This window comes from Hydrogenimonas cancrithermarum, from assembly GCF_030296055.1.
GTDB lineage: Bacteria > Campylobacterota > Campylobacteria > Campylobacterales > Hydrogenimonadaceae > Hydrogenimonas > Hydrogenimonas cancrithermarum.
In genome coordinates, this window is record NZ_AP027370.1 from 1,691,304 (window position 1) to 1,921,989 (window position 230,686).

The 230,686-nt window shown below is 50.4% G+C and carries 217 protein-coding genes, 1 tRNA gene, 1 pseudogene and 1 riboswitch (2 of these 220 only partly in view); of the genes and pseudogenes, 96 read left to right on the plus strand and 123 right to left on the minus strand.

Translation table 11 applies throughout. The features are described from left to right. A protein-coding gene (locus tag QUD54_RS08825; RefSeq protein ID WP_286336365.1) for a GDP-mannose mannosyl hydrolase crosses the window boundary here: on the minus strand, positions 1–308 show its 5' portion. The gene continues 157 nt to the left of window position 1, outside the view; only the first 308 of its 465 coding nucleotides appear in the window; its start codon is at positions 306–308; the stop codon falls past the left edge of the window. Positions 309–468: 160 nt separating this feature from the next. Here QUD54_RS08825 and QUD54_RS08830 point away from each other — a divergent pair, with 160 nt between their 5' ends. Next, on the plus strand, positions 469–1,395 hold the full coding sequence (locus tag QUD54_RS08830) for a sugar transferase (protein ID WP_286336366.1): 927 nt from the start codon (positions 469–471) through the stop codon (positions 1,393–1,395). Between the two features lie 8 nt (positions 1,396–1,403). Here QUD54_RS08830 and QUD54_RS08835 read toward each other — a convergent pair whose 3' ends face one another. From QUD54_RS08835 to QUD54_RS08890, 12 genes are all read right to left on the minus strand, one after another. Next, positions 1,404–2,222, minus strand: coding sequence for a glycosyltransferase (locus QUD54_RS08835; protein WP_286336367.1), 819 nt, complete (start codon positions 2,220–2,222; stop codon positions 1,404–1,406). A gap of 19 nt (positions 2,223–2,241) precedes the next feature. Then, on the minus strand, positions 2,242–3,252 hold the full coding sequence (locus tag QUD54_RS08840; protein WP_286336368.1) for a hypothetical protein: 1,011 nt from the start codon (positions 3,250–3,252) through the stop codon (positions 2,242–2,244). Next, positions 3,249–4,076 (minus strand): glycosyltransferase family 2 protein, encoded by an 828-nt coding sequence (locus QUD54_RS08845; RefSeq protein ID WP_286336369.1) that lies wholly within the window; start codon positions 4,074–4,076, stop codon positions 3,249–3,251. Before QUD54_RS08845 ends, QUD54_RS08840 begins: the two co-directional genes overlap by 4 nt. After that, positions 4,067–5,164, minus strand: a complete 1,098-nt coding sequence (locus QUD54_RS08850; RefSeq protein WP_286336370.1) for a hypothetical protein — start codon at positions 5,162–5,164, stop codon at positions 4,067–4,069. The genes QUD54_RS08845 and QUD54_RS08850 overlap by 10 nt, the downstream gene beginning before the upstream one ends. Then, positions 5,164–6,090 carry a polysaccharide pyruvyl transferase family protein gene (locus QUD54_RS08855; protein ID WP_286336371.1) on the minus strand — a complete coding sequence of 309 codons (927 nt, stop codon included), beginning with the start codon at positions 6,088–6,090 and terminating at the stop codon, positions 5,164–5,166. Before QUD54_RS08855 ends, QUD54_RS08850 begins: the two co-directional genes overlap by 1 nt. Before the next feature lie 428 nt (positions 6,091–6,518). Next, the gene (locus tag QUD54_RS08860) at positions 6,519–7,730 is read right to left on the minus strand and encodes a GDP-L-fucose synthase family protein (RefSeq protein ID WP_286338034.1); all 1,212 of its coding nucleotides are present in this window, start codon (positions 7,728–7,730) and stop codon (positions 6,519–6,521) included. 19 nt (positions 7,731–7,749) lie between these two features. After that, positions 7,750–8,118 carry a four helix bundle protein gene (locus QUD54_RS08865; protein ID WP_286336372.1) on the minus strand — a complete coding sequence of 123 codons (369 nt, stop codon included), beginning with the start codon at positions 8,116–8,118 and terminating at the stop codon, positions 7,750–7,752. Between the two features lie 241 nt (positions 8,119–8,359). Continuing rightward, positions 8,360–8,644 carry a type II toxin-antitoxin system CcdA family antitoxin gene (locus QUD54_RS08870; RefSeq protein ID WP_286336373.1) on the minus strand — a complete coding sequence of 95 codons (285 nt, stop codon included), beginning with the start codon at positions 8,642–8,644 and terminating at the stop codon, positions 8,360–8,362. Between the two features lie 15 nt (positions 8,645–8,659). Further along, on the minus strand, positions 8,660–8,920 hold the full coding sequence (locus QUD54_RS08875) for a type II toxin-antitoxin system RelE family toxin (RefSeq protein WP_286336374.1): 261 nt from the start codon (positions 8,918–8,920) through the stop codon (positions 8,660–8,662). Further along, a complete protein-coding gene (gene relB / locus QUD54_RS08880) occupies positions 8,921–9,160 on the minus strand; it encodes a type II toxin-antitoxin system RelB family antitoxin (RefSeq protein ID WP_286336375.1) in 240 nt (79 codons plus the stop codon). 100 nt (positions 9,161–9,260) lie between these two features. Next, positions 9,261–10,412, minus strand: coding sequence for a GDP-mannose 4,6-dehydratase (gene gmd, locus QUD54_RS08885; protein ID WP_286336376.1), 1,152 nt, complete (start codon positions 10,410–10,412; stop codon positions 9,261–9,263). Between the two features lie 225 nt (positions 10,413–10,637). Beyond that, on the minus strand, positions 10,638–10,853 hold the full coding sequence (locus QUD54_RS08890; protein WP_286338035.1) for a nucleotidyltransferase family protein: 216 nt from the start codon (positions 10,851–10,853) through the stop codon (positions 10,638–10,640). A 296-nt stretch (positions 10,854–11,149) separates the two neighbouring features. On the opposite strand from QUD54_RS08890, the gene QUD54_RS08895 reads away from it, so the two are divergent. The 15 genes and pseudogenes from QUD54_RS08895 to gmhA all read left to right on the plus strand — a co-directional run bounded on the left by QUD54_RS08895 (position 11,150) and on the right by gmhA (position 21,242). Continuing rightward, positions 11,150–13,564: a heavy metal translocating P-type ATPase gene (locus QUD54_RS08895; protein WP_286336377.1), complete on the plus strand. Its 2,415-nt coding sequence runs from the start codon at positions 11,150–11,152 to the stop codon at positions 13,562–13,564. 32 nt (positions 13,565–13,596) lie between these two features. After that, the gene (locus QUD54_RS08900) at positions 13,597–14,145 is read left to right on the plus strand and encodes a Uma2 family endonuclease (RefSeq protein ID WP_286336378.1); all 549 of its coding nucleotides are present in this window, start codon (positions 13,597–13,599) and stop codon (positions 14,143–14,145) included. 70 nt (positions 14,146–14,215) lie between these two features. Continuing rightward, positions 14,216–14,539 (plus strand): annotated as a pseudogene (locus tag QUD54_RS08905) (ferredoxin-thioredoxin reductase catalytic domain-containing protein); the annotation flags it as partial. Between the two features lie 122 nt (positions 14,540–14,661). Continuing rightward, positions 14,662–14,952 carry a Dabb family protein gene (locus QUD54_RS08910; protein WP_286336379.1) on the plus strand — a complete coding sequence of 97 codons (291 nt, stop codon included), beginning with the start codon at positions 14,662–14,664 and terminating at the stop codon, positions 14,950–14,952. A gap of 57 nt (positions 14,953–15,009) precedes the next feature. Beyond that, the gene (gene ccoS, locus QUD54_RS08915) at positions 15,010–15,264 is read left to right on the plus strand and encodes a cbb3-type cytochrome oxidase assembly protein CcoS (protein WP_286336380.1); all 255 of its coding nucleotides are present in this window, start codon (positions 15,010–15,012) and stop codon (positions 15,262–15,264) included. Positions 15,265–15,278: 14 nt separating this feature from the next. After that, positions 15,279–15,647: a type VII toxin-antitoxin system MntA family adenylyltransferase antitoxin gene (gene mntA / locus QUD54_RS08920; RefSeq protein WP_286336381.1), complete on the plus strand. Its 369-nt coding sequence runs from the start codon at positions 15,279–15,281 to the stop codon at positions 15,645–15,647. Beyond that, complete coding sequence (gene hepT / locus QUD54_RS08925) at positions 15,637–16,047, plus strand: type VII toxin-antitoxin system HepT family RNase toxin (protein ID WP_286336382.1); 411 nt, start codon at positions 15,637–15,639, stop codon at positions 16,045–16,047. Before mntA ends, hepT begins: the two co-directional genes overlap by 11 nt. A gap of 12 nt (positions 16,048–16,059) precedes the next feature. Further along, on the plus strand, positions 16,060–16,182 hold the full coding sequence (locus QUD54_RS08930) for a hypothetical protein (RefSeq protein ID WP_286336383.1): 123 nt from the start codon (positions 16,060–16,062) through the stop codon (positions 16,180–16,182). Beyond that, positions 16,179–16,976: a D-glycero-beta-D-manno-heptose 1,7-bisphosphate 7-phosphatase gene (gene gmhB, locus QUD54_RS08935; RefSeq protein WP_286336384.1), complete on the plus strand. Its 798-nt coding sequence runs from the start codon at positions 16,179–16,181 to the stop codon at positions 16,974–16,976. Before QUD54_RS08930 ends, gmhB begins: the two co-directional genes overlap by 4 nt. Beyond that, positions 16,973–17,221, plus strand: a complete 249-nt coding sequence (locus QUD54_RS08940; RefSeq protein WP_286336385.1) for a type II toxin-antitoxin system MqsA family antitoxin — start codon at positions 16,973–16,975, stop codon at positions 17,219–17,221. The genes gmhB and QUD54_RS08940 overlap by 4 nt, the downstream gene beginning before the upstream one ends. A 3-nt stretch (positions 17,222–17,224) precedes the next feature. Next, positions 17,225–18,220 carry an ADP-glyceromanno-heptose 6-epimerase gene (rfaD, locus tag QUD54_RS08945; RefSeq protein WP_286336386.1) on the plus strand — a complete coding sequence of 332 codons (996 nt, stop codon included), beginning with the start codon at positions 17,225–17,227 and terminating at the stop codon, positions 18,218–18,220. Between the two features lie 19 nt (positions 18,221–18,239). After that, positions 18,240–18,584, plus strand: coding sequence for a four helix bundle protein (locus QUD54_RS08950; RefSeq protein WP_286336387.1), 345 nt, complete (start codon positions 18,240–18,242; stop codon positions 18,582–18,584). 77 nt (positions 18,585–18,661) lie between these two features. After that, on the plus strand, positions 18,662–20,095 hold the full coding sequence (rfaE1, locus tag QUD54_RS08955; protein WP_286336388.1) for a D-glycero-beta-D-manno-heptose-7-phosphate kinase: 1,434 nt from the start codon (positions 18,662–18,664) through the stop codon (positions 20,093–20,095). A gap of 1 nt (position 20,096) precedes the next feature. Then, positions 20,097–20,666 (plus strand): YfaZ family outer membrane protein, encoded by a 570-nt coding sequence (locus QUD54_RS08960; RefSeq protein ID WP_286336389.1) that lies wholly within the window; start codon positions 20,097–20,099, stop codon positions 20,664–20,666. 9 nt (positions 20,667–20,675) lie between these two features. After that, positions 20,676–21,242: a D-sedoheptulose 7-phosphate isomerase gene (gmhA, locus tag QUD54_RS08965; protein WP_286336390.1), complete on the plus strand. Its 567-nt coding sequence runs from the start codon at positions 20,676–20,678 to the stop codon at positions 21,240–21,242. Positions 21,243–21,266: 24 nt separating this feature from the next. Here the strand turns inward: gmhA and QUD54_RS08970 are convergent, their stop codons facing one another. Genes QUD54_RS08970 through QUD54_RS08990 form a run of 5 tightly spaced genes read right to left on the minus strand, consistent with a single transcriptional unit; the run spans position 21,267 to position 26,146 of the window. Continuing rightward, positions 21,267–21,806 (minus strand): Uma2 family endonuclease, encoded by a 540-nt coding sequence (locus QUD54_RS08970; RefSeq protein ID WP_286336391.1) that lies wholly within the window; start codon positions 21,804–21,806, stop codon positions 21,267–21,269. Between the two features lies 1 nt (position 21,807). Continuing rightward, positions 21,808–22,785, minus strand: coding sequence for a lipopolysaccharide heptosyltransferase II (waaF, locus tag QUD54_RS08975; RefSeq protein ID WP_286336392.1), 978 nt, complete (start codon positions 22,783–22,785; stop codon positions 21,808–21,810). Continuing rightward, complete coding sequence (locus QUD54_RS08980; RefSeq protein ID WP_286336393.1) at positions 22,782–24,614, minus strand: sulfatase-like hydrolase/transferase; 1,833 nt, start codon at positions 24,612–24,614, stop codon at positions 22,782–22,784. Before QUD54_RS08980 ends, waaF begins: the two co-directional genes overlap by 4 nt. 3 nt (positions 24,615–24,617) lie before the next feature. Next, the gene (locus QUD54_RS08985) at positions 24,618–25,379 is read right to left on the minus strand and encodes a glycosyltransferase family 2 protein (RefSeq protein ID WP_286336394.1); all 762 of its coding nucleotides are present in this window, start codon (positions 25,377–25,379) and stop codon (positions 24,618–24,620) included. Then, positions 25,376–26,146, minus strand: coding sequence for a glycosyltransferase family 25 protein (locus tag QUD54_RS08990; RefSeq protein WP_286336395.1), 771 nt, complete (start codon positions 26,144–26,146; stop codon positions 25,376–25,378). The genes QUD54_RS08985 and QUD54_RS08990 overlap by 4 nt, the downstream gene beginning before the upstream one ends. Before the next feature lie 149 nt (positions 26,147–26,295). On the opposite strand from QUD54_RS08990, the gene tagD reads away from it, so the two are divergent. Both tagD and QUD54_RS09000 read left to right on the plus strand, forming a co-directional pair. Next, the gene (gene tagD / locus QUD54_RS08995) at positions 26,296–26,754 is read left to right on the plus strand and encodes a glycerol-3-phosphate cytidylyltransferase (RefSeq protein ID WP_320051521.1); all 459 of its coding nucleotides are present in this window, start codon (positions 26,296–26,298) and stop codon (positions 26,752–26,754) included. A gap of 18 nt (positions 26,755–26,772) precedes the next feature. Next, positions 26,773–27,624: a LicD family protein gene (locus QUD54_RS09000; protein ID WP_286336396.1), complete on the plus strand. Its 852-nt coding sequence runs from the start codon at positions 26,773–26,775 to the stop codon at positions 27,622–27,624. Here QUD54_RS09000 and QUD54_RS09005 read toward each other — a convergent pair. Genes QUD54_RS09005 through QUD54_RS09085 form a run of 17 tightly spaced genes read right to left on the minus strand, consistent with a single transcriptional unit; the run spans position 27,615 to position 42,526 of the window. Then, the gene (locus QUD54_RS09005) at positions 27,615–29,612 is read right to left on the minus strand and encodes an LTA synthase family protein (protein WP_286336397.1); all 1,998 of its coding nucleotides are present in this window, start codon (positions 29,610–29,612) and stop codon (positions 27,615–27,617) included. The two genes, QUD54_RS09000 and QUD54_RS09005, sit on opposite strands and share 10 nt — an antisense overlap. Before the next feature lie 17 nt (positions 29,613–29,629). Continuing rightward, complete coding sequence (locus QUD54_RS09010) at positions 29,630–30,610, minus strand: lipid A biosynthesis lauroyl acyltransferase (RefSeq protein WP_286336398.1); 981 nt, start codon at positions 30,608–30,610, stop codon at positions 29,630–29,632. Continuing rightward, the gene (waaC, locus tag QUD54_RS09015; protein ID WP_286336399.1) at positions 30,526–31,527 is read right to left on the minus strand and encodes a lipopolysaccharide heptosyltransferase I; all 1,002 of its coding nucleotides are present in this window, start codon (positions 31,525–31,527) and stop codon (positions 30,526–30,528) included. Before waaC ends, QUD54_RS09010 begins: the two co-directional genes overlap by 85 nt. Before the next feature lie 33 nt (positions 31,528–31,560). Beyond that, complete coding sequence (locus tag QUD54_RS09020; protein WP_286336400.1) at positions 31,561–32,463, minus strand: hypothetical protein; 903 nt, start codon at positions 32,461–32,463, stop codon at positions 31,561–31,563. After that, the gene (locus QUD54_RS09025) at positions 32,460–32,975 is read right to left on the minus strand and encodes a PulJ/GspJ family protein (protein ID WP_286336401.1); all 516 of its coding nucleotides are present in this window, start codon (positions 32,973–32,975) and stop codon (positions 32,460–32,462) included. Before QUD54_RS09025 ends, QUD54_RS09020 begins: the two co-directional genes overlap by 4 nt. Next, the gene (locus tag QUD54_RS09030) at positions 32,972–33,376 is read right to left on the minus strand and encodes a hypothetical protein (RefSeq protein ID WP_286336402.1); all 405 of its coding nucleotides are present in this window, start codon (positions 33,374–33,376) and stop codon (positions 32,972–32,974) included. Before QUD54_RS09030 ends, QUD54_RS09025 begins: the two co-directional genes overlap by 4 nt. Then, the gene (locus QUD54_RS09035; RefSeq protein WP_286336403.1) at positions 33,366–33,959 is read right to left on the minus strand and encodes a prepilin-type N-terminal cleavage/methylation domain-containing protein; all 594 of its coding nucleotides are present in this window, start codon (positions 33,957–33,959) and stop codon (positions 33,366–33,368) included. The genes QUD54_RS09030 and QUD54_RS09035 overlap by 11 nt, the downstream gene beginning before the upstream one ends. Positions 33,960–33,989: 30 nt before the next feature. Continuing rightward, positions 33,990–34,463 (minus strand): type II secretion system major pseudopilin GspG, encoded by a 474-nt coding sequence (gspG, locus tag QUD54_RS09040; RefSeq protein WP_286336404.1) that lies wholly within the window; start codon positions 34,461–34,463, stop codon positions 33,990–33,992. Then, positions 34,460–34,810, minus strand: coding sequence for a four helix bundle protein (locus QUD54_RS09045; protein WP_286336405.1), 351 nt, complete (start codon positions 34,808–34,810; stop codon positions 34,460–34,462). Before QUD54_RS09045 ends, gspG begins: the two co-directional genes overlap by 4 nt. A 25-nt stretch (positions 34,811–34,835) precedes the next feature. Further along, positions 34,836–36,035, minus strand: a complete 1,200-nt coding sequence (locus QUD54_RS09050) for a type II secretion system F family protein (RefSeq protein WP_286336406.1) — start codon at positions 36,033–36,035, stop codon at positions 34,836–34,838. Then, on the minus strand, positions 36,032–37,522 hold the full coding sequence (locus QUD54_RS09055; RefSeq protein WP_286336407.1) for a GspE/PulE family protein: 1,491 nt from the start codon (positions 37,520–37,522) through the stop codon (positions 36,032–36,034). The genes QUD54_RS09050 and QUD54_RS09055 overlap by 4 nt, the downstream gene beginning before the upstream one ends. Beyond that, on the minus strand, positions 37,522–39,309 hold the full coding sequence (gspD, locus tag QUD54_RS09060) for a type II secretion system secretin GspD (protein WP_286336408.1): 1,788 nt from the start codon (positions 39,307–39,309) through the stop codon (positions 37,522–37,524). Before gspD ends, QUD54_RS09055 begins: the two co-directional genes overlap by 1 nt. Beyond that, on the minus strand, positions 39,296–40,120 hold the full coding sequence (locus tag QUD54_RS09065; protein ID WP_286336409.1) for a PDZ domain-containing protein: 825 nt from the start codon (positions 40,118–40,120) through the stop codon (positions 39,296–39,298). Before QUD54_RS09065 ends, gspD begins: the two co-directional genes overlap by 14 nt. Further along, entirely contained in the window at positions 40,104–40,613 is a 510-nt protein-coding gene (locus QUD54_RS09070) for a hypothetical protein (protein ID WP_286336410.1), read from the minus strand. Before QUD54_RS09070 ends, QUD54_RS09065 begins: the two co-directional genes overlap by 17 nt. Then, positions 40,610–40,996, minus strand: coding sequence for a hypothetical protein (locus QUD54_RS09075; RefSeq protein WP_286336411.1), 387 nt, complete (start codon positions 40,994–40,996; stop codon positions 40,610–40,612). The genes QUD54_RS09070 and QUD54_RS09075 overlap by 4 nt, the downstream gene beginning before the upstream one ends. Continuing rightward, on the minus strand, positions 40,993–41,802 hold the full coding sequence (locus QUD54_RS09080; protein ID WP_286336412.1) for an autotransporter outer membrane beta-barrel domain-containing protein: 810 nt from the start codon (positions 41,800–41,802) through the stop codon (positions 40,993–40,995). Before QUD54_RS09080 ends, QUD54_RS09075 begins: the two co-directional genes overlap by 4 nt. Further along, the gene (locus QUD54_RS09085) at positions 41,795–42,526 is read right to left on the minus strand and encodes a hypothetical protein (protein WP_286336413.1); all 732 of its coding nucleotides are present in this window, start codon (positions 42,524–42,526) and stop codon (positions 41,795–41,797) included. Before QUD54_RS09085 ends, QUD54_RS09080 begins: the two co-directional genes overlap by 8 nt. Before the next feature lie 215 nt (positions 42,527–42,741). On the opposite strand from QUD54_RS09085, the gene traF reads away from it, so the two are divergent. Beyond that, positions 42,742–44,055 (plus strand): conjugal transfer protein TraF, encoded by a 1,314-nt coding sequence (gene traF, locus QUD54_RS09090; protein ID WP_286336414.1) that lies wholly within the window; start codon positions 42,742–42,744, stop codon positions 44,053–44,055. A 219-nt stretch (positions 44,056–44,274) separates the two neighbouring features. Beyond that, a complete protein-coding gene (locus tag QUD54_RS09095) occupies positions 44,275–45,687 on the plus strand; it encodes a hypothetical protein (protein WP_286336415.1) in 1,413 nt (470 codons plus the stop codon). 22 nt (positions 45,688–45,709) lie between these two features. Here QUD54_RS09095 and QUD54_RS09100 read toward each other — a convergent pair whose 3' ends face one another. Next, entirely contained in the window at positions 45,710–48,349 is a 2,640-nt protein-coding gene (locus QUD54_RS09100) for a S8 family serine peptidase (RefSeq protein WP_286336416.1), read from the minus strand. Then, a complete protein-coding gene (locus QUD54_RS09105; protein ID WP_286336417.1) occupies positions 48,346–48,843 on the minus strand; it encodes an exosortase/archaeosortase family protein in 498 nt (165 codons plus the stop codon). The genes QUD54_RS09100 and QUD54_RS09105 overlap by 4 nt, the downstream gene beginning before the upstream one ends. A 256-nt stretch (positions 48,844–49,099) precedes the next feature. Between QUD54_RS09105 and QUD54_RS09110 the strand changes: the two genes are divergently transcribed. The 10 genes from QUD54_RS09110 to QUD54_RS09155 all read left to right on the plus strand — a co-directional run bounded on the left by QUD54_RS09110 (position 49,100) and on the right by QUD54_RS09155 (position 62,531). Continuing rightward, positions 49,100–53,683: an Ig-like domain-containing protein gene (locus QUD54_RS09110; protein ID WP_286336418.1), complete on the plus strand. Its 4,584-nt coding sequence runs from the start codon at positions 49,100–49,102 to the stop codon at positions 53,681–53,683. Positions 53,684–53,845: 162 nt separating this feature from the next. Beyond that, the gene (locus tag QUD54_RS09115) at positions 53,846–54,748 is read left to right on the plus strand and encodes a PDC sensor domain-containing protein (protein WP_286336419.1); all 903 of its coding nucleotides are present in this window, start codon (positions 53,846–53,848) and stop codon (positions 54,746–54,748) included. Then, positions 54,748–55,359: an imidazole glycerol phosphate synthase subunit HisH gene (gene hisH, locus QUD54_RS09120; RefSeq protein ID WP_286336420.1), complete on the plus strand. Its 612-nt coding sequence runs from the start codon at positions 54,748–54,750 to the stop codon at positions 55,357–55,359. Before QUD54_RS09115 ends, hisH begins: the two co-directional genes overlap by 1 nt. Then, a complete protein-coding gene (gene hisA, locus QUD54_RS09125) occupies positions 55,359–56,084 on the plus strand; it encodes a 1-(5-phosphoribosyl)-5-[(5-phosphoribosylamino)methylideneamino]imidazole-4-carboxamide isomerase (RefSeq protein WP_286338036.1) in 726 nt (241 codons plus the stop codon). The genes hisH and hisA overlap by 1 nt, the downstream gene beginning before the upstream one ends. A gap of 88 nt (positions 56,085–56,172) precedes the next feature. Further along, a complete protein-coding gene (locus QUD54_RS09130; RefSeq protein ID WP_286336421.1) occupies positions 56,173–56,550 on the plus strand; it encodes a chemotaxis response regulator CheY in 378 nt (125 codons plus the stop codon). Further along, positions 56,550–57,380: a 50S ribosomal protein L11 methyltransferase gene (locus QUD54_RS09135; protein ID WP_286336422.1), complete on the plus strand. Its 831-nt coding sequence runs from the start codon at positions 56,550–56,552 to the stop codon at positions 57,378–57,380. Before QUD54_RS09130 ends, QUD54_RS09135 begins: the two co-directional genes overlap by 1 nt. A 2-nt stretch (positions 57,381–57,382) precedes the next feature. Then, on the plus strand, positions 57,383–59,383 hold the full coding sequence (gene ftsH / locus QUD54_RS09140) for an ATP-dependent zinc metalloprotease FtsH (protein ID WP_286336423.1): 2,001 nt from the start codon (positions 57,383–57,385) through the stop codon (positions 59,381–59,383). A gap of 2 nt (positions 59,384–59,385) precedes the next feature. Next, the gene (locus QUD54_RS09145; RefSeq protein WP_286336424.1) at positions 59,386–60,006 is read left to right on the plus strand and encodes a phosphatidylserine decarboxylase; all 621 of its coding nucleotides are present in this window, start codon (positions 59,386–59,388) and stop codon (positions 60,004–60,006) included. Continuing rightward, entirely contained in the window at positions 60,006–60,734 is a 729-nt protein-coding gene (gene pssA / locus QUD54_RS09150; protein WP_286336425.1) for a CDP-diacylglycerol--serine O-phosphatidyltransferase, read from the plus strand. The genes QUD54_RS09145 and pssA overlap by 1 nt, the downstream gene beginning before the upstream one ends. Before the next feature lie 243 nt (positions 60,735–60,977). Then, the gene (locus tag QUD54_RS09155) at positions 60,978–62,531 is read left to right on the plus strand and encodes a 2-isopropylmalate synthase (RefSeq protein WP_286336426.1); all 1,554 of its coding nucleotides are present in this window, start codon (positions 60,978–60,980) and stop codon (positions 62,529–62,531) included. Positions 62,532–62,696: 165 nt separating this feature from the next. Here QUD54_RS09155 and QUD54_RS09160 read toward each other — a convergent pair whose 3' ends face one another. From QUD54_RS09160 to trpS, 7 genes are all read right to left on the minus strand, one after another. After that, entirely contained in the window at positions 62,697–65,018 is a 2,322-nt protein-coding gene (locus QUD54_RS09160; RefSeq protein WP_286336427.1) for a tetratricopeptide repeat protein, read from the minus strand. Positions 65,019–65,027: 9 nt separating this feature from the next. After that, entirely contained in the window at positions 65,028–66,272 is a 1,245-nt protein-coding gene (serS, locus tag QUD54_RS09165) for a serine--tRNA ligase (protein ID WP_286336428.1), read from the minus strand. A 62-nt stretch (positions 66,273–66,334) separates the two neighbouring features. Continuing rightward, positions 66,335–67,156: a hypothetical protein gene (locus QUD54_RS09170; protein ID WP_286336429.1), complete on the minus strand. Its 822-nt coding sequence runs from the start codon at positions 67,154–67,156 to the stop codon at positions 66,335–66,337. Between the two features lie 90 nt (positions 67,157–67,246). Next, a complete protein-coding gene (locus QUD54_RS09175; RefSeq protein WP_286336430.1) occupies positions 67,247–67,468 on the minus strand; it encodes a hypothetical protein in 222 nt (73 codons plus the stop codon). 38 nt (positions 67,469–67,506) lie between these two features. Further along, positions 67,507–67,887 carry a fluoride efflux transporter CrcB gene (crcB, locus tag QUD54_RS09180; protein WP_286336431.1) on the minus strand — a complete coding sequence of 127 codons (381 nt, stop codon included), beginning with the start codon at positions 67,885–67,887 and terminating at the stop codon, positions 67,507–67,509. After that, entirely contained in the window at positions 67,887–68,237 is a 351-nt protein-coding gene (locus QUD54_RS09185) for a DUF190 domain-containing protein (RefSeq protein ID WP_286336432.1), read from the minus strand. Before QUD54_RS09185 ends, crcB begins: the two co-directional genes overlap by 1 nt. Positions 68,238–68,311: 74 nt before the next feature. Continuing rightward, the gene (trpS, locus tag QUD54_RS09190) at positions 68,312–69,298 is read right to left on the minus strand and encodes a tryptophan--tRNA ligase (protein ID WP_286336433.1); all 987 of its coding nucleotides are present in this window, start codon (positions 69,296–69,298) and stop codon (positions 68,312–68,314) included. A gap of 121 nt (positions 69,299–69,419) precedes the next feature. Between trpS and QUD54_RS09195 the strand changes: the two genes are divergently transcribed. Both QUD54_RS09195 and QUD54_RS09200 read left to right on the plus strand, forming a co-directional pair. Continuing rightward, positions 69,420–69,797 (plus strand): DUF6394 family protein, encoded by a 378-nt coding sequence (locus QUD54_RS09195; protein WP_286336434.1) that lies wholly within the window; start codon positions 69,420–69,422, stop codon positions 69,795–69,797. 6 nt (positions 69,798–69,803) lie between these two features. Further along, positions 69,804–71,504, plus strand: coding sequence for a potassium channel family protein (locus tag QUD54_RS09200; RefSeq protein WP_286336435.1), 1,701 nt, complete (start codon positions 69,804–69,806; stop codon positions 71,502–71,504). Between the two features lie 200 nt (positions 71,505–71,704). Here QUD54_RS09200 and der read toward each other — a convergent pair whose 3' ends face one another. Beyond that, positions 71,705–73,096, minus strand: a complete 1,392-nt coding sequence (der, locus tag QUD54_RS09205) for a ribosome biogenesis GTPase Der (RefSeq protein ID WP_286336436.1) — start codon at positions 73,094–73,096, stop codon at positions 71,705–71,707. Between the two features lie 350 nt (positions 73,097–73,446). Here der and QUD54_RS09210 point away from each other — a divergent pair, with 350 nt between their 5' ends. The 13 genes from QUD54_RS09210 (at position 73,447) to recG (ending at position 84,076) form a co-directional block, all read left to right on the plus strand. Then, positions 73,447–74,193 carry a DUF3108 domain-containing protein gene (locus QUD54_RS09210; protein WP_286336437.1) on the plus strand — a complete coding sequence of 249 codons (747 nt, stop codon included), beginning with the start codon at positions 73,447–73,449 and terminating at the stop codon, positions 74,191–74,193. Between the two features lie 44 nt (positions 74,194–74,237). Further along, on the plus strand, positions 74,238–75,125 hold the full coding sequence (locus tag QUD54_RS09215) for a DMT family transporter (RefSeq protein ID WP_406600562.1): 888 nt from the start codon (positions 74,238–74,240) through the stop codon (positions 75,123–75,125). Positions 75,126–75,161: 36 nt separating this feature from the next. After that, entirely contained in the window at positions 75,162–75,881 is a 720-nt protein-coding gene (locus QUD54_RS09220; protein WP_286336438.1) for a GGDEF domain-containing protein, read from the plus strand. 54 nt (positions 75,882–75,935) lie between these two features. Next, on the plus strand, positions 75,936–76,652 hold the full coding sequence (locus QUD54_RS09225; protein ID WP_286336439.1) for a GGDEF domain-containing protein: 717 nt from the start codon (positions 75,936–75,938) through the stop codon (positions 76,650–76,652). Positions 76,653–76,662: 10 nt separating this feature from the next. Then, a complete protein-coding gene (locus QUD54_RS09230; protein ID WP_286336440.1) occupies positions 76,663–77,310 on the plus strand; it encodes a GGDEF domain-containing protein in 648 nt (215 codons plus the stop codon). Then, positions 77,307–78,104, plus strand: coding sequence for a 3-deoxy-8-phosphooctulonate synthase (kdsA, locus tag QUD54_RS09235; protein WP_286336441.1), 798 nt, complete (start codon positions 77,307–77,309; stop codon positions 78,102–78,104). The genes QUD54_RS09230 and kdsA overlap by 4 nt, the downstream gene beginning before the upstream one ends. A gap of 201 nt (positions 78,105–78,305) precedes the next feature. After that, on the plus strand, positions 78,306–78,776 hold the full coding sequence (gene ribH / locus QUD54_RS09240; RefSeq protein ID WP_286336442.1) for a 6,7-dimethyl-8-ribityllumazine synthase: 471 nt from the start codon (positions 78,306–78,308) through the stop codon (positions 78,774–78,776). Next, positions 78,776–79,195 (plus strand): transcription antitermination factor NusB, encoded by a 420-nt coding sequence (gene nusB, locus QUD54_RS09245; protein ID WP_286336443.1) that lies wholly within the window; start codon positions 78,776–78,778, stop codon positions 79,193–79,195. The genes ribH and nusB overlap by 1 nt, the downstream gene beginning before the upstream one ends. Further along, positions 79,192–80,238, plus strand: a complete 1,047-nt coding sequence (locus QUD54_RS09250) for a dehypoxanthine futalosine cyclase (RefSeq protein ID WP_286336444.1) — start codon at positions 79,192–79,194, stop codon at positions 80,236–80,238. Before nusB ends, QUD54_RS09250 begins: the two co-directional genes overlap by 4 nt. A 55-nt stretch (positions 80,239–80,293) precedes the next feature. Then, the gene (locus QUD54_RS09255) at positions 80,294–81,604 is read left to right on the plus strand and encodes a M16 family metallopeptidase (RefSeq protein ID WP_286336445.1); all 1,311 of its coding nucleotides are present in this window, start codon (positions 80,294–80,296) and stop codon (positions 81,602–81,604) included. Between the two features lie 69 nt (positions 81,605–81,673). Next, entirely contained in the window at positions 81,674–81,907 is a 234-nt protein-coding gene (locus QUD54_RS09260; RefSeq protein ID WP_286336447.1) for a DUF433 domain-containing protein, read from the plus strand. 10 nt (positions 81,908–81,917) lie between these two features. Beyond that, positions 81,918–82,253, plus strand: a complete 336-nt coding sequence (locus QUD54_RS09265; RefSeq protein ID WP_286336448.1) for a DUF5615 family PIN-like protein — start codon at positions 81,918–81,920, stop codon at positions 82,251–82,253. Beyond that, the gene (gene recG / locus QUD54_RS09270) at positions 82,253–84,076 is read left to right on the plus strand and encodes an ATP-dependent DNA helicase RecG (protein WP_286336449.1); all 1,824 of its coding nucleotides are present in this window, start codon (positions 82,253–82,255) and stop codon (positions 84,074–84,076) included. The genes QUD54_RS09265 and recG overlap by 1 nt, the downstream gene beginning before the upstream one ends. Positions 84,077–84,376: 300 nt before the next feature. Here the strand turns inward: recG and hpf are convergent, their stop codons facing one another. The 7 genes from hpf to fliW all read right to left on the minus strand — a co-directional run bounded on the left by hpf (position 84,377) and on the right by fliW (position 100,585). Then, positions 84,377–84,916 (minus strand): ribosome hibernation-promoting factor, HPF/YfiA family, encoded by a 540-nt coding sequence (gene hpf / locus QUD54_RS09275; RefSeq protein WP_286336450.1) that lies wholly within the window; start codon positions 84,914–84,916, stop codon positions 84,377–84,379. A 55-nt stretch (positions 84,917–84,971) separates the two neighbouring features. Beyond that, on the minus strand, positions 84,972–85,406 hold the full coding sequence (locus tag QUD54_RS09280) for a type IV pilus modification PilV family protein (RefSeq protein ID WP_286336451.1): 435 nt from the start codon (positions 85,404–85,406) through the stop codon (positions 84,972–84,974). After that, positions 85,406–86,332 (minus strand): pilus assembly FimT family protein, encoded by a 927-nt coding sequence (locus QUD54_RS09285; protein WP_286336452.1) that lies wholly within the window; start codon positions 86,330–86,332, stop codon positions 85,406–85,408. Before QUD54_RS09285 ends, QUD54_RS09280 begins: the two co-directional genes overlap by 1 nt. Continuing rightward, on the minus strand, positions 86,329–87,039 hold the full coding sequence (locus QUD54_RS09290; protein ID WP_286336453.1) for a prepilin-type N-terminal cleavage/methylation domain-containing protein: 711 nt from the start codon (positions 87,037–87,039) through the stop codon (positions 86,329–86,331). The genes QUD54_RS09285 and QUD54_RS09290 overlap by 4 nt, the downstream gene beginning before the upstream one ends. Next, complete coding sequence (locus QUD54_RS09295) at positions 87,033–99,143, minus strand: LamG-like jellyroll fold domain-containing protein (protein WP_286336454.1); 12,111 nt, start codon at positions 99,141–99,143, stop codon at positions 87,033–87,035. The genes QUD54_RS09290 and QUD54_RS09295 overlap by 7 nt, the downstream gene beginning before the upstream one ends. A 282-nt stretch (positions 99,144–99,425) precedes the next feature. Then, the gene (locus QUD54_RS09300) at positions 99,426–100,184 is read right to left on the minus strand and encodes a pyrroline-5-carboxylate reductase (protein WP_286336455.1); all 759 of its coding nucleotides are present in this window, start codon (positions 100,182–100,184) and stop codon (positions 99,426–99,428) included. Further along, the gene (fliW, locus tag QUD54_RS09305; RefSeq protein WP_286336456.1) at positions 100,181–100,585 is read right to left on the minus strand and encodes a flagellar assembly protein FliW; all 405 of its coding nucleotides are present in this window, start codon (positions 100,583–100,585) and stop codon (positions 100,181–100,183) included. The genes QUD54_RS09300 and fliW overlap by 4 nt, the downstream gene beginning before the upstream one ends. A gap of 75 nt (positions 100,586–100,660) precedes the next feature. On the opposite strand from fliW, the gene QUD54_RS09310 reads away from it, so the two are divergent. Further along, complete coding sequence (locus QUD54_RS09310; protein WP_286336457.1) at positions 100,661–101,308, plus strand: outer membrane protein assembly factor BamD; 648 nt, start codon at positions 100,661–100,663, stop codon at positions 101,306–101,308. A 94-nt stretch (positions 101,309–101,402) separates the two neighbouring features. After that, positions 101,403–103,826 (plus strand): endopeptidase La, encoded by a 2,424-nt coding sequence (gene lon / locus QUD54_RS09315; RefSeq protein WP_286336458.1) that lies wholly within the window; start codon positions 101,403–101,405, stop codon positions 103,824–103,826. A gap of 44 nt (positions 103,827–103,870) precedes the next feature. On the opposite strand, the gene QUD54_RS09320 is transcribed toward lon, so the two are convergent. From QUD54_RS09320 to QUD54_RS09350, 7 genes are all read right to left on the minus strand, one after another. Continuing rightward, entirely contained in the window at positions 103,871–104,245 is a 375-nt protein-coding gene (locus tag QUD54_RS09320; protein ID WP_286336459.1) for a response regulator, read from the minus strand. 4 nt (positions 104,246–104,249) lie between these two features. Further along, positions 104,250–107,474 carry a nitrate- and nitrite sensing domain-containing protein gene (locus tag QUD54_RS09325; protein WP_286336460.1) on the minus strand — a complete coding sequence of 1,075 codons (3,225 nt, stop codon included), beginning with the start codon at positions 107,472–107,474 and terminating at the stop codon, positions 104,250–104,252. A gap of 13 nt (positions 107,475–107,487) precedes the next feature. After that, positions 107,488–107,889 (minus strand): SEL1-like repeat protein, encoded by a 402-nt coding sequence (locus tag QUD54_RS09330; RefSeq protein ID WP_286336461.1) that lies wholly within the window; start codon positions 107,887–107,889, stop codon positions 107,488–107,490. Further along, on the minus strand, positions 107,886–109,571 hold the full coding sequence (locus tag QUD54_RS09335) for an Hpt domain-containing protein (RefSeq protein WP_286336462.1): 1,686 nt from the start codon (positions 109,569–109,571) through the stop codon (positions 107,886–107,888). Before QUD54_RS09335 ends, QUD54_RS09330 begins: the two co-directional genes overlap by 4 nt. An 11-nt stretch (positions 109,572–109,582) precedes the next feature. Continuing rightward, entirely contained in the window at positions 109,583–109,996 is a 414-nt protein-coding gene (locus QUD54_RS09340) for a PAS domain-containing protein (protein ID WP_286336463.1), read from the minus strand. 85 nt (positions 109,997–110,081) lie between these two features. Then, a complete protein-coding gene (uvrC, locus tag QUD54_RS09345; protein ID WP_286336464.1) occupies positions 110,082–111,896 on the minus strand; it encodes an excinuclease ABC subunit UvrC in 1,815 nt (604 codons plus the stop codon). After that, positions 111,893–112,339 carry a hypothetical protein gene (locus tag QUD54_RS09350; RefSeq protein WP_286336465.1) on the minus strand — a complete coding sequence of 149 codons (447 nt, stop codon included), beginning with the start codon at positions 112,337–112,339 and terminating at the stop codon, positions 111,893–111,895. The genes uvrC and QUD54_RS09350 overlap by 4 nt, the downstream gene beginning before the upstream one ends. Before the next feature lie 95 nt (positions 112,340–112,434). Between QUD54_RS09350 and nadB the strand changes: the two genes are divergently transcribed. The 14 genes from nadB (at position 112,435) to QUD54_RS09420 (ending at position 130,036) form a co-directional block, all read left to right on the plus strand. Then, the gene (nadB, locus tag QUD54_RS09355; RefSeq protein WP_286336466.1) at positions 112,435–113,892 is read left to right on the plus strand and encodes an L-aspartate oxidase; all 1,458 of its coding nucleotides are present in this window, start codon (positions 112,435–112,437) and stop codon (positions 113,890–113,892) included. Between the two features lie 93 nt (positions 113,893–113,985). Then, positions 113,986–115,293 carry a sodium:proton antiporter NhaD gene (gene nhaD / locus QUD54_RS09360; protein ID WP_286336467.1) on the plus strand — a complete coding sequence of 436 codons (1,308 nt, stop codon included), beginning with the start codon at positions 113,986–113,988 and terminating at the stop codon, positions 115,291–115,293. A gap of 137 nt (positions 115,294–115,430) precedes the next feature. Beyond that, positions 115,431–116,981, plus strand: a complete 1,551-nt coding sequence (guaA, locus tag QUD54_RS09365; protein WP_286336468.1) for a glutamine-hydrolyzing GMP synthase — start codon at positions 115,431–115,433, stop codon at positions 116,979–116,981. Positions 116,982–117,016: 35 nt separating this feature from the next. Continuing rightward, positions 117,017–117,751: a uroporphyrinogen-III synthase gene (locus QUD54_RS09370; RefSeq protein ID WP_286336469.1), complete on the plus strand. Its 735-nt coding sequence runs from the start codon at positions 117,017–117,019 to the stop codon at positions 117,749–117,751. A 432-nt stretch (positions 117,752–118,183) separates the two neighbouring features. Beyond that, positions 118,184–119,464: a phosphoribosylamine--glycine ligase gene (gene purD / locus QUD54_RS09375; protein WP_286336470.1), complete on the plus strand. Its 1,281-nt coding sequence runs from the start codon at positions 118,184–118,186 to the stop codon at positions 119,462–119,464. Positions 119,465–119,474: 10 nt separating this feature from the next. Continuing rightward, the gene (locus QUD54_RS09380) at positions 119,475–119,924 is read left to right on the plus strand and encodes an RDD family protein (RefSeq protein ID WP_286336471.1); all 450 of its coding nucleotides are present in this window, start codon (positions 119,475–119,477) and stop codon (positions 119,922–119,924) included. A gap of 70 nt (positions 119,925–119,994) precedes the next feature. Then, the gene (locus tag QUD54_RS09385; protein WP_286336472.1) at positions 119,995–122,049 is read left to right on the plus strand and encodes an LPS-assembly protein LptD; all 2,055 of its coding nucleotides are present in this window, start codon (positions 119,995–119,997) and stop codon (positions 122,047–122,049) included. Positions 122,050–122,130: 81 nt separating this feature from the next. Continuing rightward, a complete protein-coding gene (locus QUD54_RS09390; protein WP_286336473.1) occupies positions 122,131–123,576 on the plus strand; it encodes an MlaD family protein in 1,446 nt (481 codons plus the stop codon). After that, complete coding sequence (locus QUD54_RS09395; RefSeq protein WP_286336474.1) at positions 123,573–123,842, plus strand: J domain-containing protein; 270 nt, start codon at positions 123,573–123,575, stop codon at positions 123,840–123,842. Before QUD54_RS09390 ends, QUD54_RS09395 begins: the two co-directional genes overlap by 4 nt. A gap of 49 nt (positions 123,843–123,891) precedes the next feature. Beyond that, on the plus strand, positions 123,892–126,093 hold the full coding sequence (locus tag QUD54_RS09400) for a polyribonucleotide nucleotidyltransferase (protein ID WP_286336475.1): 2,202 nt from the start codon (positions 123,892–123,894) through the stop codon (positions 126,091–126,093). A gap of 127 nt (positions 126,094–126,220) precedes the next feature. Continuing rightward, complete coding sequence (locus QUD54_RS09405) at positions 126,221–126,526, plus strand: F0F1 ATP synthase subunit C (protein WP_286336476.1); 306 nt, start codon at positions 126,221–126,223, stop codon at positions 126,524–126,526. 94 nt (positions 126,527–126,620) lie between these two features. Beyond that, positions 126,621–126,706, plus strand: a tRNA-Leu gene (locus tag QUD54_RS09410). Between the two features lie 146 nt (positions 126,707–126,852). Continuing rightward, a complete protein-coding gene (locus QUD54_RS09415; RefSeq protein ID WP_286336477.1) occupies positions 126,853–127,686 on the plus strand; it encodes a polysaccharide biosynthesis/export family protein in 834 nt (277 codons plus the stop codon). 1 nt (position 127,687) lies between these two features. Next, a complete protein-coding gene (locus QUD54_RS09420) occupies positions 127,688–130,036 on the plus strand; it encodes a GumC family protein (RefSeq protein ID WP_286336478.1) in 2,349 nt (782 codons plus the stop codon). 25 nt (positions 130,037–130,061) lie between these two features. Here QUD54_RS09420 and QUD54_RS09425 read toward each other — a convergent pair whose 3' ends face one another. From QUD54_RS09425 to QUD54_RS09595, 35 genes are all read right to left on the minus strand, one after another. Continuing rightward, positions 130,062–130,802, minus strand: coding sequence for a tyrosine-protein phosphatase (locus QUD54_RS09425; RefSeq protein WP_286336479.1), 741 nt, complete (start codon positions 130,800–130,802; stop codon positions 130,062–130,064). A 96-nt stretch (positions 130,803–130,898) separates the two neighbouring features. Further along, positions 130,899–132,116 carry a glycosyltransferase family 4 protein gene (locus QUD54_RS09430; RefSeq protein ID WP_286336480.1) on the minus strand — a complete coding sequence of 406 codons (1,218 nt, stop codon included), beginning with the start codon at positions 132,114–132,116 and terminating at the stop codon, positions 130,899–130,901. A 1-nt stretch (position 132,117) separates the two neighbouring features. After that, entirely contained in the window at positions 132,118–133,248 is a 1,131-nt protein-coding gene (gene wecB, locus QUD54_RS09435; protein ID WP_286336481.1) for a non-hydrolyzing UDP-N-acetylglucosamine 2-epimerase, read from the minus strand. 1 nt (position 133,249) lies between these two features. Next, positions 133,250–134,359, minus strand: coding sequence for a polysaccharide biosynthesis C-terminal domain-containing protein (locus QUD54_RS09440; protein ID WP_286336482.1), 1,110 nt, complete (start codon positions 134,357–134,359; stop codon positions 133,250–133,252). Next, positions 134,359–135,384 (minus strand): polysaccharide biosynthesis protein, encoded by a 1,026-nt coding sequence (locus tag QUD54_RS09445; protein WP_286336483.1) that lies wholly within the window; start codon positions 135,382–135,384, stop codon positions 134,359–134,361. Before QUD54_RS09445 ends, QUD54_RS09440 begins: the two co-directional genes overlap by 1 nt. After that, positions 135,377–136,231 (minus strand): glycosyltransferase family 2 protein, encoded by an 855-nt coding sequence (locus tag QUD54_RS09450; protein WP_286336484.1) that lies wholly within the window; start codon positions 136,229–136,231, stop codon positions 135,377–135,379. The genes QUD54_RS09445 and QUD54_RS09450 overlap by 8 nt, the downstream gene beginning before the upstream one ends. An 89-nt stretch (positions 136,232–136,320) precedes the next feature. Continuing rightward, positions 136,321–137,451, minus strand: coding sequence for a glycosyltransferase (locus QUD54_RS09455; protein ID WP_286336485.1), 1,131 nt, complete (start codon positions 137,449–137,451; stop codon positions 136,321–136,323). Beyond that, positions 137,448–138,191, minus strand: coding sequence for a polysaccharide deacetylase family protein (locus tag QUD54_RS09460; protein ID WP_286336486.1), 744 nt, complete (start codon positions 138,189–138,191; stop codon positions 137,448–137,450). The genes QUD54_RS09455 and QUD54_RS09460 overlap by 4 nt, the downstream gene beginning before the upstream one ends. A gap of 9 nt (positions 138,192–138,200) precedes the next feature. Next, entirely contained in the window at positions 138,201–138,980 is a 780-nt protein-coding gene (locus QUD54_RS09465; protein ID WP_286336487.1) for a carbohydrate deacetylase, read from the minus strand. After that, positions 138,977–140,065: a glycosyltransferase family 4 protein gene (locus QUD54_RS09470; RefSeq protein WP_286336488.1), complete on the minus strand. Its 1,089-nt coding sequence runs from the start codon at positions 140,063–140,065 to the stop codon at positions 138,977–138,979. Before QUD54_RS09470 ends, QUD54_RS09465 begins: the two co-directional genes overlap by 4 nt. Beyond that, a complete protein-coding gene (locus QUD54_RS09475; RefSeq protein WP_286336489.1) occupies positions 140,062–140,949 on the minus strand; it encodes a GNAT family N-acetyltransferase in 888 nt (295 codons plus the stop codon). The genes QUD54_RS09470 and QUD54_RS09475 overlap by 4 nt, the downstream gene beginning before the upstream one ends. A 206-nt stretch (positions 140,950–141,155) precedes the next feature. After that, positions 141,156–142,316, minus strand: a complete 1,161-nt coding sequence (locus tag QUD54_RS09480; protein ID WP_286336490.1) for an O-antigen ligase family protein — start codon at positions 142,314–142,316, stop codon at positions 141,156–141,158. After that, complete coding sequence (locus QUD54_RS09485) at positions 142,309–143,481, minus strand: glycosyltransferase (protein ID WP_286336491.1); 1,173 nt, start codon at positions 143,479–143,481, stop codon at positions 142,309–142,311. Before QUD54_RS09485 ends, QUD54_RS09480 begins: the two co-directional genes overlap by 8 nt. Before the next feature lie 15 nt (positions 143,482–143,496). Next, on the minus strand, positions 143,497–144,417 hold the full coding sequence (locus QUD54_RS09490; protein ID WP_286336492.1) for an alpha-1,2-fucosyltransferase: 921 nt from the start codon (positions 144,415–144,417) through the stop codon (positions 143,497–143,499). A 26-nt stretch (positions 144,418–144,443) separates the two neighbouring features. Then, the gene (locus QUD54_RS09495) at positions 144,444–144,989 is read right to left on the minus strand and encodes a glycosyltransferase (RefSeq protein ID WP_406600563.1); all 546 of its coding nucleotides are present in this window, start codon (positions 144,987–144,989) and stop codon (positions 144,444–144,446) included. Continuing rightward, positions 144,889–145,374: a glycosyltransferase family 4 protein gene (locus QUD54_RS09500; protein WP_286336494.1), complete on the minus strand. Its 486-nt coding sequence runs from the start codon at positions 145,372–145,374 to the stop codon at positions 144,889–144,891. Before QUD54_RS09500 ends, QUD54_RS09495 begins: the two co-directional genes overlap by 101 nt. A 205-nt stretch (positions 145,375–145,579) precedes the next feature. Beyond that, complete coding sequence (locus tag QUD54_RS09505; protein ID WP_286336495.1) at positions 145,580–146,284, minus strand: SGNH/GDSL hydrolase family protein; 705 nt, start codon at positions 146,282–146,284, stop codon at positions 145,580–145,582. Between the two features lie 10 nt (positions 146,285–146,294). Then, positions 146,295–147,749, minus strand: coding sequence for an oligosaccharide flippase family protein (locus QUD54_RS09510; RefSeq protein ID WP_286336496.1), 1,455 nt, complete (start codon positions 147,747–147,749; stop codon positions 146,295–146,297). A gap of 33 nt (positions 147,750–147,782) precedes the next feature. Continuing rightward, positions 147,783–148,493 carry a sulfotransferase family 2 domain-containing protein gene (locus QUD54_RS09515; protein WP_286336497.1) on the minus strand — a complete coding sequence of 237 codons (711 nt, stop codon included), beginning with the start codon at positions 148,491–148,493 and terminating at the stop codon, positions 147,783–147,785. Positions 148,494–148,505: 12 nt separating this feature from the next. Then, a complete protein-coding gene (gene cysQ, locus QUD54_RS09520; protein WP_286338038.1) occupies positions 148,506–149,432 on the minus strand; it encodes a 3'(2'),5'-bisphosphate nucleotidase CysQ in 927 nt (308 codons plus the stop codon). After that, positions 149,429–150,034: an adenylyl-sulfate kinase gene (cysC, locus tag QUD54_RS09525; RefSeq protein WP_286336498.1), complete on the minus strand. Its 606-nt coding sequence runs from the start codon at positions 150,032–150,034 to the stop codon at positions 149,429–149,431. Before cysC (QUD54_RS09525) ends, cysQ begins: the two co-directional genes overlap by 4 nt. Beyond that, entirely contained in the window at positions 150,024–150,749 is a 726-nt protein-coding gene (gene cysC / locus QUD54_RS09530; RefSeq protein WP_286336499.1) for an adenylyl-sulfate kinase, read from the minus strand. The genes cysC (QUD54_RS09525) and cysC (QUD54_RS09530) overlap by 11 nt, the downstream gene beginning before the upstream one ends. Before the next feature lie 81 nt (positions 150,750–150,830). Then, positions 150,831–152,276 (minus strand): sulfate adenylyltransferase subunit CysN, encoded by a 1,446-nt coding sequence (cysN, locus tag QUD54_RS09535; protein WP_286336500.1) that lies wholly within the window; start codon positions 152,274–152,276, stop codon positions 150,831–150,833. Further along, positions 152,276–153,187, minus strand: a complete 912-nt coding sequence (gene cysD / locus QUD54_RS09540) for a sulfate adenylyltransferase subunit CysD (RefSeq protein ID WP_286336501.1) — start codon at positions 153,185–153,187, stop codon at positions 152,276–152,278. The genes cysN and cysD overlap by 1 nt, the downstream gene beginning before the upstream one ends. Positions 153,188–153,227: 40 nt before the next feature. Then, positions 153,228–154,301, minus strand: a complete 1,074-nt coding sequence (locus tag QUD54_RS09545) for a glycosyltransferase family 4 protein (protein ID WP_286336502.1) — start codon at positions 154,299–154,301, stop codon at positions 153,228–153,230. Positions 154,302–154,303: 2 nt separating this feature from the next. Beyond that, complete coding sequence (locus tag QUD54_RS09550; protein ID WP_286336503.1) at positions 154,304–155,194, minus strand: hypothetical protein; 891 nt, start codon at positions 155,192–155,194, stop codon at positions 154,304–154,306. Between the two features lie 272 nt (positions 155,195–155,466). Continuing rightward, positions 155,467–156,237 carry an oxidoreductase gene (locus QUD54_RS09555; protein ID WP_286336504.1) on the minus strand — a complete coding sequence of 257 codons (771 nt, stop codon included), beginning with the start codon at positions 156,235–156,237 and terminating at the stop codon, positions 155,467–155,469. Beyond that, entirely contained in the window at positions 156,224–156,934 is a 711-nt protein-coding gene (locus QUD54_RS09560; RefSeq protein ID WP_286336505.1) for an acylneuraminate cytidylyltransferase family protein, read from the minus strand. Before QUD54_RS09560 ends, QUD54_RS09555 begins: the two co-directional genes overlap by 14 nt. After that, on the minus strand, positions 156,924–157,847 hold the full coding sequence (locus QUD54_RS09565) for a Gfo/Idh/MocA family protein (protein ID WP_286338039.1): 924 nt from the start codon (positions 157,845–157,847) through the stop codon (positions 156,924–156,926). Before QUD54_RS09565 ends, QUD54_RS09560 begins: the two co-directional genes overlap by 11 nt. 2 nt (positions 157,848–157,849) lie before the next feature. Then, entirely contained in the window at positions 157,850–158,899 is a 1,050-nt protein-coding gene (locus QUD54_RS09570) for a nucleotidyltransferase family protein (protein ID WP_286336506.1), read from the minus strand. Further along, the gene (neuC, locus tag QUD54_RS09575; protein WP_286336507.1) at positions 158,896–160,053 is read right to left on the minus strand and encodes a UDP-N-acetylglucosamine 2-epimerase; all 1,158 of its coding nucleotides are present in this window, start codon (positions 160,051–160,053) and stop codon (positions 158,896–158,898) included. The genes QUD54_RS09570 and neuC overlap by 4 nt, the downstream gene beginning before the upstream one ends. After that, positions 160,050–161,048, minus strand: a complete 999-nt coding sequence (gene neuB / locus QUD54_RS09580; RefSeq protein WP_286336508.1) for an N-acetylneuraminate synthase — start codon at positions 161,046–161,048, stop codon at positions 160,050–160,052. Before neuB ends, neuC begins: the two co-directional genes overlap by 4 nt. Beyond that, positions 161,041–161,637, minus strand: a complete 597-nt coding sequence (locus QUD54_RS09585; RefSeq protein ID WP_286336509.1) for a NeuD/PglB/VioB family sugar acetyltransferase — start codon at positions 161,635–161,637, stop codon at positions 161,041–161,043. Before QUD54_RS09585 ends, neuB begins: the two co-directional genes overlap by 8 nt. After that, positions 161,634–162,779, minus strand: a complete 1,146-nt coding sequence (locus tag QUD54_RS09590; RefSeq protein ID WP_286336510.1) for a LegC family aminotransferase — start codon at positions 162,777–162,779, stop codon at positions 161,634–161,636. The genes QUD54_RS09585 and QUD54_RS09590 overlap by 4 nt, the downstream gene beginning before the upstream one ends. A 3-nt stretch (positions 162,780–162,782) precedes the next feature. Next, positions 162,783–163,973 (minus strand): UDP-N-acetylglucosamine 4,6-dehydratase, encoded by a 1,191-nt coding sequence (locus tag QUD54_RS09595; protein ID WP_286336511.1) that lies wholly within the window; start codon positions 163,971–163,973, stop codon positions 162,783–162,785. 217 nt (positions 163,974–164,190) lie between these two features. Here QUD54_RS09595 and QUD54_RS09600 point away from each other — a divergent pair, with 217 nt between their 5' ends. From QUD54_RS09600 to QUD54_RS09620, 5 genes are read left to right on the plus strand one after another with little or no spacing between them, the layout of a single operon-like run. Next, a complete protein-coding gene (locus tag QUD54_RS09600) occupies positions 164,191–164,484 on the plus strand; it encodes an acyl carrier protein (RefSeq protein WP_286336512.1) in 294 nt (97 codons plus the stop codon). A 2-nt stretch (positions 164,485–164,486) separates the two neighbouring features. Then, entirely contained in the window at positions 164,487–165,188 is a 702-nt protein-coding gene (locus QUD54_RS09605; RefSeq protein WP_286336513.1) for an SDR family NAD(P)-dependent oxidoreductase, read from the plus strand. Positions 165,189–165,190: 2 nt separating this feature from the next. Next, positions 165,191–166,546 carry a class I adenylate-forming enzyme family protein gene (locus QUD54_RS09610; RefSeq protein WP_286336514.1) on the plus strand — a complete coding sequence of 452 codons (1,356 nt, stop codon included), beginning with the start codon at positions 165,191–165,193 and terminating at the stop codon, positions 166,544–166,546. Then, complete coding sequence (locus QUD54_RS09615; protein ID WP_286336515.1) at positions 166,546–167,307, plus strand: GNAT family protein; 762 nt, start codon at positions 166,546–166,548, stop codon at positions 167,305–167,307. The genes QUD54_RS09610 and QUD54_RS09615 overlap by 1 nt, the downstream gene beginning before the upstream one ends. A 17-nt stretch (positions 167,308–167,324) precedes the next feature. Beyond that, positions 167,325–168,947, plus strand: coding sequence for a hypothetical protein (locus QUD54_RS09620; RefSeq protein WP_286336516.1), 1,623 nt, complete (start codon positions 167,325–167,327; stop codon positions 168,945–168,947). On the opposite strand, the gene QUD54_RS09625 is transcribed toward QUD54_RS09620, so the two are convergent. Beyond that, positions 168,944–170,032, minus strand: a complete 1,089-nt coding sequence (locus QUD54_RS09625; protein ID WP_286336517.1) for an FG-GAP repeat domain-containing protein — start codon at positions 170,030–170,032, stop codon at positions 168,944–168,946. The genes QUD54_RS09620 and QUD54_RS09625 overlap by 4 nt on opposite strands. Before the next feature lie 238 nt (positions 170,033–170,270). On the opposite strand from QUD54_RS09625, the gene QUD54_RS09630 reads away from it, so the two are divergent. The 4 genes from QUD54_RS09630 (at position 170,271) to QUD54_RS09645 (ending at position 175,491) form a co-directional block, all read left to right on the plus strand. Continuing rightward, on the plus strand, positions 170,271–170,978 hold the full coding sequence (locus QUD54_RS09630) for a WbqC family protein (protein ID WP_286336518.1): 708 nt from the start codon (positions 170,271–170,273) through the stop codon (positions 170,976–170,978). Continuing rightward, a complete protein-coding gene (locus tag QUD54_RS09635; protein ID WP_286336519.1) occupies positions 170,975–172,828 on the plus strand; it encodes a carbamoyltransferase C-terminal domain-containing protein in 1,854 nt (617 codons plus the stop codon). The genes QUD54_RS09630 and QUD54_RS09635 overlap by 4 nt, the downstream gene beginning before the upstream one ends. 97 nt (positions 172,829–172,925) lie before the next feature. Then, positions 172,926–173,861, plus strand: coding sequence for a glycosyltransferase family 2 protein (locus QUD54_RS09640; protein WP_286336520.1), 936 nt, complete (start codon positions 172,926–172,928; stop codon positions 173,859–173,861). Positions 173,862–173,907: 46 nt separating this feature from the next. Further along, positions 173,908–175,491: a hypothetical protein gene (locus QUD54_RS09645; protein ID WP_286336521.1), complete on the plus strand. Its 1,584-nt coding sequence runs from the start codon at positions 173,908–173,910 to the stop codon at positions 175,489–175,491. Between the two features lie 167 nt (positions 175,492–175,658). Here QUD54_RS09645 and QUD54_RS09650 read toward each other — a convergent pair whose 3' ends face one another. The 10 genes from QUD54_RS09650 to QUD54_RS09695 form a co-directional block, all read right to left on the minus strand. Then, on the minus strand, positions 175,659–177,383 hold the full coding sequence (locus tag QUD54_RS09650) for a DUF6044 family protein (RefSeq protein WP_286336522.1): 1,725 nt from the start codon (positions 177,381–177,383) through the stop codon (positions 175,659–175,661). Positions 177,384–177,395: 12 nt separating this feature from the next. Beyond that, the gene (rffA, locus tag QUD54_RS09655) at positions 177,396–178,532 is read right to left on the minus strand and encodes a dTDP-4-amino-4,6-dideoxygalactose transaminase (RefSeq protein WP_286336523.1); all 1,137 of its coding nucleotides are present in this window, start codon (positions 178,530–178,532) and stop codon (positions 177,396–177,398) included. Beyond that, positions 178,529–179,242, minus strand: coding sequence for a GNAT family N-acetyltransferase (locus tag QUD54_RS09660; protein WP_286336524.1), 714 nt, complete (start codon positions 179,240–179,242; stop codon positions 178,529–178,531). Before QUD54_RS09660 ends, rffA begins: the two co-directional genes overlap by 4 nt. Further along, positions 179,229–180,188 carry a lysylphosphatidylglycerol synthase transmembrane domain-containing protein gene (locus QUD54_RS09665; protein ID WP_286336525.1) on the minus strand — a complete coding sequence of 320 codons (960 nt, stop codon included), beginning with the start codon at positions 180,186–180,188 and terminating at the stop codon, positions 179,229–179,231. The genes QUD54_RS09660 and QUD54_RS09665 overlap by 14 nt, the downstream gene beginning before the upstream one ends. Continuing rightward, complete coding sequence (locus QUD54_RS09670) at positions 180,175–181,122, minus strand: glycosyltransferase family 2 protein (RefSeq protein WP_286336526.1); 948 nt, start codon at positions 181,120–181,122, stop codon at positions 180,175–180,177. The genes QUD54_RS09665 and QUD54_RS09670 overlap by 14 nt, the downstream gene beginning before the upstream one ends. Next, on the minus strand, positions 181,112–182,212 hold the full coding sequence (rfbB, locus tag QUD54_RS09675; protein WP_286336527.1) for a dTDP-glucose 4,6-dehydratase: 1,101 nt from the start codon (positions 182,210–182,212) through the stop codon (positions 181,112–181,114). Before rfbB ends, QUD54_RS09670 begins: the two co-directional genes overlap by 11 nt. Then, positions 182,209–183,078, minus strand: a complete 870-nt coding sequence (rfbA, locus tag QUD54_RS09680) for a glucose-1-phosphate thymidylyltransferase RfbA (RefSeq protein WP_286336528.1) — start codon at positions 183,076–183,078, stop codon at positions 182,209–182,211. The genes rfbB and rfbA overlap by 4 nt, the downstream gene beginning before the upstream one ends. A 114-nt stretch (positions 183,079–183,192) precedes the next feature. Further along, positions 183,193–184,644: a hypothetical protein gene (locus QUD54_RS09685; protein WP_286336529.1), complete on the minus strand. Its 1,452-nt coding sequence runs from the start codon at positions 184,642–184,644 to the stop codon at positions 183,193–183,195. A gap of 273 nt (positions 184,645–184,917) precedes the next feature. Continuing rightward, positions 184,918–185,970 (minus strand): hypothetical protein, encoded by a 1,053-nt coding sequence (locus QUD54_RS09690; RefSeq protein ID WP_286336530.1) that lies wholly within the window; start codon positions 185,968–185,970, stop codon positions 184,918–184,920. 9 nt (positions 185,971–185,979) lie between these two features. Next, positions 185,980–187,437 carry an MBOAT family O-acyltransferase gene (locus tag QUD54_RS09695; RefSeq protein ID WP_286336531.1) on the minus strand — a complete coding sequence of 486 codons (1,458 nt, stop codon included), beginning with the start codon at positions 187,435–187,437 and terminating at the stop codon, positions 185,980–185,982. A gap of 228 nt (positions 187,438–187,665) precedes the next feature. On the opposite strand from QUD54_RS09695, the gene QUD54_RS09700 reads away from it, so the two are divergent. From QUD54_RS09700 to QUD54_RS09715, 4 genes are all read left to right on the plus strand, one after another. After that, positions 187,666–189,276 carry a hypothetical protein gene (locus QUD54_RS09700; RefSeq protein WP_286336532.1) on the plus strand — a complete coding sequence of 537 codons (1,611 nt, stop codon included), beginning with the start codon at positions 187,666–187,668 and terminating at the stop codon, positions 189,274–189,276. Continuing rightward, complete coding sequence (locus tag QUD54_RS09705; protein ID WP_286336533.1) at positions 189,273–190,655, plus strand: DUF1501 domain-containing protein; 1,383 nt, start codon at positions 189,273–189,275, stop codon at positions 190,653–190,655. Before QUD54_RS09700 ends, QUD54_RS09705 begins: the two co-directional genes overlap by 4 nt. 80 nt (positions 190,656–190,735) lie before the next feature. After that, positions 190,736–190,811, plus strand: a riboswitch (cyclic di-GMP riboswitch). Positions 190,812–191,033: 222 nt separating this feature from the next. Then, positions 191,034–192,638: a hypothetical protein gene (locus tag QUD54_RS09710; protein ID WP_286336534.1), complete on the plus strand. Its 1,605-nt coding sequence runs from the start codon at positions 191,034–191,036 to the stop codon at positions 192,636–192,638. Further along, positions 192,635–193,963 (plus strand): DUF1501 domain-containing protein, encoded by a 1,329-nt coding sequence (locus tag QUD54_RS09715; protein WP_286336535.1) that lies wholly within the window; start codon positions 192,635–192,637, stop codon positions 193,961–193,963. Before QUD54_RS09710 ends, QUD54_RS09715 begins: the two co-directional genes overlap by 4 nt. A 117-nt stretch (positions 193,964–194,080) precedes the next feature. On the opposite strand, the gene QUD54_RS09720 is transcribed toward QUD54_RS09715, so the two are convergent. Continuing rightward, complete coding sequence (locus tag QUD54_RS09720; RefSeq protein ID WP_286336536.1) at positions 194,081–195,097, minus strand: glycosyltransferase family 4 protein; 1,017 nt, start codon at positions 195,095–195,097, stop codon at positions 194,081–194,083. An 86-nt stretch (positions 195,098–195,183) separates the two neighbouring features. On the opposite strand from QUD54_RS09720, the gene QUD54_RS09725 reads away from it, so the two are divergent. Then, positions 195,184–195,516, plus strand: coding sequence for a hypothetical protein (locus tag QUD54_RS09725; protein WP_286336537.1), 333 nt, complete (start codon positions 195,184–195,186; stop codon positions 195,514–195,516). Here QUD54_RS09725 and QUD54_RS09730 read toward each other — a convergent pair. Together QUD54_RS09730 and surE are read right to left on the minus strand one after the other, a co-directional pair. Continuing rightward, positions 195,505–196,140: a tRNA threonylcarbamoyladenosine dehydratase gene (locus QUD54_RS09730; protein WP_286336538.1), complete on the minus strand. Its 636-nt coding sequence runs from the start codon at positions 196,138–196,140 to the stop codon at positions 195,505–195,507. The genes QUD54_RS09725 and QUD54_RS09730 overlap by 12 nt on opposite strands. Beyond that, positions 196,137–196,916 (minus strand): 5'/3'-nucleotidase SurE, encoded by a 780-nt coding sequence (surE, locus tag QUD54_RS09735; protein WP_286338040.1) that lies wholly within the window; start codon positions 196,914–196,916, stop codon positions 196,137–196,139. The genes QUD54_RS09730 and surE overlap by 4 nt, the downstream gene beginning before the upstream one ends. Before the next feature lie 58 nt (positions 196,917–196,974). Between surE and QUD54_RS09740 the strand changes: the two genes are divergently transcribed. The 8 genes from QUD54_RS09740 (at position 196,975) to QUD54_RS09775 (ending at position 205,654) form a co-directional block, all read left to right on the plus strand. Further along, positions 196,975–198,294 carry a hypothetical protein gene (locus tag QUD54_RS09740; protein WP_286336539.1) on the plus strand — a complete coding sequence of 440 codons (1,320 nt, stop codon included), beginning with the start codon at positions 196,975–196,977 and terminating at the stop codon, positions 198,292–198,294. Then, positions 198,291–199,322: a lipid-A-disaccharide synthase gene (gene lpxB, locus QUD54_RS09745; protein WP_286336540.1), complete on the plus strand. Its 1,032-nt coding sequence runs from the start codon at positions 198,291–198,293 to the stop codon at positions 199,320–199,322. The genes QUD54_RS09740 and lpxB overlap by 4 nt, the downstream gene beginning before the upstream one ends. A 118-nt stretch (positions 199,323–199,440) precedes the next feature. Further along, the gene (gene greA / locus QUD54_RS09750) at positions 199,441–199,932 is read left to right on the plus strand and encodes a transcription elongation factor GreA (RefSeq protein ID WP_286336541.1); all 492 of its coding nucleotides are present in this window, start codon (positions 199,441–199,443) and stop codon (positions 199,930–199,932) included. A gap of 3 nt (positions 199,933–199,935) precedes the next feature. Next, entirely contained in the window at positions 199,936–200,943 is a 1,008-nt protein-coding gene (gene argC, locus QUD54_RS09755; protein ID WP_286336542.1) for an N-acetyl-gamma-glutamyl-phosphate reductase, read from the plus strand. 20 nt (positions 200,944–200,963) lie between these two features. Continuing rightward, entirely contained in the window at positions 200,964–201,731 is a 768-nt protein-coding gene (locus QUD54_RS09760; protein WP_286336543.1) for a UDP-2,3-diacylglucosamine diphosphatase, read from the plus strand. After that, positions 201,721–202,671, plus strand: a complete 951-nt coding sequence (locus QUD54_RS09765) for a chemotaxis protein CheV (protein ID WP_286336544.1) — start codon at positions 201,721–201,723, stop codon at positions 202,669–202,671. The genes QUD54_RS09760 and QUD54_RS09765 overlap by 11 nt, the downstream gene beginning before the upstream one ends. A gap of 11 nt (positions 202,672–202,682) precedes the next feature. Then, positions 202,683–205,160 (plus strand): hybrid sensor histidine kinase/response regulator, encoded by a 2,478-nt coding sequence (locus tag QUD54_RS09770; RefSeq protein WP_286336545.1) that lies wholly within the window; start codon positions 202,683–202,685, stop codon positions 205,158–205,160. Further along, entirely contained in the window at positions 205,157–205,654 is a 498-nt protein-coding gene (locus QUD54_RS09775; RefSeq protein WP_286336546.1) for a chemotaxis protein CheW, read from the plus strand. The genes QUD54_RS09770 and QUD54_RS09775 overlap by 4 nt, the downstream gene beginning before the upstream one ends. 36 nt (positions 205,655–205,690) lie before the next feature. Here the strand turns inward: QUD54_RS09775 and QUD54_RS09780 are convergent, their stop codons facing one another. Then, positions 205,691–206,605 carry a methylenetetrahydrofolate reductase gene (locus QUD54_RS09780; protein WP_286336547.1) on the minus strand — a complete coding sequence of 305 codons (915 nt, stop codon included), beginning with the start codon at positions 206,603–206,605 and terminating at the stop codon, positions 205,691–205,693. Between the two features lie 127 nt (positions 206,606–206,732). Between QUD54_RS09780 and serB the strand changes: the two genes are divergently transcribed. Genes serB through QUD54_RS09800 form a run of 4 tightly spaced genes read left to right on the plus strand, consistent with a single transcriptional unit; the run spans position 206,733 to position 210,567 of the window. Continuing rightward, positions 206,733–207,356: a phosphoserine phosphatase SerB gene (gene serB, locus QUD54_RS09785; RefSeq protein WP_286336548.1), complete on the plus strand. Its 624-nt coding sequence runs from the start codon at positions 206,733–206,735 to the stop codon at positions 207,354–207,356. Further along, positions 207,346–209,127, plus strand: coding sequence for an ABC transporter ATP-binding protein (locus QUD54_RS09790; RefSeq protein ID WP_286336549.1), 1,782 nt, complete (start codon positions 207,346–207,348; stop codon positions 209,125–209,127). Before serB ends, QUD54_RS09790 begins: the two co-directional genes overlap by 11 nt. Next, entirely contained in the window at positions 209,114–209,878 is a 765-nt protein-coding gene (locus QUD54_RS09795) for an undecaprenyl-diphosphate phosphatase (protein WP_286336550.1), read from the plus strand. Before QUD54_RS09790 ends, QUD54_RS09795 begins: the two co-directional genes overlap by 14 nt. Further along, positions 209,875–210,567, plus strand: coding sequence for a tetratricopeptide repeat protein (locus QUD54_RS09800; RefSeq protein ID WP_286336551.1), 693 nt, complete (start codon positions 209,875–209,877; stop codon positions 210,565–210,567). The genes QUD54_RS09795 and QUD54_RS09800 overlap by 4 nt, the downstream gene beginning before the upstream one ends. Before the next feature lie 15 nt (positions 210,568–210,582). On the opposite strand, the gene QUD54_RS09805 is transcribed toward QUD54_RS09800, so the two are convergent. The 5 genes from QUD54_RS09805 to QUD54_RS09825 form a co-directional block, all read right to left on the minus strand. Beyond that, positions 210,583–210,903 (minus strand): hypothetical protein, encoded by a 321-nt coding sequence (locus QUD54_RS09805; RefSeq protein WP_286336552.1) that lies wholly within the window; start codon positions 210,901–210,903, stop codon positions 210,583–210,585. Between the two features lie 92 nt (positions 210,904–210,995). Further along, a complete protein-coding gene (locus QUD54_RS09810) occupies positions 210,996–212,993 on the minus strand; it encodes an EAL domain-containing protein (protein WP_286336553.1) in 1,998 nt (665 codons plus the stop codon). 143 nt (positions 212,994–213,136) lie between these two features. Next, complete coding sequence (locus QUD54_RS09815; protein ID WP_286336554.1) at positions 213,137–213,820, minus strand: response regulator transcription factor; 684 nt, start codon at positions 213,818–213,820, stop codon at positions 213,137–213,139. After that, positions 213,817–215,703, minus strand: coding sequence for a PAS domain-containing sensor histidine kinase (locus tag QUD54_RS09820; RefSeq protein ID WP_286336555.1), 1,887 nt, complete (start codon positions 215,701–215,703; stop codon positions 213,817–213,819). Before QUD54_RS09820 ends, QUD54_RS09815 begins: the two co-directional genes overlap by 4 nt. A 75-nt stretch (positions 215,704–215,778) precedes the next feature. Next, positions 215,779–216,684, minus strand: a complete 906-nt coding sequence (locus QUD54_RS09825; RefSeq protein WP_286336556.1) for an AEC family transporter — start codon at positions 216,682–216,684, stop codon at positions 215,779–215,781. Between the two features lie 43 nt (positions 216,685–216,727). Between QUD54_RS09825 and QUD54_RS09830 the strand changes: the two genes are divergently transcribed. From QUD54_RS09830 to QUD54_RS09840, 3 genes are read left to right on the plus strand one after another with little or no spacing between them, the layout of a single operon-like run. Continuing rightward, a complete protein-coding gene (locus QUD54_RS09830) occupies positions 216,728–216,964 on the plus strand; it encodes a hypothetical protein (RefSeq protein WP_286336557.1) in 237 nt (78 codons plus the stop codon). Then, a complete protein-coding gene (locus QUD54_RS09835; protein ID WP_286336558.1) occupies positions 216,961–217,329 on the plus strand; it encodes a hypothetical protein in 369 nt (122 codons plus the stop codon). The genes QUD54_RS09830 and QUD54_RS09835 overlap by 4 nt, the downstream gene beginning before the upstream one ends. Then, complete coding sequence (locus QUD54_RS09840) at positions 217,319–217,714, plus strand: YchJ family protein (RefSeq protein WP_286336559.1); 396 nt, start codon at positions 217,319–217,321, stop codon at positions 217,712–217,714. Before QUD54_RS09835 ends, QUD54_RS09840 begins: the two co-directional genes overlap by 11 nt. Here the strand turns inward: QUD54_RS09840 and QUD54_RS09845 are convergent. After that, positions 217,704–218,189: a globin domain-containing protein gene (locus QUD54_RS09845; RefSeq protein ID WP_286336560.1), complete on the minus strand. Its 486-nt coding sequence runs from the start codon at positions 218,187–218,189 to the stop codon at positions 217,704–217,706. The genes QUD54_RS09840 and QUD54_RS09845 overlap by 11 nt on opposite strands. Before the next feature lie 100 nt (positions 218,190–218,289). Between QUD54_RS09845 and QUD54_RS09850 the strand changes: the two genes are divergently transcribed. Then, entirely contained in the window at positions 218,290–219,189 is a 900-nt protein-coding gene (locus QUD54_RS09850) for an exodeoxyribonuclease X C-terminal domain-containing protein (protein WP_286336561.1), read from the plus strand. Between the two features lie 74 nt (positions 219,190–219,263). On the opposite strand, the gene QUD54_RS09855 is transcribed toward QUD54_RS09850, so the two are convergent. The 7 genes from QUD54_RS09855 to trxC form a co-directional block, all read right to left on the minus strand. Beyond that, a complete protein-coding gene (locus QUD54_RS09855) occupies positions 219,264–219,563 on the minus strand; it encodes a c-type cytochrome (RefSeq protein WP_286336562.1) in 300 nt (99 codons plus the stop codon). A gap of 106 nt (positions 219,564–219,669) precedes the next feature. Further along, a complete protein-coding gene (locus QUD54_RS09860) occupies positions 219,670–220,002 on the minus strand; it encodes a cytochrome C (protein ID WP_286336563.1) in 333 nt (110 codons plus the stop codon). Between the two features lie 75 nt (positions 220,003–220,077). Then, positions 220,078–220,416 (minus strand): hypothetical protein, encoded by a 339-nt coding sequence (locus QUD54_RS09865; protein ID WP_286336564.1) that lies wholly within the window; start codon positions 220,414–220,416, stop codon positions 220,078–220,080. After that, the gene (locus tag QUD54_RS09870) at positions 220,404–221,600 is read right to left on the minus strand and encodes a sensor histidine kinase (protein ID WP_286336565.1); all 1,197 of its coding nucleotides are present in this window, start codon (positions 221,598–221,600) and stop codon (positions 220,404–220,406) included. The genes QUD54_RS09865 and QUD54_RS09870 overlap by 13 nt, the downstream gene beginning before the upstream one ends. After that, positions 221,560–222,234 (minus strand): response regulator transcription factor, encoded by a 675-nt coding sequence (locus tag QUD54_RS09875; RefSeq protein ID WP_286336566.1) that lies wholly within the window; start codon positions 222,232–222,234, stop codon positions 221,560–221,562. The genes QUD54_RS09870 and QUD54_RS09875 overlap by 41 nt, the downstream gene beginning before the upstream one ends. After that, positions 222,218–222,442, minus strand: a complete 225-nt coding sequence (locus tag QUD54_RS09880) for a hypothetical protein (RefSeq protein ID WP_286336567.1) — start codon at positions 222,440–222,442, stop codon at positions 222,218–222,220. Before QUD54_RS09880 ends, QUD54_RS09875 begins: the two co-directional genes overlap by 17 nt. A 3-nt stretch (positions 222,443–222,445) precedes the next feature. Next, positions 222,446–222,880, minus strand: a complete 435-nt coding sequence (gene trxC / locus QUD54_RS09885) for a thioredoxin TrxC (RefSeq protein WP_286336568.1) — start codon at positions 222,878–222,880, stop codon at positions 222,446–222,448. Positions 222,881–222,982: 102 nt separating this feature from the next. Here trxC and QUD54_RS09890 point away from each other — a divergent pair, with 102 nt between their 5' ends. From QUD54_RS09890 to QUD54_RS09905, 4 genes are read left to right on the plus strand one after another with little or no spacing between them, the layout of a single operon-like run. Beyond that, positions 222,983–224,110, plus strand: coding sequence for a succinyldiaminopimelate transaminase (locus QUD54_RS09890; protein WP_286336569.1), 1,128 nt, complete (start codon positions 222,983–222,985; stop codon positions 224,108–224,110). 42 nt (positions 224,111–224,152) lie between these two features. Then, positions 224,153–224,740, plus strand: coding sequence for a hypothetical protein (locus QUD54_RS09895; RefSeq protein ID WP_286336570.1), 588 nt, complete (start codon positions 224,153–224,155; stop codon positions 224,738–224,740). 59 nt (positions 224,741–224,799) lie between these two features. Further along, the gene (gene murC, locus QUD54_RS09900) at positions 224,800–226,116 is read left to right on the plus strand and encodes a UDP-N-acetylmuramate--L-alanine ligase (protein ID WP_286336571.1); all 1,317 of its coding nucleotides are present in this window, start codon (positions 224,800–224,802) and stop codon (positions 226,114–226,116) included. After that, positions 226,116–228,329, plus strand: a complete 2,214-nt coding sequence (locus QUD54_RS09905) for an endonuclease MutS2 (protein ID WP_286336572.1) — start codon at positions 226,116–226,118, stop codon at positions 228,327–228,329. Before murC ends, QUD54_RS09905 begins: the two co-directional genes overlap by 1 nt. A gap of 29 nt (positions 228,330–228,358) precedes the next feature. Here QUD54_RS09905 and QUD54_RS09910 read toward each other — a convergent pair whose 3' ends face one another. Continuing rightward, positions 228,359–230,140 (minus strand): oxygen-binding di-iron domain-containing protein, encoded by a 1,782-nt coding sequence (locus QUD54_RS09910; protein WP_286336573.1) that lies wholly within the window; start codon positions 230,138–230,140, stop codon positions 228,359–228,361. 156 nt (positions 230,141–230,296) lie between these two features. On the opposite strand from QUD54_RS09910, the gene QUD54_RS09915 reads away from it, so the two are divergent. Next, on the plus strand, positions 230,297–230,686 hold the start of the coding sequence (locus QUD54_RS09915; RefSeq protein WP_286336574.1) for an NAD(P)-binding domain-containing protein. Its footprint extends 597 nt past the window's final position; only the first 390 of its 987 coding nucleotides appear in the window; it begins with the start codon at positions 230,297–230,299; its stop codon lies off the right edge, out of view.

Consider the following 230,686-nt stretch of genomic DNA (forward strand, 5'->3'; position numbering starts at 1 on the left):
ATGTAGTGAGTCGAAAAGTCGTCGTTGAAGGCATTGTTGTCGTAAAAATGTTCATAGAGACCGAGAAATTTTGATTGACTGATATTATATTCTATGCCAAGTTCGTTTTCGCTTATGCGTTTAAATGCGTTGTCGATGGTTTCATCTTTGAAGATGCGGCCGCCGGGGACGAACCAGAGACCTTTGGCGGGTTCGTTTTTCCGCAGGCCCAGCAAAATCTCCCCTTTCCTATTTTTCACGACAAGGTCGATGGAAACGAGCGGAGCGAACCTGATGACGCATTCAAAATTGGATTTTTCTAAAAACATCGTATTCCTCTTTCATTCCTTTAAAAGATAATTAAATACCGTTCGTATTTTTAGTTTAACGATCATTTACAAATCTGTCTATTTGCCAAATAATAAATTAAATGAAGCTTTATTATAAAAAGATTATAATCACGCAATGCATTGAAAAAGGGAAAAATTAGTGATCATTCTTGGTGAAAAGTATATTCTTACCGAACTGGAAAGAAAGAGACTGGCGAAAAAATTTTCCAAAATCGAGTATATCAAATATCGTAACGGTGATGTAGAAGAGATTATCGGAAAGATTGAAAAAGCGTTAGATGGCAACGGGCCAAAGCTGATCGTTCTAAACACGAAAGCTCCGACCCCAAACAGGCTCATAGCTTACCTGACAAACCTGGAACTGAAAGGGGTTTCATTCGTTTCCATCGAACACTTTTTGGAAAGCTACCTTCATAAGTGTTTCATCTCCGAAGATCGTACCGATCTGACCTATCTCGAAAACATCAAACCCTACACTCCGTGGCAGTACTTCCAAAAAAGAGCCGTCGACTTTTTCGGGATCTTCTGGCTTTTTTTCTTCTCCTGGCCTTTCATGCTCTACTCGGCTTACCGCATAAAAAAAGAGTCGCCCGACGGCCCCATCTTTTTTAAACAGAAGCGCGTTGGGTTCGGTGGTAAAGAGTTCGAATGTATCAAATTTCGCAGCATGGTTCCCGATGCGGAAAAAGGGACGCCAAAGTTCGCCAGCAAAGACGACCCGAGGATTTTCGAGTGGGGAGCCGTCATGCGAAAGACCAGGCTCGATGAACTCCCGCAAATGTGGAATATTTTAAAAGGTGAAATGCACCTTATCGGCCCCAGGCCCGAACGAAAGTACTGGACCGATCAGTTTGAAAAGATCATCCCTTACTACAACGAACGGCACTTGGTAAAACCGGGAGTCACCGGTTGGGCACAGGTCATGTACCCTTATGGCTCCCATCACGAAGATGCCAAGCAGAAACTGATGTACGACCTTTACTACATCAAATATTGGAATATCATACTTGAATTAAAGATAGTTTGGATGACGGCGATGACGGTTATCGGTAAAAAGGGTATTTAAACACTTGTTTATGTTCGAAGTTTTGTATAGATGATTTTGACAAGTCGTTTTGGCAAAATTCTCGAAATAAAACGCAACGATACATTGCGGATAAATTCTCCTTTATCGATAAACCCCATGTTCAAGAGTTTTTTTTGAAACTCTATTTCACTTAAAGCATATTTCATACCACTTCGTCTTTCCAGCTGTCCGTATCCGGCTCTCATGTGAACGAGAGGTTCTTGAATATTGTAAAATTTTGCGCCATGAAGAATCATTTTACTCCAAAGGTAGTAATCTTCGAACCACATCATTTTTTGATATCCGCCGGCCTCGACAACCTTGCTCTTTCTGTACATTACAGCCGGATGGTTTAATGGATTTCTCTTTTTTGCAAAATGTCTTATTTCCTCGTCGCTTTCAGGCACTTTTCTGAAGGAAACGGTAGTACTTTCATCTTTGTCAAATTCAGCTACCCAGCTGCTGCAAATATCGATATCTTTCTTTTCAAAAACCGCCAGTTGTTCTTTGAAACGGTCGGAGGTTGAAATATCATCCGTATCCATTCTGGCGACGAGATCGTATTTGCATTGTTGAAGCCCGATATTCAACGCATCCCCTAGCCCGACATTCTCCTCCAGGGTGATTATGTCCAGCACACCCTTTAGCTTCTCTTTCCAGTAAGAGATCGCATCTTCCAGCTCCTGTGTCAATGGGCCGTCTTTGACCAAAACGATCTGGTTTGGTTTAATGCTTTGTTCATCCCATATGGACTGCATCGCACGATCGAAATATTCTGGTTTTTCTTTATGGTAAATTGATAATAATACGGATAAATTTAAATTCATCGTCAACCTTTTATTTCATTTAATTTGTAATAATATTTGCCCATGTAGTCGATTTTTCCAATCCATATAATGAAATCATAGAATTGATCATTGAAAAGCCAATAATAAAAAATTTTATTTTTTTCGAACCAATTGCATAAAGTTCAGCTAATAAAAAAGGGAAAAAAATAAAGAAAAAATGCATATATCGAGATGAAGCAGCGGGAGCAAAGAACAATAAAAGAGTTGAAATAAATAGTATAGAAACATTAACTATAAATAAGTTACTATAAATAATATTTTTTACAGGTGTGCTTTCAAACTTGAAGAAAGTAAAAACAATAATTATTGAACTCCCTAATGCTATAAATCCATACAAAACTCTTATTGCAGCCATTTTCTGTGTTGTTCGTGCATAAATTTCTAAAATTTCTAAAGTATTGTTTAAAAAATCTTTGAAAAAGAAAAAAAGAAAAAAAGAAAAAAAGAAAAAAAGAAAAAAAAGAATAAAAAATTTACCATTGATAATATTTTTTATTGTTTGATAGCTAACTAACATTAGAGCAGATGAAATTATATGAAATAAGCTGCTTAAATAAATGAATATTCGTGCGTCATAAACCAAGAAAAGTAAAAAAATAAATGTAAAATATCCTTGCCTCCATATATTAAAAAATAATCCCCAAAAAGATGCTGAAGTTACTTCAAGTATTAAAAGAAAAATAAAAAAACTGCTTTTCCGATATTTTAATATTGAAATAACAAAAATAAAATATAAGAATATAACAAATAGAAATGATAAAATATAAAAATCTGAAGAAATTTTATTTAGAAAAAATGATAAAAATATAAAAAATATATCACTAGACCATCTTTCAGATGCGACGAAAGCATCATGTAATGTTTTTGAATTAATAGTCGCTTCAACGTAGTAAATAGGATCAATTAAATGTTGATAATTTACTTCTAAAGTAAATAAAATAAAAAATATACTGAATAATAGACATACTGTAATATTAAATATTATAATAAAATTTTTATTTGCAATCATAATTTTAAATTATTTTTTTTTCTTTCATACTCTATTGTTGCAACAGCAGATAAAAATTCAAATATTGACATATAGCACGCAACAATAAAACCAGCACGACCTTCTAAAATACCACCTCTGAAGACATATAAATAAATAAATCTTAAAAAAGGCCTTAACAGCCCTAATTTTGCAACGATACGTTTTGTTTTTCCCATTGCGCCAACTTTTTCAAAATACTCACTTTGCTCACCATCTAAAAATTTTGCAGTAACTTCTCCAATAAAATCTGCATATCTAGCTTGTTTTTCAACAAATCTTTTCATGCCATTGGAATTAAAATAATGATCTAGAACCGCTCCTTTGCATTTTTTACGATTTTTAGAATTTACATATTCTCCAACTGCAGCAGAAAATCTAACGTTTTTTTTGACAACCCTATCATGCCAATTTGGATACCCCATAGATTTTATTTTTTTGCCGTGGAGGTTATACAATAAGGGTATCATTATGACATCCGCATCAATATTTGAGTGCAAACATTTTAATAATTCTTCTTTAAATCCAGAAATAGGTTCTTCGTCAGCATCAATAAATAGTAACCAATTAGCTTTTGTAACTATATTTTCAATGGTCCAATTTCTTTGAAGTGCTGCGGAGTATTTATTCTCCTGTATAAATGTGTATGTTTGAGCTCCTAGTTTTGTTGCCAGTTCTAACGTTTTATCAGTGCTACCAGAATCTATTACGTGTATTTCCTCAAATCCTTCTTCTTTACAGGCCTTTATACATGAACTTATATTGTTTTCTTCATTTAATGTTAAGATACAGACAGCTATTTCCATTTTTTATTTTCCTCCTTGATAATCATTAAATAATTAATAATCCCTCCTGTCAGAATGGGTACGGTTATAGCCAAAAGCAATTGCTCTGGCCGAAAATTAAGTAAAAATGCTATTAGAATGACTAAAATTAAAAATAAAATTCTAGTTATTTCCTGAACTAGCATATCAATTTTTACATCAAATTTTATTCTAGTAAATACAAATGATGATGTATAAAAGCCTTTTGCTAAAATATATATGAATATATAACCAAATCCTACGTTAAAACCTTTTTTTATGAAAAATTCGGCATATTTCGAATGCAAAAATAACTCAAGAACAATGGATTCAAAAAAACATATAATTGTAACTATAAGCAATATTGCCTTAATATCAGAAATATAATCTTTTGAATAAAAAATTCTGTTAATAGCTAATTGATTTACGGAAGAAGGAAGGCTGACGATATATAACAACAAGGCAAACTCGGCTACATAAGAGGTTGAGAAAAGCATATATAAAATTGGTAACAAGAGCAGTGTATTTGCTTGTGAGAGAAAAAAAGATAATTTAGTTCTTGTTAGATTTTTTATTTTATTTTTATTTAATTGTATTTTAGGAAAAGGAATCAAAAAAAATACTATTGTTGTCATTATTCCATAAGTGAAAAATATTGATAATTTTATATCAAAGTCATATAATGATAGGATCATTAATATTACAAGAACGAAAAGATGTGAGGATTCAGATAATATTAAATTTTTCAATGTTTTATGAATTAAAGATGAATAGGATAAATATTCGTATGTTGTTAAAAAACAAGTAACGATAATTAGTTCAATGAAATAATTTTGATAATATAAAATATATAGAAGAAAACCTAAACTTATTGTGATACTGAATTTATCTAATAAAATAATATTATTATTTTTATAATATTTTGGATAAAGCCTAGGAAATCCACCAAGAAGTTGTGATGCTATCAACATAGCCATACTCCAAACTACTACGATAAAGGCATAATCCGAGTCATCTAAAATCGTAGATAGTTTGAGCCTAATAAAACTGAATGATATAGAAAATAAAAAACTTATAGCAAAAAACTTCATTAGTTTGATTTTAAGAAAATTGAAGGAGATACTCTGTCAAGTTTTTCTGTAAAAGGTAGTTTGTACCAGCTTTTTTCATATATCTCAGCAAGTAAGGCTCCATGGTACCTTTCTGTAACAACAAATTTGGAACATGGGAGAATCGATAATAAATTTTCAATGTCTTCATTACAAGAGTAATTTATTATATCACATTTAATATTGGGTTCGAGTATTTGTCTTATTTGATTTGCCCTCAATATATCTTCGTTACCTTGACAAAATAAAATTCCTTTTTGTGTTTTTTTAAAAATATTATTATTTATAATAAAATCTTTTGTGATTTGTAAAGAATACTTATTTTTTTTTGCGGCTGGTTGGGAAATGAACCAAATAAAAAATTCTTTTTCTGAACATTTTAAATAAGTATTGTATTGTTTTAACAAAGCAGTTTTAGATCTTATAACCCTATCTGGTTGCATAGTAATATTTTTTTCAATTTTCAAATAAAAAAAACAATATCTTAAATATCTGTAAGAAAAATTGTCTCTTAGGCTAATGTGATCTGCTAAAAGAAACGTTTTTATAATAATTTTTCGCAATCTTTTATCTATTTCTAAATCCAATCCAATTGAATCAATAATGTTTGTTTTACCAATCTTTTTTCTAAAAAGAAATAACATGTATATAAAAATTATTTTAAAAATAGATTTTTTTCGTTCATATGAAAAAATATTTCCCCCAGTTGTAACTAAATCATCAGCTAGAAACATATATATTAGTTTTCTTAATCCATTTAAAGATTTTACTCCTTGAAAAGGATACAAAAGTTTACCTGTATATATTTTGTTATAAAAAGACTTCTTCTCAATAAGAAAACTTTTTGCCATTAAGTCATCACCTATGTTTCCTAGTCCATGATAACCTAATAAAAAGCAATCTTTCATATAAATTCCTTAATAGATGTAATGCGTATTTTTTTATTTTTGGATATATTTATGTATTTACTAATATTTTTGATATTTGAGTATTTTCTATACGAATTTCTTTTATAGCTTATAACATGGTTATTAGTATGCAGTACTTTTCGACCGTATGTTTATTAATGTACTTAATGGTACTTTTATGAGATTCTGGCTTTTGTTTTATTAAGAAACAAATTTAGTAGTATTCCGTTGGAAAGGCCGACGTAACCGGTTCTTGCAATAGCGATTTTCATTATTTTCTTTTCCTTGGATTTTTGAAGCGTAACTTTAGATGGAATATTTTTCTTTTAAAGATTAAACGAATTTTATCCAATATGTCATAAAGAGGAGTTAAAAAAAGATAATATGAATATGCTTGAATATCAAAATCTCCTCTTGATTTCAAGTTCTTAAATTTCTTTTCCCTTATACCAATTATATATTTTTTTAATACCTTTATCAAGTTCGATTTTATGCTTCCATCCAAGACTATGCAGCTTCGACGGGTCAGTCAGCTTTTTCATCGTACCGTCAGGTTTTTCTGTGTTGAAAACGAACTCTCCTTGGAAGCCTACAATCTCTTTGATGAGATGAGCGAGATCTTTGATGGAGATATCTTTGCCTGTACCGATGTTTATATGAGTGTTTCGAACTTCGTTCGAAAACTCATTAATTTTGAATTTTGAATGTTGAATGTTGAATTGCTCTTTTACTATATCTTCGAAATCGATCTTTTCCATGAGAAAGACGCAGGCGTCGGCCATGTCTTCGCTCCAGAGGAATTCTCGCATCGGTTTGCCGGAGCCCCAAATTTCGATCCTGACGGAGTCAGGATCAATTTTGAACGTTGAATTTTGAATGTTGAATGAAATGCCGTATTTATTGAGAATCGATTTTATTTCATCTTCGCTTGCTTCGCCGGTGACGCCTTCGATGGGGAGGTTGTTCAGGTCTTTTCGTATGGTTTCCCAGTCGTTTTCTTCGAGGGCTTTGCCGAGGTGGATCTTTCGGATGAGTGCCGGCAAGACGTGGCTCTTTTCCAGGTCGAAGTTGTCGTTGGGGCCGTAGAGGTTGGTGGGCATGACGGAGATGTAGTTGGTGCCGTACTGGAGGTTGTAACTTTCGCACATCTTGATGCCGGCGATCTTGGCGATGGCGTAGGGTTCGTTCGTATACTCTAGCTCACCGGTGAGCAGGTACTCCTCTTTCATCGGCTGCGGGCAGTTTTTGGGGTAGATGCAGGTGGAGCCGAGAAACATCAACTTTTTGACGCCGTTCAGGTAGCTTTGATGGATGACGTTGTTCTGAATTTGGAGATTTTGGTAGATGAAGTCGGCGCGGTAGGTGTTGTTCGCCACGATGCCGCCCACTTTGGCTGCCGCCAGAAATACGAACTCCGGTCGCTCTTTTTCGAAAAACTCTTTGACGGCGATGGGGTCCATGAGGTCGAGCTTTGTCCAGTTTATGATGGGTTTATTGGCATATTGGTTATTGGTTATTGGGGGGCGGTTGTGGTAGTTGGCGACGATGTTGGTGTAGCCTTTTTCCAGTAGGTTTTTGACGATGGCGCTGCCAACCAGCCCTGTGCCGCCGGCGACGAAGATTTTGCTCTCTTTGGTCATTGGTGTATTGATGTATTGGTTATTGGCCATTTTGTACCTTTTTTTTAATGCTTTCAATGAAGTTATTGAGTTTTTTACCCAATAGGTTGATATCATCCATCATTTTTTCATATCGGGCTTTTTCCATCAGGTTTCTGTTTGCAAGCAGATAAAGCCAATGTTTCGATTCCCAAAGAGAACCTCTGGCATAGTAGTAAAACTTCATGCTGTCTTTGTAATGAAACCTTCCGTAGCCTTCGGCGATGTTCGCACCGATCGAATCGATAGAGCGCACCGACTGATCTCCAATGCCAAACTGTAACTGTTTTGGAAGTTTTTCGTAAACGAGCCAAATCTCACCGCTGAGTTTCAAAGCCAGTCGATACACTTCAAGTTTTCCAAGTTCCATCGTTCATCTCCCAATACACCAATAACCGATAACCATCAATCACTCAAAGTAGTTCATAATCGTATGGCCGCCGGCGGTGAAAAATTTTCACCAGTTCAGCTTTCTGCTTGCTGTTGAATGTTAAGTGCTGAATTTTTTTCCATTTTACTTTTCCTGGCGATGGGCATTTTGGCTATGAAATCGTTATCCATTCAAAATTCAAAATTTATCATTATGTCGAAACGATGCAAGTACTTTTCGACTAAAAGGTCCTGTACTCTTCGCCGAAGAGACCGTTCGTTTCGATATGTCGGTTGTACGCTTCTATGGCAGATTGGTCGCTTTTGAGCCACTCCTTTCGGCGCTTCTCTTTTTGGGTATCCGATAGATGGGAGATGGATGCAGTTTCACAATGCGTGTTTGTCGACGACGCTTCGAGCGTAATCGTCGTGATGCGCATCATACCGCTCTCCTTGTTCGGTGTAATACCATATTTTATCATATTTTCATTCGAACGAAACGCTTTTTCGTTTGGCCATGCCATCATAAATGTTTCTCGGATTCAGTAGATCTCTTTTCTATGTCCGATGCGGACGATGAGGATAAGTACTTTCGCTTCTATGATTTGGAAGACGATCCGGTACTCCCGCACGCGAAGTCTGAATTTTCCGGCAAATTTTCCTTTCAGCGGTTTGATATTGTTTTTTAACCGTTCAGGGTTTTCCGCCAGTAAAATCATTTTCGCTTTCAACTGTTTTTGGACGGTGAAATCCAACTGTTTCAGCTCTTTTTGGGCTGCGGGGAGAAACTCGATGGTGTACATCTACAGACCGAGTTCTTTCCAAACCTCTTCGGCAGGCGTGGTGCGTACTTTTCCCTCCTCCAGCTCTTTGAGACGTTTGTCGGCCACTTTTTCGTCGAGAAGATCGAAATAGTGGGTCAACGCTTTTTCGATGAGATGACTTTTTTTCTCTCCAAGCTCCAGAGCCAGGGTGTTCAACTCTTCCGCAACGTTTGTATCGAGGGTAATGCTCATTTTTTTTACGTTAATGTATCGGTTCATTTGTCCATCCTTTTATATGGACAATTGTACCATATAATTGTCACTCATCGAGCTGTTCCATTCAAAATTCAAAATTTAACATTTAACATTCGATCATGAATCACTCGAAGTAATTCATGATCGTATAGCCGCCGTTTTTGAGGTACTCGTCCTTTTTCATCAGCTTCAGGTCGCTTTCCATCATCTCGTCGACCAGATCGTTAAGGGTGTGTTCTGGTACCCAGCCCAGTTTCTCTTTCGCTTTGGTCGGGTCGCCGATGAGCAGGTCGACTTCGGTCGGGCGGAAGTAGCGCGGGTCGACGGCGACGATTTCTCGCCCGAGTAAATTTTGAATGTTGAATGTTGAATTTTGAATCACTTCGTTGGCGCGTTTCATGTCGATGTTTTCGACGAAACCGACTTCTTCGACACCGGTGCCTTTGAATGCGAGTTCAATGCCAAGATAGCCGAATGCCATTTTGACGAAGTCGCGGACGGAGGTGGTCGTTCCGGTAGCGATGACCCAGTCTTCCGGTTCGTTGGCCTGTAAAATCATCCACATCATGCGGACATAGTCTTTGGCGTGGCCCCAGTCGCGTTTGGCGTCGAGGTTTCCGAGGTAGAGTTTCTCTTGAAGGCCCAGTGCGATCTTGGCGGCGGCGCGGGTGATCTTGCGTGTGACGAAGGTTTCGCCGCGTACCGGGGATTCGTGATTGAAGAGGATGCCGTTGCAGGCGAACATATTGTAGGCTTCGCGGTAGTTGACGGTGATCCAGTAGGCGTACATCTTGGCGACGGCATAGGGTGAACGCGGGTAGAATGGCGTCTTTTCGGTTTGGGGAATCTCCTGTACTTTGCCGTAGAGCTCGGAAGTGGAAGCCTGGTAGACACGTGTCTTTTCGGTCAGTCCCAGAAGGCGGACCGCTTCGAGGATGCGGAGTGTTCCTGTGCCGTCGGCGTTGGCCACATACTCTGGCATTTCGAAACTGACGGCGACATGGCTCATGGCAGCGAGGTTGTAGATCTCGTCGGGTTGCACTTCCTGGATGATGCGCGTGAGGTTCATGCTGTCGGTCATGTCTCCGTAATGAAGAATGAAGTTTCTGTTTTCGACATGCGGGTCCTGGTAGAGATGGTCGATGCGGTCGGTATTGAAGAGTGAGGCGCGGCGTTTGATGCCGTGGACCACATACCCTTTTTTAAGCAGAAATTCTGCGAGATAGGAGCCGTCCTGTCCTGTGATACCGGTGATCAGTGCTACTTTCTGTTCCATGTGTCATAAAGCCTTTGTGTAACGTCAGTGAAGAATAAAGCGAATTTTATCCAAAAGATAATAAGGAAGAGTTAAAAAAGTAATATAGGTTAAAAAATGACTTATGCCGTTGTTTTTTCATGACAGCTTTTAAACTGCACGATGGGGAGTGGGTCGTCTGATAACAATAACTTGATCGCTTTAAAAGCGGGTTGCTGGCTGATAGTAGGTGACCGACTGCTCTTTTTATCCATAGATCACTTCTTTTTCAATATTTTCTTTTAAAGAAGGCCTCATGTTTTTATGCAGATAAAAAAGATCGACTTTTTTTCCGAAAGCCTCTTCCAAATAGTTCCATGCACCGGCAATATTTCTAAATTTTTTATTTTCAAATTCTGCATAAAGATCGATATCGCTTTCCTCGGTAGCGCACCCTTTTGCGTAAGAACCAAAAAGACCGATTTTGACAAGGCTGTATTTTTCTTTGAGTTCATCCTGATGTGTTTTTAAGAAGTTTGAAAATCTGCCTTTGTCATCTCATTCCTTTGGCAATGTTTGTCTATTTTTTATATCTAAAAACCTTGATATCCCCACTGAAGGAAGATAAAGAGAGGTTGGCCTCTATTTTACAAATCCATGAAAATTATCTTTTTCGCTTCGGTAGCCGGATGCGTACGGCTTGAATGCTCGTGAGAGATAAACTGGCATGAAAATTTTCGGTTTGGCTATAATTGTGTCAAAAATTTGGAAGGTTCGTTTTGGCCAAAGTACCGTGCACACACTGCCATCTGGAGTTTGACGAATCGGTGATGATTACCGAGGAAGAGGAGAATGGCGAGATTCGCTATTTCTGCTGCAAAGGGTGTCAGGGCGTTTACCACCTTTTACGCTCCGAAGGCCTCGACACCTTTTACGACAAGCTCGGAAAAAACCGGCTCGAGCCGCCCAAAGAGCTCTCCGACGATCTGCATAAGTTCGATCTCGAAGGGTTCAGGAAGAAGTACATCGTCGAACGGAGCGACGGGCTTTACGAGATCTTCCTGATTATCGAGGGGATCCACTGTGCGGCGTGTGTCTGGCTGAACGAGAAGGTGTTGCACCAGACGCCGGGAGTCGTCGAAGCGACCATCAATTACACGACGAACAAGGCGCATGTGGTGTGGGACCCGGAAGCCATCAAGCTTTCGCAGATCATCGAGAAGATCCGCGCCATCGGCTACAACGCCTACCCGTACGATCCGAAGTTGCAGGAGGAGCGGGCCAACAAGGCGCGGCGAGACTACTACAGCCGGCTTTTGGTGGCGATTTTCGCCACGATGAACATCATGTGGATCGCGGTGGCGCAGTACACGGGGATGTTTACCGGGATGCGTTCGGATGTGAAGGCGGTGCTCAACGTGGCCGAGTGGGTGTTGGCGACGCCGACGCTCTTTTACAGCGGATGGGTCTTTTTCCGCGGGGCGTGGTTCGGCCTGAAGAACCGCTTTGTCAACATGGATCTGCTGGTGGCCTCGGGCGCGTCGCTGGCATACATCTATTCGCTCTGGGCGATGATCACGGGCAAGGGTGAAGTCTACTTCGACTCGGTGACGATGATCATCACCTTCGTGCTGGCGGGCAAGTACCTGGAAGTTTTGAGCAAGAAGCGGGCAGCCGACACGATGGATGCGCTCTCCAACGCATTGCCGACCGAGATTATGGTCATCGAGAACGATGAGAAGGTGATGGTGCCGGTCGAGGAGGTGAAACCGGGCGACATCATCGAGGTGCGTCCGGGCGAGAAAGTGGCGATCGACGGCGTGGTCGTGGCCGGTGAGGGGAGTTTCGACGAGAGTTCACTGACGGGCGAGAGCGAACCCATCTACAAGCGTCCGGGCGACGAGATCGTCAGCGGAAGCGTGGCGATCGACGGGGTGGTGCGCTATGAAGCGACCAAAGATTACGGCTCCTCGATGCTGACGACGCTGGTGGGGCTGCTGGAGGAGTCGCTGACCAAAAAGCCGAAAATCGAGCGGCTGGCGAACGAGATTTCGGGCTACTTTTCGCTGACGATTCTCTCTATCGCTTTGTTGACCTTCGTAGGTTGGTTCTGGATGACGGGTGAGTTCGAGCGTGCGCTTGTCGTGGCCATTTCGGTCATCGTTATCGCCTGTCCGTGTGCACTAGGGCTGGCGACGCCGGTGGCGACACTCATCGGCATCAACCTCGCGGCGCGGCGCGGCGTCCTTTTCAAAGAAGCGGCCTACATCGAAACGATGGCGAAAGCGGATGTGCTGGTACTCGACAAAACGGGGACGATCACCGAAGGAAAGCCGCATGTGGTGAGTTACGAAGCATACGGCGAGTACGATCCGAACTGGCTCTATGCGCTGGCCAAAAGCTCCATCCACCCGGTGAGCCAGGGGATCGTACGCTATCTGAACGAACACCACGAGAGGCTCGAAGAGGTGCCGCTGCAAAAGGTGAAACAGGTGCAGGCACGCGGTATAACGGCGGAGTTCGAAGGGCATACGTTGCTGGGCGGCAACGCGAAAATGATGCAGGAGTTCGGCATCGACGTCGACGAGGAGAGCGAGTACACGCTCTTCTACTTCGCTGTGGATGGAAAAGCCGTGGCGCGGTTCGAACTGCGTGACCTGCCCAAACAGGGGGCGAAAGAGGCGATCGAGCAGATCCGGAAACTCGGTATCGACATCGTTATGCTGACCGGTGACAACGAAAAGGCGGCGGCGAGGGTCGCTGAAGAGGTGGGGGTACCGCACTTCAAAGCGGGGCTTTTCCCGGAGGAGAAAGCCAAAGAGATCGATATTCTGCACGCCGAGGGGCATGTCGTCGTCATGGCGGGGGATGGCATCAACGATGCGCTGGCACTCTCCAAGAGCGATATCGCCATCGCGATGGGAAGCGGCTCGGATGTGGCGCTCGAGGTGAGCGACGTGGTGCTTTTGGACGACCGCATCACTTCGCTGCGCGACGCCTTTCTGATTAGCCGTCGAACCTACAAGTTCGTCAAGCAGAACCTCGCCCTTTCGGTCATCTACAACTCCATTACGATCCCCCTGGCGGTGGCAGGGTATGTCATTCCGCTCGTGGCGGCGCTTTCGATGAGTCTGAGCTCTTTGATGGTCGTGGGTAACTCGATGCGCATCAAGTCGGCTTTCAAAACGAAGTAGCGTGGTATAATAAAGAGAAAAAAGGATGGCAAATGGCAGCGTTGAAGTGGGAAGATTTGCCGCACTATACCTACGAGGACTACAAACAGTGGGAAGGCGACTGGGAGCTGATCGGTGGTGTGGCGTATGCGATGGCGCCGGCACCGGTGAAGATCCATCAGAAGCTGATGGGAGATATCTACAGTCAAATCCGTGAAAAACTGCTGGCTTGCGAAAATTGTGAAGTTCTCTTCGAAGAGGATTGGAAAGTTTCGGAAGATACGGTTTTCAGGCCTGATGTCGCCGTCGTCTGTAACGACGACAACGAAAATTTCATCACCAAAACGCCGGAAGTGATTTTCGAGATTCTTTCTCCTTCGACGGCACGGCGCGACGAAGGGTTGAAGTTCGAAATGTATGCCGCCGAGGGCGTCAAATACTATGTGCTCGTCTATCCGAACGAGTTGGTCGCCAAGGTCTATCGCAACGGCGGCGAGGGTTTTAGAAAAGTGGGAGATTTCCGCAGGGAAACGGTTTCGTTCGAGCGTTTGGTGTGTGATTTCGCGTTCGATTTCGACGCGCTCTTTTCACGTTTTAGATAATCTCGCGCTTTAAGCCCCGCTGCAGAGGCGGCATGATAGCATTAACGAAACAAAAGTAGAAGGATGGTCAATGCAGTATGTCGATATGAGTTCGGACGAGTTTCTGGCGGAGTTGGAGAAAACGAAAAAATTTACGGACAAAGTATGCAAACAGTTCGGATGGGTCTACAACCCCAATGAAGATGTTAACGAAGGTGTGACGATGGGGCTGGCCCGTAACAAACTTCTGTATGGGAAGCGATGGTGCCCCTGTTTTATGGTCATCGAAGATGAAAACGGCAAACACAAAAGTGCGGATGGCCGCATCTGCCCCTGCAAACCGGCGATCGAAAAAGAGATCCCAGAAGAGGGAAAATGCCACTGTGGGATCTTCTGTACACCGGAGTATGCGGCGACGCATGATCATTGATTTTTTTGAGTGAGAAGGTTGGACGGTTAGAGGGTGAGATCGTCATCTTCGATGACTGGTGGGGTCGCTTCGCTGGTGGGAAGGTGATAGGGTGAGAAAGGATTGAAATGGTTGTGCATATCGTAATGTTTCGGTTCGAGGATGAGAACAAATCTGAAAATATCGAAAAAGTGAAAGAGATGCTCGAGGCGCTGCCGGAGAAGATTCCTTCGCTTCGGTCGATGGAGGCCGGGGTCGATTTTCTCCATTCCGAGCGGTCGATGGATCTGGTGCTGACTTCGACGTTCGACGACCGAGATGGGCTGGAAGCGTACCGCGTGCACCCGGCACATCAGGAGGTGGTCGCTTTCATTAAAGAGGTTACCGTCGAAAGCCGTGTGGTCGACTATGAAAGATAGATGTCGTTTGTCGTTCGGACGGGGCTTCGCCCCTCTTTGTCGTAAGAGAAGAGTGTTATGAGTTCCGGAATTCTCGCGATGATGCTGGGCGTCTCCACGCTGCTCGGGGCGCTCGGCCTTTTTGCGCTGCTTTGGGGACACAAGACCGGACAGTTCGAAGACAAGCACAAGTTTCTGGACGGGGCGCTTTACGATGGCGAAGAGGAGCTCAAAGACGCGGTGATGATGGAAGAGAAACGCAAAGAGGTCGCGAGCCGCAAAGCGCAAGCTTTGGAGGAGAAGAGGAAAGACAAACGGGTGATGCCGGATTGAGTGAGGAGTGAGAAGTGAGCAGTGAGAAGGCAGTAGAAAAGATTCGTGAGATTCTCGCGAAAGATGAAAATGTACGATTCGGTTATCTTTTCGGCTCCTATGCGGATGGAACGTTCGATGAACGCAGTGATGTGGATATCGCGGTCTTTTGTGAGCGGGACGATCTGGATATGCGGCTCGGACTCCATCATCGGCTGCAAAAGTTCTTGAAAAAAGAGGTGGATTTGGTCTGTCTGAACCGTGTCAAAAACCTTTTTCTGCTCGAATCTATCCTGGATGGTATTCTCCTCAAAGATCATGAGGAGCGGCCTTATTACGAAGTGATGAAACGGCATGAGATTATCGATTACAAACTCTTCAAAAGTATGATCGATGCGGCATAAAATCGAAAAGAAGATCGAGAGGATCGATTATTGTGTCGATTTGCTGGAAAATTACAAACCTGAGTGCAGAGATAAATTCAAAACGGACCCTATGTTCGAAGGTGCGTTGCTACACTATCTCTATTTGGCGAGCGACGGGTGTGTGTCGTTGGCCGAAATGGTCTTGAAGTACAAGAAAAAGGGCAATGCCCAAAGTTATTACGAAGCGATCGATGCTTTGGGCGAGTATGGCATCATTCCCAGAGCGTTTGCCTACGATTTCGCCAAAATCGCCTCTTTCAGAAATTTTTTGGCCCACGATTATGAAAAGATTGATCCATTGTTGATTTGTGAGCAGGCTCTGGAAAAGTTGGAAGAGATTCGAGAGTATCTGCGTTTTATAGAAAAAGCTATCGATTGAAGGATTGAAGAGATGATACCAGCGGGTATGCCGACGGGAGGGTATGTGATCAATACGGCGGCGCTGCCGGGATTTTTGGTGTGGGCCGGGGTGATCGTTCTGACGATGGCGTTGGCATGGTTGCTCGAGCGATGAAAAGAGCGCTGTTTCTCGACCGCGACGGGGTGATCAACATCGATCACGGGTATGTGAGCCGTATCGAAGATTTCGAATTTGTCGATGGGATTTTGGATTTTATAAAAGATGCCCAGGAAAAGGGGTATCTGCCCATCATCGTGACCAACCAGTCGGGGATTGGGCGCGGGTATTACTCGTCGGAGGATTTCGAGAGACTGACGGACTACATGCTCGAAAAGATGCGGGAGGCGGGCATAGCGATCGACCGTTCGCAGATTTTCCACTGCCCGCACGATCCGGAAGAGGGGTGCGACTGCCGCAAGCCGATGCCGGGGATGCTCCTGGCGGCCAAAGAGCGTTTCGCGATCGATATGGAACACTCCTGGATGCTCGGTGACAAACCCGGCGATATCGAAGCGGCCAAGAGAGCCGGGGTGGGGCATACGCGCTTTGTCGAAAGAAACAGCTCCATCGATTGGCGGTTGGACGAGTGGGAAAGTGATACAATTGTAGAAAAGATTCGTGAAGCTCTCGTGTCGGATCGCATCATGTGGCAAAAGCACGCCTTGCAGCGTATGTTGGAGCGGGGCATCTCCCGAAAAAGGGTGCGAAAGGCTCTCCTGTGTGGAATGGTCATCGAGCGGTACGATAACGACCGGCCGTTTCCCAGTCTACTTCTGCTCGATAAGAGCGAGGAGCCTCTGCACGTCGTCGCGGCATATGACGAGGTTGGAGAGATGTGTTACATCGTGACGGCCTACCGCCCCGATACGAGATATTTCGAACCGGATTTGAGAACGAGGAGAAGATGATGCGAAAAAGCCGATGTGCTCTATGTGGGGGCGAGATGAAGCCCGGCAAGACGACTTTTACGGTGGATCTGGGATTTGGCGTCGTCGTGGTGCGCGGCGTGCCCGCCATGGTTTGCGAACAGTGTGGGGAAGAGTGGATGAAGGAGGAGACGGCGGAGACACTCGAACGGATCGTCGACGAGGCCCGCGGCAGGCATGCGATGATCGAAGTGGCCCAGTATGAAGATATCAAAAAAGCGAGTTGAACTATGATCGATTTTAACAAAAAGACCATTCTCATCACCGGTGGAGCCGGCTTCATAGGCTCCAATCTGGCGTTTTGGTTTCAGGAGAACCATCCTGATGCAAAGGTCGTGGTATTTGACCTTTTTCGCACGGGTGAGACCTTTTCCAACGGCAATCTGAAAAGCTTCGGGCACTACAAAAACCTCAAAGGTTTCACCGGAGAGATCATCGCCGGAGATATCACGAAAAAAGAGGATCTGGAGCGGCTACGGGATTTCAAGTTCGACTACATCTTCCACGAAGCGGCGATCAGCGATACGACGGTGTATGATCAGAAGATCATGATCGACACCAATCTCAATGCTTTCAAAGATCTGCTGAAGATGGCCAAAGAGATGGGTTCGGCGATGATCTACGCCAGTTCGGGCGCGACTTACGGCAACGCACCGGCCCCGCAGACGGTCGGACGCGAAGACCCGGCCAACATCTACGGCTTCAGCAAATTGGCGATGGACCATCTGGCCTATGACTGGATGAAGAGAACCGGCCTGCCCATCGTCGGCCTGCGCTACTTCAACGTCTACGGCCCGCGCGAGTTTTTCAAGAACAAAACGGCATCGATGGTATTGCAGTTCGGCCATCAGATCCTGGTGGGCAAAAATCCGCGCCTTTTTGAAGGGTCCGACAAGATTCTGCGCGACTTTATCTATATCGACGATGTCATTCAAGCCAATATCAAAGCATGCAACCCGAAAAAGAGCGGTGTCTACAATGTCGGAACCGGCAAAGCGAGAAGCTTTCAGGATATCGTCGACATTCTGCAAAAAGAGCTTGGAACGCACCTGCCGTGCGAGTATATTCCCAACCCCTATATCGGACAGTATCAATTCTTCACGCAAGCGGATATCGAACCCACAAGAGAGTTTCTGGGATACGAGCCGGAAGTGACACTGGAGGAGGGGATCAGGCGGTATATTCCGGAGATTCGGAGACTCTTTGAAGAAGAGGTGAGAGGGTGAGAGGGTTAGAAGGTAAGGTATGAAGTGTGAAACGTTGGATGTCTGGAAAATTTCGTGTGCATTGAGCAGCGAAATTTATATGGGCTTGAGGGAGTGTCGAGATTATGGGTTCAAAGATCAGATCACTCGATCGGCTCTTTCGATCCCCAGCAATATAGCTGAAGGTGTAGAAAGGGAATCCGACAAGGAGAGCTGGCGATTTTTGGATATCGCACAAGCTTCCGCAGCCGAATTGAAAACGCAGGTTTATATCGGCATGAAGATCGAATATATCGAAAAGATACAGGGTAAAAAGTGGCTGCAGGAGACCGATAGGGTGCATAGAATGATCAAAAGCCTTAAAAGGAGCTTTCGTGTACAGTGAGAGACAAAAGTTGAATGGAAAAAACCTTCTCACCCTCCCACCTTCTCACCTTCCCACCTCCTCATCGAGGAGTGCGTATGCGTAAATACGCCGCCGTTCGTCCTTCGATTCTCGTCGTTGGCGATTTGATGCTCGACCATTATCTTTGGGGAAAGACCGACCGTATCTCTCCCGAAGCGCCGGTACCGGTCATCGATGTGCAGGAAGAGAGCGAAGTGTTGGGCGGTGCGGGGAATGTGGTGAACAATCTGATCGCCCTGGGTGCGGACGTAAGTGTCGCTTCGGCGATCGGGAAGGATGAAAACGGCAAGCGGCTGGCGAAGATGCTGAAGTCTCTCGGTGTGCGAACCGACGCGCTGGTTGCCGAGCCGGAGCGAAAAACGACACGCAAGAGCCGGGTGATCGCTTCGCATCAGCAGGTGATCCGCTTCGACAGCGAGACGCGACAGGATATAACGAAAGAGACGGAGGAGAAGATTCTGGCTTCCGTCCAGCGGCAGCTTTTTGTCACGGATATCATATTGCTCTCCGATTACGGCAAAGGGGTGTTGAGCGAACGTTTGACGCAGCAGATTATCCAAATGGCGCGAGCGACCGGTGTGAAGGTGCTTGTCGATCCCAAGGGAAAAGATTACGCCAAGTACAGTGGTGCGACGCTGGTGACACCGAACAAAAAGGAAGCCAGCGAAGCGACGGGGATCGATATCGTCGATACCGAGTCGCTTGGCAAAGCGGGGTTTTGGCTCAAAAACGAGTTGAACCTCGATATGGCGATGATCACGCTTTCGGAAGAGGGAATGGCGATCTTCGACGAGACGATGCGGACGATCCCGACGGTGGCCAGAGAGGTCTACGACGTCACGGGTGCGGGCGATACGGTGCTCGGGACGCTCGGGTTCGTTCTGGCGGCGGGCGGCGATATCGACGAGGCGGCGCGTATCGCCAACGCGGCGGCTGCGGTGGTCGTCGGCAAACTCGGGAGTGCCACGGCGTCGTGGGACGAGATCATCGAGTATGAGACGACGTTGCACGAATCGACGACGGAGCATCGCATCAAGAGCCGCGAAGCGCTGGCTCAGAGTGTCGAACGATTGAAAAACGAAGGCAAACGGATCGTCTTTACCAACGGCTGTTTCGATATACTTCACCTGGGGCATGTGAAGTATCTGGAAAAGGCGAAAAGCTTCGGGGATGCACTGATCGTGGGGGTCAATTCCGATGCATCGGTCCGGCGTCTAAAAGGCGAGAGCCGGCCGGTCAATCCGGAGTATGACCGTGCCTATCTGCTGGCGGCGCTCGATGCTGTCGATTTCGTGACGATCTTCGACGAAGATACGCCTTACGATCTCATCAAAATTGTGGAACCGGATGTGCTTGTCAAAGGGGGAGACTACGAAGGCAAAGAGGTGGTCGGCAGCGATATCGCCAAAGAGGTGAGGCTTGTCGACTTCGTCGATGGAAAGAGTACGACGAAAATTATCGAAAAAATCAATGACGACAAAAGGGAGTGAGATGCTGAAGAAAACGATTGGAGCGGCTTTGTTGGCGGCACTGCCGCTGATGGCGCAAAACAGTGCGGAGATCGACCTCAATTCGGACGATATCGAAATCGCCGGAAAGTATGAGCTGGGGCAGAGTTTCGATTATGACGGCCGAAGCAGCAGGAACTATCTGCATGCGGCCTATCTCTACAGCGGCGAGAGCCATACCCGCGGAAAGAACCTTGTGGAGTTCGGTTACCTTGCGACGGGTACGCTGGGCGATTTTACGCGCCTGCGTTTCGGCATCGGTATCAAAGCCGCTTTGGCGGAGGATTATGTGGCGGTCCCTCTGGGATTGACGGTGCATTACCGGGTCCCTGTGGAGTGGCCGGTGAGCCTGAGCGGGGAGGTGTATGCGGCACCCGATCCGCTGGTCTTCTCCGACGGAAAGGGTTATGGCGGCTACAGATTCGGAGTCGAAAGCAAGCTGATTCCCAATGCGACGATCTATGCGGGGTATAGAAATATCGACCTCAAATATAAAGACGACAGCAAGAATTTCAATGACGGATGGTATGCGGGTGTCCGTTTCTACTTTTAAGGAACCGAGATGTTGACAGTGATCGAAAAAGAGCTCGAAGCGCATCGAAAGACACTTGAATCGGTGGTTGAAGGGCTTCAGCACTTCATCTACACCGCCGGTGTGATCGCGACCGAAACACTCGAAGCGGGGCACAAAATCCTGCTGTGTGGTAACGGCGGCAGTGCGGCCGATGCCCAGCATATCGCGGCCGAACTGACGGGGCGCTACAAGGTGGAGAGAAGAGGCCTTCCCGCGATCGCACTGACGACCGACACTTCCGCGCTGACCGCGATCGGAAACGATTACGGGTACGAGCACGTTTTTTCGCGTCAGGCCGAAGCACTGGCACAGCCGGGTGATCTGATGATCGGGATTTCGACCAGCGGCAACAGTGTGAATGTCGTTTATGCGCTGGAAAAGGCCAAAGAGATCGGATGCCGTACCGTGGGGCTGAGCGGTAAAGGGGGCGGAAAGATGAACGATGTCTGCGATCTCAACATCATCGTCCCTTCAGACGATACGGCACGCATCCAGGAGATGCACATCCTCATCGGCCATATCCTATGTCAGCTGATCGACAACGAGTACCGGTAGCCGATAGGTAAAACGGGATGGGGGCTACTCCTCCCAGATTCTCGAGAAATCGAAATCGATCGTGCACTTCTTCAGATCGAAGGTGAAGGTTTCGTCCGTCGCGTCGAGCGCTTTGACGTAGCGGCCTTCGTGGAGCTTGAAGACTTTGGCCATCTTTTCGTTCGGGTAGACGATGACGTAGTAGAGTACGCCTTCGCGCTCGTAGAGGTCGAATTTGAGGTGCTCGTCTTTGGCGGCCGTTGAAGAGGAGACGACTTCGAAGATGAGCGAAGGCGCTTTGGTGATATAGCTTCCGGCCGGTTTGTAGCAGAGCACCAGGTTGTCCGGTTGGACGATCGTGTCTTCGGTAATGTGCCAGTCGATGGGTAGATAGGCATGGCACGCTTCACACTTTTCAAGGGATACAACGAGTTGAGCCGAAATTTTGGCACTAATTGACTGATGTGAAGGCATGGGCGCCGGGCTCATGGCGAATGCTTCACCGTCGATAATCTCCCATCGCCCCTCCCAATGTTTGTAGTCTTTGTAGGTGTAGTGCGGTTTGTAATCTCGTGCGGCTCGCATTTTACGCTCCGTTTTTTTCCCCTATTATACCATGGGCGGCGTCGATGACCTCCTGTGCCGAAATCCCTTTCATGCATTCATGCGTTTTGATGGGACACGTCCGTTTCATGCAGGGTGCGCATTCGAGATCGTGACGGACGATGACGCTTTCGGGATTCATCCACTGGCAGGTCTCTTTGTGCTTTGTTGGGCCGAAGATCGCGACGGTAGGGATTTGGTAGGCGGCGGCGACGTGCATCGGCCCGCTGTCGCCGGTGATGAAGAGGTCGAGTCCGGCGATCGTGCTGCAGAGTTCAGGGATCGTCGTTTTTCCGGCGAGGTTGGTGACGTTTTTTATGCCTTTTTCACGAACCATCTTCTCGATATCACCCGCGATGTCTGTTTCCGCCGGGCCTCCGAAGATGACGATGTCGAACCGGCCGGCGAGCGCTGCGGCCACCTCGGCGAACTTTTCGGGGTACCACCGTTTGGCACTGCCGTAGGTGGCACCGGGGTTGATGCCCATGGCCGGCCGTTCGAACCGTTTGATGGGCCAGTCGAGCCGTAAAGGGCCGGGGGTGTCGTTTCGGCCGGTGACGATGTCGATGAATGCCTGGTATTTTTCGACCTGGTGAGTGGTGGTGAGAGGGTGAGAAGGTGAGAGGGTGAGAAGGTTTTTGTCGTAAACGTATCTTTTTGGGGTGCCGGTGAGATAGAGCAGGGCTTTGGAATAGAGGTGGCTGCGGAAGCTTACGGCGATATCGTGCGGGCCGATGGTTTTGGCAAGTCTGTAGACGTTCAGGGGGCGGAAACCGTCCGCTTTGGTCTTGTCGACGATAACGCTGTCCACACGTGGATGCGCTTTCAACGCTTCGGTGCTGACGTAGGAGCCCAGAAGCGTCACCTCGGCATCCGGGTAGGCGGCGAAAAGGTTTTCGAGCGCGGGTGTCGTCATGACGGCGTCGCCGAGCCATGTGGGAAGTTCGATGAGCAGTTTCATTTGACGAACCTTCGGTTCTGGTTGAGCACTTCGAGGATGTAGCGGTTGGCGTTGGGGTCTTTAGGATAGGGGATCGGTTTGTAGGTAATGGTGTCGTAGACCCGGGTTTTGAGAATCTCGTTCGGAAGATTCGAGAAGACGAGGGTGTATTTCGGTGTGATGATGGCGTTTTTGTACCAGTTGCCGCAGGTGGTGAAATCTCTGCGGTAGTCGTCCGCGAGAAGGTCTTTGCCGTTGGAGAAGTCGGCGAAGTCGTTCGTGACGCCGATCTTTCGCATCAGGGTCGGCATCAGGTCGATGCTCGAAGCGAGTGTGTCGATCTTTCGGGATGCGAGGCCGGGGACTTTCATGATGAGCGGGGAGTTCGTCTGCTCGATGTCGAAGGCGCTGTTGTGGCCGAGCAGGCCGAACTCGTAATACTCCTGTCCGTGGTCCGAGGTGAAGATGACGATGGCGTTTTCGTAGAGTCCTTTGGCTTTCAGTTTTTCGATCATCATTCCGATGAGGTGGTCGGAATAGTGGACGGCGTTTTTGTACTGGTTGAAGAGTTCGGTGCGGTCCTCTTCGCTCGCCGTCGCGTAGTTGACCTCACCGGCACCGTCGGGCTGGAATTTCGCGAAATCTTCGGGATAGGAGTTGCCGTGCGGGCCGTCGAGGAAGACGAAGGAGAAGATCGGCTGCGAGCCGTTTTTGTCGTCGATCCACTTCAGCCAGCTTTGGGTGAGAGCTCTGTCTTTTTCCCAGGGAAGGCCGGGGAACTGGTCGTGAATACGCTCTTTCACATCGTAGTAGACGGTCTGTTTGAACTCCGGCCAGCTGGTGTCGGTACTCGAGAAGATGCCGATGTCGTAGTCCAGTCGTTCGAGCGCTTTGAAAAAGACCGGGCCCGTTTTGGCGTTGAGAAAGGTGAACCAGTAGGCGGAGTTGAGTCCGTAGAAGAGCGAGAAGATGCCAAAGCGTGTCGTATTGCCGCCGCTTCGGTTGTTGGTGAACCAGAGTGCGTCCTGGCTGAAGCGAAGGATGTTGGGGGTGACGGCGGCATCGAGGATGTCGTTGCGTACGGCGTCGGAGGCGAAGATGAAGATATGCACGGGTTTGGGGTGCGGAATCTCGATGGGTTTGAGCGGGTAGACGACTTTGGCATCGCTTTTGACACCGACGTCGGCACTTTTGCGTTCGGCCGCATGGAGTCCAAAGCGCTTCTCCATGAACCGTGTGAAGGTGAGCGGCTGGTAGAGTGGGATCGGCTTGGTGCTCTCCAGGATCTTGTCGTTGGCGTACATGTTGGCGAAACCGTAGTAGACCTTCTCCGTCAGTGCGACGAGCAGGACGATGGGTGCGACGACACGGTTGAATGTTCGGTTCCAGCCTTCAAGAAGGGGTGCCTCTTTTCTCTTCAGAAAACGCAGAAGCCAGAGTTCGAAGGTGACAAAGGCGACAAAGTAGCCAATGGTGATGAGAACGGGGCCCGAGCCGGTCTGGATGCTGTCGAACGCGGCCGGCGACATCAGGATGTTGAGCACCATTCCGTTGATGTGAAACTTCCAGATACGAAAGATGAAAAAGTCGAGTAGCAAGGCGAAGTTCGTCAGTGTAAAGAGAGCGACAAGCAGCGGCAGCATCACCTTCTCGAAACGGAACAATGGACGCAGCAGGAGAAAATAGGCCAGATAGAGCATCGCCGAGGTGGAGAGGGCGGCCGGAACCGTGAAAAGCAGCGTATCGTTGTCGTGGTTGAAGATCAGGAAAAGGAGAAAAAAGAGTGTCGTGACAAAAAAGTTGGCTTTGAAAAAGAGTGTCAGGGTCGTAATGTTTTTTTTGTTTTGCATGGTCTACTTTGTTTTAATCGCTTTTCGATGAAGTTCGATGAGTTTTGCGTATTTGAGATAGGAAGCCGTCGATTTCGCTATGCAGATGGTCATGCCATCCAGGCCTTCGAGGAATCCAAGTTTGAAAACGTAGAATTTGACAAACGAGAAAAGGCCGTGGAAAAAGGGTGAAAAGGGAGAGGCGCTTTTACCGTGTTTGTAGAGTTCCTGTGCCGACCAGCTGGAGTAGCTGTTGAGTTTTGACATCATCTCCTCGATCGAGTCGTAGGTATAGTGAACGATGTGTGCGTCGAGTCGATCGTAGTTTTCCGATTCGATTTTCGAGTGGACTTTGACCGGTTTGAAGTCTGTTTTGGTTTTGTCGAAAAGGCGGCGGACATAGTCCGGGTACCATCCGGCATAGCGGATCCATCTGCCGTTGAGAAAGTTTTTCCGCTTGAATTCGAATGCTTCGTAGGGGGTGTTTTCGAAGTCGATCTGCCGGATGGCGTTCACCATATCTTTATCGAGGCGCTCGTCGGCATCGAGATTCAGCACCCATTTGTGTTTGCAGTGGGGAAGGCCGATACTGCGTTGAGGCCCGTCCCCCAAAAAAGCCTGCCGGATGACGAGAGCCCCCATTTTTTCGGCGAGTTCGATGGTTCCGTCTTCGCTGTAGGAGTCGACGACGACGATATCGTCGCATACCTGGAACATCGAGGCGAGGCACGCTTCGATGTTTTTTTCCTCGTTGTACGTGATAACCAGTCCGCTGATTTTTTTCACGATCGATCCATTATGAAGTTTTCGATGCGTTTTTTGCTCAGATTCGTGGTGACGTACTCATGGTATCTCTGTTTGAAAAACCAGGCGATCTGTCCGGCGACTCCGGTGCGTCTGTTTCCACTCAGGAAAGAGTCGAACATTCCGTTCTTGCTGCCTTGGAGGGCGAGGGGAGGTTGAAGCCAGTAGATATCGATGAAACCATGCTGTGACATTTTGGTGTGCATATGGTCGATAGGGTAGTCATATTTGTTGAGCTCGAGAAATTCGAGCATCTTTTTCGCCGCCTCCAGATTGACGATATAGGCTCCCGTTCTTTTGGTTTTCTTCGCTTTATAGAGATATTTGTCTCTTTTTCTGAAATAGAGGGGGACATATTCGAAAGCCTCTTCGATATTGATGAGAAAAGGGGCCGTCTCCGTGAAATCTTTCAGGTAGCGGGTCAATTTTTTCCTGAAATTCTTTTTCAGAATGACATCGTCTTCGAATACGAGCGCGTAGGGGATCTCTTTTTGAACCATTTCTCTGTAGACAAGAATGTGTTTGTAGGTGCATGACATCGCCGCCTTGCCCTCTTTGAAGATATCTCCTTTTGCAAAATGCTTTTCGATGATATCGTCGGTCAAATCGGAAATATCGCCGTCCAATATGTAGTTGAAATGCGGTATATCCCTTTGGGGAAGATGTTTGTCGATATGTTTTTTTCTCTCTTCATACCCTTTTCTGACATGAATGACATAGACATGTTCGAAAATTTCATCGATCTGCATAGCGCTCCGTTTAATTGTCTGGTGTGAGATAGTTTCTAAATAAAGCGATATTTTAGCATATTTGCAGATAGGTGGTTCAGAGGGTATAATAATGAAATTTTTCATAAAATTTATTTGAAACATACGACAAAGGCAGGGCGGATTAGTAAATGGGCAAAACGATTATCACATATGGAACGTTCGATCTGTTTCATATAGGGCATCTGAAACTGTTGAAACGACTGAAGGAGATGGGTGACCGGCTGATCGTAGGTGTTTCGACAGATGAATTCAATGCATTGAAGGGGAAGAGAACCTTGATTCCGTATGAACAGCGAGCGGAAATAGTCGGTGCCATCAAATATGTCGATGAGGTGATTCCGGAAAAAAGCTGGGATCAGAAGATCGACGATATCAGGCGTTTGAATGTCGATGTTTTCGCGATTGGAAACGATTGGGCGGGTAAGTTCGATTTTCTGAAAGAGTATTGCGAGGTTGTCTATCTGGAACGGACCAAAGGCATCTCTTCGTCGCAATTGAAAAACGTTCTGACCTCCGTATCGGTCTCCAAAGAAGAGCTTTTGAAGGCGTTTGAAGTGCTCGAACAGCTGAAAAACGATTTGGCATAGAATCGATAGGAAAATCACGTGAATGAAACTGTACAACAAAATGAAAACGATTTCGTCATTTCGGACGAACTGTTGAAGGATGCGCAAGCTGTCATGTTCGATCTTCTCAAAGAGATCGACAGAATATGCAAAAAACACGATATAAAGTATTGGCTCGACGGTGGCACGCTGCTCGGAGCCGTACGTCACCAGGGATTCATCCCGTGGGATGATGATATCGATATCGCGATGATGCGGGAGGATTATACCCGTTTTATGGAAGTGGCTCCGAAAGAGCTGCCGGAGAATATGTTTCTGCAGACGAAAGAGACGGACCCGGGCTATTTCAACCTGGTCGCACGTATGAAAGTGAGAGACAAAAACAGTCTGATCCTGGAGGATTTCGAAAGCGGAGACGAACCCTACCATTTGGGGCTTTTTGTCGATATTTTTCCCTACGATCACCTCCCTTCGGAAAAATCGAAAAGAAAATTCTACAAGTATTTGAGTAAAAAGATCATCAAGTTTCAAAAATTCAAACTGGAAAAAAAGGGGTTGTTCAAGGATGGAAATGTGATCTATTTTCTGCTCGGCCCATTTTTTTCTTACACCTTTTTGGAAAATACGCTGCAGAGGATGATCGAAAAAACAAACAGGGAAAATAGTGAAGTGATCGGCTTTGGGCTCGATTGTGTCTTGACGAGAGTTTACGACAAAAAAGAGTTTTTCCCTCTCGACGATCTTCCTTTTGTCGAAGGCGATTTCCCCGTTCCGAAAAACTGGGACTATTATCTTCGTACGACATATGGTGACTATATGCAGTTGCCGCCGGAAGAGGAGCAGCGTCCGCGGCATATCAAGAAGTGTATCCCCCGATTGAATCAATCCTGACGTTTTTTCAATAGAGATTTGGCGATATAGTCAGTCACGGCGATGGCCGCTCTTCTGTAACGATCGCACGCACTTTGTGCGTCGTTTTGTGGTTTTCCCGCGAAGAAGGCGCCTGCTTTGGAGATGACGATGCCCGATTCGTTGAGCCCGCAGTGGAGCCGGGTGTCGTCGAGCAGGCTGCTTCCGACCGAGAGGTAGTCGGTGTCGGAGAGGGTCAGGCCGTAGAGTGTGGCCATCAGGTCCTTGTGGGAGCCGGGGACGCTCGTGTCGATCTTTTCGGGGCGGATGGCGGGTGGCAGATAGAGATAGAAGGGGATCTTTTTCGACTCTTCGGCGAAGTTGTCGTAGCTCATGACCCCTTCGATCGTGTTGTTGTCGGCGGTGATGACGACGACGGTGTTTTGGGCCAGTTCGCCGTTTTTTATGGCATCGAGGAATTTTCCCGCCATGTCGAGCGCGTACTGGTAGTCGTAGAGGCGTTTTCGTATCAGCTCGATATCTCCGCGCAGATGTTTTTTCAGTTCGGGGCTTATTTTCAGCGGTTTGGGTTTGTACCCTTTGTAGAGTTCGTATGGCGGGTGGTTGTTGGTGGTCATGGCGTAGATGAACTGCGGCTGTGTCGCCCGTTTCAGTTTCAGGAGGATGTACTCGTAGAGGAACTGGTCGTAGACGCCCCAGTCGTGGAAATCCTCTCTTTTGAGATGAAGGGTGCTCGCGATTTTGGCTTTGCCTTCGATGCTGTCGAAGCCCTGTTTGGAGAAGAAGCTGCCGACGTTGCGCCACGAGAGGTCGCCGCCGTACATGAAGGTCGTTTCATACCCGCTTTTTCGGTAGACCTTCGCCGCGGCGGTCGGGAACGAGCTGTTTTGGTAGATACTCTGGCCGTAGGGGATCGTTCCGGGGCGGGCGGTAAGGTTGAGAAGCATCGGTTCCATCGAGACGATCGTGCCGTTGGCGGCGGAGATGAAATGGGTGAAGAGAGTGTCTTCGTCGAAATGTTTTTTGAGACTGCGCAGGATGTCGAAGCTCTCGCTCTGGTACTTCGTGATCGGCAGGCCGAAACTCTCGACCATGATGACGACGACATGGGGTTTGAGCTTCTCCAAAAGCGGGTTTTTGGGCGTCGTCTCTTTCAGCGAGGCGAGAAGGTCGGAGGGGTCGACCTCCTTTTTGCCCGTGACGATTTTGAAAGCATCTTCGATATGGCCGGCGAATCCCATCGCTTCGATGAAATCCTGGTCGGCGTTTTGGCTCTTTTTATACTGCTCGATCGCTTTGGCCATGGCGAAGACGCCGTTTCTGGAGATCAGGTTGACGAAATGGTTGCCGGAGATATCTTTGGTCCAGTGGAAGATGGGAAAAATCCCCAGGGAACCGCGGATGGCCAGGAAGGTCGCCACCAAAAGTATGAAGAGCAGGGTGCTCTGTCCGACGATGCCGTGGGATTTTTTCGCCGGCAGCAGGGGGCGGCAGATGATTTGGCGTACCGTGAGGTAGAGCGAAGCGGTGTATCCCAGTGCCATCGCGAAGATAAGCGGGAGATTGTAGTTCTTTTGGGCGATTTTGAGCAGGGCGGCGGTGTCGTCGTCGAAAATGCCGAAGATCCAGAGGGTGATGTGTTCTCCGAAGTAGGAGAAGTAGGCGTAGTCGGCCGCGAGAATGAGCGAAACAAGAAGATAGACAACGAAAAAATAACCGAACAGGGCACGTTGCAGCCAGATCGGGGCGATGCGGTTTTTAAGGAAGGCGGCGGCGATGAAGAGCAGGACCGGCAATACATAGGCGAACCCGAGAATGGAGAGGTCCAGACGCATTCCGAACCAAAAAGCTGCGACGATCTCGTTCATCGGAACATCCGACAGGGATGTGGGGGTGAACGAGATGAAAAGGGCCGCCCTGAATATGGTCATGACCAAAAGAAAAAGAAGCTGCAGCAGCAGGGTACGTTTGACGAGGGTGACGATCTGCTCGAAGGTCAGATGTTTCAAAGTCGAAGATGGGTGTTTCACGTGTTGTAGAGTTCTCCGTATTGGTCTTTCCAGCGGCGATGGAGCCAGAACCACTCCTCCGGTTTGTTGCGGATCGCGCGTTCGATCGCATCCGACTGTGCTTGGATGTTACGGCGCATATCTTCGTCTTTGTCCTCCGTCTTTTCGACTTCCAGCGGCGGATAGAAGGTGATGGTGAAGGTTTTGTGGTCTTCGCTGGTGATGAAGGTGGGGATGATGATGGCGTCGAGGCGCCGTGCCAGCAGTGCGACCGCCATGGTGTGGCGCGCTTTTTTGCCGAAAAAGTCGACGAGGATCCCTTCGTTTCTCGTCGTGTTCTGGTCGACGAGGAGCCCCACGGCACGCCCCTCTTTCAACGCTTTGATGAGCGGTTTCATCGCACCCTGTTTTGGGATGAGCTCCACATCGAACTGTTGGCGGTTTCTTTCCAGGATCGTGTTCATCGTTTTCGAGTCGAGGGGGCGCCCTACGACGGAGATGGGAAGGTCGAACTTCACGGCGGTGGCGAGGGGAAGAATCTCCCAGTTTCCGTAGTGGGCCGTCATGAAGATGATGGGTCTGCCGCTCTTTTTGGCTTTTTCGAGGATCTTACCGTTTTCGAACCGGACTTTCGAGAGCAGCGCCTCTTTCGAGATCCCCTGGTTCTGCACGAAGTCGGCCAGGTTGAAGAGCATGTTTTCATAGCACTTTTCGACGATGCGCTCTTTCTCTTCGTCGCTCATCGTTTCGCCGAATGCCAGGTCGAGGTTGACCCTCGCAATGCGGCGATGTTTCGCATCGAGCCAATAGGCGAGTTTCGCCAACCCTTTGAGGACCGGGAACTTGACGGCGTCGGGGGTGCGGCGGACGATCCACTGAAAGAGGTTGAAGGCGGCGAGGTAGAGGGCATCCATCACGACAGTACCTCGCGCACCGCCTCGGCGATCCTCTTCGGTAGAATCGTTGCGATCGAGCGGTCGTTTTTGTCGAAACGGCATGGGTGGACCTTCGCCCCCGAGGTGATGGCGATGTTGACGGGGGTTTCCATCATCATCGATTTCGGGGTCGAGCCGAAAAGGAGGATGGAGGGCCTGTTCATCGCCCACGCCATGTGGCTGGGGCCGGTGTCGCCGCCGATGAGCAGGTCGCTTTTGGCGACGGCGTATTTGAGGGTGTTCAGGCTCATCGGCGGCAGAAGCGTGGCCGGGGAGTTTTCGGCGATGGCCCGGGCGGATTCGCGTTCGGCTTCGCTGCCGGCGACGAGCAGGAGGTTGTACTCCTTCAGCAGCTCGGCGAGTTCGGTGAACTTTTCGGGCGGGTAGGTTTTGCTCGCATTGCTCGCTCCCGTGACCACGAGGACGTTTTTTTTGTCGTGAGTGAAAAAGGGGTCGAGGGTGCGGCACGCTTCGTCGGTTTCGAAATAGAGGTAGGGGGCCTTGTTCGACAGCATCTCTTTCGTGATCTCGATGCCGAGCGACTGGGCCAGAAGCGACGCGAAACGCATAGGTGCGATCTCGGCACAGTCGACCGGGTAGGTGTAGCGGTAAAGAAGCGTCGCGATCCCCTCTTTGGCCGATGCCGCATCGAGGCCGGCCACGTCGCTTCCTGCGATACGCGCGAGTACGGCCGATTTGATGAGGCCCTGGACATCGATGACACGATCGAACGGCCCGGCCGCTTTGACAGTGTGAACGATCGCTCTAAGTGCAGAAAGAGAGGGCGCTTTTTTGAGTCCGTGCATATCTACCGGCACGATGGTGTCGATGTGGGGGTTGTGCCGAAGAATCTCGGCGAATTTCTCTTCCACGAACCATGTGATGTGTATACCGGGGATCCGGGCTTTGATGAACTGCATCGAAGCGAGGGTGTGGATGACATCACCCATCGCCGTCAGACGGACGATCGCGACTCTCATTGTGGCCTTAGTTTTTACGCGTATTATACCATTTCACTCGCAGGTTACGGGGGAGAGCGAAAGGTGTGTGATCTTTTTCTTTTTCACGCCCATCCAGAACCCCATGGAACCGCTGCACTCCTGGGTGGAAGAGAAAGTGATCCGTACATCGAGTGTGTCGGTTTCGAGTGTGGGTGTGATGCCGAAGTGGACGGTAAGAAGAGAGGCTTTGTACTCTTCATCGATCGGGAGATCTTCCGCTTTGGCGTAACGCTCGTCGTGTGCGGCGAGTCTGGCGATGACAGCCGGAGGAAAATCGGGGTAGAGAAGCCTCAGTTGTTCGCTGGTGGCGTAGTTGAGGTCGAGGGCCGCTCCTTCGTATCCGAAGGTCTCTTCCCAGCTTTCGAGGGTCAGGTTCGCGTCGCCGCTGAGGGTCGTGTAGGTCTGTAAAATCGTCTCCATCGCGCGGCTGTTCGCGATCTGTCCGTTTTGAAACCACGGTCGGTTGTTGCGTATTTCGCTGCCGCGTTCGCGTTCGTAGCTGTCGGTATCGTAGCTGTCTAGAAGAATTGCCAGCAGCAGCGAGGGCGCTTTGACATGCCGGTTCTCCATCCAAAGCAGCAGGCCATCGAGTGCCTGTTGCTCCTTTTGTACCGAGCCGAGCAGTGCGTTGATATCTATTTTGTCGCGCGCCGAGGAGAGCGTGATGGTACCGGAAACCGGCCCCAGGTCGAGCGAGACGGGGATTCCGCTTCCATAGAAAATATCGTCCTGGGTGAAGTTTTGAGACTTCAAAAAATCGCTCATGTCGCTGAGAAGCAGATTGGTCTGAATGATATCGATGTTTTTTCTGACACTCTTCTTGAGTGCACCGCTTTGCTGAAGAAAGAGAAATACGATGGAACTCAGAAGCAGCAGAATACCGAGGGTGATGAAGAGTACGATGCCGCGTCTCATCGGTCGCCTTTGTAGAGTGTCATGACGATGGGCGCGATCTTCTGGCACTTGAGCAGAAGATCGGCATGGGATTTGTTGTCGCTGATGCGCAAAGAGGTGCACTCCACCGCGAGTTTGTCGGCGAAGAAATAGGTACCGTTCAAGTCGCCGATGTAGTTGCTTCCGAAAAAGTCGATGGGCTTCGTCGCTTCGATGCGGATCAGTGCGTTTTCCCTGCGGCTGACGTAGTAGTGGACCCAGGGCCTCGCGATACCGTAGGTGGAGTGGTCCGTCGTGAACGAGAAGCGGTCGTAACCCGCTTCGTGTACGATCGTCATGGGGCTTCGCATCTGCGTGATGTCTTCTGTCAGCAGCGAAAAGATGGTCTGGCTCGCCGTGACGCTTTTGGCCGACTTTTCGTAGCGCGCATGGCTGCTTCTCAGATCGTTCAGTGTGGCGAAGAGATAGGTGAATACGATCGCCGTGAGCAAAACGGCGATGAGCATTTCGACGAGGGTGAACGCTTTTTTCACGGTTCGAGCCTCAGAAAATTGACCGAACTTCCATCCTGTTCGATCCGGACCGGAAAGAGTTTGTAGGTCAGGTCGAGGTCGCCGCTTTGAAAGAGTGTCTTTTTCTCCTCTTTTCCGAGTGTCGCTTTCGCCTCGAGGCTTTTGAGCCAAAAAATTTCGTCATCGCGGAGTTTCGTGAAACGGGTCGTATCGTAGAGCGTGATATCTCTTTTTCCGATCCGGTGAAGATTTGCATAAAGAAGCGGTGTCGATTGGTAGAGAAGGATCGCTTTGCCGCGATAGCGCTCCATCTCCCCTTTGATCCAGCCATCGAATTTCAACAGCGCAAGTCCCATCGTGAAGAGAAGCATGATGCTGATCAGCACTTCCAGCAGCGTGAAGGCGGGGGTTTCACTGCGCATAACCGGCTCTGTCTGGGAGGTAGTCGCTCTGGCGTATAGCGCTGACCAGTGCGACCGGGTCGTCGAAAAAACGGGGCTTTTCATAGGGGTGGATGTAGAGCCACCGTTCGCCGACGCGGATGATCTGCGGATCGAAAAAGCCATCTTTGCGGCAGCGAACCGCAAAGGAGGGGCGGAATTCGTCGGTGCCTATCTTGATGTGGGGGTAGTCGATACTTTGAAGGGTCTCGTCGGGATTGAGACGGTAGGCGATCCCGGTTTCACGAAGAGAAAAGACCGAGAGCAGCTCACCTTCGGCTGTCAGACGGCATTTTTTCGATTCGCTGCAGTAGAGGGTCATTGCACGCTTCTTGTAGTTCGGAGAGGTTTTGAAAAGGGTGTCGATGGTCCGCAGCGAAAGCTCTTCACGGGCCGCTTCCGCGGGGGATTTCGGCATGACGGTGTTGAAAGCGATGCCGTAGACGATGCCCATCAGTAGAAGTACGATGAGCAGTTCGATCAGGGTGAAGGCGCCACGAAGTGGCGCGAGTGTTGAGTGTTGAGTGTTGAGTGTTGAGTGTTCGGATGCGTGAAGCTTACTCATAAAATCTTCTCAATGCTCAGTCCTCAATGCTCAGTGTCTCTCGCACTCCTGCAGTGTGATGTCCTTGGCATCCCCTTCGCCTCCCTCTTTGCCGTCGGCTCCGAGGCTTATGATATTGATCTCGTTGCCTTCGTTGATGTAGATGTAGGGGTGCTTCCACGGGTCTCGTGGGAGTGTTTTGCTCTCGAGATAACCGGTCGGTGCGTAGTTCGTGTACTTCTGGGGATCGGGGTTTTTGATGAGCGCTTCGAGCCCCTCCTCCGTTGTCGGGTACATGCCGTTGTCGAACTTGAACGATTTGAGTGCCTCCTCGATCTGCTTCATCTGGATGCAGACCAGCTTGCGTTTGGCACTTTCGGCCTTGCCGATCAGGTTCGGCAGCACGAGGGCACTCAGAAGTCCCAGAATGATGATGACGATCATCAGTTCAAGGAGCGAAAACGCAGAACGTTTTCGGGAGTGTTGAGTGTTGAGTGTTGAGTGTTGAGATCTTTTTTCTTTCATGCCAGTTTCTCCTTGTATGTGTTCTTCAAACCGCCTAGCATATTGGCGATCTCTTCAATGACTGTTATCCATTGCAAGCCGATCTTCTTTTCGATATATCCGATTTCGATGCCGATATAGGTTTGCGTGATCAGTTCGGCGGTCGAACCACGTGCGATTTCTATGAATCTAATCGTCTCTTTGTTCGAATCTTTCTCCACTCCCTCGGCGATATTGCTCGCAATCGAGAGTGCGCTTCTTGTGATTTGGTCTTTGAATCCAAAATTTTTACACGTTTCAAAATATCTATAAATCTCGACCGAAAGCCGACAACTCTTTTTCCAAACGTTCAGGTTTTTACACCGCACATTCACTCCACTCAACACTCAACGCTCAGCCCTCAATACTTATTGAGAAAATCGGCAACAGCATCGAGATGACCAGAAATCCGATAATCCCGCCGATCGTGAGCATCAAGACAGGTTCCAGCAGGGCGAGCATCACTTCGATGCGGTCGCGGTTCTGTTGGGCGTAGAGTTCGGCGAGGCTTTTGAGCGAAAATGCCAGGTGTGAGCTCTTCTCTCCCAGCGCCACGGCGTTGATGAAGTCGTTGGGAATCTCTTTGTTTTTGACATTCTCGCGAACCGCTTGTGTGAAACTTTTTCCCTCGACGATTTGTGAAGCTATTTTACCAAAAAGTTTTTGAAGATAGCGGTTTCCGATGGTCTGTGCGGCATAATTGAGCGCCTGGGCGAAGGGAACGCCGCTTTGCATCAGCAGTGCCATCACCCGCCCGAAACGCCCCAGCTCCATGAAGACCACCATGTCGCCGAAAAGAGGGATTTTCAGCACGAGACGGTCCATGATGTAGCCGAACTTCTCGTTCTGTTTCCAGCTTAAAACCAGTCCGGCGGCCAGTGCGACGGCCACGACGATCATCACGCCCGAGTAGGCCTGGAAAAAGTGGGACAGCGCCAGTGTGATTTTCGTCGAGGTGGGCAGTTCGCTCTTGGTCGATTCGAACATGTCGACGATCTTGGGGATGATCGTCGTGAGCATGAAGTTGATCATCGCAATGGCGATCAGCAGGATAAAGGTGGGGTAGATGAAAGCTTTGACGACATCGCGTTTGATCTTCTCCTGCTCCTGGACGTAGTCGGAGAGTTCCAGCAGAACCATCTCCAGGTTGCCGCTCTTTTGCGCCACCTTGATCGTGTGGAGGAAGTAGGGCGGAACGGTATAGATGCTCTGGGCGGCCAAGGCGTCGTAGAAGGAGCCGCCGCTTTCGATATGACGGGCAACTTCTTCGAGAAAGGCGTGCTGTTTGCTTTTTTTCGGAAAGTTTTCGGCGACGAGATGCAGCCCCTGGTTGAGTGAAATACCGGCTTTGAGATAGAGGCTGAGGTTCCGCCCGAGTGCCGCGATGAGTGCGGGCGGGACCGGACGGGCGAAGAGTTGTCTTTTGGGCTTGATACTCTCGACGAGAACGTTCCGGTATCGAAGCTGCTCTTTTGCCGACGTGACATCGGGTGCGGTGATGGTGCCTTTGATGCGTTTGCCGCTTTTGTCGTACCCTTTGTAGGTGAAAGTCATAGCCCTTTGACCCCGATGCGCACCGCTTCGGAAATACTCGTTTCCCCCGCGATCACCATGCGCCTGAGCTCTTCGAACATCGGCCTGAAATCACTCTTTTCTATTAGGTATCGCCGCAGCTCCTGTTCGTCGGCGCCACGTTTGATCTGCGCGGCGAAGGCTTCGTCTACGATGATGATCTCGCCGATGGCGCGCCGCCCCACATAACCCGTTCCGCCACACTTGTCGCACCCTTTGGGGCCGTAGAGGGTGGCATTGTGCGGCAGGTCGAAGTAACGGATATCTTCGTCGGTCGGCTCGTAGGGAATTTTGCAGTGTGGGCAGAGCAGCCGGACGAGGCGCTGTGCAAGGATGCCGATGAGGGTGGAACTGACCAGAAAGGGGTCGATGCCCATGTCGATCAGGCGCGGAATGGCCGATGCGGCACTGTTGGTGTGAAGCGTCGAGAGCAGCAGGTGGCCCGTCATCGCCGCCTGTGTGGCGATTTTCGCCGTCTCCTTGTCACGCATCTCGCCGACCATGATGACGTCGGGGTCCTGGCGCAGGATGGAACGGAGCGCTTCGGAGAAGGTGAGGTTCACCTTCTCGTTCACCTGGATCTGGTTGATCCCTTCGGCGTTGTATTCGACCGGGTCTTCGACGGTGACGATGTTGTAGTGTTCGTGGTCGATCTCTTTCAAAAAGGAGTGCAATGTCGTCGACTTGCCGCTTCCGGTCGGGCCGGTGATGAGGATCATTCCGTAACTGTGTTTCAGGAGCGAACGCAGTTTGGTGTAGACCTCTTCGGAGAAGCCGAGTTCCTGTAGGGAGGGAATCGACTCGCCTTTCATCAGAAGGCGAAGTACCGCTTTTTCGCCGTAATAGGTCGGAAGGATCGAGACGCGCACGTCGACGCTCGCTCCGGCGATCGTGATCTTCGTACGGCCGTCCTGGGGGATGCGTGTTTCGGAAATGTCGAGGTTGGAGATGACCTTGATACGGTTGATGATGGAGCCGATCGCCCCTTTTTTCAGGGTGGCTATCTTGTTCAATACGCCGTCGATACGGAATCGGACGTCTCCATCTTTTTCGAAGGTTTCGATGTGGATATCGGTGGCGCGCCGTTTGATCGCCTGTACGAAAAGGGAGTTGACGTAACGGATGATCGGCGCCGAGTCTTCGCTTGTCAGAAGATCTTCGTTCTGAAGGAAGTTTTCGATCTCTTCCGGGCTTTCGAACCCCTCGATGCCTCCGATACTCTCTTCGCTTTTGGCTTCGAGGAAACGGTTTTTCAGATCGTCGTAACTCTCCGTTTCAAGCAGCAGGAGGGGAAATTTTCCGCCAAGATGCGAGAGGGCGTTGAGCATGTTGGCATCGGGGTTTTCACGAATACAGGCGTGGGGTTTCTCCTCGTAGATACAGAAAAGCAGGCCGTTTTTGATGTAAAAGTCGAGGTTTTGGACTTCCGTATAGATGGGAAGTGTCGCCTGAAGCGGCGCGGAAAACATTATTCGTTCCCCTTTTCGGCTTCGAGCTCGCGCTGAAGGATTTTTGTGAGTTTCGTTTTGAGATCTTCCGTCTTCGCAATCTGCTCCTGGATCTTCGCGAGCGACTGGCTGTTTTTGATGATGTAGGGTGTCAGGACGACGATGACGTTGATCTGGTCCCGGTTCTCGTTGGTGGAGGTGAAGAGCGCGCCGAGGAAAGGAAGGTCGCCGAGCAGTGGTACCTTGCTGACGCCTTTGGAGTAGTAGTCTTTGAGCAGGCCGCCGATGATGACGCTCTCGCCGTTCTGGACGATCGAGACCGTGTTGACTTCCCGTTTCAGTGTCGTCGGACGGTCGGCGGCGACCGTGCTCGAACGGTCGATATCTTCGATCTTCGTCTTGACTTCGAGAAGGACTTTGTCGTCGCTGGCGATCTGGGGTTTGACTTCGAGTGTCAACCCGATATCTTCACGGCTGTAGGTGTTGCGCGTGATGGAGGTGGTGTCGTTTCCCGTTGCCTGGCTGGTGAGGATCGAGATCGTCTTGCCGATGTAGACCGTCGATTTTTTGTTGTTGATGCACAGAACGTTGGGTTCGGAGACGACGTTGACGGCACCGTTTTGTTTCAACAGGTCGATGATGGCACCGACTGCGACAGCCTTCGAGGTCGTTCCGAAGTCGATGGTGTCGGTCAGGGAGGAGGGCAGTACGAACGAGGAGCCGCCCATGTTGAAGATCGATGTCAAAAGGGTGTTCCCGGCGACGGCACCCCCGGCCAACCCCCATTTGATGCCGAGGTTTTGCAGTTTGTTCTGGCTGATCTCGTAGATGTGGGCTTTGATGTAGACCTGCTGCTGTTCGATATCGAGCTTCTTGATCACCTTCGTGATCAGCTTGACCGCCTGCGGGGTTCCGGTGATGGCGATGGCGTTGATATCCTCTTTCGCCTGAATCGAAACGTGTGCCTGCGTCTGCTTGTCGAAACTTTTCATCAATCCCGTCAGGATTTTGACGGTTGCGGCCGCTTCGGCATTGTTGAGGAAAATGACGTCGCTCATCACCTCTTTGGCACTGTTTTGGCTGTCGTATTTTTTGACGATGCCGACGGCTCTTTCGATGTCGTGGGTATCGGCGATCACGACGATTTTGTTGCTTTTTGCATCGGCATTGAGCGTGACCGGGAAGCGGAAGGTGGAGCTGAGCGCTTTGAAAATCGCGTTCAATTCTTTCATGGCGGCGATGGCGTCCGCATTGTCGAGTGCGATGAAACGGATCTCTTTTTTCATCGGCCGGTCGATCTTCCTAAGTGTCGCCTCGAAGTTCTCGATATGGTTGGGGTAGTCGCTCATGATGATGACATTTTTGTTGTTGTCGAAGGTGACCGAGGCGAACTGGCTGCTGAGATAGCGCAGTTTCTGTACCGCATCGCTCGCTTTGAGGTAGTGGACCGGAATGATTTTGGTCAGCATACCCGCTTCCGATTTGCCGGGAGTCGCCATCTTCTTGGCGTTGGCGGCGCGCGTGACCATCATGTAGCCGTTGTTTCCGTCGATGATCGTGTAGCCGCGGTTTTGCAGGATCTGCGACAGAAGTGGAAGCAGCTCTTTCTCGTCGATCGGTTCTTCGGAGATGAAGTTGACGTTGCCGCTGATTCTGTCGGTGATGAGGATGTTTTTGTGGGCCTGTTTCGCGACGAAACGGATCACGTCCTTGATCGGCGTGTTGTTGAAGTTGACGGTGATCTTTTTTGCCTGAAGGCCGAATGGCAGGATCAGAGCTGTCAGTAAAAACAGGTTAATAAATCTCATAATGTAGCTCCTTTCGCTGGCTGCCGCGTTTGATCGTCAACGAAAGCGTACTCAATTCGTTGATTTTGTTGAAATATTTGAAGGCATCGCCTTCGTTCGTTATGGGCTTGCCGTCGATTTTTTCGATGATATCACGTTTGCGTAACCCCATTTTATCAAAAACCGACCCTTTTTTAACGTTGGTGATACCGAAACCGACGAGCTTGTTCGCTTTGTAGACGGGGTTGATCGCGATGTATTTGAAGATCTTTTTGACATCGCGCATCTCGTCGAGCAGTTCTCTCGGGACGTAGTAGGTATCGCCCTCCTGCCGGATCTGTTCGGTCAGTGCGGCCGTTTCGTTTCCGCTCTTTTTTTTGCTTCTGGAAGTGGAGAGTGACCCACTTTTCGTCTTCTTCATCGTCAGCCAGTATTCGCGGCCGTTTTTGAGAAGCTTGATGCGGTCCGTGAAGACTTCCGCCAACTCGAAGCCGTCGATCGTCTCGCCGACGGTGAGAAGTTTGCTTTTTCCGTTGTGCAGGACGATGGCCATGCTGGGGCTGCCGACGGCTGTCATGGTCAGTGTGTATCCTTTGAGGGTGGCCGGCGGTTTGTTGTGCGGCTTGACACGCCTGGTGGCATCTTTCTTTCGAAGTGCGAACGCATGGGCGAAAGGGTAGCGGCCGGTTGGCTGTTCGACGGTTGCCCTACACTCGAGCGATGCCGTCGGCGGCAAAAAAACGTCGACTGTCAGGGCGGCGAGTTTGGCGGCCAGCACGATAACGAGGCTCCATACCACGATGGGAAAGAGTGCTTCAAAACGACGTGGCATAGGTGTATTTCCCATTTTTCAAACTGAAGTACCGCAGTGTCGAGACAAAGTTCCTGCGCATGACCGACGAGGGGGTGAGCCGGAGGGTGACGGTCCGCGTTCGCCATGAAATATCGCCCTCCAGGGTTCCGAAGTCCCCCTCCGCCCTGATCGTTCCGGGCAGGAGACGAACCGTGACGCTGCGGATATTCGGCGGCACAAGCGATGCCGCCATCCCCTCGAGACGAATCGACGAAAGGGCCAGCTCCAGTGGCGTGATCCGGAGGGCCCCGACCTTCGCTACGGGAGAGTGGGCATAGAGTAGTGTCATCCGCTCGATACTGCAGCCTATAGGCGAGGTTGTGCGTGTATCGTAACAGACGTTCACCTGTGCTTCGGATGCCGCCTCGATCGCCGCGTTGCAGAGCCGCTCCTTGGAGACGAAGAGCAGGGTCAACGCGATCCAGAGCGTCATAGCTGCCAAAGTGAACAGGATGCGTTTGAGCCAGATCACAGTGAAACTCCTACTTCGACGGAGAGCGTATGGCCGTCTTTGCGTCGTACCTCGAATGTTTCGATCGCCAGTGTGCTGTTGAGCAGTTTGTTCAATACCGTATCGACGCGCTTCGCATCCAGTTCGAAGCGGTAAATCTTCTTGTTCGTTTTTTTGGCCACCTTTGGCTGGATTCCGTAGAGTCTCAGCATCGTTTCGAAGCGCTTCAGAGCCTCCCTCTGCGCCTTTTCGGACCAAACCTCTTTCAAGGCGTGGTAGCGCCCGACCAGTGTGCTTCGCTTATGATACTCCTTTTCGAGCGTGTTCTTTTGGCTATCCATGTAGAGTGCCGCCGTGATCCAGAGCAGCGACAGCGAAAAGAGAGCGATCAGATAGGGCCTCAAAAGACGTATCCTATGCGAAGTGAGACGATCTGGTTTTTCGTCGTGCTTCGGGGCTCGATATACCCCTGGCCGCTCGAACCGTAAGCGGCCTCGGATTCATCGATATCCCAGTAGTCGTAGGCGTAGTTGCCCTGCAGATAGAACTGCCGGGTAACGTTCCATGTCAGAGGGATGTCCAGATGAAAACCGTTCGTCGTGCCGAGATCGAGTGTGACGCCGCCATCGAGAGAGGCGTCGAGTTTCGGGGCGATGGCGTGCTGGTAGTGGACCGAAGCGCCGATGGACCATGCCGGCACGGGCGACCATCTCGTACCCAGGCCGATGAGAAGGTAGGGCCACTTGTAGGCTTCATCGTACCCGTATCCGTCGTGGTTATCGAGATTGCGCTGCCAGTGGCGGTAACCCGCCCCCATGAAAGCGCGCATCGCATAGTCGCTTCGGGCCTCTTCCGCGGCGAGCCTGATCTCTCCGGTGTAGATCTCCACATCCGTCGTTCCCCGGTAGGGCGTAGCGCCGCTTCCGTCCGATACGAAGCCGTCGTAGTCGCTCGAGCCTCGCGCGTAGGAAAAAAGAAGTTTCAGATAGGGGCGGGCCGTTTCGTGGCGGATCGGCTCGAAATCGAGGCGAAGGGCCGTTTCGAAGCCGGTGATGTCGGAGAAGCCGGAGGTTTCACCGTCGAGATAATCGCCGTTTGCGTCCCGCTCTTCATAATCGAAATTCACCATCTGCCCGCCGATATAGATATCGTGTGCGAAGAGCGAAGTGTGTAAAAGTGCGATCAGTGCCATAATCTTCATTCTATTCATGAACACATCCTTTTTGCGCGCTACAGGTGAGTTTGCCGATTTTTCCCTGAAGAGAGCGTTTGATGGCATCGCGAAGTTTTCGTTGCCGGGCCATCGTGCTTTCGTAACGCTTGACCAGCGACTCGATCTCGTAAAGCGAACGCTCGGTACGTGTATCGTCGACCATTTTCCGAACGGCATGCAGGCTCTGGTAGCGAAGAGAGAGGTCGAAAAGCGCCGCGATGGCGAGCAAAGCCACGAGCGCCGTCAGCGACTTTCTTCCCACGCCTCCACGCTCGGCCCGGTTACACGGCTGGGCGATGGCTGGAAAATCGAGAGAATCCAGCGAGGGGAGACTCGTGTTCTCGTTCTCCATCTCGATACAGATCCCGTTGAGCTTCTCCGCGACCAGGCCGTCGTCGATTCGAAGCGGCATCTGCTCCGAAAACTGTTGCAGGAAATAGCAGGGGGCGTTTTTGGCACCCGTTTCGTCGATCCGTCGGGCGAGCAGGTCGGCGTCGTACGCGTAGCAGTCGAAGCTCTCTCCTCTTTTTTCCACGAAAATCGCGCGATAGGTTTCAGGGCGTGATGCGAGAAAGGCATCGGCCAGTTTTCTGGCTTTTGCCAAGGAGCGTGTCGGAAATTTGGCATTGGCATACCAATAGAGTGAAGGGGATACGACGACGATCTCCTCTTCTCTCTCTTTGCGAACGGTACTGTCCTCTCTGATGTAGTGTAGTGCCAAACCCTGCCTTTATTAGATAAAAACTCCGATAGCCGGAAAAAAAACGCGTTAAGTTTAAACCATTATAGTCAACAGTCGATAAATATTTATTGAATGGATGTTATTGGGATATCCTGTTTCGCCTGGATCGTGACAATCCAAGGCAACGGCTAAATCTTGCCCAAAAAGAGTCGATAGATATTAGGATAATTTTCTATAAATATGAAGGAGTTAGAATGCGACAATGGTTTCGAAGCGGTTTCGGTTTGTGTGTCGCCGCGGCTGCGGCGCAGGCGATGAGTTTTCAGCCTCTCGGATTTCAGAGTATGGGGATGGGCGGTGCCGGCGTGGCGAGTGCCAGCGGTTCGATGGCGGCCTACTACAACCCGGCACTGCTGGCGGCGCACGACTATACGACCGAAGTGACGCTCTCGGCGGGTGTCGGGGTCGCCGAGTACAATCTGGCGGAAAATATCGATACACTCAGCGACAACGATCTGACGGGAACGATCGAACGGATCGCAAACAATGCCCCGGTCGACGGAAGCAACACGGCCAATGGCGATGCGGCGAGAATGGCAGAGTCTCTCGAAATCCTGCAGAAGATGTCCGGTGAGACGAGTGGGCTGATCCTGACTCCTGGCGGTGCGTTTGGGGTTCAGATGAAAAACTTCGCGGTGGGTGTCTATGTCACATCCGAAGGGACGGCGGAACCGGTGATCGATCCGGACCATTTGCAGCTGATCGTCAAGAAAAACGTAAGCGGGACGGATTACTATGCGGAGTACGACCCCGCGACGGACTCCTATAAAGCTTCCGACGAAACTGCCTACGTCAACGGTTCGCTCGACTATGCATTGCAAAACGACCTGACCTACCTCTCTTTGAAAGGGCTCAGTGTTGGAGAGGTCCCTTTCAGTTACGGCCACGCTTTCGACACTTCCATCGGGACGATCGGTGTGGGCGGGTCGCTGAAATATATGTATGGCATGACCTACGATACTCATGTCAGCATCGATACGAGTTCGGGCGATCTTGGCGATTCGTTCAAGGACAGAGACAAATCGACCTCCTCTTTCGGTGTCGACCTGGGTGCTTTCTACACGCCCAGTGCGCTGCCAGAGCTTCGTGTCGGCGTTGTCGGCAAGAACCTCAATACCCCCGAGTTCGATACCGTGACGGGCGATACCTACAAGATCGACCCGATGGCGAGAGCTGGTATCTACTATGCGGGGCTCGACCATTGGCTCGACATCGCCCTCGATGTCGACCTGACATCCAACAAGACCTTCCTCGACGACATCGACAGCCAGTATATCGGCGGGGGCGTCAACGTCCATCCTGTCGACTGGTTTTCGTTCCGCCTGGGGGCGATGCAGAATATGGCGGACAGTACGCTCGGCACAATCGTCACGGCGGGCCTCGGTTTGGGTGTCAAACAGTTCCAACTCGACATTTCGGCGATGATGAGCACCAAAACCGGTTACTACGACGGCGATGAAATTCCGCGTTACGCCAGAGTCAATCTGGCGCTCGTTTCGCGCTGGTAGAGAAACTTTTCCAACCCCTTCGCCAAGGCGCGGTATCGCTTCACCGCGCCATGGTCGCCTCTTCAAATCCGCTCCCCATCCTTTTTCGTCTACGTTTTAAATATAAGGATGGCATGAACTCCCACGGTGATCGTTTTCTTAAAGTAAGTTTTACAAAATTTATAAATTTTTAATCTTTTGGGTTCTATAATGAGTATATACCAACAAAAAGGATGAATTATGAGTTGGAAACGAACAATAGCCGTTTCGGCGGTGACAGCGGCTCTCGTTGTCATGACCGGATGTGGAGGCGGAGGTTCAAGCAGTAACGCGTGCGGTACGCTACCGGCGTGGACAGCAGTGAAAGCTCCGATGCAAAATTCCGAGAATGTCCAAAACGCGATGAGTACGTTGTACCACGTCGGGCTAGTCGGATCCGAACTAGTGTATGAAGGAAAAGAGGTGTCGTCGGAAGATACCACCACCGACAAGAGCGCTCTGCAGAAGCTGGCGGATCGTTTCAATGTCCTTCGAAGCGATGGCTTGGCTGCGGTGGAGAGTATGTCGCCAAGTGGGATGGACCTGAATGGTGAATCGCATGAAGTAAACTGTAGTGTCAGTGGTACACGTACCGTGACATACGACGAAAACGAGAGTGAACAGTATGAGCTAGCGACCTATCAGTTCAATAATTGTAAGGAGTACGAGGGATTTTTAGAGGATCTGGTAGAGCAGATCGTTGCTTTTTATGGTTTGGATAGTGTGGAGAATGGTGATGGGTACGAACCCACGACCGATACCTATACGTTCAATGGGGAGATTTTGTTGAAGAAGTATTGGGGAGAGGACGCCAACAGCACATGGGATGGATACCGCATCGATGCCGACGAGTTGACCGTGAAGATGGAAAACAATGAAACACTGGACAAAGGGACATTGGATGCAACCATCTATGCGCAATTCGAAGAGAGAAAAATGGAGCGGACGGCATCCGAGCCTATCCTCCAGCTCGAGGATGCCACGGAAAGCACGACCCTCTCTCTTCTAAGCGACGGATGCCTGAGCCTGGTGGCGTATGCAGACGATGGGAATAACTCGACAATCAAAGTCGCCGACGCCAATCTGCAGGCGGTCGATTTCAATGCGACGGCAGTGAAATACACAGTAGCGGACACAGTAGGTACAACGGTTTCGCTCGACGGCTACATCGGAACGAGTGGGTATGTGGCGTTGGCTGCAGGTATTGCAGTAGACCCTGCGCAGCAGATCGATCTGGGGGGATTCGCGCTTTACGGCGAAAACTTCGAATTCAATATCGAGAAGACGGGACTTGAAGAGAACGTGACCGTGAGCGGAACGCTCGCGACACCCTGCATGGGAGGCGCGGTCACCTACAGCGGTCAGATGAATGTCTATGCCAAGTATGATAGCCAGGATGGCAACGATAGTGCATTACCATACACAGGCAGCGTCCTTCTTCAGGGGGCGACCAATGCGGCCGTCGATTTCAATCTCGACGAGAACAACCAGACCTACGCCACGACATCCGTAGATACGAACAAAACCTACGGAAGTTGGGAAGCGTTGATCGAAGGCAACTGTACGGCGCTCTTCGAAGGGGTTTCCGGTTCTTCTCTTCCAGTTGGCCCTTAATGCCTGACCGAAGGCCGTCCATTCAGGACGGCTTTCTCTCCTCGAATTTTCCCCATACCCAACCTATCGAGACGAACCCCGCCAAACTCAGGAGTAAAAAGAGTGTATCGATGAGCGGTGCGCCGCCATGCGTTGAAGAGAAATGCAGCGGTTCGGTCAGGTTGACGTCACCGTTTCCCATCGGGGCGGGGATGGCGAGAGACTCCGTTTTTTTCGTAGGAGCGTTTTCTCCCGTGAGGCCGGCGACGAGATAGAAACCTTCGCTCGGAACGTAGAGCGCGGAGGCTGCGCAACGCTTTTGCGAAAGCACATAGAGGGAATCGGAGCGGTTCGACCAGCCATCTTTTTCGGGATCGAAGAGCAAGAGACTGTCGGAACATTTTCCATCGGCCGTCTTTCCGCCTGCGACGAGAATGGTGGGCGTTCCCCGTGTGTCGTACCCTTGCGCGGCGCCCATGAAGGCGAGTGGTATCGGCATCGGCGACATTTTCTCCCATCGGCCCGTTTCGGGGTCGTAGCGCTCGACGCTTCGAAGGAGGGCACCGTCGGAAAAGCCGCCGAAAACATAGAGTTCGCCACGGTAGGAGACCATGGCGTGTGCGGCACGCCGCTCCTGCATGGAGGCGAGTGTTTCCCATCTGTCCGTATCGGTGTCGTAACGGTAGAGCGTGTCCACTTCGCTGCCGGATTCCGAAGAGAGCATCCCCCCACTCAGATAGATATCTTCGCCGATGCGTGCCGCCTTGGCATGGCGAAGCGGCACGGGAAGAGGTGCGCCTTCCCGCCATTGGGACGTTGCCGTGTCGTAGATGTGAAGTTTCGCGCTGGTGGCACCCCCGTTGTCGTATCCGCCGAAGAGATAGATCGAACCGTTCCATAAAATGGCTGCGGCGCCCGATCGTGTTTCCGGCAGCATGGAGATCTGGTCCCACAGGCCTCTCTCGATGTCGTACCGTTCGAGCGTGTCCGAGTCGGGTCCGCCACCGAGATAGATCTCCCGGCCGTTGGCGACGGCGAAGCCGTGGGGGTGTACGAAGCGCGGTTCGCTTACGGGCCGCCATGCGGTTGCGGTAATCGTTTCGGAAAGGAGCCCGTAGGCATCTTCGACGAAAAGGTTTTTTCCGCTTTCGATCGAAGGGGCCGATGCCTCGATGCGTGTATCGGACCATGATCGTATGGAGGCGTCGGTTGCGTTGCCGTCGCCATCGACAAACTCGACGCGGCCACGTTGATGCCCGAACCCTTCGCCCGTGAGCGTGAAGGTCGAGCCTTCACACACCCCTTGCAGCGGAGCGGCGGTGGATAGCTCCACCTTCGCGGCATCAGCCAGAAGAGAGGCGGCGGCGTTCAGGCGGCCGGAGGTGGCGGTACGGTTTTCGAGATTCGCAAGGGTTTCCGCTTTTTTCAGGATGCGGGCTTTGCGGATCGTGGCGTTTTCATCGGGGTAGAGCGATGCGACAAGGCCGACCGTGCCGGTGACGAACGGTGTCGCTTCCGAAGTTCCCGAAATGAAACCGTAGGATTCATCGGGCAGCGTGCTCAATATATCGACCCCGGGGGCCGCGATATCCACACTCTCCTTTCCGTAGTTCGAAAACGAAGCCAGTGAATCGTTTCGATCGGTCGCGGCGACCGAGACGATGTTTTTTGCATTGTAGGAAGCGGGGAACTCGGCGAAAAAGCCGTCGTTGTTTCGGCCGCTGTTGCCGGCGGCGGCACAGAAGAGGATTCCCGCGTCGCCAAGCGCCTCGATGGCGAGGTGAAGCGGGTCGTCCTGGTTTCCGCTGCGGCTTCCGAAGGATGCATTGACCGCGACGAGATTGACCATCTTCTCTTTCATGACGAGGAGGTATTCGATCCCTTCGAGAACGTCGCTGTCGTAGATGTATCCATCGGGCCTCAACACTTTCACCGCCATCATTTTGATGTGCCAGTCAACGCCGCTGATGCCGATGCCGTTGTCGCCGACGGCTCCTACGATTCCTGCGACATTGGTTCCATGGCCGTGTGTGTCCATCGGGTCCGGATCGTTCTCTCCGTCTGGCTGGGCGGCGAAATCGTAGCCGTAAATATCGTCGACATAACCGTTTCCGTCGTCGTCGACCCCTTCGATCCCCGCCATCTCTTCGCCGTTGACCCAGATATTTTCCCTCAAGTCGCTATGCCGGTAGTCGATGCCGGTATCGAGTATCGCGACGACGACATCGGAGGAGCCGACCGTGAGGTCCCATGCATTTTCGACATGAATGTCGGCTCCCGGCGAGCCGCTCTCTCCTTCGACTTCCTGTCCCGTATTGCGCAATCCCCACTGTTTTTGGAAATCGGGATCGTTGGGAATGGTGCTGAGGCGGCGTCTGTAGTTTGGAGATACCGCAATGACACGCGGGTCCTGCCTGAGCTTCTCGCAGAGCGTTTCGGTGGAGAGGGAGGAGCGTACCCGGGCGAAGATTTTGCCGCTTCTGCCTGAGAGCCGTTTCAACAGGCCGATGGCCAGATCCTGCATCGGAAGAAGTGCATGGATCGATTGGAGAGCCGATTGGTCTTTGTAGACGACGAGTGCCTCGTTCGGGGCGTAATCGTCCCCGCTTTGGGCGGCGAAAGCGGAATAACCCATAATAGAAAGAAGGCATACGATGCCGAACCTTCGCAAACGGCCTCTCATTCGAAATCCTTTCTGCCGATCGTAACGGCTTTTATAAAGATATAGTAGAGAACGAAAACGGAAAAGAGCATTCCGTAACGCCCTATGAAGTCATGGGAGAGATGAAAGAGACGGGGATCGATCGAAACCATATAGGCGATGAGCGACAGACGCAGCAGGTTGGCCAACACGACGAAGAGATATCCGAGCGCGAGCCATAGCGTTTTTTCCGCCAACGATGCGTTGTATGCCAGAATGGCGGAGGCAAGAAGCAGATAGAAGCCAAATCCGTTGCATGCGTCGTCGATTACGAGCCTGAACCCGTGTATCGAAAAGGAGGCTATGTGATCCGGCACGGAAGGTATGCGAAGCAGCTCGAACAGCGTTTCCAGCGATTCGACAGTCAACCATGTCTGTAGATGGACGAATACGAAAAGGGGAGAGAAATATTGGAAATAGAAGAGTGAAAAGAGAAGAAATATCCATAAAACATATCTTTTCGCATAATGATACATATACAGATGTTAACATAATATCGTATATAAATTCAATGGTGTGCCGAAAGGGTAACCTGGGCGAGCGTTTTGTATCCACAGAGCGATGGCGATGTCGAGGTTTCACGACGGAGAAGTCAATCCGTTGCTTTTCGTTTCATTGAAAATTTATCATACCTTGGATAGGATACTCCGAAAGGTGCTTCGTGTTCGGAAGCTTCGAATGGGTGAATCGCTTGCCCATTCATGGAAATTTATTGAAAGAAGGATGGGAAAAATGGTGCGAAACAGATGGAGGCAGATGTATGGCGTCGCGTTGATGACGTCCATACTCGTTCTCGGCGGTTGTGGTGGCGGAGGCGGCGGTGGAACCGTCGCTACAGGCATCAATGGGAAAGTGGTCGACGGGTATGTGAGAGATGCCCATGTCTTCGTCGATAAAAACAAAGACAAGCTGGAGAATGTGGGCGAACCTACGACGACGACCGACGCCAACGGCGACTTTTCGTTCGGAGTCGGCGTGGTGGCGTCGGGCGATTTCATCTATGCGTCGGGCGGTACGGACCTGGCGACGGGCCTTCCTTTCAAAGGGCGCCTCAGCGCCGTCTACGACGGAACCACTTTCATCCTTTCCCCGTTGACATCGATGGTGGCGGCGCTGGTCGAAAAGGGTGAGAGTGTCGATGGTGCGAAAAAGAGGGTCGCGCAGGCACTGGGTATCGACGAAAACAAAGTCGGTGCCGACCCGATGCAGGATGCCGACGCTTTCTTCGTTTCGCAGCAGATCGTGGCGGCAGCGCAGATCATGGGTACCGCTGCAGGCGATGTGAACGAAACGGTCTTCGAAAAGGCGGTCGAAGCGCTCGCCGAAAACGATTTCAATCTCTCGGCGGCGGCGGAAACCTTCGCGAACGAGGTCAATGTCACGGCCGATCCTGACAAAGTGGCCGAAGCGACGGAGAGGGTGAACGCGTTCATCGGCCAGTTGAAAGAGGAGGCGAACGGAACGGTTCCCGATCTGCCGAGTTACCAGGTGGTCGCTTCGAGTGTCGCGGAACAGGTCGCCGAACAGGTTAAAAACGATGAAAATGTTACCGTCCCCGACGTCAACGATACGAAGAGCGTTCTGGAAGCGGTCACGTGTCTTACCTTCGAAAAGATCAAGGGTGCGAACGGTTCGGAAAACAATGTGACGAAAGATCTGAACCTTTCCGCGAAGAATCAATGTGAGATCGACGGAACCACCATTACATGGGATGTGGAGCCGGCGGGCGTCATCGACACGTCGACCGGTGCGCTCGATACCGTCTACAGCGATACGAACGTCGTGCTGAAAGCGGAAATCGAGAAAGGGAACGCCAATGCCGTCAAACGGTTCAACCTCTTCGTTCCCCGCAACGGCAACCATCCTCCGGTCGCAGCCGACGACAACGTGACGACACTGGAAGATACGCCTGTGACGTTCGATCCCGTCGCCAACGACACCGATCCGGACGGGGATGCATTGACGCTGGCCGAAGTGTCCGATCCGGCGCACGGTACGGTGGCGAAAAACGGAAACATCGTCGTCTATACACCGGATATGAACTACAACGGGACCGATACGTTCTCCTACAAAATCCGAGACGGTTGGGGTGGTGAGAGCAACGGCACGATCCATGTGACCGTGACGCCGGTCAACGATGCGCCGGTGCTGCAGCAGCCGGCGAACGTCACTATGGACGAAGACAGTGCGGCCGTTCCAGTCGATCTGAACGCGACCGATCCGGATACGGATCCGGCGAATCTGACCTACAGCGTCGCTGTCGATCCGGCGAATATCGTGGATGTGAATCTGAGCGGCAATGTCGTGACGATCACACCATTGCCGAATATGAATGGAACGGTGACGGTCACCGCGACGGTGAGCGATGGTGAAAACAACGATACGAAAACCTTTACCGTCACCGTCGTGAACGTTCCGGATCCGGCGGTTATTTCCGGGGATTTTACGGGAACGGTGACGGAAGACGCAACCGCTCCGGCGACCGGAAAACTGAACGTGGCCGATCCCGATCCGGGTGAGGATCGCTTCATCGCCGAAACCAACACGACTGGTTACGGCACCTTCTCGATCGACGAGAACGGAAGCTGGAGTTTTACGCTCGACAACGCCAGCACCGCGGTCCAGTCCCTGGCGGATGGTGAGACGCACCAGCTCTCTTTCACCGTTCAGTCATTGGATAAAACCACGAGGCAGGTGACGGTGACGATCGTGGGAGCCAACGATGCGCCGACCGCGGAAGATCTCAACGTGACGGCGGAAGCCGGCAAGTCCGTGACGATCGATTTGAGCCAATATATCGACGATATCGACGGTGACACCCTGACCGTAAACATCGTCGGCACCCCCACGAGCGGCCAGGCGAGTCTCGCTGGCACGACGATCACCTACACCGCACCGGCCAATGCGGGAACGGTCACGATCGTCTACCAGGTGAGCGACGGCCAGGCGACGGCGCGGGGTACGGTCACGATACAGGTTACCAATGGCAATCCGGTTTCGATGTCGACTCTCGAAGGGCAGACGATGTCCGATATCGACGACGAATATACCCGTTTCCTCTTCCAAAACGGTGTGGCGAAGATCCGTGCACAGCACTTCCTGAACGATGGCGGAATATGGGTACGCTTCGACGTGCTCGAAGAGGAGGGTAGCTACCAGATCCATCCGGACAACAATACGACGACACTGGCGATCGAAGAGGGCAATTTCACGCTTTCCGATCTCAGGCGCGTAGAGCTCGACGGCACCACCCTGACCGTGCCGGTCGACGAAGAACACAACGTGACGGCCATTTTCGGTGCGAACGACCATCTCTACCGCATGAATTTCCATGTCGACCATGGAGTCCCCCGTCTGGAAGGGCCTTTCGACGAGTACCGCCCGTGGGTCCAGAACGCGCCGGCCCTGAACTACGATTCGCTCGAAGCCTTTATGCAGGCTTTCAGTGTCGGTGTCCAGGAACACTGGTTCGAAGCGTGGGACGAAACGACGCAGCATGGCACACCCTACGCTTTCGACAGCAACGGCAGTGGCGCCACCACAGGTTTGCTGATAAGCACGGACGACAACACGACGAGAGTGGGCACATGGACGATAGAACAAGGCGTCGTCTGGGTGAAACTCGACGCAGGCGAGGATGACTGCTGGCGCGACGCTTACGGCATCGTCGACGGGGTTCTCTACTCCGGGTATATACCGGAAACGGGATGCGACGAAGTGCTCGCCCTCTACGGAAGCAATGCAACGCAGACGATTGAAGGAGCACTCCCCGTATCTGTCGGTAATGCCATTCATGCTCCCGAAGACATCGTGCCGGTAAGTGTCTCGGATGTCAGCGGCAAGGAGATCGATATCCATATTATCGAAAAAGATCTCAATGCCACGATCAAGATGTATGATGATGGGAACTATACGCAGAGACTCAGCAACGGGGTAAGCTTCAGCGGAACCTGGAGTATCGACAGCAACGGAACGATCCACTACACGAGAGGGAGCGAAGAGTATCTGAAAACCTTTTTCGGCCAGGTGGCTGCCGGTACGTACGGTGTGCACTATCCTGCCAATACGGACGACGTTACCGTGTTCAAAGTGCTCAATGTCAAAGATATCAACAGCGGCGGCGGTACCGGTGGTGCCGTCACGCTGATTTTGCAAGGTGCCGACTGGGCCGCTTATTCCTATTCGGACGATACATGGGAAGCGGTCGATTTCAACCAGCTTGGAACCGGCCGGACCCTTACGTTCAACGCCGATGCCGATGACAAGTACGGTGTCGCCGTCCACTGTAGCGACGCTGGCAACGAAGTGGCTATCGTTCAGGCGACCGTCGGAGAATACGCCACGATCGACATATGCGAGGAAGCGACGCGTCAGAAACATACCGTCTCCGGCACGATCAGCGGCGTCACCGGAGGAATGGTGACCGTCGGCATGGACGGTTCGTCGGATGGCAACCTAACCCTGGTTGACACGTACAACTACACGCTAGAAAACGTGACGAAAGGGGTTTTTGACCTGGTGGTGGAAGACCTGGATATGACGACCTATACGGTCAAAAAGTTCGGCATAAAAAGAGATATCGACGTCAACGCCGATTTGGTGGGTGAAGACCTGAATCTTTCGACGGAGGGCATCGACCCCGTCGAACACAACTTCACCGTGGCCAATGGAGTCGGTGTCGCCTCTTTCATTACCGCAAACGGTTCGGCGCTCGGTATCGTCGGAATGTCCGACGACGACAGCGGTGTCCATAAATGGTATGCGGTTCCGACGACAACGACGGTGTCGGGAGATATCTACAGCTTCGTCGCCATGACGGAAAACAACACGACGAACCAGTCCAGAATCTTGTTGGAGACAAAAGACGCCACGACATTCGCGGCGGATGTGACGACATACGATCCTACCGTTATCGAGGACTTCAATGCGACGTTCGATTGGGGAGCCAAAGCGTTCGGCGGGCTCGACTACATCCCTTCGGCGTCGAGTCCGGAGTTGAGAATGTATGCCGCGTGGATCGAGCAGAAGAACAGTGGTGTCGAGCGGGAGATCTGGATTTCGAAAGCGTGGCTCGGTACGGCAACTGCATATGCACTGCCCGATTTGGGCACGCTTGCCGGCTGGAACGCCGCATGGAGTTTCAATAGCGGCGATTCGGTCGAATGGTCGATTCTCGCCTTCATGGCGAACAAAGCGATCGCCGATACGGTCGAGAAGATGAGTGACACCGAAAACGAAGAGACAAACATGCCCTACTTTATGGAGAAGGACTTCACGATTCATATTGCCGAAAAACACGGGGATGTGACACCCTGACACGATGGAGGGCACTCGCCTTCCATACTCCCGGGGGAAATCGGACTCCCCCGGACACCATTCAATATCCTCACACATTCGAAAACTCTTTGCAAACGCATGCAATAGACTCCTCGGTAAAAAATTGGGTAAAATAGAGCTTTCAACCGCCAAGGAGAAAGCATGGTCATCAAAGAGATTCAGCAGTTTTCCGAAATTCGGACGAAAGCACGGGCCTATCTGTGTTATCTACTTTCGAGAAACATTCCGAATCGAACGCCGGAAGTGAATCTCGATACGATCGTACAGGCTTTGAAAAAGATCAAAAAAGAGGTCAAAGAGATCGATACGCTCTACGTGCTCGACGCGATGGGGCGGCAGATCATCGCGAATATCAGCAAGACGCCGAAGTACCGCACGGGTGAAGGGGAGAATCGTGCCGACCGTGCCTATTACTACAGGGCAGTGCGGGAGAAGCGCTGTATTTTGACCGACCCTTACCCTTCGAAGATCGGGGGGATTCTGGTCGTGACGGCGGCCTATCCCGTCTATAACGACAAAGGGCAGCTCAAGTACGTCGTCGCGATCGACATTCCGCTGGAGAAATTACTTCACATGGTTCATCCGGCCTCGGGGGAGACGCTGTTCGGACGCTTCTCCCGTTTCAGCTATAGCGCATTTTCCCTCGCGCTCTTTGCCGTCGCTGTGATCCTCTTCATCAATGGGGTCAAGAGCTTTTTCACGGCCAATTTCAACATATGGAACATCGACATCAAAGAGATGTTCGAAGCGACGATTCTTTTGACGCTTTCACTGGCGATCTTCGATCTGGTCAAGGCGATTTTCGAAGAGGAGGTACTCGGACAGCACAGAAAGGCCGAGCACAACGAAATCCACAAGACGATGGTACGCTTTCTCGGCTCCATCATCATCGCCCTGGCGATCGAGGCGTTGATGCTGGTCTTTAAATTCGCTATAATCGACCCCGAAAAACTGGTCTACGCGGTCTACCTGATCGGCGGTGTCACGATGCTTCTGGTCGGCCTTGCCTATTATCTGCGTAGCATAGGGAAAGAAGTGGATTGATGGTTGCGATTATAGACTACAACATGGGCAATCTCGCCAGTGTGCGCAATGCGCTGGCGAAGATCGGGGCGGAGTCGGAGGTGGTTTCGGACCCCGATCGTGTCAAGCGGTACGACAAAGTGCTGCTTCCCGGCGTCGGAGCGTTCGGCGACGCGATGGAGCATCTGCGAAAAAACGGGATGGACGATGCGGTGAAACGGTTCGCCGAAAGCGGCAGGCCGATGCTCGGAATCTGTTTGGGAATGCAGCTTCTCTTTTCCAAAAGCCTGGAGTTCGGCGAACACGAAGGGCTCGGCCTGATCCCCGGCGAAGTCGTACCGTTCGACCCCAACCTTTTCCAGACGCCCCACAAGATTCCGCATATGGGGTGGAACGAGCTTTTCGTACAGAAGGAGACTCCGCTTTTCAAAGACCTTCCAAAAGCGTTCTATCTCTATTTCGTCCACTCCTACCACGCCGTCACGGCCGATGAGTATGCCATCGGCAGGACATGGTACGGGTACGAATTCGTGAGTGCCGTGCAAAACGGCAACGTTTTCGGCATTCAGCCGCATCCCGAGAAGTCGCACGACAACGGATTGAAAATTTTAAAAAACTTCGTGGAGCTATGATGGAAATATTACCGGCGATCGATCTCAAAGACGGGAAGGCCGTGCGCCTTACCAAAGGGTTGATGGAGAGCGCGAAAATCTACAGCGACGAGCCGTGGCAGTTGGCGAAAACATTCGAGGAGATGGGGTCGAAGTGGTTGCATCTGGTCGATCTCAACGGAGCTTTCGCGGGAGAGCCGAAAAATCTCGAACAGATCGAGAAGATTCGGAAAAACTGCAACCTGAAGATGGAACTCGGTGGGGGTATCCGTGACGAAGAGACGATCAGGCGTTATATCGACCTCGGTATCGACCGACTGATTCTGGGTTCTATCGCTGTCAAAGACCCCGCTTTCGTCAAAGCGATGGCGGCGAAATACCCGATCGCCGTCGGTATCGATGCGATCGACGGCTATGTCGCCGTAGAAGGATGGGCGGAAGTGAGCCGGATGAAAGCGACCGACCTGGCAAGAGCCTTCGCCGACTGCGGTGTGGAGGCGATTATCTGTACCGATGTGGGGCGCGACGGTACACTTTCGGGTGTAAATGTCGATTTTACCGTAAGCATCGCCGAGGCCAGCGGGATCGATACGATCGCGAGCGGCGGCGTGAAAGATCTGGGCGATATCGAAGCGCTGCACGCGACCGGAAAAGTGGCGGGTGTCATCGTGGGGAAAGCGTTCTACGAAGGGACGCTGGATCTGCGCAAAGCGTTCGAGAGAGTCCGGGAAGCTGCCGGCCGCTAGCGGGGCAGGTCATTGCCGTTGCTCTTAAACTACGTTAAATAGTGCAAACGATAAAATAGGCACAATCAAACCCTATAAAGGACCGATATTGAAAATTATGGTGGTTGACGACAGTTCGACAATGCGGCGGATCATTAAAAACACGCTGAATCGACTGGGATACAAAGATCTTCTCGAGGCTGCCGACGGCGTTGAAGCATGGGAAGTCATGCAGCGGCACAAGGATGAGATCGGCGTGCTCATCACCGACTGGAACATGCCGAACATGAATGGCCTGGAGCTTGTCAAAAAAGTGCGCTCCGACAGTGCATTCGAAGATATTCCGATCATCATGGTTACCACGGAAGGCGGCAAGGCGGAAGTCATCACGGCGCTCAAAGCGGGTGTGAACAACTACATCGTCAAACCCTTTACACCGCAGGTACTCAAAGAAAAACTCGAAGCGGTACTCGGCATTAGCGACTGATGAAAGATACCTACAGCGAACTGACGGTAAGGCCGTCGAACCATCTCGAGCTCTTCCTCGATTTTCTTCAAACACTCTTCCCCGAAACGATCGAGATCACGGAGGATGCACTCATCCTTCGTTCGGAAGAGCCACTCGAGGAGATCGCATGGGGAGCGAAAGCCTTCGCCGAGGCGCTGAGCGAAAATCTCGGCGAACCGGTGCATGTCGATACATCGATCGAAACGAAAGAGAACGTCGACTGGATCGCCAGATACCGTGAAGCGATAAAACCGGTCGAAGTGGGCGATTTTTACGTCTATCCGAGCTGGGAGGCACCGAAAGAGGGCAAGCGAAACATCATGATCGATCCGGCACTGGCATTCGGGTCGGGCCACCATGAGACGACTTCGAGCTGCCTCAAGGCGATCGGTGAACGCGTCAAAGAGAACGATACGCTGCTGGATGTTGGATGCGGCAGCGGAATACTCGGGATCGCGGCGGCAATGCTGGGCGCAAAGGTGGATGCGTGCGATACCGATCCACTGGCGGTGGAGAATGCGCAAAAAAATTTCGGGCTCAACAACCAGTGTGTCAACGAGATATGGGAAGGCTCCGCACCCGGGACCGACAAAAGCTACGATGTGGTGGTCGCCAATATCGTGGCGGATGTACTTCGGATGATTGCCAAAGACTTAAAAAAGCGCACTAAACCGGGCGGGTTATTGATCCTTTCGGGGATACTGGATACAAAGGAGGCGCTGATCGACGAAGCATTCAGCGATCTTGAGCTTCAAGAGACGATCGCCAACAACGAGTGGCTTACAAAAATTTACAGAAAAGAAGGATAGCAATGGCGGATAACAATCCAAAAAAAGATCCGAACGATCAAAATTTTTTCAACAGAAACCCTCTTTTGACTTTCGCGATCTTTTCGCTGCTGATCATCGTGCTCTTCAAGAGTTTCATCGGCACGCAGGAGGGGCAGTTCGGTGCACAGAATCCCAATGCGATGGGAACCGCTCCCGTGACACAGACCAAGACGATCCCCTACAGCGATCTGAAAAAGATGATCAAAGAGGGAAAGATCAAATTCGTTTCGATTGGACAGACGACGATCAAGGCGATGGCCAGCGAGGGGGGCTACAAAACACTCTACATCGCCAAAAAAGTGGGCGAAGACAGTACGCTCATTCCTCTGCTGGATCAGATGGGTGTGGAGTACAGCGGTTATAGCGAAAACAACTGGCTGGGCGAGGTACTTTTCGGCTGGGTACTTCCGATCCTGATCTTCTTCGGGATCTGGATGTTCCTGGCGAGCCGGATGCAGAAGAACATGGGCGGCGGCATTCTGGGAATGGGAAGCGCGAAAAAGCTCGTCAATTCCGAGAAACCGAATGTCAAGTTCGACGATGTCGCCGGTGTCGAGGAGGCGAAAGAGGAGGTCAAGGAGATCGTCGAGTTCCTCAAATACCCGGAACGCTACATCCGCCTCGGTGCGAAGATCCCCAAAGGGGTTCTTCTCGTAGGCCCTCCGGGAACGGGTAAGACGCTGCTGGCCAAAGCGGTGGCGGGCGAAGCGAACGTCCCCTTCTTCTCCGTCAGCGGTTCGAGTTTCATCGAAATGTTCGTCGGTGTCGGCGCGGCGCGCGTGCGCGACCTTTTCGAACAGGCAAAAAAAGAGGCACCGGCCATTATCTTCATCGACGAGATCGACGCGATCGGAAAGAGCCGTGCGGCGGCTGGCCAGATCGGCGGAAACGATGAACGTGAACAGACGCTCAACCAGCTGCTCGCCGAAATGGACGGCTTCAGTTCCGACACGCCGATCATCGTCCTTGCGGCGACCAACCGTCCGGAAGTTCTCGACCCGGCGCTTCTTCGCCCGGGCCGTTTCGACCGGCAGGTTCTGGTCGACAAGCCCGATTTCGAAGGGCGGGTCAAGATTTTGAAGGTGCATGTCAAACATATCAAAATGGCGCCGAATGTCGATCTCGAAGAGATAGCGCGTCTGACCGCGGGCCTGGCAGGTGCGGATCTCGCCAACATCGTCAACGAAGCGGCGCTGCTCGCGGGGCGAAAGAACAAAGATCAGGTCGAGCAGGAGGATTTCCTCGAAGCGGTCGAGCGTGCCATCGCGGGCCTCGAGAAGAAGTCTCGCCGCATCGCTCCGAAAGAGAAGCGTATCGTCGCCTATCACGAAAGCGGCCATGCGCTGATCGCCGAGACGACACCGGGTGCCAAGAAGGTTTCGAAAGTCTCTATCATTCCACGGGGGCTCGCGGCACTGGGCTATACGCTCAACACGCCGGAAGAGAACAAATACCTGATGCAGAAGCACGAGTTGGTCGCGGAGATCGACACGTTGCTCGGAGGCCGCGCGGCCGAAGAGGTTTTCATCAAGGAGATTTCGACGGGTGCGAGCAACGATCTCGAGCGGGCCACCGACATCGTCAAGGCGATGGTCGGGCTCTACGGTATGAGTGACGTCGCCGGACTGATGGTCCTCGAGAAGCAGACCAACATGTTCCTCGGCGGCGGCATGAGCCAGAAAGACTACAGTGAAAAGACGGCGGAAGAGATGGATGCGTTCATCCGTAACTTCCTGGGCGAACGCTACAAGCATGTCGTCACACGGCTCAAAGAGTACAGCGAAGCGATCGAGGAGATCGTCGAAGAGCTCTTCAAAGCCGAGACGATCGAAGGGAAAAAGGTTCGCGAAATCATCCGCAATTTCGAGAAAAAGCATGGTATCAAGACGAAGCTCGTCGAAGAGGAAGAGGGTGACCTGAAAAGCGAAGAGAAAAAGAGCGAAGAGGCGGAAAATTCCGGCTCCGAGACAGAGAAGGAGTGACGATGGGGGCCAACGGCACCTTCCTTGCAAATGGATGGCGTACCATCCTTCCGGTATGGGGGGCGACACTGGTCGTTCTCGTCTTCAGCGATGAAGTGCTGTTCAATCTTCTGTTGATCGGAATCAGTGCCTATGTCGCGTTTCTTTTCTATCTTCCCGAGCGGAACCCTTTCGACATCTCTTCGAAAGCGCTCATCTCTCCCGTGGACGGCACGATCGAAACCGTCGAGACGAAAAAGAGTGAAACGGTCGTTACCATCCGAAAGTCGCTGTGGGATGTCAGTGTGGTTCGAGCCCCGGTTTCGGGCGAAGTGACGGAATGCGAAACCGTGCATGGTATGTTTCTCGGTGTCGACGAAGAGAAAGCGAAAGTATTGAATGAGCATGGCGTCATCCGTTACGACTGGGAGGGGCGGCGTGTCGAAATATCCATGCGGTGCGGCTTTTTTTCATACGCCCTGCCTCTTTACGCCAAGAAGGGAGCGGCCAAGGTCGCGGAGGTGCAGGCACTCCTGACGGAGGGGTTGGTCGAAGTGAAAGTTCCGGCATCCGTCAAAATCGAGGCTTTGCCGGGCGACAGAGTTCTCGGTGGCTATTCGGTCCTTGGACGCGATAATAGATAATGGGAAACCGGAATTTCCAGTTCATCTACATTCTGCCGAACCTTTTTACCGCCGCCTCTATCTTTACCGCCGTCATCTCGATGGTCTCCGCTGCGCACGGCCAGTTCGAAAAAGCGGTATGGCTCATCTTTCTCTCTCTTCTCTTCGACGGTCTGGACGGGCGGGTCGCCCGCCTGACCCACACCACCAGCAAATTCGGTGTCGAGTTCGATTCGCTTGCCGATATCGTCGCATTTGGCGTGGCCCCCGCGCTGCTGGTCTATTTTTATGCCGGAGAGGATTACGGACGTTTCGGCGTACTGGTGATGGCGCTTTACATCATCTTCGGAGCCGTGCGTCTCGCCCGCTTCAATGTCATGAGCCTCGATACCGATCCGACGGTTTTCATCGGCGTTCCCATCCCCACCGCCGCGACTTTCGTTTCCGTATGGGTGCTGATGTTCGAACGCTACGAGACACTTCATGGATTTGGTTGGCTCTTGCTTTCGGGCATGCTGCTCGTATCGCTTCTGATGGTGAGCAATATCCGCTATCCCAGTTTCAAAAAACTCAATCTGAAAAAGCCGATGGTCACCAAAACACTGATTTTGATGATATCACTGGCGTCGTTGATGTACCTCTATCCTGTAGAAGGGTTCACGATCATCATATCGCTCTACATTCTTTGGGGTGTTGGACGCACAATCCATACGATGATGACGAAGAAGAGAATATCCCCGAAAACTTGAAAAGAAAAATTATCGATTAATAATTTATTTTCAATTCCGACGTTCCGATATATGGTATACTTTTATCAACAAAAAGAAGGAGATGTTATGCCCGGAACCGATACAGGCCGTATCAAGGCGATCAAACATTTGCCGAAAATCGAGATCAAAAACAGACTCCTATTCCTGTTCTTCTAAACCACTCAACAATTATTCAGACAGAGTTTCCGCTTTTTTTTACAACAACGACGAAGGATTACAGAAATGAAAAACGACAAACGCGTTTATATATTCGATACGACATTGCGTGACGGAGAACAGAGCCCCGGCGCTTCGATGAATACGGAAGAGAAGATCAAGATCGCGACGCAGCTTCAGCGTCTCGGCGTCGATGTGATCGAAGCCGGTTTCGCCGCGGCGAGTCCCGGGGATTTCGATGCGATACGACGTATCTGCGAAGTGGTGGACAAAAGCACCGTCTGCTCGCTCGCCCGTGCCGTGGACCGTGACATCATCCAGGCGGGTGAATCGCTCGCCGATGCGAAACACAAACGGATCCATACATTTATCGCGACCAGTCCCATACATATGGAGCACAAGCTCAAGATGAGTCCGGAAGAGGTGATCCGCCGTGCCGTCGCGGCTGTCAAACTCGCAAAGACCTTTACCGATGACGTCGAGTTCAGCTGTGAAGACGCCGGGCGAAGCGAGATGCCCTTTTTGAAAGAGATCCTCGATGCCGTCATCGAGGCGGGTGCAACGACGCTCAACATTCCCGATACGGTCGGTTACCGTCTGCCTCAGGAGATGGGAGCGATCATTGAAGAGCTTCACGGCCATGTGGGTGAACGGGCGATCATATCGGTCCACTGCCACAACGATCTCGGCCTCGCCGTCGCCAACTCACTCTTTTCAGTGATGAACGGTGCGAGGCAGGTGGAGTGTACGATCAACGGCCTTGGCGAGCGTGCGGGCAACGCGGCGCTCGAAGAGGTCGTGATGGCGATGAAAACCCGTGCCGATGTCTTCGAGGGAATCGAGACCGGCATCAACACGAAAGAGATCTACCCGACCAGCCGTCTGGTTGCGGCGATTACCGGCATCGAACCACAGCCGAACAAGGCGATCGTGGGCAAAAACGCTTTTGCGCATGAAAGCGGTATCCATCAAGACGGTGTGCTCAAATGCCAGGAGACCTATGAGATTATGCATGCCGAAGATATCGGGCTCGAGACCAACCGTATCGTACTGGGCAAGCACTCCGGCCGCCACGCTTTCAAAGAGCGTCTCGAAGCACTTGGATTCGACCTTTCTCCCGAAGACTTGAACAAAGCGTTCGAGCGTTTCAAGCTCCTCGCCGACAAGAAAAAGGAGATATTCGATGACGACATCCGTATGCTGATCGCCAACGAGATTACGAACATTCCGCAGGCGTACGAACTCGTAGGGCTTCAGATCGCCGACTGCTCCGCCGGTGTGCCGAGTGCGGCAGTGACGATCCGCCATGACGGAGAAGAGATTACCGATGCAGGCATAGGCGATGGAACGATCGACGCGATCTTCAAGACGATCGACCGTATCAGCGGCCACTCAGGCCGGCTTTTGGATTATCGGGTAGAGGCCGTAAGCCAGGGAAAAGATGCCCTGGCGAAAGTGGTCGTCAATGTCCAGTTCGATGAAAACAACAGCGCCGTTATCGGCCACGGCCTCAGTATCGATACGATGCTCGCAAGTGCCAAAGCCTACATCGGCGCATTGAACAGCTATCTTTCGATGATTCCTTCCAACTGCCAGATCGACAGCTGCGAAGGTGTTTAGAAGGTTAGAAGGTTAGAAGGTTAGAAGGTTAGAAGGTTAGAAGGTTAGAAGGTTAGAAGGTTAGAAGGTTAGAAGGTTAGAACCGAGTTTTCAATACTAAATAGCTTCTCTCCCTTCTCGCCCTCTCACCAGCCGCGATAGCGGCGATCCCACCCTTTCACCTTCCTATCTCCCGGAAACTATATCAAAATCGAAATATTCCGATTGGAATGTCCCGTTCGGGATCTTCCCGAACTGAATGATCGCCGCTTCGTAGTTTTTCTGTTCCAGATAGAGCAGCCCGAGGGCGTAGCGGCTTTCGAGGTTGTTGGGATCGGTCAGTTTGGCCAGTTCGAGCAGTGCCGAGGCGCTGGCCGTATGGCCTGCACCGACCGATGCGACGGCAGCCAGAAAGAGGGTCCTGCTGTCTTCGTGGTTGTACTTGTCTACAAGCTGGTTGAAAAGGACATAGGCCTCTTCGTAAGATTTGAGATAGATGTCGCAGAGTGCGAGTGATTCGACAATGCCGGCAGGGTCTTTCATCTCCTCCAGAAGTTTTCGCTCCAGCCTCTTTTTGAAAGGGTAGAGTGTCCCGGTGATAAAACGCAGCGCGATGTAGTTCTCCCGTGTAAAAGCACTGCCGTAATAGACGGCATCGAGATCGAGCGGATGCTCTTTCAGGTAGCGCTGTGCATTGACGCTGAAGCGCTTGACGTCGAGTTCCCTGTCCCGGATATGCAGATAGAGAAGATTGGCCAAAACGTCTCTACGCATCCGGTCACGCAGTTTTCCGGCACCTTTTTGGGCCTCTTCCCACCTTCCCTGGTTGGCATTGACGAGAATGTCCAGAAGAAGGTAGATAGGACGGTTGTCGTGTTTTACCCCTTCCCACTTCGATGCGGCGGAGAGGTTCCCGCGATAGAAATAGAAGAGGGCCCGATAGAAACGCTGAAGCGTATCGGGCTGGGTGAACTGCGCCAGATCGTCACTGACGAACTGCTCGACCTGGGGAATCGGTCTGCCGGTGAGCTTTTCGCACATCAGAGCGAAGATGGCGGAAAGATAGTTGCCGGAGTCGAGATGGTAGCTTCGCAGGAAATGTTCATGGGCTTTGGAGAAGTTTCCGATCTGTGCGTAGGTGAGTCCAAGGTTGTAGTGTAGGATCGAATGGTTCGGGTATCGTTCGAGTGCCTTTTGCAAAATCGCGTTGGCCTCTCTGAGATGGTGGTCGATCGCCGCCTTGATCGCCTTGGAGATAAGCAGATTGACATGGGAGATGCTGGAGCTGCGCGAGAGGTATTTCGTCGCCTCTTTCTCTTCGTCGACGTAGATCGAAGCGTTCCCTTTCTTGATGTAGTTGATGGTCTGTGCGGCATTGAAGACCTTGAAGGGTGCAAACTCGAAAAGGAGCCTGAAAGCGTTTGGAGGGACCAGGATCGCATTGGCCGAGTAACGTCTCTGGGCGGCATGGATGTCGTAGACGGCGGGTGAGAGTTTCGTTTTGACCGGATAGATATCGAGGCCCTTGCCTTTGAAATCGTTTTTCAGTTCGCTCAGAAGATCGGCCGTATGCCGGGGCATTTGGTTTTTCAACTCCACGAGTGCCAGGGCTTTGCGGCTCTTCAGCGGCAGATCCGACTCCTCCACGGCACGCTTGAGATACTGGACGGCGAGAGGATAATCTCCGATATGGGCATACATCTGCCCGAGTATCAGATAGTCCTGCGGCGTGGCACCGCGTTCCATCAGGTCGATCGCCTTGAGCGGCCTGTCGAAGACGGCGTAGCCGATGGCTCCGAGATGCCCGAGCTCTTTGTTATAGCTTTTGGCGGTGGGATGGGCGACGGCACTCAAAATCTCGAAATAGTTTCCTTTGTAGTAGTTCACCAGGGCGTAAAGATAGCTGTAGAGTGAAGAGTTGTAACTGTCCGGGAGGTAGGCTTCCGCCATCTGAAGGTAGTATTCGAACCGTTTTTTGTCTTTGAGATGGAGTGCGCAGGCTGCGGCGTTGATGGCGCTGATACATCGGTTTTCACCGTTTTGGATCGCTTTTTTGAACGAGCCGATCGCCTCTTCGTAGCGCTCCTGCCGCATCTGTGCGACACCGAGGTTGTAGTTGGAGATCGAAGCGCTGAAGGTAGCGATCTGTTCGAAGAGATTGAGTGCCTCTTTCTTGTTGCCGCGCGCATAGAGGATATTGGCTTTTTGAATCATCTGCTCAAGCTGCGACGGTGTGGCGAGGGGTTTGATCTTCTCTGCGGATTTGATCTTTTGGGCGAGGTGGTCGGCGTCGACCGTTTCTTTGGATGGCGTCTTTTTTGTGGCGAGAATGACGATGAGGGCGATCAGAAGCAGAAGGAGCGCACCGCCGATGCCGGCAAGTAGGAGAACCACCTTTTTGCGCTGTTTCTTCTGTGCGCTTTCTTCCGCGCCGCCTTGCGCCGTTTCGTTCTCGTCGGAAGGCTTGCCGCTCTCCTCTTCGAGAATGATCACCTCTTCTTCAGCCATCCCTCCGCCTTACAGGTAGCGTCTCAAAACGTCCGGGACGATGATCGAGCCGTCGGCCTGCTGGTAGTTTTCCATAATCGCGATCAGTGTTCTTCCGACGGCGAGGCTGGAGCCGTTGAGCGTGTGGACCAGACGATTTTTCTTCTCCTCTTTGTAGCGGATTTTCGCGCGGCGCGCCTGAAAATCGCGGGTGTTGGAGATGGAGCTGATCTCGCGGTATTTTCCCTGTCCGGGGAGCCACACTTCCAGATCGATCGTCTTGGCTGCACTGAAGCCCATGTCGCCGGCACATAGCAGCATCTGGCGATGCGGCAGCCCGAGCGAGGCCAACAGATCGGAGGCGCAGGCAACCATCTCGTCGAAGATTTCGTCGCTCTGGTCGGGTGCCGCGATGCAGACCAGTTCCACCTTGTCGAACTGGTGCTGGCGGATCATTCCGCGTGTATCGCGTCCGGCCGAGCCCGCCTCTTTTCTGAAACATGGGGTGTAGGCGGTCAGGCGCTGCGGCAGATCTTCACGCCTCAAAATCTCGTCGCGGAAGAGGTTGGTGACCGGTACTTCCGCCGTCGGGATCATGTAGAGATCCTCTCCTTCGATCTTGAAGAGGTCGTCGGCGAATTTCGGAAGCTGCCCCGTACCGAAAAGCGAGTCTGCGTTGGCCATGAAAGGGACGTAGACCTCTTCGAATCCGCGGTCGCGGTTGAAATCGAGCATGTAGTTGATGAGTGCGCGCTCGAGTCTGGCACCTTCGTATCGAAGGGCACTGAAACGGCTCTTGGCGATCTTGACGCCGCGCTCGAAATCGATCCATCCATTCTCTTCGGCCAGCTCCCAGTGCTCTTTGGGCTCGAAGTCGAACGTTTTGGGTTCCAGTACCCGTTTGATCTCGACATTGTCGTTTTCGTCTTCGCCGTCGGGGACATCGGGATCGGGAATGTTGGGGATCGTCGCCGCCAGATCGAAGAGCTTCTCTTCGAGAGCCTGAAGCTCTTCGTTCAGCGCCGCGATGCGTTCTTTGTTTTCGCTCACCTCTTTTTGCAGTTCGGAGAGATCTTTCCCTTCACGTTTGTATTGCCCGAAGAGTCTGCTCTTTCGGTTCTGTTCCGCCTGTGCCGCTTCCAGCCTCTTTTGGACACCCTTTTTCTCTTCGAAGAGGACTTTCAGCTTTTCCAGCAGTTTCTCGTCGACACCGCGCCGTTTCAGAGCGGCGGAAACGGTATCGAATTCTCTTTCAAGTTGCCGAAGATCGACCATTTGTTTCCTTCGTTCGTAATTTCGTTGTGATAAATACTATTTTACTCAAAACTACTTTACGATCAGATATCGTCGCTCATGTTGTAGGTCGAGACCGAGACGATCGCGGTGAAATAGACGAGCCACAGGATGAGAAGGACTGCCACCGGAAGCAATACGAATGTCATCAGGCAAAATCCCATCAACAGGCCGACTCCCAGGCTTACAAGCATCCAGAGCGAGACCGTTTTGAAATAGCTTCCCGTAAAGGCCGCTTTCCAGAAAGCCGTCGAAAAAAACATGAATACGGCATTGAATGCATCCGTGAAGGAGCGCTGAAGCAGTGCATAACCGTAGACCAGCGGCCAGAGATAGCTGAAAAAGAGAGAGGTGATCAGAAAGAAAAGGAGTGTCGGTGTACTCAACCCCAACACCTGCATATACATTTCGTAGGTCTGTTCGGGTGTCGGGTTCTGAATGGTCTGTTGCTGTTCGATGAGTGCGAAGGCTTCGAATCCTCCGCTCAGCCAGAAGATGAGGGTGGAAAGGATCATCATGATGACGGAGAAGAGTACGAAACCGGTATAGTAGCCGGCCGCCGGCGAAAAGAATGCAAAGAGTGTCTCTTTGAGATCGCCCTGTGCGACGGCGGTTTTGAAGTTTTCGACGGCGGCGGAACCTCTGAGTCTGTCGACGATCCAGTAGGCGATCGCATAGAGCAAGATACCCTGGAAGATCGAGGCGAACCATCCGATCAACGGAACGAATTCGAGAAGTGCAAGAAGCAGCAACAACGCGGCCACGATGGAGGTGTTTTTCCAGCTTGCGCTCATGGCCGCCCATGTGTAGGCGATGGCGGTACCGACTGGCCGGGTGCGAAGCGAATCGTCCAGTAGAATTTTCATATGTTTCCTTTGGGCAGAACCGTGGGAGACGGCTCCGCTGTTTTGAAAACATTTTACATAAATTTTTGTTAACACGCACTAAGAGATTGCTCAGATCTCCTGCGGGCATGAGAGTTCGACGCGGATGGTCACTGTTTCGCCTTCTTCGGTAACGTAGAAGCGGTGTTTTTTGCAGTAGTTGGCATTCATGTGATTGACCAGTTTGAGTGCGGCAAGCTCCGCTTCCGATCTGTCGTCGAACGATTGTGGAAGGACGAGATTTTCATCTTTTTTGACGCATCCGCACCGTTTTTCTATATCGATGGTGTACATTTCGACTCCTTCTTGGGTAAATATCGTTCTTTATGGAATTATCCGTAAAGACGCTTAAAGAGCATCATTCCCACGATCGTGGCCGTGATACATAAAAGCGCGTTAAGGGTAACGTTGGCGAACGCCCGTCCCCACAGGCCGCCCTGCAGCATCGTGACGGTTTCGAGCGAAAAGGTGGAGAAAGTCGTCAAAGCGCCGAGCATCCCGGTGATGACGAAGGCTTTCTGATGAGGTGAAACGACGTTTTCGAAATAGAGCGCCATGAAGCCGATGATGAAACTGCCCAGAAGATTGACGCCAAGCGTTCCGACGGGGAAAAGTACCGGAGAGAGTTTCTGCAGCCACGTGCTGATGAGAAAACGAAGAATGGCGCCGAAAAAACCGCCGGTTCCCACGGCTGCCAGAAGAGCGAACTGCATCACGGGTTTCCATGTTTGGGATGTTTGTAGGCAATCACTTCCACATCTCCCATCGTCACGAACGCCTCTTCGATCCAGTCGTTCGCCAGCCGCAAAAATTTGGTGATTTTCTCTTCCGTATCGACGATTTCGACGATAAGAGGAAGTTTTTGGCTGAGTGACCAGACATTGAAGGCCATGATTTCGGAGTGGGCACCGAAACCGGCCACACCCTTGATGACCGTGGCACCGGAAATCTCCATCTCCTTCGCCTTTTTGAGAAGATACTCCCAGAGGGGCTGGCCATCGTATTTCTCTTCACTGCTGATAAAGATGCGAACCAGTTTACGCTTGCCAAGAAATCGTTTCATTCATTCTCCCTCATTCCCATTTAAGCTGATTTCCGTCAGCTTTCACTACTCACTACTCACTACTCACTACTCACTCAAATGTCACAGCTTATTTCGAACACCGCTTCGTTCGCTTTTTCCATCGTCTGTGCAGCCTCTTTGCGGGCTGCATCGTTGCCCTTTTCGACGATCGCGTCGATCTTCGCGTCGTCGAGTTTCGCACGGCGTTCGCGCATCGGTTCGAGCAGACGTTCGATGCTCTGGGCACAGATTTTTTTGCAGTCGACGCATCCGATGGCACCGGCACGGCAGTCGGCGTCGATCTTTTGAACCACGGCATCCTCGGTGAGCGCTTTGTGATAGTCGAAGACGAGACAGACGTCGGGATTGCCCGGGTCGTTGCGACGGACGCGCTGCGGGTCGGTCTTGGCGCCGCGCAGTTTCTGCCATACCTCTTCTGGTGTGTCGGAGAGGAAGATGGCGTTGTTGTAGCTTTTGCTCATCTTGCGTCCGTCGAGCCCCGGAAGACGTGAGGTTTCGGTCAGCATCTCTTTGGGCTCTTTGAAGACTTCGCAGCCGAACAGGTGATGGAAACGGCGGACGATTTCGCGTGTGATCTCCAGGTGCGGTTTCTGATCTTCGCCGATCGGCACGATATCGGCCTGGTAGAGTATGATGTCGGCCGCCTGCAAAACGGGGTAGGTGAGGAAACCCGCCGTATGAATCTCTTTGTGCTCCATCTGTGCGAGCTGGTCTTTGTAGGTCGGATTGCGCTCCAGCCATCCAAGCGGCGTGATCATGTTCAAAAGGACGTAGAGTTCGGCGTGCTCTTTGATGGCACTCTGGACGAAAAGAGTCGATTTGTCGGGGTCGATCCCCGCGGCGATCCAGTCTTTGACGAGTTCGCGTCCGAGCAGTCTGAGGTTGAGTTTGTCCTCGTAACTGGTCGAGAGGGCGTGCCAGTCGGCGACGAAGAAGTGGCAGTCGTTGCTTTCTTGAAGATTGACCCAGTTTTTCAGGACACCGAGATAGTGTCCGAGGTGAAGTTTGCCCGTGGGGCGCATACCGCTGACGATTCGCATCGATAGATTCCTTAGAAAAATTTTGAAGATTATAGCCAATGAAGCATTGATCGGCGGTAAATTTATCCGATTTTTTCCATTAATAGAGTAAAATAGCGCCAATACGTTTCAAAGGAACTTCATGAATCTCGAAAAAGTCATTTCGGGCTTTTTTATCATCCTCGCATTGACGCTCAACTTCGGATTTTTCTACGGAGATCCGACGGTGCTCGAGCAGCACAACCGTTATGAGCTCTTCGCCGCCATCATCGTCAACCTGATTGCGACGATCTACAAACTCGGAGACAAGACGCAGCTCGGCGCCGTGCTGCTCGCAACCAGTCTCGTCGCCGATATCCAGCTGATCGGTGCGGCATCGATCTGGGCACTCGGAGAGTATGTGACGGGAATGAATGTCGAAACCGTCACCGCGATCATCTCCTTCTCGGGCGGCGCACTGCTGGCGAACATCGTCTCGGTGATCCTCTTTACCGGAGACGTCCTCAAGTCCAAGAGGTAACCGGCGTTGCAGAACAATTCGCTCTATCTGATCATCAAGCGGATGCGTACCCCAATGTACGTGCTGGTGGTCACCTTCTCCATCTCGATTCTCGGTATGGTGCTGATCCCCGGCGTGGACGATCAGGGAAAGCCGTACCATATGACATTTTTCGACGCTTTCTACTTCGTCTCCTATATGGCGACGACGATCGGCTTTGGGGAAGCGCCATACGAATTTACCTATCCGCAGCGTCTTTGGGTCGGTTTCTGTATCTACCTGACGGTCATCGGCTGGTTCTACGCTATCGGTTCGATCATCTCTTTGGTGCAGGACAAGGTGCTCGCCGCGCAGATCGCTCTGGCACAGTTTCAGCGAAAGATCAAAAAGATGGAAGAACCTTTCATCATCTTCGTCGGATACAACTCGTTGACGAAAGCGATCATCGACCGTCTGACACTCGATGGAATACGAAGTGTCGTTATCGAAAAGAACGAAGAGAAGATCAAAATGCTCGCCCTCGAAAATTATGCGATCGAAGTGCCCGCTCTCGTCGGTGACATCCGCGATCCGAAAGTCTTCAAGACGGCGGGCATCCACAAACACAACTGCCACGCCGTCGTCTCACTTTTCAACGACGATGTCATGAACCTCCATGTCGCACTTTCGGCGAAACTGATGAACAAGCACGTCACCGTCATCGTCGAAGCGACCGAAGAGGAGTATGCGCAAAACCTCAAGACGATCGGTGCCGACATTGTCGAAAACCCTTTCAAAATCGTCGCGAAGCGGATCTATCTTTCGCTCAAATCGCCTTCGCTGCTGATGCTCGAGCAGTGGATTTACGGCGATCCGCTAGTGCTCAGAAAAAAAGACAGGCTTCCGAAAGAGGGAAAATATATCGTTTGCGGATACGGCCGCATGGGACAGGCACTCGAAGTCGGGCTCAAACGTGCCGGCATCGACTACATCTTCATCGAAGCGAGCCCGGAAAAGGCAGCCAAGGCAAAACGGGGCGAAAAGGTGATCGTTGGCGATGCGGACGACAAAAAAATCCTGCTCAAAGCCGATGTGCAGGAGGCGTCGTGCATCATCGCAGCGACCAAAGACGATCTGCTCAACCTCTCCATCATCATGGCGGCCAAGCGTATCAACCCCGAAATCTATACCGTCGCGCGTGAAAACCATATCAACGATACCGTCGTCTTCAAAGCGGCGAAGATCGACCGGGTCATCATGATCGAGACACTGATGGTCAAAAAGACTTACAACATTCTCGCCCGTCCGCTCGCCGACCGTTTCATCCGGCTCATGAAGTACCGTGGAGAGGCGTGGGGAGAGAAGGTAGTAGACCTTCTGAAGGAGTACATCAATAACAATCCTGAAACGATGGAGACGGTCATCGACGAGGATCATGCCTATGCCCTGGTGCGCCATATACGCGAGTCGGGAGAGGAGATCCCCTACAGTATTCTCTATCGAAGCAGGGAGGAGTGGAAACGGGAGAACCCGCTGTTGGTGCTTTACGTACGCAGAGGCGGGGAGGAGATGCTCCTTCCAGACCCGTCGCTTCCCATTCAGATCGGTGATGAAGTGCTGATCGCCGGAACGAAAGAGGCGTTTGAAGATGTGGGGTACATTATGGAGAACCTTTACGAACTCTACTATGTCATGCAGGGGAAGGAGTGCGAATTGTCGCTTTCGTGCAAATTGACGTTCGATTTTTAAAACAGCGGGCAAAGCCTGCGGTTATTGGTTGATGTATTGGGTTCGTTTCGCGAGCGGTATTGGCGTGTTGAAAACGGTTTTTAATCCAAGAACTTGACGAAAACCCTTGACAACCACTGGCGAGCTCCGCTCGCCTACTACTCACTACTCACTACTCACTACTCACTACTCACTACTCACTACTCACTACTCACTACTCACTACTCACTCTCTTCTTCCCTCTCCCCGCGCCGTTTGGGTATGAGGATGACCGGCGTGCCTTCGAGGTCGAAGTTTTCTCTGAGTTGGTTCGTCAGGTAGCGGATGTAGCTGAAGTGGATTCCCCTGGGGCGGTTGGAGATGAGGGCGATTTTCGGCGGTTTGATGGCGTACTGCGACGCGAAAAGGATGTTGACGGGTTTGCCCTTGTGGCTTGGAATATGGTGTCTGATCGTCGCCTGCTTGATGACCTCGTTGAGTTCGCGCGTCGGGATGTGGCGGGTGTAGTTTTCAAACACTTTCAAAATCATGTCGTTGATTTTGTGGATCCGCTTTTTCGATTTGGCCGAAACGGTGATGACGGGTGCCCAGCTCAGGAATTTGAAGCGGTAGCGCAGCTCGTCGACGATTTCTTCATAACTCCCCAACGCTTCATCCCACTTGTTGAGAACGATGATGCATCCGAGCTTGTACTCGTCCACCAGCCCCGCGATCTTCTCGTCCAGCTCGCTGAGCGGTGCACTCGCATCGAGGACGAGCAGGGCGATGTCGGCGCGTTCGAGCATCTGCCGCGTGCGTCCGAGGGCGTAACGCTCGATCCCCTGGATCTTTCCGCGGCGTCTGATACCTGCCGTATCGACGAAGGTGACCGTTTTGTCGCCCAGCGTCATCTTCTCGTCGACAGGGTCGATCGTCGTGCCGGCTACGTCGCTGACGACGGCACGCTCCTCGCCCAGCAGGGCATTGAGCAGCGAGCTTTTGCCGACATTGGTGCGTCCGATGATCGCGACGCCTATTTCGCTGAGATCCTCCTCTTCCTGCAAGGTTCCCGTCTCGTCGAACTGTGCAATGAGGTTCTCGAGGGCATCCGCTTCGTCCGGCACGAGATCCAGGAGGGCCGCTTCGGGTTCGTCGAGATGGTTTTTGACCCACTCGATAAGCTGACCGACGCGGCGGTTGTGCGATACGGAGATGGCGAAAAGGTTGTTGGCACCGAACTCACCGAACTCCCATGCACGCTCTTCCTCTTTGTCGTTGTCGATCTTGTTGACGACCAGTGCGATCGGTTTGCCAAGCCGCTGAAGCCGGTAGAAGAGCTCCTTGTCCCGATCGTCCGGCAACGCTTTGCCGTCGACCATGTAAAGAATGATGTCGGCCGCTTTCGCCGCTTCGATCGCTTTGTTCCTGACACGACGGAAGAGTTCGCTGCTATCGTCGATTCCTCCGGTATCCAGAAGCTCCGCCTCTTTTCCGTCGAAGTCGATTATCTCTTTTTTTACGTCCCGTGTCGTCCCCGCCATATCGGAAGTGATGGCGATGCGCCGCCGTGCAAAACGGTTGAACAGGGAACTTTTTCCTACATTGGGCTGACCCAGTATGGCTATTTTTTTCATCTCTCTCTTTAATACACGGTAATTTTACTGACGTTACGCACCATATGTTACCATCTGTCGAACGAGAACAGATGCAATGCGAGGCGGAAAGCTTCGGGCGTAGCCGAAGCTACGTTCGAAATTTTCCAACGAAGTCAGTGTGTCTGTTCTCGTTCGACCCCGCAGGGGCGGCATCATCGCCATACGATTGCCGCGTTACGACGGTATCGGTGTAGCTTCGGCTACACCTCACCACCGTGCCTTGCACTTATATGACGCTAAAGCCGCAGATGGTGACATATGGTGCGTAACGTCAGTAATTTAATACTATTTTATCGAAAATATGATTAAATTGTCGAAAGGATGCAATTATGAAAAAAGCAGTGGTACTGTTGTTGATTTTTATCGGGACGATCTATGCGGAGTCGATGCATGCGACCTATAAAGTGGAGTATGGGATTTTCGGAAAAATGGGAGTCTCCGATGCCTATCTCACGAAAGAGAATGGACGCTATAAAATAAAGATGGTCGCCAAAGCGACCGGTTTGGCGAAAGTTCTCAGCGGCGGCCGTGTCGAGATATATGAAAGCGAAGGGGTGGTTTTCAACGGGCGCCTCATTCCGGAAGTTTTCAGAAAAGATATCAAACGTTCGGGAAAAAGGCGTGTGAAAATCTATCGATTCGATCATGGGTACCAGCGCGTCACCTATCGTGAAAAGAAGTATCGTGACGGAAAGCTCGAAAGCGAATCGAACGATACGCTTCCCTACTACGCGAACGACGACATCCTCTCTCTTTACTTCAACACACCGATGATCATCGGAGACTGTACCAAACCGTTCGACAGTTTTCTCAAAGCCGTCGGTGCCGAAAAGAAGACGGGAAAGGTCAGGATAGAGACGATTACGGGAAAGCAGAAAGAGAAGATGAAAGCGTCGCTTGGCGAAGCGTCCTGCTATCTGAAAGTGACGGTCTATCAGAAACTTTTCGGTTCCAAAGGCGGTGAGCTCTACCTCTCCCTGCGCTCCGACAATGTCGTGAAAAAAGCGCTTCTCAAAGATGTGGTCATGTTTGGCGACATACGGGGCAAACTCATACATTTCGAAAGCAAAAAGTGACGTCGAGTACGATGTACCGTTCGATGTTGATTGGGAAATAACGGTTGCGGGAGCGTTTCAACCGGCTCGACGCCGGTGTACGGTATATGCTTTTCGCCTCACTGATGTTTGCCTGCATGGGGGTTTTCGCCAAGCTTCTGAGCCACACGATGCCATCGCTGGAAGTTGTCTTTTTCAGAAACGTTTTCGGTGTGGCCATCGTTGCGGCGACGCTTCTGAAAAAACCGATGCGCCACAGAGGCGGGAAACCGTGGTTGCTCTTTTTCCGTGGGCTTATGGGGTTTCTGGCTCTGCTCGCTTTCTTTTACAATATCGCACACATTCCGCTCGGAGATGCGATGACCTACTCGAAGAGTTCCCCCATCTTCACGGCACTTTTCGCCTGGCTTTTTCTACATGAAAAGATGGGAGTGAAGGGGTGGGTTGCGCTTTTTATCGGATTTGCAGGTATCGTGTTTATCGCGAAGCCGAGCGGCATGATGCTGGACAAGACGGCGTGGCTCGGTATCTTCAGCGGAGTCGGAGCGGCGCTTGCCTATACGGCGGTCAGAGAACTCAAACGCTATTACGACACCCGGGCGATCGTCCTTTCGTTTATGGGTATCGGAACGATCGGTCCGCTGTTGTTGATGGCGATCACGCCCTATGTGAAGATGCCGGAACTCGATATGGTGTTCGGGGAGTTTGTCATGCCGGGAGGCATCGCCTGGCTTTATGTGGTGCTGATGGGCCTTTTCGCGACACTGGCACAGCTCTATATGACCAAAGCTTACGGTGTCACCAAAGCCGGTATCGTCGGCGCCGTCAGTTACAGCAACATCCTCTTTTCCATTGCGCTGGGACTTCTCATCGGCGACCCTTTCCCCGACCCGATGACATGGGTCGGCATCGCCTTCGTCGTGATCGCAGGCATTGCGGTGGCAAGCAAATGAGGTGCCTTTTAAGAAAAGATATGTTAGAGTAGTTTTATGTTGAAACCCGATAAAGCGAAATGGAAGATCGCGCTCTTCGCATCTGTTATGGCCGTTGCGGCATCTGCGGGGTTGGTGGGTGTGCAGTGGCTTTTGCAGGATGAACCCTCGGACCTCTCCATCTCTGTCATGGGAACGCTCTATCTGCTTCTCTTTTCGATTCTTTTTTTCAAATTGCTGCGGCAAAGTGCACAGCTGGAGCAGGTGGAGAGAGAAAAAGAGGCACAGAAACTGCTTGACGATACGACCCTTCTCTATAAAAACAGGGTTTTCAAGGAGCTGGCCGGAACCCAGATACGTATGTGCAAACGCAACAACTGGCCGGCCGGCCTCATTTTGATGGATATCGACAGACTCGCAAAGATCAATGAAAAGTACGGATACGATGCAGGCAATCAGGTCCTGAAACATTTCGCCACCGTTTTAAAAGAGACGGTACGCGACAGCGACCTGGTCGCCCGTTTCGACGATGACAGATTCGCGCTGCTGCTTCCCGACTGCGACGCGAAAAATGCGAAAAAAGTGATTCAGCGTATTCAGGCCAGAATTCTGGAGGCTCCGCCAAAAATCGAAAAATCGACGATCAAGATACCTTTCTCGTCGGGCGTGGTTTCGTTCAACGGCAAGGTCGCGAAGCTCAATCATATGCTCAAACGTGCCGGCGAAGCGCTCGAAGCGGCGAAAAGAAGAGGTGGAAACCGAATAGAACTTTTTTAGAAAAAGGGTTCGAAAACCAAAGGGGGTATATGAGGTCGTTTGGAAAGGGCTTGTATGCAAAGAAGAAGATATAAAATTCTCGGAGCGCTGCTTGGCGCCATTTTCCTGACCAGTGCGGCGGCGTGGCTTCCCGTATTGACCGAGTGGCTCGAGCGTTTCGACCTCACCGCTTCCGAAGCGGGACGATTGGCGTATGCCATCTTTTTCGTGCTTGCGGCCGTCGTCTCCTACGCTTTCGTGACGGAATTGATCCGGGCGCGTATGCAGATCAAACGGTGCGACGAGGTGCTCAACACCTCCGCGGCGATGGAGATGCACGACAAGCAGCTTTTCCATACGATGGGCAAAAAACAGATACTGTTGGCCAAACGCAATGGCTGGCCGGTGAGTATGATCGCGCTCTATCTGCATCCGATGCAGGGAAACAAAGCGGCCGGAGATATCAGCCTTCAGATCAAGGAGATGGTTCTCGAAGAGCTCGAGAAGGTGATGCGCGGCAGCGATTTGGCAGGAAGTTTCGCGAAGAACGAATATTTGATCTTTTTGCAAAATTGCAGCGAGAGCCAGTCCAAAGAGATCGCCAAGCGGATCAAAAAAAGATTTTCCGACAAGCGTGTCGAGGTCGACGGCAAACTCTACAGGATCGAGTGTAAATGTGGCGTGACGACGCTCGACGCCGGTGCGGCGGAGTTGAAACGGTTGATGGAGCGTGCCTTCGACGTTCTCGAACGTGCCAAAGAGAAAACGGGCAACGTGATCGAACATTTTTAGGATTGAACAGATGATTGAAATACTCTATGGTGTTATCGGAGTTCTCGCGACGGCCCTCATCGCGGTGGGAACGATGTGGTTTCGCTGCAGAAAAGCACTCAAAGCGAGCAGTGCAAAAGTCGACGCTCTGACGGAAGAGGTGACAGCCGCACGTTCGCTCGACGAGACGACAGGGGCGTTCAACTACCCCTTTTTCGTCAAGATGGCCAATGTCCAGATCAAACTCGCACGGCGCCACCGCTGGCCCGTGACGCTGTTGATCGTCGATGTCGACCAGCTGGAGAAGATCAATCTACGCTACAGCTTCAAGACGGGCGACAGTGTCTTGAAACATCTGGTCGAGACGATCCGTGAAACGGTCCGAAGCAGCGATGTTCTGGGCCGTTTCGGAGGGTCGGGTATCTTCGTTCTCCTGCCAGAATGCGATACCGAAAACATTCCGACGGTTTATGATCGGATCGAGAAGCGCATCGACGAGACACCTCTGATGCAAGGGGAGAAGCAGATCCGATACAGGACGACGGCAGGTGCCGTGACGATGTACGGGATTCAGATCCAACTCAACCGGATGATGGAACTTGCCGAAGATGCGCTCGGCAGCGCGAAAGAGAAGAAAAAGAGTCTTGTCATATTCGACAAAGAGGGAGGGGAAGTATGATTTTGATAGCGGGACCGTGTGTCATCGAGTCCAGAGAGAGTGTGATGCGTATCGCCGAAGCGTTGAAAAAGTATGACGAAGAGGAGAGAATCGACTTCTATTTCAAAGCGAGTTTCGACAAAGCCAACCGAACATCGCTCGAGAGTTACCGGGGGCCGGGCCTCGAGGAGGGAATGAAAATTTTCGAAGAGGTGAAACAGGCGTTCGGATACAAGACATTGACGGATGTCCACGAATCGTGTCAGGTGCCTGTCGTAGCCGAAACGGTCGATGTCCTGCAGATTCCCGCCTTTTTGTGCCGCCAGACGGATCTGTTGGTGGCGGCGGCCAAAACTGACTGCATCGTCAATATCAAAAAGGGGCAGTTCATGGTCCCCGCCGATATGCAATACTCGGTCCTGAAGGTGCTCAAGACGCGCGGATACGAACGGGCCGATTACGAAACGAGCAAAAAAGCCGGGGTATGGCTGACCGAACGCGGCTCGACCTTCGGTTACGGCAACCTCGTCGTGGATATGCGTTCGCTCCCGATCATGCGGGCGTTCGCACCTGTCATTTTCGATGCGACACACAGCGTTCAGATGCCGGGGCAGGGGGGAAAGACCGGTGGCGACAGTTCGTTCGTACCCTATCTGGCGCGTGCAGCCGCCGCAGCGGGCGTCGACGGCTTCTTCTTCGAAACCCATTTCGATCCCTCTCTGGCGCTTAGTGACGGGCCGAATATGATCAGACTGGACGATCTTGACAAACTGATCGGCCAGATCGAAGCGATACGGGAGATTGTCGAAGGTTAGAAGGTTAGAAGGTTAGAAGGTTAGAAGGTTAGAAGGTTAGAAGGTTAGAAGGTTAGAAGGTTAGAAGGTTAGAAGGTTAGAAGGTTAGAAGGTTAGAACCGAGTTTTCAATACTGAATAGCTTGTTGCTTCGCACCCTCCCACCCGCCGCGCAGCGGCGATTATGCTAAAATATCACAATTTATAAATCGAGGATAGTTTGATGAACATTATCGAAGGACAGTTGAAACTTGACGGCAGCGAGCGCGTCGCGATCATCGCGAGCCGCTTCAACCACATCATTACCGACCGCCTGGTCGAAGGGGCGCGCGACGCCTTTTTGCGCCATGGCGGCAACGACGGCAATCTCGACCTGATTCTGGTACCGGGTGCATTCGAAATCCCGTTCGCGCTGGAAAAAGCGCTGGCTTCCGGGAAATATGCCGGTGTCTGCTGTGTCGGTGCCGTGATTCGCGGATCGACGCCACATTTCGACTATGTGGCGGCGGAAGCGACCAAGGGTGTCGCGAATGTGACCCTCAAGCACGGAAAGCCGGTCGCCTTCGGCGTACTCACGACCGATACGATCGAACAGGCGATCGAGCGGGCCGGTTCCAAGGCGGGCAACAAAGGGTTCGAAGCGATGACGGGTGTGATTGAAATGCTCGATCTCTACCGGACGATGGAGGGGTAATGGCGACAAGACATCAGTCCCGCGGGGCCGTGATCGGCCTGCTTTATGCGCACGATATCGGTAATCCGGAGGTCCAGCAGTTCAGCGAAGACCTGCTTGAAGAGAAGAAGATCCGAAACAAGCAGCGCGAGTTCGCACTCGGCCTCTACAACGGCGTGCTCGAGCATCTCGGAACCATCGACGAAGAGATCAAAGAGCATTTGAAAGATTGGGATTTCGACCGACTCGACCATGTGGACAAGTCGATCCTGCGTCTTGGAACCTACGAGCTGCTCTACACCGATCTCGACCGGGCCGTCATCATCAACGAAGCGGTCGAACTGGCCAAAGAGCTCGGAAGCGACCAGTCGCCGAAGTTCGTCAACGGCGTGCTCGATGCGATCGAAAAGACGGCTTCCCGGAAGGATGAGAAGGCATGAACCGCCTGAGCAAAGCGGAGGCGGTCGACCTGATTCGCAATGCCGATCTCAAGACGCTCGGCCGCATGGCGAGCGAGATGAAGGCGAAGCTGCATCCCGAAAAGATCACGACTTTCGTCGTCGACAGGAATATCAACTATACCAACGTCTGCTGGGTCGACTGCAAATTCTGCGCATTCTACCGCCATGGGAAAGATGAAGACGCCTACGTGCTTACGTTCGAAGAGATCGACCAAAAGATCGAGGAGCTGCTCGCCATCGGCGGGACACAGATCCTTTTTCAAGGCGGTGTGCATCCGAAACTCAAAATCGAGTGGTACGAAGAGCTCGTCGAACATATCCACCGGAAGTATCCCGAAATCACGATTCATGGCTTCAGTGCCGTCGAAATCGACTATATCGCCAAAGTCTCACATATCGGTGTCGAAGAGGTGCTGCAGCGCCTGGCCGCAAAGGGACTCAGCTCCATTCCCGGTGCGGGTGCGGAAATTTTGAGCGATCGCGTGCGGGACATCATCGCCCCCAAAAAGATCGACGTCGAAGATTGGCTGAATGTCCACCGACTGGCCCACGAAAACGGTATCAAGTCGACGGCGACGATGATGTTCGGTACTGTGGAGACCGACGAAGAGATCGTCGAGCACTGGGATCTGGTGCGCAACCTGCAGGACGAGACGGGCGGTTTCCGTGCCTTTATCATGTGGAGTTTTCAGCCATATCACACGAAGCTCGAAGCCGATGGGATCGTGACACACAAAACGAGCCCCAACCGCTATCTTCGGCTCCTCGCCGTCAGCCGTCTCTTTCTCGACAATGTCAGAAATATCCAGAGTTCGTGGGTGACGCAGGGCAGCTACATCGGCCAGATGGCACTGCAATACGGCGCCAACGACCTGGGCAGCACGATGATGGAGGAGAACGTCGTCAAAGCGGCGGGTGCCGTGAACCGTATGAACCAGCAGGAGATGATCCGCCTTATCCGCGATGTCGGCGAAACGCCGGCGAAACGGAATACGGCGTACGAGATTTTAGAGGTTTACTGATACGTCAGGAAACGATCACGACGGAAAAGTGTCGCTCTTTGAGAGAGGATTGTGGATGAAGAAGATTTTGCTGTTTCTGGCAGTGTTGCAAGGAGTGTTGATGAGTGCGGTTTTGGATAAGATTGAGATAAATGGCGTGGATGTCCCGTTGATTTTCGAAGAGGAACGGCTTCTTCCGATCGCTTCGATGCAGGTGGTGTTCCGCTACAGCGGTTCGCTGGCCGACGGGGAACATCCGGGCCTGGCGAAGTTTTCGGCACGGATGATGAACGAGGGGACCGAAACGCTCGGTTCGACGGGATTCGCCAAGGCGCTGGAAGAGCGGGCCATCAGCCTGAGTGCACATGCGGGAACCGAAACGTTCGTTTTCGAATTGACTTCCCTCAAAGAGGAGTTCGAAAAGGGTGTCGACCTCTTCGAAGATCTCCTTCGAGCGCCGAATCTGACGGACGAGAGTTTCAAAAAGGTCCAGACGACGACGATCGGATCGCTGATGCGCAAAGAGAGTGACTACGATTACCAGGCGAGCCTGCTGCTCAAAAAGGCACTCTTCGAAGGGACGCCTCTGGCGCATCCGGCTGACGGGACGGTCCAGGATATCGAGGCACTGAGACTGGAAAAAGTCCGCGAATTTCTGAAAAAGCATCTGGTCCTTCGGCGCGCGATCGTCGTCATAGGGGGTGCGATGACGATCGAGGAGGCCAAAGCGTATGTGAAAGAGGCGCTGAAGCCGCTGAAGAGGGGTGAAACGGAACCGCTGCCCTTCTACGAGGCGAGCGGCGCAGGCAAAACCGTTGTCGAAGAGAAACTGACCGAGCAGGCCTACATCTATTTCGGAGCACCTTTCAAGATGCGTGTGGACGATCCGCAGAGCTACAAAGCGAAAGTGGCGGCATTCATTCTCGGAAGCAGTGGTTTCGGCAGCCGGCTGATGGAAGAGGTGCGTGTCAAGCGGGGCCTTGCCTATTCGGCTTACGGACGGATCGTGCTGAACAAGAGCAGAAGCTATTTCAGCGGCTATCTGCAGACCAAGCTCGAGAGCCAGGACGAGGCGAAAAGGGTGGTGGTCGATGTGATCGACGACTTCGTCGAAAAGGGTGTGACGCAAAAGGAGCTCGAAGATGCCAAAATGTTTCTGCTCGGTTCCGAGCCGCTTCGCAACGAAACACTCTCGCAGCGTCTCGGGCGTGCATTCGACGAGTACTACAAAGGACTCGGGCTAGGCTACTCCAAAAAACAGCTGGAGCTGATCGAAGCGTTGACGGTCGAAGAGCTGAACGATTTCATTGCGAAGCATCCCGAGATTCTGAAACTGACATTCGCCATCATTACCAATGAAAAAGAGACGCCGGCCGGGAAAAAATGATATACTCTTTATCATCGCACAGGAAACAGGAAGTCTGTTCGGTGAAGAAGAGTCATAGAGGAGATCGCCATGGATAAGCTACTGACCCGTATCACGATCGATCCGGAAAAAAGGGGCGGCAAGCCGTGTATCAGAAATCTGAGAATCACGGTTTACGACATACTGGATATGCTTGCATCGGGAATGAGTTTCGAGGAGATCATGGAAGACTTTCCGAAACTTTCGAGAGAAGATATCCTCGCGGCATTGCGCTACGCCGCGGATAGAGAGCATAAGACCACTGTCACGCCTTTGAGTGCGTAAGGTACTTTCGGTGAAGTACCGTCTGCTTTTCGACAACAACATCTCCCACAGGGTTGTCTCCAGAATCGCCGAACATTTTCCAGAGGCATCCCATGTCATGCTTCTGGGGCTCGACGAAGCGAAAGATTCCGAAGTGTGGCACTATGCCAGGCGAAATCGATATGCGATAGTGACCAAGGATTCCGACTTCAACGATATCGCCATACTCAAAGGATCCCCTCCGAAGGTGGTATGGATAAAAATAGGCAACTGCCGGGTCGATGAAACGGTTGCATTTCTCATCGAAAAGCGAGAGACGATCGCAAATTTTCTCGATGACGAAACATCCGTGATCCTCGAAATATAATGCCTTCCGAATCGTTCGACCAAAAACTGAAAAAAGCCGGTTTCTCTTCGCTTCTGGAGATGGCGATCCATCTGCCTATCTCCTACCTCGATACTAGGCTCAGCTCGGAGCTCAGCATCGGCGAAGCCCATACGATCGAAGCAGAGATCGTGCAGGTGTCGCGGCTGCCGAAGCGGCTAGTAGCGACGGCTCGCACGCCCCTTTGCGACCGGCCGATCGAGATCACGATTTTTCATCCCAAACCCTACCACGGCGCACTCTTCAAGCCGGGCATGCGCCATTTTCTACAAGGAAAGATCGATCGGTACGGTTCGAAACTTCAGCTCGTCAACCCGAAAAAGATATCCAAAACGGGCGAAATCGTTCCGCAATACAGATGCAAACTTCGGCAGGATGTGCATCGACGGATCGTCGAATCGCTGGTGACGGTCGCCAATCTGGTGGGCGAGGGGCTCGACGAAGAGAGAGCCGCGCTCATCGTCCGTGCACACAGGCCCGACGATACGTGGTTGAAACTCTACCGTCGGCATGGCGGAGTGGGGCCGAAAACGGTGGAGGCACTGAAGTTTGCCGAGGCGCTCGACCACTTCAAGCGTCTCGGCGGGAAACGGGTGCGGTTTCCTGCGACCGCCCGTTTGGATGGAAGTGCCGAACCCTTCGTGAAGCGGCTGCCATTCGAGCTGACGGACGACCAGAAACGGGCGATCGAGGCCATCCGGGCCGACCTGAGCGGCGAAACGGCGGCACGGCGTATGATCGTCGGCGACGTTGGAAGCGGCAAGACGATGGTCATCCTCGCCGCCGCGACGATGGCATATCCGCACAAAGCGGTTCTGATGGCCCCCACCTCCATACTCGCCCGCCAACTCTACGAAGAGGCGAAAAAGTGGCTGCCCGATTTCGTCGATGTGGCCCTCGTCACCCAGAGCAGGGAAGCGGGTGAGATGCAAACAGCGCATCTCATCGTCGGTACCCACGCACTCCTCTACCGCGATCTCCCCGAAGCGCCGTTGATCATGGTGGACGAACAGCACCGTTTCGGCACCGAACAGAGAAAAATGCTCGAGCGGCTTGTCTCCAAAAATCGTCCATCATCGAAAAAGGCGAAGCCGCATTTTTTGCAGTTCTCCGCCACCCCGATTCCGAGAACGCAGGCGATGATGGAGTCGGCCCTGATCGACGTAACGCTGATCGAATCGACACCGTTCGTCAAAGATATCTCGACGCACATTGTCGACAAAAGCGGTTTTACGGCACTTCTTGGGCATATCCGAACCGAGACGGAGGCGGGACGGCAGGTTCTTGTGGTCTATCCGCTGGTGGAGGAGAGCGAACATATCGGCTACCGTTCGATAGAGGAGAGCGAAGCGTTCTGGAAAGCGCGTTTCGACGGTGTCCATGTGACCCACGGCAGGGACAAAAACAAAGACGATGTCTTGCAGGCCTTTGCCGAAAAGGGAAAGATACTGCTCGCCACGACGGTGATCGAGGTCGGTATATCGCTGCCGAAACTCTCGACCATCGTCATCGTCGGAGCGGAGCGTATGGGGCTGGCGACACTGCATCAGCTCCGTGGACGGGTCAGCAGGACAGGGCTCAAGGGTTACTGCTTTCTTTTTACGCACGATGTGAAGAACGAACGGCTCCAATCGTTCGCGAAGACGGCCAACGGCTTCGAAATCGCACGGCTCGACCTGAAGTTCAGAAAATCGGGCGATCTTTTGAGAGGGAAGATGCAAAGCGGAAAAGAGTTCGTCTGGCTCGATATGGGGGAAGATGAAAAGATTGTCGAAGCGGCGAAAAGGAGGGCGGACGGAAGATGAAACTTCCGCCCCGCGAAGCTAATATGCCTTGATCGCGAAAAAAATCGCGATCAGAAGCAGTAACAACAATGCTCTTCGCATATGCCCTCCTCGAGTGGTCTCGGGCCTGCAAAAAAAAAGGCCGATGGGTCATGACTCCCATCGACCGATACAGGCCCTTAGACCACTCGAGCTGTTGTTACGGGTAAAATTATATCACACATCGATAGCAAAAAAAAAGGTCCGACGGGAGCGACCCGTCGGACCTGCCGGCCCTTTGAACACGCAAAGGCTGTTACTACAACATAATTATATCACAAATCAATAGAGCCCGAAGCGTCCGTCGCTGCGGCGGTAGAGGACGCGCATTTTGCCCTCGATGTCGTTGAAGACGATGAATTGCCGATCCGGGCTCGATTTGAGGAGGTTGAGCGCCTCTTCGATCTCGAGTGGCTTGTAGAGTTCGAGCTCCGCCGGTACGATCTCGTCGCTGTCGTCCGCGAGTGCCGCCGCGATCTCCGCTTCGTGTGCCGCGGCGAGTTCGTCCGGGCGAACCGATTTGTGCTCGGTCACTTTGTCGTGGTGGCGTCGAAGGACTTTGTGTGCACGGTCGATAGCCAAGTCGATCGCGGCGTAGACGTCTTTGTCTTTCTGGCGGATGACTACGGTATTTTTGTTCGCCATGTTGATGACGAATTCGACACTGTACCCTTTTTTGCCATTTTTCTCGTCCGCATCGATGACGACGCGGGTGGAGATGATATCGAGATTGTATTTTTTAAGACCGTCGATAGCACTTTCAATATGGTTTTTGATGGCATCGGTCAATTCGAAATGGCGACCTACGATGCTTATGTTCATCGTCTAACTCCTTTTGTCTGTTTATGTAATTATCGACATTGTAACAAACTAAGGCTTAAGGCTTTTGTATGGTTCGCCGATGAAACCGTATAGTTTCGTTGTTTTCCGGGTCGGTATACGAAACGAATGTATCGATCAAAACCGTACCGTTGCTTTCCGCCGTCGCGATGTCGTTGGCCAAAAGGTGGGACGGGTTGCATGGAAGTCCGTTGCCGATGTAGTGGAGCGACATGTTGATGTCGTAAATCGGTGCTCCCTGCGGATACCTCAGGTTGATCCGTTCGATACAGTCGATGCGGTTGTCGTGGCCCGAGATCGCCAGAAGCGCGAACTCCGTGGCGCTGCGTGCCAGAAGCTGCGCCTGCTCCTGCATGTAGATGTCGCCCGTCTGCCTCTTCGTCTGGGAAGAGAGCGAGAAGGCGAGCACCATCAGTGTCGCGACCAGCAGCATGAGAAAAATGGCCGAAAGGAGCGTAAATCCACGGCGCATCAGAAAATCACCTTCTCTTTGCAAAAAGAGACGTTGTTGTCGTACATATGTTCCCCCACACAAAGTTTCAATCGTATCGAATCGCCCATCTGGGTAAACTTGAAGGTCGAAACATGCTCGACCATCAGGCTCGAGGAGCCGTCCGTCTCGTAGCGCTCGCCTTCCCACGGCTGGTAGTCGTAAAAGAGCGTGAGGTTGCAGTCGTTCGTAACTCCAGCCGGACACTGCGGCACGAGCGCATAGGCGCTCCACGCCAGTTTGTAATGCTCGTAGATCTCTTTCGCGGCGGTCGAGTTGAAATCCAGAAGCGTCGGGTTGGCGTCGCAGTCGTTGTCTTTGCATGAAACTTTCAGCGCATAATCGTTGTCGACATAGGGATACCATCCATAGGAGGAGACGTTGTAGTCACCGACATGTCCGTCCATGACCAGCGCAGGGTGCTGTCCTACGCCGTGTAGCGTCACGCCGTTTTGGGAAAGTGCCGAGATGATGTCGTCGGCAAAGTCGAAACGGCTGCCCGGAGAGGAGACGCCGGATTTTCCGGTGTCGGCACTGTCGAGATCGATGAAACCGCTCCACCCCGGTGCGTTGAGCGTACCGTTCCAGGCTCCTTTGAGTGCCATGTCCGCATATCCGATCCATTCGAGAATGTGGTAGCTGTCGTCGGCGTCGCCGAGAAAGAGGTACTGGCTGAGGTTGGAATCTTTTCTGGCGATCGTACTGTCTTTGATGCGGTACTGAAGACGCCTGGCGATCTGTTCGAGTGCCAGTTCCGTCTTGGTCTGAAGCGTGTTCATCGTGCGAGCGAGAATGTAGTTGTCGTAAATCTTGACGAAGATATCGGCGCCGATCATCGAGATGATCCCGAAGATCAGGATCACCATGATCAGCTCGATCATCGTGAATGCGCGGCGTAGTGTTCTCATTCGAAAGTCCGGTGCAGAATTTTGTATTCTCCGATGTTGGAGGAGAAGGCGTAGAGGTTGATGGTCCCTTCGCTGCTCACCACCGCCGTTTTGACCATTTTGATGTTGGTCATCCGTCCGATATCGGTGTTGGGGATCGCCCAAACGGCGGGCTGGGGAGACTCGTGGTAGTTGAACGCGTCGGAGATGTAGTAGACCGTCGTGTCGATGGTGTAACCGAGTTTGTAGTCCTGCGCCTGCCCGCCTGTCAGAGAGGATGCCTGCGCGTTGAAGTCGTCGATATCGTCGAAGATCCCGCCGTCGTCGGCATCGGGCCCGAGGTTCGCAGGAAGGGTCGCGAAGGTGAGGCCGGGCGGTGAGACCCTGTAGTAGGTGAAGTCGAAGAACTTCCTTCGGTACTCGCCTTTGAAGTGCCCTTTTCTCCGGTTGGGGTCGAGCAGCGTTCTATTGAGGTCTCCCGCTCCGTTCAGGACGTCGCACACTTTGGCGAAGCCCCCGTTGAGGGTCTGGTTGGTGTCCGCCTCGTCCCAGCGGTGGCCGAGGATATTGACAAGCGTCGTGACCCCCGCCATGATACCCTCCTGCTGGATCGAAAAGGCGTTGCTGCGCTGCGTTTCGACCAGGATCAGCGGCACCGACATGAAGACGATGCCGATGACGACGATCGAGACGATCAGCTCGATGAAGGAGAAACCGCGTCTTACCATTCAAGTCTCCTGTTGCTCTTCCTGCTTCCGTTCGTCTCGACCGTCTCGCCCTTCTCGCCGATGCCCGACCAGTCGTCCGTCGGGAGGTTGAACTCGACGTGGTAGTTCATGCGTCCGTCGGGGAAGAATTTGTTGTATTTGAGCCAATCCGGATGCGGACGCAGGATGATTTTGGTTTTGTAGAGATTACTGGAGCCTCCGTACGTCACCTGTGCGGAGTAGGTGCCGTTCGTGAAGGTGGCGTTCAGATCGGCCACGGCATTGGTTCCGCCGTTGATCGTGACGAGCGGATCGTTTGCCCCCTCCTGTGTCGCGTTGAGGTCGATCACCACGTTGCGCGTGTCGTTCGTGTTGATCCACCAGTTAACGTCGTCGGAGCTTTCCGGCAGGCCGCTGATGCCGTAATCGCCACAGGCCGCGATATCGTTGTTGCAGAAGACTTCGATGAAAATCGGCGTCTCGATCGTCGTCGTGCTGCTGCGGTAGTCGGGTGCGTGCATTCGTGCATACCAGAAACGTGCCCTGTGCCCATCGTCGAGAGGGTAGTCTGTCACGGTCTCGGGGACCTCTGTGCCGGTCGCGAGATAGTTGTCGATTTTCGCTTTTCCCGTATCGATCTGGATATCGACCGGGTAGTGCGCGTGGGTGATGGAGCGGTTGACGTCGATCAGGAACGTGACATTGGCGATGCCGTTCGTGAAGTTCGTGTCGTCGATGATGTGCAGTACGCTTTCGGGGCCCGTGCCGACGTTGGCGAGGAGTGAAACAGCGGAGTCGGTGTCGAGTTTCCAGAGCAGGTCGATACCTGCCGATTCGGCACTGCTGACATTGGCTTCGAGTGTCATGTTGACATCGTCGGCGTAACATCCGCTCGTGAAGGCTTCGGTGACATTGCCGTCGAGATTGAGAGAACGGATCACCGTTTCGACAGTGCTGTGCATCCTATTCATGTCGTCCGCCATATAGGTGAAGCCGCCACCCTGGTTCGTGACGGAGGTGTTCACTTCGATACTCGCGGGAATGAAGAGGAGTTTCGCCTCCCCTTTGATGTAACAGCTGACGTAACTGTCGTTCTGATCCTGGTCGTCGTTGTCAACGGTGGCGTTACAGTCGCCGTTCGTTCTGTCGACGTCGCTCCAGTTGGTATCCCGAAGTTTCAGTGTGACATATCCCACATCGTCGAATTTCACGTTTGGGACGGTTTGCGCGGCACCGTCGGTGAAGTTGAAGTCCTCCAGGTGGATTTTCGACGTGATATCCGGCACACACCCCTTTTCGTCCGTAATGGCGATCGTCGCCATCGTAATGTTCGAGTCTGTGATATTGGCGGCGAAGAGCCGTTGTGTATATCCTATGGTGCGAATGGCTCCGGAGGCGTCGGTGGCATTGGCGTCGATATCGAACGGTTGGCCCGATTTTATGATCAGGTAGCTTCCGGCCGTTGCGATGCTGTTGCTGACCGAGAAGGTGAATTTTTCCGGACGCATCGCGAAATGGTCGCCGAACGGCCCGTAGTAGCTCGGCGCCACCTGCTCTTTTACCCCTTCGTTGTCCTGGTAGCGGATCTTGTACTGGATACTGAAATAGATATCCCGCCACGCTGTCGGGAGAGAGATGTTCTTGTCGATGATCCAGCTCATACCGGTGCCGATCGGCAGGTATTCGGAGCTGAGAATCGTGAAATCCGATCGGTTGAAATCGGCGATTTCGGCATAACTGTTGTTGCCGTCGACCAGCTTGATTCTCCAGACTGTCAGGTTGACGTCGGGGTAGTTTTGCGCAAAGGTCGCGAAGGTGGTGTTGGAGTCGTCGATACTGATGTTCAGGTCGAACGCTTTGCCAACGATTTTGGTGCCGACACTGACACGTCCCGGGTCGCGAATGTCGCTCGAAAGCGCCGTCCACTGGAAGACGACCGGCGGCGATTCGGCCGATGTACTCTCCTGCCTCTGGTCGGCGTCGGGTTTGCTGAAATATTCGAGCGTGGGGTTGGTGAAGTTGATGATCGCCTTGTTGACGAACGCCTTGTTGAGCTGTGCGAAACTGTTGACTTTGACTTTGAACTCGACCCAGCTGACGTTGAGGGCGGGGAAGGTTCCGTTGATGTCGCTGTCGTTGTAGTTGAGCCGCTCGTGCAGGTTGACCGTCAAAAGGGTACGGTTGACATCGTCGTTGTTCGCGTAGGTCGTCGTCGTGTAGTTCAAGTCGAGCATCTGTTGGTTGGTCATCGTCTGGGCGGAGACGGCACTTGCCGGGAAGTTTTGATCCCAATGGTTCAGATGGTTGTCCGAGCCGTTGCTGTCGAGCGACGCGATATACGCTCTTCCGCTTGCGGTCAAACCGGTCGACGTGTTGAAGTAGCCTTTATCGATCAGCCACTGTTTACATTCGGCGTTTTTCGCATTGCTGCCGTCGAGAACGGGGGATCCTCCCGAACCGTCGCAGAGCCTTTCGGTAATGGACACCACTTTCAGTTCCGCCTCGTCGGGAATGTATGTGACTTCCGCTGGAAGGGGGTCTTGCAGGATCACTTTCGTCGCGTCGGTATTGCCCGTATTGATGATGGTGATACGATAAATCACTTCTCCACCGCGCGTGACGTTGGTCTCTTCGCAGCGAACGTAGTCGCCAGTGATCGGATTTTCGACGAAACACTCTTTATAGGAGTCGATGAAGTCGGGATTGAAGATCTCCGTCGAGAGGCCGATCACCGAAGGGAAGGATTGGTCGAAGAGTTCCTGGTTCCCAACCCGTTCACGTCCGACCGAGAGGGTGATGTTGGTCTCTCCCTGCAGGTGGCCGAGATAGATTTCGTTCGTATTGAAATCGGAAGAGATATCGAACTGGTCCATGTCGATACCCATACTGTAATTCAACTGTGGGTTTCTCGGTGTCAGGTAGTGGCCTGCTTGGGTGATGGTGCCGTTGAGGACATTTTCGACCGGGTTGAGAGTATCGGAGATGTTGACGTCGCTCGTGGTGTTGTTGTCGATTTTGACGATACTCAGGTGGTCGACGGCACGGGCCCGTTCCCCACCGCCGGCGAAGAGCAAGAGACGGCTGTCGATCGTCTCTCCCGCATAGGGTGTCAGAAAACCGTCGATGGGAATCGTGAGTCTGTCGTACCCTACCGCTGCCGGTACAAGTTTCCTGAAGCCGTCGAAGAGGTTGATGTTTTTGTAGACCTGGTCGCGGTGGGCGCGGTGGTTGACTTCGTAGAAGACGACGAGGCTCCAGCCGCCGAAGTGGCCGATGCTGATGGCCTGGATGGAGGTGGTGTTTCCGTCGGTGACCGTCATGAAGATCGGTTTGTCGACTCCTGTGTTGGCTTTCAGGTTTTTTACACCGTAGTTTCCGTCGTACGTTCCGAGATTTTCCCCGATCGTTTCGAGGATGTTCGTGACATCCGCGGAGCAGGCGTAGATACGTCGGTATGTATCGTACTGGGTTTTGTTGTAGTAGTAGTATGTGTCGTCGGCCGTGAGATCGTGATCGCCATCCGGAGCCGTGAACGTGATGGTTTTGTAGTCGTCGTCCGTTTCGACCGAAGTGGCGTCGCCCGGTTCGCCGTGAATGTGGCCGGTCCAGTAGAGGCGTGCATAGGTTACCGTGATATTGGTGTCGTAGGGCAGGTCGAGTTTCGCGGTGGAGGGTGAATGTGCCGAGACGTCGATATCGGAGAGCAGGGCACTGGCGTTGGAGTCGTCACCTGTAAGGTAGGTGTTGCCGATGGCCACCAGGTCTCCGTAGCGGGTCATGGTCTTCCGTTCGCTGAAACCGTCTTTGAGCTTGACCGTCGTGTTTCCTTCGCTGCTCCCGACGTTGACGGAGACTTCTGCATGGTTGTCGCCGTAATCCTCTTCGGCCGTCCGGGTCTGAACGTCGACACTGTTGGTGACGGTACCGTTTTGCGGCGAAGCGACCGTCAGTGTGAAATATCTGGAGCCTCCCGCTTTGAGCAATGGCAACGAAGCGGTGACGGCACTGCTGTTTGAATCGATTTGGAAGTCGTCACCCCAGTTGGAGTGGTCGTTCGATGCGATGCTCAAAACGGCCGGAACGTGGTCGGTGAGGTTGATGTCTCGGGCATCGACGGTGCTGTCGTTGGTGACGGTGATCGTATAGACGAACGGTGCGTTGAGTGCCGGTGTCGTGAGGTCGACACTCTTCGTAATTCTTAAATTGGTGCCGACCGTTTGGGTTGTGACCGACTCACTGTTATTCGAAGTGTCGTAATCGACCGGAGTGGTTACGATAGAGGTGTTGGCTTCAAGCGTTGTTATTTCGTTTGGTGCGGTAACCGTCAACTGTATGATTTCTTGCGAATCATAGAACCATGCATTGGAAAGATTGTCGTCATCGCTGAAGTGGCAGCTATAAACATAGGATGATGAATCGAACATGCAGGATTTCCATGTCGTGCTTACATTATCCTCTACAAAAATGACGTTATTTGGCAGTTGTACTGAGAGATTCAACTCTTCTATAGGCTCGAGTGTAAGGTTGTTTACCGTAATCGTATATTGGAAATCGGATTCCACGGCTGCAGTCGGCGGAGCGCTCAGTGTAACTTCTGCGTCTACACCACAAACTGTTTCCTTTGCGCGAGTAGTTCCGTCATAATTGATATATGCTTTTTCACGTTTGTACAGTGTAGCTATGGCCGTATCGTCGAGGGCGATATTGAAGAGTTTGGCTTCATCTATGAAACCGTTGAAATATCTTCCTCCACCGGTAGTTCCGTCATGCAGGCGGGTACCACCATTTACCGCACCTATTCCGATGGCATTTCCGTGGCCCCACAACTGGGTGCCTATGCCACTGTCGAACCTTACACCGTCCAGATAAGCCCTGAAGGCATCGTTTTGATGCGTATAGCTTCCGGCGATCGCATCGAGAACCAGGGTGACATGGTGCCACTCTCCTTCCGATATAGCCGTATGCAGATAGGTGCCCGTCCATCCAGATTCTGGTCTGTTCCAGCCACCGACATAGAGCTCTCCATCTTTTATGTAGATAGCGAGCCCCCTGGCACCGCCACCCTCTTCATAAAGCACATGGGTTCCGGTGACTGTATCTGCATTGAACCATAGAGCCACCGTTCTTTTGTTGTGGACGGCTGTATTTATTTCTGAACTGTTGGGAATAGATATATAGTCGTTACTGCCGTCGAATTCTCCGGCGCGGTAGAACGAAACTCTTCCGTTGCTATCTTTCGTCAGGATTTTATTTACCGTGTGTGCACCGTTTTTTGCCGTTCCGTTATGGTTTCCTGTTTGGTCTACAACTGTACCCCAGGAACACTCGTCCATGCGCCATTCCGCTATCGCTTTGATCACCTTGACATCAGTAGAAGCATCGGCACTGTTATTGGACGTGTCAGGTTCCTCTGTCGCTGTTACGGCTGAGCTATGTATACTGAGTGTCGTATCCGATGTGATATTTGGTGTCGTCAACGTTATAACGACCGTACGGTTTTCATCTGGTGATAGTCTCTCCCAGTGACATCGCACGGTCGATGCGGTGAGTGTACAGCTGGCGTTGTCGTCCACGGCTGCGAAAGTGCCCGCGGGAGAGGAGGTGAAGGTGTGGGTGACATTGACGTCGCGAGCTGTCGATATATCGATGTTTTTCACGACCATCGTGACGGTCGTGTTGTGTTCTTCGAGTACTTCGGTGTCGTCGGCAGTCAAAGAGATCTCGAGATCGGCGCCCCGTACTTCCACCTCTTCAGCCGACGCCTCCACCGGTGCGGGGATGGAAGGGGAGTCGACCGTAATTTCGTCGGTGTATCTACCGATCTTTTTGGGTGCTTCGACATTTAGAACGAGACGGGTCGATCCGCTGTAACCGGCGAGTGAGGGAAGTTCACACACCACGGTATGGTTTCCATCGCCCGGTGTGCAGTTCCAACCTGCGTCACTGCCGTTGTTGCCGACATAGATGAAGCCTGTCGGGAGTGTGTCGGAGATGTTGATATCTTCCGCTTCGTTTTTGCCGGTGTTGACGATGGTGACAACATAGTCGAAAAGCTCGTCGAAGGCTAGGGTTGTTTTCGAAACATTGACATCGACATTGAACCGGCTCCCTTCCACTTTGACATAAGCGCTGTCGGTGTTGTTGGTGTTATCGGTTTCGACCGTTGTGTTCACGACGCGAGCGTCGTTGTTTATGATACCTTCGACGCCCGGTGTTTTCGCTTTGACGACGACGCTGAGGGTTTCGCCTTGCAGCAGTTCGTTGCGGATACATTGGAGGTTGTGGCCGTTGATGGCGCAGGTACCGTTCCATCCGCTTTGCGAGGAGATGGTCAGATTGCTGAAACCGGTGTTGAAATCATCCATCAGATTGATGAAGTGTGCCAGACCGAGTTCCCGGTTTTCGACCGTGATGTTGAACTCCACATATTTGTTGAGGCCCGCCGTGACGTTGCTCTCGTCGTAACCCGGATTTTCGAGGTCCTGCACGTACTTTTCGATTTTCAGGTCGGCACCCTTGACGGTCGTGGTGGGATTTGGCGAAATGGTCTCCTGGGTTATCTGTCCCGATCCGTCGGTACCTTCAACATGGACGGTGTAGCTGACCACTTCGTTGGCGTTGGGTGCGGTGGCGTGGATTTCGACTCTCGAGGTGGCGTTGTTGGGTGCCAGTGTGGCGAGACGGCAAGTCAGGAGCGAGGATGCGGAGTCGAAATGGCAGTTCCAGCCGCTGTCTCCACCCGTCGAGGTGACATTGAACTCTTCGGAGTATCCCGATGGGAATTGCATGGTCAGGTTGATGTCGCGGGCTTCCGAGTGGCCGCGGTTGATGACGGTGATGGTGTAGTCGATGGGCTTCAATGCCCCGACCGGATTGGGAGATTGTTGGAAAGGGTTGTTGGCGAAGCCCACTTCGGCACCTTCGATCTCCGTGTCGAAGTCGGAAATGTTGGGCCGGTTCGTTTCGGCTGTGGTGGTGGTCGCCACGGCACGGTTGCGGATGGTTCCGGTATAGCCTGGGGCGATCGCATAGATGGTGAAGGATGCCGAACCATTGGCCGGCAGCGTGCTGCTATAGTCACAACTCACATTGTGGTCGGATGTGGCGCTGTTGTCGACGCATGTCCAGCCACTGCCGCCCAGGGCCCTGTTCCATGTGGCGGAGAGGTTGACATCGGTATGGAGGATGTCGTCCACGTGGATGCCTGCCGCCGGTACACTGCTGTTGTTCTCCACCCGGATGGTGTAGGCGAGTTCGTCACCCATTCCTGCCGTGGCAGGCCCGGTTTTGGTCACGACGATGTCCGTGCCGACGATACGGGTGCCGAGTGTGTCGCCGTTGTCGAGGAGCAGTCGTTCCAGTTCGGGCGTCGATGTGGTGACGTTGGCTTCGTTGGTAAGTGTGATTCCCGTATCGTTGGGTGCCGCGACGGTGATGTCGATCGATGAAGGTGTATTGGAAGGAGGAAGATTTCCGCCGTAGGCACAGGTGACGGTTCCACCGCTTTCGTTACAGTTCCAGTTCGCACCGCTGGCGGAGACGAACGTCACACCTGTCGGAAGGATGTCCGTGACGGTGATGCCCGCTGCACCGCTCGATGGCACGTCGTGTGCCGGTGGCGTTCCTGTGTAGGTATCGGGCCTTGGGTAGTTGCGTACATCGAGTGTGTAGGTAAATCGCTGCTCGGCACCCGCTTCGCGAGGCCCTCTTTTATCCACCGAAACATTGGCCCCGCGTACGAGCGTGTTGGTATGAAGATAGCCGTCTCCGCCCGTTGGTGCGTTGTTGGCGAGGTGTTGATCGGTGAGCGAAGTCTCCGCTTTGTAACGATTGACGACGAAGTTGTTGTTTTCGTCGTTCACATCGAAGCTGGCTGCATCGATCACGGTCACGGTGATCGTCGCGACATTCCTCGTCTGGCCTCGAGAGAGTACGACTCCCCCATTCATCGTGCAAAGGAGTGTCGAACCCGCTGTCGTGGGGTTGTTGCAGGTGAAGTTGGCTGCCGGTGTGACGGAGACGTTCGTGACGTTGGATGGAATGAGGTCGGTGACATTGACGTCCGTGATATCCAGGTCGACTTGGGAAACATTCCTCACCTGCAGGGTGTAGGTGATCGTTTCGCCGATGGCGGCGTAATTTTCGGCAGCACCGTAATTCACACCGTTGATGAGCTTTCGGACCGCGAGGTCGATATCGATCACTTCGGTTCTGGCGGTATAGGTGTTGTTGGCAAGATTCGATTCGGAGGTATCGGTTTCTGTCGTGACGGTATTGTAGACCCAGTCGTGTGCGGGACCGGCTTTGACTCTGAAAGTGACGATGTTTTCGTCGTATCCGTTTGGAATTTCAAAATTGGGATCGTTGGTTTGGCAATGGATGTCCGATCCGCTGATACTGCATGTCCAGGCACTGCTCAAAGTACTCAAAGAGCCCGTGACGTAAGTGACGTTTGCAGGAACCGTATCGTTGATTTCAGCTCCAAATGCGGAAGAGCGTCCCTGGTTTCTAAGAGAAATAGTGTATTGATACTCGGAATTTCCGGCGACTCTTAGAGGTGCCGCTTTGTATATGACGAGGTCGGCTCCCTCGACATGCAGCAGGGCGTCGTCGCTGTTGTTGGTCGTATCGGCCTCCGGAGTCGATGTGGAGACGGTGGCGGTATTGGTATAGTCGCCGTTCGTATTGGGTGCATTCGCTGTAATGGTGAAAGTTTTCGATCCATTGGTATTTGCGATGGTTCCGAGCTGGCACGTGACGGTTCGGCCCGAAACGGCGAAGCCGTCGTTGTCGCATCCGCTTGTGGATATGGTGGTGAACCCATCGGGTAGTGTATCGGTCACGTTGGTATCTTCCGCATCCGCCAGGCCGCTGTTGCCGACGTCGATCGTGAAGGTTACCCGCTCTCCGAGTCCCACGGTGCCCGGAGAGACGCTTTTCGAGATGGTCAGTTCCGCGCCGCGGATCGTGACGGGTGCGACTTTGGAATTGGTCGTAGCCGTATCGGACTCGGCCGTATCGTTGCTTACGTCGACGCGGTTGCTGCGTTGTTGATCGAGGACGCTCGTGGTGTTCGGTGCCGTGGCGTCCACCGTTACGTTGGATGTACTCTGGCCGCTGGCAAGATCGTGTTTATAGGTACAGTCGAATCCTGCCGGGAAGTTGGTTGTACAGCTCCAGTCGACAAAGTTGTAGCTTAGGTTTGAAAGAGAGAGTCCGTCCGTATTTTCCACGACGCTGTCACTGAGTGTGATATTCGTCGCTACGGCGTCTCCCTGGTTTTTCAGCGAAATCGTGTAGGTTACCGTTTTCCCCACGGCCACTTCATTCACATTCGGCACCTTGTCGACGATGAGATCCGCTCCTTTGATTTCGATCCACCAATTTTTTTCATCGTTCGACGTTGTGCTTTGTGTCGTAGATGTTACAGCGGTCGCCGTATTCTTTATTTTTTTATGCCCCGGGAAATTGCTGTCGTAATTGGGCGCCGTGGCACGAATGGCGACAGTGGCTGACCCATTTTTCGCAAGATCGCCCAATTGGCACGTGAAGGGCTCCGTGACCGATGTGAAAGAGCCGGTTCCACAATCGGTTTCGATGTCGGTGAAATTGGCGATATTGTTGGCGTTCAGGTCGATGGTGACATTGACATCTTTCGCGATGGCACTGCCGTTGTTGGTGACGACGACGTTGACGTTCACCCGTTCGTTCGCGATACCTACCCTATCTCCGCTTTTCGTTACGACGATATCGGCCCCTTCGATTTCAGTGGAGGCCGTGGTGGATGTTTTGTCGTAAGCATCGGGTGAGTCGACATGGACGGTTGCGTAATTATGGACCGTTCCCAGTGGGGCGTTGACGGGAACGGCGACGCTGAATTTAATCGTCGTTGTCGCTCCTTCGGACGCCAGTGTGCCGAGGCTGCAAGAGAGGGTATCCGTTCCGATGGAGCCGCTACAGTTCCAGCCGTCGCTTTGTGAGATCGAGCTTATCGTATAGCCGCTTCCGAGCCGTGCTCCCATGTCGTCCGTCAGTGTCAATGTCTTGGCATCGGTAAGCGACGTATTCTTGATGGTGATTTCATAGTCGATCGTGCCTCCGGCAACTGCCGTGGCAGAGGCGATTTTGGTCACTTCGAGTTCGACACCGGTGACGGTGATATCTGCCGTATCCTCTCCGTCGTTATTGTCGAGTGAATGGCCGATACGTGCCCGGTTTTGGTAGGTTCCCGTCGAATTCGGCGCTGTGGCGTCGAAGGTGATGGTGCTCGTTCCATTGGCTGGGAAGGAGGCAAGCGTACAGTTGAACGATGCCGAGCCATCTCCCGTCATCGGAAAAGTGCCGGAGCCGCAATCCCAATGATCCGGATTGCTGTCGATGCCTGTGACGGTGATGCCTGAAGGGAGCGTATCGGTTATCTTCGCATTCTGGGCGACGGCGTTTTTGGAGTTGGTGACAGTGATGGTGTAGGTGAAATTTCCGCCGAGACCCACTTCGGTCGGTGTATTGCTTTTTGCGATATTCAGATCGGGAGTGACGAGTGCCGTCGTTTTGGATGCCGTTTTGTCGTTCTGGTTGTTTTCGTCGGTATCCGTGTCGACGGAGACGTCATTCGTCGTGGTTCCGGTTTTGTTCGGGGTGGTGACATCGAGTGTGAACGCCACACTGCTTCCGGCATCTATCGTCCCGATGGTGCATTCATAGACATTGTTGCCCGTATCCTGGCAGTGGTTGGTGAGTGAGTCGTTGAGGTAGACCATGCCGTCATCGAGCGTATCCCTCACGACGACGTTCTGGGCGGGGGCGATGCCGTCGTTGTAGACGGTGATGGTGTATTGGATGTTTGTTTCGACGGGGGCGGAGTCGGGACCCTCTTTTTCGATGCGCAGGTCTGCGCCTTCGACCGATATAGCGAGCGTGGCGTCGTTGTTACCTGTATCGGTTTCGGCCGAAGAGGTACCGATATGGACCCTCGTCGTGACAGTTTGATGGGTAGCAGGTGTTCCCGCCGTGATGGTGAAGCTCCTTGGAGATCCGTTCTGAAGCGGATTTTGAAGCGTACATGTGAAAGTATTGCTCGTAATCGGATCTGGGCAATTCCATCCACTTCCGCTTGCGGTAGGGTTTTGAAGATCGCCATCCAGTGTTATTTCGACTTCGACATCGTTTGCATCGACTCCATTGAGATTTGATGCGGTGACGGTATAGGTGAGCGTATCTGAAATCGGTGCCGGTGAGGGAGAAGCCGAGAGCGAGACGGTGACGTCCGCCGCGGTGACGGTGACGTCCGCGGAGTCGCTCGTGGGAAGGTCTTTCACGTTTGTACCACCGACATAGCCCGTTCGATTCAGCGTGGCGGTGTTGGTGACCGGGTTCGTAGCGGGTATGGAAGATGGCGCTTTGACACCGATGACGAAATTTTGCGATTCACCGACATTCAGCGATGCGATGGTGCATGTGAGATCCTGGCCGGACTTCGAACATCCCGGATTCGAAGTGATCGTGAAGTTCGAAGGGATGGTGTCGGTGACGACGATATCGGTCGCCGAAATTATCGTGGAGCCACTTATTGCCGGGTTCGTTACCGTGATGGTGTAGGTGAAATCCTCTTCCGCCTCCACTTCCGGTTTCGAAGCGGTTTTCGATATTTGCAGATTCGTCTGGCCCACATCGACCGTGACGGAAGCATCGTTGTTGCTGGTGTCGTAGTCACCGTTCGTTGCCGACACAGTGACATTTTGGGTCACGCTGCCTGTCGAAACGGTTTCCCTGGACAGGCTGAGCGTGTTGGCGGTGGCTCCCGCCCCGAGTACGCCGTCGTAGGTACAGCTCACAGTATCGCCGGTGCGGTCGCACAACCATCCCGAGCCACCGAATGAGTAGTTGATTGTACTGGGTATGGTGGTTGTGACGGTCGAGTCGATGGCGCCGACGGTCCCGTTGTTCTTGACGACGATGGAGTACTCGATGTCGCTTTTGACCAGAACGGGATTTTGCGCTGCGCTTATGGAGATTTCTAGGTCCGGTTCCGTCGAAGATCCGGCGAATACCACCGTCGCGGAGAGCAGGGTCGAAATGAGAAAAACTCTGAAAAAATGTCTGAAAAGTCTATTGGAAGTTGCCATCTTGCACCTCTATCTTGCCATAGAGTGTGCGGTTGAAAAGAAGCGCATAAAAGTCGCGATGACGCGAATAAGTTTATGCATCCCAACCACCCACCTGTTAATCTTTTCATTTTATCGCCGTGGCCATAAAATGTCACTTAATGTTAACGACGATTGATATTTGGACGAAAATTCAGTCTATCGTCACACTACGGTAAGAGTATCGGCCGAAAACATAAAAGTGTTAAACGAAAATGTTGCCGAAAGGGCCCAGCCGGGTGCCGGGCGGGAATTTGGAGGGAGTCAGGCTTTTGGAAGTGTGCGTCGGTACGCCTTTTCGACCGCTTCGATGAAGGCGGCGCGGGTGCCGTTCTTTTCCAGCGCCGCGTATCCCGCCGCCGTGGTGCCGCCCGGGCTCATGACGCCGTCTTTGAGCAGGGCGGGGTGGCTGTGGGAGAGCAGGGGTGCGAAGCCGGCGAAGAGCCCCTCGACCAGTTTCATCGCATCCGCTCTTTTGAGTCCCTCTTTGACGCCACCGTCGGCCAGCGCTTCGGCGACGAGGGCGAGGTAGGCCGGGCCGCTGCCGGCGACGGCGGTGGCGATGTCGAGCTCCTTTTCGGTTTCGACCCAAAGTGTCTGCCCGATCGATGTGAAGAGCCGTTCGGCTTCCTCTTTTTTGGCACCGTCACCCGTCAGTGTCGTCATCGAGGAGAAAAATTCGGCTGCGAGGTTGGGCATGGCACGCACGTAGTTTTCGGCTTTGACCGCCTTTTTGAGCGCCGCGATACCGGTGCCGGCGAGGACGGAGTAGAGTGTTTCGGCTTTGCCCTTCAAGCCGGCCGCCGTCTCTTTGAGCGCATAGGGTTTGACACAGAGGATGACGCTCTGCCCGTCGATCTCGTATTTGTCGAGGAGTGCCGTTTTGGCATGTTTGCCGAGCTGCTTCGTGAAGCGGAGCAGTTTCTCTCCGTCACGCCCGACGATCGTCAGTTCGTGCTCTTTTTCAAGCCCTTTCGCCAGCGCCAGCGCCATCTTTCCCGGGCCTACGATCGTCAGCTTCACGATGCGTTCTCCGCCGCTTTGAAAAACGCTTTCAGTGGATCCGCCAATCCGTAATCGGGATATTTGACGCTGTCGAGCACGACCTGGGCCATCGTACCGTTTTTCGTGTTGAAAACGAGTGGCGCGATGAAGTTGACATGGGAGTTTTCCAGCGGTGTGTCGATGATGACGATGTTGAGTACCATGGCATCTTCGGCATTTTCGAGCTCAAGCTTTTCGGCGGCGCTTTTTGGAAGGTCGAAGATGTAGTCCTCGCGCAATGCACCCGGCTGAATCAGCGTGAACGAAGGAGCTTCTCCCTCGCTGTTTGCAAGACGGTAGAAGATGTCGTCGATCGGTTCGAGAGTCAGGTTGGAAACGGTGTCGAATCCGAGAATCGGCATGACGGCTTTAAAATCCATGGAGAGTGGTCCTTTAATCCATTAGTAATGATATATCGGCTAAAATGAATAACAAGTTTAACCAAAAGGTTCTGAATGTATCGAATCGCTCTACACGCGGCATTGGCCGTTATGCTTACGCTGGCCGTCGGAGGCTGTGGCTCCAAGAACAAAGAGGAGTACGAGAAACCGGCCCTCTACTGGTACCAGAAGATGATGAAAAGCGCCGCCGCAGGCAATCTCGAAAAGGCGGACGACTACTTCACGTCGCTCGAGAGCGAGCATATCGGTTCGCCGCTGATCCCGCAGGCGATGATCATTCTGATGCAGGCGCATATGGACAACGAAGAGTATCTTCTCGCCAACTTCTATCTCGACGAATATATGAAGCGGTATGGAAGTTTCAAAAACCGTCAATTCGCCGAGTTCATCCAGATCAAAGCGGCTTTTTACGGCCTCAAGTCTCCGCAGAGGGACCAGAAACTCGTCAGCGATACGCTGAAAAAGGCGCGCGGCTATATCGCGAAGTATACGAAGGGCGAGTATACGCCGATGGTGGAGACGATCGAGGTACGGCTGGAGATGACGCAGTACCTGATGAACGAGAGTATCGCGTCGCTTTACGAAAGGCGAAACAAACCCAAAGCGGCACAAATCTACCGCGCGCGAAACGAACGGAGCTGGCTGAAAAAAGAGGATATCGTGCCGCCGGCGAAAGGGTGGCTTGGCTGGCTGTTCGACTGATGTGACGTGCCGAAAAAAATGGAGCGATGGATACTTGACAAATTTCGCAAAAAGCACTATATTTAAGAAAAATTTAATATAAAAGGGAGGTTGAATGCAGTTAAGCGATTACAGTGCATTCCCGGCCAAAATACCGGTCATCGTGGAAGATGATCTTTTTCTCTATCCGTTTATGATTTCACCCATCTTTCTCAACGACGAATTGAACGTACAAGCCGCCGCCCGGGCGGTGGAGACCAATTCACTCGTTCTCGTATGCCCGACCAAACCGGGCCATGAAGGGGAACGCAGCTTCGACGCCATCTACAACGCAGGCGTCATCGGTTCCATCATGCGCAAGGTGACGCTGCCCGACGGGCGCATCAAGGTACTTTTTCAGGGGCTTGCGCGCGGACGTATCATCGAAGAGGTGAGCAGCTCGCCGCTGGTGGCGAAAGTCGATGTGATTCACTCCAGACCCTACAACGAACTCAAGATCGAGGCGCTGATGGAGGTGCTTCGGGAGAAGCTGCGCACCCTTTCGCAGGTCAGCAACCAGTTCCCGCCCGATCTGATCCGCACGATCGAGGAGAACCATGAGCCCAATCGTATCGCCGATCTCATTTCGAGTACGATCAAGATCAAGAAGCCCGAGGCGTACGAACTCTTCATCGAAGAGGACGTCGAGCAGCGTCTTCTGCTGCTGATCGACATCATCAGTGCCGAGATCGAGGCGAGCAAGCTTCAAAAAGAGATCCGCTCGAAAGTGCATAGCCGCATCGAACAGGTGAACAAAGAGTACTTCCTCAAAGAGCAGCTCAAACAGATCCAGCAGGAGCTTGGGACCGATACGCAGCGCGAAGAGGAGATCGAGGAGTACTACAAGAAGCTCGAAGCGAAAAAGCCCTACATGGACGAAGATGCCTACAAAGAGGTCAAAAAGCAGATCGACCGCTTTGCCAGAATGCATCCCGATTCGGCCGACGCCAACATGATTCAGGGTTACCTGGACTGGGTACTCGAGATTCCGTTCGGAAAGTATGCGAAGAAGCATCTGAAAGTCGACGATGTGGAGAAACAGCTCGACAAAGACCATTACAGCCTCAAAAAACCGAAGGAGCGGATCGTCGAATACTTCTCCGTCCGTGAACTGGCGGAGCTCCGCGGTGTGGCGGACAAGGAGATCAAAGGGGCGATCCTCTGTTTCGCGGGCCCTCCGGGAGTCGGTAAAACGTCGCTCGCCAACTCCATCTCCAAAGCGCTCAAGCGCAAGCTCGTGCGTATCGCGCTGGGCGGCCTGGAAGATGTCAACGAACTCAGAGGCCACCGCCGTACCTACATCGGTGCGATGCCGGGACGTATCGTGCAGGGGCTGATCGACGCAGGCGAGATGAACCCCGTCATGGTACTCGACGAGATCGACAAAGTGGGGCGAAGCATGCGCGGCGACCCGACGTCGGTACTGCTCGAGATCCTCGACCCGGAGCAAAACAGCGAATTTCGAGACTACTACCTGAACTTCAACATCGACCTGAGCCAGGTGATCTTCATCGCCACGGCCAACGATATCGGGTCGATCCCTGGACCGCTGCGCGACCGTATGGAGTTCATATTCTTGAGCAGCTACACGCCGCAGGAGAAGTATGAGATTGCCAAGCGCTACCTGATTCCGCAGGAGCTCAAGAAGCATGCGCTCAAAAAGAGCGAATTTTCGATTACCAAAGCGGCGCTCGAGATGGTCATCGAAAACTATACGCGTGAAGCGGGGGTGCGTAACCTGCGCCGCCGTATCGCCGACATGATCCGCAAAGCGGCCAAGATGATCCTTACCGACCCGAGTCTGGGCAAAGTGGCGGTCACGGCCAAGAACATTCGGGAATTTCTGGACAAGCCGATCTTCGAGATCGACGAGACCGACAACATTCCGATGGTGGGCGTCGTCAACGGCCTGGCGTGGACGGCTGTGGGCGGCGACGTGCTCAAGATCGAGACGATCAAGATCAAGGGCAAAGGCGGCCTGCAGTTGACGGGGAGCCTGGGCGACGTGATGAAGGAGTCTGCGCGTATCGCGCTGAGTGTCGTCAAGACGCTGATCGACCAGGGGAAACTCAAGATCGACGACCGCATCATCCCGAAAACGGCGAAGGAGCGTGAAGAGAAGATCAAGGTCGAACCGAGCGAAGTCTACAAACGCTACGACCTGCACATTCACATTCCCGAAGGCGCTACACCCAAAGACGGACCGAGCGCGGGCATTACGATGGCCACGGCAATCGCATCGATCTTCGGCGAGTTCAAAGTGCGCCCGGATGTCGCGATGACCGGGGAGCTGACGCTGACGGGCAAAGTGCTTCCGATCGGAGGGTTGAAAGAGAAACTGATCGCGGCCTACAAAGCGAAGATGAAAAAGGTGCTCATCCCCGAGAAGAACTTCAAGCGCGATCTCGACGACATTCCCGAAGTGGTCAAAGAGGCACTGCAGATCATCCCTGTAACGAGAATAGAAGAGGTCTTGAAAGAGGCTTTGATAATGAAGTAGGGGAAAATGGGTGAAGATTCACCCATTTTGGAAATTCGGCGGGATCAAAGAGAGGTCAGACGCTCGATCTTGCTCATGATGTCCTGCTCTCTGACAGGCTTGGCGATGAAGTCGTTGGCGCCGCTGTTGAGCGCTTCTGTCTTTTTCGTTTCGTCCGTCGTCAGGACGATGACCGGAATGTTCTGGAGTTTGGGGTCCGAGTTCATGATTTGAAGAACGGCGATCCCGTCCATGATCGGCATGATGATGTCGAGAAGAACGAGGTCTATATCGTCGAGGTCCCTCAGAAGCGTAATGGCCTCCTGGCCGTCGGACGCCTCGATAAGCTCTCCGATATTGGGGTGTTTCTTCAGCATGGCTGCCATCAGCTTTCTGTTGATCATATCGTCGTCGACAACCAAAACTTTGAGTCGGCTCATTCAATCATCCTTCTTTTTTCATAAATTTTTCTATTATCAGTCGTATCAGGTCACGGTTGACCAGGTTGATGATCACTTCATCACAATGTTTTCTCTCCTCTTCCGTCACGGATGTGGAGGGATCGGTCATCAGGATGAGTGCAGCGTGGGGCGCACTCATCTTTATCTCTTTTTGCAGAGGCTCGAGCGCCATACCGTCGATCTCTTTGTCGACGAAGACCAGAGCGGTTTGCGCATCGAGCTTTTCCGTCAGCTCTTTCGGAGAGTCGGCGATGTCGACGTTGTATCCGAGCTGGTGGAGCATGTTGGCGAAAATTTTCCCCTCGAGCGGACTCTTCTTGAGAACGAGTATTCTGTCCGGTTCGGGGGCTTTCGAGGTTTCCGGCGTTTCGGCGGAAACCGTTTCCGTGGGTTGCCCCTGAGGAACCGCTTCGGTTTCACTCTTTTCGGAAACGGCCTCTTCTGTAAATGTATCGAACGAAATCTCCTTCTCCTCCTCTTTCTCTGAAGCGTGCTGTACACCCCTCGAAGTGGCGGGTTTCTCTTTTTCGTCTTTCGTATACATCTTGTCGCCAAGGAATTTTTTCAGGATCGAGATGATTTCTTCTCTTATCAGCGGTTTGGTCGTATACTCGTCGAGCCCTTCGGCGAGGAACCTTTCCCTGTCCCCTTTGAGCGCGTTCGCCGTCAAGGCGACGATAGGCACGTGCGGAACGTTTTCGTCCTCTTCGTAGTCGAGAATTTCGTGGGTCGCTTCCACACCGTCCATGACCGGCATCGAGATATCCATGAAAATGATGTCGAAGTCGCCGTTTCTACGCTTTTCGAACGCTTCGAGGCCGTTGTCCGCCAGTTCGACCGTCAGGCCGAGATCTTCGAGTGTTCGCTTGATGAGCTTCTGGTTGATCGTATTGTCCTCGGCGACGAGCGCTTTGGCCTGAAAACCGATGTGATCGATATCGAGAAGCGGACGGCGGACCTCTTTGACCACTTCGGAGGTTGCCGCTTTGAGAATGGCCACCATCTTCGTCGCATTGACCGGCTCGTAGACGATCTTTTCGCAGTGCAGGCGCAGAGACTCGATCCGCTTCTGGTGCGTCGATTTGATGATGACGTTACAGTGCAGCGGCGTCTTGCCCATCTTGCGAAGGTCGTTGTCGGAGGCGTAATCGGCGTCGATCATTGCCGACTGCGCTTTCTTTTCGGACGCGAGTTTTATGAGTTCTTCCGGTGCGCTGAAAGGAATCAGCTTCGCACCGTAATAGTCGAGGTACTCCTTGATATACTCGTCCTGCTTCTTCGATGCGCCGGGCGCGGAATAGAACGCGACGGTGACATTGGCGAACCTGTCTCGCATATCCTCGTTCATCTGGGGTAGCTCTTCGAATTCGAGCGTAAAATAGAAACGGGTACCTTTGCCGAGCTCGCTTTCGAGATCGAGGTGGCCGCCCATCAGTTCGGCATAGCGTGCGGAGATGGTCAGGCCCAGCCCGGTTCCGCCGAACTTCCTGGTGACACTGGTGTCGGCTTGCGAGAATGCTTCGAAAATATGCGCCTTTTTGTCCGGAGAGATACCGATACCCGTATCTTCGACACTGAAACTGATGGCACATTTGTCTGGATCGCTCGCATGGACTTTGCGGATTTCGACATTGATCGCGCCACCTTGGTTGGTGAACTTGACCGCATTGCTCATCAGGTTGATCAGAATCTCTTTGATCTTGGTCGGATCGCCTTTGATGGGCTGGTTCAATCTCGGATCGATGAAGCAGGCGAGGTTGACATTCTTTTCGGCCGCTTTGACGGCATAGATTTCGACGGCGCTCTCGAACTCCTCGATCGGGTTGAAGACGATGTTTTCGATCTCCACTTTGTTGCTCTCGATCTTGGAGAGGTCAAGGATGTTGTTGATGATCTCGAGCAGGTTTTCGGAACTCTTTTCGATGATACTTACGAACTCTTTCTGTTCGCCTTTGAGTTCGGTGTTTTTAAGCAGTTCGGTAAAACCGACGATTCCGTTCAGCGGCGTTCGGATTTCGTGGCTCATGTTTGCAAGGAAGAGCGACTTCGCTTCGCTCGCCTCTTCGGCACGCTTCTGTTCGAGCCGCGTCTCTTCGATGATCGCCTGCAGCAGGGCATACGCTTTCGCCGTACCTTCAGGTGTATCGAGGTTGATCTCCATTTTCTGGTTGGTCGATTCCGCGACATTCTGGAGGATCGTCTCGAGGTTTTTGATGTTTTGCGTAATCTCGCGGCTCACGATCATGCCGATAATGGCGAGGATGATGGAGATGATCCAAAGCGCGCCGGAGGCGACGGCGATATACATCTGTTCCTGGATCGTCGAGGCGATCTTGCCTTTCATCGCGGTGAAGATCGTCTTCTGTGCATTGTCGAGGATGCTGATCTTCTCGGTATTGAGGTTGAACCAGAGCGTAGGGTCGATCGTGTAGTAGCCGTCGTTGATCGAGTGGAGTATTTCGGCACGTGCCTGGGCGAGTTCTTCGAAAATCTCCTGGGAGTCTTCGTTTTCGAGAAGTCTGCGAATACGCTGTTTAAGCCCCGGGTCCGAAATGAAACCATATTCGTATGTGTCGGCCTGCCCGATATAGTGGATCCATTTTTGAAGCTCTTCGTCGCTCATTTTCGTATAGCGGGTGAGGATGAAAGACATGAAACCGCGTTCGATACCGCTCGCCTCTTTCGCCTTGGCGAAATTGATGTAGGCTTTCGCCTCGTTGCTGATCTCGTTGTTCAGCCCGACCGAAGTCACTTTGTCGATCTCTTCGAGCAGCGATCCGATCAGGGCCGTGTAGTAGTTGAAGAATGCCTTGTCGAAACCGAGCTGAAGGGTGTCGATCTGGTGACGTTTCTGGTTCAGGAGACTCAGCATGACCGGAACGCTCTTTTTGGGTTTGGTCTCCGGGTGGTCCGAAAGGTAACGTTTGAATGCCGCGACCTTCTTGTCGACCACGGCACGCTGGGCCTTGAGGGACTCTTTGACCTTTCGTCCGTGGGAAGCGATGTATATCGCCGTCATGCCGCGCTCTTTTGCCAGCTGGGTCGAGAGGTCGTTGATGATGGAGCTGTATTCGATATGTTGGTCGAAGGCCTGAACTTTCAGATAATTGGTGGTGGACTGGTAGAGAAAATAGCTCGCGAACCCCAGGAGCAGAAGAATGGGGAGGAGCGAGATCAGTTTGAGTTTACTTCGGATACCTATTTGCATACATCACCTCTGTTCATAATGGTAGTTTGTGTGTGGCGGCTATATCGACGCATTCGAGTGCACCGGCCTTTTTGCCCTCTTTGAGCAGTTTAAGTGCCGTCTGCCTCTCTTTTTTCTTCTGCAGAAGATAGACTTCGGCCAGATAGCATTTCGCCCGGGCATTTCCCAGCTCGGCGGCTTTGCCCAGCAGCTGTTTCGCTTTTGGCAGATTGCGGTCGACGCCGAGGCCTTTGAGATAGAGAAGGCCCAGCAGAAACTGTGCCTGCTCGGCTCCATCTTCCTCTATCGCCATTTCGAACAGCTCTTTGGCCACTTTGTAGTTTCCCGATTTATAGGCGCGCATCCCGTCGGAAAAGTAGCTGGCGAATCCAAAAGCCGGTAGCAGCAACAGTATAAAGAGCAGTCGTGTTTTCACGCGTATTCCTTTGCCATTGTTTTTTCCAGTGCCGCGAGTTTGCGGTAAAAGGCGACGAGTCTCTCTTCGACCTCTTCGAGCGATTGGGCATGCTGCACTTTTTCCATAAGCTCACGCATATCTTCGATTCTCAGGTTCGCGGCGACCCCTTTGAGCTTGTGTGCCACTTCGTTGATCGTCTTGATATCGTTCGTTTCGTACGCTTCGATGAAATGGGCCTTCTCTTCGCGTGCCTGGGTGATGAAGTCGTTGACGAATTCCACGATGAGCGATTCCGGAAGCCCCAGCGCGTCGGCCGCTTCGTTGGGATCGAAAAGGAGTGTTTCGCCCCTGTCGATCTCTTCGAGCTCGAGCCTCTTTTTGGATGGCGTGGTTTCGGGTTTTGCCGGTTCCTCGAAGGAGGGGTGGAGATGTTCGGCCGGACTCTTTTCGGGCGTCGTCATCCGCTCTTCGGAGGTAGCGGTTTCCGGGATGCCCTGCCCGCTCAACCCCTGTATATAACGCTCGACGTTTTGCCACGCTTTGCGGATCTGCGTTTCATCATCGAGTGAAAGAATCTCTTCGAGTGTCTGCGTCAAAGGGTCCATCATCAGGTTCGAAGCGATCCCTTTGAGCTTCATCGCCTCTTTTTTGACGAGATGGATATGGCCGGCATCCATGGCGGCTTTGACTTCCGGCGCATCGTGATAGTAGGTCTCTATGAACTCTTTCACGAAGGCTTTGACCATCGTTTCGGGCAGTCCGAGCGTGGCGGCGATTTTTCCGGTCTCTGGCTGGAGATTCGCCGCCGGTGCCTCTGTCGGACTCTCTCTATTTTCCTCCGATGGCATGGTTTCAGGCTCGGGAACTTCCGTTTTCAAGCCGATCTCCGGCACTTCGAGGGGTTCGAATGGGGAGGTTGCCTCTTTTTCCGCGAAAGATCCGCTCTCCTGCTTCATGCCGATCCCGGTTTCACTCTCTTCCACCGCTGCCGGGGATTCGAAAAGCGCTTCGGCATTTTCGGGCTGTTCGACGTTTTCCTCTTCGGAAGCGATCGCTTCGACACGATCGCTTTCAAATGAAAAATCGACCAGCTCGAGGGGTGCGTCCGCCGGTTTTTCGGATGGGGCCGTTTCCGGTGTCTCCTCGAAAAGCGAAAAATCGACGGAGGGGGTTTCCCCTTCGTGCTTGGCCGAAGCGGCCGGCTCCTCGAAACGCACTGCCGGAGCTTCGTATGTTTCCGCGGCTTTCGCGGCCGTTTCATCCGTCGTCGATATTTCGGGAGCCTCCGCAGCGAGAGGTTCGGAAGGAATGTCGATGGAAGTGAACGCACTCTCCTCTATCGGCACATGGTATTCTGTCCCGTTGGAGAGTTTGAGGTTTTTGAACTCTATTTGGTAATAGAACTCCGGCGTCTCTTCGCCATACTCGATCGGATAGAGAATTTCAAGGGCCAGGTCACATTCGTATGTCGCCTTGTCTTTCGTCGAGATGAGGACCTTCTTCTGCTCCGTGTTGGCATTGCGAAGAAAACTGATCCATGAAAAATTTTCGAAGTTGTAGATGTATCCAGGACGCTTTACGAAGAGTTCGCTATAATCTTCGTGTTCGGCCAAAAATTCCGAGATATCGTGATATCCCGCGAGTTTCAGGGCATTTTTCGATATACAGTAGAGTTTTCCGTCATTTCTGTAGATTAACACGGTTATCCTTTTTACGACTTCTCATCTTCAAGCATCCGGGCATAGGTGTTTATGATCGAGAGGACATCCATCCGTTTCGCAGGATGGCGAGCCGCGATGTATCCTGTTTTGACACCCTCTTTGAAAATCGGTTTGATGTAGGTGTCTACCCAATAATATCGGCCGTCTTTGCGAAGATTTTTAACGAGTCCCTGCCACTCTTTGTCGGCTTGAATGGTATCCCACAACTCTTTAAAAGCCGCTTTTGGCATATCGGGATGGCGGATGATGCTGTGCGGCTTTCCGATAAGCTCCTCTTTGCTGTATCCCGATATTTCGATGAATTTCCGGTTGGCATAGGTGATGATGCCGTTGAGATCGGTTTCACTGATGATGACGCCGTCGGCAAACGTGTACTCTTCGTCGATGGGGGTGGGCCGTTGCATTGAAACTCCATAAAAACTATATTGTTCGGATTATCATAGCATAAAGCGCCATGAGTATGCTTCTTTTTGCCGCGAAAAACAGGACCTATTCGTCTGTGGATGGCGGATGAAGATACAGATATATCGACTGGGCATCTTTTTTGTTTAGAACTCTCCCCAGTGTTTCGAGGTCGGCCTCTTTGATGGCGTCGAACGTTCCGAAATAGTCGATGAGCCGTTTCACTTTGGCGGGCCCGATCCCCTTGGCTTCGAGAAGAGAGATCTTTTTGTCCTCTTTCAGGCGCTGTTTTTTATGGAAAGCGATGGCGAACCGATGCGCTTCGTCTCTGAGCCTTTGAAACCACTGCAAACGTGCATCGCTCGGCATCAGCCGCATCTCCCCCTCATCGGTGTAGAGAATATCTTTCGCCGCCCCTTTCGCCCGGTGTGCCTTCGCATCGATTTTCTCTTTCGCGATCCCGACGACGGGCAGGTCGACCCCTTTTCTTTTCAGCAGCGTCAGCGCAAGCTGCCGGAGTGTCTCGCCGCCGTCGATGACCCACAGGTCCGGAGGCGGGGATTTTTCGAACGAACCGATACGCTGGGAGAGCATCTGCTCCATCTGGTGGTACTCGTCCCTTGCCGTAAGATTGTAGTGGCGGTAGGAGCTTTTGTCCCACTTCTCTTTTTCCCTGACGACCATCGCTCCCACAGGCGCTTCGCCCGCAAGGTGGGAGTTGTCGAAAATTTCGATGCGCTCCGGTGCCTGCCGGAGTCCGAGCAGATCGCGGATCTTCTCCGGAAGTTCGGGTTTGGGACGAAGGCTTTTTTGTCTGAGCAGTTCCTTCGCATTCTGCACTCCCAGCTCTGTCAGCCGCCGTTTGTCACCCCGTTTCGGTGTCGTGATGGCGATATGTTTTCCGATGCGCTCGCTCAACAGTGCGGAGAGCTCCTCCTGCTCGTCGAAGGGGTGTGCCGTCAAGATAGCCGTCGCCGTAAAGGGCGTTTCGCTGCCGTAAAACTCGAGGATACTTCTGCGGTAGACTTCGCTCAGATCGGTCTCGTCGTGCAGGTGCAGATAGGTGTGGCTGGAGGCGACGATTTTCCCTTCCCGCATGAAAAGGCGTACCAGTACACCTCCCTCGTCGTCGAACGCCGCGGCAAAGATATCGAGGTCTTCGAGCCTGGCGAGATCGGCACTCGAGAACTCTTCGATTTTCCCGATCGCCTCGATGCGGTCACGGATCTGTGCCGCCTCTTCGAATCGGAGCGATTCGGCGTAGAAGTGCATTCTCTTTTCGAGTGCACGCTGCAGGCGTTTTTTGTGATGGATATAGCTGAAAGCCTCTTCGACGAGTTCGGCATACTCCTTTTCGTCGATCTTCCCTTCGCACGGAGCCATGCAGCGTCCGATCTGGTGGAACAGACACGCCTTTTTCCCTTTGAGGCACCCTTTTTTCTGTACCAGCGGCACCAGCTCGTAGAGCGAATCTAGAATCGCCCTCGCACCGTGAGGAAAAGGGCCGAAATATTTCACTCTTTTCCCTTTGACCACTTTTCGCGTCAGTTCGAACCTTGGGAACGGTTCGCTCAGGTCGATGTAGATGTAGGGGTAAGTCTTGTCGTCGCGAAGAAGGATGTTGTATTTGGGTTTGAGCTGTTTGATCAGCGAGTTTTCCAGCAGCAGTGCATCGCTTTCGCTCGGTGTCACGATCGTTTCGATCCTGACGGCCTGTGCGACCATCTGATAGATTCGGGGGCCGAGAGTGGGGGCGGGGGCGAGTGTAGGTGTGAAACGGAAATAGCTTTTGACCCGTTTTTTGAGGCTTTTGGCCTTTCCGACATAAAGAAGCTTCCCGTCTTTGTCGAAATATTGGTAGATCCCCGGTTTGTCGGGGAGGTTTTTAACGCTCTCGATCATGGGTGAAGATTTTGTTCGATGGTCTCTTTGATCTCTTCGAAAGCGGCTTTGATCTCGTCGCTTTCGGCGTGCACTTCGAACGTGCCGTGAGCACGCTCCGTATAGCGTGGTTCGGTGGAGCCGGGCGCCTTCGGAGCCGGAGCGAATTTCGAAACGAATGCCTTGACATCTTTGATTTCATGGGCTTTACATGCCTCTTTCAGAGGCGGAAGGGTGCTTAATAGGTTCTTAATTAAAGAGAGCTTATAATCGAATTCCATTTTGAAGGCCGGATGTTTTACCGCAAAAAAGAGTGTCCGGTTTTTGACATAAATAAAGAGGATGCCGCGCTGCAGCGAGGCGGGAAGCGCTTTTTTGAGAAGGCGGAAACAGGTTTGCTGCTGCAGTTTCGCATAGATAGGCTGAGAGACGAAATGGGTAAGCACCGAGTCAATTTTTTTCATATTTTAATTATAGCATCACTTCTGGCGGGTGTGGGGGGATGCGGTTACAAAAAACCTCCCTACTACCCCACCGAAAGTGAGACGGGATCGCAACAATGAAAACCGACAGCAAATACGACGTCATCATCGTTGGTGCCGGGATCGCCGGCCTCTATGCCGCACTCCATATACCGAAAGAGAAGAACGTTCTCATTCTCTGCAAAGACATTCCCTGGGAGTGCAATACCTTCTATGCCCAGGGTGGCGTGGCGGCTGCCGTCGACGAGGGGGATGTGGCGTCGCATATCGAGGATACGCTGAATGCCGGGGCAGGACTTTGCAACGAGGAAGCGGTCGAGCTGATGGTCGAAGAGAGTCTCGAAGTGATACCGGACCTGATCCGGCGCGGATTCGAGTTCGATAGAGACGAAGCGGGGAACCTGCTCTACACGAAAGAGGCCGCACACAGCAGACCGCGCATTCTTCATGCTGGCGGCGACGCGACAGGCCGTTATCTTCACCAGTTTCTGATGCAGGCGAACCCCCACCCGCTCGTCTATAATGTCAGGGTTTTCGATCTGCTCCGTTCGGGCGACACCTGTTATGGGCTCAGAGCCCTCATCAACGAGGAGATCAAAGAGCTCTACGCCGACAACATCATCATCGCGAGCGGTGGTGTCGGAAGCCTCTACGCTTTCCACACCAACTCCAGAACGATCAGCTCCGACCTGCATGGCATCTGCCTGGAAAGAGGCATCCGGCTGGAGATGATGGAGATGATGCAGTTTCACCCCACTGTCTATGTCGACAATCCGTGGGCGAGAAAACAGCTACTGACGGAAGCGTTGCGGGGCGAAGGGGCACAGATCGTCGATGAAGAGGAACGGCGCTTTCTTTTCGATTATGACGAAAGGGGCGAACTCGCTCCGCGCGATATCGTCAGCCGTGCCATTTTCGACTATCAGAAGCGTCACGGTGGGAAGGTCTACTTGAAGATGGACATGTTCGACGAAGAGTTTTTCGCCCACCGTTTCCCCAATATCAAAAAGGCGCTCGCCTCGGTCGGTTTCGACCTTCCCAAAGATCTCGTACCCATTTCACCGGCGTTTCATTATGCCATCGGCGGAATCGTCTGCGATCTCAACGGCGTCGTGCCAGGGCTCGAAAACCTCTATGTCATCGGTGAAGCGGCCTGCACGGGTGTGCACGGGGCCAACCGGCTCGCAAGCAACTCTTTGCTCGAAGGGCTTGTCTTTGGCCGTCGCGCCGCGCGTCATCTGAACGAAAAGGGGTTCGTCTGGAGCCACAAACCGCCCTTTGCCGAATTTAAGGGGAACCTGGTCGAAAAAGATGATACAATTTTAAAACAGCGCCTGCGCCGTACGATGTGGCAGGAAGTGGGGATCGTCAGGACGCGTTCGGGGCTCGAGCGTGCACTCGATTTCGTCGACGACGTTCAGCATCTGACGATCGGCCGGCTGCTCGCTCTGCGTCTCAAGACGGCACGAAAAATCATCGAATCGGCACTTGCCCGGAGAGAGTCTGTCGGTGCCCACTACATCATCAACGAATAACGAAGGGCATGTTGAAAATCCCGAATACCAAAATGTAACGAAAAACAAAATTGTGTCGATATTCAAACAACGATCTAATCACAAAGGAAAACAATGCACGAAGCGACGTTTCATCTGACGACCACATGGGTCGGCATTATCGATCTGGCGATTTTCGTCATCGCCTACTACTTCATCGCAACCGAAGAGAAGTATGAAATCAACAAGGCGAAGCCCGCACTGTTTGCGGGAACTTTCATGTTCATGCTCGTCGGTGTCTATTTTGCAACCAATGGAATGGATCCGGAACCGCTCCATGAAGAGATGCAGAAACTGATTCTGGAGATTGCGGAGATTTTCTTCTTCCTCTTCGTCGCGATGACTTTTATCGAAACACTGATCGAACGGCGGGTCTTCGATGTTCTGAAGTACAAGCTGGTTTCGAAAGGGTACAGCTACAAGAAGCTTTTCTGGCTTACCGGCCTGCTGGCTTTTTTCATCTCGCCGGTCGCCGACAACCTGACGACGGCATTGATTCTCTCGACGGTTCTCTTTACGATCGACAAGAGCAACAAAGATTTTCTGGTGCCGGGCGCCATCAACATCGTCGTGGCGGCCAATGCCGGCGGTGCCTGGAGCCCGTTCGGCGATATTACGACGCTGATGGCATGGACAGCGGGCAAAGGGGAGTTCGTCGACTTTCTCTATCTTTTCGTTCCTTCCGTCTCAAGCTGGGCTCTGACAGGCTGGCTTCTTTCACTCTACGTCCCAAAGGGCGAGCCGCATTTCAATGTCGAAACCGAAGAGATTCCTCAGATGAAAGAGGGCGGGAGTACCGTCATCTGGCTCGGCGCTTCGACGATCGCCATCGCGGTACTCGGACACCAGTTTTTCCATTTTCCCGCGATGTGGGGCATGATGTTCGGGCTTTCGTTGCTGAAACTCCACTCTTTCAGGCTTTCGAAAGGGGGGCATGACGGGTATGATATCTATGTCAATATGAAAAAGATCGAGAACGATACGCTTCTCTTCTTCTTCGGTATTCTCTCCGCCGTCGGTGCGCTGCACTTTCTTGGCTATCTCGATTATGTCCACGATCTCTACAGTATCGTCGGCGCGACGGCTGCGAACATCGGTGTCGGATTCATCTCCGCCATCGTCGACAACGTGCCTGTCATGAGTGCGATTTTGAAGGCGAGCCCGGAGATGGGGATCGACCAGTGGCTTCTCGTCACGCTGACCGCGGGTATCGGCGGGAGCCTCATCAGTTTCGGCTCCGCAGCGGGTGTCGGCGTGATGGGACGTCTTCGCGGTATCTATACGTTCGGTTCCCATATCAAACTGGCGTGGACGGTACTGGCAGGGTATATCCTGGCGATGGTCCTGTGGTACATCCAGTTCGAGATGATGGGCTTGTATTGAAATAACACTCTACAACACGCTCTCCCGGCACCCTCGAGATTTTTCGAAGAGGGTGTCCCGGATTTTCTATCCATCCCAACGACTCTTCAACTATCTTTCGCTAAAATATCCAAAACCATCACTCCAAGGAACAGAATTTGAAAGATGTAAGTATCATCGTACTCGATTTCGGATCGCAGTACACGCAGTTGATTGCACGAAGGCTCCGTGAAGAGAAGATCTATTGTGAAATCGTTCCCTATTTCACGAAAGTCGAAGAGATCAAGGCGAAAAACCCCAAAGGTATCATTTTCAGCGGCGGGCCGGCGTCGGTCTACGACAAGGAGGCTTACGCGGTCGAAAAAGGCATCTATGAACTGGGGCTTCCGATCCTCGGTATCTGCTACGGTATGCAGCGTATCGCCGTCGATTTCGGTGGCAAGGTGGTCCGCTCCAATCATCACGAGTATGGGAAAGCGGAACTCCATTTCTATGAAGAGGGTGGTTACCGTTCTTCGCTTTTCGAAGGGTGTCACGACGGTACGGTTGTCTGGATGAGCCACTCCGACCGTGTCGAAGAGCTGCCCGCGGGTTTCAAACCGATCGCTTACAGCGACAACTCTCCCTATGCGGCAATCGCCGATGAAGAGCGAAAAGTGTATGCATTGCAATTCCATCCGGAAGTCCACCACTCTGAAGAGGGGCATATCATGCTTCGCAACTTTGCGCGCAATATTTGCGGCGTGACCGAAAAGTGGGATATGGGCCATTTCCTCAAAGAGCAGATCAAAAAGATCCGCGAGCGGGTGGGTGAGGGAAAAGTGCTCTGCGCTCTCAGCGGCGGTGTCGACTCTTCGGTTGTCGCGGCGCTTCTGTACGAAGCGATCGGCGATCAGCTCATTCCTGTCTTCGTCGACAACGGACTGCTTCGTAAAGGCGAGCGGGAGCAGGTCGAGAGTGTCTTCAAGGTCCACCTCAAAGTACCGCTCATCACCGTCGATGCGAGCGAGCACTTTCTGGTCAAACTCGCCGGTGTGACAGACCCGGAGAAAAAACGGAAGATCATCGGCCACACTTTCATCGAGGTGTTCGAGCAGGAGGCGAAGAGACATGAGGGCATCAAGTTCCTGGCACAGGGGACCCTCTACCCGGATGTCATCGAATCGGTTTCGGTTAAGGGGCCGAGCGAGACGATCAAATCGCATCACAACGTCGGCGGCCTGCCGGAGTGGATGGATTTCGAGTTGATCGAACCGCTGCGCGAACTCTTCAAAGACGAAGTGCGCAAGCTGGGGTTGGAACTTGGACTTCCCGAATCGCTTGTCTACCGCCATCCGTTCCCGGGGCCCGGCCTCGCGATCCGCATCATGGGGGAGGTGAACATCTACGATCTCGACATGCTGCGGGAGGCTGACGCCATTTTGCTCGAGGAGCTCAAAGCGAGCGGCTACTACACGAAGACGTGGCAGGCGTTCGCCGTGCTTCTCAATGTCAAGAGCGTCGGCGTCATGGGTGACAACCGAACCTACGACAACACCGTCTGCGTCCGTGTCGTCGAATCGGTCGACGGAATGACGGCGACATTCGCCCATCTGCCGCACGACCTCCTCGAGCGCATCAGCCGCCGCATCATCAACGAAGTCGACGGTATCAACCGTGTCGTCTACGACATCAGTTCGAAACCGCCCGCGACGATCGAGTGGGAGTAACGCGCGGTGCGCGAATGGAGAATGGAGAATTAAGAATGGAGAATGAGGAAAGGCCGCAGAGCGACCGACCATTCGAGAAAGCGTGTAACACTTCAACACTCAACACTCAACACTCAACACTCAACTCTGTTTATCTGCTTTCCCCGACCCCGAAACCCGGGGTTCGGCATCTACCTATGATCCAGTTTGAAACCATTCCACAGCCACTCGATTTTTCGGGATTCGACGGCCTGATTCTCACCTCCAAGCAGGGTGTCGTAGCACTCGACGAGGTGAGTGGAGGCAGATGGCGTTCGACGCCTGCGGCGGCCATCGGCGAGATGACGGCGAAAGAGATCGAAGCGCGGGGCGGGAAGGTGATTTACATCGCTTCCAAAGCCTACGGGGATGTTTTGGCAAAAGAGCTTTCGGAATGGTTCGAGGGGTTCAGATGGCTCTATCCCCGTCCGAAAGTGGTCGTTTCCAAAATAGCCGCCGACCTTCGCCATGCAGGTATCGAAGTCGATGAAAAGGTGATCTACGAGACGAGATGCATGGCGTACGATCGGCCGCGAAGGCCGGAGAAAGATGCCGTGCTCATCTTCACATCTCCTTCGATCGTCCGCTGTTTCTTCGAGAATTTCGAGTGGGATGAAAGCTGGCGTGCCGTCGCGATCGGAAATAAAACGGCGCAGGCGTTTCCCGCCTGTGTCGTGGCTGAAATCGCTCCTTCAACTTCTATCGATTCCGCCATCGAATTCAGTTGTGCATTAAGTAACAATAGAGTATAATTTAATTGACTGAGCGGTGCGCTACCCGCATATCGGGGGTCCAACACTTTGATATGGCGGGATTGTGTAGGTGCGCCGTGTGTCGGTGACTTCGTCCGAGCCGGTGCTCCCGGCGAGAAGTTGCCGCCTAAAGCGCGCCTCCCTCCTGCACCGTTGGTCTATGATGGACCACACTCAAGCGTGAACGCCCGCTCGGTCACATTTATGTCATCGATGTTGTATGTTCTTCTACCGCATCTGCTGCATCATCGGCGCACGTCTGCTGCGTTGTGGCTCCATCGACGTAGCTTTGGCTACGCCTCGTCACCACGCCTTGCATCCGCACACCGCTGATTTCGCATATATGGCAGCTGAACATACAACAGCGATGACGATGAAAACGAAACATGTATGATTCTATATTTTTAAATTCCCGGAAAAGGTAGCTTTGTTATGAGAGTGATGGTCGTTGGAAGCGGTGGACGCGAATATGCGATTGGGCGTGCTTTGCACAAGGACAGTGCGGTCGAAAAGATCTATTTCGCACCGGGCAACGGGGCGACGCCGCAGATGGGCGAGAATGTCGACATCAGCGACTACAGCGAGCTGGCCGACTATGTCGAACAGGAGGGGATCGACCTGACGATCGTCGGGCCCGAAGCGCCTCTGGTGGGAGGTATCGTCGACATCTTCAAGGCACGCGGCCTGAAAATATTCGGCCCGAGCAAAAAGGCGGCACAGCTCGAGGGGAGCAAAATTTTCATGAAAAACTTCCTGGCGCGCCATAATATTCCGACGGCAAGGTATATCGAAACCGACAGTATCGAAGCGGCTTTCAAGTTTATCGATTCGCTTCCGACACCGATCGTCGTCAAAGCCGACGGTCTCTGCGCCGGCAAAGGGGTCATTATCGCTCCGACACACGACGATGCCAAGAAAGCGGCCTCCGAAATGTTGAGCGGCAAAGCCTTCGGCGAAGCGGGAACGAAGATCGTCGTGGAAGAGTTTCTCGACGGGTACGAACTCTCACTCTTCGCGATTTGCGACGGCAAGGATTTCGTCATGCTTCCGGCGGCACAGGACCACAAACGTCTGCTGGACAACGACGAAGGGCCGAATACAGGGGGGATGGGTGCCTATGCTCCGACGCCACTGATCGATGACGAACTTTACAGAAAGATCGAAACACGCATCATCCGTCCGACAGTCGACGGGATGGCCGAAGAGGGCATGCCTTTCGAGGGCGTGCTTTTCGCGGGATTGATGATCGTGAACGGAGAGCCCTATACCCTGGAGTTCAATGTGCGTTTCGGCGACCCCGAATGCGAGGTTTTGATGCCGCTGCTCAAGACACCGGCCGGTGAACTCTTCGACAAAGCGGCTTCTGGAAGGCTCGATGAACTGAATGTCGAGTTCATCGACAAGTATGCCGTCGGTGTCGTGATGGCGAGCAGAAACTATCCCTACAAAAGTAGCGAACCCGCCGAGATCATCGTGGATAAAATCGTCCATACCGAGCTTGTCGACAAAGCGCATATCGATTTCGCCGGTGTCAGCCTCATCGACGGCAAACTGATGGCGACTGGCGGACGTGTGCTGGTCTGCGTAGGCCTGGGAGAGACGATCAAAGAGGCAAGAGACTATGCCTACATGCTCTGCGGCCAGGTCCATTTCGCAGGAAAACAGTGCCGCAGCGACATCGCCTACCAGGCTTTGCGCGACGCGGACGGATGATGTTCTGGCGATGAACGAAGTGATCGAAGAGCGGCTGTATAGCTCGGGTATGGAGCTCGCGCCGCTCGGAAAGCGCGCCCTTGCCTATATGATCGACGATATGCTGATCAGCATGCTTTTCGTCATTATGCTCTGGACACCGATAGAGCAGGCCCAGAGTGTCGAAGAGGTCGCTGCGATCGTCAACAGCGTCTGGCTCTATATGGTGATGACGCAGATCCTTTACCATACATGGTTCGTCTGGCAGTATGGCGCATCGTTGGGCAAGATGGCGATGAAAATGCAGGTCGTAGAGATCGAAACGATGACGAAGCCCCGTCTCGCCGTAGCATTCAACCGGGCGGTTTTCAGAATCGTCAGTGGGATGATCTTCTACCTAGGCTTCGTGTGGGCTTTTTTCGACCCCTATCGGCAGACATGGCATGACAAAACCGCTTCCACTCTGGTTGTCGATGCTTAGAACCCATTTCGAAAATCCCTGTGCGCGGCAACGGAGATGGATCTTTGAAATAGGTTATAGATGCTTCTTCGTGTTTCTGTTGGCATGCCTATCGCTTCATGCTCAGACATTGGAGCAGAAGCGTGTTGAGTTGATGGCGGCAACGGTGGAACGCAACGCTTCGGTAGTGGAAGCTTCCGGTGACGTCGTCGTCTATTACGGCGATACCATTTTGATGGCGGACCGTGCCGTGTACGATACGAACCGCTCGATTCTCGAACTTTTCGGAAATGTCGAGATGATCAAAGATATGAAACATGGGGCACTGAGCGACTACATCAGGATCGATCTGAAGCAAGAGCGTGACCTTTTCGAAAAGATTTTTCTCGTCGATTTCGCTTCCGAACTCTGGCTTCGTGGAAAACAGGCCGAAAGAGAAGAGGAGATACTGCAGCTGGAAGATGCGCTCGTCTCGAGCTGCGATGTGGCTTGCCCCGACTGGCATATAGGCTTCACTTCCCTGGAGTACAACAGTACGAGCGAATGGATGGACCTATGGAACCCCGTCCTCTACATGAAAGATAGGCCGATACTCTATTTTCCCTATCTCGGTTTTTCGACGAACCAGGAGAGGCGGACGGGTCTTCTTCGCCCGGATGTCGGCATCTCGTCCCGCGACGGTTTCTTCTACAACCAGCCGATTTTCATCGCCCCCGATCCGCAGTGGGATCTCGAAATCATGCCGCAGGTCCGTTTCAGCAGGGGGGAAGGGGTATTCGCGACCTTCCGTTTCGTCGACACGCCCCACTCCCGCGGAAAAATCACGACCGGATATTTTCATAGCAGAGAGAGTTTCGTCGACGAATACAATCTGAAGAACAGTTCCCATTACGGAGCGCAGGTGGACTACGAATCCCCCCAACTGTTTACCGATGGGAAAGGGAACAACCACGACGGGATCTATCTCGATATCACCTATCTCAACGATCCGGACTATCTCAACCTGCAGGCGCGGTCGACGGCGGAACTTCTCAACAGTTCCCAGGTACAGTCGCGAGTCAACTACTATTTCAACACCCCCGAAAACTATGTGGGCGTCTATGGCAAATACTTCATCGACACTTCGCTCCCGTCGAACAAAGATACGATTCAAAGCATCCCGATCGTTCAGCTCCACCACTACCAGAACACACTTTTGGGATGGAATGCACTGCACTATTCCGCAGACTACCGTATCAGCAACCTCTTTACGGGTGCGGGCAAAAGTATTCAGATGCAGGAGCTCAACGCCCCCATCATCTTCTATACCAGTTTTTTCGACGACTATCTGAACCTTTCGATTTCCGAAAATCTCTACTACTCCTATATCGGATACCAAAATCTCGGTGTTTCAACGCCGAGCAACTACTATTCGATGTTTCGGAACTATCACAAAATCGATCTCTACAGCGATCTGGCCAGGAGTTTCGGTGATGTGTTTCACACCATGCAGATGCGCGCGACCTACAACAAGCCGAGTTTCAGCAACGAAAGCGGCTATATCGATCCGGATGTCTCGGTCCTCAGGTCGCCCAGTGAAAACATGACACTCAGTGTCATCAACTATTTTTACGATGCCAAGGGGAACGATTTCGTCTATTACCGGATATCCCAGCCGGTGCTCTATGAAAAAAGCGAGCATCGATACGGTGATATCGAACAGGAGCTTCGATACAGATTTTGGGAACATTACGAGCTTTATACCGACCTTTTCTTCTCCTACTATCTCGGTGCAGTCTCCTCCGCCACGTCGCATGTCAAGTACGAAGACAGCGTCTATGATATAATGTTGACCCATTTCTATAAAGTATTACAAGAAGAGAGAACATCCGATTTTTACAGTATAAACGGCACCTACAAAAGCGAATCGGGCAATGACTGGTATGGAGAGGTCGCTTTCGACAATCTCGATGAAAGGATCAGCCGCTGGGGTCTCGGTGTCCACCTTTTCAGGCACTGCTGGGATCTTAACCTCGGAGTCAAGGATGAGCGAAAGCCCATCCTGACCTCTGCTGGGGCCGAGTCGGTCGACAATCTGGTATTCTATTTTCAGATCAATCTGGTGCCGCTTGGTGGATTTGAACAAAAGTACGAGCAGGAGTTTTGATGAAACGTTTCTGCCGCAAGGCGAAGTTTCGACAGTCTCATCATTGTTGAAGCTTCGCTTTAGAAAAAAGGAGATTTACAGGTGAAAACGGAAGCAAAAGTCGGTCTTTTTGTCACGATCGGACTTGTTTTGCTCTTTTTACTCAGTACCCAGGTCAACAAATTCCAGGGGTTTGGAAAAAAAGGTTACGATGTCGAAGCGATCGTCAGCGATGCGAGCGGCCTGGAGAGGCATGCCAAGGTAAAGATGAAGGGTGTGGAGATCGGCTACGTCAAAGAGATCTCCCTCTCCGGCACCAAAGTCGTTTTGACCCTCTTTGTCTATAAAAATGCGAAAATACCGAGTGATTCGCAGGTTCTTTTGACGCAAGAGTCGCTGCTCGGCGGAAAATATATCAATATCATTCCCGGATCGGCACACGTCTATTTGGCTGAAGACGGGAAGCTGACCCGCGAGAAGCCGATGGCGACGCTCGACGAGATGGGGACGCGTGTCGCAGAGGCGGCCGAGGAGCTCAGAGGGTTCATCCACGAACTTCGAAAAACGCTCGATCCCGGAAGCAGGGAGCATCTGAAAAATACGTTCAGCAATCTCGATACGCTGACACAAGACCTCAAAGAGGTCGTTTCGGGCAACAAGAAGGGAATCGACGATCTCGTAAAGAACATCAACGAAGCGGCGGAAAAGTTCGGGCGTATGTCGGCGAAATTTTCGGAGAGTGCCGATACAATCAACGGCGATCTGCCCGATATCATGGCAAAGCTAGAAAAGACGCTCGATTCGTTTCAGGGGGTTGGAGAGACGCTCAATACGAAACTTCCGCGCCTCGCCGACAAGTTCGAGTCACTCGAAGATCAGCTCGATATCGTGATCAAAGAGAATCGAAAACCGCTCAAGAGCGCACTCACGTCGGTCGATGGCTTCTTCAAAAAAGGGCAGGGGACAATCGACAAGCTCGACGACTATCTCAATTCGGTCACCCAGAGCCGGCTCGATCTCGGGCTCGACTCCTACTACCTGGCCAACGACGGAAAGCTTAAAGGCGGTATGCATATCGACTATATGCCGACCTATACGCGCCACTATATGCTGGATATCGTTTCCGGGCCCGACTATACGGAGCTTGTCAATGGTGAGTATCCGGCGGAGATGGACCATCAGAAGGGAAAGTTCTTCGTCTCCGCCCAGATCGGAAAACGGTTCGAAGATTTTCTGGTACGGGGCGGGCTTATCGAGAGCACGGCCGGTGCGGGTATCGACTATTTCGCCTATTACGACAAACTGAAACTTTCGCTGGATGCCTACGACTTCAGTGCCGTCAACGATATTCGTGGAGAGAAAGCCCACTTGAGAGCGACGATGCGATACCGTTTCTACAAGCACATCGACGCCTACCTCGGCGCAGACAACTTCCTCAATACCGATGCACGCAACCTCTTTTTCGGAATGGGTGTATCGTTTGAGGACGACCGCATCAAGTACCTTCTCGGTGCAGGTGCGAGTGCCGGAGCCAGTGCCGCCCAATGAGTTCGGCGTATGAGAAGATTCACGATGCGCTCGAAACATTGGGGCTTCCTTCGCATGTGAGCCTCAAAGATATTACGGCGCGTTACCGTTATCTTGCATCGGGGAAACATCCCGATGTGGGAGGAGAAGGCGAGGAGATGGCCCGCATCAACGAGGCGTACCGATTGCTGAAAAGTTATATCGAGAATTACAGATTTTCGTTCAGCGAAGAGGAGATTCTCAAACAGTTTCCACAGGATGCCCATGCGAAAAGGTTTAGGTTTTAAACCTTTAGAGTGTAAAATAGGGCGATGACAGATAAAAGGATAATGAAAAATGGCATGCAGATTCGAATTTGAAATGAACAACCGTCAAACGGTATACGAGACGGGAAAAATAGCGCGTCAGGCGAATGGTTCGGTTGTGCTGCGCAGCGGAAAGACCGTTTTGCTCGCGACCGCCGTGATGGACGACAAGCCGGTAGAGGAGCACTTTCTGCCTCTGACGGTGCAGTACATCGAGAAGAGTTACGCAGCCGGGAAGATTCCGGGTGGATTCGTCAAGCGAGAAACGAAACCCGGAGACTTCGAGACGCTGACGTCGCGTCTGATCGACCGTTCTCTCAGGCCGCTTTTCCCCAAAGGGTTCTACAATCCGGTACAGATCACGGTCATGTTGCTCAGTGTCGATGAAAATGCCGATCTGCAGTCGCTTGCACTCGATGCGGCATCGGCGGCCCTGTTCATGTCGGATATCCCTGTGGAGCGGTGTGTCTCCGGTGTGCGTATCGGGCGTAAAGAGGGGGAGTTCGTTCTGAACCCTTCATTGGAGGAGCTGGAAGAGGGGACGCTGGACCTCTTTGTTTCCGGAACGAAAGAGGATCTTCTGATGATCGAGATGCGGGCCATCGGGACCGTCGACGTCGAAATCGAACCGACCGTCGCCATCGATCCGATGATGGACCCGATGCTGGCGGACGAGATTGTCCAGATTCCTCATGTCAACGAGCTCAAAGAGGAGGAGCTGGTCGAAGCGATCGCACTGGCCAAACAAGCGATTACGCTAGCGGCGGGCGAGTACGAGCGAGTCTTCGCCGAAGCGGCCAAACCGAAAAAAGCGGTCGAACTCTTCGAAGAGAGAGCCGATCCTTCCATTGTAACCTATATCAAAGAGTTCTATATGGAAGAGATCAACCGTGCACTCGACGGTATGGCCAAAAGCGAACGCGGCGGTGAGATCAAGGCACTGGTCGCAAAAGTTTTGGAAGACGAGACGGCCCAGGCCGAAGGGTGGAGCGAAGATCAAATCAAAGCCGCAGTGGGTGAAGTCAAACGCGAGCGTGTTCGGGCGATGATCCTGGAGGAGGGAAAACGTGCCGACGGCCGCGGCCTGCGGGATGTGCGTCCGATATCCATCGAGACCAACCTGCTTCCGAGCGTTCACGGCTCATGCCTCTTTACACGAGGCGAAACACAGGCCCTCGTCACCTGTACCCTCGGAAACCGTCAGGATGCGCAGATGTTCGAGCGCATTACGGGCAAAAGTGCCAGTTACGAAGAGTTCATGGTTCACTACAATTTTCCCGGTTTCAGTGTAGGCGAAGCCTCCCGTATCGGACCTCCGGGCCGACGCGAGCTCGGCCACGGCAACCTGGCCAAACGCGCACTCGAGCCGGCGCTCGACAAGACGCAGCTCGATATGATCATTCGTCTGGTATCGGAGATTCTCGAATCGAACGGATCGTCTTCGATGGCGACGGTCTGCGGCGGTTCGCTCGCGCTCAAAGCCGCTGACGTTCCGGTGCTGAAACTGATTGCCGGTGTTGCGATGGGTTTGGTGACCGAAAACGACAAATACGCCATTCTCACCGATATCATGGGGCTTGAAGACCATGACGGCGATATGGATTTCAAAGTGGCGGGAAGCGAAGATGGCATCACAGCCCTGCAGATGGATATCAAGCTCGGCGGTGTCAGCCTCGATCTTCTGAAAGAGGCGCTCGACCAGGCGAAAGAGGCACGTCTGCATATCCTCGGCATCATGGAAGAGGCGGCCAAAAAGATAGAAGTCAATGAAGAGGTGCTTCCGAGTACCGAGATTTTCCATATCGAGCCACACAAAATCGTCGACATCATCGGTCAGGCGGGCAAGACGATTCGTGAAATAATCGAAAAGTTCGAAGTCAACATCGACCTCGACAAAAAACAGGGCGAAGTGAAGGTGACGGGGCCGAGCAAGGCGAAAGTGAAGGCCGCGTGCGACCATATACGTTCCATTGCCGAGGGCTCGGCGAAAAAAGAGCTTCCGCAGTTCGAGATCGATAAGCCGATCAAAGGGAAAGTGAAAAAAATCGTCGACTTCGGTGCTTTCGTCGAACTGCCTGGCGGCGTGGACGGCCTTCTTCACATCTCCAAAATTTCACGCGGACGCATCGGCCATCCAAGCGATCTGCTGCATGAAGGGCAGGAGATCGAAGTGGTCGTCAAGTCTCAAAAAGGCCATAAAATCGAACTGGCACTGTCGAAACCGATCGATTAAACATCGTTTTACGAAAGTAAAGATATAATTCGCCTGCAAAGTGATAAGTAGGGATACGCAAGCCGAACGGACTTTGCAGCGCAGCCGGAGCGTCATCTCCGGAAAAAATATTTTACAGGAGCTTTTCATGAAAAAGTTTTTTCTTTTGATGGTAGCATTTGCAGGGTTTGCATTTGCAGGTGAAGGTGAGTCTATGATCCAGGCGTACAGTGTCGTCGCAGCGGGCGTCGGCCTCGGTCTCGCAGCACTCGGTGGTGCGATCGGTATGGGTAACACGGCAGCTGCGACGATCGCAGGTACAGCTCGTAACCCGGGCCTTGGCGGTAAACTGATGACAACCATGTTCATCGCGCTCGCGATGATCGAAGCACAGGTTATCTATACCCTGGTTATCGCACTTATCGCTCTTTACGCAAACCCGTTCCTCGGATAATTTGCATATTTTTTGAAAAAAGGCCCGGGCCTCTTGACTCGGGCCTTTTTTTTTGATAAAATTTCGGCCTCTTAACAACAACTACCTAACAGATGCGCAGGTGGTGGAATCGGTAGACACGCTGTCTTGAGGGGGCAGTGGGCTTTGCCCGTGCGAGTTCAAGTCTCGCTCTGCGCACCACGTTTTCAACAACACTCTACAAAAATCATTTTTCGATCCATCCTTCTTCACATTCCTACCGGATAAACCGCCCATCATATAGTTTTAATCCAAATCGTTGTAAAATAAACGCATCAATGCACGCATAATAAAAAACAGGAGTGGATATGAGAAGTTTATGGATTGTCATGATACCTGTGATGATGCTTCTTTTTGGCGGGTGTTCGGCCAACAAAGAGTACAAGTATTTCAATCAGAACCTCGATGAAGAGAAAGTCGTGACGGAAGTGTCGGACGAAGAGTATGAAGCGGAAAAACGGTACGAATGGAAGATTCAGCCGGGTGACCGGCTGGAGATCAGAGTCTTCAACCAGAGTGCTTCCTCCGTCGGAGGGCAGATGACTTCCATTCTCGACCAGAGTCTTACCTACATGAACCGAAGCGGTGTCGACGGGATGCTCGTTCCGCCGGACGGCAAGATCCATATCCCTCTGATCGGAACGGTAGCGGTCGAAGGCCTGACCGAGACGAAAGCGGCGCAGCGGCTGACGCAGGAGTACAAGAAGTATCTTAGAAATCCTTTCGTCTCCGTGAAAATTCTCAATCAGCGTCTGCTGGTGCTTGGCGAAGTCGGTTCTCCGGGTGTCGTTCCTGTCAACAGCGGAACGATGACCCTTTTCGAAGCGCTCGCGATGACCGGAGACCTCACAGACGATGCGATGCGTACCAATATTCTGATCATTCGCGGAGACCTGCGTCATCCTCAGGTCAGAAAAGTGGACCTGACCGATATGCGCAAACTGCGCGTCGCGAGTCTCATTCTGCGTCCGAACGACATCGTCTATGTTCAGCCTCGCAACATGAAGGCGATTATGAAGGAGATGGTCGAAATGGGATCGTACTTCAACTTCCTCAATACGATCATGTCGCCGTTCCTGACCTATCAGGCGATCGATCAGGGATACAATATCGGCATCGTGCCGGGTAACAGTGGGAACTGATATGGAAATAGCGAAAAAATCGAGTGTGGCACCGGTCGAACCGGAAGAGATCGATATAAAAGAGTTGTTCAGGACAGTCGGGCGCTACAAGTGGTCGATACTCTTCATTACCCTGATCTTTTTGGTCGGGGCGAGCGTCTACGCCTATTTCGCCCCCAACGTCTACAAAGCCACCACGACGATGAAGATCTCCACCGAGATGGCGAAAAATGCCGGCGGAGATTTCATGAGTGCCGCTCTCGGTGGAGGAAACGTCAACCTCGACGACGAATTCGCCCTGATGAAGTCGCGTTTTCTGGCACAAAAGGCGTTGGATGACCTGGATATCGGAACACGCTACTTCACGATCGAACATTACAAGAAGAAAGAGCTCTACAAGGACTCTCCTTTCGTCATTTCGGCGGAGTTCATCGATCCTGTTTTCTATGGACATGAGATCCAGTTGCTACCGGTCGATCAAAGCCATTTTCGCCTCTATACGAAACCGACATTGAAAGAGAAGATTTATTATAAGATTTACAAATATTTCAATCTGCCTGTCCAACCGCTTATCGACTATGATCAGATTCATGAGTATGGAAAAAAAATAAGCACACCGTGGTTCGTCATCAATATCCAGAAAGTGTACGACCTCAAAGACCAGGTCTACTCCTTCAGTATCGTTCCCAACAAGAACATGTACGGATTCATCCAGGGCGGAATCGACGCGGCGCCGATATCGAACTTCGGCAGCATCGTGGAGGTCTCTTTCCAGGATACGGTGCCCATGCGTGCTAAAGATATCGTCGAAGCGATCGTCAACGCCTACAATGAAGAGAAGATCCGGCTCAAAACAGAGAGCGCCAACCGGACGCTCAACTTCATCGACAGCCAGCTCAAAGCGATCCACCAGACGTTGAAGAAGTCCGCGAGCAAACTTCAGAGTTTCAAGGCGACGCATGTCGTCATGGATATCGGAGCGAAGGCGGGGACGACGACGGCGAAACTGAGCGAACTTGAAGCGAAAGTGTACGAGATCAATACACAGATCAATATATTGGACAACCTTCTGAACTACATCAAGTCCAACAAGGATATCAAAGGGCTCGACGTCAGTTCCGCCCAGCTGGTCGGCCCCGTTATCAGCAACCTTATCGTGAAACTTCAGGAGGCGGCCTCCCTTCGCTCGACGCTTCTGGTCGATTTTACGGAGCTTCATCCGGATGTCATCAAGGTGACCGAACAGATCAACCGCCTGAAGTCGATGCTGATCGAATCGATCAAGAGTACGTTGAACGGCCTGAAGATCAGAAAGTCTTCGTTGATAAAGCTGATCAACGAGAGCAAAGCGGCGTTGAGGGCCCTTCCGAAAGAGGAGCAGCAGCTCGCGCAGCTGACGCGTGATTTCATGGTCAACGAAAAGATCTATTCGTTCCTGCTTCAAAAAAGGGCCGAAACGGCCATCGTGGAAGCATCCAAAGTTTCGGAGATCCAGATACTCGATCCCGCGCTCGTCCCTGGCAGCCCAATCAAACCGAAAAGAAGCCAGATCGTATTGATCGGCCTGTTGATCGGATTGGTTCTGGGGCTGCTTCAAGCCTTTGTGCGCAAACTTCTCGACAATTCGATCAAATCTGTGGAGGATATCGAAAAGCTCACATCCTTGCCGGTTTACGGTGTCGTGCCGGATATCAAGTCGAAGAAGATGAAGTCCGCTTACCTCGAATCGTTACGCGTCATTCGGACAAACCTGGAGTTTTTGGGCATCGGGAACAAGTCCAAAGTGGTGACGGTCACCTCTTCCATTCCACAGGAGGGAAAGACGACGACCACCGTGGAGCTTTCGAAGATCATCGCAAAAAGCGGAAAGAGAGTGATCGTTCTCGATCTCGATATGCGGCGATCCAAGCTGCACGAACTTCTCAAAATGCCGAACAAAGAGGGGATGAGTACTCTCCTCGCCGGCAAAGTTGGGCTGAAAGAGGCGATACAGCATTCGAGGGAGGAGAATCTGGACGTCATCACGAGCGGCCCCATGCCGCCGAACCCTTCGGAGCTGCTGATGTCCGATGCGTTCAAACGGGTCATCGCGACCCTCAGGAACGAATACGACTACGTCATGCTCGATTCGCCGCCGATCGGCCTGGTCGCCGACGCCATGATCGTCATGCGAATGTCCGATATCAATCTGATCGTGCTGAGGGCGAACTACTCCAAAAAAGATTTCCTCAAGAACATCAACCGTTTCGTCGAAGAGCATGAACTGAAAGCGGGCATCGTTCTCAACGGTGTCAAAACGGAGGCGAGATCCGGCGCCTATGGATTCGGTTACGGATACAACTACGGATACAGTAACAATTACTACTCATAAAATACTATAGGAACTTTATCGGTTCCTATAGCAGGGTATTGTTCAAAATATTGTTTTTTTCAAAAACTCTCTGGAGCCTGTCGGAGTGAAGCATCTTCGCCAGTGTTTCGGTCTGGCTCAGTTTATGCACATCGCTTCCCAGAAAATCGACCATTCCTTCATCGGCCAGTTTGTGGGCCACCTTTTGAACATTTTTCGAATATTGGCCGGCCAACGAGTTGATGTTGAGCTGGAAAAGAACGCCGTGCTCCTTGAGCGCTTCATACTCTTCAAAATCGTCATGCATAAAGAGATATCTTTCCGGATGGGCCAATACGGGCCGATACCCCGATGTCTCCAGTTCGAAAATGATATCCCATAAATTGTTCGGAGCGCGCGTATAGGACATCTCGAAAAGTACACAGTTACCGTTGAACGTCAATATCTCTTTTCTCTTGATCAATGCACTGAAATGTTCGTCCAGATAATACTCCGACGCGGCTTCCAGTTCGATGTCGATTTCATGGTCGGCAAGTGCATCTTTTAAATACTCGAGTTTTTCAAGAATGATCTCCCTGCTGTTTTTGTAGCGGTGCCACATGGTATGTGGAGTCGTGATCAGTTTTTTGTATCCCATCGCTTTGAACGCTTTGATCAGTTTGATCGATTCATACATCGTTTTGGATCCATCATCGATACCGGGAATCAGATGGGAGTGTATGTCGACATAGAGAGTCTCTCTCTTTTTTTGAGGTTTGTGCAACAGTTTTTTGAAAAAATTGGTCATGCTGATCGGCTCTTTGTCTCCGTGGATTTATGAATTTCTGTGTGTAAGTACCGAATAGATCGGCAAAAAATCGTGTTTGTAAACTGAAATCGTGCGCTATGTTACCATATTTTCATCGCCTGCATTCCTGCCGGCAGCACGCCCGACTATCTTGGCGGCCGCCGCCTCGACCGAAAAAGTATCATGTAGCAGTCTCAATGCATTTTTCCCCATTCTCTCTCTTCTCTCTTCGTCGAGAAGCTTGACCGCATTCTCGAAAAAGCGTTCGTCTTCCCCGTTGATCGTGACATATCCGGCACCGGCACTCTCTATGATCTCCTTCAGGTCGTTGCCGGCGTTGATGCTTCCGAGTATTGGCATACTCTGGACCATATAGCCGAGCAGCTTGCCGGGAAAGTTGTGTGTCGTATGGTTTTTATGGAGGGTGAAAAGCCCAATGTCACACTCTGCAAGCAACCGTTTGAACTCCTCCTGCGATACCGGCGGCAGGAGTGTCATATTGGTGAGGTTTTGCTCGACGATGGCGTTTTGGACCTTCTCGACTTCATCACCCGCTCCGACCAGAAGAAAGTGGGCCTCTGTATACTTCTGCATCTTTTTTGCAAGCCTGACGATGTTCATCATGTCCTGCGCATGGCCGATATTCCCTCCGTAAAAGTAGATCACTCTCTTTTCGAGGCCCAACCGTTTTCTGTAAAGGCCCGTGGCGTCGACAGGCGAATTCTCCGCCCAGTTGTACAAAATTTCCGTCGCAGCTTTCGCTTTCATTTCTTTTCGAAACCATTCGAGGTTCTTTTTCGACATCAGGCCGATCGTGTCCGCGGCGGCGTAGTTTCTCTTCTCGAAGTGGCGGAAATATTTTTCGACCAAAGAGCCTTCGCGTATCAATCCCTGATCGACCGCCCATTGAGGGAAAATATCTCTGAGTATCAGATAGCTGGGCGCATGCCATAGCTTTTTGAGCCGCTCGACGAGCGGACTCCAGAAGATGGTCGGAGAGTAGTAGACGATGAGATCGTGCGGCTCTCTTGTAAATTCCTCTTTGAACGCCTGCCATGCGCGGCGGGAAAGAAGTGTTTCGTTGATCGCACGTTCGACTTTGTTTACGTTTTTTATTCTGCCGCTTTTGAAGCGGTAGATCGTGATGCCGTCGAGCGTATCGACCGATTTTTTTCGTTTGGAACCAGGGGCGGGTGTGACAACCGTCACTTCATGCCCCTCTTTTTTCAACCGGCACGCGAGTTCATGCATCATTTTGGCACCGATTTTTATACTGTCCGGCAGGTAGTCGTCGATAATGAGGCAGATTTTCATCTCAAAGCCGCTTTTGCCATACCGTTCGATTCACATAATCGGTGTAGGAGAGGATGATGCGAACGACCTTGTCCGATACATTCGGCATCGAGTAGTCGGCGACCTCTCTCAATGTATCCGGTTTTTGTGTTTCGAGAACTTTCAATCCCTGCATGACACGCTCTTTTTTAAGCCCTACCATCATCACGCTCGCCTCTTCCATCGCTTCGGGACGCTCGTGTGCTTCGCGAATATTGAGTGCCGGGAATTTCAGAATCGAAGACTCTTCGCTGATCGTTCCACTGTCGCTGAGAACCGCTTTCGCATCCATCTGGAGCCGTACATAATCGTTGAAGCCGAGGGGTTTGAGGAGTTCGATCTTCGGATGAAAAACGATCTTTTTCTCGTCGATCCTCTTTCGGGTCCTCGGATGGGTCGATACGATGACGGGCAGGCCGTAGGTTTCGGCGATGGCATTGAGCGTCTCTACCAGTGCTTCGAAGTTTCGGTCGCTGGCGATATTCTCTTCCCTGTGTGCCGAAACGACGAAATATTTCCCTTTTTTCAAAGAAAGCCTGTCGAGAATATCCGAGGCTTCGATGTCTTCGAGTTTGCTTTGAATCACTTCGTACATCGGGCTGCCGGTTTTTATGATTCTATCGGCGGGAAGGCCTTCGCGAAGCAGATACTCCCTCGCGATATCGCTGTAGGTCAGATTGACATCGCTGATATGATCGACGATTTTTCGATTCGTCTCTTCCGGAACGCGCTGGTCGAAGCATCGGTTTCCCGCCTCCATATGAAAAATGGGAATTTTTCTCTTTTTCGCGGGGATGGCGCAAAGGCAGCTGTTGGTATCGCCCAAAACCAAGAAAGCGTCCGGTTTTATCTTCTCCAGCAGCGGATCGATCCTGATCAGGATGTTACCGATCGTTTCGGCCGGCGTACCGAGAGCGGCATCGAGAAAATAGTCGGGTTTGCGAAGGCCGAAATCTTTGAAAAAGACTTCGTTCAACTCATAATCGTAATTCTGCCCGGTATGGACGATAACATGGTCGATCGCTTCCGTGGCATCCAGCTTTTTTATGACGGCGGCAAGGCGGATAATCTCCGGCCGTGTTCCGACGACGGTCATCACTTTCAGTCGTTTCATTTCAAACCTTCAAAAAGTAAGTATCGGGATTTTCGGGGTCGTATGTCTCGTTGGCCCAAATGAGCAGTATCATCTCTTCGTCGCCGATGTTGGTGATATCGTGGGTATAGCCCGGGATCATTTCGAAAACCTCCATCTTTTCGTCACTCGCCCGATACTCGATGATTTCGTCACTGTGAATCTGGCGTAGTTTGATGCTGGCTTTTCCTTTGACGACGAGGAACTTTTCGTTTTTCGTGTTGTGATAGTGGTTTCCGCGGGTGATACCCGGTGCCGTCGTCGAAACGGAGAACTGTCCGCTGTCTATGGTCTTTAGAAACTCGTAGAACGTTCCCCTCTCGTCTTCGTGTCCCTGAAGTTCATAGGAAAATCTATCTGTCGGCAGAAAGCTGAGATAGGTTGCATAAAGCGCTCTTTCGAAACCTTGGCCGACACGGGGAACGAGAAGCGTCTCCCTGCTCGCTTTGAATGCCTGCAGAAGGTCACGGATCTCTCCGAGGCTCTTTTTGTAGACGGGAGAGATATCCGGATAGACAACGCCCGATTTTCCGTTCTCTTCCAGATGCCTGACGAAATGGCCCACGACATCGTCGATATAGACGAGGCTGAGTTCGACGTTTTCGTCACTGATCTGAATCGGTATGTCGCGTGCGATGTTGTAGCACCATGTCGCGATGACGGTATTGTAGTTCGGCCGCGACCATTTTCCGAATACGTTGGGAAGGCGGTAGATATAGACGGTGGCATCGTTTTGTTTGGCATAGGCTTTTAAAACTTCTTCGCCTTCGCGTTTGCTTTTGCCGTAATCGTTGTTGCGTTCGGCCTGGATCGACGAGCTCATGAGAATCGGCGTTTTCTTGCCATTTCGGGCTAGAATATCGACGAGCTGTCTCGTCAGGTCACGATTGCCCTCGTAGAACTCTTCCGGTTTTTCCGGGCGGTTGACGCCGGCCAGATGAAAGATGAAATCCGCTTCCAGCGCCACTTTTTCCAGCGTTTCCGGAGTGTCGTCTTTCTCGAATGTCAGAGCTTCCACACCCTCCATCCGCCCGATGCGTTCCATAAGGTTTTTTCCGATAAACCCGCCGCTTCCGGTTACGAGAACTTTCATCAGATGACTCCGAACTCTTTCAGGTCCTCCTGGATTTCACGAAGATTGAAGAGCATTTCGCGAAGCTCCTCCTCGTTGAGGCGGTAGGTGTTGTGGGAGTGGTATTCGTCTGCCTGGGTGATGACGTCCTGCCCCTCTTCGAAATATTTGTCGTAGTTGAGGTCTCTGTTGTCGGCGGGAATGCGGTAGTAGTCTCCCATGTCGATGGCCCGTACCATCTCCTCTTTCGTCAAAAGCGACTCGTAGAGCTTCTCCCCATGGCGCGTTCCGATGATCTTGACGGTATGATCGGGCCGGCCGAGCATGTTTTTCAGCGTATTCGCGAGGAGTTCTATCGTCGCGGCGGGGGCTTTCTGTACGAAAATATCGCCGTTCCTGCCGTTTTTGAATGCGAAAAGAACCAGTTCGACCGCCTGGTCGAGACTCATCATGAAGCGTGTCATCGAAGGATCCGTTATCGTGATCTCCTTGCCCTGGCGAATCTGGTCGATGAAAAGAGGAATGACGGAACCGCGTGAAGCCATGACGTTGCCGTAGCGCGTACATGCGATGGTGATCTGTTCGTCATCCAGGTTGCGGGATTTCGCGACAGCCACTTTTTCCATCATCGCTTTGGAGACACCCATCGCGTTGATGGGGTAGACCGCTTTGTCCGTGCTGAGTACGATGACCTTTTTAACGCCGGCTTCGATAGCGCAGTTCAAGACGTTTTCTGTACCGACGACATTGGTTTTGACCGCCTGCATCGGATGAAATTCGCAGGAAGGAACCTGTTTGAGCGCAGCGGCGTGGAAAATATAATCGACGCCGCGCATGACATCGACGACCGAGTTGACGTCGCGTACATCACCTAGATAAAATTTCAGTTTCGGATTTTTGTAGAACTTGCGCATATCGTCCTGCTTCTTCTCGTCGCGTGAAAAGATGCGGATCTCTTTGATATCCGAATCCAAAAATCTTCGTAAAACGGCGTTTCCGAACGAACCCGTTCCGCCTGTAATCAAAAGTGTTTTGTCTTTAAACATTCTTTTCCTTTTCTTTGTTTTTCATTTCTATATATTTTACATCGATTAAAAAAGTCCACCATAATCCTTGCAGAAAATGATAGATGAATCCCGGTTTTCCATCCAGGAATCCAAGTTTTAAAAAATAACGATAAAAATAGTAGATAAATGGGCGAACCAGCGGTGGCATCAAGGGATTCCAAATATATTCGCGAATCCAACGTTTTCTTTGTGCCTGCGTACCGAAAAGGTCGGCAAATTCATCTTTTTTTTCATTCTTTTTACGTTCATCGTATTTGATAAGCTCCAAGGCTTCGTATGTCGCATATTTGTTGTGTTTCGATATCCATTCCGTTATGCCTTTGTGATCATCGTGAATGAAATCGTTTTTCAGTTCTCCAACGATACCGTTGATAACCACATGTTCATTCATGTCCCGATCGACGGAAGCTTTTTCTTTCCTGAAAAGGCGCAAAATTTTCGTTCCGTAATATCCACCGTGTTTGATCCATCGACCCATGAAATAGAACCTGAATTTGATCATATATCCATCTGCACGTGGATTGTCGAGTTCTTTTTCGATTTCCTGTTTGAGCTCCGGCGGTAGATATTCATCGGCATCGAGGAAGAGCATCCATTCCGTCTTTATTGGAAGCTCTTTGATCGCATAATTTCTTTGGGCGGCATAATTATCAAATTTCCTGTAAAAAGTTTTTGCACCGAGGCTTTCCGCGATTTCTACGGTTTTGTCCATTGAGCCACTGTCGAGTACAAAAACCTCTTTTGCCCATCCTACTACGTTGCCCACGGAATGTTCAATATTTACTTCTTCATTCAATGTCAAAATAACGACAGTTAGATTGATCAATTCATGCCTTTCAAAAAAATCTGATTTACACAATTATTTTACTAAAAATAACATCTATCTATTATTATAGAAGGACCTTATGCAATGGGTTATCGTGATAACACGTCATTCATGCATGCAATTAGTTTTTCAGCATAATTTTCCCAATGCCACTCGAGCAATTCGTCGTTGAAATTGAATTGGTCGGGCTTTTGAGTGATGATGAATTCGATTTTATCCGCCAAATCTTCAGGATCGTTCCACTGGTAGTAAAGTGCAGCTTCTTTGGATATTTCGCGGTTGATGGGAATATTCGAGCAAAGAGCGGGAAGATGAAAAACTTTGGCTTCAAGCATGGAAAAACCGAATGATTCACACAGTGTCGTGTAAAGCATATAGTCGGATGAAGCATAGAGTTGATTGATCTCTTCCTGAGGAACGAAACCGACGAAACGGATGATGTCATCCAAGTCATGTTGTTCAATCGACTTGGTCAATTCATCGTAATACTCAGGTTCGTCCGATTTCGCAAAGGTACAAATTACTTCAAATGGAGGCAGCAATCTGTTTTTTTCGAATTTGACTATTTTGAGTGCATCGAGAAGAATATGGATACCCTTGTGACGGGCTAGGTGAGATGGATAAAGGAATGTCGTGACTGTACTGTTTTCTTTTTTTGTAATGTTCGTTGTTTGTCCGATACGACAGAACTCCTTTTCCGATGCGTGGTAAAGAATATCTATTTTATTTTCCGGTATATTTAGTGTATCGATCAGTTGGAGTTTAAGACTTTTACTCGGGGTGATGATTAAATCCGCCCAAATAGCGGAAAGTTTTATAAGAATGCGCTTGATAGCAAAATCTATATGCTGTCGTCGGCCGTATAGATTGCGGATATTTGTGCAAAAATAGAGTGCGTTCATTTCAAAAAGTATATGTTTGCAGGATGCTTTGACCGGTCCGAAATTTGCGAATGAAATTAAAAGGTCTATTTTTTTTTCTTTTATTATTTTGTTGATGTGCCAATTATCCAAGAGAATTCTCTTCCAACCCGAACTGTATGTTTCCGGGAATCTGATTATCTCTACATTACTTTCAAATGCAGAAGTGTCAAATTCATCATTGACAATGACAAGCCATTCGAAATCATGACCAGATTTGGCCAATGCTTTCATCATATTGTTCAAATGCCGTTTGGCACCCCCCATTTTCGCAGAAATGGCATGTACCAAAATTTTCAAGCGAGGTCTCCGTTTCGATAATGCATTTTCAGATATCGTTTGAAATATATTTGATCTCCACCGTTCAATATTGCAGAAAAATCGGAGGGCAATGCATGCTGGGCCAATGAACGTGGAATCAGATTTTTACGATAAGGGGAGAAGTATGAGCCTGGAAGGCAGCTGTAGAGTTTCGAATAGCCAGTTTTTTCCGACTCTTCGATGACGAGATCGGAAAATCTTCCACGTGGAAAGCATAATGACGATATCTGCCTGTCGAACAGGTCTTCAAGCTTTTTTTTCGAAGCTTCAAGCTCATATATCAATCTTTTTCTATCGTGTAGGTCGAGATTCTGGTGAGAGACGCTATGCGAGCCGATGCTCAAATATCCAGAACCGAGCATCTCTTCGATTTCCCCTTTGGTTAAATAGTTTTTTTTATCGATAAAATCTGTTACGAGAAAAAGCTTGACGTGAATCTTTCGATCGATTAGCAATAAAAAATTTTCATACAATCCTCTGAATCCATCGTCGAAGGTTATTTCGATTTCATTTTTTCTATTTGTAATTTCCTGGACCACTGTATAGTTCATATTTTGAATGGTTTCCAGATGTTTCAAAAAGAGTTTGATCGGTGTTGACATCGATGTGTAAGCGGTATTATCATGAATATCATGATAATAGATCACTTTGCTATCTTGATTTCCGTATAGAAGTGCACCAGTGTGCAGCAAAACAGTTTTAACGGCGTTTTTGACCATTTGCATCTTTTATCGCCTGTCTATGAAATTATAGTTGACGAGATTCAAGTCCGGACGATTCAGTTTTTTCAAAATTTCATCATGAAAAAACGGTTGGGTCTCGACAGCACGCCATGCATCGGTCGTACCAGGATGAATACCCAATTCAGTCAAACCATCGGGAATATCGTTCAGAAATTTTTCCAGCCAATCGCTGTCTTCATGATGCTCGAGCATGAAAAAATAGTCAGGATGCTTGGTCCCCCCAAAAAAGAGTCTAAAAATATTGTTTATCAATGATTTTTTGAGATTTTTATTCTGAAAAATATTTTGAGGAATTCTGACGGATGTTATTTTATATTTTTTGAGGATGGGCTTTGCCGCGTGAATGATCTGAGGAAATTTATGCAGATGCCCATGCGAATCGATATGTGAAACGTTGATACCGGCATCGAACAATTGAGATAATTGACACTCCAACTCATGTTGAATATCTTTTTTATTCAGCTTCCACATGAGAGCATTGATGCGTTGCTGGTTGCTATCTTTGAAAACTCTATTTTCCGGTGTTGTCAAAGAGTTTGGTGAAAGAGAATGGGATGCATGGCCATCTACAATATTGAAATGGAGGCCGAATGAAAACCTATCCTGATTTTTTTTCGCATATTCTATGGCTTTTGGGGTTCCGGGCATGCCTGTCATGATAGTCGCACTGGTCAATACTCCTTTTTCGAAAAGTTTTATCGTTGCTGCAACCGTCTCTTCATCCCATCCAAAGTCATCGGCATTGATTATCAAATATTTTGTCATCTCTCTTCTCCATGTAATTTTTCATGGCAATAGTCGATTGCCGATATAAGATTTGTTTTATACATTTCATAATTCCAACTGTTTCGCATAAGTTCTTCGGCATTACGACTCATTTTTTTATAAAGTAAGGGATCTTCATATATTTTTTTCATAAGCGATGAAAGTTCGTCTATGTTTGTCGGATCAAAAACGAATCCCGTTTCCTTTCCGAGAATCAGATCGTAAATTGCACCAACACGATTGGATGCAAGTACCGGCAAACCTGCGGAAAGGGCTTCGTTGACGACAAGTCCCCAGGGTTCGTATAGTGATGGAATCACTAGGAGATGAGAAGTATGATAAGCTTCGACGAGATTACGGCCAAACTTGGCTCCTTCGAAGTGGATATTTGGCGCATCGGCATAGCGTGATTTCAGCGATTCGAGCGATGATCCCCGTCCGACGATACGCAGAAAAACGGTAGTTTCGTCTCCAAAAGCTTTTTGGAAACTTTGGATAAGCATTTCCACATTTTTATGCGGAATGATGCGTCCAACGTAAAGAAAGGTGAAAGGGGACTCCGGTTTGGGGCGATTGGCAAAAAAAGTTTCGTTGTTCACCATCATTGGCATCAAAAAGATTCGCTCTTCGGCCATGCCGTAACGGCGAAAGAGCTCCTTGTGGCCGTAACTTCCCCCGGCGAAGCCGAGAACAAAAGAGCGTTTGAAAATAGTTTGAAGATAGAGTTTTTTTACGAATCTCTTGATGCCGCCGATCTCTTTGTATTGCGTATCGGAGTCGATGGCGATGTATTTCCTGCCACCCAGTATCCATGAAGTCAGGAAAAATAGAAGAAACTCCGTAGTGTTATAACCGTTGAAAATGAAAAAATCGTATCGTCGCCAGATATTTCGCAGTTTGGCGATTCTCTGGAAGCATCCCATATTTTCAAAAATATCGCCTTCCGGTGTCTTGTCACTTTGAGCAATAAGCGGGCGGTCGTGAAAAAAGATGTGGCCGATTCCAAGCGGTTTGTAAATATTTTCGACGATATCGAGCGTATAGGAGCTTGGTTCGACCAGAAAAGCGAAAGTTTTCAGACTCATCGGTGTAGAATCCTGTTGATGGTTTTTTTATGTTTTTTGTAAAACGGTTTGATTGACAAAATGATGAATTGCTTCAAAAGATATCGTACATAAGCGATGCCGTTTTTTGAATAATAAAATGTAAATTGAAGATTGATTTCGGGCAAAAAATTCACTATTTTATATTCATATAAACCTCTGCCGAAATCAAGAACGAAGCGTGAGCCGATATGCTCCATGGAAAGTTTTTTTATCAGTATAAAGTAGGAGAGAATATTTATTTTAGGCCTGTTTCTATATATCGTTATCCACAGCAAAAATCTTTTTTCGCGGTCATCTTTTAGAATGAAGTTCATGACAAGCGAGGTTTTATCGTCTTTTATCTCCTGAATCATTAAATGGCCCGCTTCGTAGAGTTTCGTGATGATGCCGAGCAGTGTCTCGTCCAGAAAATCGTCACCCCTCAGACCGCTCTTTTTCATGTCGGTCAAAATCTCTTTCAAGGTTTCAGCGGGGAAAGGAGAGGTGTCGACCGTGTGATATACCCCATGTAGATTTTCATTTTTTTTGTAGAGTCTCTTGATCTGATTGCGTTTTTTCGCTTTCAGATAGGAAAAAGCGTCCAGAACGTTTTCGCTTCCGACAAAAGATGTGTACGAGGATGCATTTGTCTGATAGAGAATCTGTTTGTAGTCGAAGCGCGAACAGAAAATTCCCAGATATTTCGAAGATTGATTCAGGTTTTTCAACTCTATGGAGTCGACTTCGTCGCTTTGCTCTATGATGTCGTGTATAGTTTTGCAGATTTCGTAGAGTGTCGTATTGTCCTCTGGACCGATTAGAAAATCGCTATAATCCGAATGAGTATCGGCAATGAATCTTAAAGTTTTCTTTTGGTCCAACATCAAAGGGCATATTGCGGCAGGCTCTTCGATGCTTTGTGGGTACAAAATCAAAACGAACAGTTTATTGTAAGAGTAGCTGTGTTTCCACCACAGATAATTCCACTCGAAAGTTTGAAAAACAGTTTTATCCTTGAGGGAGGAGTAAAACGTTTTCCAAATTTTCTCTATGGAGACAAGGACTTCTTCGGTTTCGATGATTGTATGGTTCATGGTTGGGATGATCTCTCTTTTTTATATTTTGTCATATAAATTTGATAGAAAAGAAGCGCAAACCAAAACGTGGTGCCTTCGTATCCGTTGATGCCGAACAAGTGGGATTCGAAAAGGCCGCTGAGAAACGGATATAGAAGCATGATGAGAAAAAGATCGTTCCGAGGTTTGAAAAATATGGACTTTCCAATATAATAAACGAGTGTCAACAGCAAAAGCATTCCGAAAGGGACTCCCAGTTGGATGAAATTGCCCAGAAACGAGTTGTGTGGATTAGCCGCGAAAGCGTTGTCCACGCGTAAAATTCCTGAACGCATGACGATATTGTCCGAAAGGTGGGCATAGTGATCCAGACCGTGTCCCTCTATGGGTTTTTCTTTTATGGAGAGAAGCCCGAGTTTGAACTCGAGATCCCTTCCTGCAAGAAGGTCATTTTTTTTGCTAGTGGAGACGAGACGGTCGATGCCTGTCGTGAAACCGTAGGAAGAGGTGATTTTGTTGATGCCAAGCATCATTACCAGCGCCATAAAAATCACCGCTATCTTTTTGTAGGAAAACCCATCTTTCAGTAGATAGGCGAGGACGAGCCCTCCCAATGCGTTTCGGGAACCGCTCATGAGAACCAATGCAATAAAGAAAATGAGAAGAGATGTCTTTTTCAAACCTGGCTTGAGATAAAAGAGGGCGATACTGAATGCAAGAACCGCTAAAAAACCCAATGAATTCGTATTGTCGAAGGGGCCGCTGTAGCGGGTTCCGAAATCATGGTTCGTCAACACGCCCACTACAAGTATAAGAGTACTGATGACGAGCATGATTATAGGATAACGCTTTTCGACATAGTCGTAGTTGAAATAGATCGTGGCCATGATCATGCCGAAAATGGCGATTTTCGAAAAAAGGTATTGTATGCCGAAAAAAGAGTGATCAAAAAGTATCCAGTAGCAGGCATAGATGGCGATGATGATTAAAACGAGAAGAAAAGATTTGTTGAAAAAGAAACTCCTGTTTTTCAATAGCAGTACGAAAGTGTAGATGAGAGAGAGGCCGATTATCAAATACAAAATTGAATAGAAATGAAAAGGCAAACTGGTCTGTTCCAAAACCTGAAGTGTCCAGAAAACGATGAAGAGATATTTTGTATAAAAATTAAGCATCGGTAACCTTCGAAAGGAATTCCGATATAAAGTTGTCGATATTTAGATCATATGGTGTTAGGGAATGCTTTTTTTCGAGGTGCCAGCAAATGAGGTCGGCCAGTCTCTTTTCATCATGCTTGGGGATCAGTGAAAAGGCTTTTTCCTCTTTATGAAGCAATTCTTCGATTCCCTGATTCTCGACAGCTATAATGGGAACTCCAACTTGCAACGCTTCGGTATAGACGCATCCCAGTGCTTCATAGTAGGATGGTAGCACGAAAAGATCCAAGGAGTTGTAAAAGGTATTGAGTTGTGTGTGGTCTATCTCTTTTTTGAATTCAACATACTTTCCAAGTCCGTTTTCTTCAACGTACGATAGGCAAGATCCCAGTGTGGGGCCGCTTCCGACGAAGACGACTTTTATATTGTCGATACATCTTCCTTTTAGCAAAAGATTCAATGCCTTGAGCAGTGTCATTTGGTCTTTTATTTTCCAGAAATTACCGATACACCCGATTGTAAAGAAATCGCTCTTTTTTCTATTTTCTATTCTATAAAACTTGGAAGTGTCTACACCATTGTAGAGAACATATGTGTTTTGGTTGCAAAATCCTTCTATTTTTTTGAGTTCATCGACAACTTTCTGACTGACTCCGATATTCAGGTTTGTGCCGTTTGTCGTTTTCAAAAAACGTCTCTTTATGAACTTTCCATTCCACTCTTTGAGCTTTCCCCCGAGTATTCTACCGTTGCGTAGCTGCATAACATCCAATCCATGGTGTTGGACGAAATTTTTTATGTTGTGTTCTCTGCCCAAGTCGGCAGCCAGTGCTCCGGCGGGGTACGCGACATGCGCGTGAATAAATGCTATCTGTTCAAAATCGATTTTCACTACCTCTTTTAAAAATTTTTTCAAACGTATTAAATTAATCTTATGAAACAGACCGGGCAGTGTCGAGGAGGGTAGATCGAAAACTTTAAAATTGAAAACTCTGACTCCCTGGTACACATATTCGGCAGGGGTATTGTCAAATATGGAAACCACTTTTACGACAACTACTTCGAAATCCCCTCTTCGCTCTATCGATTTGACCTGATCATAAATATAAGGGCCTACGAAATGTATATCGCTCGGGAAGAAAGGAGTGATTTCGAGATAGATATTTTTCCCCTGTTTTTTCATCAACCTTATCGACCCTTACAGAAATTTTGTCTTTAATTGAAAGACCAGGCTTTCAGGCAGAATTTCGTCATAATCGAGCGTACCTTCGAAACTCTCCCCTTTATCGTAAAGTTTGAGACGATGTAAACCTGGATACCATATAACGGGCATGCGCCCAAGATAAGATGCCCACATGCTGAAAGTGGAAGCGGAAGCTACAAGTACCGGGCTTTTACTCAACGCCAGCAGATCCGCGATTGCCGAACCGTAAAAGCATCGTTTGGTCCCCGGCAGAGACAAAATATCTTTGAGTTCTTCATCCGTACCATCCGAAAAGATATTGACCGGGACATCACTCCCGATGGCTTTTCTCAAATTTTCAATTACGTTGATATACCACTTTAGAGGCAGACGATAATTCCAGCGGCCTTCTCTTAAAAATGCGTCGTTTGGTGCAATGGCGAAGTCTCCCATCCGAATATGAACACTTATCCCATCCGCTTCGAAGCTCTCCACTGCTCGTTTATGATGTGGCATGACGATTTTTAGAAGCTCTTTTTTGATGATCGAATGATCTTTTAAAATCGGATGAAAAGATCTTTCCAGGCCTTTGAAGACGATCACTTTCGGTCTTAGGCTTTTCTCTTTCATGGCTTCGATGGCATGGTTTTCATCCACTTTCTCAGCCAAATGAAGAAGAAGAAACTTTTTCAATCCTCCGATTTCGCGCTCTTCGAACAAGTCGTTGTAAAACCGTTTGTCGAACTCTCCCCGAAGAATTGGACCGAGTTTGATGGTTTTCCATGTGCTGTTGATGCGTTTTAGGTTGTGTTTTTTTGCAAACGCTACGGATCTCGCCCAGGGGAAAAGCAGGTTTCCAAGTCCGGGACCGCCCAGGCGGAAACCGAAACTCTCTCCGCTGCTGAGTGATGCGAAAGTGTAAACAGATGAATCCATTGATTGGCCTTTTTGGAAGAAAAAGTTTAAAACTGTTTGATATAAATGATATATTTGACTAATTTAGATCTGTAATTATAACGAAACTCGGTTAAATCAGCCATATGGCGATAATCCCCTTTTGAAATGAGCGATAGCTTTTTGTCTTTTTCTTTCAGGACTTCTTCAATTCCTTGATTTTTGACGGCGACAATCGGCACACCCGTTTGCATGGCTTCGGTGTAGACACATCCAAAGGCCTCATAGTATGAAGGGAGTACGAAAAGATCGAGAGAGTTGTAAAACTCGTTGAGTTGCCTATGATCCACCTCTTTTTCAAAAACGACCATCTTGTCGAGTCCATGCTCGGCGATATACTTTTTGCATGATGCCATTGTCGGTCCACTACCTATGAGGCGGACTTCTATATCTTTGATCCCCCGGCATTTCAGTTCGTAAACGGCTTTCATCAATGTCATATGATCTTTAATCTCAAAAAAATTTCCAATACAGCCAATCAATCGTAAATTGGCTATTTTCCTTGGTTGGTAATCTGTAAAACTTTTGCGTATCGACACCGTTGTAGAGAACATACCGACTGGGGTTTGAAAACGCTTTCTCTTCCAACAGCTGGTCGAGAACTTTTTGGCTGACGCCGATGTTGAGGTCGGCTCGATTCGCGATATCAAGAAGTCTCTTTTTCATATATATGGCATTGAGCTCTTTCAAGAAGCCTTTTAGGATACCGACATTCAAAAGTTGGAAGACATCGAAGCCGTGATGTTGTATCAATGATGGGATGCCAAACTTTTCTCCAAGCGTTACGGCCAAAGCGCCTCCCGGATAAAGTGTATGTGCATGGACAAATGCGATATCGTCGAAATCTATACCGACAATGTTCCGAATGAAACGTTCGAGTCGTAAAGCATTGAGAGAGTGGAATATTCCAGGAAGTGTCGACGAAGAAAGATCGATCACTCTGAAGTTGTAGACTTTGATGCCCTGGTAAAGATACTCCTGGCAATCGATTTTAAGATAAAAAGGGTGAACCTTTATAATGATGATTTCATACTCACCATTTCTTTCAATTGCTTTGACCTGATCGTAAATATCCGGTCTATAGAAACGTGTAGGCGTGGGGGAAGGGGTCAGCTACAAATAAATTTTTTCATTCTATTTCTATTCAAAGAACTTTTTTTAATTCAGAAATAATGAGTTTGGCATGTGCATCGGCATCATAATGGTGATCTGTGGGAATTTTATTTTTCAATTCCTGTATAACCAGACCATTTTTACCCAATGACTGGTTATCAAGATTTATCATATCGATATGATGCTCTTTACAATAGTTTTCAATAGCTTTGTTGAATTTCAATGTCAACTTTGTTCGATCCAGTTGAGATGCTTTTACTTCTTTTCTAGCGTGTGCCACTTCTCCTTTCGATTTTTCGTCGATGGTTGGCAGTGGAGTGCTGATGACTATTAACTTGCTCCGTGCTGCAAGCCGGGAAATAAAAGCGGTATATTTATCAACAGCTTGATGAAACATCTCTTCTACTGTTGTGTTGTATTTTGATGCACGGTACCAAATTACAAACCCGGTATCAACCTCACCGAGCATAATAATGATTTTATCAAAATCTTTTTTTGCAACGGTATCATTGAAAATATTGTAAGCTTGGGTTTTTGACCGAGGATTCTCCAAACCAGATGCTGTAGCCCCACCTACCGATACTACTTGGAAATATTTGAATGGAAAATGTAACATAAAGCGAAAATTGTGAAAAACCGTTACATGTGAATCTCCGAGAACCAATATCGTTTCTCGTGCCAACTTTTTGTGAAAAAATCTTACGACAGTGGAAAGTTTGGATAACAGTTTTTTCATTATACTTCTTTCATTTGTTCTCTTTTATTGTTTTAATAATAGCCATAATTTTTTTATAAAAAGGCAACCAATAGGCAAGGGGAACCAGTAAACCTACCCATATATAATCAAATATCGAATATTTGTATGGAAAAGTTCGAAAACCGAAATAATAGATTACTCCGATTGTAGCGATGAAAATAAAAAGGGAATATTTTTCCCATGGTGTAAAACCGAATCTTTTTTTTATAAAAAAAACATGAAAACTGTTCACCAGGAAAGAGGACACCGTACTTATCCATACTGCGGCGATAAGTCCAAACTCTGAAATGAATATAAGCGATGACAATATGAGAAAAATTGTGTTGCCAATTTTGATTTTGATCTCATCATTTTCCCATCCTCCCATTAACAATAGCATTCCCGAATTTCCTACAAACAAGTTGTAATAACTACCTAAAATCAGTACGGCAAGAGCTAATGTATAGTCTGATACATGGTGACCGTAAAGGGAAAGGATGTCGTGCGAGAAGAGTATGAGAAGGACAATGAACGGTGCACTGACAATATTGATGACAAATGTTGTATCTTTGAACAACATTCCCAGTTTTTCTATTTCACCGGCGGCGTGATATTTCGAAATAACGGGAGCAAAAACCGAGTTGAGATTGTTTAGCAAAAAAGCCGTCAAACCTCCCAGTGTTCCAAGAATGGCATAGATCCCTATATCGGAAGCCGGTAAATAAAGACTCATAATTAAACTGATGGTATAACCGCCTGCGATCCCGATAAGCGCATAAAAATACATTTTTTTCCCATAATCGATGATTTGTTTATCTTGTATAATCTCTTTCATTGGAAATGGTTTAAAAAAAGTAAACTTGGAGGTGTCGAATTTTTTGGTAAGAAGGTATAGAACTATCAATTGTGTAATAAGTTCTATAAAAATAAAATAATAAATACTGGTTGCGAATGAATAAATTATAAAAACCGATAATGCTCGCAATGTAATCATTACAAATGTACCATATAAAATTATTTCACGTATCTTTAAAAGGGATCTGTATGATGCTGACATTATACTTTGGTATAAGCTCAGCGGGATATAAAAGGCTGAAAACATGATCACTAAAGAGAGAAGCTTGTCGTGATCGTGAAAAATCAGAGAAATTTGATTATGGAAGAGAAACACAAGCAGTGCGACAATGCTTCCGATACCTAACAAAAATTGCAAGGAAAACGAAGCGAGATTGGAAGCTTTTTCATATTCTTTTTTTTCAATATATGCAGGGAGAAAGCGTAAAAGCACCTGAGGAATGGATAATGCAATAAAAGCAGTTATAGTTGAGATAACACCCATAGCTATAATATATTTGCCGTATCCTTCCGTTCCAACGGCATTGATAAGATAAATTTTTAGAAAAAAACCGACAACAAAACCATAAATAGAGCCAATCATACTCCAGCTGGCTTGTTTGAGAATCATTGAAAGCAAGGGTTGCCTTGTATTAGAAAATTTTTAAAAACTGTAATCAAATAATTTCAAATCTTGTTTGTAAACACTGACCACTTTTTCTATCATTTGCGGCGTATAAATGTCTCTATAATTTTCTCCTTTTTTATCTTTGCTTTTATTGAGGTGTTTCAGCTTTTCTCCGGTTCCAATTTTATGTCTGATTTTTTCATAATCTTCGTTGAAATTTTCGAAACGTCCAACGAAATTGACCATAAGATTTTTGTTTTCGTCATAAAGATATTTGTATTGTGGTATGAAATGAACCCATGAATCGGCATTTTCAGGTGTCAACCATTGCATGACGAATTTCTCGAAAGTATCATACGGTTTGAGAGTGGTTTCACCAAACTCTTTGTCCATTGCATTCATTCCGCCTTTCTTTAAAAAGGAATAAGCGGAAAGCAGACGATCGAAAGGATTTCTCACAAATGTAAATTTGAAATAATCATTATAGTTCTCTTCGCCAAAAATCCATTTAAAATGTTTATATGTTCTGTGACCGATTCCTTCAGCTTGATCACCGTACAAACTCTTGATGATCGAAATCCCTCCTGCTTTGGGAATGTGAATAAATATGCTCCGTGTTTCGTCAAAGCGTTTGTAAGTATTGCCAGGAGTTTTGCGTAAATTCTGATGGTATTTATATTCTTGCCAATGATGATATTTTTCTTTAATCTCTTCTGGTAAAAGTTTTCGTAATACAGGTATAATCATTTTAAATTTCCTTTATATAACGATGAACCAAGGGTTTAAAAGCTCCTTCTTGTTGTAAACAAGAGGAGCTTTAGATGCTAAATTTTCAATGTTGAATGTCGGATCGTATCGATACGTCATTTTCCCTGCTTCGCGGACGATGGCATCCGCAGCCGCCGTATCCCACTCCATCGTCGGAGCGAGACGCGGATAGATATCAGCACTGCCTTCGGCGACCATCAGCAGTTTCAAAGAGGAACCCTTTGAAATGAATGTTGAATGTTGGATGTTGGATGTTAAATTATCAATAAACTCCTGAGTTTCCTGATTGAGATGGGATTTTGACGCGACGATTTTTAATGTTGAATTTTTAATGTTTAATGTTGAATTTTCAATAGGTAGTTTTTGTGCATTTTTTAAATTTTTTTCATTCATCATTAAGCATTCATCATTCATCATTATCTTATACGCTCCTTCCCCTTTTTTGGCATAATAAAGTTCTCGGAGTGCCGGAGCATAGACGACGCCGAGCACCGGTGTATCTTTGTGAATCAGGGCGATGTTGATGGTGAATTCGCCGTTTTTTTTGATGAACTCCTTGGTCCCATCAATGGGATCGATGCACCAATAGTGCTCCCACTCTTTGCGCTCTTCGTAGGGGATGTCGCGTCCTTCTTCCGAAAGGATCGGCAGAGCCGATATTTGTGTTCCGTGTTCCGTGCTCCGTGTTCCGATTTTTGATAGGCCTTCGGAAATAATCTCGTGTGCTTTTTTGTCGGCTTCGGTCAGGGGGGATTTGTCCTCTTTGTATCCGACCTCGAAATCTTTTTCGTAAATTTCCATCACGGCTTCGCCGGCTTCGAGTGCGATGGTTATGACCTCCTCGATGGCGATGGCATCGAGAAGTCTCTCTGGTGTCTGGTGTTCCGTGTTCCGATTTTGATGCACTATATTCCTCATCCGTGATTTAGATAGTCGTTTGTCTGCAGGTAGTCGATGATCCGTTCGACACAAATTTCTAGTGGAATTTTATCGTTTTTTATATAAATTTCGGGTTTGACCGGAGGTTCATAGGGCGATGAGATACCGGTAAAATGTGGAATCTCTCCGGCTCGGGCTTTTTTATAGAGTCCTTTGGGGTCGCGCTGTTCACACACTTTAAGCGGTGTATCGATAAAGATTTCGATAAACTCTCCTTCTTCGACGAGATTTCTGACACTGTCGCGGTCACTTTGAAATGGAGAGATGAATGCCGTCAGCACGATAAGCCCGCTGTCGACGAAGAGTTTGGCAACTTCTCCGATACGGCGGATGTTTTCCACGCGGTCGGTGTCGCTGAAGCCGAGATCTTTGTTGAGTCCGTGGCGGATGTTGTCGCCATCGAGCAGATAGGTGTGTTTGCCCATCTCATGGAGTTTCGCTTCCACGGCGTTTGCGATGGTGCTTTTGCCGCTGCCGCTTAGACCGGTGAACCAGAGGATGCAGGGCTTTTGGTATTTCAGTTTTGCCCGCTCTTCTTTGGTGATGCGATGATCGTGCCAGACCACATGCTTATTTGACATAGTTCCTCTTGATGTATTGAAAGATTCGTTCCGCCGCTTCGTCCGGATCGGTTGTTTCCGTATCGACGACGATTTCGGCATGTTGCGGCTCTTCGTAGACGTCGCTGATGCCGGTGAAGTTTTTGAGTTCACCCTTCAGGGCTTTTTCGTAGACCCCTTTGTAGTCGCGCCTTTTGCACGTTTCGATGTCGGCTTTGACATAGACGACGACATTGTTCTTTACCATTTCACGGATGATTTTGCGCGACTCTCTATAGGGCGAGACGAACGAAGCCACCGTTGAGATGGAGTTGTTCTGCAGTGTCTGGATGAGATGGCCGATCCGTTTGATGTGATGGTTTCTATCTTCTCTGGTATATCCGACATTGGGAATGAGCTCGCGGATATCTTTCGAATCGATACGCTCAAGCGGTATGTCGAGTTTTTGAAGCTTGTCGTAGACCTTGTCGGCAATCGTCGTTTTTCCGCTGAGCGGGAGTCCCGTGAACCAGAGGTTGAACGGTTCGATGCGCTTTTTGCCGAACCGTATACGCTGCCACACTTTTTCATGCCCCCAGTAGAGTGCCACTTTGAGCACCGTTTCGATCAGGCCGGCGGCGATGGCCATGTCAAGCCGGCCGAAAAAAACGTAGACGATGACGATGGTCGTGCCCGTCGCCACGAATCGCCAGCTGATCCCTTTGACGACCGAGCGGGTGTTGGTCTCTTTATACATGGCACTTCCTATGGAAGCGCGTGCTACGAATTTTTAAAACACCATTCGTAGCATGTAGCCCGTAATACGTAGTACGTAGCACTAAATGGCCTTGCATCCCCACTCCGGGTAGAATTCGCGGATATAGGCGTTGAGCGCTCTTTCCGCTTCGGTATAGACGCGCTCTTTTTTCCGCCGGGCCGAAACCCCCGCGATCATGCCGGCGGCGACGGTGTTGTTGGTGATCTTGTCGATCAGAATAAACGCACCCGTGCGCTTGCTCTCTTCGTACATATCAAAGGCAACTTTTTCGCTCAGGTCGATCTTCACGCGGGCGATATCGTTGAGATCGAGCGTTTTCGTCGCGATCTTCTCCCAGCTGTTGACATCGCGTTTGAACATGATGTCGCTGACGGTGGCGTTGGCCTCTTTGGCGTAGAGTTTGACGGTATATTCTCTGTTCTTCAGTGGCTCCTCGTCCATCCAGACCATCATCGCCTCGAAGCTGTCGCTGAAGTAGGGCTCCCGCTCGCCTTCTTTGACGATCAGGTCTCCGCGGGAGATATCGATCTCGTCGTCGAGTGTGAGCGTGACGGCCAGCGGCGCGAACGCCTTTTGGGCCGTCTCGATGCCGTCTTTGTTGGTTTCGGGATTGAGCGGGGGGACGATGGTTTTGACCGTGGTGCTCTTTTTGGAAGGGTAGACGACAATCCTCTCCCCCTCTTCGATCGTGCCGGATGCGATGGTGCCGGCAAACCCGCGGAAGTCGAGGTTGGGGCGGTTGACATACTGGACGGGGTAGCGAAACGCTTCGAATTCGCTGGTTTTGATTTCGACGGTGTCGAGATATTCGAGCAGCGGTTTGCCCTCATACCACGCCATCTTTGAAGAGGCATCGACAACATTGTCGCCTTTAAGCGCCGACATCGGGATAAAGTCAATCGTCTGGTTGAAGTTTTTATAGGGCAGGGAAAATTTGAGCTGATCGTACATCTGTTTGTAGTCGCTTACGATCTTGTCGTAAACTTCCCGGCTGTAGCCGACCAGATCCATTTTGTTGATCGCGACGACGATGTTGCGAATGCCCAGCAGGCTGACAAGAAAGGAGTGGCGGCGCGTCTGGGTGAGCACACCTTTTCTGGCATCGATGAGAATGACGGCAAGATCGGCGGTACTCGCACCCGTGACCATGTTGCGCGTGTACTGCTCGTGGCCGGGTGTGTCGGCGATGATGTATTTGCGTTTATCGGTCGAAAAGAAGCGGTAGGCCACGTCGATCGTGATGCCCTGTTCGCGTTCGCTCTGCAGGCCGTCGATGAGCAGGGCGAAGTCGATCTCTTCGTTTCCGACGGTTCCGTACTTTTTCGTTTCGTTTTTGGCCGCGGCGAGCTGGTCTTCGAAGATCATTTTGCTGTCGTAAAGCAGCCGGCCGATCAGCGTCGATTTTCCGTCGTCGACACTGCCGCAGGTGATGAAACGAAGCATCTGCTTGTTTTCGTGCTCCTTGAGATACTTTTCGATATTGTCTGCAATCTTTTCTCTGCCCATTAAAAGTATCCTTCGATTTTTTTCTTCTCCATCGACCCTTCCTGATCTTTGTCGATCAGGCGCCCTTCGCGTTCGCTGCTTCGGCTCAGCAGCATCTCCTGGATAATCTCCGGCAGTGTCGAAGCCGTCGATTCGATGGCTCCGGTCAGCGGGTAGCAGCCGAGCGTTCGGAAACGAACCATCTGCTTTTTCGCTTTTTTTCTCAACTCTTCGGGCATACGGTCGTCGTCGACCATCACTTTGGCCCCTTCATACTCGACGACCGGCCGCTCTTTGGCGAAATAGAGCGGAACGATGGGAATACCCTCCAGATAGATGTATTGCCAGATATCGAGTTCGGTCCAGTTTGAAAGCGGGAATACGCGTACGCTCTCGCCTTTGTGGATTTTTGTATTGAAAAGATTCCAGAGTTCGGGGCGCTGGTTTTTCGGATCCCAGCGGTGGTTTTTATCGCGGAACGAAAAGATGCGCTCTTTGGCACGGCTCTTTTCCTCGTCGCGCCTGGCACCTCCGATGACGGCGTCGTAGCCGCCGGCATTGAGTGCTTGCTTGAGCGCTTGTGTCTTCATGATGTCGGTGTGGACTTTGGAGCCGTGGATGAAGGGGTTGATGTTCATTTCGATCCCTTCGGGATTGGAGTGGACGACCAGGTCGACGCCCAACTCTTTGACCCGTCTGTCGCGAAATTCGATCATCTCCTTGAATTTCCAGAGGGTATCGACATGCAGAAGCGGAAACGGCGGTTTGGCGGGGTAAAAAGCTTTCATGGCCAGGTGCAGCATGACCGAGCTGTCCTTGCCGATGGAGTACATCATGACCGGGTTGGAAAATGTCGCCGCAACCTCTCGAAGGATGTAGATGCTCTCGGCTTCGAGTTGTTTGAGGTGGGTGAACCGTTGAGTGTCAGTCATATTCAATTCCTAAAGGTGGTGCATTGTTTTTTGAAACAGATTATATCTGTTTTTCATTGTAAAGTTCCTCAATCACTTTTTCCCACTCTTCGATCACGACTTTCCAGTCGAAACGTTTGGCGAGTTCTATGGCGTTTTTTGAAGCTTTGGCAAGTTCGTCCGAATGTTTTCGCAGGTGACGGATCGTCTTTTCCATCTCTTCGAAAGTGTGCACGACGTAACCATCTTTTCCGTGGGTTATCCACTCGTCGGCTCCGTAGTCGTCATAGACCAATGAGGGGACACCGGCGGCCGCGGTCTCGAGTGTTACTTTCGGAAAACCTTCGGAACGGGAAGGAAAGATATGCAGATCCATTTTTTTCAAAATTTCGGCGAGCTGTGAATGCGTGAGCGTACCGAGATATTCGACATTGGAAAGATTGTTCTCTTCGATATAGTTTCGAATTTCATCGAGATCCTCCCCGTTCCCTGCCATGTAAAAATCGAGTTCCGGAAAACGTTTTGCCAGGTCGAGAAAATCGAAAACCCCTTTTCTCTTTTTCATTCGACCGATGAAAATGACGTTTTTAAGGCCGGTAATCTCTTTGTTCTCGTTCAAAAAGGTATCGGTATCGGTTCCGAGATATAAAATCTTCTCTTCCGTTTTAATGCCGTGACGCTCTTCGTTGTAGTTTTTGAGAAACCTGGTGATAGAATATACTCTATTGTAACCCAAGAAAGAGCGTTTGAACGCTTCGTAAGTGGTTCCCGACTCCAGAATTTGGCCCAACATCTCGTCGCCGTAAATACCCTCGACAGTTCTAAAGCTCTTCTTTCCAAGGAGTTTCAACCAAAACTTGTTCCATCCACATATCTCGCCTTTGGGAAGATAAGCTACGTCGCACTGAATGATTCCCCACAGGTATCCCAAATATTTGGAAATTTTATGCGGATAGAAACATCTGAATGTTTTGATGTGGGAAGTTGATTGAATCGGTATTTTTCCCGAGTAGAGCGTTAGTGAAAAAATTTCGAATCTCTTTTTGTCCAGGTGATTGGCAATCGCAAGACAGTTGAGATTTTGGGCATTGGTAAAATTGATGTATCCACCAAGAAAAACTCTGATTTTTTTCATTTTCATTCTTTCATCAGTTTCAAGAATTTTGTTTCATCGAGCGGTGAATAGAAATGCTGGAACCACATGAACACTTTTTTTGCCTCTTCAAGATATTTGCGTTCGCTGGAGAGATACTCTTTTATCTTTTGGATAAGACTCGACTCGTCGAATATACCCAGTGGGTAGCGGTAGTCATCGATAAAGAAACGGGGGTCAAGCAAGTCGTTTTCCCATAACAGCGTAGGAATGCCTTCCGCCGCCGCTTCGAATGTCGTTGTGGAATGGAATGTGAGATGAAGTGAGCACTGCTGCAAAGCGTCCGAAAGAGAGCCTTTATATAGATGTGTAAAAGGATATCGAAACAAAGCGCTGTCATCGATATCGTGAGAAAAACGTGGGTGATGTTTTAGAAGCAGGGTAATACCGCTGTCGATGAAAAAATCTTGGTATGTGTCGAAAAAGTGGACTATTTTCTCGAGAAGCTTGTTGTTCAAGATAGGGTTCGGGTCAGAAAATTGAAGGGAGAACAAAATGCTCTTTTGCGCGAAATGATTTCGAAAATTTCCCCTAATGCGCTGTCCAATGACAAAGGCGTGATCGAGATAATACCCTTTTTTGTCTGCACGACACAAGACATCTTTGAATCCATCTCCGTAGAGAAGTACGTTGGCTTTGTTTCGCTCGATATGTTCAGCCGCCGTTTCGTTTCGAATATAGCCTGAATGCGAAGATGTGATGACACCGTGTTGATAATCGTAGAGACAGGCCTCTTTATCGATGCTCCGAAAAAAACCGAGCATACTGTTGGAAAGAACGATGTAGTTTTTGAAACGAAACTTTCTGAATAGAAGCGGCTTGAGTTTCTCTGCGATGTACCATTCGCGATGCTGAAACGACTCGAATTTTTCCAAAGAAACGATTTTACGGAAAATCAATATAAGAAAAAGTGGAAAATCAAACGGGACCGCTTGGTTATTGCGATCCGTTTTTTTCTCAAAATCGGGCTCCTCGAAAATGATGTAACGTAGATCGTTTCTTTCACAAATTTCGTAAAATGGCTCGAAAAACTCGTTTTTGCCATTTTCCCCGCGGTTGAAGTGTGTAGGGTAGTAGAAGACGATATCGTACTCTCTTCTGACAAACATGTTTCCAACGAAGAAAAAAAACGATTGGAGCATATGTATCATAAACTAAATCCGTCATCCACGACGATGTTCTGTCCGTTGACGTACCTGCTCATATCGCTCAGCAGATAGATCAGTGTGCCTTTCAGGTCACTCTTTTCCAGCATGCCCTTGGAAAGGCACTGCTCTTTGTAGGCTTGGAGAAAAGGTTCCGGCTGGTTGTCCAGTATCCCTCCCGGGCTGATGGCGTTGACCCGGATGTTCAGCCCTTTGAAATACTTCGCCATGTACTTCGTCAAGTGTATCAGGGCGGATTTGATGGCTGCGTACTCCACCGGCATCGTCATCTTCGTATTTTCGTAAATCTCGAATTTCGGGGGAATGACTCCGTAGATGGAGGATATGTTGACGATATTTCCATATCCTTGCCGTTTGAAATAGTTGGCGAACTGCTGAGAGGTGAGAAAGTATCCTCCGAGATTGAGCCCCACATTTTGTACAAAGTCCTGATACTCTACATCGAAAAAGTGGCGGCCGTAGTTTTTATTCCTCGGGTAGGCGTTGTTGACGAGAGCGTCGATTCTGCCATGTTTTTTCGAGAGATAGTCCAGACACTTTTGCAGTGATTCTTTGGATGTGATATCCATTTCGACGGCATCGATTCTATCTGTTCCGTACATTTCACAGAGTTCGGTTTTGACCTCGTTAGCCCTCGCAGGATCGATGTCGGCGATGATGGCCGTTCCTTCGTTTTCGACGACGGCTTTGACGAACTCCTGTCCGATGAGTCCGGCTCCTCCGGTAATGACGACGACATTATCTTTCAGCATCTTTTTTCCTCATCAAAAATTCGACGAATTCGAAGTCGAGTTCCGTATCTACATCGATCGACCTCTCCTCCGGCATAACGTACAGCCCCGTCTTTTCCAGGAAAAGCGTCTCGTTGTTGAGCAGAGCCTCTCTCTTCCAGATATAGATGGATGCATTCATGTCGTAGGTTTTGGGAGCGTCCTGCCGCCTCAGTACCGCTTTGTCGAGTGTTTTGGAGAGTTTGACTTTTCCGTCGGATGTCCTCTCTACGAGATTGAAATAGGGGCTTCTTCGTGAAGGCATGGCGGTTATGAGGTTTTCATAGTCGTTTTCGACGAACATGTTATAGGCATTGACGATATCGGAAGCATCCCGAAGCGGTGATGTGGCATCGAGATCGACGAGCGCATCGAATCGAATGCCGTAGTGCGCTTCGGAACGCATAAAAGCGTCTTTGATGACATCCAATTTTCCGGCCGTATCGCTCGCCAGTTCCGGAGATCTCTTGAAAAAGACTTCGGCACCGTATTTGACGGCGACTTCGGCGATGGCGTCCGAATCGGTACTTATGACGATATGATCGAAAATGCCGCTTTCGATTGCCTGCTCGATAGTATGGGCGATCAGGGGTTTGCCTTTCAGTGGACGGATGTTTTTGTCTTTGACACCTTTTGAGCCACCCCGAGCGCAGATGGTGCAGAGAGGTTTATTGGTCATAAGTATCCTTTCGAACGTAATCGCCGGCTTTTTCTATGAGTTCCATCGTTTTTATCCCTTCGTTGTAGGTGCAGAGGTTTTCGGCATCGCCACGGATAATCGCTTCATGCATTTTTCGATAGGTGTCGTTACGGGCCGTCTCTTTTACAATGGTTTCACTCGTACCTCTTTCGTCGTAGATACGCAGCGAGGATTCGACGAGGTTGGCTTCCACCGTCATCTCATCGGTATGAACGACGATCCTGCGCAACGGAGTTTTACTCAGGTAATCCATGGTTATGTTGAGAATGGTGCCTCTTTCCGTTCTTCCTATGGCGGTAAAGATATCGTCGGAAGAGATTTCCAGATTGGAGATCTTGTCGTTGATCGAGGAAAACGTGACGATATCGCCGAAGAGAAAGGCGGCATAGTCGAGTTCGTGACTCAGGTCCCGCAGAACCCCTCCACCTTTTTGTAAAGAAGCGCTGTAGGAGTCTCTGTAATCTGTTCCTGGGCGCCAGGTTGGAAGGTATTGACCGGTGAGAATGTTGACATAGAGGATCTTTTTGTTTTCGAGTATGGTGCGGAGCGCCTCTATGATGGGATGAAATCTCAGGTTATAGGCGACGAATACACGGTTGTCGTGGATATCGAGAGATCTGTTGCGACAAAAAAGAGGCTTTTCCACAAGGATTCTCTTTCCGTTCACATGGTTCACGACATGTTCGAGTGTATCGTAGTGTTTCGAAGTTTCGTTTGCGATAACGATATAATCGTAGGGATCGAACGTTTCGATATCGTGAATGGACGAAAAACGTTTTCCTTCGAGGTCGATGTTCTGTCTCGAAACGAGATCGATACTTTCGATCTCTTCGAAATCTTTCAGGATTTCGTTGTGACGCCTGCCGATGGAACCGAATCCGACTTGTAGCACCCTCAACTGAACACCTCGAAATACTCTCTGTTGGCTCTTTCGTACTCCTCCATCTGCCCAATGTCGAGCCAGTATTCCCGAAGGGGGAACGAAATGGCATTTTCACCCCGTTCGATGAGCTTTTCGAAGAGGGTAGGCATGTCGTAATATTCGTCTTTTGGAATCAAATCGAGATACTCGGGGTTGAGCATGTAGATACCGGCACTGACGAAGAATTTGTGCATCGGCTTCTCCTCGATCGACTTGATGCGTCCATTTTCGATGTGGACCACGCCGTAGGGGACTTGGAAATGGTATTCGCGTACGCACATACTGGCCGCGGCTTCGTTGTCGAGGTGGTACTGGAGCATGTTCTCGAAGTTGACGTTGGTGAGCAGGTCACCGTTCATGATGAAAAAAGGCTCTTTGGGCCGCTCTTTGAGCAGGCTCAGTGCTCCGGCTGTCCCCATACGCTTGTTCTCCAGAATATATTCGATTTTGACGCCGAAACGGCTTCCATCTCCGAAGTAGTCACGTATGATATCGGCCTTGTAGTTGACGCACATCACGATATCGGTAAAACCATGTGCGGCGAATCGCTCCACGATGGTCTGCAAGATCGGCTTGCCACCGACATGAAGCATCGGTTTGGGGGTCGTTTCGGTCAGTGGGCGTAGGCGTGTTCCAAGGCCACCGACCATGAGAACGACTTTGTTTGGATACTTTTTGGGCTTGAGCAGTTCGTCGAGCATCGCGATGCCGACGACGCGTCCTTCATTGTCGAGGATCGGGACCTGATAGATTTTTTTGGTCGTACAGATGTTGATGATGGAGTCTTTGCTCTCGTCTACGGAGACGACGGTCGGCTCCGTAAAGTAGACCCCTTCGATGGAGTTTTCGATGGATTTTCCGTTGAGGATGGCCCTTCGGATATCTCCATCCGTAATGGTTCCCAGCAGATGGTTGCGCTCATCCACGACGAGTGCTATCTTTACGGCACCGCTGTCGATGATGCCGAGCGCCTCTTTGATGGACGCTTTGGGCGAGAGTTTGATGGCATCGATTTTTTTCATATTTCGCTCTTTATGTCGTAAAATGATTTGACGGTCGAGAATTCCGTATTCTCGAGAATTCGTACGATCTTTTCGGCGCTGTCACCGCTGCCGTAAACGTTCGTCACATCTTCACAGTGTCGAATGAACGCTTTCGACAATGCCCGGTCGATGGCTTTTCCCACCTCTTCCACACTGCAGTCGATCGTGTTGGTACTTCGCAACCGCCCTTTCTGCCGGTCGCCGATGTTGACGACCGGTTTGCGGAAGCTGGCGGCTTCGATGATGCCGCTGGAGGTGTTGCCTATCAGCAGGTCGGCATACTTCATCGCCGCGAGATAGCGCTTCTGGCCGAGGTTTTTGACCACTTTGAAGCGTTTTGGGTCTTTGCGGCAGAACGCTTCGATCGCTTCGTTGACGATGTGCCCGCCCTCGTCGGCGTTGGCGTAGGTGAAAAGGGTCGACAGTCCGCTGTGTTCCAGTTGCTTCAGGATCGTTTCGATATCCTTTTTCGTATCGCCGGGGGAGAGGGTGACGGGGTGGTAGGTGAACAGAGCGGTTCGCGGGCCGAAGTGCCACTCGAGTGAAGCTTCCAGCTCCTCTTTCGAGGGCAGAGGCATCGAGAGGATGTTGTCGATGCCCGGCGCACCGACGGTGAAGACGCGTGAAGGCTCCTCCCCCATCTGGATGATACGCCGCCGATAGGTTTCGGTCGCGGCGAAGTGCAGATGGCTCATCTTCGTGATCGCATGGCGGATCTGTTCGTCGACGGCCCCTTCGGTCGTTTCGCCTCCGTGGATGTGCCCGATGGGTATGTTCATCAGCAAAGCGGCCGTCGCGGCGGCGAGGGTTTCGTAACGGTCGCCGAGCAGCAGCACGATGTCGGGCTTCAGCCGCCGGTAGGCATCTGACAGAAGCAGCGTCGCCATCCCCGTCGATTTCGCGACGGAGGATTTCGTATCGGCGCACAACAGGTTTTCGATCGTTTCGTCGACCCTGAAGCCGTCCTCTTCGATCTGGCGGATCGTCAGGCCGAATTGCGGTGCGAGGTGCATCGTCGTCGCGATCAGCTGAAGTTCGAGCCGATACGACGCTTCGATCTTTTTCATGATGGGGTAGAAGAGTCCGTATTCTGCCCGTGTTCCGGTGACGATACACACTCTACGTCTATTCATATCGGCTCGTCCGTTTCATACGTTTTTTGGGCGGTTGTCCCGATGATTTCATCCCATCGCATGGGACTCATGCCGTTACCGGGACGTTTGATGGTCAGATTCTCTTCCGTGAAACGCTCTCCCTTCGCGATCGGCCTTGCCGCGACGATCGACTTTCTGGCGACTTCCATATTCGGTTTTTCGCTGGGGCTCGGCTTTTTGATCCCCGTGCCAAGCGCCTTTTCGATGTTGCGAATCGCTTCGACCATCGCACCGAGTTCATGGGGTTCCAGAGAGGCTTTGTGGTCGGGTCCTTCCATCGTTTTGTCGAGAGTGAAGTGTTTTTCGATCACCTTCGCTCCCATGGCGACGGCGGCGATATCGACTTCGATGCCGAGGGTATGGTCACTGTAGCCGACATCGCATTGGAAGGTGCAGGCGATGGTCTGCATGGCTTTGAGGTTGACATCCTCCATCGGGGTCGGATACATCGTATTGGCATGCAGAATCGTAATTTTCTCTTTCGGGGTGCCGGCAGATGTAAGGATGTCGAGTGCATCTTCGATTTCGCCGATATCGGCCATCCCCGTCGAGAGAATGACCCGTTTGCCCAGAGAGCCGATATGGCGCAGATAGGGAAGATTGGTGATCTCTCCGCTAGGGATCTTGAAGATTTCGAGGCCGAGGCCATGAAGGAGTTCTATGCTGTCGTGATCGAACGGTGTCGAGAGGAACATGATCTCTTTTTCTTGGCAATAGGCGATCAGCTCCTTGTGGGTGTCGACATCGAGTTCGAGCTTTTTTATCATTTCGTACTGCGATTCGGACGCGTCGGTCGTCTCCTGCTGGTAAGCCGCTTTTTTCGCCGCCCTGGAGACCAGTTTCCGGGCTTTGAAGGTTTGAAACTTCACGGCATCGGCACCTGCACCGGCTGCGACGTCGATCAGCTTTTTTGCCAGTTCGACCGAACCGTTGTGGTTGACTCCCGCTTCGGCGATGATGAAGACTCTATCCATTGTCATGACCTTTGAAGAGTGTGCCCGCTTTGATGAAATCGAAGGGCTTCGTTTCGACATACTCTTTGCTTACCGCGTTGCTTCCGATGAACGTTCCGATTCTCACCAGCGTACCGCCGTTGAGAATCGCGCCTGTCGAAATATGGCAGTGTGCCTCGACAGTCGCGTCGTGTTCGACGAGGGCTTTGGAGTTGACGATGCAGTTTTCCCCTATCATGGCTCCCGCGTTGATCAGTGCATGGTGCATGACGACGCTTCCTCTGCCGATTTCGGCATGTGGCGAGACATAGGCCAGCGGAGAGACAACGGTCGCGATGTTGTCGGTATGTCGTTCGATCCGCTCGAAAATTTCGATCCGGATCTTTGGCGATGCGATCTGCCCCACCGTGACGAGAAAATGGTACCCCTCGGCAGCCAGCTTTGGAATGTCGCTGTCCGTTCCGACAATCTCGTAGCCAAGAACCGTTTCACCGACCATTTCGGGGCGGTCGAGAATGCCGGCGATCGTGTAGGTGCCCTCTTTTTCGACCACATCGATGACGGCTTTGCAATGCCCCCCGCCGCCTGCGAGGATCAGTTTTTCGTTCACGGACGTACTCCACTGGGAATGTTGACGACCCGCTCTTCGAGCCACTGGGCATTTTCGAGCGGTGCGCACTGCGCCTCTTCGAACATGGCGAGCCGGTTCATCAGGCGCCAGATAGGCCGCGTCATGACGCCGGCGTCGTTGCTCTCTTTCAAAAAAGCGTCTCTCGCGTCGCTGTTTTCGAGCACGACGGCGTTGAGCCAATAGTTGCTTTTCGCGTTTTCCGGTTCGCCGACGAATGCGATTTCCGGTTTTTGGGAAAAGTGTTTCCGGTAGGTTTCCGCCGTTTGACGCTTGTTGGCAAGGATCTCCTCGAGTTTCTCCATCTGTGCGCAGCCGAGCGCCGCGTTGAGATTGGGGAGGCGGTAGTTGTAGCCGATTTCGTCGTGGATGTATTCGTACGGATGCGGCACCTTGGCAGTGGTGGTGATATGTTTGGCCCGTCTGGCCAGCGCTTCGTCGTCGGTGACGATCATGCCACCGCCGCCGGTCGTGATGGTTTTGTTGCCGTTGAAGCTGAAAGCGGCGATTGTGCCGAAGGTGCCGGTATGACGCCCTTTGTACCAGCTTCCAAGGCTTTCGGCCGCATCTTCGACAAGAGGGATACGGTAGCGTTCGCAGATTTCGGCGATAAGATCGATACGGCAGGGATGGCCAAAGGTGTGCATCGGTACGACGGCACCGATCTTTTTGCCCGTCGTTTTGTTGACGCAACTGCCGTTTCGCATCGTCGTATGCTCTTTCAAAAACGCTTCGAGACTTTCAGGACTCAAACCCATCGTCTCTCTGTCGACATCGACAAAGAGGGGTTTGGCGTTACAGTAGCTGATGGCGTTACATGTGGCGATGAATGTCAGTGGCTGGGTGATCACTTCGCACCGCTCGTCGACACCGACAAGTTTGAGGGCGACATGCAGTGCCGCCGTGCCGTTGACAGTGGCGACGGCATACTTGGCTCCTGTAAATTCGGCGACCATCGCTTCGAACCGGTCGACGAATTTTCCGACACTGGAGACGAAAGTCGAGTCGATACACTCGTTTAGATACGCTTTTTCATTGCCCAGAAAAACCGGGGCATGCAACGGGATGAAGTCGTTCGTATCGTAAAGCGAGCGAATGAATTCGATGGTGTCTCGATACTTCATCGATCACATCTTCTCATCGAGATATTTTCCCGTCTCTTTATGCCCGAAATCGGGAATCATTCTGAAAAAGAGTTCGACGATCTGCTCTTTGGTCCAGCGGCCCGCTTTGCGGTAGCTTTTGATCGTCTCTTCGAATTCGTTCAGCAGGGCATCGTCATAGATGGGGTCGTTTTTGATGATACCGAGATTTTCAAAGCGCTCCATGTCGAGGACTTCCTTGTCGGTGAAAAACTCTTCGAAATCTTTTTCACCCGTCGTGTCGCTTTTGGTGAAGAGGCAGGGCCATTTGCCTTGGTCCGGAAGTATTTTCGCCAGCTCTCTGGCTTCATCTTCACTCTTGCAGAGGTAGGGTTCGTACCCCAGATTCTCGAGGTATTTGACGGCGATGTCGGCAAAGGAGATCAGATGGAGCGCTTCGGAGAGTTTCGGAAAGAAGATATCGCGGTTTTCGCCGAAGATGCAGCTCATCAGGCAGAGTTCTCCCGATTCTTGAGGGGTGACGAAATAGCGTTTGATATCGTTGGGGGCGACGATGGGCTGGCGTTTGGCGATACGCTGGTTGAAGCCGTGCAAAAGGGACCCGTCTGAAAATGCGACATTGGCGAACCGTGCCGTGGAGATCTGTATCTCGAGGCTTCGGCGCATCAGGAACATCTCCATGATCCGCTTGCTCGCACCCATCATGTTGACCGGATTGGCCGCCTTGTCGGTCGAGACACAGAAATACTTTTTCGTCCCCTTTTCGATCGACTGGCGAAGCGTCTTGTCGGTGTTGAAGATATTGACGTCGATCATGCGCATCAACGTATAGGGATCTTTTTCGCTACGGACATGTTTGAGGGCCGAGAGATTGAGCACGTAGTCGTATGCACCGTCGGACCGGATGAAGGCGTCGTAGATGTCGGAGCCGATATCGAGGGCGAAGGTTTTGAACTCGCCATCGATATAGCCCAGAGAACTGCGGATATCCCGAACGAGCTCGACCATGTTGTTTTCGCTGATGTCGACGACATGCAGCTTTTTCGGATTTCGTTTGAAGATCTCTTTGGTTACGGCCTGGCCGATCGAACCGGCTCCGCCGATGACGAGAAACGAGGAGGAAGAGACGATCTCCTTCAGCTCCTTTTCGTGCGTTTTTATATCATCCGAAAAGAGCGCTTTGTCCCGCCCGATCAAATGTAGTATGTTATTCATCGGTTACAACTTTTATATAGGGTTTAAAATATGTTACGAGTGTATCGTATGCTTTCGATTGCATGTTTTTTGTCCAAATCCACTTTTCAATGACCGTTATTTTAACGAAATTAAGATTAAACAAAATCTATATAAATTTCATTTTATTTAAATAATTATATAATTGTCGCAATCTATGTGCACAATTAAATCAAAAAATTAATAAAAGGCTTATGCATTGAAGGAAAAAATCGAGAAAATCATCGTCGAAGCCTTGGAGGACATCAACGACGAGTTGGAAAACGAAAGTTTGGAAAGTCCCACATCCGAAACGAAACTGTTCGGAGAGGGCGGCGCACTCGACAGTCTGGCATTGGTTTCGGTCATCACCGATATCGAAGAGGCGGTGCACGATGCGTTCGACAAACACATTACGATCGCCGATGAAAAAGCGATGAGCATGAAACATTCACCTTTCAGTACGGTCGGTACGCTTACCGCCTACGTCGAATCTCTTCTGGCCGCGTCCTGAACATGAAAAACGAAATCATGCTCATCACCGGTACGAGAAAAGGTATCGGCCGTTATTTGGCGGAGTATTATCTGGATAGAGGGTTTACGGTTATCGGGTGCAGCCGCGGAGAGAGTACCATAGAGAATGAAAACTATCGTCACCACCGGTTGAATGTCGCCGACGAGGAGAGCGTCGTCGATATGGTCAGGGGCATCCGCAAAGAGTTCGGGCGTATCGATGTATTGTTGAACAATGCGGGTGCGGCGTCGATGAACCATTTCGTCATAACGCCTTACAAAACCGCCAAAGAGATGATGGAGACGAACTATTACGGAACGTTTCTCTTCTCCAGGGAAGTCTCCAAGGTGATGCTCAAGAAGAAGTATGGCCGTATCGTCAACTTCGTCAGCATCGCGGCACCGTTGCAGGTGGAAGGAGAAGCGGCATATGCGGCCAGCAAGGCGGCGGTCGAAAATTTGACGAAAGTGGTGGCGAGAGAGGTCGCCGAATACGGTATTACCGTCAATGCACTGGGTGCGACGCCCATTTGGACCGACATGATCCGCAACGTTCCCAAAGAGAAGGTCGATGCACTGCTTGAGCGGCAGGCGATCAACCGACTGGGGGAGATGCGGGACGTTTCCCAGCTTTGCGATTTTCTCATCGATGAAAAGAGCGACTTCATCACGGGGCAGGTTATCTATCTGGGGGGCGTGAGTTGACCATGCCCGGGCAGGCTTGGATTCTCGACCATTTTTCGAAATTTTCCAATCGTACCGCCGTCATTTCCGACAATCGTGCCTATACATACGGCGAATTGTCGAAAGCGATAGAGGACTATCTCGCTTTCATCGAAGCACGACGTATCGAACCGGGTGAAGTCGTCGCGATCCACTCCGACTACACGTTCGATGCCATCGCACTTTTTTTTGCATTGAGCCGCAATAAAAACATTGTCGTTCCGATCGTTTCCGAAACTCCGGAGGAGGTGGAGAAACGCTTGGCAAGTTCGGGGACGGATTGGATAATGCAGAGAAGGGATGGAGGCTTCGAACTTCGAAAGAGAGATGCGGATAGTAGAGATATTTCCTATATCGAAAATCTGAAAAATCGCGGCCATTCCGGTTTGATCCTCTTCAGCAGCGGTTCGACCGGTGAACCCAAAGCGATGATTCACGACCTGGACAATCTCATCGATTCTTACCGGGGAAAAACCCCAAAAGCACTCAATACGCTGGTCTTTTTGACCTTCGACCATATCGGCGGGATCGATACGATGATGCGGGCATTCGCGATCGGCGGAACCATGACGATTCCAACTTCGCGCCAACCCGAAGCGGTATGTGAAGAGATTGAAAAGCATGGAGTCAATGTGCTTCCCGCCTCTCCGACCTTTATCAACCTTTTGCTAATGAGCGGTTTGCACCGGAAATACGATTTGAGCTCGCTCGAAATCATCGCTTTCGGTGCCGAGCCGATGCCGCAGCCTCTTTTGAAAAGGGTGCGGGAAAATTTTCCCCATGTCAGATTGCAACAAAAGTTCGGAACGAGTGAAACGGGGGCCATAAAGATAAGAAGCGATGAAGCGGGTTCGCTTCTTTTCAAGATCGACGATCCGAATGTCGAGTACAAGATCGTCGATGGCGAACTTTGGCTGAAAAGCAAAACGCAAGTCCTTGGATATTTGAATGCCTCGATGCAAAACTTTACGGAAGATGGGTGGTTTCGCACGGGTGACCTCGTGGAGCGGATGGAAGATGGCCGTCTCAAAATTATCGGAAGAAGTACCGAGGTCATCAATGTCGGGGGAGAAAAGGTGTTTCCTTCGGAAGTGGAAGCCGTTTTGCTCGAAATGGACGAGGTTGCCGATGCGATGGTTTACGGCGAAGAAAACCCGATTACCGGGCAGGGTGTGACAGTGGATGTGGTACCTACCGGTGGGCAGGATAAACGGGAAATGAAAAAGTTGATCCGCAAATTTTGCAAAGAGAGATTGGACGGTTACAAGATTCCAAGCAAAGTCAATATTGTAGATAAAACCAATTTCGGTGATCGATTCAAAAAGATAAGGAGAAAATAGTGGAAAAAATCTGGATTAACGATGCTTGGATGGAGTACAGGGAGACCCCTTGGGATCGACAAAGTTTCGGAGTACAGACCAAAGAGATCATGGCGGTGGAGTATAGCAACGAAGAAGATCTCGCCATGCTCGTGGAGGAGTTCGAAAAGACGCTCGAAGAGGAGGCGCTCGTCTATTTCCGATGCGACTCGAACGATTTGACGGTCAAAAAGGTGATGATCTCCAAGGGTTACTACATCGCCGAATGCTCATGCCTGATGAAATTGGCACGTTTCAAGAAAATCGACTTTGGAAAAATCTACAAAAACGACCTGCCGCTCGACACGCATTACGATGAAAAAGATATCGAGCAGCTGCAGGAGATCGCGCGCGAGAGCTTTCATTACAGCCGGTTTCACGAAGACCCTTTCATCGACCTGGAAAAGGCGAAGCGGCGTTACGAACACTGGATTCTCGATCTGATCGACCAGGGAAAGGAACTTTTTCTCTATCGCAGTGGTGACGAGATCATCTCTTTTCTCTTTTACGAAGTCATCGACAACAAGGCCAACCTGATTCTGGGCGGCAGCAAAGATGGTTACGGTATGATGACACTCTATTTCTTCTCCACCATTTTGACCCATTTTCAAAAAATCGGTATCAAAAAGGTCGAGGTAATGATCTCGGCATCGAACCTCGGTATCGCGAATACCTACATCAAGTTCGGCTTTACCGACCAGATGACGTTTTTCGACTATCACAAGATTTTCAAAAAATCGTGACGCTTCGAGGAGGTGCCATGAATTCTTCACGATGGCTTCTCCTCTTTTTTCTCCTGCTCGATATTTTCGTACTGCTGTTCGGTGATATCGCGTACGGCACGAAAGACGATGTCAGGATTTTGCAGCTGCTCTCGGGGACGATGCTCTGTAGCGAGCCGACGGCTTTCATCATGTATCCGAACATTCTCGTCGGGGTTTTTTTGAAAAGCCTCTATTTGCTCTGGCCGAACGTTCCCTGGTATTTTCTTTTTCTCTCCACTTTTCTCATCATCGCCCATCTCGTTTCCATCGCCGTCGTTTCACGCCACAAAGGAGTGCCTTTCGCTGCCGTCACAGGTATCGCGTTTTATCTTTTCTTCTACCAGATCACCTTTACCGCGACATCCATACTCATCGCCTTCGCGGGATATTCGATACTCTTCGATGCCGGCCTGCGAAACGGAAAGGGCTTTTTCGGGCGTCTCATGCCCTATTTGATAGCGGCACTCATGTTTCTCGCCGCTGTCTCGATACGCCCAGAAACTTTCTTTTTCGCCTCTGTTTTCGGTTCTTTTTCGCTTTTGATCGCTTTGGGTATACGAAGGTTCCTCAAAGAGATGGCCCCTTTTTTAGTGATAGTTTTCCTTTTTAGTGCATCTTTGCCCGCATTCGACATCATGCAGTACGACAGCAGTGGAGGGAACAGTGAGTTTGCCAAATACAACAAGTATAAAACGTTCATCGTCGATTTCGACGTTGGCGAACATTCGGAAAACTTCGACGAAGCTCTCGCGAAAGTGGGGTGGAGCCCGAACGATTATGAACTCTTCCATGCGTGGCTCTTTTTGAAAAACGAAGTCTTTTCGCTCCAGAATCTGAAAAATTTCGTGGAGTTCCTCGAAATCTCCTACGATTCGAAAACCCCCGATCTCATAGTTTTTTACGAACGGTTGATGAGAGATCCTTATGTCATCGTCGTTTTCGTGCTCTTTTCGCTGTGTCTTCTCCTGTACGGAAAATCGGCCGCGAAAAGAGCGTTGACGATGTTTCTTTTCGTCAATCTCGTTTTTGTCGGTGTGACGTTAACCATGAAAATGCCGCCGCCCCGGCTCTATCTGCCCGTTTTCTACTTTATACTTGTTTTGATTTTGTTGTATACGGACGATAGGGAGGCGGCTCGATTTCGTTGGACTCCATACCTTTTGTTGTCGGTTTCGGCTGGATTTTTCTTTGTATTCGCGCAGATTGCGAAACAAAACGACATACGCCGTACCACCCATCTGAAGTATGTGCAACAGTTGGAGAAAGAGAGGTTCTATCTGTCGGTAGACGATGCATTGATGCCTACGGGGGTCGATCCCCGTAGCGATCTGGCCTATCTAAAGGGGTTCAAGGTCGTGCCGTTCGGTACCGTCGTCATTCTGGGAGAGGTCGAGCGGTTCATGCATGAAAACGGTTTCGACGATTACGATGCCCTCTTCGAATCCGAAAATGTGCGTCTGCTTTTTCCCAGGAAAAGCCTCTGGAAAATCGAACTGTTGCGGAACTATCTACTGGAGCATTACAGTGTACGCGTCGAAGCGGAGGTGCGAAAGGGTACGAACGATCTCTACATCGTAGGCTTCATACCGCTGGAAAAGGCTTTCGGTACCGAAAGCTAACGATCTTCGCCGATTTCGTACCATGAGATCGTATCGTCCCCGTAGGAAGCGGCGACGATCTCCTCTTTGAAGTCCCTGTCCATATCGGCCGCGACGATGCAGAAAACCGCCTTTACGCTGTCGGTAACGGTATGGGGAACGAATTTTTCGTACCCCGTGTTTTCGTACCATACGATAGAGTTTTTATTCTTCAGCGCGGCGACGATGTCGATGTCCCCGTCTCTGTCCGCATCCAGTGCGATGACGGATGGGACCTGGGCTCCGGTGAAATCGACGATGTGGCTTTCGAAATTCTCTTTCGAGTCATTTTCGAACCATCGAATGATGCCATCCGAATAGTCCGAAGCGACGATGTCGATATCGCCATCTTTGTCCAGGTCGACGGCGAAAACGGAAAAGGCGTTCTTGGCTTTCGTAAATACATAATGGGTGGTGAAGCCGCCTTTGCCGTCGTTTTCGTGCCATATAATCTTTTCCCACCCTGCTGCGACGATGTCGACATCACCGTCCCTGTCCAGGTCCACGGGGTAGATCGAGGCGATTCTTCCTGCCGCAGGGGCAACCGGGCGGGTCGAAAAGCTTCCATCACCGTCGTTTCTGTGCCACAAAATCCTGCCGTCCGTGAAGTATGCGGTGATTGCGTCGTCTAAACCGTCTCCGTCGATGTCGGCGGCTTTTATTTTATACGCTCCGGCGGGCCCCGAGTAGATGGGGTGAATGGAGAATTCGCCATTCTCATCGTTGCGATGCAGCAATACATCGTGCCTGGTTTTCGATGTCGAAAGAAGGTCCACATCGCCGTCTCTGTCGATATCCGTGGCGAAAACGGATGTCGCATGGCCTCTGTTTTGGGCAAGAACATGCGGTTCGAAACGGTTTCCGTCGATGTTCTCGAGCAAATATATCTTTCCGTCGTCATACCCCGCGCAGAATATGTCGAGGTCGCCATCTTTGTCGACATCCACACAGCTTACGGAGTGCGCGCCATGAACTTCCATCGAGACGATGTGCCCTTGCGGCTTGCTGCACCCTTGTGCCAAGAGCAGTATCAGTGAGAAAAGAGAGAGAGAAACGGTTTTTTTCATAAAATTTCTTTCGCTGCGAGTCGTTCGAAACATAAACTTCTCCCGTCAATGATCATGATTTTATATTGTAAGTTACTCCGTATCAAACTCCGCTGAAAAATTTCAATTTGTCGTGTATTTCTTTGTAGACAGTTGAAAAAACACAGGCTAATCTTCCTTTTATTGAAAAACTGTTAACATTAATTAAATTATGAAGTTATTGATAACTAAAGAACTTTCGAGTATGAGGGATAAAAAAATGGGCAAAATAGTCGGAATGACACAATCGAACTATATTCCGTGGAAAGGATATTTCGATTATATCAACAGCGTGGATGAGTTCTATTTTTATGATGACGTTCAGTATACCAAGCAGGATTGGCGAAATCGCAATCTCATCAAAACCCCCGCAGGTACGGAGTGGTTGACCGTTCCGGTCGGATCGAGCCGCGACAGGCTCATTTGTGAAGTGGAAATCAGAGACTCCCTTTGGCAGCGAAGCCATTGGGATAAAATACTTTTTTACTACAAAAACGCTCCCTACTTCAAGATGTACCGGGAATTTTTCGAAGAGATTTTTTTGGGAAGTAGATGGACCAACCTTTCGGATATGAACCAGACGATCATCAAGCGTATTTCAAGAGAGCTGTTGGGAATCACGACGAAGTTCGGCGACTCGAGACCCTTCAATCTGACAGGGAAAAAGGCGGAACGCTACATACCTTTGTTGAAAGAGGTTGGCTGCACCACGTTTCTCAGCGGGCCTTCCGCCAAAAATTACCTGACGGAAGAGATGATGGCGAAAGAGGGGATCAAACTCGAGTGGATGAATTACGAGGGATACCCGGAATATCATCAGCTCTACCCACCCTTCGAACACAGAGTCACGATACTCGACCTGATATTCAACGAAGGACCCGATATGAAGAAATATATGTTGAGTTTTAAAGAGAAGGTCGAAAAATGAGAATCATCGGAACGAATTTCATGGGGCACGACAGTGCCCTGTTCTTCATCGATACACAGAAAAGAGAGATTTTCGCCATGAGTACGGAGCGTGTCACGCGTATCAAGCATGACAGCAAAGACGTCTCTCTCATACTCGAAAAATACCGTTTCGAAAATGTCGATTATGTCTGCCAGGGATACGGGAATTTCGAAGAGAAGGTCCGCAGCGATCTTGGGGCGGAAAAAGTGGCGGCACTCATCCAGAAAAAGGCATACTGCGACCTGATACAGCCAAAATATATCGCCGATCTTTTTCCCGATGCCAAAACCAAGTATTTGGCCTATTTGAACGCCTTCATCAAGCATCCAATGAAGACGTTGAAAGATCTCGACAGGATCAAGCCCGATTTCAAAGAGCGGTTCGTCGAGGAGCACCGGGGAAAATCGGACCGTGAAATCGTGGAGGGGTATATGCGCGAAGTCTTCGAATCGCACGGTGTCTCTCCCAAGGCGATAGAGTTTTACGATCATCACCTTTCCCACGCTGCAGGGGCCTACTTCTTTTCACCGTTTGCCTATGCAAAAAGGTGCATCAGCCTCACGCTCGACGGTTGGGGCGACGGATATTTCGGAAAAGCCTTTATTTTCGATGGAAATACGTATGAACTCATCGCGCGATCGCCGATCCGGGAGGTGGACCACGAGGGAATCGATATCAACCCCACACACGATTTGACCTCTATCGGCATTCTGTACGGCAACTTCACCGAAGCACTGGGGCTCCGGCGTTACAGTGACGAGGGAAAAGTGGAGGCGCTGGCGGCTTTTGGAAAAAGAGATGAGAAGATGTACCGCGAGATGATGGACGCCACCATCATCTCCGCGGATGGAATGGATTACGATCCGGCCGCCATCAAGCCTTACTATGACAGGAAGTTTTTGGCGGCCAAAGTGGAAGAGGTCGGCAAAGAGAACTTTTCGGCGACGATCCAGAGCTATCTCGAAGATGCCGTCGTCGAATACCTGCGGCTCCTTGGAGAGAGGTACGAAGATATCGATACACTCTGCCTCTCAGGCGGTGTGGCTGCCAACATTATCATGAATCTGAACATTTACGAGAGAACGAAATTCAAAAAGCTCTATATCTTTCCCCCGATGGGCGATGAAGGCGTCGCCGTGGGTGCGGCGCTTCTCAAGGCGCTCGAAATAGGAGAGGATATCAGTTGGGTGAACGAATACTATATGCCATATTTCGGGAACCGGCTGACGAAAGAGGAGATCGAGAAGAGTATAGAGCTCTTTTCGGACAGGGTGGAAACGAAATATATCGGTGACGAGTGGTATCTCGAAGCGGCACAGTCGGTGGCGGAGAAAAGAATCGTCGCTGTCGTACATGGAAGAATGGAGTTCGGCCCGAGGGCTCTTGGAAACCGCTCTATCCTTGCTAACCCCACCGACCCGCAGATCAAAGACAGAATCAATCTCACCGTGAAACGCCGCCCGAAATATCAGCCCTTTTGCCCTTCCATTCTGGAAGAGGAGCGTGAAAGGCTTTTCGAAAGCAGTTTTCCTCATAAACACATGGCCATCGGTTTTCGTGTCAAAAAGGAGTACCACGACAAAATACCTTCGGCCATTCATGTCGACGGTACGGCCCGTCCCCAGTTCGTCGAAGAGGCCGACAACCCCAACTATTACAAGCTTTTGAAAAGAGTGAAAGAGTTGACGGGATTTGGTGTGGTGATCAATACCTCTTTCAACCTACATGGAAGGACCATCGTCCATACGGCCGAAGACGCGCTTTTGGACTTCATCGACTGCAATATCGATGAGCTCTATATCGAAGGGTATCGGGTCAAACGCCGCTAGTTAGCTCTGACTGAATCGATCTTCGACACTGGCTACCTTGGAATATACCAGGGTTGAACAGAGATATTTTCTAATTTAAAAAGGAGAAAAGCCCGGTATGACACTTTCCATAATCGTTCCGTGTTACAACGAAGAGGAGGTACTGCCTGAAACGGTGGTTAGATTGAGCGAACTTCTGCAGGCGTTGATCGATAAGAAAAAAGTTGATGAGAAAAGTAGAATATGTTTTGTCGACGATGGAAGCAAAGATGCAACTTGGAAAATGATCGAACGTTATTCAACGGAGCAACCCAATATATGCGGTATAAAACTTTCCAGAAATTATGGCCACCAAAACGCTTTGATCGCCGGCTTGTTCAATACGGACAGTGATATTGCAATAACAATCGATGCGGACCTGCAAGACGATATAAGTGTTATCGAACGAATGATCGATGAATATTACCGCGGTAACGAAATCGTATATGGCGTGAGAAAAAAACGTGATACCGACACATGGTTTAAACGAATGACGGCGGAAAGTTTCTACAAATTGATGCAGCTACTTGGCGTGAATGTGGTTTACAACCATGCAGATTTTAGATTGATGAGTCGAAACGTGATAGAGCATCTCAAAGAGTTCAAAGAGGTGAATCTTTTTTTGCGTGCAATGATTCCGTTGATAGGGTTTAAACAGACATCCATCTATTATGATCGTTCCGAAAGGATGGCGGGAGAGACAAAATACCCACTGAAAAAAATGCTCGCTTTCGCTTGGGAGGGTATTACCTCTTTCTCTATTGTACCGTTACGGTTTATCACATTTGTAGGATTTGTCATTTTCTTTTTTTCGATTTTAATGAGTCTCTGGATTCTGGGGATCAAACTCTTTACCGACTCTGCCGTACCAGGCTGGGCGTCAACGGTTTTACCCATTTATCTCATAGGAGGTATTCAAGTGTTTTCCGTGGGTATCGTTGGAGAATACATCGGTAAAATCTATATGGAAACGAAATCCAGGCCTCGATTTATTATTGAAAGGACGCTGGATTGAAATGATGTCAAACCAAACGATGCAAGTGAATTTTAAAACGATCAATATGCGATTTGCCTTATGGTTTGCGATATATACGTTATTGTCCGTTCTCTTGATCCAGCTTGGCTACAGCTATCTCGGGACCATCGATGATTCGTATTTGAGAGATTTTCTTATCCATGGGGAAAGTCGCACGCTCATTATGAGCTATCCTCTGTCTATTGTTTTATCATGGTTGTATAGTCACTTTCCAAATATACAATGGCTCAGTTGGACATTTCTTTTATATATCGAACTTATCATAGCACTTTATTCTTATTACCTTGCAAATATAAAAGAAACTGGTGCTGGTGTTTTGGCTGGTTTGTTAGGGATGATTGTAATATTTTTTATTTGGATGAATGTATCCATAACCATGGTGACACTTTTGCTAATCACTATGGCATATCCTCTTATAAATCGGAACCAGATTATGTTTTGGTTTCTGGTGATGCTTGCAACTCTTTTGAGAGATACAATCGTTTTATCGATATTCCCATTATTGGTTGTTGCTTATTTATTGATGTTTCATAAATCTTCTTTTACAAAAAAAGATGTACCGATTGTATTGGTTTTGGTTTTACTTATGGGTGCGATCGTTCTATCTCCAAAATTGGATTCTGATTATCGGTCATGGTTAAAATTTTATCATGCAAGGGTTTTTTTTACCGACTTGCATGGTATCGATAAAAAAAATATTTTGAATGATGAGGAAAAGATCATTGCCAAGTCGTGGTATCCACAGGATGAGTCATTGCTTGCTTCTGAAAAGATAATTAAAGCAGCTGGTTCAAAATGGGATGTAGTCATGCAACATTTGACTCGATTGAACTTACGCTCCATAGTTGCTGAACTATATCAACACAAAATATGGTTATTTTTATTGATAATAACTTTTTATTTCCTGTTTTCTATAGAAAAGAGCTTGAAAAAAAGAGTGTACTATGCTATCTTCGTTTTTGGTTTTTTTTTACTTCTACTTATTCGCGATGCTCAAAGAGTAACTTATCCACTTTTGTTTTTATGGATGATCCTTTTATGGAGCGATTTATGGAAATATAGAAAGAAAAACACAATCAATATTATGTTGCTTGGGTTTATGGTTTTTTTTGTCATAGAGACTCCTATTGGTAATCAAAAACACCGGAAGGAAGATGAGAAACTCTCCATCGAACTTATTGCTTTGATGAAAAAGTACGATTATTTATATGAGCCCGGTATCAGTTTTCCGCTTACAATGAATGCAAAAATGTTTCGAGCAATGTTACAAAATCGGCTTTTTGATGAAAAGAACTGGATCTCCAATTATATAATGCCAGCTGGATGGATGTCGAGACATCCTTATTTTTATACTTCTCATAATATTTCCAACCATGGCGTTCAACGAAAATACAAAAATTATCATGATTTTTTACTCGCTGAAGAAAGTGCTTTTATTGGCTCCAAAACCACCAATGAGGAAATGAATGAAATGATTTGCGAACGATATGACAAACTATTTGGTATAAACGATCATTGTAAGCACCGATTGGTAACGCTTGATGAGTCCAAACACTTCAAAATTGTCAAAGTGATTTGTCAGAATGGCAAAGGCTTAAATTCCCTATAGAAATTTTATTTTAAAATAATATTTCTATAGGTAGATCAAAAATAGTTTATTTTTTTGTTAAATCTTCAAAGATTTATAGGATTTGAGCTCGTTATTGCGAACTTTACTTGACACTATCAACAATCTCAAAGCACTTCAAAAAGTTTAAAAAAAATAAGGCATTTATATCAAAGAATTTTATAAATATATATTGTCCAGAACTTGTTGGGGCTCTCAACTTTTGCCATAAATTTCAAATTTTGGTTATGTTTCAATTCGTAAGTGGACAATATATATTTAGCACCTAATTTTTTCATCTGTTTGAAATTGAGTTCCGAAGCATCTATAACAATATTTTTGGGTCTGTTTCCCATGAATGTGTTTTTTAAAGAAGTCACTTGCAAATAACAGTAACTTCCCCAGTAATCGAATTGTCTTTTCATTTCGGGATTATTGTTTAAAGTTTTTTCTATAATTTTTCTAAAAGAGTGTTTGTATTGTAAAGGATAGTTTGGACTATAACCTCCTATTGTAGCGATTCCATTATATTGTGCTATTGCAGGATAAAATCCCAAACAGGCAACTTTATACCTTTTAGTGTGTTTATTTAGAATATTTTTAACTCTATCAAACAATTCGGTATCGTAAAATTGTTTAAAAGTAGGCTGACCAGATCGATATACCTGCCAAAAATCACTTTTTGAAAAAAGATATATAGATTGCGTTGTAATAAAGGTCATTAAAATGAAAGGAATCAATTTTTTGTATTTAACATATTTTATAATAAAAAGTAATGAAAAGGCAAAAACAATGTACCATAGCAATGGGTTGATCCATACGATTCGGCCCATATTAAACTGTTTTAAGATGGGGACAGATGTTTTGACTTGATCGAATGGAGGGAAATACCAGAGTTTAAAAATGAAACTGAATATGACGATGAGAACCAGATAGAAAGAAAGGATTTTCAATGATTTTTTATCTCTCGCGATAGAACTCAACATCAATGCAAGTGCGAGAGAGAACCCAATAACATATTTATGGAAAGTCGCAATATGGGCATGGTGACCATTGATGATATACTCAAAAACGGCATTAAGATAGTCCTGTAAACTTTGCATATGAAAATGCATGGCTTTGGCAATCGACATTTCCTGTCTATGCGAAACAAAGTCACTTGGAAGTAGCATACCTGTGACCAATCTATAATTTACAATCAAATATATTATCGTCATCAAGCTGATGGCAACTAAAAATTTCGTATAAAATTTTTTATATTTCATTACCATATAGACCCAGGCAAAAGAAGCGAGCATTAAATAGAAAAAATAGACGAGCACGAAGGACGTGTAAAAAGGTATCAAACATAAAATTAGCCAATCGTACCATTTGTCTTTATCGTTCAGAATATTTAAGAAGAGATATGTTACCAATGGTAAACCAGCTACGGATAGCCCTCCGGAGGGCCAGAAAGGTAAAAGTGAAAAGGTCAAAGAAACGCCGGAAGATATGATGTAGATATAATATCTCTCAACATTCCAACCCTCCAAAAGATATCGTTTTAATAACAGGTACATGCCAATGTACGCAGTCAGCCGCATGAACAATTGATTGAGAGCATAACCGTATATCGGTCCAAACCATTTGTTCAGCCATAGTAGAAAATCGAATTCACTCCCAAAAGATATTCTTGGAAGCCCACCCATGATGGTTGGGATGATGGTATTTGGGGAAGCAAAAATTGCATGGGAGTCAATGAGTAATTTGTACCATACGACATTTGAGTCGAGGTTGTCACCGATACGGAAATATGAATTTTCTCCCAAAATAAATATTGGCGCAACATAGAGTAGAATAATCGATATGGCAATACCATGATATTTATATTGCTCCGTATATTTTGAAAGTGGCATCAATTTTTACCTTTAAAAGAAATCATGAACCTTATCAATAACGAAATCGACTTCTCCCGCTTTAATTGAATAATAAAGAGGAAGCCTGACGATACATTCGCTTTCTTTGGTCGTATAGATGTCTTGACCATGGAAATGGCCGAATATCATTCCTGCTCTACTGCTATGCAAAGGGACATAATGGAACACGGCTGAGATATTTTTCTCTTTCAGAAACTTTAACAATTTTGTACGTTCTTTCAGGTTCTTGACTTTTATGTAAAACATATGGGCATTATGAATGCAACCATCTGGAATGGTGGGGAGCGTTATATGCCCTGATTGTTCAAGATGCTGGAGATTTTCGTTATATCTATGCCAAATAGCAATTCTTTTTTCATTGATATTTTCGGCTTTTTCGAGCTGTCCCCAGAGATAAGCCGCCTGCAATTCGCTCGGCAGGTAGCTGCTGCCGAGATCGACCCAGCTGTACTTGTCGACCATCCCTCGGAAAAACTGGCTTCGGTTGGTCCCCTTTTCACGGATGATCTCCGCGCGTTCCGCGAAACGTTCGTCGTTGACGATGAGAAGGCCGCCTTCGCCTCCGCTCGTGTAGTTTTTCGTTTCGTGGAAGCTGTAGGTTCCGAGATGGCCGATGGTGCCCAGCGGTTTGCCTTTGTACGTGCTCATCATCCCCTGTGCGGCGTCTTCGATGACGAAGAGCCCATGTCGGTTCGCGATCTCCATGATCGTATCCATTTCGCATCCCACCCCGGCGTAGTGCACCGGAACGATCGCTTTGGTTTTCGGTGTGATGGCCGCTTCTATCAATGTTTCGTCGATGTTCATCGTATCGGGCCGGATGTCGACGAAGACGATTTTCGCGCCGCGTAAAACGAACGCGTTCGCGGTGGAGACGAACGTGTAGCTCGGCATGATCACTTCGTCACCGGGTTGAATGTCGATGAGGATGGCGGCCATTTCGAGTGCGTGGGTGCACGAGGGTGTCAACAACGCTTTGGCACAGCCGAGTTTTTCTTCGAACCAGCCATGGCATTTTTGCGTGAACGGCCCGTCTCCACAGAGTTTTTTGTTTCGTAACGCTTCGAGGATGTATCGCTCTTCGTTACCGGTCATGGGGGGCTCGTTGAAGGGAATGAATATTTTCACTTGAATCTCCTGCGGTAATACCAGCACTCGATGTTGTCGATGTTGAAGCCGTATTTGATGTAAAATTGTTGGGCTTGAATGTTTCTTCCTTCGGTGATGACGCTCAAATGGCGGTAGTTTTTGCCGTACAGAAAGTTTTCGGCATGCTGGATCAACGCTTTTCCGAGTTTTTTCCCCTGATGTCCTCTCTGGATGGAGATAAGTCCGATTTTCGCATTTCCGTTTTCGGAATATTTCAACGTGATGAAACCGATGGGGGAACGTTCGGCTTTCAGTGAGAAACAGATGTCGTCGAAGCTTCCATACACCGCTTTCTCCACCCATTTCGCATAAAACCTGCCGGTTTCGGCCTCTCCGACCAGAACCGGCAGGCGGCTATGCTCGACCAGCCCTTCGATGGCGATTCGCTGTAGGACGTCGATATCGTCTGGCGTGGAGATATCGATGGAAAACCTTTCCTCTTTCATGACGACGGGTTTTTTTTCGATCTCTTTTCCGAAAATCACCCTGGTGTCTTCGAAAACGAATTTGTATTCTCCGAAGATCGATTTGCTCACTTCGTCGGTGATGTAACATTTGCCCTGTACCCAGTCGTATGCGTTGAATGCGGCATCGTCGTAATACTCACCACTTTTGTGTCGTGGATAGAACTGCGCGCATTCCGTATGGAAAAAACCGCTTTCCCACTCCAGTTTTTTAAGCATATCCATTCTCTTTCTCTTTTTTCCCCGATCTGATGTAGAGGAACCAGCCGGCCAGGCCGATGACGATTTTAACGAGATACAATAAAAAAGAGACCATGACGGCATCGGAGACATCGACACCGTAGAGTGCCATACCGGCCGTCATGACCCCTTCACGCACACCCACACCGCCGAGCGAAACGGGAACGACGGTAGCCACATAGACGAGCGGCATGATCGACATCAGGTTCAGAATCGTGATATCGAGGTTGAAATATTGTACAAAAATATAGCTGATGACGATATCGCCGAACTGCCCCAGACCCGACAGAAGAAGAACGACCGCCATATCTTTGTAGCCGATCGTCATTTTTTTCTGTATGAAATATTTCGCGATGACCAGTGCCATCAACATCCCAAGTGTCGAAACGGCGATCAGGGTGAACCCGAAATCGAGTCGGCTACGGATCGTTTCGTTGAAAAGCAGGGAGAACATGAGAATGAGTCCGAGAGCGAAGAGCCCCGCCACCCGTTCGATGAAAACCGCGAGCAGGGATTTCGCTTTGCTCAGATGGTAGGCTTTGCTCACGTAGTAGAGCCGCATCGCGTCGCCACCGATGGCTCCCGGGATGAAAATGTTGAAAAAAGAGCCGATGAGATAGAACTCGTAAAGCATCCGTAAAGAGTAGTTTTTCGCTTCGATCAGCATCAGAACGAATCTCCAGCGCACCGTCATGAAGCCCAGGGCGGCGAGCATGACGATGGAAGATACCAGAATGTACCAGACGACATCGCCATGGAGTTTTGCCAAGGAGGTGAAGTCGAGCTTCGTGACGAGGTAGGCGAGCAGCGTGAAGGAAACGACGATTTTGGCGATAAGCAGGAAAAGTCGCCTGGCTCCGGAGGTTTCGACTTTTTCGTCGGCGGAAGCCACCGCTTCGATACCGTCGCTCATTCTATCACTCTTTTTCATCTTCGAAAGTGGTTTCGGCCACGACGTAGATGGGCCTTTGTTTCGTTTCGTTGAATATTTTGCCGATATAGAGCCCAAGTATTCCCATGTTGGCGAAAAGGAGACCGCCTATCAGATAGATGGAGACCATCACGCTGGTCCAGCCGGCTACGGGCACACCAAAGGCGAAATAGCGGATAATCAGCCAGATGGCGTATGCAAGGCTGAAAAAGGTCATCAGAAAACCAAATTCGATAGAAAGTCTCAGAGGTTTGTTGGAGTGGGCGACGATGGAATCGATGGCTAACGCAATGAGCTTTCTTAGAGAATAGGAACTTTTTCCGTATGCTCTTGGCGCATGTTCGATGTCGATGTCGGCACGTTTGAATCCCAACCAGTCGATAAAAGGGGCATAGCCTCGGTTCTGTTCACGCATTTTGCGAAAATATTTGACAACGTTGTGGGAAATGATACTGAAGTTGGCCGTCGACTCATCGGTTTTCATACCACTTACAAACTCGAATATCCTGTGATAGAGTTTCGAAGAGAACTTTTTGAAAAAGGAGTCTTTTCTAGTGGCTCGTCGTCCAAAAACGACATCGTAGCCCTCCTGCGCTTTGTTGTAAAGTTTGACGATCTCTTCGGGCTGGTCCTGCAGGTCGCAGTCCATGACGACCACCCAGTCGCCATCGGCATAGTCGAGTCCTGCCGTGATGGCCCGGTGCTGGCCGAAATTTCTGGAAAGGTTGATGCCCTTGACACGAGAATCTTTGGCCGATAGCTGCAAGATGACATCCCAGGCTTCGTCGGGACTCTGGTCGTTGACCATGATGATATCGAAATTTTCCGTTATCGGAGTCAATGTTTTGACAAGCCGCTGGTATAGTTCCGGCAGCGCTCGGGCACATCCGTAAACCGGTGTCACGATGGAAATGTGGGGTCGTTTAGTCGGCATTGTATTTCTCCAGGTACCATTTCACAGTTTTGAGGATGCCGCTTTCGAAGTTTTCGTCGGCTCTCCATCCGAGTTCGTTTTCTATTTTCGTGGCGTCGATGGCGTAGCGTCGGTCGTGGCCGGGACGGTCTTTTACAAAAGTTATCAGTTCTTTATAACTTTTGACTTTTGACTTTTGACTTTTGACTTTTGAATTATTTTCGATTGGATATATGTCATCTAAAATTTCGCAGATTTTGTTGGCGATGTAGAGGTTGTCGCGCTCGTTTCTTCCGCCGATGTTGTAAGTCTCTCCCACTTCGCCTTCGTGGTAGGCCAGGTCGATGCCCTTGCAGTGGTCCAGAACGTAGAGCCAGTCACGTATGTTCTTGCCGTCGCCGTAGATCGGAATGGGGTTTCCATGAATCGCGTTTCTTATGATGGTCGGGATCAGTTTTTCGTCATGCTGCTTGGGGCCGTAGTTGTTGGAGCAGTTGGTGATGATGGTATTCATCCCGTAGGTATGGTGATAACTTCGGACGATCATGTCGCTGCTCGCTTTGCTGGCCGAGTAGGGCGAGTTGGGGGCGTAAGGTGTCTTTTCGGTGAAGAGACCCGTTTCTCCGAGTGTTCCGTAGACTTCATCGGTCGAGATATGATGGAAGCGGGGAAGCGAAGCTTTCAGTGTCGAGTGTTGAGTACTGGGTGCTGAGTGTTGAGTGTTGAGATATTTCTCTTTGTATTTGAAGGGGGCATCCATCCAGTGTTTGTAGGCGACATCGATGAGGGTGAAGGTCCCTTTGACGTTGGTTTCTACGAAGACGCCCGGGTTTTCGATGGAGTTGTCGACATGGCTCTCGGCCGCGAAGTGGATGACGCCTCCAATGTCGTATTTGTCGAAAATGTATTCGACGAGTTCCCTGTTGCAAATGTCACCCTTGATGAACTCGTAACGGGGATGGCCTTCGACCTCTTCGAGATTTTCCAGGTTCCCTGCATAGGTGAGAAGATCGAGATTGACGAGGCGGTACTCCGGATACTTCTCGAGAAAATAGGGGACGAAGTTCGAGCCGATGAATCCCGCGCAACCCGTTACCAGTAATGTTTTCATTTCGCACCCGCCATTTCGAGCATGTATCGCCCATATTCGGTTTTTTTATAAGGTTGAGCCAGCTCTATGAGCTCCTCGTCGCTGATCCACCCTTTGTAGTGGGCGATCTCTTCGATACAGGCGACTTTGTACCCTTGTCTGTGTTCGATGGTCCGTATAAACTGGCTCGCTTCGGCCAGGCTTTCGTGTGTCCCCGTATCGAGCCAGGCATAGCCGCGGCGTAGAAGCTGGACTTCCAGCTTTCCGCGTTTGAGATACTCCTGGTTGACGGAGGTAATCTCGAGCTCTCCCCGGTGCGAGGGTTCGACGCTCTTCGCGATCTCGATGACGTCGTTGTCGTAGAAGTAGAGGCCCGTCACGGCGAAATTGCTTTTGGGGTTTTCCGGTTTCTCCTCGATGGAGAGGACTTTGAGGTTCTCGTCGAACTCGACGACGCCGAACCGCTCGGGGTCTTTGACCTGGTAGCCGAAAATCGTCGCACCGCTCTTTTTCTGCGCCGCCTTTTCGACCAGGGGGGTCAACCCTGGGCCGTAGAAGATGTTGTCCCCCAGTATCAAGCAAACACCGTCGTTTCCGATAAAATCTTCCCCGATGATGAACGCTTCGGCGAGCCCATTCGGTTTCTCCTGGACAGCATAACTGAAATGCATACCCAGATGACTTCCATCGCCCAGAAGATCTTCGAACCTCTTCAGATCGGCGGGTGTCGAGATGACGAGCACCTCTTTGATGCCCGCGAGCATCACGACCGACAGAGGATAGTAGATCATCGGTTTGTCATAGACAGGAAGCAACTGCTTGCTGATGACTTGCGTCGTTGGGTATAGTCTCGTTCCACTACCACCCGCTAAAATGATTGCTTTCATTCATAATGTCTTTGAACAGAAAAATATTTTTTCATTTTTTCATATTTTATCCCATATACACTTCACATAAATTAAAAAAGAGAAATATCCCAAACTCTTTTTTGATGTGTAGGACTATCGTTTTGAACGATTGTCCGTGCAGACAACGACGATTTGAGAAATTCCAAAATGCTCGGACTCCTTTACGATCTTCACCGTATGATGACAGTTTGTATTTTTCAGAAATTTTTTGTCATATTCTGAAAGTATTATGGGCGTAATACTTTCATTTAGTTTTTTCCCACCAATGAAAGCGGTATCCGGTGAAAGAAGGTATTCATGATAGTTTTTGTATCTGCGTTGTACTTCGTCATGAGAAATATCGTGCAATTTATAAAAGAGTGGATGACAGCTGACCCAGTCAGCAGGAAGAATATTTTTTATAAACCAGTGATCTTCATCGAAAAGCCTGTTTTGTAAAATAGTCGACCATAAATATTCTGGTGTATAGTCGGTAGGAAAATAGATTGCTGTTTCATACATGAAGTTTTTTTCTTGCATAAGATTGTTTTTTTCGCGTGCCCAAGCTAAATGTTTTTCGCTATGTATAGTGTTATATATTGGCAAATCAATACAAAATACCACAATTCCAGATGCAAATAATAACTTCAATCGATTAAGTTTTCGTCTTTCAAGAAAAAGCATCGATAGCATTATAAACCAAATCAAAGAGGTGGGAATGGTTACTCTCTCGACATTGCGGACCAAAAGAAGAGCGATGAAACTTATGATGAAAAAGAATAAAAGAAATTTTTTTCTCCAAGAAACTTCTCTCTCTAAAAAGAGTAATATTGAAAAGAACAGCAATAAAGAAATTATTTTGTTGTGATAAACGATACTTGTGACTTTCCTGATGCTTATATGCATTAGATTATCGAATAGTATTATATATTTGTTTCCCGCCGCTTCGATGACTTTTTTCGATGGAAGAAGATCTTCGTCCTGAATGACCCAAGTCCGAAGTAAGTGTTTTTCACTTTCAGTAAGATTTTCGAGGTTGCCCCTGCCATGAAAATCTATAAAATACTGATGTGAATTTCTGAATTCGAGCCAGTTTTGGTACGCTTGATCATAGAACTTGTTCCACATGAGGTTCATGATGAGTAGACTCCAAAGTATGAAAAGAACCGGTAGCTCTTTTTTACCGAAATTTTCTTTTCGAAAGAAAATGAGATAAGGAATGAGCATGATGGGTGCAAGTCCCAGAACGATATTGAACCGAAACAGGCTGGCGGCAACTATAAAAAACCAGAATAGCCTGTGATGATTTTTTATGAGGGGAATAGCGAGTGCTATGATGGTTATGGTTAAAGTCGTGACAGATACATTTGTAACGAGAAACCTTAAATAGATCAATCCTAAAACAAATAAGAGGAATTTCAAACTCGCGTTTTTGATACGAACGATATAAAAAGCGTATACAATGGATATAAGAATCAATGTGGAGACCATGCATAAACTGAACCACTGAACAGTCGGAAAAACTGAATAGAGTTTTGCAAGAAGTGTCGAAAGTGGAAAACTCATAATATAAGTTTCATTGTCGCCATGGAGCAAAAAGTTTTGCAGATAAACGTCGTCGTTCGTTCCTATATAAGCCTAGTTGAAAAAAATATTTAAAATGATAAAAATTACGTAAGCTGTTATCCAGATGGAAAAAGATTTTTTATCTATGCCATTCATCATATAACCTCTCAAATTCTGATCAATATCATATAATTAATAGTTAATTGAAAGTATAGTAAATTTGTATGGTTTGAATCAAACGAAAAAAATAAATACCATTTGGGTGAATCAGTTTTAACGACATGTGTTCTGCAGATGGTTGAAATAGGAATCGATATTTTTCAAAGTCAGGAGTTTGCCGAAATTTTCTGGAGTATCATTGCCGTTATAGCCGGAAATACGATGGGCAAGTAATTTGGCCGCCGAAGCGTACAGGTGATGGGCATCGAAAAAATTGTCCAGATTGCACGTGATTTCGTTGAGATCCATGAAGTGGTAAAGCTGTCCAAAAACTTCGACACTCTCATGGAGCCATCTTTTGTAGTCATCGATATGCCCTGCCTCGATAATAAAAGTTTCAAAAAAGGGCTTGGAGACCGGTGTGGTGAAAATGATGAAGCGTGTTTTCGGATATCTTTTTTTCATTCTTTCGAGCATCTCTTTCCATTCGGTTCTATATCGATATTGGGTGGTTAGATGCACTTTGTACTCGTTGATGTCCTTTTGAATGTGTTGTTGTTTGGTCATACCTGGTACGATGATGTTACAGTGCCTGACGTTTTTTCGGTCATAGTCACTGATGGTCGGATGAAAGGTTCGTTTGATAGATTCGAACGAATGTTTCAGCGCATCGAAATTTAGAAGAGATTTTAATCTGTAAATAGGCTCTATGGTTTTGTCGATATAATTTTCAGGCACTTTTCCCCTGTAAAAACGACTGATGATTACATCGTAGTTTTTTGCACTTCCGAAAAAATCGATACCGAGTATTATATTTTTAAAAGGTTTTCCCTTGATTTTCATTGCGATGTCGATCCAATGTTCATATTCCCAAGGAAGCATGTTGTCCGCAGCGTAGTTGAAGACCTTCATCCCTTTGAAGTCGTACTGGTTGACATACGCGGTACGGCTGCTGCCGAGCATGAGTGTATCGTACTGTTCGAGCCCTGTGAAATAGATGCGGTTGGTCTTCTGTTGTCGCTCATTGAAGCCGGGTTGATGATTGTTGAATCGGTTGCTGTGCGAAAAACACCATAACGGATCGATATACCAGTTGAAGATTGTAATCGGTAGGAGAGTTGCGCCGATTAGGAGAAACCAGAGTTTGACCGCTTTACGATAGTTCATAGCATTTCTTTAAAAATTGAAATAGATGAATTCTGAAATTTTGTTCATCGATAGAACCGATACGATGAACAAAATGGCCGAATAAAACATTTTCGCATAACTTATATTCGATTCAAATGTCAATTGAATGGAGTTTTTTGCAAACAGCACAACGGCAAGCATGACAACCATTTTTAATATCTCTTCGGCCCCTGCGCCTACTGCATCGAGATAAGCTCCGAATTTGACACCGAATGAGTTCAGAAAATGAAGTTTTCCCAAGAGTGCTGCCGGTAGAATCAAATCTCCCAAAAACATTCCTTTCAGCACTTTCACCGCATCGTTGAAATCTTTGGCGCGGAAAAAAACCCAGGAGATATTGACGAAATTAAACGTGACGAACCAGGCGAGCCAGCGGGGCATCGTAAATGCGAACAGTTGCCAGATACGATGTGTGACCAGTGCGATACCGTGTAAAAGGCCCCAGACGACGAATGTCCATCCGGCACCGTGCCAGATGCCGCCGAGAAGAAAAACTATAATGATGTTGCGGTATGTTTTCAAGGTTCCGGAACGGTTACCTCCAAGTGTAATATAAAGATAATCTCTTAAAAAACGTGTCAGTGTAATGTGCCAACGTCTCCAGAAATCTCGAATGTTCAGCGCTTTGTATGGGCTGTAGAAGTTGATCGGGAGTCGGATGTTGAAGAGTAGTGCGGCACCGATGGCCATATCTGTGTACCCGCTGAAGTCGAAATAGAGTTGTATCGTATATGCCAAAGAGGTAAACCAGGCTTCCAGCATATTGAGAGAATGAGCGATATCGAATCCTCTGTTCGCCCATATGGCGAAACTGTCGGCGATGATCACTTTTTTGAACAGACCGATGGAAAAGATGAAAAGCCCCAAAACGATATTTTTGTGTCGAATGACCCAGTTATATTTCGATGCGAACTGCGGCATCATCTCTTTGTGATGAACGATTGGGCCGGCGATGAGCTGAGGAAAAAATGTTACGAAGAGCGAGTAGTCCAAAAAACTGTAATTTTTTTTATCGCCTCTATATGCGTCGACAAGATAGGCGATTTGCTGAAAGGTAAAAAAAGAGATTGCCAGTGGCAGTACGATGTGTTGATAGGGCAATGAAAGATCAAACAAGAGATTGAGATTTTCAAGAAGGAAATCGGTGTATTTGAAGTATCCAAGCAGTGCAAGATTGGCGGTGATTCCAAAGAGAAGCAATGTTTTTTTTCTCTTTGCGGATATTGGAAAATTTTTGCTTACGAAATTTCCCACCATAAAGTTGAAAAATACGGATATCAGAATGATGATGAGATAGGAAGTTTCCCACCATGCATAGAAAAAAAGAGAGGTTCCAATAAGGAACGTTTTTGCGGCAAGCGCCAATCTTAGTTTATGCAGATAGAAATAGAGAAAGAAGGATGCCGGCAGGAAGAGAAAAATATACTCGTAGCTATTAAATAGCATGCCCGCGATTGACCTTCATTTTGGAGTGGCTTCTTACTTATTAATATTATATCATAGTTCCGGATGGGTTATCACTCCTATTTGTCCAATCTGTCGTGAAGAGAAGCCGTTTGATTTGAGCTTGTTAATTAAAATGAATATCTCACCGATATACACATGGATCGGCTAGAATAACCATCGGATTCCAGTTTGCAGGTTTTGCCTGTCAATCGTTTGGAGGAGACTATCATGAACAAACGTATATTGAAACTTTTGCTCGTTGCCTTTGCCGTTATGGCGACGATGGCCGGATGCGGTGAAGGCGGTGATGAGGCTGTAGTCTCTACGGTACCGAGTACACCGATCGTGTCGCGTTCGACACCGCTCGAGATGATTGGCGACGAAAGTTTCAATGCGTTGAGTGAAGAGGACAAAATTTATGTCGCGAACAAGCTCTACACGACTTTCTATAAGGGTGTCGATCTGGAGACACTGAAGGGAAAGATTGCTTCGGGCCATTTTATTTCCGACTTTTACGCCACGTTACATTCCGACGACGTAGCGCAGCCGGATCTGGACAAAATAAAAAAAGATGAATACGAGATCGCGGATGGAAAAAGATTTGGTGGTCCTTTGACGGAAAAGTTCAGAAGTATCTACACGGAAATTGCGACGACGCTCTATTACACGAAACTGAGCAAATCCTACTACGATGCATGGATGGCTTATATACTTGATCAGACCATTCTCTTTTCGCCGGGATGGGAGATCGAGAGTGTGCACCCCTTCCCGGAGCTAATATCGAGCAATTACAATAGGTTGAAGGATGGGATTTCCAAGGATATGCCTATCAAGAAGATCGCTTATGCGCACATGGTTTCTAAAGAGAACTGGGCACGCTTCAGAAGTTCTGAAGACAATGGGCGTGAGATGCTCGAGATATGGCTGTATGACTTCAATGATTTAGATGTTCCTTTGGCGGCCAAGGCACTGAAAAATTGGAGGTGGGAAGTCCGATATGAGCCGGTTAGCGATATGGCGAGAGATTATGCATATTATCACTTCAACGATACTACCAACGCTGATGAAAAGAATGCCGAGCCAATAGAGCTACTTGGGACTACTATCACTACTGGCGAAGACTTTTACCACGCTATCGTGAATCATGAGGATTTCATGCACGGTGTGGTGCTACGGCTCGTCAATATCTTTTTCCCCGATTATACGGAGGAGAAAAAAGTTAAAATTGTCAACGCTATCATTGAGACAAATCCTACAACTTTTAGAGATATTTTTGAAGAGATTCTTTTTTCTAAAGAGTATCTCTTCAATTCCAACAGGGTTAAATCTTACGAAGAGATATATATGGGACTCGCCCATAAACTCGATATAAATCCTGGGTATGAAATTTTTGGCTTTTTTCATCAAACCGGAAGACAGGTTTATGAGGGTGGTTTGGTCGTTTCGAAACAGGAAGCTTTTACGTACAAGCTTGGAAGAAGTGACAGGGTGCCTTCCGACTCCGACAGTGTTATGAGACTCCATCTCAATATCAGAGATGAGGTTTTCCTAAACAGAAGAGGTTCGAGAGGATGGAATTATTCAAATCTTCTTTCCAGATATTATAACGACGATACGACACTTAAAGGGTATTTGAACAATATGTTTCTCGATATTGTTGGAAGAAACATGACTGAGATGGAGGAGAAAAAACTTATAGAAGTTGCTACAAATGCCGGATGTGTAAGTGCCACCGGATTTGACAAATTTCCGATTATGCTGATGGCGTTCGACTATTTTTCGAGACTGAGTGAAGTTTATGTATACAGGAAAGTAGAAGTGGAAGGAGATGCATCATGAGACGAAGAGATTTTATAAAAACAACCATCGCAATGGCGGCGGCGACAGCGCTTTTACCCTCTTCTGCAGAGGCCGATGTCGTACCTGTGGATGCAAGCAACCCGCTGCCTATGGATCAGGTTGTGTTCGATAAAGATATATTCGACAAAAACGATGCTCAAACCATCATAATTTTCCTGAGTGGCGGGATGAGTGATGTTGTGGGAAACGTAAAGCATGTATTGGAGGACATAATACCCAACGATATGTCTTTGAAAAAATATCCAGATAAACTCATCTCTCCGACTGATAACGGTTTTTGGAAAGAGGCTGGTGGAGACTATTTGGAAGATATGCTCGTTTCAGGTAATCTAAATGTTTTCAGGACCTGTTATAATCCAACTGCTGCTTTAGCTCATGGAATAAACCAAAAAAGATATATGAATGGCAATGAAGCAGGTTTCAATTCAGGAATCGTTACAACACTTATGCATGTGTTGAATCGAAACAATGCAGTTTCGAAAGATGCTATTTTGACAAATGTCGCTATAAATGGTAGTGATTATCGACTGTTGGAAGATGGTGCAACTCCTACGATGCTGCCAGATTTTTTACGGCCTGCATCTTTCAATAGGAACCTTCAAAATGTCTATAATTATGCGATGACCTCAGATGGTTTGGTATCGGTGGGAGATACGAGTGCCACTGAAAAACTCAATGCAGCTAATTTCAGTACGGAGTTGACGGCTCTTTCACAAGAGCATAATTTATATGACGCGCTTAGCGATATTTTCAATCGTCGAGGTGAAATGAGTGATTTCCTCGATGAAATCGTCAATGGTGATCTACCTGTTCAATATCCTTCAACTGTGGATGGCACAAGGGTGGAAGCGGCAATGCGAATACTGATCAACAATCCTTCTACCAAAATAGTGAGCATGGTTGGAGGTTACAATGGATGGGATGATCACTCCAATGCTATAGAAAATCATACCAAGCGGGCTTCCCAATTGTTTGAAGCGATAAAAGTTGCGATAGATCATGCCGGAGCTGTTGGGAAAGATAGTATCAATATCGTGGTTTTCGGTGATTTCGGACGCAATTTGACGCTCAACAGTGCGGGTGGATGGGATCATGGGAACAACCAGGTCCTCTACTGGTTTGGTGGAAAAAAGTTTTTCAATCAGCTTGGCATTGTCGGTGAAACATACCTGGACGAGCATGTCAAGAAATATCGACTATATTCCCATCCGACTGACTCATCCTATCAACTCCGACCTTATTCAATCGCCGCGACGATCTATGCGCTTTACGGTGTGGAAAATCCAGAAGTTCTGACAGGCGGCGCCGGCATCATCGATCCTGTGGATTACACCGGGAAAACTTTTTTGAGGGGATGACTCTGTAACTTCGAATTTTCTTTTTTGAGCTTTGATTTTATTGATTAATGTTTTTTTAAGCTACAGATAATATAATTAGGTTAGATAAATGCCAAACCTGTTGTGAAGCAGGGACGGAAAGCCACGGGTCTTGTGAAAGATAGCCGGGTTGCCTCTTCTTTACAATGAGAGAAGAGTAAAATTTAGGAAATAGATACTCCTAATCCTTCCCTCTTTACTCTCCAAGTTTGACATAATCTGAATGTTGTTTTCATAAATAGAAGTGAAAAGTTTGTTAATGAAAATGAATTTTTCACCGATATGCGGATAGATGTACTATACTAGCCGTCGGATTTTAACCAACAGGTTTTGCCTGTCAATCGTTTGGAGGAGACTATCATGAACAAACGTATATTAAAACTTTTACTCGTTGCCTTCGCCGTTATGGCGACGATGAGTGGATGCGGAGGAAGCGGTAGTGAAGAGGCTGTAGTCTCTACGGTACCGAGTACGCCGATCGTGTCGCGTTCGACACCGCTCGAGATGATCGATGACGAAAGCTTCAATGCACTGAGTGAAGAGAACAAAGTTTATGTGGCGAAGAAACTTTATGGAACACTCTTCAAAGGGGTCGATATCGGCACCCTCGAAGAAGAGATCTCTACGGGAAAGTTTATTTCGAATTTTCATACGAGACTCTACAGTAAAGTTGCACAACCCGATGCGGACAAGATACTGGTCGATACATCGGGCCCTATGGATGACGAGCTTCGTCGTGGCGATTCGATACCCGCCAAAGAGGCCTTGATCATGAGAGAGATCGACTCGAGGCTCTATTTTACGAGACTCGGCGACGAGTATTACGGTGACTGGATCGCTTATACGCTCAACCAGACGATCATGTTCTCACCCGCATGGGAAGTGGAGAGTGTTTACAAATTTCCCGAACTGATCGCCAGCAACTTCGACCGGCTCCGTGCGAGAATCAACGCGGACGTTTCGATCAAAGATATCGTGAAAGAGCATATGATGTCGGTAGAGAACTGGTCCAGGTTCAGAAGCCCTGAAGACAATGGCCGTGAAATGCTCGAAATTTGGCTCTACGACTTCAACGACAACGACGTCCCGCTCGCCGCGAGAGTGTTGAAGAACTGGCGCTTTCTCAACCATGACGGTTATTCGCATACCTACTCTTTCATCGATGGTGTAGGCGACGAGGAGAACAACGAAACGGTCGTCATTCTCGGACACGAGCTGCGGACGGGAGAAGATTTCTTTTCGATGATCGTGAATCATGAAAATTTCCTCTATACAGTCGTCAACCGCCTGGTCGGGCGCTTCTTCCCCACTTTCGACGAGAGTGAAAAAGAGTCGATTACGCAGAAGATTCTCGCCTCAGACCCAAAAACGTTCAAAGATGTATTCGACCAGATTCTCTTTTCCAAAACCTATCTGTTCGAATCCGACAGAGTGAAAAGCCTGGAAGAGACCGCATTCGGGTTGATGCATACGGCCGGTTACAATGCCCAGTACAAGACATTCGTTACGACATATCAGCGTGCGCTCACCGCCGCCAATCAACGCTCGATGACCTATAAACTCGGGCGCGAAGACAAGGTGCCGGTCGATACCGTCAGCATGGCGGAGTATTACAAATATATCCGCGAGTACATCGTGCTTAACCGTGACGAGTCCGCCAATTATTCAGGAGACGATGGGATCGATCTCGGTGCCATCTCCGAACGATACGACGCATCGGATATGCGGAGCTATCTGAATGGAATCTTCCTCGACTTTCTCGGAAGGGAGCCGACGGATCGGGAGTTTACCCTCCTTTCGGAATATTTCGAAAACAAGGTGACCTATCAGGACAAGCGGTTGGGAGATTTGAACGAGCCTACGAGCAGAGCCTACATCGTCATGATCACGCTGGACTATATAACCCGTCTTAGCGAGTTCTATCAGTACAGAAAAATCACGGATACCGAAGGGGGTGTGCAATGAAACGACGTACATTTTTGAAAACGAGTCTGAGTTTGGCGGCGATCGCCGGCCTGAATCCCTCTTTGTTCGCGGAGACAGGGGTACCCTTGCCGCTGGAAGCGGTCGATTTCGATGCAGGTTCGGATGCCCAGACCATCGTCATCTACCTGATGGGCGGAATGGGCGATATCATCGGCAATATGACCAATTTCGACCAGATCGTCGATGAAAATCTTTCGCAGATTGCTTATCCGATGGACAAGTTCACGAAAACGGCCGACGGATTCTGGCGCGAAGCGGGCGGAGAGTATATCCAGTCGATGCTCGACGAGGGGAATCTGACGGTATTCAGGACATGCGAACAGACGGACGTTCTCAAAGCGCACAAGCTCAACCAGGTGCGTTTCATGCACGGCAACGACCAGGGGTATGAATCGGGAATCGTAACGACATTGATGCATGTGCTCGGCCGCTTCAATGCCGTGCCGGAAGATGCCTTCATGACCAACGTCTCTTTCGTCGACAGCAATTTTGAACTGCTGACCGACAATGCCGTCTCTTCCGGGCTCCCTTCCCATCTCAAACCGGTCTCTTTCGGCCTCTCGGTCAAAAACCCATTCGCGAGAAAAGCGGGCCTTCTCTATCAGGACGACGATTTGCTCGACAGGCTCAGCTTCGAGATGAACGCGAGAGCGGGAAACAACGCCAAAATCGGCCGAATGTTCTCTTCGAGAGAGGATCTCGAAGCGTTTATGGAAAATCTGGCTTCCTCTTCGCTTCCTTCCGGTATCGACTATACGATCGGGGGAACCTACGACAAGTTCAATTTTGGAAAACAGCTCGAAGTCGCGATGCGGATACTCGTGGAAAACCCCGATACGAAAGTGGTTTCGATGACGACGGAGTCGTGGGACGACCATTCGAACGCGATCGCCCAGCATACCGACAGAGGCTACCACCTCTTCAGGGCGGTCCATATGGCGATGGAGCACGCCAAAGCGCTGGGCAACGAGAACATCAACATCGTTCTCTTCGGAGATTTCGGACGCAATCTGAACATCAACAGTGCCTACGGATGGGACCACGGGAACAACCAGTGCGTCTATTTCATCGGTGGGAAAAAACATTTCAACCATCGGGGTATCGTAGGAGAGACGGTGCTGGACGAGACCATGCTCTCGATGGGAAGGATCTACACCACGCCGGCACCGGGATCCTACAAGTTCGAACCCTACGCCATCGCTTCCACGCTATACAAACTTTACGGCGTCAAAAACCCGGAAGTGCTTACAGGCGGCAGAAAAGCGATAGGGGACGAGCTGGATGTTCCCTTTTTGAAAGGGTGACGTTTGCCGTGTTCCGCTTTGGAGCACGGCAAACCTTCATCGCAACTTCATCAATACCTGCGAATTCAAAGACAAAACAAATACTGAAAAATCGATTCAAAATCATAAAAACGCCTCTTACCGCTTTACCTTCTTTCTGCGTTTTATCCTCTGGTCGAAAAGATTCAAGAAAATAAAAAAGAGTATGCCGAATAGAATGAGGGATAGAAAATTGTCCGAATGTCTGAGCTGCACGCCGATGATGGTAAAGGCTATCTGTATATAGACGAGCAGGATGGTCGTGTAGGGAACGTCTTCGTATCGGTTGTAGAGAATGTGGTGCATATGTGTCTTGTCCGCGGAGAAGGGGGAGAGGCCGCGCTGTATTCTTCTTGTCATCACGATAAAGGTATCCAGAACCGGCAGGACGACGATGAACAAAACGGCGGTGGGCTCGATGAACTCCATGGCTCGAACTGCCAGGATCGAAATGACGAATCCGAGTGTCAGGGAGCCGCTGTCGCCCATGAAGACCTTCGCCGGATGCCAGTTGAAAATCAAAAAAGCCGCGACGGCGGCCATGAAGACGGATGAAAGCATGATCATGAGCTCGTCGTGGTTGACATAGCCGATCCACAAAAACGCCCCCATCATCACCATGGAGATCATACCAGCGAGCCCGTCGAGCCCGTCGGTGAGGTTCAATGCATTAGTGAAGCCCGCCATGGCGAAGATGGTAAAAGGGACCGCGATGTAGAGAGGAAGATCGATCTTGAACCCCATATAGTTGCCAAGCGTTTTGATATAGAGGTCATTGACACACAGGAGCATGATGGCGAGGATAATGAAGAGGAATTTCAGTTTTGGAGAGAGCCCTTTGCGATCGTCCAGAAGGCCGGCTGCAAATACGATGGCAACAGCCGCATAGACATAGTAGTATTGTTGCAAGTGGTTGATGTTCCAAAGAAGGGCTACGAGAGAGATAACGAGCGAGACGCCGACGAAACATATGCCCGCCCCACGCGGTATGGGGGAGGTGTGCATACTGCGTTCATTCGGAGCGTCTATGAATCCCAACCGGGGTGCGGATTTGATGAAAACCGCAATGCATAAAATCGTCGCGACAAAAGTTACAAGCATCAAAACGAATATCATGAAATAGATGTGTCCTTCGTGTAAACAGAATCTTTATAATTATTGTTGTATCATATTAACGAAAAACAAATTTGAAAGAGATTAACATGAAAAGAGTGTTTTTGATTATTTTGGCGGTTGGGCTGAGTGCGCTTCATGCAGACAGGATCAAGAGTACGACGGTGGCTTGTCCCACCGTCGAGATACTCGAAGGGCTTGAAAAGAGCGATGCCGATTTCAAGGAGAAAAATTTCTACATCATGCAGCAGGGGTGTGTCGTTCTGACGCCGAAGGACAAGATTCACGTCCTCTCTCCGGATGCTTCATGCTGCGGAAAATATCTTCGCATTTCCATCGACCGGACGAACGACATCATGTATGTCAACAAGTACGATGTCTTCGTGGAGCAGGGTGGAACGAAAAATATTTTACGATTCTAACAGCTTCCGAACGGCCGCGGAACACATGGCGAGACCGAAAGCTCCGGTGACGCCGACGAAACTTCCTTTGCTCGTACATTTCGGTGTTTCCGGGCTGAAGAGGGCTGGGTAGTCACCTTCGAAGCCGCTCTTTTTGAGTTCGTATCGGATCTTTCTGGCGAAGGGGTCGCCGTGGGTTTTCCAGATGGATGCGATCTCGATTTTGGTCGGGTCGAGTTTTCTGGCACCTCCTGTCGCGCTGATGAGTTTGGGCCACACCTTGTGTGCCAGTGCGATCTTGGCGCGGATGTCGTCGATGGCGTCGAGCACCAGGTCGTAGGGTTCGAAATCGAAACGTTCGATCCACTCGGCGTCGATTTTCGCTTCGATCGGCGTGACGGTCGGGTAGAGCTCGGCCAGACGCCGGACTTTGACGGCACCGACCGCTTCGCTGCCGATCTGGCGGTTTTGGTTGGTGATGTCGTACGTGTCGAAGTCGACGATCGTGACATCCTCTACGCCGCTGCGAAAGAGACAGTCGAGGCAGAAGCTTCCGACACCGCCCGCGCCGAGCAGTAGGATTTTCGCTCGACGAAGTTTTTCGAAATCTTCACCCATCAGCGTTCGGCAGCGCTCGAATTTCATAGCCACGCTCTCAGGCGGTCGATATCTTCGTAGCTCGTGAGGTCGAGCTGCACCGGAGTGATGGAGACGCAGTCCGCTTTGATCGCTTCGAAGTCACAGAGCTCTCTTTCGTCCGGAACCCACTCGAGCGGGTGGAGTCCAAGCCAGTAGTACTCTTCACCGCGCGGGTTGCGGTGCAGTTGGGCGTCGTTGCCGTAGAGCCGATACCCCGCTTTGGTGATTTTGTACCCTTTGCAATCTTTGGGCTGGATGGGTGGCACATTGACGTTCAGAAAACGGCGCTCGCCCAGTGGAAACCCCTCTTCGAGAATCTTTTTGCAGATGGTATAAGCCGCCTCTTTCGCCAGTTCGAAGCCGAGTTCGTCGATGTTCTGGCAGCGGCTTCGGCACACTTGGCTGATGGCGATGCCCGGAATCCCCTGCAGTACCGCTTCCATCGCCGCGCTCGCGGTACCGCTGTAGGTGATGTCCTCGCCCATGTTGGCTCCTTTGTTGATGCCGCTGACGACCAGGTCGGGCTGGCGCTCTTCGTCGAAAAGGGCGTATTTGCTCAAGTAGACGCAGTCGGTCGGCGTGCCGTCGTCGAGTTTGAAGAAATCGTCGTCGATCTCGATGAAGCGAAGGGGCCGCGTCAGTGTGAGGCTGTGGCCGCAGGCCGATTTTTCGAGCGTCGGTGCGACGACGGTGACGTGGCCCAGCGGGCGGAGCGCCTCGACGAGTGCATGAAGCCCCGGCGATTCGAAGCCGTCGTCGTTGGTAACAAGGATACGTTTCATCATGATGGTATGGGTGCTCCGGAAATTTTTTCGCAAATTATATTATAATTGGGCCGCAATGGATACCCCAAAAAGAAAAGTTCCGATTCGTACGCCGTCGCTTGAAGGGCTTCGGTGTGTCGTATCGGGAAACGATATCGAAACCTTCTGTGCCGGCCGGTTCTCAGTGCTGCACTTTTTTACCGGAGGCTGCATCAACTGTCTTCACGTGCTCAAGGAGCTGAAACGGAGCGAGTTGCCTGAAGGTATCGCTCTCGTCGGCATCCATACAGGAAAGTTCGCCAGAGAGAAAGAGGATGGCTGGATATCGGAGCTGATCGCCCGACAGGGTATCTCTCATCCCGTCGTCAACGATGCCGATGGCGGTGGCGGGCTTTGGGACGGCTTTGCGGTGCGGGCGTGGCCGACCCTGGTACTCGTTTCGCCTGACGGCTACGAAGTGGCACGCGTAAGCGGAGAGGGGCGTGTGACGGAACTGATAGAGGCCTATGACGGCAGAGCCGGAGGCGACGAAGCGGAGGCGACGACGGTGATGCCAAGCGAAGCGGGTGCGAGTGGACGCGCTTTTTCCAAAATATTTGCCGACGAAACGCATCTGTATATTTCCGATACTGGCCGGAACACGGTCCATATCTGCACGCTCGAGGGGCGTATCGTCGAAACGCTCGAGGGGTTCGAAGAACCGCAGGGGCTCTTCGCCAAAGATGGCAGGCTCTATGTCGCCGACAGGGCGGCTGGCGCGGTGGTCGTCGTCGACCTCGAGACAATGGAGAAAAAAGTGCTCGCAAAGGGGCTCCGTTCGCCGTGGGGCGTGACGGGCAACGACGAGGGGTTACAGGTCGCCGTGGCTGGGGCGCACCAGATCTGGCAGGTGAGGTACGACGGCCGCGGCCTGGGCGTGATGGCCGGCATCGGTGCGGAGGGGATCCGTGACGGAAAGATGCGAAGCGACGCCCTCTTCGCGCAGCCGACCGATCTCGACTGGCTGGACGATGTGCTCTACGTCGTCGACGCGGAGGGGAGTGCCCTGCGCGCGATCGAAAACAAAGAGGTCAAAACTCCGATCGGATGGGATCTCTTCACCTATGGCGACCGTGACGGTATCGGCGAAGAGGTTCGGATCCAGCATCCGGAGGGGCTCTGTGCAGGTATCGGCGGTTGTGGGAATCACCGCATCTTCCTTTGCGACACCTATAACGACAAAGTGAAAGTGTACGATCCGCTGAACGGCCGCGTGACGACGCTGATCGAAGGGCTGCACCTGCCCACCGGTATCTGCAAGTCGGGCTGTTTTCTCTATGTGACGGAGTCGGGACGCGATACGATTGTGCGTTTCGATATTTCATCGATGCAATACGAAAGGATCGAAATCGAATGAGACTGCTTGTGAGTGCGCTGGAACCGTCGGCCAATCTCCATCTGAAGTATCTGCTCGAGGAGCTGGAAGGTGTGGAGATCGCCGGAATTTTCGATCGGAGCCTGGGGGAACCGCTCTACGGGATGGATGAGTTCTCGGTGATGGGGATCGTCGATGTACTGGCGAAATATTTCAAAGGCAAAGAGGCGGTGGCGGAGATGGTGTCGTTGTCCGGAAACTGTGACAAGGTTCTTCTCATCGACGCACCGGCATTCAACATCCCGCTGGCAAAGGCGATCAAAGAGAGATATCCAAAGAAAGAGATTGTCTACTACATTCTTCCCAAAGTGTGGGCATGGAAAAGGAAACGGGCCGAAAAGGTGGAGCGCTACTGCGACCGGCTCGCTTCGATCTTCCCTTTCGAGAGGCAGTTTTACCGCCGTGCCGAGTATGTTGGCAACCCGCTGCTCGATGAGATTCATCTCACGCGACATCCCAGTGAAGAGAGTGAAACGATCGCCTTTCTGCCCGGGAGCCGAAAAAGCGAGATTACGCGGTTGATGCCCGTTTTCAAAGCGACGGCGGAGGCACTTCCGGAGCGTCGGAAGCTGCTGGTGGTTCCCTCTTTCATCGCACCCGAAAAGGTCGAAGCGTGGTATGGCGATATCCGCAGTTTCGAAGTGGTTCACGATACCCATGAAGCGGTGGCACAGAGCCACTTCGCTTTTGTCTGCAGCGGTACGGCGACCCTGGAGACGGCACTTATCGGCACGCCTTTCGTACTGGTCTACAAAGCGCGCACGCTCGACTACAAAGTCGGCCGCTTTTTCGTCAAACTTCCGCATGTGGGACTGGCCAACATTATCATGGATTTCGAAGGTAAAAGCCCCGTCCATCCTGAAATTTTCCAAGATGATGTCAACCCGGAAAAGCTTTTGGAGTTGTATGAAACGATGGACCGCTCCCGTTTTGATGAAAAGAGCCAAGAACTTCGGGCGATCCTGGCGCATGGAAGTGCAAAGAGGGTGGGGGAGATGATAGCCCAATAGCCGCAAACCGACAGTCGATGGCCAAAAATCGTCGCTTCTTCGAAAAAAGTTGCGGCTTGCGGCTGAAAAGTTGCGGCTAAAAAGCTATAATAAACGAAAAAAGTTTGGAGAGAAACGTATGCAAAAAGAGCCGATGACAGAGTATGGTTATAAAAAACTGAGCGAGGAGCTCGAATATCTCAAGTCCGAAGCACGCCCCGCAATCGCGAAAGAGATCGAAAAGGCGCGTGAACTCGGCGATTTGAAAGAGAATGCGGAGTACCATGCTGCCAAAGAGAAGCAGGGAATGATGGAGGCGCGTATCGCGGAGCTCGAAGATATTCTCGGACGTGCGCAGGTGGTCGACCCGGCGACATTCGAGCACAAACGCGTCAGTTTCGGATCGACCGTTACGCTGATCGATCTCGATACCGACGAAGAGCTGACCTATACGATCGTGGGAGCGAGTGAAGCGAATCCCGACAAGGGGCTCATCTCCTACCATTCGCCGCTGTCACGCCAGCTGATCGGCAAAGAGCCGGGTGACGAGGTGCGCGTGAAGTTGCCGGGAGGAGAAAAGGAGTACGAGGTGGAGCAGGTCTGTTACAAAGATATCTGCTTCGGAGTCTGAGCCGTGATTCCCGTCGCGATTATCGGTGCCAGCGGATACACCGGACTCGAACTTATCAAAATTCTCGCAGCTCACCCCGAATTCGAACTGGTCTATGCCGCGACCAGCGAAGGGGAAACGCGTGTCGAACAGCTTCATCCATCCTTGGAAAAAGTGGTGGCGATGCCGGTCGAAAAGGCGGATGCGGCCGCTGTGGCTGAAGTGGCGCAGATCGCCTTTCTGGCACTGCCGCACAAGACGGCGATGGGGTTTGCCGCACAGTTGCTGGAGAGGGGTGTCAAGGTGGTCGATCTTTCGGCGGACTACCGCCTGAAGCTGGAAGCCTACGAAGCCCACTACTGCCCCCATATCGACAGAGAACATCTTCCCGAAGCGGTCTACGGCCTGCCGGAGTTCTACCGCGAAGCGATCAAGACGAGCCGCCTTGTCGCCAACCCCGGCTGCTATCCGACCGCTTCACTGCTCGGGCTTTTGCCGTTCATCCCCTATATCAAAGCCGACACACCGATCTTCATCGATGCCAAAAGCGGTGTGAGCGGGGCGGGGAAGAAACTTTCGGCCACGACCCATTACGTGACGATCAACGAAAATGTGTTTGCCTACAATCCCATCAAACACCGCCACGCACCCGAAATAGCGGAGAAGATCGACGACAAATTCGATACGCAAGTACAGGTCAATTTCGTCCCGCACCTGCTACCGGTGACGCGGGGTATGCTCTGCAGCGTCTATATGCAGCTCGAAACCGAGCTCGACCCGGTCGAAATATTGGAAGATCTTTACAGGGATGAACCGTTCGTGCGCGTCCGCCACCGACCGGTCGATATCAAAAGTGTCGCAGGCACGAATTTCTGCGATATCTATGCGACGATGAACGGCACCAGCCTCTTCGTCACTTCGTCCATCGACAATCTTCTCAGGGGTGCGAGCTCCCAGGCTGTCGTCAACGCCAACATTATCAGCGGGTTCGACGAGACGCTCGGCATTCCGAAATACGCTTACGTTCCGTAATTTATAGTGAGGAGTGGGAAGTGAGGAGTGGGAAGCGGGGCTTTGGTGCTGAGGTGAGGCTGAAGGAGGGGGCATGGTTCATTGCCGATGCCCACTACGCCCACTACAACCCGGCGCTCTACAGGTTTCTCTCCTCGATCGAAGCTTCCGACCTTCCGCCTCAGATGATTCTCATGGGTGATATTTTCGACCTTTTGTTCGCGGATGCACCCAATTCGATTGAACCAAATCTGAAAATGGTCGATCTTTTAAAACGTATAAGCGAATCGTGCGAAGTGATCTACCTGGAGGGGAATCACGATTTCGGTCTCGAGAAACTGTTCGGTGAGACCATGCGTGTGGTCAAACGCGCCGACCAGCCGCTCATGGCCTCTTTTGGGCCGCAGAGGGTCGCGCTTCATCACGGAGACCTGCTTCAGGGGGTCATGTATGAGATCTATACCGCACTGATTCGCAACCCGTCGATCGATCGATTGCTCAACCGGATCGATACGCTCAAAGCGGGTGCCATAATCGGATGGCTTGAAAATTACAACCGGAAAAAAGAGCCCTGTTACCGCATCGAAGGGTTCGAGACGCGGATGCGGCAGCGGCTCGATCTGTTGATGAAACGGTACGACTTCGATATTTGGGTCGAGGGGCACTATCATCAGGACATGGGATTCGAACATCGGGGCAGGCGATACCGCAATCTGCCCGCTTTCGCCTGTGATCAAAGTTGGGTTGTTGTAAAATCTTCTCCAAATGGCATCGATTTTGAAGAAAAAAAGGTTAGAAATGTCGTCTAAAAGTGATGTACTGCAGGTCGGGACCAACGAACTGGAACTTGTCGATTTCCGTATTTTCAAAGAGGAAAACGGCAAGGTCTATGAAGGGATATACGGCATCAACGTCTCGAAAGTCAGGGAGATTATCAAATATCCGAAACTGACGGAGTTGCCGGGTGTTCCCGATTTCATCGAAGGGATTTTCGACCTTCGTGGGGTCGTGATTCCAGTGGTCGATCTCGCGAAATGGATGGGAATCAAAACACCGGAAAACAAAGAGCTCCATCCGCGTGTCATCATCGCCGAATTCAACAATATCCTCATAGGGTTCGTAGTGCATGAAGCCAAACGGATACGGCGTATCAGCTGGAGCGCTATCGAACCCGCCTCTTTCTCCTCGGGGCAGGGGGTCTTGGACAAGAGCAAGATCACGGGTGTGACACGCATCGAAAACGATGAAGTGCTGCTGATTCTCGATCTCGAAAGTGTCGTCGAAGACCTCGGTTTCTATCAGCCGGATGTCGATACCGATATCTCTATCGACAAATTCAATGGTATGGCGATGGTTCTCGACGACAGCCTCACAGCTCGGAAGATCGTCAAAGAGGCGCTTCAGAAGATGGGTTTCGCCGTCGTCGAAGCCAAGGACGGAATGGAGGCCCTCGAAAAGCTGGAGGACCTCTACGCCCATTACGGCCACCAGCTTCCAGAACACCTCAAAATTATCGTTTCGGATGTCGAGATGCCGAGAATGGACGGTTTCCATTTCGCGGCCAAGGCGAAGGACGACCCGCGGTTTTCCGATATACCCATCGTATTCAACTCCTCCATCAGCGACCATTTCAGTGAAGAGCGCGGCAAAGAGGCGGGTGGCGAAGGGTATATGGTGAAATTCGACGCCAACGTCTTTTACGCCGAAATCGCCAAAATCGTTCGTGCTCATATCAAGCAGGCATCATAAAGGAAGAGTGTATGGATGAATTTCAAGAGATATTAGAGGATTTTCTGGTCGAAGCGTTCGAAATGATCGAACAACTCGACAACGACTTGATCGAACTCGAAAACAGTCCGGAGGATCTCGACCTGCTTAACCGGATCTTCCGCGTAGCGCACACGATCAAAGGGTCGAGTTCGTTTCTCAACTTCGATGTATTGACCCATCTGACCCACCATATGGAAGATGTACTCAACAAGGCGCGCCGTGGTGAACTGCTCATTACACCGGAAGTGATGGACGTGGTGCTGGAGTCGACGGACAAGATGAAGGGGCTTCTCGAGCATATCAAAGAGACCGGCAGCGACGAGGGTGCCCTTGACGTCGGGCCCACTGTGGCGAGGCTCGAGGCGGCACTCAAAGGCGAGCCGATAGAGGAGATGGCGGCTGCCGAAACGAAGTCCGAACCCGAACCTGAGCCTGCAGCCGAAGAGAAGGAGCTCTCCGAGATGAGCGACGAAGAGATCGATGCGGAGATCGAACGACTTTTGCAGGAGCGCCAGGAGGAGGACCGGAAAAGGCGGGAAGAGAAGAAAAAAGCCGAAGCGGCGGCGGAAACTCCCGGGGAGAGTGGTGAAAAAGATCTCTCCGAGATGAGCGAAGCGGAGATCGAAGCGGAGATCGAACGACTCCTGAAGGAGCGCCAGGAGGAGGACCGAAGAAAACGGGAGGCGAAGAAGGCGAAAAAAGAGAGTGTGGAGGCCAAAGAAGCCAAGCCGGCCGAACGCGAAGCGCCTGCCAAAGCTTCCGCGCCGAGGCCTGTAGAACCCAAACAGAAACCGGAAGCCAAAACGGCTGTGCCGAAGGAACGCAAAGCGACAGTGGAGCAGACGATACGCGTCGATGTGAAGAGGCTCGACGATCTGATGAACCTCATCGGCGAATTGGTGCTTGGGAAAAACCGGCTTCTGAAAATCTACGACGATGTCGAAGAGCGCTATGAAGGGGAGCAGTTCCTGGAGGAGCTCAATCAGGTGGTCTCTTCCATTTCGCTTGTCACGACCGACCTTCAGATCGCGGTCATGAAAACACGAATGCTTCCGATCGGAAAGGTCTTCAACAAATTCCCCCGTATGGTACGTGACCTCTCCCGGGAGCTTCACAAAGAGATCGAACTGGTGATCAGCGGCGAGGAGACGGAGCTCGACAAATCGATTGTCGAAGAGATCGGCGACCCGCTTGTGCATATCATTCGAAATTCGTGCGACCACGGCATCGAACCGCCGGAAGAGCGTGTCGCGAAGGGTAAGCCGCCGAAAGGGACGGTTCAGCTCAAAGCCTACAACGAAGGAAATCATATCATTATCGAGATTGTCGATGACGGAAAAGGCCTCGATGCGGAGATGCTGAAGATGAAGGCGGTCGAAAAGGGGCTCATCAGCGAGAAGGAAGCGGATCAGATGAGTGACAAAGAGGCTTTCATGCTCATCTTCAGGCCGGGTTTCTCTACGGCTGCCAAGGTAACCAATGTCTCCGGGCGGGGTGTTGGAATGGATGTCGTCAAATCCAACATCGAAAAGCTCAACGGCATCATCGAGATCGATTCCGAAAAAGGCAAAGGAACGACGCTCAAACTCAAAATCCCTCTGACGCTCGCCATCATTCAGTCCCTTTTGGTCAGTGTGCAGGACGAGTACTATGCGGTACCCCTCGCTTCGGTACTCGAGACGGTGCGCATTACGCCCGACGAGATTCAGACAGTCGAGGGGCGCAGTGTACTTCGTTTGCGCGACGAAGTTCTTTCACTGGTACATCTGGCCGACATTTTCGATGTCGAGCGTGTCTTCAGCATGGGAGAACACGCCTATGTCGTCATTATCGGCCTTGCCGAGTCGAAAATCGGCCTGATCGTCGATTCGCTTGTCGGGCAGGAGGAGATCGTCATCAAATCGCTGGGCGAGTATCTCAAAGGGATCGAAGGGATTGCCGGTGCGACGATCAGGGGAGACGGTCGGGTGACACTGATCGTCGATGTCGGGGTTTTGATGGATATGGCCAAGCATGTCAAAAGCAGCATAAAAAATCTCGAAAGTCAGGTGCTCGTCAAGGAGAAGAACTCGCCGTCGGATTACAATATCCTGATCGTCGACGACAGCAAGACCGACCGGACCATCATGCGCAAAGCACTCGAGCCGTTGGGTGTGACGATTGCCGAAGCGACCAATGGTGTGGAGGCACTCAATATGATGAAAGATGGAAGCAAGATGTTCGATGCGGCGCTGGTGGATATCGAGATGCCGAGAATGGACGGCTATACATTGGCGAGTGAAATCAGGAAATTCAACAAATTCAAAAATATTCCGCTGATCGCCGTGACGAGCCGTACCAGCCGAAGCGACCGGCTGCGTGGCGTGGAAGTGGGGATGACCGAATATATCACCAAACCCTACACGCCCGATTATCTGATGAACGTCGTCGCCAGGAATATCAACCTCAATGTGGAGCAGGTATCATGAGCACGCAACTCGAAAAGGTTCTGAAGAAACAGCAGCAACAGCAGAAGGCTCCGGTAGAGGGTGAGATCGAAAACGTGATTCAGCTGGTCGGTTTCATGGTCGGGGACGAAGAGTTCGCCGTGCCGATATTGAGTATTCAGGAGATCATCAAACCGATCGAATATACGCGTGTCCCCAAAACGCCGGAGTATGTCCTGGGTGTTTTCAATCTTCGCGGAAGTGTTTTGCCGCTCATCGATCTTCGGATGAAGTTCGGCCTTTCACGATCCAAGGAGAACGAGGATACCCGCTATATGGTCATCAAACACAACGATGAGATCGCCGGTTTCGTAATCGACAGGCTGACGCAGGCGACGCGCATCAAAGAGAGTGCGATCGACCCGGCACCCGAAACGATTCACGACGACCAGAACCTCATTTACGGGGTTGGAAAAAAGGAGGATTCATTGATCTCCATCCTCAATGTCGAGGCGTTGTTGAAGCGGGATTTTTAGAGATTGGCCGACGGCCGATGCCGTAGGGGTTGTCGGTCAGGGCGTCAACAACTCTTTCGCCAATGAAAATCGGTTGGCGGTCATCATATGGATTTTCGGATGGATCGATTTGATCGCTTCGAAAAGCTCCCGGCTCAACGCCAGGCCTCTTTTTTCTTCCTCTTTTTCACCTTTCGCATGGGCATCGTAGAGTGTATCGATCCAGTTTTTCGGAACATGGATGCCCGGGACATGCGATGCGAGAAACTGGGCCGTTCTGAGTCGTGTGATCGGGAAGATCCCCAGGATGAGCGTTCCTTTTCTGTTGCCGCTCATCTTTTTCGCCTCTTCGAAGTGTTCGAGCAGCTCCAGAGCGTTTTGCGTATCGAATACCGGCTGGGTGATGATGCCGAGCGCGCCGTGTTCCAGCTTTTTCGTAAACTTCTTCAGAAGCGTTTTCGGATTCTTCGCGAAGGCGTTGCTGACGGCGAAGGGGTAGACGGGACGCGGCTTGATGCCGAATTCGCGCCCGGCATAGTCGATGCCGGCATTGAAACATTTGATGATATCGAGAAGCATTGTGCTGTCGCTCTCGAACACCCCTTTGGCTGCCGGCTGGTCGCTGATTTTCGCCGGGTCGCCCGTGAGTGCCAGGATGGCACGTACGTCGATCCCGTTGGCGCCGAGCAGATCAGACTGCAGGGCGATCTTGTTACGGTCGCGCATGCTCATCGTCGCGAGAACCGGCTTGTCGAAACGCTGTTGCAGCAGCATCGCGGCGATGATGGCGTTGAATTTGAGTTTCGCCAGGGGATTGTCGGTTGTGCTGAAACCGTCCACCTTTTCGGCGATGCCGAGTTTTTCGATCGTATCGATGACCGGGATGAAGTCTGCGTCGTGCTTGGGCGTGGTCTCGAGCGTAATGTAGGTTTGTTTCGGGTCTTGAAGTTTGTTGATGAGCTGTTCGAACATGATTTTCCGTTATCTGCCTGTTATTTTGGTTTGGATATTATAGCATCTAAAAAAATAGCCCGATAGCCAATGGCCCAATGAGGAAAAAGTCCATCGGCTATCGGGCTATCGAACTACAAGGATACATATGAAACTAGCCGTATTCGATTTCGATTCGACTCTGATGGATGGAGAGACGATCGACTTTCTGGCCGAACCGTTGGGGCTCAAGGAGAAGGTGGCGATCATCACCGAGCGGGCGATGCGCGGGGAACTCGACTTCTTCGAAAGCCTCACGACGCGTGTGCAGCTGCTCGAGGGCCTCGCTGTCGAGACGGTCGATACGATCTGCCAAAATCTTCCCTTTATGCCGGGCGCCGAAGAGACGATCACCGAGCTGAAAAATTTCGGTTACAAGGTGGTGGTTTTCAGCGGCGGTTTTCGAAACGCCACGCGCCACGCCAGGGAGATTCTGGGGTTCGACGCCGACTTTTCCAATGTCCTGCACGCCAAGGATGGACAGCTGACGGGACTTGTAGGCGGCGATATGATGTTCGATTTCTCCAAAGGCGATATGCTGGAGCGCCTGCAGGCGCTTCTGGGTGTCACACCCAAAGAGACGCTCGTCGTCGGCGACGGCGCCAACGACCGCAGTATGTTCGCTCACGCCGAGACGCGTATCGCCTTCTGTGCCAAAGAGATTTTGAAAAAAGAGGCGAATATCGTTATCGATAAAAAAGATCTGACACAGATTTTGGCGCATGTCTCTTAGCCTCGGCTCCGTTTTTCAGACGATCAAGGGGTACAAGCGGCCCCTGGTCGCCGGAAACATCGTAGCGATCCTCGCGACGCTCGTCAGCGTGCCGACGCCGCTGCTGATTCCGGTGCTGGTCGATGAAGTGCTTCTGCACAAAAGCGATACACTGACACATTGGCTCGATACCCATATCGTGCCGATGGATACTTTCGGCTATGTCGTTACGGTGTTGCTCGCCACCGTCGTGCTTCGCTTTCTCTACACCGCACTCAGTATTCTGCAGACGAAGATCTTTATGCAGATCTCCAAAGATGTCACCTACCGCATTCGTGTCGATGCGCTCGGACACCTCGAGCGGATCTCGATGAAGGCGTACGAGACATCCCGATCGGGATCGATCGCGGCGAAGCTGGTGACCGACGTCGAGACGATCGACACTTTCATCGCCTCGACGGTGAGCCGGCTGATCATCTCGGTTCTGTCGCTTATCGGCATCGCAGGTGTGCTCTTTTGGATCCACTGGGGACTGGCACTTTTCATTATCGTTCTCAATCCGCTGGTCATCACCTTTACGACGAAGCTGGCGCGAAAGGTGTCGAAACTGAAAAAAGAGGAGAACCGTGCCATCGATGCCTTTCAGTCGGCTTTGACGGAGACATTGGATCTTTTCGGACAGATCAGAGCGTCCAATCAGGAGCGGGAATTTTTTTCCAAGTTGACCGACAAAGCGCGCCACATCCGGGAACGGAGCATCGCGTTTGGATGGAAAAGCGACGCTGCGAGCCGCATCTCCTACCTCACTTTTCTGGCCGGCTACGAAGTGTTCCGCGCCGCGAGTATTTTGGCTGTCGCCTTTTCGGATCTCAGCATCGGGATGATGCTGGCGGTGTTCGGTTACCTGTGGTACATGGTGACGCCGGTGCAGGACATTCTGGGAATCCAGTATGCGTTGCACAACGCCAGGGCGGCGGTGGCACGCATCAACGAGGTTTTCGAAATGCCGACCGAACCCGACTATCCGCACAGGGCCAATCCGTTCACCGCCGAACGGGTCGGCGTGAAGCTGGAGAGTGTCAGTTTCGGCTACTCCCCCGAAATACCGGTGTTGTCCGATATCCATTTCGAAGCCAAACCGTCGCAACGGGTCGCGCTGGTCGGAGCCAGCGGGTCGGGGAAGACGACGCTGGCACAGCTGATCGTCGGCTTCTATCCGATCGACGGCGGGCGGGTGCTTTTCAACGGTGTGGACGTACGGGAAATCGGGCTCGACGTGGTGCGCGAACATGTGAATCTCGTGTTGCAGAGCCCCAAACTTTTCAACGATACGATCCGCTTCAACATAACGCTCGGGCGCGAGGTGCCGGAATCTCTCATCTGGAAGGCGCTCGATATGGCGCAGATGAAAGCGGTGATCGAAAGTTTCGAGGAAGGGCTCGACACGGTCGTCGGGCGCGACGGCATCAAACTCTCCGGCGGACAGCGGCAGCGCATCGCGATCGCACGGATGATCGTCGCCGAACCGAAAATCGCCATTCTCGACGAGTCGACGTCGGCATTGGACGTCCATACAGAAGCACACCTCTACGAAGCGCTGGAACCCTTTTTCTCCAGTCGTACGACGATCATGATCGCCCACCGGCTCAGTACGATTCGCAAAGCGGATTATATTTACGTCCTGGAAAAGGGGCATATCGTCGAAGAGGGGACACACGAAGAACTTTTAAAAAAGGAGGGGGTATATATGGGATACATCAAACAGTCGGGGGATTGTCATGGAGTGGTTTGACGCGTTGATTCTAGGCATCGTCGAGGGAGTGACCGAGTTTCTTCCGGTCTCGTCGACGGGACACCTCATTTTGGCTTCGAAACTGATGGGTATCGAACAGACGGAGGTGCATAAAACGTTCGAGGTGGTGATCCAGCTCGGTTCCATCCTGGCGGTCATCTTCGCCTTCAAAGAGAAGATTTTTCACAGTATCGAACTCTGGAAACGCCTCATCGTGGGTTTCATTCCGACGGCGGTACTGGGCTTGACGCTCTACAAGATCATCAAGTCGCTCTTCGCGCCCGAGACGGTGGCGTATATGCTGATCGTCGGCGGGATTATCTTCGTCGTCGTGGAGCTTTTCTACAAAGAGAAGGAGCACCATGTCGCCCACGTGGAGGAGGTGAGTTACAGACAGGCTTTTCTCATCGGGCTTTTTCAGTCGCTGGCGATGGTACCGGGAACGTCACGCTCGGGTGCGACGATTATCGGTGGGCTTTTGATCGGCCTCAAGCGTAAGACGGCGACGGAATTCAGCTTTCTGCTGGCGGTACCGACGATGCTGGCGGCGACGGCCTACGACATTCTCAAGCACCACAGCGAATTCGATTTTTCCGATGCACAGGCTCTCGGAGTCGGGTTCGTGACGGCGTTTGTCGTGGCGCTTATGATCATCAAATGGTTTTTGGCCTTCATCAAAAAGCACACCTTCATCCCTTTCGGAATCTACCGTATAATTGTCGGACTTTTCTTTCTTGGAGTGATTTTATGAGCAAATATTTCGATATGGCATCGAAGCTTTATCAAGAGGGCGACAAGGTTTCGGCATTCAATGCCTTTTTGGAGCTTGCGATCGACGGCGATGTCGATGCGCAGGCGATGGTGGGCTACATGCTCGAAAACGGTGAAGGGGTCGAAGCGAATCTCGCGGAAGCGGTCGGCTGGTATAAAAAAGCGGCCGACCAGGGGCACCATATCGCCCACTTCAACCTCGGGCAGATACTTCGCAGCGGCAAAGCCGGTGCGGTGGACGAGACGGCAGCGTTCAACCATTTCATGAAAGCGGCCCATGCGGGCAACGTTCATGCGATGTTCGAGGCGGCACAGATGCTCGAGTACGGTGCCGGTACGCAAAAAAGTGTCGAACGCGCCGCGAGCTGGTATGAAACGGCGGCCAAATATGGCCATACCGAAGCGCAGAACTGCATCGGTGCGATGTATCAGGAGGGCGAGGGCGTGCCTCAGGATTACGTCAAAGCCTTCGACTGGTATGAAAAAGCGGCCATTGCGGGCCATGCCCGGGCCATGTACAACCTCGGTATGCTTTACGACAAAGGCTGGGGTGTGGAGCGCGACAGCGAAAAGGCGCTGGAGTGGTGCCGCAAAGCGGCGCATGCAGGGCACGAAAAGGCCCGAAACATCATACGCAGGCTCCAGGAAGAGGGAAAAATCGTTTTTTGACCGATGTGGAGCGTTTCAAGCGAGCTTTTTCAGATACTCGAGCAGCGTCAGATACTCCTGCTCGATCGTCTGCATCGTCTCGGTCAGGCGCCGCTCCTCGATCTGCGGATTTTCGCTAAGAAAAGTTTCGCGCCATGCCAGGTCTTTTTGAAGCTCCCGGAGTGAAGTTTCCAAGTACTCCATCATATCTTCGTATGCGGTGTCGTTGATCGTTTTTGTCGCATCCACGGCATAAAAAAGCTGTGCATATTTTTCGTACTCACCGCTGTAGCGGAAATCTTCCGCGATGTTGTGGACGATGGTGAGGATCTTCTCCTCTTCGATTTTGTGTTCCATAAATCTACCTCTTTTTAGCCGATTGTAGCATATGTCCAGCCGCTTTCACGCCAGGGAGAACCAAATGTACCGACTTTACGTTCTCCCCGGCGTTACAGGTAGCCTCTCTCCTTTCTGATCAAATGCCACGCTTCGACACTCTGGGGCCGGCCGATAAAATATCCCTGCGCATATTCGATGCCGAACTCCTCCAGCTCTCTTCGCTGTTTCTCGGTTTCGACACATTCGATGATCGATTCGAGTCCCAGAGAGTGGCTCATTTTCGATGCGATGTGGATAATACGCCGTGTCGACTCCGAATCTTCCATCGATTGCGTGAGGGAGCCGTCGAATTTCAGGTACTGGATGATGCCCTCTTCCGCAAGTTTGATGACCGTTTGAAGCGAACTGTATCCGGTTCCGAAATCGTCGATCGCGAAGATGAGCCCATGCTCTTTGTGCAGTCTCACGATCAGCCCGAGGTTTTCCAGGAGGACCTGCTCCGTCAGTTCGATGATGATCTCCGTCCCGATCAACGGCCCCCTGATCGCCTTGATAAGTTTCTCGACATAGTCGTTTTCGAGCAGTGTATGGGCGGAGACGTTGATGAAGAGTTTGGTCGCAAAGAGGTGGATCAAATCTTTGTAATGGATGATACGGTCGAGAATGAGGTGGTCGAGACGGGGAATGAGTTTCATGTCGATCAGAAGGTCGATGAAGGCACCGGCGGGGATGTACCCATCTTTCTCTTTGATGCGTGCGAGCACCTCGAAAGCGTGGATGTTGTCGGGATTGTAGATGCGTGAGATCGGCTGGAGAAAAATCTCCACGTTTTTCAAGTCGAGCATCTTTTTGAGATGGGTGATATGTTTGTAGTGGTTGTTGATCCAGTGCAGCATCTTTTTCTGATCCGATTCGGAGGTCAGAAAGAGTGGTGATTCGGCACTTTTGAGCCGCTCTTTGAGATAGATGAAAATGGTCCGTATCTCCTCTTTTTCGAGTGTGAAAGGGGAGTTGATGGCGATGAGCCCCTGCTTGACGCTGAAAACTGGGAGCGAAGGGCGGTTTTCGACTCTTTTTCGAAGGTCTTCCTCGAATGCCTGCATCATCTGTTTGACCTCGTCCAGGGGACATCCTTCGAAAAAGAGGTAGTAGTCTCCGCCGACACCCCGTGTGTAGATCATGAATGGCTGGTTCTCCTGATAGACGGCTTTGAGGGATTGTTCTACCGTTTCGATGACCATGTCTCCTACTTTCGGGTTGTAGAACGTGTTGATCTGCTTCATACTGTGGATATCGAAAACGGCGATATAGGAGGTTTCGAGTTCCGGAATGGTGCGGTGAAGATAGTTTTTGAATGTTTGGGTCCGGTCGAGCTGGGCATTGAAGTAGAGAACGCCGATGAGGTTCATCAGGCGTTCGCTGTACTCCCTGATTTCGTTATAGAGGATATAGGCCGATTTGTAGTGTTTCTGCGTGAGAAGATAGGCGAACGTTGCGGCCAACTCATGCAGTTTGGTATGTGTCGTACGAAGATATTCGCAGATATTGAGTTCGTTGCATATCATCTTCGACTCGGGATAGTTCAGAGCGGCCGTGAAAGGGCATGTCGAGCTGCCGTGGATAGGAAATTCGCCCATATCGTTTCCAATGATCGCTTTTCGAAGCTGTTCCTGCCATTCGGCGTGTATCTTGTAGAGAATCTTTTCTCTGTAGTTTCCTGTAACGATCGGTTCGTGACGCCTGGCGGCAACGATGAGAAAACGGAAGGCGATATCGTTTCTCAACGCTTTGAAGTAGTCGTTGAACTCTTCGATCCTCTCGTGTTCGACGGCGGAGATGAGCGTATCTTTGATGATATCCAGATCGTCCGACAAAATGGCGAAGGGGATATCGTGTTCTATGAACGTTTCGCTCAGCCTGTCGGCTGCTTTCTCCACACTCAGGGGATCCGTTTCGAACGTTTTTATGAATTTCTCTATTTCCGCCAGGATGGCATCTTCACTGAATTTCAGATGATAGTTGTGCATCAGCGGATTGTGTTTGTGAAGTTTTCTCAATTTGTGTGTCAATGTTTCATAGTGTTTTTTTACCAACTGAACTCTCTTCATCGTTAACGGCTCTATTGTAATTAAAAAGTCAGAGTATAAATTGTAGGATCTCTTTGCATAGCGATTATAGTGGATGAAAAGTGTCAAAAAAGTGTCAAGAATGTGGAATTTACGAGAAGTGGTGGTCGTTATACCGTCGATTTTTATGGGCGTAATAGTCGATAGCCCAGGCCGAAACGATTCTCGATCAGTTCGTCGGGAAGTTTCTTTTTCAGACGCTTGATGAGCGATTTGACGGCGTTTTCGCTCAAATCTCTGTCATACTTGATATAGAAGAGTTCGCTCACCTTCGAGACGGAGAGAAAATGGACCGGTTCGGAGGCCAGGATCGAAATGAAGAGTTGCTCGTTTTTGCTCAGTGGCAGGGGCTCTCCTTTGTACATCAACGCTTCTCTCTCTTTGTGAAACGTGTACTCGCCTGTAAGTTTCAAGATAGCGCTCTTGAGTCTGTCGAGCTGAGAAACCGCCCGGTCGATCGCCTCTTTCAACGCCTGTTTCCGCACCGGCTTGATCAGGTATTTCGTGATATTGAGTTCCGTCGCCTTGAGAAGCTGCGCCTGGTCGCTGTAGGCCGTGAGAAGAATAGAACGGGTCGTGTCGTCGTGACGGCGGATCGTTTCGATCAGTGAGAGTCCATCGAGTTTCGGCATGACGATATCCGCGATGACGAGGTCGGGCTTGTATTTGCGGTAGAGTTCCAGCGCCTCTTCGCCGTCGCGTGCTCCAATGACGGTTTCGAAATAGTGCGAGAGGAAATGGAGATAGGCGTTCCTGATGGTCTCTTCGTCTTCCGCGTACAAGACGGTATAGGCTCTTTTTCGAATCACACAATACCTTTCAGAATGATTTTGAACAGGCTTTTTTCGGCATCGGCAAGTTTCAATGTCCCCTGCATACGGTTTTCGACGATCATCTTCGCCATGTAAAGACCGATGCCCCGGCCCTTTTCTTTGAACTTCGTCGTGAAGTAGGGGTCGAACATCTGTTTGGCGACTTCGGGGGTGATACCCCCGGCATTGTCGCAGATCGAAATTTCACATCGGCTCTCTTTTTCACTCCTGTACGTTTTGATGAAAATCTCGATTTGCGGATTTTTGGTTTGCCGTGCGTCGAGTGCGTCGAGTGCATTGTTGAGCAGTACGAGGAACAGATGGACCATGTCCTGTTTCGTGCCGACGGTTTTGACACAGGTACGGTGTCTTATCTCCACTTTCGCCCCTACCTCTTCGATGCGTGAGCGCAGTAAAGCGAGTGCCTCGTCGAGTGCTTCCGCCGGTTCGATCAGGGTGAGTTCTTTGGATGGTGTCGTATATTCGTGAAAAGTTTCGATGGTGTCGCCCATGAAACCGGTCACTTTTTCGAACTGTTCGAAGTACCAGTTGAACCGTTTTTCGTCCAGTGTGCCGTGATGGTAGTCGGTGTCCATATCCAGCAACAGGGCATTGAGCTCGGCCAACGGTTGTTTCCACTGGTGGGCGATATTGTTCAGGAGCCGTCCCATCTGCGCCAGACGTGTCTGGTGCATCAAAAGGGCCTGTTTCGCTTCATTCTCTTTTTGCAATCGATGAGACTGGGTAATGTCCTGGACCACCCCTTTCATCCAGTGAGGCCGCTGTTGGAAATCGTATATGAGATGCGCGGAGGAGTGGAGTATGGCTTCGGTACCGTCTTTTTTGCGAATCGTGTAGACGATGTTGAATTCGGAATCGCGATTTTCGGTGGCTCGCTCCAGTGCCTGGAGCAGCCTCTCCCGGTCTTCGGGAACGATATGCTGAAAAAAGGTTTCGAACGAAATGGGTTGCTCCATGGGCGTATATCCGAAAATACGATAGGTCTCTTCCGACCACGAGATGCTTTTGTCCCTGAGGTTGAAGTCCCAATAGCCGATTTTCGCCATCTGCTGCGCCTCTTTGAGCCGGTAGGCATTCTCTTTGAGTTGAATCTCCTGTGTTTTGAGTTTCGTGATATCGATGTAGGCTCCGAGAATACCGAAAATATTTCCAGAATGGTCCTGGAGGGGAGTTTTGTAGAGTGAAACCCACATCTTCTTTCCCGTATGGGTGTAGATCACCTCCTCTTCGCCGTACATATCTCTGCCCGTATGGAGGATTTCCAGATCTCCCCGGCGGCAGATCTCCGCGGTTTCGGATTTCAAAAGCGTGAAATCCTCTTTTCCCAGAATTTCGTCGAGTGTTTCGATTCCGAGATCCTGTAAAAAGAGGCGGTTGGCGCCGAGATAGCGGAAGTTTCTGTCTTTCCAGAAAATACGGATCGGAAGTGTGTTGATAATCGATTCGAAAATGATGTGCTCACCGAGAATGCGGTCACTCAGTCTCTTTTCTGCCGACGTGCTGTCGGGAACCTTCCGGCTGATTCCCCGGTATCCGAGAAATGTGCCATTGCTGTCGAAAAAGGGTTTGCCTTTGATTTCGAAGAGAAAGGTTCGGCCATCCTTGTGGCGTACAGAGTGAACGAGACCCTCGAAACTGCGCGGGGAGACCTCTCTCAAAAGATAGGAGATTTTTTCGTATCTCCCTTTCTCCTCTTCCGGAATATGCGGAGGGACCGTGGTCCCGATAATCTCGTCGCGTCTGTATCCGAGTTCTGTCTCGATGGCTCTGTTGATGTAGGTGATGCGGCCTTTCGCATCTGTCTGCCAGATGATGTCGTCGCTGTTTTCCACCAGGTCTTCGTAATCGATAATCTCCATTTTTTTACTATAGGTGCAAACAGATAAATTTTCCATTAATTTGGTTTCACGGTCTCGGGAGCGGCAGTAGAGAACTCATTCGTGAATCATTGGCCACAGGATCGCGAAATAGAGCAGAAAGAAGAGGGAGCTGACAAAAACCAATGCCGCCGCATCTTTTGGACGGCAGTGAAAGAGTGCGGCGAAGTTGACATTGGCGATGGCCAGCGGAGTGATAAGTTCCATCAGAAGCACCGATTTGACGAAAGGTTCCATCGAAAGGGCCTGCAGAAGCAGCCACGCCGCACCCGGCAGCAGGAAAAACTTGATGGATCCGACCGTCTTGACCAGCAGCCAGTCGATATGTTCGATGCGCACCTGTGAGAGATAGATGCCAAAGAGCAGCAGCTGGATGACGATGGAGGCATACGCTCCGAGTTTGAGGTTCTCTTCGATGGCATCGGGAATCTGCCATCCGATGAGGTTGACCAGCAGGGCCGCCAATGCACTCCATAAAATCGGCATTTTTATGACGTTCATCAGCGACTCTTTTGGACTGAAGCGGCCCGAAGAGTAGATGTAGACACCAATCGTGTTGACAAAAAGGACGTTGGCGAGGTTGATCATTGTCGTATAAGGTACACTCGCTTCGCCAAAGATCGCGATACCGAGCGGAATGCCGAGGTTGGCGGTGTTGCCCACCAAAGAGGCGACGAGAAAGATGGCCCGTTTTTTTCTGTCGGGGAAAAGGTGGCGGCCGAATGGAGTCATCAGAAGGAAAAAACCGAGAACGATGGCGAGATACCAAATCGGTGCTTCGAAGATGCCGGGTTCGAGCGGCCGGGCCGTAAGCCCCCAGAAGGTGAGGAAAGGTTGCAGAATATAGACCGAAACGAGAATGAGTGAACGATCGTGTAGCTCTTCTTTGAAGTGCCATTTGGCGTAGGCACCCAATGCTACGAAAAAGTAGATACCGAGGATTGAAATCAGTAGGGAAATCATGGGTGAAAGTATAGTATAATCGAGATAAAAAACGGAGGACGGTATGGAGAAAGACGCCATTATGAAAGAGTTGCGCTCCTATGAGGAGCGGCGTGACGAATTTTACAGATTTCTGGATGAACATATTCCTCACGATGCAAGCACAGGGCTTTACGATTTCCGGGCCAAAGTGATGCTCGATGCCGAAAAGGTCTATGAACTTTTCCACAAACTCGACTACCAGGCACGGAAGATCCGTGGTATCGTCATCAATGAAGTGATAGAAAAGAAGGCCGATTGACCCTTCTTTTTCTACTTGTCGCCGCCGCTGCCGGCGTCGTCGTACTGGTTTACGAGAAACGGCTGCGGGAAGAGAACATTATCAAACTGCAGAACTATCTCGTGAAGGTGGTGAGTGACGAGAAACTGCTGGAACGCGAAAAGATGATGCGTGTCATCGATCTCTTCACCCAGAACCACTACAAAATAGAAGATATGAAAAACGGAACGCTGATCGTCAGCCGAAGAGAGTTCAGTGTCGGGGCGGCACTGCTGTGGCTCTCTGTCGCGGGTATCGGACTGATTCTCTATCTTATCTACTACTTTCTGAAGGCGCCGGAGTCGCTGCGTATCGATCTGCGGACGGGAACGATTCATGCAGATTGAATGTCCCTGCGGTTCGGGCCTGGGTTATGAGGAGTGCTGTGGAAAGTTTGTCGAAGGGAAGGCCCATGCCCCGACGGCCGAAGCGCTGATGCGGTCGAGATACGCCGCCTACGCTTTGAAAAGAGCCGACTACATCGTGCAGACCGCACTGCATGCGGATAACCGCGACTCGATCGCGTCATGGATGGAAAAAGCGGAATTTTTCAGGCTCGAAATCGTGCAAACGAAGCGGGGTGGGGTGCTCGACAAAAAAGGCATTGTGGAGTTCAGAGCGTGGTTCAAAGAGGAGGATGAAGAATATATCCTCCATGAGATTTCGGCCTTTGTCAAGCGAAAAGGCCGATGGTATTACGACGAGGAGGGTTCCGAAACGGTTACGCTTTAGCCAAATCTTCGAATGCACGCGCATTTCTGGGACGGTTGACCAGAAGTTTGGAGTATTGATCCAAAAAGCGAAAATAGGATTCGACCAGTGCCGGATCGATTGCTTTGGCATGCTCTTCGAGTACTTCGCGCCAGGTGCCGAGCCATTCGTCGCGGTGCTTTTCGTTGATACTGAAGGGTTTGTGCATCTTGATCTGGTCGACATGGCCCAACGCTTCACTGTAGCGTTTCGGCCCGCCGGAGATTTCGGCAAAATATTTTCCGTTGTGGGTTTTGATCTTTTCGATCTCCTCTTCTTCTTGTGGGAAAAAGAAGGCGATGTCGCTCTCGACAATACGGTCGTAAAAATCATCGATGAGTTTTCTGAACCCCTCTTCGCCGCCGACCGCTTCATAAAAACGCGGATCTGGAAGGGGGATCTCCTCCTCGTTCGGGATGTCGTTTGGATCGTAAGGGGTAATGACGAGATTCATCATGGCTCCTCAATAACGTCAGTCAATAAATTTTCGGTAACTTTACCATACTGCAAACTCTTTTTCGATAAATTCAGATCAGATTTTCAAACGAAAGTGGTGGATGATGAAATTTGTAATACTCGATACCGAAACGACCGGCGCCGAAGAGAGGGACCGGATCTGTCAGCTTGCCTATATCGTGGCCCTACCGCAATTGGTGGGTACAATGATCGAAGAGGTACACGAAGATTTGTGCAAGCCTCCGCTTCCGATCTCCTACGGTGCGATGGCCGTGCACCACATCACGAACGAGATGGTAGAGAAAAAGCCGCCATGCATCGAGACGGAAAGCTACAGACGGCTCGAAGCGCTCAATAACCCGGAAAATATTCTGGTGATTCAGAATGCATCTTTCGATCTTGCGATGCTGCAAAAAGAGGGGTTTTCATCGAAGATGAGGCTGATCGACACGCTGCGCTGCCTGCGGCATCTGCATCCCGATCTCGAGGCGCACGGCCTGCAGTATGTACGTTACGCCTTCGGTCTTTACAGAAGCGAAACGAAAGAGGCGAAGTCGATCGGCCTGAAGATCCAGGCCCACGATGCGCTTGGCGATGTGCTGGTGCTGAAGCTGCTGCTCGATTACCTTCTGATTGACCATTCGCCCGAAAAGCTGATCGAACTGACGGCAAAGCCGATCATCTACAAAACGTTCAGATTCGGCAAATACAAAGGCGAGGAGATTGTCGAGGTGGCCAGGAAAGATCCGGGCTATCTGGAGTGGATGCTGATGGATAAAGAGGGCGAAGAGGGGCTCGACGAAGATTGGCGGCAGACACTTGAAAAGGCGCTGGAGGCGGCGGAGGAAGAGGCGGTGTGGCTCTTCCCGTTCGGCAAATATAAAGGGCAGAGCGTCGAGGAGATCGCTCAGCACGACATCGGATATCTCAGATGGAGTCTCGAGAATATGGATAAATTGTCGGAAGGGATGAAAAAGGCTATTCGGCGCGTCGTCGGATAGCTGAAAATTTTCCATAAAAAAAGGCCGGAACGCCAAAACAGGCGCCCGACCTTCAAAACTTGAAGAAGTATAACTTACTTCAGGCCGTGGATGTACTCTGCGACCGCTTTGATGTCAGCATCGCTCATAGATGCGACCTGACCTTTCATCAGCATACCCATCCCGTGCTTGTTGAGCGTGCCCGCTTTGTAGCCTTTGATATCTGCTTCGAGCGTCGCAACGTCCATTCCACCGATAACGGCAGATTTCCCGAGCGCTTTCTTTTCACCTTTGGCACCGTGGCATCCGGCACATTTTTTGAACAGAGCCGCTCCATCAGCCATGACCAGGCTTGCCGCTCCGGCGAGCATCAATGCGAGTGTTACTTTTTTCATAATAATCTCCTTTTGGAATTTTTGATATGTTCGTATTATAGCGAATTGTCGTCACCAAAGCTTGATGAAAATCAAGCTTTTTTTTAATGAATGTTACAATCCGAAATTAGCAGGCCGGTACATTGCCGCTGTCGTTTGCATACTCATATGCGAAATCGTAAAGATCTTTCAAGTATTTTTTGAATTTGCCGCTCGTGAAAATTTTTGCACCTTTCGGGCAGAGTTTTCCCATCTCTTCGGCGAATTTTCCCTCTTCATAGAGCTCTTCCCACTCGTCCTGAGAGTGTTTCGCAGCGAATTTTGCACCGTTGAATCCGCACAGGTTTTTCACCTTTTTGCTGTAGATCTTCTGTCCTTTGGCAGCGTCTGCAGATGCCGATGTCGCCATCAGACTCATAGCAACGAATCCCGCTGCGACCATTGTAAGTAGCTTTTTCATGTATACCTCCTAAATTTGTTACCCACATTGTAAAGTACAATCGTGGAGTAATCGTGAAAACGATTTTAGCACAAACTATTTTATTTTCCCAAATACTTTATAGGTTTCCCAGTAGGTGTCGATCGCTTTGCGTAAATCTGTATCACTTAGCGCTGTTTTGGGCATCAGTCCATACTGTTTTATAAGTTCTTCTGAAGCAAGCACTTTTTTCTTCGTAGGATTTTTGATGAAATCGTAGAGTGCCTCCTTGACGCGCCGTTCGCTGCTGTGTTTGAGGAGGTAATTGAAGAAAAACTTATCGAGTGAGACCGTCAACCGCTTGTGACAGGCTACACAGTTTCGTTCATAGATGTTTACATTTTCGGCGTTCAGCAAGCTCAGCAAGAGTAAAAAAGTGACACTTAACCGTTCCATTGTATGAATACCTCCGAGCCTTTTCCTTTTTTCGAATGGATGTCGATGTGCAATCCATACTCTTTCGCGATCATCGCGACGATATTGAGGCCGATACCGAAGCCGCCGGCACTTGTATCGAACCGTTTGTAGCGCTTGAAGACCTCTTTGATCTGTTTTTCGTCCATTCCGCTGCCGGTATCCTGCACCAGCAGTTCGCCAGGCCTGAGCCGCACAAAGATCTCACCGCCTCTGCGATTGTATTTGATGGCATTGGAGAGCAGATTGTCGATGAGCCGGGCCATTTTTCCCTCATCGATCCAGAGTTTGACGCCGGGCTGGATATCGGTTTCGATCTCTATTTTTTTCGATTCGGCCAGAATTTTGAAGTAATCGGCCCGCTCCTGTACCAGCCGGCTCAGATCGACCTCACGGTTCTGCGAGGCGATTTTGTGATTGAGAACGAGATAGGTAAGGTCCTGGTAGATGTTGCTGATGGTTCGTGCGGCGATTTCGATACGTTTGATCTTTTTTCTCAGCTTCGGCTCGAGGTTTTGTGTGTCGATCATCTCTATATTGCTCAAAATGGCGTTGACGGGGGTGTTGAGTTCATGTGTCGTGTCTTTGATAAAATGATCGAGCAGTCGGATGGCATTGCGCATGGGGGCGAGAAAGAGACGTACCAACGCGAGACCCGCAAGCAAAAAGAGTGTCAGCATTGCACCTCCGTAAAGGAGGAGGTTCTTCCATGTTTGGAGGAACCATTCGCCGTCGTCGTCGATTTCGACGACGACATATTTGGCTCCGAGATAGTAGGAGTCGAGGACATGAATGTAGTGGATGACATGGCCGGTGGTGTAGATCACTTTATCGAGTTGCACGCTTTCGGGATGCTTGAGTGTCGAAAAGATCCGTACTTTGTCGGCATCGTAGATTGCGGAGCGGTAGAGAGGATTTCTTGGATAGGTGCGGTAGCGGTCGAAATAGATGTGAAGCAGTTTCAGCCCATCGATCAGCTCTTTGGAGTGCTCCTCCAGTTCGAGGCGTTTGGTCTGCAGCATCAGGTCTTTTTGGAGTGTGTAGTAGATCGTGCTGCCAAGAATCAGAATGAGCAGTGCCAAAAAGGCGTAGAGCCCCAAAAAGCGCAGCAGTGTGCGCCGTTCGCTATGGGAGATACTTGTAGCCGTAGCGTTTGATGCTGACAATTTTATCTTTTCCTATCGCTTTTCGCAATTTTTTGATGTAAGTACGCAGCGCCGATTCGCTTGGCGTCTCCTCGTAGCTCCACAGATACTCGTAGATGGTTTCGTGGGGGAGAACTTCGTTCGGATGGCTCAAAAAGAGTTTGAGCAGTGTAAGTTCCTTGGGCTGAAGGGCGGTCGGTTCGTTGTCGATGTAGAGTGTGTTGCCGATAGAGTCGTACTCTATGTTCGGCGCGATCTCGATGCGTGGACTCTCCTTGTGTGAAAAGTTGCGCTTCAGAAGCGTCGTGACGCGAAGCAGCAGCTCTTTGAGCGCAAAGGGTTTGCGGATGTAGTCGTCGGCACCGCTTTCGTACCCCTCTTCGAGGTTTTCAATGGCGTTGAGCGATGTGATGAAGATGGCAGGGGTGTCGATACCCCGCTCCCTGGCCTCTTTGAGCAGTTCGAAGCCGCTTGTTCCCGGGACGTTGACATCCAGCAGCAGCAGGTCGTAGCGCTTTTCGTAAAGCCTCTCCTCCGCCTCCTCGCCGTCGTAGGCCGTTTCGACCTCGAATCCTTCATCTTCCAGAAAATCGGTGATCGTTTCGGAGAGGTTCGTGTCGTCCTCCAGAAGAAATATTTTACTTTTTTGACCCATGCTTTAACTTTTTCAAAATCTCTTCGTAACGCTTTTTCTCCTGTGGCGACATCGTCACTTCGCGCTTTTTGAGCTCATGCAGAATGACCGGTAGGTTATCGCCTCCCGTTTTGAGCGCTGCCAGCAGCTCCTGCGTGCTGCGGTCGCTGTAGTCGATGGCGAATGCCAGCGAAAAGGCGAGCAGAGAGATTCCCGCGAACCGCTTCATCGCTTATCCAATGTGGCGTGCAACGAGCTGTGCGATCTGCTGAGCCGGCAGCGCACCGCTGACACGGTCGACTTCCTGCCCGTGTTTGAAGACGATGATTGTCGGAATGCCACGGATGCCGAAGGGGGCGGCGAGCTGCTGGTACTGTTCGGTGTTGACCTTCGCGAACTGCGCCTTGAGCGGAAACTGTGCCGCCGCCTCTTCGTAAGCCGGTGCCATCATACGGCACGGCCCACACCACGGCGCCCAGAAGTCGACGACGACCGGAATGTCGCTCTTTTGTATATGGGTTGGGAACGTTTCGGGCGTCAGTTCCACCGGGTGGGTATCGAGTAGGGACTGTTTGCAGTGGCCGCAGTTGGCTTTGGTGTAGTGATCTTTCAGCGGAATGCGGTTGACTTTGTGACAATGTGGACAGACTATGTGTATAGTGGACATATCGAATCCTCCTTTATGACATTCATTGAATTCCATTTACACCTATTTTACCTCAATTTTTGGAGCCTTTTTGTACAATAGGTACCAAAAAAGGGATAATTTTTGCAATTTGAAACCTATCCGTTTGAAAAACTGAACGTATTGCTCGAAAACATCGTACCGGATGCCCGGTACGATCCGATCGCATTGACGATCGGAGAGCCGCAGTTCGATACTCCGGCGTTCATCACCGAAGCGCTTTGCCAAAACGCGCCGCTTTTGAAAAAGTACCCCAAAACTTCCGGGGAACCGGACCTTCGGGAGGCGATGCGCGGATTTGTCAAACGCCGTTTTCATATCGAGCTGGACGACTCGCAGATCATCCCGACGTTCGGGACGCGCGAGTTGCTTTTCAACTTCCCGCAGTTCCTTCTCTCCGATATCGACGAACCGATGATGGCCTACACCAATCCCTTCTACCAGATTTACGAAGGGGCGGCGATCGCCTCGGGTGCGAAGGTGTTACACCTGCACCTGACGAAAGAGAACGACTTTCTGCCGCGCATCGATGAAACGGAGCTTGCCGGCTGCGATCTGGTCATTCTGAATTTTCCGAACAACCCGACCGCTTCGGTCATGGATCTTCAGACGATGGCCGAGTGGGTGAAACTGGCACTCGAATATGATTTCGTTCTGCTCAACGACGAGTGTTACAGCGAAATCTATACCCATGTCCCGCCGCCGTCGCTGCTGCAGGCGTCGATCGAGGCGGACAACCCGGCCTTCAAAAACGTGTTGGTCATCAACTCCGTCTCCAAGCGCTCCAGTGCACCGGGGCTGCGCAGCGGCTTCATCGCCGGGGACGATCGGATTTTACGCGAATATATGCGTTACCGTACCTACGTCGGCTGCGCTTCGCCACTGCCGCTGCAGATGGCTGCCGCCGCTGCGTGGAGCGATAACGAGCATGTCATCGCGTTTCGTGAAAAGTACAAAGAAAATTTCGAGATCGCCCGTGAAGTGCTGGGGATAAAAATACCGGAAGCGACGTTTTACATCTGGCTCGAAGTGGGTGACGAATTGGAGTTTACGAAGCGTCTCTACGAGCGCTACAACGTCAAAGTTCTTCCCGGAAGCTTCCTCGGGCGCGAAGGGATCGGCCAGGGGTTCGTACGCATCGCGTTGGTCGAAAACGCCGAACGAACGCTGGAAGCGGTCAAGCGGGTGAAAGCGTGCCTGGAAGCGTGCTGATTTTGTGGTGCGTGACGTCAGTTGAATAAAAAAGGAGAAAGTATGCAATCGAACGAATTCGAAGATTTGAAAAACAATCCTCAGTTCATGCTGGAGCTGGGACAGAAAGAGGAGGCGGCCGTAAAGGCCAAGGATATCGTCGGCATGTACGAAGTGCTCGATACGGCGGTGATGCTCGACCTCTCGGCAGAGCGGCTGGACCGCATCTATACCGAGATTTTACAGACGGTTTTCGACCGCCTGGCCGACAAGCTGACCAAAGAGCAGTTTTTCGACATCAACGATCAGCGTGATCTCTACACGATGCGAGGCATCTATGAGCACGGCATCGAGCGTTACAGTGACAACGACTTCAAAGGGGCCAAAGAGATTTTTTTGATTCTGCACCATACAGCCAATGACGAGACGCTGAGCAAAGCAATGATGCCGCACATCGCCGCTGCGGCGTCGCAGATGAAGTTCGACGATTTCATCGACGAACTGGTCGATGTGGAGAATCCCAACGACAGCGAGACCTACGGCTTTTTCCTGACCAACTTCAAGCCCTCCGTCGAAGGGTTCATGAAAGAGAAGGCCGAAGCGCTCGAAAGCGCGCTAAAAGAGCTGGAAACGCTTAAAAGTGAGAAGTGAGAAGTGAGAAATAGGAAGTTTTTTTCGACAGGTTTCCGATCTCGTGAGCGGGGCGAAGGGTGAAGATTCATTTCATCGGTATTGGCGGTATCGGGATTTCGGCACTGGCGAAGTTCATGGCGGGCGAGGGGCACACCATCAGCGGATCGGATATCCGCCAGAGCGAGATTACCGACGAGTTGGCACTCAAGTTTGGCGCCAAGATTACGATACCCCACCATGGCGATGCGGTGGATGGGGCGGATATGGTGATCCACTCCGCGGCGGTACGAAAGAACAATCCCGAGTATCTTCGCGCAAAAGCGCTGGGAATTCCTCTTTATGCACGCAAAGAGGCGCTGAAGTTCATTCTGAAAGATAAAAAAGTCTATGCCGTCGGCGGGGCGCACGGAAAGAGCACGACGTCGGCGATGCTGGCCGAGCTTTTGCCTCAGAGCAACGCCATCATCGGCGCCATCTCCAAAGCTTTCCACTCCAATGTCCGTACCGCTTCCAACGACGAAGTGGTTTTCGAAGCGGACGAGAGCGATGCCAGTTTTCTCAACTGCAACCCTTACATGGCGCTCCTCACCAATGTCGAACCGGAGCATATGGAGTACTACGAGTACGATCTCGATCGTTTCTACGGTGCGTATGAGAAGTTTCTTTCGCTGGCCAAAGTGCGTGTCATCAATGCCGAGGACCCTTTTTTGTCCGGGCTTTCGATGGAGAGCGTCAAACTCTATCCGAGCCGTGACATTCGCGATATCGAATATGTTCTGATTGGAGATGAACCGCATACCCGTTTCAGATTGAAAGATCTGGGGCTTTTCGACGTATTCGGAATCGGAGAGCATATCGCGCTCGATGCGGCATTGGCGATACTGGCTGCACTCCATGAGGGGCAGAGCCCCCAGGCGATTCGTGAAAATCTTCGTAACTACAAAGGGATCAAAAAACGCTTCGATATCATCGAAAATCGCGATGAGTGCGTCGTGATCGACGATTACGGCCACCACCCGACCGAGATCAAAGCGACGATGGATGCGCTTCGACACTACGCTGCCATGCGGGGATTCAAAAAGATCCGTGCTATCTGGCAGCCGCACAAATACAGCCGCACGATGGACAATCTTCAGGGCTTTGTCGACTGCTTTTCGGGGGCCGACGAATTGGTGATTTTGCCTATCTGGGCGGCAGGCGAAGTGGAGGTTCCGATCGACTTGAAGGGCGCTTTTTCAGGCTATGAACTGACGATGGCGGAAGGTGTGACGAAAGAGGGGGGCGCTGTGAAAATCGTCGATGCACACGGACAGACGATCAGGCGGTTCGACCGCGATCTGATCGTCGCTTTCGGAGCCGGCGACATCACCTACCAGATCCGGGGGTTGAAGTGATGGATGAGGGGTTGAAGATCGTCAAACAACTCGATCTGACAGGCTATATCGAGAAGTTCGAGGGATTGCTCGCCCGGCCGAAACCGCTTTTTATCGAGGGGGACAGAGCACTGCACTTCAGGTTTATCCGTGCGCTCGAGGATGTGGAGTTCAAAGCGCCGCCGAAGGTAAAAAATCTGGACGAGCTCTGGATGCGCCTTGGCAAACAGGGGGTTTTGGGCCTGGATGAAATTTTCGAAGCCGTCAAGGTCGTCCGATATTTCCGCTATCTCAAAAATATTCGCATCGAAAACGAGCTCGGTGCATGGCTTGGAGAGATCGATGTTCCCGAAGCGATCGTAGAGATCGACCGGATGTTTGACGAAAAAGGGCAGCTCGCCGACAGTGTCGACGAACGGCTCGCGTCGCTCAAAGCGTCGATGAAGCAGAACCGCGAAGCGATCCGGCAAACCCTCTCGAGAATGCTGAACAGCTCCAAGCTCGGGCCGTATCTGGTCGATCGGCAGATTCACTATGTCAACGATGAAGAGGCACTTCTGGTGCGCGGCGGCTTCAACCATGTGATGAAAGGGACCGTCATCGGCCGTACGACAGCCGGCTTTTTCTATGTCCTGCCCGAAGCGATAAGCAAGCTCAAAGAGAAGGAGTCGGGGATTGTCAGCCGTCTGGAGGAAGTCTATTACGAAATCGCAAGAAAAACGAGCCAGACGATGGCTGGATGGTTGAAGTTCTGGCGCTTCATCGACAAGGCGTTCGATCGGTTCGACCACTATCAGGCACGGATGCAGATGGCGCGGCTGGGCGATCTGTCGTTCGTGCTTCCGGGCAACGGCGATGCGATAAAGCTGGCTGACTTCGCTCACCCCGCGTTGGCCCATCCCAAGCCGGTGACGATCGATTTTTCAAAAGATGTGCTGATGATCACAGGGGTCAACGCCGGCGGCAAGACGATGCTGCTTAAATCGATTCTGGCATCAGCATGGCTGGCCAAATACCTTCTGCCGATGAAGTGTGATGCCAAAAAGAGCAAAATCGGCAGTTTCAAGACGATCGAGGCGATCATCGAAGATCCGCAGAATGTCAAAAACGACATCTCCACGTTTGCCGGGCGGATGCGTCAGTTCTCACGCCTCTTTTCGCAGCAGGGTGTGCTGGTCGGGGTTGACGAGATCGAACTGGGTACCGACAGCGACGAGGCGGCGAGCCTTTTTAAAGTGATGATCGAGGAGCTTGTCAAACGGAAGGTCAAGATCGTCATCACGACCCACCACAAGCGGCTTGCGGCGATGATGGCGGGAGATGACCGGGTGGAGCTCGTGGCGGCGGTTTATGATGAAAAGAATCAGAGGCCGACCTACACTTTCTTGCAGGGGATCATCGGCAAGAGTTACGCTTTCGAAACGGCCGAACGCTACGGCGTGCCAAAAAATATCGTCGCCAAAGCGCGCATCGAGTACGGGGAGGACAAGGAGAGGCTCAACGAGTTGATCGAGCGCTCCAGCACGCTCGAAAAAGAGCTTCGCGAAAAACGCGAGCAGCTCGAGCGCGAAATCGAGGCACTTGAACGCGAGAAAGCACGCTACAAAGAACTCAACGATACGCTGGAGAGCGAACTGTACGCAAAAAAACGCGAGCTCGAAGCGATCTACCGCGAAGCGACGAAACAGGCGCGTGAAGCGCTGAAGCAAAAAGATGAAAAGGCGATCCACCGCCAATTGAACCGGGCACACAAAACGGTGCAGAAAGCGAAAATCGAAGCCCCAAAGCGGATCGAGACCTTCGCTGTAGGTGACCAAGTGAAATATCGAAAGAATCGCGGCACAATCATCGCGCTCAAAGCCAAGGAGGCGACGATCGAGATCGACGGGATGAAACTGCGGGTGCCGCTAAGCGAGCTGAAACGCTCCGGAAACCCGCCAAAAGCCCCGAAAAAGAAGCAGGCAACGGTCTCCCTGGAGCGTTCACAGGCAAGTGCGGGGGTCAAGCTCGATCTACATGGACTGCGGGCCGAAGAGGCGATCGAGCGGCTCGACAAGTTTCTTTCCGATGCGCTGTTGGCGGGGTTTGACGAGGTGCTGGTCTACCATGGGATCGGAACCGGACGGCTGGCGCATGCCGTGAGGAGTTTTCTCAAAGAGCATCCGAGTGTGAAGGGCTTTCACGACGCCCCTCAGCATATGGGAGGTTTCGGAGCGACGGTTATCGAGTTGTAATGGCGGTCCCGGCGGAACGCCTCACCCTTTTAGGCGACGATCCGGTTGCGGCCGGCGGCCTTGGCTGCATAGAGTTTTTCATCCGCTCTTTTCAACATGGTCTGAAGGTCGTACCCGCATTCGTCGGTATCGGTCACGCCGCCGCTGAACGTAAAGGAGACCTCTCCTTCCGCCGTATCGATGACCCCTCTTTCTTTTACGATCGCCTGGAGGCGTTTCGCGATTTTCAATGCATCCGACCGGTTTGTGTATGGCATGAGAACCATGAACTCTTCACCTCCAAGCCGAAATGCGAGATCGCCTTTTCTGAGATGTCCCGAGATGAGAGTCGCGAAATGTTTGAGGATTCTGTCTCCGATATCGTGGCCATACCGATCGTTGATTTTTTTAAAATAGTCGATATCGAGGTATAAAACGGCGACGGGGTAAGCGTGGCGCTTCGCTCTGGCGAGTTCCGCTTCACCTGTCTCTTCGAGATAGTAGCGGTTGTAGAGGCCAGTCAATTGGTCGGTGATGGCCATCGTATAGACCTTTTTCTTTTCGTTTTCGAGCCGATAGACTTCAACCTCGCGTTTCGCGATGACATCGACGGCGATTTCGAATTTTCTCAACATATTGAGAATCTCCTCGGATGTTTCGAACGCCGGGTCGAGTGCGAACATTCCGATGCCCGTCACCTTCTTTTTGTAGTTTCGAATCGGGAAAAGGTAGAGCTTTTTGGGTGTGTCGAAGCGGATACACTCAATGATCTCGCTTCCCATGACCAACCTCTTCTGCTTGTAGAAAGTTTCGGAAAACTTATTGAGAATGTCCTCTTTCCGCCGATTGCAGGGAACGACGGTATCGTTGTCCGAGTCGAGTTTTATAAAGTAACTGTTGTCGATAAGCACAAGTGCAAGGATACGCGATATGGGGAAAACTTTTTGCATGATCTTCAAAATGTGCTGCGTGTCCCTGTGAAAACTGTCGAAAAATGCCGCCGCTTCGAAAACCTCCGGCATGATGGCGTTGATTTTGGAGATGAGTTCGATCTTGCGGGTTCCGCCATACTCCAGGTAGATACCGCACTTGAGGTTCCTGAGCTCTTTGATGAGGAAGGGAATGAACGCTTTTTTTATAATCGATCCGTGCTGCGGTGCAATGAGGGAGAGTGGATATTTTTCAATATTGTCCAGACCGTGGTTGACGATTTCCGTCGCCGGCATATAGTGGGTGTGAAATGGGATCATCGCTTGGAAATAGGATTTTTCGTCTGTGGCGAAGAGTGAGAAATTTTCGGTGACGGCGCCGAAAATATCGCTTGAAAAGAGAATCTCTGTCTGGACATCGTAGGTACAGATAGCGCCGGGGAAGTGCATGTAGGGGGTGAAGATGAATTTTATGCGGCGATCACCTGCGACAAGTTCCCAGTTTTCGGCCTGCACTTCGTAAAAATCGAGCCCCCAGTCGTAGTGCTCCAAAAGTTCGGCACTGCGCCAATGGGTGACAAGCTGCCGACCCTCCGTTCCTATCTCCGCAAGCAGGTCTTCGATGCCCGATGTTATGTCGGGGTCGGGATGCTGACAGACGATGTATTTGATATGTTCGAGCGGGAGGATACGGCGAATCTTTTCTCTACTGTGGGGCCATGTCAATTTCGAACCGGGATCGATCAGAATACTTCGATCTCCGTTTTCGATCAAATAGACATGGCACTGAAAGGGGTCGTTTTCAAGAAGATGGCCGACCCACCAGATTTGTGGCGAGATTTCGATCGGTCCAGTAAGGTCATTTTCATGGTTGAATGGGGAAATGGATGGTGAAACTTTCATGATAGAGATAGGATAGCATAAATGGTTTCATGAACACCTTAGCGATATAAAAGAAAAATCGTCGTAAACTTTATTCAATCACTGGATTTTGCGCACGATGCCTACAGCGTGTCGTATAATGTGCAGCGTCAGTCGATAACCGTTTCAAGGATTTCCATGGAAAAAATACATAACCTTGTGATTGTCGGAGCCGGCCCTGCCGGAATCGCCACGGCAGTCGAGAGCTATATACTCGGTATCCGCGATATTGTCGTGCTGGAGAAAGATGAAAACCACAACGCGACGATCCGGAAATATTACAAAGAGAATAAACGGGTCGACAAAGATTGGAAAGGCCAGAAGGTCGAACTCGACGGCAACATCTACTTTATGGATGGAACGAAAGAGAGTACGCTCGATTTTTTCGACGAGATTATCGCCTACCACTCCGTAGAACTCCGCACCCATACCGAGGTGCAGAAGATTCTCAAAAAAGAGGGCCATTTCGACGTGATGATTCCCGGCGGGAGCATCAAGGCACGCTATGTGGTAGTGACGATCGGACGG

Excerpts from the sequence above, each read along its gene's own strand:
- QUD54_RS08835 (WP_286336367.1), bottom strand. The coding sequence starts at position 2,222 with ATGAATTTAAATTTATCCGTATTATTATCAATTTACCATAAAGAAAAA.
- QUD54_RS08840 (WP_286336368.1), bottom strand. The coding sequence starts at position 3,252 with ATGATTGCAAATAAAAATTTTATTATAATATTTAATATTACAGTATGT.
- QUD54_RS08845 (WP_286336369.1), bottom strand. The coding sequence starts at position 4,076 with ATGGAAATAGCTGTCTGTATCTTAACATTAAATGAAGAAAACAATATA.
- QUD54_RS08850 (WP_286336370.1), bottom strand. The coding sequence starts at position 5,164 with ATGAAGTTTTTTGCTATAAGTTTTTTATTTTCTATATCATTCAGTTTT.
- QUD54_RS08855 (WP_286336371.1), bottom strand. The coding sequence starts at position 6,090 with ATGAAAGATTGCTTTTTATTAGGTTATCATGGACTAGGAAACATAGGT.
- QUD54_RS08860 (WP_286338034.1), bottom strand. The coding sequence starts at position 7,730 with ATGACCAAAGAGAGCAAAATCTTCGTCGCCGGCGGCACAGGGCTGGTT.
- QUD54_RS08865 (WP_286336372.1), bottom strand. The coding sequence starts at position 8,118 with ATGGAACTTGGAAAACTTGAAGTGTATCGACTGGCTTTGAAACTCAGC.
- QUD54_RS08870 (WP_286336373.1), bottom strand. The coding sequence starts at position 8,644 with ATGATGGCATGGCCAAACGAAAAAGCGTTTCGTTCGAATGAAAATATG.
- QUD54_RS08875 (WP_286336374.1), bottom strand. The coding sequence starts at position 8,920 with ATGTACACCATCGAGTTTCTCCCCGCAGCCCAAAAAGAGCTGAAACAG.
- relB (WP_286336375.1), bottom strand. The coding sequence starts at position 9,160 with ATGAACCGATACATTAACGTAAAAAAAATGAGCATTACCCTCGATACA.
- gmd (WP_286336376.1), bottom strand. The coding sequence starts at position 10,412 with ATGGAACAGAAAGTAGCACTGATCACCGGTATCACAGGACAGGACGGC.
- QUD54_RS08900 (WP_286336378.1), top strand. The coding sequence starts at position 13,597 with ATGGCAGCGTTGAAGTGGGAAGATTTGCCGCACTATACCTACGAGGAC.
- QUD54_RS08910 (WP_286336379.1), top strand. The coding sequence starts at position 14,662 with ATGGTTGTGCATATCGTAATGTTTCGGTTCGAGGATGAGAACAAATCT.
- ccoS (WP_286336380.1), top strand. The coding sequence starts at position 15,010 with ATGAGTTCCGGAATTCTCGCGATGATGCTGGGCGTCTCCACGCTGCTC.
- hepT (WP_286336382.1), top strand. The coding sequence starts at position 15,637 with ATGCGGCATAAAATCGAAAAGAAGATCGAGAGGATCGATTATTGTGTC.
- QUD54_RS08930 (WP_286336383.1), top strand. The coding sequence starts at position 16,060 with ATGATACCAGCGGGTATGCCGACGGGAGGGTATGTGATCAATACGGCG.
- gmhB (WP_286336384.1), top strand. The coding sequence starts at position 16,179 with ATGAAAAGAGCGCTGTTTCTCGACCGCGACGGGGTGATCAACATCGAT.
- QUD54_RS08940 (WP_286336385.1), top strand. The coding sequence starts at position 16,973 with ATGATGCGAAAAAGCCGATGTGCTCTATGTGGGGGCGAGATGAAGCCC.
- rfaD (WP_286336386.1), top strand. The coding sequence starts at position 17,225 with ATGATCGATTTTAACAAAAAGACCATTCTCATCACCGGTGGAGCCGGC.
- QUD54_RS08950 (WP_286336387.1), top strand. The coding sequence starts at position 18,240 with ATGAAGTGTGAAACGTTGGATGTCTGGAAAATTTCGTGTGCATTGAGC.
- rfaE1 (WP_286336388.1), top strand. The coding sequence starts at position 18,662 with ATGCGTAAATACGCCGCCGTTCGTCCTTCGATTCTCGTCGTTGGCGAT.
- QUD54_RS08960 (WP_286336389.1), top strand. The coding sequence starts at position 20,097 with ATGCTGAAGAAAACGATTGGAGCGGCTTTGTTGGCGGCACTGCCGCTG.
- gmhA (WP_286336390.1), top strand. The coding sequence starts at position 20,676 with ATGTTGACAGTGATCGAAAAAGAGCTCGAAGCGCATCGAAAGACACTT.
- QUD54_RS08970 (WP_286336391.1), bottom strand. The coding sequence starts at position 21,806 with ATGCGAGCCGCACGAGATTACAAACCGCACTACACCTACAAAGACTAC.
- waaF (WP_286336392.1), bottom strand. The coding sequence starts at position 22,785 with ATGAAACTGCTCATCGAACTTCCCACATGGCTCGGCGACGCCGTCATG.
- QUD54_RS08980 (WP_286336393.1), bottom strand. The coding sequence starts at position 24,614 with ATGCAAAACAAAAAAAACATTACGACCCTGACACTCTTTTTCAAAGCC.
- QUD54_RS08990 (WP_286336395.1), bottom strand. The coding sequence starts at position 26,146 with ATGCAGATCGATGAAATTTTCGAACATGTCTATGTCATTCATGTCAGA.
- tagD (WP_320051521.1), top strand. The coding sequence starts at position 26,296 with ATGGGCAAAACGATTATCACATATGGAACGTTCGATCTGTTTCATATA.
- QUD54_RS09010 (WP_286336398.1), bottom strand. The coding sequence starts at position 30,610 with ATGCCGTTTCGACAAAAACGACCGCTCGATCGCAACGATTCTACCGAA.
- waaC (WP_286336399.1), bottom strand. The coding sequence starts at position 31,527 with ATGAGAGTCGCGATCGTCCGTCTGACGGCGATGGGTGATGTCATCCAC.
- QUD54_RS09020 (WP_286336400.1), bottom strand. The coding sequence starts at position 32,463 with ATGAGACGCGGCATCGTACTCTTCATCACCCTCGGTATTCTGCTGCTT.
- QUD54_RS09030 (WP_286336402.1), bottom strand. The coding sequence starts at position 33,376 with ATGCGCAGTGAAACCCCCGCCTTCACGCTGCTGGAAGTGCTGATCAGC.
- QUD54_RS09035 (WP_286336403.1), bottom strand. The coding sequence starts at position 33,959 with ATGAGTAAGCTTCACGCATCCGAACACTCAACACTCAACACTCAACAC.
- gspG (WP_286336404.1), bottom strand. The coding sequence starts at position 34,463 with ATGAAAGAAAAAAGATCTCAACACTCAACACTCAACACTCAACACTCC.
- QUD54_RS09050 (WP_286336406.1), bottom strand. The coding sequence starts at position 36,035 with ATGACTTTCACCTACAAAGGGTACGACAAAAGCGGCAAACGCATCAAA.
- QUD54_RS09055 (WP_286336407.1), bottom strand. The coding sequence starts at position 37,522 with ATGTTTTCCGCGCCGCTTCAGGCGACACTTCCCATCTATACGGAAGTC.
- gspD (WP_286336408.1), bottom strand. The coding sequence starts at position 39,309 with ATGAGATTTATTAACCTGTTTTTACTGACAGCTCTGATCCTGCCATTC.
- QUD54_RS09065 (WP_286336409.1), bottom strand. The coding sequence starts at position 40,120 with ATGCCACGTCGTTTTGAAGCACTCTTTCCCATCGTGGTATGGAGCCTC.
- QUD54_RS09080 (WP_286336412.1), bottom strand. The coding sequence starts at position 41,802 with ATGAATAGAATGAAGATTATGGCACTGATCGCACTTTTACACACTTCG.
- traF (WP_286336414.1), top strand. The coding sequence starts at position 42,742 with ATGCGACAATGGTTTCGAAGCGGTTTCGGTTTGTGTGTCGCCGCGGCT.
- QUD54_RS09095 (WP_286336415.1), top strand. The coding sequence starts at position 44,275 with ATGAGTTGGAAACGAACAATAGCCGTTTCGGCGGTGACAGCGGCTCTC.
- QUD54_RS09100 (WP_286336416.1), bottom strand. The coding sequence starts at position 48,349 with ATGAGAGGCCGTTTGCGAAGGTTCGGCATCGTATGCCTTCTTTCTATT.
- QUD54_RS09105 (WP_286336417.1), bottom strand. The coding sequence starts at position 48,843 with ATGTATCATTATGCGAAAAGATATGTTTTATGGATATTTCTTCTCTTT.
- QUD54_RS09110 (WP_286336418.1), top strand. The coding sequence starts at position 49,100 with ATGGTGCGAAACAGATGGAGGCAGATGTATGGCGTCGCGTTGATGACG.
- QUD54_RS09115 (WP_286336419.1), top strand. The coding sequence starts at position 53,846 with ATGGTCATCAAAGAGATTCAGCAGTTTTCCGAAATTCGGACGAAAGCA.
- hisH (WP_286336420.1), top strand. The coding sequence starts at position 54,748 with ATGGTTGCGATTATAGACTACAACATGGGCAATCTCGCCAGTGTGCGC.
- hisA (WP_286338036.1), top strand. The coding sequence starts at position 55,359 with ATGGAAATATTACCGGCGATCGATCTCAAAGACGGGAAGGCCGTGCGC.
- QUD54_RS09135 (WP_286336422.1), top strand. The coding sequence starts at position 56,550 with ATGAAAGATACCTACAGCGAACTGACGGTAAGGCCGTCGAACCATCTC.
- ftsH (WP_286336423.1), top strand. The coding sequence starts at position 57,383 with ATGGCGGATAACAATCCAAAAAAAGATCCGAACGATCAAAATTTTTTC.
- QUD54_RS09145 (WP_286336424.1), top strand. The coding sequence starts at position 59,386 with ATGGGGGCCAACGGCACCTTCCTTGCAAATGGATGGCGTACCATCCTT.
- pssA (WP_286336425.1), top strand. The coding sequence starts at position 60,006 with ATGGGAAACCGGAATTTCCAGTTCATCTACATTCTGCCGAACCTTTTT.
- QUD54_RS09155 (WP_286336426.1), top strand. The coding sequence starts at position 60,978 with ATGAAAAACGACAAACGCGTTTATATATTCGATACGACATTGCGTGAC.
- QUD54_RS09160 (WP_286336427.1), bottom strand. The coding sequence starts at position 65,018 with ATGGCTGAAGAAGAGGTGATCATTCTCGAAGAGGAGAGCGGCAAGCCT.
- serS (WP_286336428.1), bottom strand. The coding sequence starts at position 66,272 with ATGGTCGATCTTCGGCAACTTGAAAGAGAATTCGATACCGTTTCCGCC.
- QUD54_RS09170 (WP_286336429.1), bottom strand. The coding sequence starts at position 67,156 with ATGAAAATTCTACTGGACGATTCGCTTCGCACCCGGCCAGTCGGTACC.
- QUD54_RS09175 (WP_286336430.1), bottom strand. The coding sequence starts at position 67,468 with ATGTACACCATCGATATAGAAAAACGGTGCGGATGCGTCAAAAAAGAT.
- crcB (WP_286336431.1), bottom strand. The coding sequence starts at position 67,887 with ATGCAGTTCGCTCTTCTGGCAGCCGTGGGAACCGGCGGTTTTTTCGGC.
- QUD54_RS09185 (WP_286336432.1), bottom strand. The coding sequence starts at position 68,237 with ATGAAACGATTTCTTGGCAAGCGTAAACTGGTTCGCATCTTTATCAGC.
- trpS (WP_286336433.1), bottom strand. The coding sequence starts at position 69,298 with ATGCGAATCGTCAGCGGTATGCGCCCCACGGGCAAACTTCACCTCGGA.
- QUD54_RS09195 (WP_286336434.1), top strand. The coding sequence starts at position 69,420 with ATGAATCTCGAAAAAGTCATTTCGGGCTTTTTTATCATCCTCGCATTG.
- der (WP_286336436.1), bottom strand. The coding sequence starts at position 73,096 with ATGAAAAAAATAGCCATACTGGGTCAGCCCAATGTAGGAAAAAGTTCC.
- QUD54_RS09210 (WP_286336437.1), top strand. The coding sequence starts at position 73,447 with ATGAAAAAAGCAGTGGTACTGTTGTTGATTTTTATCGGGACGATCTAT.
- QUD54_RS09220 (WP_286336438.1), top strand. The coding sequence starts at position 75,162 with ATGTTGAAACCCGATAAAGCGAAATGGAAGATCGCGCTCTTCGCATCT.
- QUD54_RS09225 (WP_286336439.1), top strand. The coding sequence starts at position 75,936 with ATGCAAAGAAGAAGATATAAAATTCTCGGAGCGCTGCTTGGCGCCATT.
- QUD54_RS09230 (WP_286336440.1), top strand. The coding sequence starts at position 76,663 with ATGATTGAAATACTCTATGGTGTTATCGGAGTTCTCGCGACGGCCCTC.
- kdsA (WP_286336441.1), top strand. The coding sequence starts at position 77,307 with ATGATTTTGATAGCGGGACCGTGTGTCATCGAGTCCAGAGAGAGTGTG.
- ribH (WP_286336442.1), top strand. The coding sequence starts at position 78,306 with ATGAACATTATCGAAGGACAGTTGAAACTTGACGGCAGCGAGCGCGTC.
- nusB (WP_286336443.1), top strand. The coding sequence starts at position 78,776 with ATGGCGACAAGACATCAGTCCCGCGGGGCCGTGATCGGCCTGCTTTAT.
- QUD54_RS09250 (WP_286336444.1), top strand. The coding sequence starts at position 79,192 with ATGAACCGCCTGAGCAAAGCGGAGGCGGTCGACCTGATTCGCAATGCC.
- QUD54_RS09255 (WP_286336445.1), top strand. The coding sequence starts at position 80,294 with ATGAAGAAGATTTTGCTGTTTCTGGCAGTGTTGCAAGGAGTGTTGATG.
- QUD54_RS09260 (WP_286336447.1), top strand. The coding sequence starts at position 81,674 with ATGGATAAGCTACTGACCCGTATCACGATCGATCCGGAAAAAAGGGGC.
- recG (WP_286336449.1), top strand. The coding sequence starts at position 82,253 with ATGCCTTCCGAATCGTTCGACCAAAAACTGAAAAAAGCCGGTTTCTCT.
- hpf (WP_286336450.1), bottom strand. The coding sequence starts at position 84,916 with ATGAACATAAGCATCGTAGGTCGCCATTTCGAATTGACCGATGCCATC.
- QUD54_RS09280 (WP_286336451.1), bottom strand. The coding sequence starts at position 85,406 with ATGCGCCGTGGATTTACGCTCCTTTCGGCCATTTTTCTCATGCTGCTG.
- QUD54_RS09285 (WP_286336452.1), bottom strand. The coding sequence starts at position 86,332 with ATGAGAACACTACGCCGCGCATTCACGATGATCGAGCTGATCATGGTG.
- QUD54_RS09290 (WP_286336453.1), bottom strand. The coding sequence starts at position 87,039 with ATGGTAAGACGCGGTTTCTCCTTCATCGAGCTGATCGTCTCGATCGTC.
- QUD54_RS09295 (WP_286336454.1), bottom strand. The coding sequence starts at position 99,143 with ATGGCAACTTCCAATAGACTTTTCAGACATTTTTTCAGAGTTTTTCTC.
- fliW (WP_286336456.1), bottom strand. The coding sequence starts at position 100,585 with ATGGATTTTAAAGCCGTCATGCCGATTCTCGGATTCGACACCGTTTCC.
- QUD54_RS09310 (WP_286336457.1), top strand. The coding sequence starts at position 100,661 with ATGTATCGAATCGCTCTACACGCGGCATTGGCCGTTATGCTTACGCTG.
- lon (WP_286336458.1), top strand. The coding sequence starts at position 101,403 with ATGCAGTTAAGCGATTACAGTGCATTCCCGGCCAAAATACCGGTCATC.
- QUD54_RS09320 (WP_286336459.1), bottom strand. The coding sequence starts at position 104,245 with ATGAGCCGACTCAAAGTTTTGGTTGTCGACGACGATATGATCAACAGA.
- QUD54_RS09325 (WP_286336460.1), bottom strand. The coding sequence starts at position 107,474 with ATGCAAATAGGTATCCGAAGTAAACTCAAACTGATCTCGCTCCTCCCC.
- QUD54_RS09340 (WP_286336463.1), bottom strand. The coding sequence starts at position 109,996 with ATGCAACGGCCCACCCCCATCGACGAAGAGTACACGTTTGCCGACGGC.
- uvrC (WP_286336464.1), bottom strand. The coding sequence starts at position 111,896 with ATGATCGAGAGCGTTAAAAACCTCCCCGACAAACCGGGGATCTACCAA.
- QUD54_RS09350 (WP_286336465.1), bottom strand. The coding sequence starts at position 112,339 with ATGAAAAAAATTGACTCGGTGCTTACCCATTTCGTCTCTCAGCCTATC.
- nadB (WP_286336466.1), top strand. The coding sequence starts at position 112,435 with ATGAAAACCGACAGCAAATACGACGTCATCATCGTTGGTGCCGGGATC.
- nhaD (WP_286336467.1), top strand. The coding sequence starts at position 113,986 with ATGCACGAAGCGACGTTTCATCTGACGACCACATGGGTCGGCATTATC.
- QUD54_RS09370 (WP_286336469.1), top strand. The coding sequence starts at position 117,017 with ATGGAGAATGAGGAAAGGCCGCAGAGCGACCGACCATTCGAGAAAGCG.
- purD (WP_286336470.1), top strand. The coding sequence starts at position 118,184 with ATGAGAGTGATGGTCGTTGGAAGCGGTGGACGCGAATATGCGATTGGG.
- QUD54_RS09380 (WP_286336471.1), top strand. The coding sequence starts at position 119,475 with ATGAACGAAGTGATCGAAGAGCGGCTGTATAGCTCGGGTATGGAGCTC.
- QUD54_RS09395 (WP_286336474.1), top strand. The coding sequence starts at position 123,573 with ATGAGTTCGGCGTATGAGAAGATTCACGATGCGCTCGAAACATTGGGG.
- QUD54_RS09400 (WP_286336475.1), top strand. The coding sequence starts at position 123,892 with ATGGCATGCAGATTCGAATTTGAAATGAACAACCGTCAAACGGTATAC.
- QUD54_RS09405 (WP_286336476.1), top strand. The coding sequence starts at position 126,221 with ATGAAAAAGTTTTTTCTTTTGATGGTAGCATTTGCAGGGTTTGCATTT.
- QUD54_RS09415 (WP_286336477.1), top strand. The coding sequence starts at position 126,853 with ATGAGAAGTTTATGGATTGTCATGATACCTGTGATGATGCTTCTTTTT.
- QUD54_RS09420 (WP_286336478.1), top strand. The coding sequence starts at position 127,688 with ATGGAAATAGCGAAAAAATCGAGTGTGGCACCGGTCGAACCGGAAGAG.
- QUD54_RS09425 (WP_286336479.1), bottom strand. The coding sequence starts at position 130,802 with ATGACCAATTTTTTCAAAAAACTGTTGCACAAACCTCAAAAAAAGAGA.
- QUD54_RS09430 (WP_286336480.1), bottom strand. The coding sequence starts at position 132,116 with ATGAAAATCTGCCTCATTATCGACGACTACCTGCCGGACAGTATAAAA.
- wecB (WP_286336481.1), bottom strand. The coding sequence starts at position 133,248 with ATGAAACGACTGAAAGTGATGACCGTCGTCGGAACACGGCCGGAGATT.
- QUD54_RS09440 (WP_286336482.1), bottom strand. The coding sequence starts at position 134,359 with ATGAAAGTTCTCGTAACCGGAAGCGGCGGGTTTATCGGAAAAAACCTT.
- QUD54_RS09445 (WP_286336483.1), bottom strand. The coding sequence starts at position 135,384 with ATGTTTAAAGACAAAACACTTTTGATTACAGGCGGAACGGGTTCGTTC.
- QUD54_RS09460 (WP_286336486.1), bottom strand. The coding sequence starts at position 138,191 with ATGGTCAAAAACGCCGTTAAAACTGTTTTGCTGCACACTGGTGCACTT.
- QUD54_RS09465 (WP_286336487.1), bottom strand. The coding sequence starts at position 138,980 with ATGACAAAATATTTGATAATCAATGCCGATGACTTTGGATGGGATGAA.
- QUD54_RS09470 (WP_286336488.1), bottom strand. The coding sequence starts at position 140,065 with ATGAGTCTGAAAACTTTCGCTTTTCTGGTCGAACCAAGCTCCTATACG.
- QUD54_RS09475 (WP_286336489.1), bottom strand. The coding sequence starts at position 140,949 with ATGTTGGACCAAAAGAAAACTTTAAGATTCATTGCCGATACTCATTCG.
- QUD54_RS09480 (WP_286336490.1), bottom strand. The coding sequence starts at position 142,316 with ATGCTTAATTTTTATACAAAATATCTCTTCATCGTTTTCTGGACACTT.
- QUD54_RS09485 (WP_286336491.1), bottom strand. The coding sequence starts at position 143,481 with ATGAAAAAACAGGGGAAAAATATCTATCTCGAAATCACTCCTTTCTTC.
- QUD54_RS09490 (WP_286336492.1), bottom strand. The coding sequence starts at position 144,417 with ATGGATTCATCTGTTTACACTTTCGCATCACTCAGCAGCGGAGAGAGT.
- QUD54_RS09495 (WP_406600563.1), bottom strand. The coding sequence starts at position 144,989 with ATGTTCTCTACAACGGTGTCGATACGCAAAAGTTTTACAGATTACCAA.
- QUD54_RS09505 (WP_286336495.1), bottom strand. The coding sequence starts at position 146,284 with ATGAAAAAACTGTTATCCAAACTTTCCACTGTCGTAAGATTTTTTCAC.
- QUD54_RS09510 (WP_286336496.1), bottom strand. The coding sequence starts at position 147,749 with ATGATTCTCAAACAAGCCAGCTGGAGTATGATTGGCTCTATTTATGGT.
- QUD54_RS09515 (WP_286336497.1), bottom strand. The coding sequence starts at position 148,493 with ATGATTATACCTGTATTACGAAAACTTTTACCAGAAGAGATTAAAGAA.
- cysQ (WP_286338038.1), bottom strand. The coding sequence starts at position 149,432 with ATGAGGAATATAGTGCATCAAAATCGGAACACGGAACACCAGACACCA.
- cysC (WP_286336498.1), bottom strand. The coding sequence starts at position 150,034 with ATGTCAAATAAGCATGTGGTCTGGCACGATCATCGCATCACCAAAGAA.
- cysC (WP_286336499.1), bottom strand. The coding sequence starts at position 150,749 with ATGTATAAAGAGACCAACACCCGCTCGGTCGTCAAAGGGATCAGCTGG.
- cysN (WP_286336500.1), bottom strand. The coding sequence starts at position 152,276 with ATGGGCAGAGAAAAGATTGCAGACAATATCGAAAAGTATCTCAAGGAG.
- cysD (WP_286336501.1), bottom strand. The coding sequence starts at position 153,187 with ATGACTGACACTCAACGGTTCACCCACCTCAAACAACTCGAAGCCGAG.
- QUD54_RS09545 (WP_286336502.1), bottom strand. The coding sequence starts at position 154,301 with ATGAAAAAAATCAGAGTTTTTCTTGGTGGATACATCAATTTTACCAAT.
- QUD54_RS09555 (WP_286336504.1), bottom strand. The coding sequence starts at position 156,237 with ATGCTGAAAGATAATGTCGTCGTCATTACCGGAGGAGCCGGACTCATC.
- QUD54_RS09560 (WP_286336505.1), bottom strand. The coding sequence starts at position 156,934 with ATGACCAATAAACCTCTCTGCACCATCTGCGCTCGGGGTGGCTCAAAA.
- QUD54_RS09570 (WP_286336506.1), bottom strand. The coding sequence starts at position 158,899 with ATGAAAAAAATCGATGCCATCAAACTCTCGCCCAAAGCGTCCATCAAA.
- neuC (WP_286336507.1), bottom strand. The coding sequence starts at position 160,053 with ATGAATAGACGTAGAGTGTGTATCGTCACCGGAACACGGGCAGAATAC.
- neuB (WP_286336508.1), bottom strand. The coding sequence starts at position 161,048 with ATGGATAGAGTCTTCATCATCGCCGAAGCGGGAGTCAACCACAACGGT.
- QUD54_RS09590 (WP_286336510.1), bottom strand. The coding sequence starts at position 162,779 with ATGAAGTATCGAGACACCATCGAATTCATTCGCTCGCTTTACGATACG.
- QUD54_RS09595 (WP_286336511.1), bottom strand. The coding sequence starts at position 163,973 with ATGAATAACATACTACATTTGATCGGGCGGGACAAAGCGCTCTTTTCG.
- QUD54_RS09605 (WP_286336513.1), top strand. The coding sequence starts at position 164,487 with ATGAAAAACGAAATCATGCTCATCACCGGTACGAGAAAAGGTATCGGC.
- QUD54_RS09610 (WP_286336514.1), top strand. The coding sequence starts at position 165,191 with ATGCCCGGGCAGGCTTGGATTCTCGACCATTTTTCGAAATTTTCCAAT.
- QUD54_RS09620 (WP_286336516.1), top strand. The coding sequence starts at position 167,325 with ATGAATTCTTCACGATGGCTTCTCCTCTTTTTTCTCCTGCTCGATATT.
- QUD54_RS09625 (WP_286336517.1), bottom strand. The coding sequence starts at position 170,032 with ATGAAAAAAACCGTTTCTCTCTCTCTTTTCTCACTGATACTGCTCTTG.
- QUD54_RS09630 (WP_286336518.1), top strand. The coding sequence starts at position 170,271 with ATGGGCAAAATAGTCGGAATGACACAATCGAACTATATTCCGTGGAAA.
- QUD54_RS09635 (WP_286336519.1), top strand. The coding sequence starts at position 170,975 with ATGAGAATCATCGGAACGAATTTCATGGGGCACGACAGTGCCCTGTTC.
- QUD54_RS09640 (WP_286336520.1), top strand. The coding sequence starts at position 172,926 with ATGACACTTTCCATAATCGTTCCGTGTTACAACGAAGAGGAGGTACTG.
- QUD54_RS09645 (WP_286336521.1), top strand. The coding sequence starts at position 173,908 with ATGCGATTTGCCTTATGGTTTGCGATATATACGTTATTGTCCGTTCTC.
- QUD54_RS09650 (WP_286336522.1), bottom strand. The coding sequence starts at position 177,383 with ATGCCACTTTCAAAATATACGGAGCAATATAAATATCATGGTATTGCC.
- QUD54_RS09660 (WP_286336524.1), bottom strand. The coding sequence starts at position 179,242 with ATGGATATGCTTAAAAAACTGGAGTGGGAAAGCGGTTTTTTCCATACG.
- QUD54_RS09665 (WP_286336525.1), bottom strand. The coding sequence starts at position 180,188 with ATGAAAAAGAGTGATAGAATGAGCGACGGTATCGAAGCGGTGGCTTCC.
- QUD54_RS09670 (WP_286336526.1), bottom strand. The coding sequence starts at position 181,122 with ATGCCGACTAAACGACCCCACATTTCCATCGTGACACCGGTTTACGGA.
- rfbB (WP_286336527.1), bottom strand. The coding sequence starts at position 182,212 with ATGAAAACATTACTGGTAACGGGTTGCGCGGGATTCATCGGCTCGAAC.
- rfbA (WP_286336528.1), bottom strand. The coding sequence starts at position 183,078 with ATGAAAGCAATCATTTTAGCGGGTGGTAGTGGAACGAGACTATACCCA.
- QUD54_RS09685 (WP_286336529.1), bottom strand. The coding sequence starts at position 184,644 with ATGAGTTTTCCACTTTCGACACTTCTTGCAAAACTCTATTCAGTTTTT.
- QUD54_RS09690 (WP_286336530.1), bottom strand. The coding sequence starts at position 185,970 with ATGAACTATCGTAAAGCGGTCAAACTCTGGTTTCTCCTAATCGGCGCA.
- QUD54_RS09695 (WP_286336531.1), bottom strand. The coding sequence starts at position 187,437 with ATGCTATTTAATAGCTACGAGTATATTTTTCTCTTCCTGCCGGCATCC.
- QUD54_RS09700 (WP_286336532.1), top strand. The coding sequence starts at position 187,666 with ATGAACAAACGTATATTGAAACTTTTGCTCGTTGCCTTTGCCGTTATG.
- QUD54_RS09705 (WP_286336533.1), top strand. The coding sequence starts at position 189,273 with ATGAGACGAAGAGATTTTATAAAAACAACCATCGCAATGGCGGCGGCG.
- QUD54_RS09710 (WP_286336534.1), top strand. The coding sequence starts at position 191,034 with ATGAACAAACGTATATTAAAACTTTTACTCGTTGCCTTCGCCGTTATG.
- QUD54_RS09715 (WP_286336535.1), top strand. The coding sequence starts at position 192,635 with ATGAAACGACGTACATTTTTGAAAACGAGTCTGAGTTTGGCGGCGATC.
- QUD54_RS09720 (WP_286336536.1), bottom strand. The coding sequence starts at position 195,097 with ATGATATTCGTTTTGATGCTTGTAACTTTTGTCGCGACGATTTTATGC.
- QUD54_RS09725 (WP_286336537.1), top strand. The coding sequence starts at position 195,184 with ATGAAAAGAGTGTTTTTGATTATTTTGGCGGTTGGGCTGAGTGCGCTT.
- QUD54_RS09730 (WP_286336538.1), bottom strand. The coding sequence starts at position 196,140 with ATGAAATTCGAGCGCTGCCGAACGCTGATGGGTGAAGATTTCGAAAAA.
- surE (WP_286338040.1), bottom strand. The coding sequence starts at position 196,916 with ATGAAACGTATCCTTGTTACCAACGACGACGGCTTCGAATCGCCGGGG.
- QUD54_RS09740 (WP_286336539.1), top strand. The coding sequence starts at position 196,975 with ATGGATACCCCAAAAAGAAAAGTTCCGATTCGTACGCCGTCGCTTGAA.
- lpxB (WP_286336540.1), top strand. The coding sequence starts at position 198,291 with ATGAGACTGCTTGTGAGTGCGCTGGAACCGTCGGCCAATCTCCATCTG.
- greA (WP_286336541.1), top strand. The coding sequence starts at position 199,441 with ATGCAAAAAGAGCCGATGACAGAGTATGGTTATAAAAAACTGAGCGAG.
- QUD54_RS09765 (WP_286336544.1), top strand. The coding sequence starts at position 201,721 with ATGTCGTCTAAAAGTGATGTACTGCAGGTCGGGACCAACGAACTGGAA.
- QUD54_RS09770 (WP_286336545.1), top strand. The coding sequence starts at position 202,683 with ATGGATGAATTTCAAGAGATATTAGAGGATTTTCTGGTCGAAGCGTTC.
- QUD54_RS09775 (WP_286336546.1), top strand. The coding sequence starts at position 205,157 with ATGAGCACGCAACTCGAAAAGGTTCTGAAGAAACAGCAGCAACAGCAG.
- QUD54_RS09780 (WP_286336547.1), bottom strand. The coding sequence starts at position 206,605 with ATGTTCGAACAGCTCATCAACAAACTTCAAGACCCGAAACAAACCTAC.
- serB (WP_286336548.1), top strand. The coding sequence starts at position 206,733 with ATGAAACTAGCCGTATTCGATTTCGATTCGACTCTGATGGATGGAGAG.
- QUD54_RS09790 (WP_286336549.1), top strand. The coding sequence starts at position 207,346 with ATGTCTCTTAGCCTCGGCTCCGTTTTTCAGACGATCAAGGGGTACAAG.
- QUD54_RS09795 (WP_286336550.1), top strand. The coding sequence starts at position 209,114 with ATGGAGTGGTTTGACGCGTTGATTCTAGGCATCGTCGAGGGAGTGACC.
- QUD54_RS09800 (WP_286336551.1), top strand. The coding sequence starts at position 209,875 with ATGAGCAAATATTTCGATATGGCATCGAAGCTTTATCAAGAGGGCGAC.
- QUD54_RS09805 (WP_286336552.1), bottom strand. The coding sequence starts at position 210,903 with ATGGAACACAAAATCGAAGAGGAGAAGATCCTCACCATCGTCCACAAC.
- QUD54_RS09810 (WP_286336553.1), bottom strand. The coding sequence starts at position 212,993 with ATGAAGAGAGTTCAGTTGGTAAAAAAACACTATGAAACATTGACACAC.
- QUD54_RS09820 (WP_286336555.1), bottom strand. The coding sequence starts at position 215,703 with ATGGAGATTATCGATTACGAAGACCTGGTGGAAAACAGCGACGACATC.
- QUD54_RS09825 (WP_286336556.1), bottom strand. The coding sequence starts at position 216,684 with ATGATTTCCCTACTGATTTCAATCCTCGGTATCTACTTTTTCGTAGCA.
- QUD54_RS09830 (WP_286336557.1), top strand. The coding sequence starts at position 216,728 with ATGGAGAAAGACGCCATTATGAAAGAGTTGCGCTCCTATGAGGAGCGG.
- QUD54_RS09840 (WP_286336559.1), top strand. The coding sequence starts at position 217,319 with ATGCAGATTGAATGTCCCTGCGGTTCGGGCCTGGGTTATGAGGAGTGC.
- QUD54_RS09845 (WP_286336560.1), bottom strand. The coding sequence starts at position 218,189 with ATGATGAATCTCGTCATTACCCCTTACGATCCAAACGACATCCCGAAC.
- QUD54_RS09850 (WP_286336561.1), top strand. The coding sequence starts at position 218,290 with ATGATGAAATTTGTAATACTCGATACCGAAACGACCGGCGCCGAAGAG.
- QUD54_RS09855 (WP_286336562.1), bottom strand. The coding sequence starts at position 219,563 with ATGAAAAAAGTAACACTCGCATTGATGCTCGCCGGAGCGGCAAGCCTG.
- QUD54_RS09860 (WP_286336563.1), bottom strand. The coding sequence starts at position 220,002 with ATGAAAAAGCTACTTACAATGGTCGCAGCGGGATTCGTTGCTATGAGT.
- QUD54_RS09865 (WP_286336564.1), bottom strand. The coding sequence starts at position 220,416 with ATGGAACGGTTAAGTGTCACTTTTTTACTCTTGCTGAGCTTGCTGAAC.
- QUD54_RS09875 (WP_286336566.1), bottom strand. The coding sequence starts at position 222,234 with ATGGGTCAAAAAAGTAAAATATTTCTTCTGGAGGACGACACGAACCTC.
- QUD54_RS09880 (WP_286336567.1), bottom strand. The coding sequence starts at position 222,442 with ATGAAGCGGTTCGCGGGAATCTCTCTGCTCGCCTTTTCGCTGGCATTC.
- trxC (WP_286336568.1), bottom strand. The coding sequence starts at position 222,880 with ATGTCCACTATACACATAGTCTGTCCACATTGTCACAAAGTCAACCGC.
- QUD54_RS09895 (WP_286336570.1), top strand. The coding sequence starts at position 224,153 with ATGCAATCGAACGAATTCGAAGATTTGAAAAACAATCCTCAGTTCATG.
- QUD54_RS09905 (WP_286336572.1), top strand. The coding sequence starts at position 226,116 with ATGGATGAGGGGTTGAAGATCGTCAAACAACTCGATCTGACAGGCTAT.
- QUD54_RS09910 (WP_286336573.1), bottom strand. The coding sequence starts at position 230,140 with ATGAAAGTTTCACCATCCATTTCCCCATTCAACCATGAAAATGACCTT.